The following is a 230,686-nucleotide window of genomic DNA, read 5'->3' as shown; positions in this document are numbered from 1 at the left end:
CAAAATGCCACTCTCCAAGACCACCGCTGAACGTAACGCGCAGGTTTTCTTCCCGCCAGACGCGATTTTCAACGGCGGTGCGCCATGCTTCGAGCAAGGAGAGCGCGGAAGACATCTTCTCCGCCTGGAAGATGACCGCGAACTCTTCTCCACCATAACGGTAAACCGAAACGTGATGTGGCTGCATAATCTGGATCCCTTCCCGAGCCACGTTGCGCAGAACGATATCACCGGTCAGGTGACCCAGCGTGTCGTTAATTGACTTGAAGTTATCGATATCCACCAGCGCCATCGCGAAAGGCTGCTGAGTATTCAGCAGCTCTGCGACATCGCTGTCGAACGCGCGGCGGTTTTTACAGCCCGTCAGCGCATCATGGGTGGCCTGGCGCACATACGCCATTTCGCGCTCTTTATTGGACTGAATCGTGTGGCTCAGCATCGCTTCCAGGCGCGGTGCCTCGCTGACATCGCCGGTTTTGATGGCATTGATAATATGCATCAACACGCTACGCGAGGCGTGGCGGAGGTATAAGCCGAAAAGGATGATGATGATGGCCGCCAGCGCAAACCCCCAGCCAACGATTGTCGTTTCGTGGCGGGTAATATCGGTAAGCGTCGCGCCGGATACCCGGTAGATGACAAACCAGTCCGGGTTGGTAAACGAGTAGTAGTAATACCAGGCGTTGCTTTTCTTGTCGTAAAGATGACCTTCGCCGCTGGTCATTTTGTCCATCAGCGCTTCGCTCACGTACTGCTTGAAGAGCGCGCCGGTATCCGGATGCAGCACCACGGCACCATCGCGTTCGACGACGAAGAATTCCCCCTGAACGGGCGCCACCATCTGACGCAGGGTGAAGCCCATGGAGGTCAAATCGAGATGGAAAGCGAGCGTTCCCTTCAGTCTCCCTTCAGGCGAAATCAAAGGCTTATAAAGGGTCACCGTCGGATGGCCGGTGAAGTAGTCCATGTAGGGTCGGGTATAGTGGCTGAAGATGCTGGCTTCCGCCTGAGCGACAAACCACGGTCGCGTCCGGGGATCGAAGGTTTTACTCGTCTCCGTGGGGAGCACTTCCGGCGCGCGGAGATAATGCCCCTGCGTGTCCGCCAGCGAGATGGAGGAGACGGTCGGCATCAGGTTCTGCAGATGCATCATCATCTGCAGCCCTTGCGTCGGGTTGACGTTGAGCGTCTCGTTTAGCCTGTCGTCGCGCGCAAAGTACATCGCGGAACGGCCCAGGATATAGTCGTTTTCACGCAGGATAGATTCGGTGTAGTTCACCGCAAGGTTGTGCGTGAAGTTGCTATTGATCTTATGATAATCCTCAAGAAAATCCTTCCGTTGCGAAAGCGTCACTGCGATCGCGATCACCGCAAAACTGCAGAGGATCCCCGCGAAGCTGAGCATAATGGGCCGGGTAAAAGAGAGCTTTTTGCTGTGAAGTGCCATGAGCTGTACATCGTTCCTGATGGTGAATACTTTTCGTCTGCCGATATCCTCTCAGCATAGTCGCTGTCCTGCGGTTAGCGGTGAATTATACGGCACACGATTTCTGACGGGATGATTTATCTTAAGAACCATTAAGAAAATACTTATTAAACTGGCAGGGACCGTTTGTGTAATGCACCAGAGGCAGGGCGAAACGAGGAAGAAGCTTTTCGCCCTGGTCAGCATCCGTTGCTGACCGTGTGACAATAAAAAACCGGACGATCGCTGACAATCCTCCGGTTTTGCCTTTTCGTTGCGCCTCGACAATTTTTTAACGTGTTGCAGTGCGTTTCAACGTCACTGCGAGGCTCTTCCCAGCCAGCTGTCCCAGTCTTTCCAGACAGGCTGTAGACCCTGCGCTGTCAAGGCGGCAGCGACCGCTTCCGGACGTCGGCCATCATGCGGTACAAACTGTTCCAGCTCCGGACGATCGTCGGCGTAGCCGCCTGGCTGCGTTTTGGAAAATGCGCTGACGTTGTTAATCGCAAGCGGGATAACGCGATCGCGAAACGCCGGGGACTCGCGCGTTGAGAGCGATAATTCCACTTCCGGGGCAAGCAGGCGAAACGCGCAGATGGTCTGCACCAGCTGGCGTTCATCCATCAGAGAAGCCGGTTCAATTCCTCCCGCGCAGGGACGCAGGCGCGGGAAGGAGATGGAATAACGGCTCTGCCAGTAGCGCTGTTGAAGCCAAAGCAGATGTTCCGCCACCATGTAACAATCCACCCGCCAGCTGTCGGAGAGCCCGATCAGCGCACCCAGACCGATTTTGTCGATGCCGGCGCGACCCAGCCTGTCCGGCGTTTCCAGGCGGAAAAAGAAATCCTGTTTCTTGCCTTTCAGGTGGTGCCGGGCGTACGTCGCCTCATGGTAGGTTTCCTGATAGACCATAACGCCGTCCAGCCCGAGCGTTTTGAGCTCCGCGTACTCCTCCTGCGACAGAGGCTGCACTTCCATCTGTAACGACGCAAACTGACGGCGAATGGCGGGAAGATGTTGACGGAAATAGTCCATTCCCACTTTCCCCTGATGTTCGCCCGTGACCAGCAGAAGATGTTCAAAGCCCATTTCACGGATGGCTGCACACTCACGGGCAATCTCATCCTCATCAAGGGTTTTTCGCCTGATGCGATTGCTCATGGAAAAGCCGCAGTAGGTGCAGTCATTGGCGCACAGGTTGGAGAGATAGAGCGGCACGTAGAAGCTTACCGTGTTGCCAAAACGCTGGCGGGTGAGCCGCTGCGCTCGCTGAGCCATCGGTTCGAGGTAAGCGCTGGCCGCCGGGGAGAGCAGGGCCATCAGATCCTCGCGGGTCAGCTGACGGGCATGCAGCGCGCGCTCCACGTCAGCCGCCGTTTTGCTGTTGATGCGCAGGGCAATGTCGTCCCAGTTAAGCTGTCGCCAGCGCTCGGTAAACGTGCTCATGAGATCGCCTCCAGAAAACCGGTCAGCGGGCTGGTGGCCTGCGCCTGGAAACTGCGCGAGCCGGGACCTGATCCCCTTGCCAGCAGGCCGGCCTCCACGGCCAGGCGGAATGCCCGCGCCATCATGACCGGATCGTCGGCAACCGCGATAGCCGTATTTACCAACACCGCGTCAGCCCCCATTTCCAGCGCCTGCGCGGCATGGCTGGGCACGCCAATGCCCGCATCAACCACCACCGGCACGGTAGCCTGCTCAATAATGATTTCCAGCATCGCGCGGGTTTCCAGCCCCTGGTTGGAGCCAATGGGGGCACCCAGCGGCATGACGGCGGCGCAGCCGACCTCTTCGAGACGTTTGCACAGCACCGGGTCGGCCCCGCAGTAAGGCAGGACGGTAAACCCTTGCTGAACCAGCTTTTCAGCCGCTTTCAGCGTTTCAATCGGGTCGGGCAGCAGCCAGCGGGCATCCGGATGGATTTCCAGCTTCAGCCAGCGGGTGCCGAGCGCTTCACGCGCCAGCTGTGCGGCGAAAATCGCCTCTTCGGCGGTTTTCGCTCCGGAGGTGTTGGGCAGCAGCGTCACGCCTGCTTCCAGCAACGGAGCCAGAATGGCATCGCTGTGATGGCGCAGATCCACGCGCTTGAGCGCCAGCGTCACCAGCTGGCTGCCGCTTTCACGAATGGCATCCACCATCAGTTGCGGCGAGGCGAATTTTCCGGTTCCGGTAAACAGATGCGAATCAAAAACCTTATCGGCAATACGTAACATCTCAGCCCCCTGCGATAACCTGAAACAGCAGGATCTGGTCGCCTTCATTGACCTGCTGATGTTCCCACTGCTCGCGCGGCAGGATCTGTTGATTGAGCGCCAGCGCCGTTCCCGGCTTGAGCTGACGCAGCTTGTCGAGCAGTGCGGCAACGGTAAGCCCGTCGTCGCATCTCATCGGCTCATCGTTAAACAGAATGCGCATCGCGGCCTCCGCATACCGGGCAGCGGCTGGCGCGGCGTAACGCCAGCTGGCGCCAGCCGCTGGAGCGGGCATCAAACAGCCGCAGCGTATTGCGTTCCGTCTCCATGCCGCTGAGCAGCTTGATAGCCTCCAGCGCCTGCATGGTGCCCATCACGCCGACCACCGGACCCAGAATACCCGCCGTACGGCAGTTGCGCGTCGGCTCGGCATCGTCCGGCCACAGGCAGCGATAGCAGCCCTGCGTCCACGGTGGCGTCAGCACCATCATTTGCCCGCCGAACCCCACCGCGCTGGCGGTGATAAGCGGCGTATGATTGGCCACGCAGGCGGCGTTGATCGCCTGGCGCGTCGCCATGTTGTCGGTACAGTCCAGCACCACGTCGGCAAGGGCGACTTCACGGTGCAGGCTTTCACCGCTAAGACGCACCTGTAAGGCAATCAGCTCGATATCCGGGTTAAGCTGGTTCAGCCGCTGCCGGGTGATTTTCGCTTTCGGCTGGTTGATATCGTCGGTAGTAAAGAGGATTTGCCGCTGCAGATTGCTGAGGTGGACCTCATCGTCGTCGGCTAGCACCAGCGTGCCGATACCCGCACCTGCCAGATAGAGCGCGGCGGGTGCACCTAATCCCCCCAGGCCAACAATCAGCACCCGGCTGGCGAGCAGTTTTTGCTGGCCGTCGATGGCGATATCCTCCAGCAGGATCTGACGGCTGTAGCGCATAAAGTCGCGATCATTCATCACCGGCTCCTGCCAGCTGTAAAAGCTGTTCGGTGGCGGACCGCCAGTCTGCCGCCTGGGTGATGGCGCTGACGACGGCGATGCTGCCGACGCCGGTCTCCAGCACCGCCGGGGCACGTTCAAGACTGATTCCGCCGATGGCGACGGTGGGGTAATCGGCAAGGCGTTTAACGTGACTCGCCAGCTGCATCAGACCCTGCGGTGCGGAGGGCATCTGCTTGGTTTGCGTCGGGAAGACGTGACCGAGCGCGATGTAAGAGGGACGGGCCGCCAGGGCCACGTCGATCTCCATGTCATCGTGCGTTGACACGCCAAGACGCAGCCCGGCTTCACGGATTGCGCTCAGATCCGTTGTTTCCAGGTCCTCCTGACCCAGATGCACGCCGTACGCCCGGTGCTTAACGGCCAGCCGCCAGTAGTCGTTGATAAACAGCCGGGCGTTATACCGACGCCCCAGCGCAATGGCGGCAACCACATCGGCTTCCACCTCGTCATCGCGCTTATCCTTGATGCGCAGCTGGAGGGTGCGAACGCCTGCCTCCAGCAGTCGCGCTATCCACGCCACGCTGTCCACCACCGGATAGAGCCCTAAACGGTAGGGGACGGGTGGGAAATCGGGCTGGTACATTACGCCTCCTCTTTTTTGAGGTAGATTTCGCCGCCTTTGGCGCGGAAGGTTTCAGACATGTCCGCCATACCCACTTCAATGGTTTGCGTGGCGGCGTAGTCGCGCACTTCCTGGCTGATTTTCATCGAGCAGAACTTTGGTCCGCACATGGAGCAGAAGTGCGCGACTTTGCCCGATTCCTGCGGCAGGGTTTCGTCGTGGTAGGCGCGGGCGGTGAACGGGTCCAGCGCCAGGTTGAACTGATCTTCCCAGCGGAATTCAAAGCGCGCCTTCGACATGGCGTTATCGCGGATTTGCGCGCCCGGATGGCCCTTGGCCAGATCCGCCGCGTGGGCGGCAATTTTGTAGGTAATCAGCCCTTGCTTCACGTCCTCTTTGTTTGGCAGGCCGAGGTGCTCTTTCGGCGTCACGTAGCAGAGCATGGCGCAGCCGAACCAGCCGATCATCGCCGCGCCAATGCCTGACGTGAAGTGGTCGTAACCCGGCGCAATATCGGTGGTCAACGGCCCCAGGGTATAGAACGGCGCTTCGTGGCAGTGCTCCAGCTCCTCGGTCATGTTGCGGCGGATCATCTGCATCGGCACGTGTCCCGGGCCTTCAATCATCACCTGCACGTCATACTCCCAGGCGATTTTGGTCAGTTCGCCCAGCGTGTGCAGCTCGGCAAACTGCGCTTCGTCGTTGGCGTCACGGATGGAGCCCGGGCGCAGGCCGTCGCCCAGCGAGAGGGAGACGTCATAGGCGGCGCAGATTTCGCAGATCTCGCGGAAGTGTTCGTAGAGGAAGTTCTCCTGGTGATGGGAGAGGCACCACTTCGCCATGATGGAACCGCCGCGCGAGACGATACCGGTCAGACGCTTCGCGGTCATCGGCACGTAGCGCAGCAGCACGCCCGCGTGAATGGTGAAGTAGTCGACGCCCTGCTCGGCCTGCTCCAGCAGCGTGTCGCGGAACGCTTCCCAGGTCAGGTCTTCGGCAATGCCGTTGACCTTCTCCAGCGCCTGATAAATCGGGACGGTGCCAATCGGTACCGGACTGTTACGCAGGATCCACTCGCGGGTTTCGTGAATATAGCGGCCGGTGGAGAGATCCATTACCGTGTCCGCGCCCCAGCGCGTTGACCAGACCAGCTTTTCCACCTCTTCTTCGATGGAGGAGGTGACGGCCGAGTTACCGATGTTAGCGTTAACCTTCACCAGGAAGTTGCGTCCGATAATCATCGGCTCGGATTCCGGGTGGTTGATGTTGGCGGGGATAATCGCGCGCCCGGCGGCCACTTCGTCACGCACAAACTCCGGCGTGATGTTCTCCGGCAGGCGCGCGCCAAAGCCCTCTCCCGGATGCTGGTAGCGCAGCACTTCGCTGCGGATACGCTCGCGGCCCATGTTCTCGCGGATGGCGATGAACTCCATCTCCGGCGTGACGATCCCCTGGCGGGCGTAGTGCAGCTGGGTCACGCATTTGCCCGCTTTGGCACGTTTTGGCGTCAGCAGGCCGGTAAAGCGCAGCGCGTCCAGACCGTCGTCGGCCAGGCGTTCTTTGGTGTACGCAGAACTGCGTACGCTGAGTTCTTCGCAGTCGTTACGCGCCTCAATCCACGGTTGGCGCAGCTTTGCCAGACCCTGCTGAACGTTGATCGTAACAGAGGGATCGCCGTACGGGCCGGAGGTGTCATACACCGGTACGGCTTCGTTGTCTTCATACTGCGGATTCTCTTTGCTGCCGCCGATAAGCGTCGGGCTGAGCTGGATTTCGCGCATCGGGACGCGGATATCGGCCTGCGAGCCGGAAATGTAGATGCGTTTCGAGTTCGGGAAAGCGGTGCCTTCCAGGGTGTCGATGAAGTGTTGGGCCTGTGCGCGCTGTTCGCGGCGGGTCAGTTTTGCAGTAGACATAGCTCATTCCAAAAGTGAAGGACATGGCTTGTCAGACGACGGATGAAGCAAGAGAGGATCGCCCGGGGGGCGATACAACAGCAGTGTGACTCTTGTTCCCTTCGCAGGTATTAACCTGATCAGGTTCCGCGGATCCCGAATTAACGGTCTCAGCCCGGCTTTCGCTCTGGGCACTCCGACAAGAAAAATCCCCCTCGTGAGAGGGGCGAATGGTTGTAAATTACTCGTTAACGATTAAGAACTCAAGCCGGGCGCGCGACGTTATCTTCGGGACTGGCATCAAGGACGAGGCTAATCAGCCTATCTTCCAGCGTGAATCGCTCCTCCAGCGCTTCACCGAGGTCGGATAACGCCCGCTGAAACTCAAGGTAGTTATCGTGATCGATGGCATTCTCGAGCGTGGAATCATAGTAATCCATGATCTGCTGGGTGTTGGCCTCCAGCAGCGGATAGAGTTTGCTGGCCGCTAAATACGGCGTTGTCCCTTCCATTTCGCGGATAATGCGTTCATAAATATTGAAATGGCCGTCGGACAGATAGTCGACCAGGCCCTGACAAAAATCATCCAGCGCTTTTTCGTTCAGCCGCATAAACGATTCTTTGCCAGGCTTAATGCCGACCAGATTGTAATAAGCCACGAGTAGATGCTTGCGCACATGAAGCCAGCGATCCACCAGTTTGTTACTTCCTCTAACGCGCTCAGTCAGGCTTTCTAGCTGGTTTAACATGGTCGACTCCGCAAAGTGTAGGATTGAATCTGCTTATCCAGAATGTAACCACAATGCTAACAACATGTCAGTGAAGCGAAGGTAGTGCAATAGATATGGATCGTATTATTGAAAAATCAGATCTGGGTTGGTGGATCGTCAGCCACGAACAAAAATTGTGGTTGCCCGGTGGTGAACTGCCCTACGGTGCAGCGGAAACGTTCGATCTCGTGGGCCAGCCAGCGCTAAAGATCGGCGAGTGGCAGGGTGAGCCCGTGTGGTTGATCCAGCAAGCGCGTCGTCAGGATATGGGATCCGTTCGCCAGGTGTTGGATCTGGACGTGGGCCTGTTCCAGCTGGCGGGGCGCGGCGTGCAGCTGGCGGAGTTTTACCGCTCGCATAAATACTGCGGCTATTGCGGTCATACCATGCGTCCGAGCAAAACCGAGTGGGCGATGCTCTGCAGCCACTGCCGCGAGCGCTACTATCCGCAGATTGCGCCGTGCATCATCGTCGCTATCCGCCGGGATGATTCTATTTTGCTGGCGCAGCATACCCGCCATCGCAACGGCGTTCACACCGTGCTGGCCGGCTTCGTCGAGGTGGGCGAAACGCTGGAGCAGGCGGTGGCGCGCGAGGTGATGGAGGAGAGCGGGATCAAAGTGAAGAACCTGCGCTACGTTACCTCCCAGCCGTGGCCGTTCCCGCAGTCGCTGATGACGGCCTTTATGGCCGAATACGACAGTGGCGAGATCGTTATCGATCAGAAAGAGCTGCTGGACGCGAACTGGTATCGCTACGACGATTTACCGCTGTTACCACCGCCGGGCACCGTGGCGCGCCGGCTGATAGAAGATACCGTAGCGATGTGTCGGGCCGAGTATGAGTAGTGTTACACTGAGGCCATGACGCTTAAGGAACTGCAAAAATGACCGAACTGAAGAACGATCGTTATCTGCGTGCGCTGCTGCGACAGCCCGTTGATGTCACCCCGGTGTGGATGATGCGCCAGGCGGGACGCTATCTGCCAGAATACAAAGCCACGCGCGCGCAGGCGGGCGATTTTATGTCGCTGTGCAAAAACGCCGAGCTGGCCTGTGAAGTGACGCTCCAGCCGCTGCGCCGCTTCCCGCTGGATGCGGCGATCCTCTTCTCGGATATTCTGACCATTCCGGATGCCATGGGCCTTGGCCTGTACTTTGAAACGGGTGAAGGCCCGCGTTTCACTTCTCCGATTAAAAGCAAAGCCGACGTGGACAAGCTGCCGATCCCCGATCCGGAAGGTGAACTGGGCTACGTGATGAACGCCGTGCGCACCATTCGTCGCGAGCTGAAAGGCGAAGTGCCGCTGATTGGCTTCTCCGGCAGCCCGTGGACGCTGGCGACCTATATGGTGGAAGGGGGCAGCAGCAAAGCCTTCACCCTGATTAAAAAGATGATGTACGCCGAGCCGCTGGCCCTGCATGCGCTGCTCGACAAGCTGGCGAAGAGCGTCACGCTCTATCTGAACGCGCAGATTAAAGCCGGTGCACAGTCGGTGATGATTTTCGACACCTGGGGCGGCGTGCTGACCGGCCGTGATTATCAGCAGTTCTCCCTGTACTACATGCATAAAATCGTCGACGGCCTGCTGCGTGAAAACGAAGGTCGCCGCGTGCCGGTGACGCTGTTCACCAAAGGTGGCGGCCAGTGGCTGGAAGCGATGGCGGCCACCGGCTGCGACGCGCTGGGTCTCGACTGGACCACCGATATTGCCGATGCCCGCCGCCGCGTGGGCGACAAAGTGGCGCTGCAGGGCAATATGGACCCGTCCATGCTCTATGCACCGCCTGCCCGCATTGAAGAAGAAGTGTCGACTATACTGTCTGGTTTCGGCCAGGGGGAAGGCCACGTCTTTAACCTCGGCCACGGTATTCATCAGGATGTACCGCCAGAGCACGCAGACGTATTTGTGGAGGCGGTGCATCGGCTTTCTGCCCAGTATCACAAGTAAGGAGTCGTTATGGATCTCGCGTCGCTACGCGCTCAACAAATCGAACTGGCCTCATCGGTGATCCGCGAGGATCGTCTGGATAAGGATCCTCCGCAGTACATTGGCGGAGCAGACGTCGGGTTCGAGCAGGGTGGGGACGTGACGCGAGCGGCGATGGTGGTACTGAAGTACCCTTCGCTCGAGCTGGTGGAGTACAAGGTCGCGCGTATTGCCACCACCATGCCCTATATTCCCGGCTTTCTCTCCTTTCGCGAATATCCCGCGCTGCTGGCAGCGTGGGAGCAGCTCTCGCAAAAACCTGACCTGCTGTTTGTCGATGGGCACGGGATTTCACACCCGCGCCGCTTAGGCGTTGCCAGCCACTTTGGGCTGCTGGTGGATGTGCCGACCATTGGCGTTGCCAAGAAACGCCTGTGCGGCGCGTTTGAGCCACTCTCCGCCGAGCCGGGTGCGCTGGCGCCGCTCATCCATAAGGGCGAGCAGCTGGCGTGGGTCTGGCGCAGCAAGGCTCGCTGTAATCCACTGTTCATCGCCACCGGCCATCGGGTGAGCATGGACAGCGCTCTGGCGTGGGTACAGCGCTGCATGAAGGGCTACCGTTTACCGGAGCCGACGCGCTGGGCTGACGCGGTGGCCTCTTCGCGTCCGGCTTTTGTTCGTTGGCAGGAAATTCAGCGATGATTCAGGTAAACTGCGCCTAATTTTCGATTCGAGAGATCATCATGCTACAAAACCCGATTCACCTGCGCCTTGAAAAGCTGGAAAGCTGGCAGCACGTCACCTTTATGGCTTGCCTGTGCGAGCGCATGTATCCCAACTATGCCGCGTTCTGCAAGCAGACGGGCTTTGGTGATGGCCATATTTACCGCCGCATTCTGGATCTGATCTGGGAAACGCTGACGGTGAAAGACGCGAAGGTGAATTTCGACTCTCAGCTTGAAAAGCTGGAAGAGGCGATTCCGGTGGCGGATGATTTTGACCTGTACGGCGTCTACCCGGCAATTGATGCCTGTGTGGCGTTAAGCGAATTGCTCCACTCCCGCCTGAGCGGTGAGACGCTGGAGCACGCTATCGAAGTCAGTAAGGCCTCTATCACTACCGTGGCGATGCTGGAAATGACCCAGGAAGGTCGCGAAATGACCGACGAAGAGCTGCGCGCAAACCCGGCCGTTGAGCAAGAATGGGATATCCAGTGGGAAATTTTCCGCCTGCTGGCAGAGTGTGAAGAACGCGATATTGAACTGATAAAAGGGCTGCGTGCGGACTTACGTGAGGCCGGTGAGAGTAATATTGGTATAATTTTTAACCAATGAGATAAGAAAACTTGAGATAACGCCCGTTTTGTCGCTCCTCGACTCTTCCCTTTCGCCCCTTGTCTGGTCTACATTTGGGGGGCGAAAAAAAGTGGCTATCGGTGCGTGTATGCAGGAGAGTGCTTTTTTGGCATTTTCGTCGCACTCGATGCTTAGCAAGCGATAAACACATTGAAAGGATAACTTATGAACAAGACTCAACTGATTGATGTAATTGCGGACAAGGCTGATCTGTCTAAAGTGCAGGCTAAAGCTGCTCTGGAATCTACCCTGGCTGCTATTACTGAGTCTCTGAAAGAAGGCGATGCTGTACAACTGGTTGGTTTCGGTACCTTCAAAGTGAACCACCGCGCTGAGCGTACTGGCCGCAACCCGCAGACCGGTAAAGAAATCAAAATCGCCGCAGCGAACGTGCCGGCATTTGTTTCTGGTAAAGCACTGAAAGACGCAGTTAAGTAAGACGCGTGGCAGTGAACAGTTTTAGCGAAGGGGCGGCAACGCCCCTTTTGTCTTTCTGGCGCGGAACGCTCGCGCTGGCAGGCATGCTGCTGCTGTCAGCCTGTAGCCACGACACCGCTTTGCCGCCGTTTACCGCCAGCGGCTACGCGGACAACCAGGGCGCGGTCAGGATCTGGCGTAAAGATTCCGGCGGCGAAGTGCATCTGCTTTCTGCCTTTAGCCCGTGGCATAGCGGCAATACATCGACGGCGGAGTATCGCTGGCAGGGAGATGACCTGTCGCTGATTGAGCTGAACGTCTACAGCAAGACCCCCGAACACGTGAAAGTGCGTTTTGACGACCATGGCGAGCTGAGCTTTATGCAGCGCGAAGTCAGCGGTCAAAAACAGCAGCTTTCCAGCGATCAAATCGCCCTCTACCGTTACCGGGCCGAACAAATCCGCCAGACCAGCGATGCGCTTCGTCTGGGACGCGTCGTGCTGCGCCAGGGGCGCTGGCATAACGACGGGACGGTGACGACCTGCGAAGGGCAAACGGTCAAGCCTGAGCTTGAATCCTGGGCGACCGAACACATTCAACGCCGTCAGCGTCATTCATCAATGGAAGTGAGTGTGGCGTGGCTTGAGGCACCGGAAGGTTCTCAATTGCTATTGGTGGCGAACGAAGACTTCTGCACCTGGCAGCCGACAGAGAAGAGTTTCTGAGTTCTGTGGATTAAGCCGGATGGCGCTGACGCTTATCCGGCCTACGAACGTTCCCCTCTCCGTGAGGGAGAGGGTTAGGGCGAGGAGGAATTACTCCCCCTGCTCGCGCGCAATCGCGCGATAGCCGATATCCTGACGGCTAAAGCTACCGTTCCAGTGAATATCCGCCATCAGCGCATAGGCGCGCTTCTGCGCTTCTGCCACGGTATGGCCCAGCGCGGTTGCACACAGCACGCGGCCGCCGTTGGTCAGAACGCGATCGTCCTCAGCCAGCTTCGTACCGGCGTGGAACACCTTCGCACCTTCCCTCTCTTCCAGCGGCAGACCGTGGATTTCATCTCCTGTGCTGTAGTTGCCCGGATAACCACCCGCAGCAATCACCACGCCGAGAGACGCACGCTCGTCCCACTCGGAGGTTTTCTCGTCCAGCTTGCCATCGCAGGCTGCCAGGCACAGATCCACCAGATCGGATTTCATGCGCAGCATGATTGGCTGCGTTTCCGGATCGCCAAAGCGGCAGTTGAATTCGATGACCTTAGGGTTACCCTGCTTATCGATCATCAGACCTGCGTAAAGGAAACCGGTGTAGGTATTCCCTTCTGCTGCCATTCCCTTCACGGTAGGCCAGATGATGCGATCCATGGTGCGCTGGTGGACGTCGTCAGTCACGACCGGAGCAGGGGAGTAAGCGCCCATCCCGCCGGTATTAGGACCCGTGTCGCCATTACCCACACGCTTGTGATCCTGGCTGGTGGCCATCGGCAGAACGTGCTCGCCGTCGACCATGACGATAAAGCTCGCCTCTTCACCGTCGAGGAACTCTTCAATCACGATGCGGTGGCCCGCATCGCCAAAGGCGTTACCTGCCAGCATGTCCTGAACCGCGGCTTCGGCTTCGTCGAGCGTCATCGCGACGATCACGCCTTTACCGGCGGCCAGACCGTCGGCCTTGATAACAATCGGCGCGCCCTTCTCACGTAAGTAGGCCAGAGCAGGCTCCACTTCAGTGAAATTCTGATATTCCGCCGTCGGGATGTTATGACGCGCGAGGAAATCTTTGGTGAAAGCTTTGGAGCCTTCCAGCTGCGCGGCGCCTTCCGTTGGGCCGAAGATTTTCAGGCCCGCTGCGCGGAACGCATCCACCACGCCAATCACCAGCGGCGCTTCCGGGCCGACGATGGTCAGGTCGATTTTCTCGCTCTTGGCAAAACTGAGCAGCGCCGGAATGTCGGTCACGCCGATAGCCACGTTCTGCAGCGCGGGTTCCAGTGCGGTACCGGCGTTGCCCGGTGCCACGAAGACCGTTTTCACCAGCGGAGACTGCGCCGCTTTCCACGCCAGCGCGTGCTCGCGTCCGCCGTTACCAATCACTAATACTTTCATTTTCAGCTCCGGGAATTAATGGCGGAAGTGGCGCATGTCGGTGAAGATCATCGCGATGCCGTGTTCGTCGGCAGCGGCAATCACTTCGTCGTCGCGGATTGAACCGCCTGGCTGGATCACGCAGGTGATGCCGACAGCGGCTGCGGCGTCGATACCGTCACGGAACGGGAAGAAGGCGTCAGAGGCCATGGCGGAGCCTTTGACTTCCAGGCCTTCGTCACCTGCTTTAATACCCGCGATTTTCGCAGAGTAAACGCGGCTCATCTGGCCTGCGCCTATCCCGATGGTCATGTTCTCTTTCGCGTAGACGATGGCGTTGGATTTCACGAACTTCGCCACTTTCCAGCAGAACAGCGCGTCACGCAGTTCCTGTTCGGTCGGCTGACGTTTAGTCACCACGCGCAGGTCGGCTTCTGTCACCATACCCAGATCGCGATCCTGAACCAGCAGACCGCCGTTTACGCGTTTGAAGTCCAGGCCCGGCACGCGTTCTGCCCACTGGCCGCAAACCAGTACGCGCACGTTCTGTTTTGCCGCGGTGATTTTCAGCGCTTCATCGGAGGCCGATGGCGCGATGATCACTTCGACAAACTGGCGGGAGATGATGGCCTGTGCGGTTTCCGCATCCAGCTCGCGGTTGAAGGCAATGATGCCACCGAACGCGGAGGTTGGGTCAGTTTTGTACGCGCGATCGTAAGCTTCCAGAATCGACGTGCTTACCGCCACGCCGCATGGGTTGGCGTGCTTGACGATAACGCAGGCTGGCTCGCTGAACTCTTTCACGCATTCCAGCGCGGCGTCGGTGTCGGCAATGTTGTTATAGGAGAGCGCTTTGCCCTGCACCTGCTGAGCGGTTGCAACAGAGGCTTCTTTTACCTCTTCTTCTATATAGAAAGCCGCCTGCTGGTGGCTGTTCTCACCGTAACGCATATCCTGCTTCTTAATGAAGTTCAGGTTCAGGGTGCGCGGGAAGCGGCCGGACGGATCTTTGCTTTCACCGTGGTAAGCCGGTACCAGGCTACCGAAGTAGTTGGCGATCATGCTGTCGTACGCCGCGGTGTGTTCGAAGGCTTTGATGGCGAGGTCGAAACGCGTTTCCAGGGTCAGCGACCCTTCGTTGGCGTCCATCTCATTAATAATGGTGGTGTAATCGCTGCTCTTTACCACGATGGCGACATCTTTATGGTTCTTGGCCGCAGATCGCACCATGGTCGGGCCGCCGATATCAATGTTCTCTACAGCATCTTCCAGAGAGCAGCCTTCGCGGGCAACGGTCTGGGCAAACGGGTAGAGGTTAACGACAACCATGTCGATCGGCGCGATGTCGTGCTGTTCCATAATGGCGTCGTCCTGGCCGCGACGGCCAAGAATACCGCCGTGGACTTTCGGATGCAGGGTTTTGACGCGTCCATCCATCATTTCCGGGAAACCGGTGTAATCGGACACTTCGGTTACCGGCAGACCTTTATCTGCTAACAGGCGAGCGGTACCGCCTGTGGAAAGCAGCTCCACACCGCGTGCAGAAAGTGCCTGAGCGAATTCGACGATACCGGCTTTATCAGAAACACTGAGCAGAGCGCGGCGGACTGGACGACGTTGTTGCATGGTAAATCCCCTGGATTTCACGATTACAGAGAGCGTTAGATGAATTTTCCTGTGAAAAACTCATCTAACACACCTGACGAGGCATCCTTGTTAAGCGCGAGCATTTTAACGAAAACGTTTGCGCAACGCTCGCACATTTTTACTTTTTCGTATCATTGTGGATAAGTCTGTGTGTAAAAAGGTATAAGGCGGGGTTTTGCTGTGGAATGCAGCAGTCAGTCATTTTTCTGTCATTTAGCGGTTGCGGCCTGCGGAGAACTCCCTATAATGCGCCTCCATCGACACGGCGGATGTGAATCACTTCACACAACAAGCGGTTCGGTTGAAGAGAAAAAATCCTGAAATAACGGGTTGACTCTGAAAGAGGAAAGCGTAATATACGCCACCTCGCAACGGTGAGCGAAAGCCGCGTTGCACTGCTCTTTAACAATTTATCAGACAATCTGTGTGGGCACTCAAAGTGACATGGATTCTTAATGTCTTCGGACAATAAATGAATACCAAGTCTCTGAGTGAACATACGTAATTCATTACGAAGTTTAATTCACGAGCATCAAACTTAAATTGAAGAGTTTGATCATGGCTCAGATTGAACGCTGGCGGCAGGCCTAACACATGCAAGTCGAGCGGCAGCGGAAAGTAGCTTGCTACTTTGCCGGCGAGCGGCGGACGGGTGAGTAATGTCTGGGAAACTGCCTGATGGAGGGGGATAACTACTGGAAACGGTAGCTAATACCGCATAACGTCGCAAGACCAAAGAGGGGGACCTTCGGGCCTCTTGCCATCAGATGTGCCCAGATGGGATTAGCTAGTAGGTGGGGTAATGGCTCACCTAGGCGACGATCCCTAGCTGGTCTGAGAGGATGACCAGCCACACTGGAACTGAGACACGGTCCAGACTCCTACGGGAGGCAGCAGTGGGGAATATTGCACAATGGGCGCAAGCCTGATGCAGCCATGCCGCGTGTATGAAGAAGGCCTTCGGGTTGTAAAGTACTTTCAGCGGGGAGGAAGGTGTTGAGGTTAATAACCTCAGCAATTGACGTTACCCGCAGAAGAAGCACCGGCTAACTCCGTGCCAGCAGCCGCGGTAATACGGAGGGTGCAAGCGTTAATCGGAATTACTGGGCGTAAAGCGCACGCAGGCGGTCTGTCAAGTCGGATGTGAAATCCCCGGGCTCAACCTGGGAACTGCATTCGAAACTGGCAGGCTAGAGTCTTGTAGAGGGGGGTAGAATTCCAGGTGTAGCGGTGAAATGCGTAGAGATCTGGAGGAATACCGGTGGCGAAGGCGGCCCCCTGGACAAAGACTGACGCTCAGGTGCGAAAGCGTGGGGAGCAAACAGGATTAGATACCCTGGTAGTCCACGCCGTAAACGATGTCGACTTGGAGGTTGTGCCCTTGAGGCGTGGCTTCCGGAGCTAACGCGTTAAGTCGACCGCCTGGGGAGTACGGCCGCAAGGTTAAAACTCAAATGAATTGACGGGGGCCCGCACAAGCGGTGGAGCATGTGGTTTAATTCGATGCAACGCGAAGAACCTTACCTACTCTTGACATCCAGAGAACTTTCCAGAGATGGATTGGTGCCTTCGGGAACTCTGAGACAGGTGCTGCATGGCTGTCGTCAGCTCGTGTTGTGAAATGTTGGGTTAAGTCCCGCAACGAGCGCAACCCTTATCCTTTGTTGCCAGCGGTTAGGCCGGGAACTCAAAGGAGACTGCCAGTGATAAACTGGAGGAAGGTGGGGATGACGTCAAGTCATCATGGCCCTTACGAGTAGGGCTACACACGTGCTACAATGGCGCATACAAAGAGAAGCGACCTCGCGAGAGCAAGCGGACCTCATAAAGTGCGTCGTAGTCCGGATTGGAGTCTGCAACTCGACTCCATGAAGTCGGAATCGCTAGTAATCGTAGATCAGAATGCTACGGTGAATACGTTCCCGGGCCTTGTACACACCGCCCGTCACACCATGGGAGTGGGTTGCAAAAGAAGTAGGTAGCTTAACCTTCGGGAGGGCGCTTACCACTTTGTGATTCATGACTGGGGTGAAGTCGTAACAAGGTAACCGTAGGGGAACCTGCGGTTGGATCACCTCCTTACCTTAAAGAACCTGCCTTTGTAGTGCTCACACAGATTGTCTGATGAATGATGAACTTCTGAATGTACTTTTGAGTGCATTAAGAAGTTTTGCTCTTTAAAAATCTGGATCAAGCTGAAAATTGAAACGACACATCTTTAAGGTGTGTTCGAGTCTCTCAAATTTTCGCAATCAGAAGTGAAACATCTTCGGGTTGTGAGGTTAAGCGACTAAGCGTACACGGTGGATGCCCTGGCAGTCAGAGGCGATGAAGGACGTGCTAATCTGCGAAAAGCGCCGGCGAGGTGATATGAACCTTTGACCCGGCGATGTCCGAATGGGGAAACCCAGTGCAATTCGTTGCACTATCGTTAACTGAATACATAGGTTAACGAGGCGAACCGGGGAACTGAAACATCTAAGTACCCCGAGGAAAAGAAATCAACCGAGATTCCCCCAGTAGCGGCGAGCGAACGGGGAGCAGCCCAGAGTCTGAATCAGCTTGTGTGTTAGTGGAAGCGTCTGGAAAGTCGCACGGTACAGGGTGACAGTCCCGTACACGAAAATGCACAGGTTGTGAACTCGAAGAGTAGGGCGGGACACGTGGTATCCTGTCTGAATATGGGGGGACCATCCTCCAAGGCTAAATACTCCTGACTGACCGATAGTGAACCAGTACCGTGAGGGAAAGGCGAAAAGAACCCCGGCGAGGGGAGTGAAAAAGAACCTGAAACCGTGTACGTACAAGCAGTGGGAGCACCCTTGTGGTGTGACTGCGTACCTTTTGTATAATGGGTCAGCGACTTATATTCTGTAGCAAGGTTAACCGTATAGGGGAGCCGAAGGGAAACCGAGTCTTAACTGGGCGTTAAGTTGCAGGGTATAGACCCGAAACCCGGTGATCTAGCCATGGGCAGGTTGAAGGTTGGGTAACACTAACTGGAGGACCGAACCGACTAATGTTGAAAAATTAGCGGATGACTTGTGGCTGGGGGTGAAAGGCCAATCAAACCGGGAGATAGCTGGTTCTCCCCGAAAGCTATTTAGGTAGCGCCTCGTGAATTCATCTTCGGGGGTAGAGCACTGTTTCGGCTAGGGGGCCATCCCGGCTTACCAACCCGATGCAAACTACGAATACCGAAGAATGTTATCACGGGAGACACACGGCGGGTGCTAACGTCCGTCGTGAAGAGGGAAACAACCCAGACCGCCAGCTAAGGTCCCAAAGTCATGGTTAAGTGGGAAACGATGTGGGAAGGCACAGACAGCCAGGATGTTGGCTTAGAAGCAGCCATCATTTAAAGAAAGCGTAATAGCTCACTGGTCGAGTCGGCCTGCGCGGAAGATGTAACGGGGCTAAACCATGCACCGAAGCTGCGGCAGCGACGCTTATGCGTTGTTGGGTAGGGGAGCGTTCTGTAAGCCGCTGAAGGTGTGCTGTGAGGCATGCTGGAGGTATCAGAAGTGCGAATGCTGACATAAGTAACGATAAAGCGGGTGAAAAGCCCGCTCGCCGGAAGACCAAGGGTTCCTGTCCAACGTTAATCGGGGCAGGGTGAGTCGACCCCTAAGGCGAGGCCGAAAGGCGTAGTCGATGGGAAACAGGTTAATATTCCTGTACTTGGTGTTACTGCGAAGGGGGGACGGAGAAGGCTATGTTAGCCGGGCGACGGTTGTCCCGGTTTAAGCATGTAGGCGGAGGTTCCAGGTAAATCCGGTACCTTTTAACGCTGAGGTGTGATGACGAGGCACTACGGTGCTGAAGTAACAAATGCCCTGCTTCCAGGAAAAGCCTCTAAGCATCAGGTAACATCAAATCGTACCCCAAACCGACACAGGTGGTCAGGTAGAGAATACCAAGGCGCTTGAGAGAACTCGGGTGAAGGAACTAGGCAAAATGGTGCCGTAACTTCGGGAGAAGGCACGCTGATATGTAGGTGAAGCCCCTGCGGGTGGAGCTGAAATCAGTCGAAGATACCAGCTGGCTGCAACTGTTTATTAAAAACACAGCACTGTGCAAACACGAAAGTGGACGTATACGGTGTGACGCCTGCCCGGTGCCGGAAGGTTAATTGATGGGGTTAGCGGCAACGCGAAGCTCTTGATCGAAGCCCCGGTAAACGGCGGCCGTAACTATAACGGTCCTAAGGTAGCGAAATTCCTTGTCGGGTAAGTTCCGACCTGCACGAATGGCGTAATGATGGCCAGGCTGTCTCCACCCGAGACTCAGTGAAATTGAACTCGCTGTGAAGATGCAGTGTACCCGCGGCAAGACGGAAAGACCCCGTGAACCTTTACTATAGCTTGACACTGAACACTGGTCCTTGATGTGTAGGATAGGTGGGAGGCTTTGAAGCGTGGACGCCAGTCTGCGTGGAGCCGTCCTTGAAATACCACCCTTTAATGGCTGGTGTTCTAACGTAGACCCGTAATCCGGGTTGCGGACAGTGTCTGGTGGGTAGTTTGACTGGGGCGGTCTCCTCCCAAAGAGTAACGGAGGAGCACGAAGGTTAGCTAATCCTGGTCGGACATCAGGAGGTTAGTGCAATGGCATAAGCTAGCTTGACTGCGAGAGTGACGGCTCGAGCAGGTGCGAAAGCAGGTCATAGTGATCCGGTGGTTCTGAATGGAAGGGCCATCGCTCAACGGATAAAAGGTACTCCGGGGATAACAGGCTGATACCGCCCAAGAGTTCATATCGACGGCGGTGTTTGGCACCTCGATGTCGGCTCATCACATCCTGGGGCTGAAGTAGGTCCCAAGGGTATGGCTGTTCGCCATTTAAAGTGGTACGCGAGCTGGGTTTAGAACGTCGTGAGACAGTTCGGTCCCTATCTGCCGTGGGCGCTGGAGAATTGAGGGGGGCTGCTCCTAGTACGAGAGGACCGGAGTGGACGCATCACTGGTGTTCGGGTTGTCATGCCAATGGCACTGCCCGGTAGCTAAATGCGGAAAAGATAAGTGCTGAAAGCATCTAAGCACGAAACTTGCCCCGAGATGAGTTCTCCCTGAGACTTTAAGTCTCCTGAAGGAACGTTAAAGACGATGACGTTGATAGGTCGGGTGTGTAAGCGCAGCGATGCGTTGAGCTAACCGATACTAATGAACCGTGAGGCTTAACCTTACAACGCCGAAGATGTTTTGGCGAAGAGACGAACAATCAAATTTCAGCCTGATACAGATTAACAGAATTTGCCTGGCGGCTTTAGCGCGGTGGTCCCACCTGACCCCATGCCGAACTCAGAAGTGAAACGCCGTAGCGCCGATGGTAGTGTGGGGTCTCCCCATGTGAGAGTAGGGAACTGCCAGGCATCAATTAGAAGAACCCCGTACCGTAAGGTACGGGGTTTTTTGCTTTGCACGCCAGAAAACATGCCGGATGACGGCTTCGCCTTATCCGGCCTACAAAACCTGCAGGCCCGGTAAGCGCAGCGCCACCGGGCATGGCAGACCGCACCATCCTCTCCTTGAAACTTTCTCACCTTCTGCTTGCAGACTCGACATTCAAGCCATTTCTGGGTATCGTTAGCTGTCTGGATGTCTAAACGTTTATACGTATGCTGTGAGGATACAAAGCTATGCCGATTCGGGTGCAGGACGAGCTACCAGCCGTCAATTTCTTGCGTGAAGAAAATGTCTTTGTGATGACGACTTCACGTGCGACAGGTCAGGAAATTCGCCCGCTGAAGGTGCTTATTCTCAATCTGATGCCCAAAAAGATCGAAACAGAAAACCAGTTCCTGCGTCTGCTGTCGAACTCCCCGCTGCAGGTCGATATTCAACTGCTGCGAATCGACGCCCGTGAGTCACGCAATACGCCTTCTGAGCATCTGAACAACTTCTACTGCAACTTTGATGACATTCAGGGTGAAAACTTCGACGGTCTGATTGTGACCGGCGCGCCGCTGGGCCTGGTGGAATTTAACGATGTCGCTTACTGGCCGCAGATCAAGCAGGTTCTGGAGTGGGCAAAAGATCACGTCACGTCCACGCTGTTTGTCTGTTGGGCGGTACAAGCCGCACTGAATATTCTCTATGGCATCCCCAAGCAAACCCGCACTGAAAAGCTCTCCGGCGTATACGAACACCATATTCTCCATCCCCATGCGTTGCTGACACGCGGGTTTGATGATTCTTTCCTGGCTCCGCATTCCCGCTACGCTGACTTCCCGGCCCAGCTGATTCGTGATTACACCGATCTGGAGATTCTGGCCGAAACGGAAGATGGGGACGCTTACCTGTTTGCCAGTAAAGATAAGCGCATTGCCTTTGTGACCGGACATCCTGAGTACGATCCGCACACCCTTGCGTCAGAGTATTTCCGTGATGTCGAAGCGGGTCTGAACCCGGATGTCCCGTACAACTATTTCCCGAAAGACGATCCGCAAAACAAACCGAGAGCGACCTGGCGCAGCCACGGGAATTTGCTTTTTACTAACTGGCTCAACTATTACGTCTACCAGATAACACCATACGATCTGCGTCACATGAATCCAACGCTGGAGTAATCGTCTGCACTAAACGATCCTAAAGCGTTTCAGCTATTCAAATCAGGCACCTTCGGGTGCCTTTTTTATTTCCGAAATGCCACTCATCATTCTTTAAAACTTTAATTTCAATAAAATCAATCAATTAATTGCAATTTATAATTAAAATGGAAATTGTTTTTGATTTTAGAAAAAATAGAGATAGTCTTAATTCTGCTGAGCGAAAACTACCCAACGATCTTTCGTTCGCATCGGGAGCGTGATTTTGGATCTTTGATGAGGAGCAGAGTAATGACTCAACAGGCAACGACGGTCGATGAACTGGCCTTTACCCAGCCGTATGGCGAGCAAGAACAGCAAGTTTTGACGGCAGAAGCGGTAGAATTTCTGACTGAACTGGTGACCCGCTTTACGCCGCAGCGCAATAAGCTGCTGGCGGCACGTATTCATCAGCAGCAGGAAATTGATAACGGCAAGTTGCCTGGTTTTATTTCGGAAACCGCTTCCATTCGCCGTGGCGAGTGGAAAATCCGCGGCATCCCTGAAGATTTACAGGATCGTCGCGTTGAGATCACCGGTCCGGTAGAGCGCAAAATGGTGATCAACGCCATGAACGCCAACGTTAAGGTCTTTATGGCCGATTTTGAAGACTCGCTGGCGCCGGACTGGCGTAAGGTCATCGATGGACAGATCAACCTGCGCGACGCCGTAAACGGCACCATCAGCTATACCAACGAAGCCGGCAAAATATACCAGCTTAAACCGAACCCGGCGGTACTGATCTGTCGCGTGCGTGGGCTGCACCTGCCGGAAAAACATGTCACCTGGCGTGGTGAAGCCATTCCGGGAAGCCTGTTTGATTTTGCGCTCTATTTCTTCCACAACTACAAAGCCCTGCTGGCGAAGGGCAGCGGCCCGTATTTCTATCTGCCTAAAACGCAGGCCTGGCAGGAAGCAGCCTGGTGGAGCGAAGTCTTCAGCTATGCGGAAGATCGTTTCAACCTGCCGCGCGGCACCATCAAAGCCACCCTGCTGATTGAAACGCTGCCTGCCGTGTTCCAGATGAATGAAATTCTGCACGCCCTGCGTGACCACATTGTCGGCCTGAACTGCGGACGCTGGGACTATATTTTCAGCTACATCAAAACGCTGAAAAACTACCCCGATCGCGTACTGCCGGATCGCCAGGTCGTGACCATGGATAAACCGTTCCTGAGCGCCTACTCGCGTCTGCTGATCAAAACCTGCCACAAGCGCGGAGCCTTCGCGATGGGCGGCATGGCGGCCTTTATCCCGAGCAAAGATGCCGAGCGCAACAATCAGGTGCTCAACAAGGTGAAAGCCGACAAAGAGCTTGAAGCACGTAACGGCCATGACGGGACGTGGATCGCGCATCCGGGTCTGGCCGATACGGCGATGGACGTCTTTAACCGCGTGCTTGGCGACAATAAAAACCAGCTGTTTGTCACGCGTGAAGACGATGCCCCAACGGCTGAAGAACAGCTGCTGGCCCCGTGCGCGGGCGAACGGACGGAAGAGGGGATGCGGGCCAATATCCGCGTTGCGGTGCAGTACATCGAAGCGTGGATCTCCGGCAACGGCTGCGTGCCGATCTACGGCCTGATGGAAGATGCTGCGACGGCGGAGATCTCACGTACCTCTATCTGGCAGTGGATCCACCATCAAAAAACGCTCAGCAACGGCAAGCCGGTGACCAAATCCCTGTTCCGCCAGATGCTGGCCGAAGAGATGCGGGTGATCCAGGACGAGCTGGGCGAACACCGCTTCAGCAGCGGACGCTTTGACGACGCTGCGCGCCTGATGGAGCAAATCACCACATCAGATGACTTAATCGACTTCCTGACCCTGCCGGGCTACCGCTTCCTGGCGTAACTCACCACATAACAATATGGAGCATCTGCACATGAAAACCCGTACCCAACAAATCGAAGAATTAAAGAAAGAGTGGACACAACCTCGCTGGGAAGGCATCCGCCGTCCGTACAGCGCGGAGGACGTGGTGAAATTACGCGGCTCGGTCAATCCGGAATGCACGCTGGCGCAAAATGGCGCGGCAAAAATGTGGAAGCTGCTGCACGGTGGTTCCAAAAAAGGCTACATCAACAGCCTCGGTGCGCTGACCGGCGGTCAGGCCCTGCAGCAGGCGAAGGCCGGTATTGAGGCTATCTACCTTTCCGGCTGGCAGGTGGCGGCGGACGCCAACCTGGCCTCCAGCATGTACCCGGATCAGTCGCTCTATCCGGCTAACTCCGTGCCGTCGGTCGTGGATCGGATCAACAACACCTTCCGTCGAGCGGATCAGATCCAGTGGGCGGCGGGCATCGAACCTAACGATCCGCGCTTTATTGACTATTTCCTGCCGATCGTTGCAGATGCGGAAGCGGGCTTCGGCGGCGTGCTGAACGCCTTTGAACTGATGAAATCGATGATTGAAGCCGGTGCAGCGGCCGTTCACTTCGAAGATCAGCTGGCGTCAGTGAAGAAGTGCGGACATATGGGCGGGAAGGTGCTGGTTCCCACACAGGAAGCGGTTCAGAAGCTGGTTGCCGCGCGTCTGGCTGCTGATGTGCTCGGCGTGCCGACGCTGGTCATTGCCCGTACCGATGCCGACGCGGCTGACCTGATCACCTCTGACTGCGATCCGTACGACAGCGAGTTCATCACCGGCGAGCGTACCAGTGAAGGTTTCTATCGTACCCACGCGGGTATCGAGCAAGCGATCAGCCGCGGTCTGGCGTACGCGCCGTACGCGGATCTGGTCTGGTGTGAAACGTCCACGCCGGATCTGGCGCTGGCAAAACGCTTTGCTGATGCCATTCATGCGAAGTACCCGGGCAAACTGCTGGCCTACAACTGCTCGCCGTCCTTCAACTGGCAGAAAAAGCTGGATGACAAAACGATCGCCAGCTTCCAGCAGCAGCTGTCCGACATGGGCTACAAATACCAGTTCATTACTCTGGCAGGCATCCACAGCATGTGGTTCAACATGTTCGACCTGGCGCACGCCTATGCGCAGGGTGAGGGCATGAAGCACTACGTTGAGAAGGTGCAGCAGCCGGAATTTGCGGCGGGCAAAGATGGTTATACCTTCGTCTCTCACCAGCAGGAAGTGGGCACCGGCTACTTTGATAATGTGACCACGATTATTCAGGGCGGCACCTCCTCCGTCACCGCCTTGACGGGTTCAACGGAAGAAGCACAGTTCTAATCTTTTCCCCTCTCCCCCCTGGGGAGAGGGTTGGTGGTGAGGGGGAATATATGTCGCGTGGCCTGGAATTACTGATTGCCCAAACTATTTTGCAGGGCTTCGATGCCCAGTATGGTCGTTTTCTTGAAGTGACCTCCGGCGCGCAGCAGCGCTTCGAACACGCAGACTGGCATGCGGTTCAGCAGGCCATGAAGCAGCGTATCCATCTTTATGACCACCACGTGGGTCTGGTGGTGGAGCAGTTGCGCTGTATTACCGACGGTAAAAGTCCGGACGCGGAATTTTTACTGCGCGTAAAAGAGCATTACACCCATTTGTTACCCGACTACCCGCGCTTCGAGATTGCGGAGAGCTTTTTCAACTCCGTCTATTGCCGGTTATTTGACCACCGCTCATTATCTCCTGAGCGGTTATTTATCTTCAGCTCCCAGCCCGAGCGACGCTTTCGTACCATTCCGCGTCCGCTGGCGAAAGATTTCTTCCCCGATCGCGGATGGGAAAAGCTCCTGCACCGCGTGCTTACAGATCTGCCGCTGCGCCTGCCCTGGGAGAATAAAACCCGGGATATCGGGTATATCCACGCCCATCTCAACGAAACGTTCGGTGCAGAGGTGCTCAGCCACAGCCATTTGCAGGTGGCCAATGAGCTTTTCTACCGCAATAAAGCCGCCTGGCTGGTGGGCAAACTGGTTACGCCGACGGCCATTGTGCCGTTTCTGCTGCCCATTCACCGCACCGACGGTGGGGAACTGTTTGTCGATACCTGCCTGACCACCAGCGCCGAGGCCAGCATCGTGTTTGGCTTCGCCCGCTCCTATTTTATGGTCTATGCACCGTTACCTGCCGCGCTGGTGGAGTGGCTGCGCGAGATCCTGCCGGGCAAAACCACCGCCGAGCTGTATATGGCTATTGGCTGCCAGAAGCACGCTAAAACGGAAAGCTACCGGGAATACCTGCGTTATGTCACTACCGCTGATGAGCAGTTTATCGAAGCGCCCGGCATTCGCGGCATGGTGATGCTGGTGTTTACGCTGCCGGGCTTTGACCGGGTCTTTAAGGTAATTAAGGACAGATTCGCGCCGCAGAAAGAGATGACCGCCGCGCACGTCCGCGCATGCTACCAGCTGGTTAAGGAGCATGACCGCGTCGGGCGCATGGCGGATACTCAGGAATTCGAAAACTTTGTGCTGGATAAACAGCAGATCGATCCGGCACTCATGGCGCTTTTAATGCAGGAAGCACCCGCCAAAATCACCGATCTTGGTGACAAGATCGTCATTAGCCATCTCTACATTGAACGACGCATGGTGCCGCTGAATATCTGGCTGGAGCAGTCCGAGGGTCAGGCTTTAAGAGATGCGATTGAAGAGTACGGCAACGCGATTCGCCAGCTTGCCGCCGCCAACATCTTCCCGGGCGATATGCTGTTTAAAAACTTCGGCGTCACCCGTCACGGGCGAGTGGTGTTCTACGATTACGACGAAATTTGCTATATGACCGAGGTGAACTTCCGCGATATCCCACCGCCCCGTTACCCGGAAGATGAGCTTTCCAGCGAGCCGTGGTACAGCGTTTCACCGGGCGATGTGTTTCCCGAAGAGTTTCGCCACTGGCTGTGCGCCGATCCGCGCATCGGGCCGCTATTCGAAGAGATGCATGCCGATCTGTTTCGCGCCAGCTACTGGCGCGGACTGCAAACGCGGATCAAAAATGGGCATGTCGAAGATGTGTATGCATACCGCCGCAAGCAGCGGTTTTGCATCAGATTTTCAGAGGGCATCATGTAGGCCGGGTAAGGCGAAGCCGCCACCCGGCAATGCATGCTTAACGAATCCCACCGTACGCCAGCGTCACCTCTTTCGCCGCCTTAATCACCAGCGCACCCAGTTCGGTTACGCGATCGTCGGTCATACGCGAAATCGGCCCGGAGATAGAGATGGCGGCAAACGGCTCGCGGTGCTCGTCAAAAATACAGGCTGCGATACAGCGCAGGCCGAGGGCGTGCTCCTCGTCGTCAAACGAATAGCCGCGCTTGCGGGTCAGGGCCAGATCTTCTTTCAGATGGACGGGTGACACCAGCGTGGCGTGGGTATAGGCGTGCAGCCCTTTACGGTGCAGCAGCCCCGTCACCTGCTCCTCGCTCAGCTGAGAGAGAAATGCTTTCCCCGCCCCGGACGCGTGCATCGGCAGCTTACCGCCAATCGGCGCGGACATGCGCATCAGCTGCGTGCACTGTACCTGGTCGATGATAATCGCCTGATGGTCGCTCTGGTCGAGCACGGCCAGATTCACGGTCTCGCCCGACTCTTCCATCAATTTGCGCAGAATCGGATGCACAATCGCCAGCAGGTTGCGACTCTGCAGGAAGCTGCTGCCCACGATAAACGCATGCGCGCCCACCGCCCAGTGTCCCAGCTCGCCCACCTGGCGGACAAAACCCAGCTGCTGCATGGTGGTCAGCAGGCGGTGTGTTGTGGAGTTCGGCAGGCCAGCCTGCTGGGCCAGCTCCGTCAGGGCCACGCTGCTGTGCGACTCGGCTATCCACTCCAGCAGCTTCAGACCGCGCGTGAGCGATTGAACCTGTCCGCCCTGTTGTGCGGCGGCGGTGGTGGCAGCAGGTTTTCTGCCGCGTTTAGCGGGAACGGTCGCGACCATGACGATCTCCTTTTTCTGTATCGTGGAAATCATTTTCGTTTTATTTGGTGAATTTGCAACCGTTATCCTGACTGATCGGAGGAGTGATGGTGAACATGTCTCATGTTACCGCTGAGCGGCTTTTCCACCCTGCGAGATTGTGCCAGTATGGAACGCAGCCTTTTGGCCTTGTTGAGCGTTGTCGGGAGCAAGTGTGAGCAGCAAAGTAGAGCAACTGCGTGCGCAGTTAAATGAACGAATTCTGGTGCTGGACGGCGGCATGGGCACCATGATCCAGGGCTATCGCCTGAGTGAAGATGATTTCCGCGGCGAACGCTTTGCCGACTGGCCCTGCGACCTGAAAGGGAACAACGACCTGCTGGTGCTCAGCAAGCCGTCCGTGATTAAGGATATCCACAACGCCTACTTCGAAGCGGGTGCGGATATCGTTGAAACCAACACCTTTAACTCGACAACCATCGCCATGGCGGATTACCAGATGGAATCCCTGTCGGCGGAAATCAACTTTGAAGCCGCGAAGCTGGCGCGAGCCTGCGCCGACGAGTGGACGGCCCGCACGCCGGATAAGCCGCGCTACGTTGCCGGGGTGCTTGGCCCGACGAACCGCACCGCGTCGATTTCACCGGACGTCAACGACCCGGCGTTTCGTAATATCACCTTTGACCAGCTGGTTGCGGCCTACCGTGAATCGACCAAAGCGCTGGTGGAAGGTGGTTCAGATCTGATCCTGATTGAAACCGTCTTCGATACCCTCAATGCCAAAGCCGCGATTTACGCGGTGAAAGAGGAGTTCGAGGCGCTGGGCGTTGACCTGCCGATCATGATTTCCGGCACCATCACCGACGCCTCTGGCCGTACCCTGTCCGGCCAGACCACCGAAGCGTTTTATAACTCCCTGCGCCACGCCGACGCGCTCTCCTTCGGCCTGAACTGCGCGCTGGGCCCGGATGAACTGCGCCAGTACGTGCAGGAGCTGTCGCGCATCGCGGAATGCTACGTCACCGCGCACCCGAACGCCGGTCTGCCAAATGCCTTCGGTGAATACGATCTGGATGCCGACACCATGGCGGCACAAATCCGCGAGTGGGCCGAGTCTGGCTTTCTGAACATCGTCGGCGGCTGCTGCGGCACCACGCCGGAGCATATCGCCGCCATGAGCAATGCCGTCGCCGGACTGCCGCCACGCAGGCTGCCCGAACTGCCGGTTGCCTGTCGCCTCTCCGGCCTTGAGCCGTTGACCATTGGTGAAGACAGCCTGTTTGTGAACGTGGGTGAGCGTACGAACGTCACCGGTTCCGCGAAGTTTAAACGCCTGATCAAAGAAGAGAAGTACAGCGAAGCGCTGGACGTTGCCCGCCAGCAGGTGGAAAGCGGCGCGCAGATTATCGATATCAACATGGATGAGGGGATGCTCGACGCCGAAGCGGCGATGGTGCGTTTCCTCAACCTGATTGCCGGTGAGCCGGACATCGCCCGCGTGCCGATCATGATCGACTCCTCCAAATGGGACGTGATCGAGAAGGGGCTGAAGTGCATTCAGGGTAAAGGCATCGTCAACTCCATCTCCATGAAAGAGGGCATTGATGTCTTCATCCACCACGCGAAGAGGGTCCGCCGCTACGGTGCCGCCGTGGTGGTCATGGCCTTCGACGAAGTGGGCCAGGCCGATACCCGCGCGCGTAAAATTGAGATTTGCCGCCGCGCGTACAAAATACTGACCGAAGAGGTGGGCTTCCCGCCGGAAGACATCATCTTTGACCCGAACATCTTCGCCGTGGCGACCGGCATCGAAGAGCACAATAACTACGCCCAGGACTTTATCGGCGCGTGCGAGGACATTAAGCGCGAGCTGCCGCATGCCCTCATTTCCGGCGGCGTGTCGAACGTCTCGTTCTCGTTCCGCGGTAACGACCCGGTGCGTGAAGCGATCCACGCCGTGTTCCTCTACTACGCCATCCGCAACGGGATGGACATGGGGATCGTTAACGCCGGCCAGCTGGCGATTTACGACGACCTGCCCGCAGAGCTGCGCGACGCGGTGGAAGACGTGATCCTCAACCGCCGCGACGACGCCACCGAACGGCTGCTGGACCTGGCGGAGAAATACCGCGGCAGCAAGTCGGATGACGCAGCCAACGTTCAGCAGGCAGAGTGGCGTGCCTGGGACGTGAAAAAGCGTCTGGAATATTCGCTGGTAAAAGGCATCACCGAGTTTATCGAGCAGGACACCGAAGAGGCGCGTCAGCAGTCAGCCCGCCCGATTGAAGTGATCGAAGGGCCGCTGATGGACGGCATGAACGTGGTAGGCGATCTGTTCGGTGAAGGCAAAATGTTCCTGCCACAGGTGGTGAAATCCGCCCGCGTGATGAAGCAGGCCGTGGCGTACCTGGAGCCGTTTATCGAGGCCAGCAAAGAGAAAGGCTCCAGCAACGGCAAGATGGTCATCGCCACCGTCAAGGGTGACGTGCACGACATCGGCAAGAATATCGTCGGCGTGGTGCTGCAGTGTAATAACTACGAGATTATCGACCTCGGCGTGATGGTTCCGGCGGATAAAATCCTCAAGACCGCGCGCGAAGTGAACGCCGATCTGATTGGCCTCTCCGGGCTGATCACCCCGTCGCTGGACGAGATGGTTAACGTGGCGAAGGAGATGGAGCGTCAGGGCTTCACCATTCCGCTGCTGATTGGCGGCGCGACCACCTCCAAAGCGCACACGGCGGTGAAAATCGAGCAGAACTACAGCGGGCCGACGGTCTACGTGCAGAACGCCTCGCGCACGGTGGGCGTGGTCTCCGCGCTGCTCTCTGACACCCAGCGCGACGAGTTTGTCGAGCGCACCCGCAAAGAGTACGAAACCGTTCGCATCCAGCACGGGCGCAAGAAACCGCGCACCCCGCCAGTTTCACTCCAGGCGGCGCGCGATAACGATCTGGCGTTTGACTGGTCGAGCTATACGCCACCGGTCGCGCATCGCCTGGGCGTTCAGGAAGTCAGCGCCAGCATCGAAACGCTGCGCAACTACATCGACTGGACGCCGTTCTTTATGACCTGGTCGCTGGCGGGCAAATATCCGCGCATCCTGGAAGATGAGGTGGTTGGCGAGGAGGCGAAACGCCTGTTTAAAGATGCCAACGATATGCTCGACAGGCTGAGTGCGGAGAAAACCCTTAACCCGCGCGGCGTCGTGGGCCTGTTCCCGGCTAACCGTGTGGGTGACGACATCGAAATTTACCGCGATGAAACCCGCACTCACGTACTGGCGGTCAGCCGCCATCTGCGTCAGCAAACCGAGAAAGTGGGCTTTGCCAACTACTGCCTGGCCGATTTTGTCGCGCCGAAGCTGAGCGGTAAAGCCGACTATATTGGCGCCTTTGCCGTGACCGGCGGTCTGGAAGAAGATGCCCTGGCGGACGCGTTCGAAGCGCAGCACGACGATTACAATAAAATCATGGTGAAAGCGATAGCCGACCGCCTGGCGGAAGCCTTCGCCGAGTACCTGCACGAGCGCGTGCGTAAGGTGCACTGGGGCTACGCGGCGAATGAAAACCTCAGCAACGAGGAGCTGATCCGCGAAAACTACCAGGGGATTCGTCCGGCACCGGGCTATCCGGCCTGCCCGGAGCACACCGAAAAGGGCACGATCTGGCAACTGCTGGACGTCGAAGCCCATACCGGGATGAAGCTCACCGAGTCGTTCGCCATGTGGCCGGGTGCGTCAGTTTCAGGCTGGTACTTCAGTCATCCGGACAGCAAGTACTTTGCCGTGGCGCAGCTGCAGCGCGATCAGATTGAAGATTACGCCCTGCGCAAAGGCATGAGCGTGTCAGAAGTCGAGCGCTGGCTGGCCCCGAACTTAGGCTACGACGCAGACTAACGTCACTTTTCCTTACAACAAACAAGGCACCTCAAGGGTGCCTTGTCTCTTTCTTACGCTTAACCCCTTATACTAAACCTATGGAAAACGAATAATGATAAGGAGGAAAACCTTCCGTGCTGACCCTGTTACATCTGCTCTCTGCAGTCGCACTGCTCGTATGGGGCACCCATATCGTCCGTACCGGCGTGATGCGCGTTTTTGGCGCCCGTTTACGTACCGTTCTCAGCAGCAGCGTTGAGAAGAAGCCGCTCGCCTTCTGCGCGGGCATTGGCGTAACGGCACTGGTTCAGAGCAGCAACGCCACAACCCTGCTTGTCACCTCCTTTGTGGCGCAGGATCTGGTGGCGCTGGCCCCGGCGCTGGTCATTGTGCTGGGGGCTGATGTGGGTACCGCGCTGATGGCGCGTATCCTGACGTTTGACCTCTCCTGGCTGTCGCCGCTGCTGATTTTTGTCGGCGTCATCTTTTTCCTCGGCCGCAAACAGACGCGGGCCGGCCAGCTTGGACGCGTGGGCATTGGCCTGGGGCTGATCCTGCTGGCGCTGGAGCTGATTGTGCAGGCGGTCACCCCGATTACCGAGGCCAACGGCGTTCAGGTCATCTTCGCTTCCCTGACCGGGGACATCATGCTCGACGCGCTGATTGGCGCGGTGTTTGCCATCGTCAGCTACTCCAGCCTGGCCGCCGTGCTGCTGACGGCCACGCTCACCGCCGCCGGGGCGATCTCCTTCCCGGTCGCGCTGTGTCTGGTGATCGGTGCCAACCTCGGCTCTGGCCTGCTGGCGATGCTCAATAACAGCGCCGCCAACGCTGCCGCCCGCCGCGTGGCGCTCGGTAGCCTGCTGTTTAAGCTGGTGGGCAGCCTGATTATCCTGCCCTTTATCCATCCGCTGGCGAACCTGATGGACAACCTCCCGCTGCCGAAGGCGGAGCTGGTGATCTATTTCCACGTGTTCTACAACCTGGTGCGCTGCCTGGCGATGGTCCCTTTTGCCGGGTCGATGGCCCGCTTCTGCGAACGACTCATTCAGGACGAACCGGAGCTGGATGCGCGCCTGAAGCCGAAGCATCTGGATACCTCCGCGCTGGACACCCCGGCGCTGGCGCTGGCGAATGCCGCACGCGAGACGCTGCGCATGGGCGACGCGATGGAGACCATGCTCGAAGGCCTGCAAAAGGTAATGCACGGCGAGCCGCGGGAGGAGAAAGAGCTGCGCAGACTGGCGGATGATATCAACGTGCTCTATACCGCCATTAAGCTCTACCTGGCGCGCATGCCGCAGGACGAGCTGGCGGAGGAGGAGTCCCGCCGCTGGGCGGAAATCATTGAGATGTCGCTCAACCTTGAGCAGGCCTCCGATATCGTTGAGCGCATGGGCAGCGAGATCGCCGATAAGTCGCTGGCCGCACGCCGGGCGTTCTCCGTTGAAGGCCTGAAGGAGCTGGAAGCGCTGCACGAGCAGTTGGTCAGTAACCTGAAGCTGGCGATGCTGGTCTTCTTTTCCAGCGACGTCCCGAGCGCGCGCCGCCTGCGCCGTAACAAGCATCGATTCCGCATTCTTAACCGCCGCTACTCGCACGCCCACGTTGAGCGTCTGCATCAGCAAAACGTGCAGAGTATCGAAACCAGCTCACTCCACCTGGGACTGCTGGGCGATATGAAGCGCCTTAACTCGTTGTTCTGTGCGGTGGCCTACAGCGTGATGGAACAGCCGGATGAAGATGACCAGCGGGATGAGTATTAATCCCCGGCGTGTTTGAGTGTTAACCCAAAACCCAATGCTTTCATGACCGCGAGCGTAGTTTTGAGCGTTGGGTTTCCTTTATCACTGAATGACCGATAAAGCTGCTCACGTGATAAACCGGTTTGCTGTGAAATGTTCGACATGCCTTTGGCTCGCGCGACAACACCAAGGGCTTTAGCGATATATGTCGAGTCGCCTGTTTCTAGTGCATCAGCGATAAACACGGCGATTTCCTCGTCATCCACCAACGCGTTGGCGGGATCGTAAGGTGTTAATTTATGCATGCTCATTCACTCCTGCCATTGGGATACATTGCTCAGCATTTTTGCCATCAGTATGTCTCTGGCCTGGCTGCTTTTGTCACCACCACATAACAGCACGATGATGTAATTGCCCTGGTCTTTAAAATAGATTCTGTAGCCCGGACCAAAGTGGATCCTTAGCTCACTTATACCTTCTCCCACGGGTTTAACGTCGCCAGCTAAGCCATTTGCCAACCGAAAGAGGCGGGAAGCGATAATGGTCTTCGCTCGTCGATCTTTTAAGTTTTGCTCCCAGCGTCGGAAGGATTCTGTCTGAACAATCTCCTTCATATTACTCCCTGTGATTTATAAACTACAAATACTTCTCCATGGAGAGTAAAACTAAAAGGCTTGAACACATGGGTAAATGACAGGATGCAAAATCCTGAAAGCGTCTCGCAAACTAAAAAACCCGTCTCAGTTACCGTCGGCTAATCTTTTTTTCCAGTCCATACCTAAGGTATATTTCGCCCTTCACAGGAGAAACTATGCTGCCAACTCAATCAACCCGATTAAACAAATACATTAGCGAGAGCGGGATCTGCTCACGTCGCGAGGCGGACCGTTACATTGAACAAGGTAATGTGTTCCTCAACGGCAAACGCGCCACGATTGGTGACCAGGTGATGCCTGGCGATGTGGTTAAAGTGAATGGTCAGCTCATCGAACCGCGTGATGCCGAAGACCTGGTGTTTATCGCGTTGAACAAACCGGTTGGGATTGTCAGCACCACGGAAGATGGCGAGCGGGACAACATCGTTGATTTCGTGAACCACAGCAGCCGTATCTTCCCGATTGGCCGTCTGGATAAAGACTCTCAGGGGCTGATTTTCCTCACTAACCACGGCGATCTGGTCAACAAGATCCTGCGTGCCGGTAACGATCACGAGAAAGAGTACATTGTGACGGTGAATAAGCCGGTCACGGACCACTTTATTCGCGGTATGGGCGCCGGTGTGCCGATCCTCGGTACCGTTACGAAAAAGTGTAAGGTGAAGAAAGAAGCGCCGTTCGCGTTCCGTATTACCCTTGTGCAGGGCTTAAACCGCCAGATCCGCCGCATGTGCGAGTACTTCGGTTATGAAGTGACGAAGCTGGAGCGCACGCGCATCATGAACGTCAGCCTGTCCGGCATTCCGCTGGGCGAATGGCGCGACTTAACGGACGACGAACTGATCGAGCTGTTCAAGCTTATCGAGAACTCCTCGTCCGAAGCGAAGCCGAAAGCCAAAGCAAAACCGAAAACCCAGGCGATTAAGCGTCCGGTCGTGAAGGCACCGCAGGCGGAAGAGAAAGGACGCGGCAGACCGGGCAACGGGAAGCGATTTACCCAGCCTGGCCGTAAAAAGAAAGGGCGCTAGCTAGCGCCTTCCACGGGTAGAGGTATTGGCCGACCAGGAAAAGGTCGTTTCGGTATCCGGCTTGTAAGCCTGCTGCTTTTTCAGTTTGCGGGCTTTTTTCGCCTCGGCGTCACGCTGCGCCATCAGTTTGTCGATGTACTCTTTTTTCACCTGATTGGTTTCGGCGTTGGTCAGCGTACGGCCATGCGCGATGCGGGCGCGGTCGAGAAGCGTTTTCAGTTCGCGCTGCTCGGCTTCCGTCATGTCTTTCTGGGTCAAACGTGGTGTCGCCATTGCTGAAGCCTCCTGAGAGAGAGGCTTCAGTGTAAAGCAAGCTGAGTCAATTAACCCTGCTTCACCGCATCTTTTTTCGTTTGTTCCTCAATCGGTTTGCCGGACCAGTAGCCCGCCAGCAGCGAGCCGGAGAGGTTATGCCAGACGGAGAACAGCGCACCCGGCAGGGCCGCCAGCGGCGAGAAGTAGATTTTACCGAGCGCCGCCGCCAGGCCGGAGTTCTGCATCCCTACCTCGATTGCCAGCGTGCGGCAGGTCGATTCGTCGAAGCCAAACAGTTTCCCGCCCCAGTAGCCGCCCAGCAGGCCAATGGTGTTATGCAGCACCACCGCGACGATCACCACAAAGCCTACGGAAGCAATGTGCGAGGCGGAGCCCGCCACCACGGCGCTGATGATGGCCAGAATACAGACCATCGAAAATGCGGGCAGGTATGGCTCAACGGCCTTCACCACGCGCGGGAAAAGATGGTGAATGACCAGCCCCAGCGCAATCGGGATCACCACGATTTGCAGAATGCTCAGCAGCATACCCATCACGTCCACCTGAATATGCGCATCCACGTACAGGCGGGTTAACAGCGGCGTGGCAATCACGCCCACCAGTGTAGAGACGGACGAGATAGTGACGGAGAGCGCCACGTCGCCTTTCGCCAGATAGATCATGACGTTGGACGCCGTGCCGCTGGCCACGCTGCCCACCAGCACCATCCCGGCGGAAAGGTCGGGCGGCATCTTAAAGGCCATCGCCAGTAGCCACGCCGCGAGCGGCATCACCAGGTAGTGCAGAAATATTCCTGCCGCGACGGGCGCAGGGCGAGACAGCACGCGTTTGAAGTCGTCGACTTTCAGATGCACGCCCATACCGAACATGATCAGCATCAGCAGCGTGGTGACCCACGGACCAATACCGGTGAACGTGGTGGGCGTGTAATACGCGAGTACGGAGAGCAGCAGCGCCCATAACGGGAACAGCCGCGTAATAGCGGATAACATAATGATTTCCTTGCGATGAATGTTGTATGTGTTTGTTATAAAAAGCCGGGATCGAGCCCGGCTATAGTTATTGTTTATCGCGTAAGGAAGTAATATTCAAATGAATTATGACCGGATGCTTTCCCAGCTCAGACTAAAGCGAGCCAGATATTTGCGCAGTCGGTCGGCGTCGTTAGGATTGGCTTTTTTGAGCCGTGAAACGGCAAACAGCTCACGTCCGGCTTCAGACAACGATGCGCTGCGGCGACATACCTCCAGCACCGTTTCAAGTTGCCGCTGGTCAAAGAGGTCAATCTCCATGTCAGTTGCAGGCTGCGTCACGTCAGTTTGCCAGTCGGTCTGAAGACGTGAGATCTCCTCCAGCACCAGATCCTGAGTAATACGCCCTCGTTCCGCCAGCGTCGCCATGCGTGCGACGCTGGCGCTCAGTTCGCGAAAGTTGCCCCGCCACAGCGCCCTGCTGGAACAGGCAAAGGCCAGATAGCCTTCGCGCGCCTCTTTATCGAAGCGGATTTGCGTCTGGCTTTCGCGAGAGAAACGTTGAAGTTCGTAGTCGACATTCGGCGTGATGTCCTCTTTCCGTTGGGCAAGGCCGGGCAAGGCAAAGCTCCACACATTAATACGGGCATAGAGATCTTCACGAAAACGTCCCTCGGCCACCCACTGGCGCATATTACGGTGGGTTCCGGCGATAAGTTGAAAATCGCTGTGAACTTCTTTATCGGAGCCAAACGGGAAAAAAGTTTTCTCTTCAATGGCTTTGAGCAGCATCGCCTGTTCATCCAGGCCTAGTTCGGCAATCTCGTCGAGGAAAAGGACGCCGCCATCGGCTTCACGCAGCAGGCCGCTGCGCGCCGACAGTGCGCCGGTAAAGGCTCCTTTCACATGGCCGAACAGCGTGGACATGGCGTTATCACCGCGCAGGGTCGCGCAGTTGACGGAAACCAGCTTGCCGGAAACTTGATGGCGTGACTGCTTAAGCTGATAAATGCGGTTCGCGAGGAACGACTTGCCCGCGCCGGTGGGGCCGGTCAGCAGGATCGGGGCTGTTGAACGTAGCGCCACGCGTTCAATCTTGTCGATAAGAGTGTTAAAGGTGGCATTTCGCGTATCAATGCCCGCTTTCAGAAATGAGATTGACTGCTGCTGCTCGCGCTGAAAACGGTTGGTAAGGGTTGTGTAGCGGCTTAAATCCAGGTCGATAATTGAGTAAGTTCCGGCTGCAGTCTCCTCAGCAGAGGCTTCTTTTCTGGCAGGGCCAGTCTGCAAAAGGCTGGCGGGAAGATAGCGGGCTTCCGTCAGCAGGAACCAGCAGATCTGCGCCACATGCGTGCCGGTGGTGATGTGGACGAAATACTCTTCGTGATCGGTATCAAACGTGTACTGGGTGGCGAAATCGAGAAACGCGGCATAAACCTCTTCGAAATCCCACGGGTCTTCAATGATTACCGTGCTGGGACGCACCTCGGTGTGGGGGGAAACCAGCACAATATCTTCCGCCAGTTGCTGAGCCATGCCGAGATCTCGCGGTTGATGTAGCAGCTCCAGCCTGTCGACCGGGAAATCCGGCTGTTGGCACAGCCCGACGGTCGGTCGCCATTTGCGAAAGCGATTAGCCCGCTTTCCCCGTTTATCCATCACGGTGCCAAGCACCCCGATTACCACCTTCCGCTTCTTCATGTTTATCCAGAAAGATAATTGTCGATATAACAGGATAAAAAATGTTGAGCCGAACGGCAATGCATGAAAAGCCTGATAAATAAAAAATCATTAATTATCAATAAAATAAAAAATAAAAACGGCGATTTTTGTTTTTGGCACGCTTCTGGCAATACAGATAACGTCACGACGTTGAGCACACTGGGGGTTAAGGCCCCGTCGGCGCACCAGGAACGGCAAGGCTGTTTTCCGGGGGCGTTCCGTCAACCAATGACAGACAGAAGGGTTCGATTCCCGATTCATTCTCCCAATGAAAACTGGTTGTAAACATCAAAGTAAATACAGGGATTGCGCAGTCAGCAATCCCAATGAAGGTCGCCGGTAATGGCGCCGGATCGCAGGCGAAAAGGCATTCCCCTGTGATTTCGTGCCTGCACCCGCGCCTGACTTTAAGGAATATAAAATGGCTAAAAAAATCACGATAAAAAAAGGTCAGTTAGGACTGGTAGCAAAAGCTGGCGATTATTACCGGGTACTGGAGGCGGGTGAACACCGTCTGGGTTGGTTCAATACTGACGACGTGCTGGTGGTGAGCCAGGACGGCAGCGAGGTGCCGGGTGCGCTGGCGGATTATCTGCGTCGCTTTCAGCCTGACTGGGTGGCACGTTACTGCCTGGCGGTTGATCTTACTGCGGATGAAATCGGGGTGTTATCGAACAATGGCGTATTGCAGGAGATTGTGCCGCCTTGTACACGTCGTCTGTACTGGCAGCAGGATGCGGCGTTGAGCCTGCGAAGAATTGATACCCGTGATGTGCGGGTGCCGGAGGACGTGATGAATGCTGCTCTGCAGCCGCGTCGCAATGGCGCGGTAAAAGGGCGTGACGCGATGCTGGTCGTACAGGTACCTGCCTGGCACGTCGGGGTGGTGAAAATCGACGGAGAAATTCAGGCACTGTTACCGCCGGGACTGACGGCTTACTGGAAAATTAACCATCTGGTTGAGGCAGAGGTAGTGGATACGCGCCTTCAGGTGGTGGAAGTGAGCGGGCAGGAGATCCTGACGAAGGACAAAGTTAACCTGCGCCTGAACCTGGCGGCTAACTGGCGCTACAGCGACGTGCTGCAGGCCTGCGGACAGCTTACGAAACCGCTGGAACATTTGTACCGCGAACTCCAGTTCGCACTGCGTGAAGCGGTCGGCACCCGCACTCTCGATGAGTTACTTGAAGATAAGCAGATCATTGACGAGGTGGTCAGCAAACAGGTGCAAGGCCGCCTGTCATCCTTTGGAATGGAAATTGCGTCGCTTGGGGTAAAAGATATTGTTTTACCTGGTGATATGAAAACGATTTTATCCCGTCTGGTAGAGGCCGAAAAATCGGCCCAGGCGAATGTTATTCGCCGACGTGAAGAAACGGCGGCGACACGATCGCTGTTAAACACCGCAAAGGTGATGGAGAACAACCCGGTGGCGCTGCGTTTAAAAGAGCTGGAAACCCTGGAAAGGGTCGCGGAGCGTATCGACAAAATTTCAGTATTTGGTGGCCTGGACCAGGTATTACACGGCCTTGTTAACCTGAAAGGATAACGCAATGCAACAGAATGATTTTGAATTACTGACAGCGCCATACGGCGCCCCGATCAAAATGTGGACTCACGGTGTGCCCGTGGAACCAGAGGCACAGGCGCAGTTACTGAATACCGCAAAGATGCCGTTTATTTTCAAACACCTTGCGGTGATGCCCGACGTTCATCTCGGTAAAGGCTCAACCATCGGCAGCGTGATCCCGACCAAAGGGGCAATTATTCCTGCGGCGGTTGGCGTGGATATTGGCTGTGGGATGATTGCCGTTCGCACGTCGCTGGTGGCCGGTGATTTGCCGGATAATCTCAGCGGTTTACGTAGCGCCATTGAACAGGCAGTACCGCATGGGAGAACCAATACCCGTTCTCGACGGGATAAAGGCGCGTGGGAAACGCCACCGAAAGAAGTGGACGATCGCTGGTGGGTGCTGGCCCCACGTTTTAAACAACTCACGGATAAATACCCGCAGTTGCGGAAAACCAACAACTATCAGCATCTGGGCACGCTGGGTACCGGAAATCACTTTATTGAAATTTGCCTCGATGAGCAGCAGCGCGTCTGGGTGATGTTGCACAGCGGCTCGCGCGGCGTAGGAAACGCCATCGGTAATGTGTTTATCGCCCTGGCACAGCAGGATATGCAGCATCACCTGGGACATCTGCCGGATAAAAATCTGGCCTATTTTCAGGAGGGGAGTCGTCACTATGAGGACTACATCGAGGCGGTGGAGTGGGCGCAGGATTTTGCCCGCCACAATCGGGAAGTGATGATGTCGCGCGTGCTGGCGGCGCTCTCTCGCGAAGTGACTAAGCCCTTTATTACGCAGCAGGAGGCGGTTAACTGCCATCACAACTATGTGCAGAAAGAGCATCACTTTGGGGAAGAGGTACTGATCACGCGCAAAGGTGCGGTGTCGGCGCAGAAAGGGCAAATGGGGATTATTCCGGGCTCAATGGGCGCAAAGAGCTTCATCGTGCGTGGCCTCGGCAACGAGCAAAGCTTCTGTTCCTGCAGCCACGGCGCTGGGCGAGTGATGAGCCGAACGGCGGCAAAAAAACGCTTTACCCTTAGCGACCATATTCAGGCGACCTCTCACGTAGAGTGTCGCAAAGACAATGAGGTGATCGATGAAACGCCGATGGCCTATAAAGACATTGATGCCGTGATGGCCGCGCAATCGTCGCTGGTGGAAATCGTTCATACCCTGCGTCAGGTAGTGTGTGTAAAAGGATAAAAAAATGAGCAACAACGATGTTGATAGCGCGATGCGCGCACGAGTCTGCGCGCAACTTCGCGATATAGAGCAGCGCTATAACGTGCGCGTGCTCTACGCCTGTGAATCGGGCAGCCGGGGATGGGGATTTGCCTCACCGGATAGCGATTATGATGTGCGGTTTTTGTACGTTCACCGCCCAGAATGGTATCTGCGCGTCGAATCCCAGCGGGATGTGATCGAGCTGCCGATAGATGATGAACTGGACGTTTGTGGCTGGGAATGGCGCAAGACACTGGGTCTGCTGAAGGGGGCAAACCCGACGCTTATCGAGTGGCTGGATTCCCCTGTTGTTTATCAGGAGGATGAGACGGTATTGGCCGAGTTGCGCGCGCTGATACCCGCGTGGTTTTCGCCATTGCGCGCCCGCTGGCATTACTACTCAATGGCTCGAAAAAACTTCCGTGGATATTTACAGGGGGAAACGGTTCGGCTGAAAAAGTACTTTTATGTTCTGCGACCTTTGCTGGCGGCGCGGTGGGTAGAAGCGGGGAAAGGCGTTCCACCGATGCGTTTTGCCGAACTGCTTGCCGGGAGCGAACTGTGTGCGCCGTTACGTGCGGAAATCGATGCATTGCTGGAAATAAAACAGCGCGCAGGTGAAGCGGAATATGGTCCTAAACGGCCATTACTCCACGCTTTTTTGCAAAATGAGCTGGTGAGAGGAGAAGTACCGCCGGTACTACCCGACAGCAGAGAAGGAAATTTAAAAGATCTGGATTCGTTGCTGATGAGAACAGTAATGAAAAGCTAAAGAATGGCCCGGTAGTGAAAATGCCCGGGCCATTCTTGCGCTTATTCAAACAAATTCTGATGAAGCTTCTGCACCACCTGCTCGGCCTGATCGGCTGGCACCAGGAAGCAGAGGTTATAGCTGGACGCACCGTAGCAAATCATGCGGATGTTGAACGGGTCGAGCACGCCAAACACCTCTTTGCCCACGCCGCAGGCGCGCGACAGCTTGTTGCCGATGATGGCAACCAGCGCCAGGTCTTCTTCGACTTCCACGCGGCACAGTTCAGACAGCTCAATCAGCAGCGACTGCGTCAGCAGGGTATCACCGGTTGAGGTAGAACCGGTGGTGTCCAGCGTCAGCGCAATGCTCACTTCAGAGGTGGTGATCAGATCCACGGAGATATTGTGGCGCGCCAGAATGCCAAACACTTCCGCCAGGAAACCGCGGGAGTGCAGCATATTGTGGCTGTGCAGGGTGACCAGCGTCTGGCGACGGCGCAGGGCCAGGGCGCGGAACAGCGGCGGGTTTTCCGTTTTCTTGCAGACCAGCGTCCCGCCCGCTTTCGGATCTTTACTCGAGCCGACGAAGACCGGAATATCGCTGCGTACGGCCGGCAAAAGGGTTGCCGGATGCAGCACTTTCGCGCCGAAGGTGGCCATTTCAGCCGCTTCTTCAAACGCGATCACATCAATACGTTTCGCCGCAGAAACGACGCGCGGGTCGGTGGTGTAAATACCTGGAACGTCAGTCCAGATATCCACGCGCGTGGCATGCAGGGCCTCGCCCAGCAGCGCGGCGGTGTAGTCGCTGCCGCCACGGCCAAGCGTGGTGGTGCGGCCTTTCGCTTCACTGCCGATAAAGCCCTGGGTGATCACGATACCGTCTGCCAGACGCGGGGCCAGCTGCTGATTGGTCAGCTCGGCCAGTGCTTCAACGTCCGGCTCGGCGCGACCAAAGCGGTCGCTGGTGCGCATCACTTTACGCACGTCAAACCACTGCGCCTGAATGTTACGCTCGCGCATGATTTCAACAAACAGCAGGGTGGACATCAGCTCGCCGTGGCTGACCAGTTCGTCGGTCAGGGCGGTGGAGGTGGCCAGCGAGGCGGCTTCTGCCAGGGTGGTGATGTTTTCCAGCAGACGTTCCACTTCCTCGCGGATGACGTTCGGGTTCTGCAGACGCTCAAGAATGTCGAACTGAATTTTGCGCAGTGCATCCAGCTTCACGAAACGTTCTGTCGCTTCCAGTCCTTCAGACAGAGAAACCAGCAGGTTCGTCACGCCGGCAGAGGCAGACAGCACCACCAGGCGGGTATTCGGATCGGCCAGCACCACATCGGCGCTGCGGTTCATGGCATCGTAATCGGCCACACTGGTGCCGCCAAATTTGGCGACCACAAAACTCGTCATAACAACCTCGTGTCAGGGAATGAATAAGCGACCTTGGCACAAGAGTGAAACGAAAACAGGTGCAGGCGCAAAATACGGCCCTATAAATAAAATGCGGGGGAGGTCCTGTCAATGCTGGGATTATGCGGATTTTTTATGGGGGGGTACCCCTGAGAAACAGGACTTATAACAGGGCCAGATTTTATGCTCCGTTTTAGGGCATTTTGACCGACATTTCACCGCTCCTGGAAGGCGCTTCAGCAGCTATACTTTTCGGGTCTTTTCACCTGTGTTTGATGCAGGCCAGGGCAATGGCATAAAAACCATCACAATTTTTATTTGCAGGCGCTACAATCGACCGCAGTCACAATTCTCAAATCAGAAGAGTATTGCTAATGAAAAACATCAACCCAACGCAGACCGCTGCCTGGCAGGCACTCCAGAAACATTTTGATGAAATGAAAGACGTCACCATCGCGGATCTGTTCGCGAAAGATGCCGATCGTTTCAACAAGTTCTCCGCGACTTTCGACGACCTGATGCTGGTGGATTTCTCTAAAAACCGCATTACCGAAGAGACGCTGGCAAAACTGCAGGATCTGGCGAAAGAAACCGAGCTGGCGGACGCCATCAAATCCATGTTCTCCGGTGAGAAGATCAACCGCACCGAAGACCGTGCCGTGCTGCACGTCGCTCTGCGTAACCGTAGCAATACGCCAATCATCGTTGACGGCAAAGACGTCATGCCGGAAGTGAACGCGGTGCTGGAAAAGATGAAAACCTTCTCCGAAGCGATCATCTCCGGTAGCTGGAAAGGCTACACCGGCAAAGCGATCACCGACGTGGTAAACATCGGTATCGGCGGTTCTGACCTCGGCCCGTTCATGGTGACCGAAGCGCTGCGTCCGTACAAAAACCACCTCAATATGCACTTTGTGTCTAACGTCGACGGTACCCACATCGCCGAAGTGCTGAAGAACGTGAACCCGGAAACCACCCTGTTCCTGGTTGCGTCTAAAACCTTTACCACCCAGGAAACCATGACCAACGCCCACAGCGCGCGCGACTGGTTCCTGAAAACCGCGGGCGACAACAAGCACGTGGCGAAACACTTCGCGGCGCTGTCTACCAACGGTAAAGCCGTCAGCGAGTTCGGTATTGATACCGCGAACATGTTCGAGTTCTGGGACTGGGTTGGCGGCCGCTACTCCCTGTGGTCTGCGATTGGCCTGTCCATCATCCTGTCCGTGGGCTTCGACAACTTCGTTGAGCTGCTCTCCGGCGCGCACGCGATGGACAAACACTTCTCCACCACCGCGCCTGAGAAAAACCTGCCGGTGCTGCTGGCGCTGATCGGGATCTGGTACAACAACTTCTTCGGCGCTGAAACCGAAGCGATCCTGCCGTACGACCAGTATATGCACCGCTTTGCTGCGTACTTCCAGCAGGGCAACATGGAATCCAACGGTAAATACGTGGACCGTAATGGCAACGCGGTGGACTACCAGACTGGCCCAATCATCTGGGGCGAGCCGGGTACTAACGGCCAGCATGCTTTCTACCAACTGATTCACCAGGGCACCAAAATGGTACCGTGCGATTTCATCGCGCCGGCTATCACCCATAACCCGCTGTCCGATCACCATCCGAAGCTGCTGTCCAACTTCTTCGCCCAGACCGAAGCGCTGGCGTTCGGTAAATCCCGCGAGGTGGTAGAGCAGGAATACCGCGACCAGGGTAAAGATCCGGCCACGCTGGACCACGTTGTCCCGTTCAAAGTGTTCGAAGGCAACCGTCCAACCAACTCCATCCTGCTGCGCGAAATCACGCCGTTCAGCCTGGGTGCGCTGATTGCTCTGTACGAGCACAAAATCTTCACGCAGGGCGCGATACTGAACATCTTCACCTTTGACCAGTGGGGCGTTGAGCTGGGCAAACAGCTGGCAAACCGTATTCTGCCAGAGCTGGGTGATGATAAAGCGATTACCAGCCATGACAGCTCGACCAATGGTTTGATCAACCGTTATAAAGCATGGCGTGCGTAATTAAAACGTCATGAAAACGTGCCGGCTTAATGCCGGCATTTTTTTATCGGATAATTCCTGATGTCTGTTAGTTAACTCAAATTCTGTTTCTGAGTTTAATCCGAAAAAGACGCTTAACCCGTTAATTGCTGCGGTTTATTTTAAGAAAATACGCAGAAGTCAGTTAATATCTATATATTATAACTTATTGATTTTTATTGATTATATATTTGTCTGTTTTTCCTTTCATTTCGATTTTATCCATTAGTCCGAAAACCCTCTCCCTATTTCCCCTTACGGCAAACCCACGGCAGTAGTTGTGTATACTCGATTCCGCCTGAAATTCTTTTCGGGCAAATCTCCATTCATTCATTGAAGGGAAATTGTTATGAAGAAAGTACTGTATGGCATTTTTGCCATATCTGCGCTTGCGGCGACATCTGTCTATGCAGCTCCGGTTCAGGTCGGGGAAGCGGCAGGGTCGGCTGCGACGTCTGCGTCTGCGGGGAGTTCTACCGCAGCCAGCGCCAGCACCGTAAGTTCAGCCGTGGGTGTCGCGCTGGCGGCAACCGGTGGCGGTGATGGCTCCAACACCGGAACCACGACCACCACGACAACCAGCACCCAGTAATAGCGGGTGTTTTAATCATAACCACACTTCGGTGTGGTTATTTCGCCCCTTCGGAGAAGAGTCGTGAAGCGACCTGCAATCATTCTGATTTGCCTGCTGCTGCAGGCGTGCTCGGCCACCACTAAGGGGCTGGGAAACTCACTGTGGGAAAGCCTGTTCGGCACACCGGGCGTGCATCTGACCGATGACGAACTTCAGAACATGCCCTATGCCAGTCAGTACATGCAGCTTAACGATGGCCCGCAACTGTTTGTGGTGCTCGCTTTCGATGAAAACGGGCAGCAGAAATGGGTGACGCAGGATCAGGCCACCATCGTGACGCAGCATGGCCGTATCGTGAAAACCCTGTTGGGCGGCGATAACCTGCTGGAGGTGAATAATATCGCCGACGACCCGCTGATCAAGCCGAACCAGATCGCCGACGGCGCAGGCTGGACGCGCACGATGGGCTGGACCGAACACAAGCAGGTGCGTTACGCCACGGCACGCTCGACCTTCCGCTGGGACGGCACCGACAGCGTGAAAGTCGGCAGCGACGAAACGCAGGTTCGCGTGCTGGATGAAGAGGTCACCACCGACCAGGCCACCTGGCATAACCGCTTCTGGATCGACGAGGAAGGGCAGATCCGTCAGTCCTTACAGTATCTCGGTGCCGGTTTCTTCCCGGTCAAAACCACCCTGATCAAGGCGGCGAAATCATGAAAACGCTCATTCACGTTGCGCTTATCGCCAGTTTTGCCGCGCCGCTGGCATGGTCCGCCGGGACAGTAAAGGTCTACACGCCGGACAGTGAAAAACCCAAAACCTTAACCCACGCCGAACACCTGCTCGATCTTGTCGGACAGCCAAGGCTCGCCAACAGCTGGTGGCCAGGCGCGGTCATCGCTGAACGGCAGAAGACCGTGGAAGCGGAACAGCAGCACAAGGCGCTTCTTGCCAGGCTAACGGGACTCGCGGAACAGGAAGATGGCGACGACGCGGCGGCCATTAATAGCGTCCGTCAGCAACTGCAGGCGCTGAAGGTGACGGGCCGACAGAACGTCAATCTTGACCCGGATGACGTGCGCGTCACGGAAAACGGCAACCCCACGCTGGAAGGGGACTATACGCTCTGGCTTCCGGCGAAGCCGACGACGGTGACCGTGATGGGGCTTATCAGCAGCCCGGGTAATAAGCCCTTTACCCCCGGTCGTGACGTGGCGAGCTATCTCGACGAGCAGAGTCTGCTGAGCGGCGCGGATAACAGCTATGCCTGGGTGGTTTACCCTGACGGCCAAACGCAAAAAGCCCCCGTCGCTTACTGGAATAAGCGTCATATCGAACCCATGCCGGGCAGTATTATTTTTGTCGGTTTTGCCGACCATTTCTGGACGAAGGCGTATGACGGGCTTAACGCCGATATCCTTCACTCCCTGATTCAGCGGATACCGGAATAATGAAAAGAACCTATCTCTACAGCATGCTGGCGCTCTGCGTGAGTGCCGCCTGCCATGCAGAAACGTATCCGGCACCCATTGGCCCGTCTCAGTCAGACTTCGGCGGCGTCGGTTTACTGCAAACGCCCACCGCGCGTATGGCGCGTGAAGGGGAAATTAGCCTTAACTACCGTGATAACGACCAGTATCGCTACTACTCGGCGTCGGTGCAGCTGTTCCCGTGGCTTGAAACCACGCTGCGCTATACCGACGTGCGGACGAAACAATACAGCAGCGTCGAGGCGTTCTCAGGCGATCAGACCTACAAAGATAAAGCCTTCGACGTCAAGCTGCGCCTGTGGGAAGAGAGCTACTGGATGCCGCAGGTCTCCGTGGGCGCCAAAGATATCGGCGGTACCGGCCTGTTTGACGCGGAATACATCGTGGCCAGCAAGGCCTGGGGACCGTTTGATTTCTCACTCGGTCTGGGATGGGGCTATCTCGGCACCAGCGGCAACGTGAAAAACCCGTTTTGCTCCTACAGCGATAAATACTGCTATCGCGATAACAGCTACCAGAAAGCGGGCTCCATCAACGGTGACCAGATGTTCCACGGTCCGGCGTCACTGTTTGGCGGCGTTGAATATCAGACGCCCTGGCAGCCGTTACGCCTGAAGCTGGAGTACGAGGGGAATGACTACTCGCAGGACTTCGCCGGGAAGATTGAGCAGAAGAGCAAGTTTAACGTCGGCGCCATTTATCGCGTCACCGACTGGGCCGACGTTAACCTCAGCTACGAGCGCGGCAATACGGTGATGTTTGGCTTCACGCTGCGTACCAACTTTAACGACATGCGGCCGCACTACAATGATAACGCGCGGCCTGCATACCAGCCGGAGCCACAGGATGCGATTCTGCAGCACTCCGTGGTGGCAAACCAGCTGACGCTGCTGAAATACAATGCCGGTCTGGCGGATCCGAAAATTCAGGTGAAAGGCGATACGCTTTACGTCACCGGCGAGCAGGTGAAATACCGCGACTCGCGGGAAGGGATCGAGCGCGCCAACCGGATCATCATGAACGATCTCCCGGACGGGATCCGCACGATCCGCGTGACGGAGAATCGTCTCAACCTGCCGCAGGTGACGACGGAAACGGACGTTGCCAGCCTTAAGCGCCACCTGGAGGGCGAACCGCTTGGGCATGAAACCGAGCTGGTGCAAAAACGCGTTGAGCCGATCGTGCCGGAGACCACCGAGCAGGGCTGGTATATCGACAAGTCGCGCTTCGATTTCCATATCGATCCGGTGCTGAACCAGTCCGTCGGCGGGCCGGAAAACTTCTACATGTATCAGCTGGGCGTTATGGCGACGGCGGATCTGTGGCTCACCGACCACCTGCTGACCACCGGCAGCCTGTTCGGCAACATCGCCAACAACTACGACAAGTTCAACTACACCAATCCGCCAAAAGACTCGACGCTGCCGCGCGTGCGTACCCGCGTGCGTGAGTACGTGCAGAACGATGCCTACGTGAATAACCTGCAGGCCAACTACTTCCAGTACTTCGGCAACGGCTTTTACGGCCAGGTGTACGGCGGGTATCTGGAAACCATGTACGGCGGCGCGGGGGCAGAAGTGCTTTATCGTCCTGTCGACAGCAACTGGGCGTTCGGGATTGATGCCAACTACGTCAAACAGCGTGACTGGCGCAGCGCCCAGGACATGATGAAGTTCACCGACTACAGCGTCAAAACCGGCCACCTGACCGCCTACTGGACGCCGTCGTTCGCGCCTGACGTGCTGGTGAAAGCCAGCGTCGGCCAGTACCTGGCGGGCGACAAAGGCGGCACGCTGGACATCTCCAAACACTTCGACAGTGGCGTCGTGGTAGGCGGCTACGCCACCATCACCAACGTCTCGCCGGACGAATATGGGGAAGGGGATTTCACCAAAGGGGTTTACGTGTCGATTCCGCTGGATCTGTTCTCATCCGGTCCAACCCGCAGCCGCGCGGCCATCGGCTGGACGCCGCTGACGCGCGACGGCGGTCAGCAGCTTGGACGTAAGTTCCAGCTGTACGACATGACGAGCGATAAGAACATTAACTTCCGCTGATGCTTCACGCCGGGCGGCACTGCGTTTGCCCGGCCTACGGTTTTTGTAGGCCCGGTAAGCGCAGCGCCACCGGGCGAATGCGCTAAACATAAACAAAAAATATAGATCTCCGTCACATTTTTGCGTTATACAGAAACCTCGCCCTGGAGAATGAGGTGCTGTATGACATCCCTGACTCGCCCGCGCGTTGAGTTTATCTCAACTGTCCTCCAGACCGTGCTGAACCTCGGTCTGTTGAGCCTTGGCCTGATACTGGTCGTCTTTTTGGGTAAGGAGACGGTGCATCTGGCGGATGTGCTGTTTGCCCCTGAACAAACCAGCAAATATGCGCTGGTGGAAGGACTGGTGGTCTACTTTCTCTACTTTGAATTTATCGCCCTGATTGTGAAGTATTTTCAGTCCGGCTTTCACTTCCCGTTGCGTTATTTTGTCTACATCGGGATCACCGCGATTGTGCGGCTGATCATCGTCGATCATAAATCCCCGCTCGACGTGCTGATCTACTCGGCGGCGATCCTGCTGCTGGTGATCACCCTCTGGCTGTGTAACTCGAAGCGGCTGAAGCGAGAATAAAAAAATGGCGCTCCGAAGAGCGCCTAACAACAGTCACAAGTTGGGTCAATACAATACGTCTAAAGTTGAGGGTTGCAGTGGCATAACAAAATGAAACTTAACCTTTCACACCGCCCGCCGTCAGGCCGTTGACCAGCCAGCGCTGCGCCAGCAGGAACACCACGGTAATCGGGATGGCAGAGAGTACGGCCGCCGCGGCAAAGTCGCCCCACAGGTAGTTTTGCGGGTTGAGGTATTGCTGCATACCCACGGCCAGGGTGTAGCTGTTCACATCACGCAGTAACAATGAGGCAACCGGTACTTCGGTGATCGCAGCGATAAACGACAGGATAAACACCACCGCCAGAATCGGCACCGACAGCGGCAGCAGCACCAGGCGGAACGCCTGCCACGGGGTAGCCCCATCCAGCGCGGCCGCTTCTTCCAGCGAACCGTCGATGGTTTCGAAATAGCCTTTAATGGTCCACACATGCAGTGCGATACCGCCAAGGTAGGCGAAGATCACGCCACCGTGGGTGTTCAGACCGATAAACGGAATGTACTGGCCCAGGCGGTCAAACAGGGCGTACAGCGCCACCAGCGACAGCACCGCCGGGAACATCTGGAAAATCAGCATCCCTTTCAGCAGCGTCGCTTTGCCCGGGAAACGCATACGGGCAAAGGCGTAAGCGCAGGTGGTGGACAGCGCCACGATACCGATCGCGGTAATGCCTGCGATTTTCACCGAGTTCCACAGCCACAGCAGCACCGGGAACGGCGGTGGCGTGACGCGGCCATCCGCGTGCTCCACGCTGAAGCCCAGCGCGAGCTTCCAGTGCTCCCAGGAGATTTCGTCCGGGATCAGGCTCCCGGTGGCAAAGTTACCCGAACGCAGGGAGATGGCGATTACCATCAGCAGCGGGAACATGATCGCCGCGATAAAAATCAGCAGGCCTAAATGCGTCGCCAGGAGGCGCAGTTTCTGAGATTTGGGTTGTACCATAGCCATGTTCAGTGCCCTCCTTAGTCAAATTTCATACGCGTGGCTTTCAGGTTCACTATCGCCAGTGCGCCTACCAGCAGGAAGATCAGGGTGGCAATCGCCGCCGCCAGACCGAAGTCCTGACCGCCGCCGCCTTCGAAGGCGATACGGTAGGTGTAGCTCACGAGCAGGTCGGTATAGCCTGCCGGCGTGGTGGTGCCCAGGCGGTCCGGGCCGCCGTTGGTCAACAGCTGAATCAGCACGAAGTTGTTAAAGTTAAAGGCGAAGCTGGCAATCATCAGCGGGGTGAGCGGCTTGATGAGCAGCGGCAGCGTAATCTTAAAGAAGTTCTGGAACGGGCCCGCACCGTCCATCGCCGAAGCTTCGTACAGGTCATCCGGGATGGCCTTCAGCAGCCCCATGCACAGGATCATCATGTACGGATAGCCCAGCCAGGTATTCACGATGATGATCATCGAGCGGGCGGTAGTTGGGTCGCTGAACCAGGCCGGTTTGATGCCGAACAGGGCGCTCAGCATCATGTTGATTTCACCGAAGCTCTGGTTAAACAGCCCTTTGAAAATCAGAATCGAGATAAACGACGGCACGGCATACGGCAGAATCAGCAGCACGCGGTAGATCGCTTTGCCCTTCAGGGATTCCCACTGGACAAGACAGGCCAGCACCATGCCCACGGCCACGGTGAGGATCACGGTCAGTACGGAGAAGACCACCGTCCAGACGAAGATGGCGAAGAACGGTTTCTGAATGCCTTCGTCGGTAAACACGCGGGTAAAGTTGTCCCAGCCGATGGTGACGGTGTAGCCCGGGCTGAGCTTGTCATCACCCCATTTGCCGTCGGCAGTAATGGACTGATAGAAACCAATGTCGTTATTCGGACGATATTTCACGCCGCTCTGGTTGTTGGTCAGCGTGCCGTCATCCGCCAGGGTATAGAGCGGTTGGGTACCTGAGAACTGGCGCAGCGAGCTCATGATCACTTTGCTTTCGTCCGGCAGCACGGCGGTGAGCTGGGTCAGCGCCTGACGGTTCTGGGTGATGACGCGCAGGTTGGCACGTTCACCTTCCGGCAGGGCTTGCGCCTCTTTTAAGGCCAGCTTCTGCTCGCCGCCAAATTTGAAGGCGTCAGAGACATAGTATTTCCCGCTTGCTTCGTCAGTGAGCGCTAACTTCCACTCATTGCCTGCAGGATAGAGGCCGAAGTTAAAGGTCTTGCCTGCCTGGTATGAGCGGTCCAGCAGGACCTGCTGCGCGCGTTCCTGCGCAAGCTGGTTGGTGCTGCTGTAGTTGGTAAACGCAATAGCGACGGTACAAATCAACGGGAACAGGACAAACAGCCCCATCCCGGCCACGCCAGGGTAGACATAGCGCCAGGCGTAGGCTTTACGGTTGGCGAAAATATACAGGCCAGCAGAGCTTAAAATCAGCGTCATGATGGCGAACAGATATTCCCCTTGTACGTACATTAAAACAACAAGGTAACCCACCAGCAGGCACAGCAGACCGATCGCTGACCACTTCAGCGCGTCGCTTTGCCACCAGCGTTTCTTTTTAATGACATCCATGGGGTTCTTCCTCTACAACGGTGGAATCTTATCGTCAGGTGGCGCTGCGCTTACCTGACCTACGGATCGTGCCGTAGTCGTAGGGCGGGTAAGCGCACGCGCTACCCGCCGTTTTTCTGCTTACTTAGTAATACGACCCTGAGCATCTTTCAGCGCGGCATCAACGGTCTGGCGACCGCTTGCAGCGTTGATAACCGCGGTACGGGTGGCGTACCAGAATGCGGCCATCTGTGGGATGTTCGGCATGATTTCGCCTTTCTGGGCGTTATCCATGGTGGCCGCGATACGTGGGTCTTTCGCCAGCTGATCCTGGAAAGATTTCAGCGCGACGGCGCCCAGCGGTTTGTCCTTGTTCACTTCATCCAGACCCTGATCGGTCAGCAGGTAGTTTTCGAGGAACTCTTTCGCCAGCTCTTTGTTCGGGCTGGCAGCGTTGATGCCTGCGCTCAGCACGCCAACGAACGGTTTAGACGGCTTGCCTTTGAAGGTTGGCAGCAGCGTCACGCCGTAGTTGATTTTGCTCTTATCGATGTTGGTCCAGGCCCACGGACCGTTGATGGTCATCGCGGTTTCGCCTTTGTTGAACGCCGCTTCCGCGATGGAGTAATCGGTATCCGCGTTCATGTGTTTGTTCTTGATCAGGTCAACCAGGAAGGTCAGACCCGCTTTCGCACCTGCGCTGTCGACGCCCACGTCTTTCACGTCGTATTTGCCGTTTTCAAACTTGAACGCGTAACCGCCGTCGGCAGCAATCAGCGGCCAGGTGAAGTACGGCTCTTGCAGGTTGAACATCAGGGCGGATTTACCTTTCGCCTTCAGCTCTTTATCCAGTTTCGGGATCTCTTCCCAGGTTTTCGGCGGGTTAGGAACCAGGTCTTTGTTGTAAATCAGAGACAGGGCTTCGACCGCGACAGGGTACGCGATCAGCTTGCCGTTATAGCGAACAGCATCCCAGGTGAACGGGAACAGTTTGTCCTGGAACGCTTTATCCGGGGTGACTTCAGCCAGCAGGCCAGACTGCGCGTAACCGCCGAAACGATCATGCGCCCAGAAGATGATGTCCGGGCCGTCGCCGGTTGCCGCAACCTGCGGGAATTTCTCTTCCAGTTTGTCCGGATGCTCTACGGTCACTTTGATGCCGGTGTCTTTCTCGAATTTTTTGCCCACTTCGGCCAGGCCGTTATAGCCTTTGTCGCCGTTAATCCAGATAACCAGTTTGCCTTCTTCAATTTTGGCGAGCGCCGGTGCGGAAATCATCATTGCTGCGAGGGCGGACAATGCGAAAACGCGTGCGCCAGTCTTGATATTCATATCTGCCATCCTTTTTGGTGATGTCTCGTGGTATGACTTCAGTGGTTCAACGTGACTCAGTCTCCTTATTTGACATCCTCTTTCCATCCTCCCAACCCCTACGCCCCACCCCCCGTTTGTGTGATCTCCGTTGCATAAATTTAAGTTATGAGTGCTGGCGCACATAAAAACGCACTGAATTTTGCAGGCGGCTTCACGAATTTTGCCCTGGCCCGCCCGTGCCGGTCGCAGAGCCTGCTCCCTCATCCTCCCGCCTCCTCCCCCATAAAAAAGCCGGGGGGTGGAGGATTCGGGAAAGTAATGGATACCCCATAGTGAACTTATCTTGAATGTTTCTGTCGGTGACAGGTTGTAACGAAGGGAGAAGGGCATGGCGAGCGTACAGCTGCGTAATGTAACGAAAGCCTGGGGTGACGTTGTGGTGTCGAAAGACATCAATCTGGACATCCACGAAGGTGAATTCGTGGTATTTGTCGGCCCATCAGGCTGCGGTAAATCAACTCTGCTGCGTATGATTGCCGGTCTTGAAACCATCACCAGCGGCGACCTGCTGATCGGTGATACCCGAATGAATGACATCCCGCCTGCCGAACGTGGCGTAGGCATGGTGTTCCAGTCTTATGCTCTCTATCCCCATCTTTCCGTCGCCGAGAACATGTCTTTTGGTCTGAAGCTGGCCGGCGCGAAGAAAGAGGTCATTAACCAGCGCGTGACGCAGGTGGCGGAAGTGTTACAGCTGGCGCACCTGCTGGAGCGTAAGCCGAAAGCGCTTTCAGGCGGTCAGCGTCAGCGTGTGGCGATCGGCCGTACGCTGGTTGCCGAGCCGCGCGTCTTCCTGCTCGATGAACCGCTTTCCAACCTGGATGCCGCCCTGCGCGTCCAGATGCGTATCGAAATCTCCCGTCTGCACAAGCGTCTTGGCCGCACGATGATTTACGTCACCCACGATCAGGTCGAAGCGATGACCCTCGCCGACAAAATCGTGGTGCTGGATGCCGGCCGCGTGGCGCAGGTGGGCAAACCGCTGGAGCTGTATCACTACCCGGCAGACCGCTTTGTTGCGGGCTTCATTGGCTCGCCAAAGATGAACTTCCTGCCCGTCAAAGTGACCGCGACAGCCATTGAACAGGTACAGGTGGAGCTGCCAAACCGCCAGCAGGTGTGGCTGCCGGTCGACAGCGCCAACGTACAGGTGGGGGCAAACATGTCCCTCGGTATTCGTCCTGAGCATTTACTGCCGAGCCACATCGCCGATGTGACGCTGGAAGGTGAGGTTCAGGTCGTCGAACAGCTTGGTCACGAAACACAGATTCATATCCAGATCCCCGCCATCCGTCAGAACCTGGTCTACCGCCAGAACGACGTGGTGTTGGTAGAAGAGGGTGCCACATTCGCTATCGGCTTGCCGCCAGAGCGCTGCCATCTGTTCCGTGAGGATGGCACTGCATGTCGTCGGTTGCACAAAGAGCCAGGCGTTTAAGCAATCCCAAAAGAAGACACGAAACCGACAGGTGAAGTGTTCAAAGAAAAGCAATGATCTCAGGAGATAGAATGATGATTACTCTGCGCAAACTTCCTCTGGCAGTTGCCGTAGCAGCGGGCGTAATGTCTGCTCAGGCAATGGCCGTGGATTTCCATGGTTATGCTCGTTCCGGTATCGGCTGGACGGGGAGTGGCGGCGAACAACAGTGCTTCCAGGCAACCGGTGCTCAAAGTAAATACCGTCTGGGTAACGAATGTGAAACCTATGCGGAACTGAAGCTGGGCCAGGAAGTGTGGAAAGAAGGCGACAAGAGCTTCTACTTCGACACCAACGTAGCGTACTCCGTGGCGCAACAGAACGACTGGGAAGCCACTGATCCGGCGTTCCGTGAAGCCAACGTGCAGGGTAAAAACCTGATTGAGTGGCTGCCAGGTTCCACCATCTGGGCCGGTAAGCGCTTCTATCAGCGTCATGACGTCCACATGATCGACTTCTACTACTGGGATATTTCAGGTCCTGGTGCGGGTATCGAAAACGTCGATCTGGGCTTCGGTAAACTGTCTCTGGCCGCGACCCGTTCTCAGGAAGCGGGCGGTTCATACATCTTCACCAGCAACGATATCTATCATAACTTCAAAGACACCGCTAACGACGTCTTCGATGTGCGTTTAGCGCAGATGGAAATCAACCCGGGCGGTACGCTGGAGCTGGGTGTTGACTATGGCCGAGCTAACAAAACTGACGGTTACAGCTTCGCTGACGGCGCATCTAAAGATGGCTGGATGTTCACCGCTGAACATACCCAGAGCATGCTGAAAGGCTACAACAAGTTTGTTGTCCAGTACGCTACCGATGCAATGACCACTCAGGGCAAAGGTATTCCTCAGGGTTCCTTCACCGGCAACAACTATGACAAAGACGCTGAAATTGGTGTTGTAGACAACAAGATCAACAACAACGGCTCTCTGGTTCGTATTCTCGACCACGGTGCGATCTCTCTGGGTGACAGCTGGGATCTGATGTACGTCGGTATGTATCAGGATATCGATCGTGACGACAACAACGGTACGACCTGGTACACCGTGGGTGTGCGCCCAATGTATAAATGGACGCCAATCATGAGCACCTTGCTTGAAGTGGGCTACGACAACGTTAAGTCGCAGAAAACTGACGATACCAACAACCAGTACAAAATTACCCTTGCACAGCAATGGCAGGCCGGTGACAGCATCTGGTCCCGTCCAGCGATCCGTGTCTTCGCAACTTACGCGAAGTGGGATGAGAAATGGGGTTATGACAACGGCATTGCAAAAAGCGATACCAAAGCCACAACCTACAGCCGCGGTGACAACGACGAGTGGTCCTTCGGCGCCCAGATGGAAATCTGGTGGTAATACCGTCTTAACCTGACGTAATGACCAAACTGAGGGGCGCAAGCCCCTCAATCCTTGGGACGGCGCGCTATTGCCTGGCTACCGCTGACCTGTGCATTTTGAGGTGATAACAATGAAAATGAACAAAACTCTCCTTGCCCTTTGTTTATCCGCAGGGCTGCTGGCGAGCGCGCCTGCTGTAACGCTCGCTAATGTGAATTTCGTTCCGCAAAACACAACATCCGCGCCGGCCATACCGGCCGCAGCGTTGCAACAGCTGGTCTGGACGCCTGTCGATCAATCTAAAGCCCAAACGACCCAGCTCTCGACGGGGGGACAACCGCTTAATGTTCCTGGCATCAGTGGCCCGGTGGTCGCATACAGCGTGCCCGCTAACATTGGCGAACTGACGTTAACGCTCTCCAGTGAAGTCAATAAACAGACCAGCGTCTTTGCACCGAACGTGCTGATTCTTGACCAGAACATGACGCCTTCTGCATTCTTCCCGAGCGAATACTTTACCTATCAGGAACCCGGTGTCATGAGCGCAGACCGCCTGGAAGGGGTAATGCGCCTGACGCCTGCGCTGGGTCAGCAGAAAATTTATGTTCTCGTCTTCACCACGGAAAAAGATTTGCAGCAAACCACTACGCTGCTTGATCCCGCTAAGGCCTATGCCAAAGGCGTAGGTAACGCCGTGCCGGATATTCCGGACCCGATTGCCCGCCATACCACTGACGGCCTTGTGAAGCTGAAAGTGTCGACCAGCAGTGCGTCCAGCGTCCTGGTTGGCCCGCTGTTTGGCTCCTCCGGTACCGGCCCTGTCACTGTAGGTAATACCGCTGCACCTGCCTATACCGCACCTGCTGCCACCGCAGCCGCACCGGTAGCGACCGCAGCGCCAGCCCCGGCGAAGAAAGCTGAGCCGGTACTGAACGACACCGAAGAATACTTCAACAATGCCATCAAGCAGGCGGTGAAGCGCGGCGATGTCGATAAAGCGCTGAAACTGCTTGATGAAGCCGAACGTTTAGGTTCAACCACTGCCCGTTCCACCTTTATCAGCAGTGTAAAAGGCAAGGGGTAACCGTTTCCCCGCAGTGCTGATTTGTTAGTCGTTTGGTGCGCCTGAGTGGGCGCACTTTTTTTCGTCTCCGCCGGGCTGTTGCACTCTTGTTGCGATCGTGATCGTTAAATAACGTTTGGCCCCCCTCAATCCGTGTTTCTGCGATACAATGCCTGTACGTTATGTATCGGAGAGTCTGGCATGTCACACCCTGCGCTAACGCAACTGCGTGCGCTGCGCTATTTCGACCAAATACCTGCGCTTGATCCCCAGCAACTGGACTGGTTACTGCTGGAAGATTCCATGACGAAACGTTTTGAGCAGCAGGGAAAAACGGTCACGGTGACCCTGATTCAGGAAGGGTTTGTCTCTGGCGATGAGATCGCCAACGAGCTGCCGCTGCTGCCGCACGAGCCACGTTACTGGCTGCGTGAAATTTTACTTTGTGCCGATGGCGAGCCGTGGCTTGCCGGGCGGACGGTGGTGCCCGAGTCCACCCTTTCCGGGCCAGAACTGGCGCTGCAACGTCTGGGGAAAACGCCGCTGGGGCGTTACCTTTTCACCTCGTCTGAGCTTACCCGGGATTTTATTGAGATTGGTCGTGATGCAGAACTGTGGGGGCGTCGTTCCCGCCTTCGCCTGAGCGGTAAGCCGTTAATTCTGACGGAGCTTTTTTTACCGGCATCGCCGTTGTACTAAGAGGAAGAAAAAAATGGAGTGGAGCCTGACGCAGAATAAGCTGTTGGCGTATCACCGCTTAATGCGTACCGATAAACCGATTGGCGCGTTGCTGCTGCTGTGGCCGACCCTATGGGCGCTGTGGGTTGCCACGCCGGGCGTGCCGCCGCTGTGGATCCTTGGCGTGTTCGTGGCTGGCGTCTGGCTGATGCGCGCGGCGGGCTGCGTGGTCAATGATTATGCCGATCGTAAATTCGACGGCCATGTAAAGCGTACTGCCGGTCGTCCGTTACCCAGCGGGCAGGTCACCGGGAAAGAAGCCCGCGTGCTGTTCATCATTCTGGTGCTGCTCTCTTTCCTGCTGGTGTTAACCCTCAACACTATGACCATTTTGCTTTCCGTCGCGGCCCTGGCTCTGGCCTGGGTTTATCCGTTTATGAAGCGCTATACCCACCTGCCTCAGGTGGTGCTCGGGGCGGCGTTTGGCTGGTCGATTCCGATGGCGTTTGCGGCAGTTAGTGAGTCCTTACCGCTCAGCTGCTGGCTGATGTTCCTGGCGAACATACTTTGGGCCGTGGCTTACGACACGCAATACGCGATGGTTGACCGCGATGACGACCTGAAAATTGGCATCAAATCCACCGCCATCCTCTTTGGCCGTCAGGACAAGCTGATTATTGGTATCCTGCAGGTCGCGGTACTGGCGCTGATGGTGGCGATCGGTCGCCTGAACGGGCTGAACTGGGAGTTTTACTGGTCCGTGCTGGTGGCGGGGCTGCTGTTTGCCTACCAGCAAAAGCTGATTGCGAAGCGCGAACGCGACGCCTGCTTCAAGGCGTTTATGAACAATAACTACGTCGGTCTGGTGCTGTTTTTAGGGCTGGCGATGAGCTACTTCATATAAAAAAAGCCGGGTGGCGGCTTCGCCTTACCCGGCCTACGATTTAGCAGGATATGTAGGCCCGGTAAGCGTCAGCGCCACCGGGCGTTTTTTTACCGGCGACGCAACAGCCGGAGCGCGTTCGCCGTCACCAGCACCGTCGCGCCGGTATCCGCCAGCACCGCCAGCCACAGCCCGGTCATGCCCAGCAGCGTGGTCACCAGGAAAATCCCCTTCAGCCCCAGCGCGATGCCGATGTTCTGACGGATATTGGCCCGCGTCGCGCGCGCAAGATCGATCATCTGCGCCAGTCCGGTCAGGCGGTTGTGGGTCAGCGCCGCGTCAGCCGTTTCCAGTGCGACGTCGGTACCGCTGCCCATCGCAATACCGATGGTGGAGGCTTTCATCGCCGGGGCATCGTTAATCCCGTCACCGACCATCGCCAGCGGCGCCTGAGCATTCAGCTCCGTTACCGCGCTGACCTTATCCGCCGGCAGCAATCCGGCTTTAAACGCCAGCCCCAGCTCACCGGCAATGGCGGCGGCCGCGCGCGGGTTATCGCCGGTGAGTATCACGCCCTGCAGGCCCAGCTGATGCAGCGCCGCCACGGCCTCTTTTGCGTCATCGCGCAGGGTGTCGCGCAGCGCCAGCCTCCCTTTTGCGGTGCCGTCCTGCATGACGGTCACGACAGTTTGTCCGGTCTGTTCTAGCGCCTCCACCTCTGGCGTAGAAGACTTGCCCGCCGCGACAATCAGTACCTTTTTACCGTCAACGATGGCCTCAATCCCTGTCCCGACCAGCGCCCGCTGGGCGGTTGCCGGAGGGATGTTCAGTCCGCGCGACTGCGCTTCTCGCACAATCGCCTGCGCCAGCGGGTGAGTGGACCCCTGCTCAACGGCGGCGGCCAGGGTCAGCAGTTCATCTTCACTGATGTCCTGCGGATACACGCCGGTCACCTGCGGCTTGCCGACGGTCAGCGTACCGGTTTTATCAAAAGCGATATGCTGGACCTGGCTTAGCTGCTCCAGCGCCGCGCCGCCCTTAATCAGCGCTCCGCGACGTGCCGCAGCCGCCAGCCCGGACGTAATGGCCGCCGGGGTGGAAATCACCAGCGCGCACGGACAGCCGATCAGCAATAGCGTCAGCCCTTTATAAATCCACCCCTCCCACGGCGCGCCAAAGAACAGCGGCGGAACGACGGTAACCAGCAGGGCAACCAGCATAATGGCGGGCGTGTAGATGCGGCTGAAGCGGTCGATAAAGCGTTCGACCGGCGCGCGGCGCTCTTCGGCCTCTTCAATCAGCTTCAGGATGCGGTCGATGGCGCTGTCACCCGGCTCGGAAAGCACAGTGAGCTGCACCAGACGGTCGACGCTGGTGGCGCCTGCAGGCACTTTTTCACCCGCCTCACGTTCAACCGGAATGGATTCTCCGGTCAGGGCGCTTTCATCAAAGCTCGCGGTGGTGGTAAGCAGCGCACCGTCTGCAGGCAAGCGTCCGCCTGCCGCGACTTCAATCACGTCGCCCGGACGAAGGGTCGTGATGGCGACCGTTTCTCGCGTGCCGTTTACCACGCGCGTGGCGGTTTCCGGCTTCAGCGCCATCAGCGCGCTGACCCCTTTACGCGCCCGGCTGGCTGCCCAGCCCTCAAGGCGTTCACCGATTAAGAACAGCAGCAGCACCATCGCCGCTTCTGCCGTCGCGCCAATAAACAGCGCGCCGATGGCCGCCACGCTCATCAGCGTTTCGATGGCAAACCAGCTGCCGCTTTTCATCAGGCGCAGCGCCTGACGGGCAATCGGGAACAGACCGACCAGCGTGGTGGCGATAAACGCCAGGTTGCCGAACGGATGGTTAATCTGTTCCAGCCCCCAGCTCAGGGCCATCATGATGATGAGGGTGATGAGCGGCAGGTTTTCCCGCAGGGATGACGTTTTTTCCGCGGGCGCGGCTTCGCTACGCAGTCTGTAACCCGCCTTGCTTACCGCGGCTTCAACCTGTTTGCTGACGTCGTTTTCGGCGCTAACCAGCAGCTTTTCGGTGGCGAACAGCACCTGAACGTGGCTGACGCCCGGCACCTGTTTCACCGCATTTTCTACTTTACGGGCGCAGGCGGCGCAGTCCATGCCGTTAACGACCCAGCTGTAGCGGTTGCCGCTTTCGGGCAGCATTTCCGTTTGCGTTTCGCACGCGCCTTCGCAGCAGCAGCCATCTTGAGGCGGAACCGGACTGAGCTTAAGCGCCGAGAATTGAGGAACTTTTTTGGGTGTTTCTGGAGTCGACATGGCAGTCTCCGGCAATGATAATTTTCTCATTAACCGCAGCATACACTCTGGAGTCGACTCCAGAGTCAAGCGTTATTTAGATATACAGCGAACGCACAATCAGGAAGTGCCCGGCAAAGTAACAGGCGGCGGCAATCGCGTTATCCGCCCGGAAACGGCGGCGATAGTGGCTGCCCAGCCACACGATATTCCCAATCAGCAGCAGCGCGGCGCCGAAGAATGCGGACATTGCCGGAGCGGTCGGACGGAAGAACCACAGTTCACCTGCCAGCCATACCATCACCAGGGTCATGGCGATAAACGTGCAGACCGGCAAACGCATCTCTTCCAGACGCGACCAGATCACCGCGATCAGCAGGGCGCCAATCACCAGCAGGACCAGCGGCAGCGGCCAGAAGAAAGAGAGCGTCATCTGGCTGGCGAAGTAGATGGTATACAGCAGGTGCGACAGGAAAAATGCCCCTACGGCATACAGCAGGCGCTGGCGCGGCAGCAGGGTCAGGGCGTCGCCAATCAGAGAGGCGCACAGCCCGGCGAGCACCAGATAGCTGACGGCGTTGAACATCGGCGCTTGCCAGGCCAGCAGCAACAGGAGCAACAGCGTGACGGGTTTAAACAGCCAGCGCTGCCAGGTGGGACCACGATACGACGCATCGACATAAAGCCATGCGGAAAAACAGACAGCGATAAATGACCAAAGCATATTAACTCCCTGTATCTGTTAAGTCTGAATAATCAGTTTCTGATCCAGTGTAGTGACGCGGGCGGGCGTTTGGCAATGCCGGGGAAGGCAGGGTATCCTGAATTCCGCATAATCTGATGGGATTGTAGAATGAGCAAGATGCCGCTGTTTTTCATTATCGTGGTGGCGATTATCGTCATTGCCGCCTCGTTCCGCTTCGTGCAGCAGCGCCGCGAGAAGGCGGATAACGATGCCGCACCGCTGATGCAAAAGCGCGTGGTGGTGACGAACAAACGAGAAAAACCGCTCAATGATCGCCGCTCGCGCCAGCAGCAGGTGACGCCTGCGGGCACAACAATGCGCTATGAAGCGAGCTTTAAGCCGGAAACGGGCGGCCTCGAGATGACCTTCCGCCTGGAGGCGCAACAGTACCACCAGCTGACGGTAGGAGAGAAAGGAACGCTGAGCTACAAAGGGTCGCGATTCGAAGGGTTTGCACCGGAGCGGTAACGCCGGGCGGCACTGCGTTTGCCCGGCCTACAGGGTTTCGTAGGCCCGGTAAGCGAAGCGCCACCGGGCGATAGCGCGCACCTTACTTCTTCACCTGCGCCTTAAACTTCTTCATCCACACCAGTAGCTCAAACACGCCGAAAATAAACACGCGCAGCTGCTGCCAGCCCGTCATCTGCGGGCCGTCTTTCGGCAGACCGTTTTTCAGCATCACCATCTGCAGGGCGTGCATGAACGAGGTGAAAATCAGCGCGACGTTAACGAAAATATTCATCGGACGCGGGAACGGGTGCACCAGATTGAGCAGCAAAAACGCCCAGACGCCCAGCATCAGCAAGCGTCCCAGATTAATCAGTACCGGCATCGGATCCTCCTTGTGCCTGACGGTGATACAGACGATAAGCAACCTGACCTGCGACTTTTTCACGGTGCAGATCCCAGTGGGCGGGAACCGGCGGTAAACCGTTTTCCACTTCGCTTTCCACGTAAATCAATGCGTCATCCGCCAGCCAGCCGTTTTGCTCCAGCAGGGATAACGTCTCTTCCAGCAACCCCTTGCGGAACGGCGGGTCGACAAACACCACGGTGTGCGGCGTGCCCTTTTGTGCGAGGAAGCTCAGCGTGTTGGTGTTCACCACTTTCGCGTTGCTCGCCTTCAGCGTCGCCAGATTTTGCTGCAACGTCTGCGCCACGCCGCGCTCCATCTCCAGCAGCGTGGCGCTGGCAGCATAGCGCGACAGCGCTTCCAGCCCGAGCGCACCGCTTCCGGCGAAGCAGTCCAGGCAGCGGGCGTCTACCATTGACGGGGCCAGCCAGTTAAACAGCGTCTCGCGCACGCGATCGGTAGTGGGGCGTAAACCGGGGCTGTCCGGCACCGGTAATTTCCGGCCTCGCCATTGACCGCCGATAATACGAATTTGACCGGCCGGGGCGCGGTTGGGTTTCTTCATCTCAGGAAAGCTCTGTTAACAATTGGCCTGCGATTGCGGGCGGTGATGTCAATTAAGTAAAGTGTTAGACTATTTCATCATTTTTTTAGCTTCCATGTATATAGCGCCGCGAGGAGTGTAGTCGCAGATGGCAAAACAAAAAAAACGTGGCTTCTTTTCCTGGCTGGGCTTCGGTGAAAAAGAGCAAGAAACAGAACAGAAAACCGAAGAGCAACATGCCGTTGAAGAGCCGTCGCAGCCTGAAACGCCTGTAGAAACCGCCGCGGTTGTCGACGCGGAAGAGACGGCGCACAGCAAAGAAGAGGTTGAAACCTTTGCTGAAGAGGTGGTTGAGGTCACTGAACAGGTTCAGGAAAGCGAGAAGCCAGAGCCGGTTGTCGTAGAAGCCGCTATCGAAGCACCACAGGCTGCTATCGAACACGAAGAGCTTCCGCTGCCGGAAGAGGTCAAAGACGAAGCGGTGTCTGCCGAAGAGTGGCAGGCCGAAGCGGAAACCGTTGAAATTGTTGAGGCGGTGGAAGAAGAGGCGGCGCTTGAGCCAGAGCTGACCGACGAAGAGCTGGAAGCTCAGGCGCTGGCGGCCGAGGCCGCTGAAGAAGCGGTCATCGTGGTGCCGGTGGAAGAAGAACCGAAGAAGAGACCGTTCAGGAGCAGGAAAAACCGACCAAAGAAGGTTTCTTCGCGCGCCTGAAGCGCAGCCTGCTTAAAACCAAAGAAAACTTAGGTTCCGGATTTATCAGTCTGTTCCGCGGCAAGAAGATCGACGACGATCTGTTTGAAGAGCTGGAAGAGCAACTGCTGATTGCGGACGTGGGGGTCGAAACCACCCGTAAGATCATCACTAATCTGACCGAAGGGGCGAGCCGCAAACAGCTGCGTGACGCCGAAGCGCTGTACGGCCTGCTGAAAGACGAGATGGGTGAAATTCTCGCAAAAGTTGACGAACCGCTTAATATTGAAGGCAAAACGCCATTTGTTATTCTGATGGTCGGCGTGAACGGCGTGGGTAAAACCACCACCATCGGCAAGCTGGCACGTCAGTTCGAGCAGCAGGGTAAATCGGTGATGCTGGCGGCGGGCGACACCTTCCGTGCGGCGGCGGTTGAGCAGCTGCAGGTCTGGGGCCAGCGCAACAACATCCCGGTCATTGCTCAGCATACCGGCGCGGATTCCGCATCCGTGATCTTCGACGCCATCCAGGCAGCGAAGGCGCGCAACGTGGACGTGCTGATTGCCGATACCGCAGGGCGTTTGCAGAATAAATCGCACCTGATGGAAGAGCTGAAGAAAATCGTTCGCGTCATGAAGAAGCTGGACGAAGACGCACCGCATGAAATTATGCTGACCATTGATGCCAGCACCGGACAGAACGCCATCAGCCAGGCAAAACTGTTCCATGAAGCGGTAGGACTGACGGGGATCACGCTGACCAAACTGGACGGCACCGCGAAAGGCGGGGTGATCTTCTCCGTGGCCGACCAGTTCGGCATTCCTATCCGTTACATCGGTGTGGGCGAGCGTATTGAGGATTTACGTCCGTTTAAGGCGGACGACTTTATTGAGGCATTATTTGCCCGAGAGGACTAACAATGATTCGCTTTGAACACGTCAGCAAGGCCTATCTCGGTGGGAGACAAGCGCTGCAGGGGGTCACATTCCACCTGCAGCCGGGCGAGATGGCATTCCTGACCGGCCATTCCGGCGCGGGGAAAAGTACCCTGCTCAAGCTTATCTGTGGGATCGAGCGGCCAAGCGCCGGGAAAATCTTTTTCGGCGGCCATGAGATCAGCCGCCTGAAAAACCGCGAAGTGCCGTTCCTGCGTCGTCAGATCGGCATGATTTTCCAGGATCACCACCTGCTGATGGATCGCACCGTTTTCGATAACGTGGCCATTCCGCTGATTATTGCCGGCGCCAGCTATGATGATATCCGCCGTCGCGTTTCCGCGGCGCTGGATAAGGTCGGGCTGCTGGACAAAGCGAAGAACTTCCCAATCCAGCTCTCCGGCGGTGAACAGCAGCGCGTGGGTATCGCCCGTGCGGTGGTGAACAAGCCTGCGGTGCTGCTGGCGGATGAACCGACCGGTAACCTGGACGATGCCCTGTCAGAAGGGATTTTGCGTCTGTTTGAGGAGTTTAACCGCGTGGGGGTTACCGTATTGATGGCGACGCACGACATCGGGCTGATTTCCCGTCGTTCGTACCGCATGCTGACCCTGAGCGACGGTCATTTGCACGGAGGCCACGGTGAATAAGCGTGATGCAATAAACCAGATTCGGCAGTTCGGGAACCGGTTTGACCGTTTCCGTAAGCCGCAGGGCGGGGGTGACGGCAATCGTAATGCGCCGAAGCGCCAGAAGGCCACGCCAAAGCCAGCCTCCCGTAAAACCAACGTGTTTAACGAGCAGGTGCGCTACGCGTTCCACGGCGCGCTGCAGGACCTGAAAAGCAAACCGCTGGCGACGTTCCTGACGGTGATGGTGATCGCCATCTCCCTCACGCTGCCAAGCGTCTGCTATATGGTCTATAAAAACGTCAACCAGGCGGCGTCGCAGTATTATCCGTCTCCGCAGATCACGGTCTATCTGGATAAAGCGCTCGACGATAACGCGGCGGCGCAGGTGGTTGGGCAAATTCAGGCCGAGCAGGGCGTGGAGAAGGTCAATTATCTCTCACGTGAAGACGCGCTGGGTGAGTTCAGGAACTGGTCTGGCTTTGGCGGCGCGCTGGATATGCTCGAAGAGAACCCGCTGCCCGCCGTGGCGGTGGTGATCCCGAAGCTGGATTTCCAGGGGACCGATTCGCTTAACACCCTGCGCGATCGCATCACGCGCATTAAGGGGATTGATGAAGTGCGCATGGATGACAGCTGGTTTGCGCGTCTCTCTGCTCTGACCGGGCTCGTAGGCCGCGTCGCGGCGATGATTGGCGTGCTGATGGTGGCGGCGGTCTTCCTCGTCATCGGCAACAGCGTTCGCCTGAGCATCTTCGCCCGTCGCGACACCATCAACGTGCAGAAACTGATTGGTGCGACGGATGGCTTCATCCTCCGACCGTTCCTTTATGGTGGCGCACTGCTCGGTTTTTCCGGCGCATTTCTTTCACTGATATTGTCAGAAATTTTGGTGATGCGGCTTTCCTCTGCCGTGACTGAAGTGGCGCAGGTTTTCGGAACCAAGTTTGATATCAGTGGTTTAGGGTTCGATGAGTGCCTGTTGTTGCTGCTGGTGTGTTCGATGATTGGGTGGGTGGCCGCGTGGCTGGCAACCGTTCAACATTTACGTCACTTTACTCCCGACTAATAAAAGCGTGATATAATCTTTCCCTGCACCGAGATGTTCGCTCTGCAGGGAAAGCGTCCCTGTTGTCTCTTCCCCTGTTATCATCTCCATGTCACATTTTGTGCGTAATTTATTCACCGTTGCACCTGGAACTTGTGGATAAAATCACTGTCTGATAAAAGAGTGAATGCTAATCTCGTTGCTCAAACGCTTTGGCATGGTTGTTGCCTGACGGGGACAACCTGGACCAGAAGAAACACTGAGAGGAATGAATGACCAAAGAAATGCAAACTTTAGCTTTAGCCCCTGTTGGTAACCTGGAATCTTACATCCGGGCTGCGAACACCTGGCCGATGTTAACGGCCGAGGAAGAAAAGGAGCTTGCTGAAAAGCTGCATTACCAGGGCGATCTGGAAGCAGCGAAAAAGCTGATCCTGTCTCACCTGCGCTTTGTTGTTCACATTGCTCGTAATTATGCGGGCTATGGCCTGCCGCAGGCGGACTTGATTCAGGAAGGTAACATCGGCCTGATGAAGGCTGTGCGTCGCTTTAACCCGGAAGTGGGTGTGCGACTTGTCTCCTTCGCCGTACACTGGATCAAAGCAGAAATTCATGAATACGTGCTGCGCAACTGGCGTATCGTGAAAGTCGCCACGACAAAAGCGCAACGCAAACTGTTCTTCAACCTGCGTAAAACCAAGCAGCGTCTGGGCTGGTTCAATCAGGATGAAGTGGAAATGGTGGCGCGCGAGCTGGGCGTATCCAGCAAAGACGTGCGTGAGATGGAATCCCGTATGGCCGCGCAGGACATGACCTTTGATATGTCCTCCGACGACGACGCATCCGACAGCCAGCCAATGGCACCGGTTCTGTATCTGCAGGATAAAACCTCTAACTTTGCTGACGGCATCGAAGAGGATAACTGGGAAGATCAGGCCGCGAACAAGCTGAGCTATGCGATGGAAGGCCTCGACGAACGTAGCCAGGATATTATCCGCGCCCGCTGGCTGGACGAAGACAACAAGTCCACGCTGCAGGAGCTGGCCGACCGCTACGGCGTCTCTGCGGAACGTGTCCGTCAGCTTGAAAAGAACGCCATGAAAAAACTTCGCGCCGCTATCGAAGCGTAATTTCCGCGAAGTACACCGAGAACCCCTGGATGAGAGTCTGGGGGTTTTGTTTTTTTAGCGCCCGCTCTGGCGAATTCCCTCCCCCTGGCAAACACTTACTGATGCGCTAAGCAGGCGACTTTCTCAGGGGGACAGGGTGAAAAACAACGAACTGAACGACCGGCGTTTACAGGCGACGCCGCGTGGCATCGGCGTGATGTGTAACTTCTATGCCGATAAAGCAGAAAACGCCACGGTGTGGGATGTCGAGGGCAATGAGTACATCGACTTCGCCGCCGGTATCGCGGTGCTGAATACCGGCCATCGCCATCCCAAAGTCATTTCCGCCATCGAAAAACAACTCCACGCCTTTACCCACACGGCGTACCAGATCGTGCCGTACGAAGGCTACGTGGCGCTTGCCGAGCGCATCAACGCACGGGTGCCGATTGACGGCCCTGCCAAAACGGCGTTCTTCTCGACGGGCGCAGAAGCGGTGGAAAACGCCGTAAAAATTGCCCGCGCCTTTACCAGACGTCCTGGCCTTATCACCTTCGGCGGCGCGTTCCACGGCCGCACCTTTATGACCATGGCGCTGACCGGCAAGGTTGCGCCGTACAAGCTCGGCTTTGGGCCCTTCCCCGGCTCGGTGTATCACGCGCAGTATCCGAATGAACTGCACGGCGTCAGCACCGCTGAGGCGTTAAAAAGCCTGGAACGTATCTTTAAAGCGGATATTGCTCCTGACCAGGTCGCAGCGATAATTCTCGAACCGGTTCAGGGGGAGGGCGGCTTCAACATCGCTCCTGCTGATTTTATGCAGGCGCTGCGCGCCCTGTGCGATACCCACGGCATTTTGCTGATTGCCGACGAGGTCCAAAGCGGCTTCGCCCGCACCGGCAAGCTGTTCTCGATGGAACACCACTGCGTGAAACCGGATCTGATCACCATGGCGAAAAGCCTGGCGGGCGGGATGCCGCTCTCGGCGGTGTCGGGACGTGCTGAGGTGATGGATGCGCCCGCGCCGGGCGGGCTGGGTGGCACCTACGCAGGTAACCCGCTGGCGATTGCGGCGGCGCATGCCGTACTGGACGTGATTGATGAGGAAGATCTCTGTACGCGATCGGCGCATCTTGGCCATCACCTGGTGGAAGTGCTGAACAAAGCGAAGGAACACTGCCCGTATATCGCGGATATTCGCGCCCAGGGCTCGATGGTAGCGGTTGAGTTTAACGACCCGCAAACGGGCCATCCTTCGCCGGAATTTACCCGCCAGGTGCAGGAGCGGGCGTTGCAGGAAGGGCTGCTTCTTCTGAGCTGCGGCGTCTACGGCAACGTCATTCGTTTCCTGTATCCGCTGACGATTCCCGAAGTGCAGTTCCGTAAAGCGCTGGACATTATCTCCGCCTCGCTGACACGTTAAAGCCATATGCCCGGCGAAAATCCCTGCCGGGCCTATCATATATTCATTTCAAATTAGCTATTCCAAAATCATAAAAATCGGGTATGTTTTAGCAGAGTATGCTGAAAAAGCGCGAACAGCACACCTATAACTGACATAAAGCGCTGCACAACAACATCACAACAATCGTAATAACCATAATAATGGGGAATCTCAGGATGAACATGAAGGGTAAAGCGTTACTGGCAGGATGTATCGCGTTGGCATTCAGCACCATGGCGCAGGCAGACATTAAAGTGGCTGTGGTTGGCGCCATGTCCGGACCGGTAGCGCAGTACGGCGACCAGGAGTTTACTGGCGCAGAACAGGCGGTTGCAGACATTAATGCCAAAGGTGGTATTAAGGGCGAAAAACTGCAGATCGTAAAATATGATGATGCCTGCGACCCGAAACAAGCGGTCGCGGTCGCGAACAAAGTGGTGAACGACGGGATCAAATACGTTATCGGTCACCTGTGCTCTTCTTCTACTCAGCCCGCGTCTGACATCTACGAAGACGAAGGTATCCTGATGATCACCCCGGCTGCGACCGCACCGGAGCTGACCGCGCGCGGCTACAAGCTGACCCTGCGTACCACCGGTCTGGACTCTGACCAGGGCCCAACCGCGGCGAAATACATCGTTGAAAAAGTGAAGCCGAAGCGCATTGCCATCGTTCATGACAAGCAGCAGTACGGTGAAGGTCTGGCGCGTTCAGTGCAGGACAACCTCAAGAAAGCCAATGCCGACGTGGTGTTCTTCGACGGGATCACCGCCGGTGAGAAAGACTTCTCCACCCTGGTGGCGCGTCTGAAGAAAGAGAATATCGACTTCGTATACTACGGCGGCTACCACCCGGAAATGGGTCAGATCCTGCGCCAGGCGCGCGCAGCGGGTCTGAAAACCCAGTTCATGGGTCCGGAAGGGGTGGCGAACGTTTCTCTGTCTAACATCGCAGGTGAATCCGCTGAAGGCCTGCTGGTGACCAAACCGAAGAACTACGACCAGGTTCCTGCGAACAAACCTATCGTAGATGCCATCAAGGCGAAGAAACAGGATCCAAGCGGCGCGTTCGTCTGGACCACCTATGCGGCGCTGCAGTCTCTGCAGGCGGGCCTGAACCAGTCAGCCGATCCGGCTGAGATTGCCACCTGGCTGAAAGCGAACACGGTTGAGACCGTCATGGGGCCTCTTTCCTGGGACGCGAAGGGCGACCTGAAGGGCTTCGAGTTCGGCGTGTTTGACTGGCATGCCAATGGCACGGCGACAGACGCCAAATAATTTTCCCGTCGCCTTTCGCGCCGCAGGTGCGTTGGCTGCGTTATTCAACCCCGGTCACTTACTTATGTAAGCTCCCGGGGATTTCATAACTTGCCGCCTTCCTGCAACACGAAATGCTTGGGAAAATGCGGTAGAAATTGTAGGCCGGGTAAGGCGCAGCCGCCACCCGGCTTTCTTTTAGCGCTTCTCCCACCCGCTCTCCTGCGCCGTAAAGCCTAACGCCTGCATAAACGCCGCCATCACGTCGCGGTCTTCCACGCCCACGTCGGCCATCCACCAGGAGGTCACGCTCGGGTTTTCGCGGATCACTTCTTCAATTAAATACTGTCCCACGCCGCGACGACGGGTGACGTCACGCACGCGCAGCGAGTCCAGCGCCCCTTCTGTACCGCTCAGGGTGACGCGAACCGCTGCCAGCAGGCGCTCGTTAAAACGCGCGGCATAAATGCGGTGGGTTTCATCCACGCGTAGCGACGAAGGGGAATATTCCGGCCAGATCTTGCCCAGGTCGATATGATCCTGGTCGCTAAAGGTCACCAGACGCACGATAGTCAGTTTCATTAGCTACTTGTCCAAATCAAATTGAGTAGAGGCAGTGTACTCAATTTATTCACTCAGGGGCTTCCTCTTTTTATTCTCATTCGCCAGGTGATTAGTTTTTTGGCAACGCGTTGGGCAGTTTGAAAACACATGGATCGAAAAATACGCAGAATTTTAACCTGATGGGTAGTGATTTATTCGGCGCTTTGTACCGTTATTTTATGCTGCAAACTGCACTTTTAGTTGTTTATCTCTGCCTGATTTCAGAATATTATCTTTGCTTAATCGCCTGAAAAATAGAGATTTTAGTCTGGTTTTTGACAAAAACCTGCGCTAAACCATTAAAGGCACTGGTAAAAATAGCGTTGTTCATTAAAAGTACAGAATGCTTTTTAACCATAATAAAACAAAATATAAACACGACATCACGAATGGGGATTCAGAGATGAAAAGGAACGCGAAGACGTTAATCGCGGGGATGGTCGCACTGTCGATCTCGCATGCCGCCATGGCGGAGGACATTAAAGTTGCGGTAGTGGGTGCGATGTCCGGCCCTGTTGCCCAGTGGGGTGACATGGAGTTCAACGGTGCGCGCCAGGCCATCAAAGACATCAACGCTAAGGGCGGCATCAAAGGCGACAAGCTGGTGGGCGTAGAATATGACGACGCCTGCGATCCGAAACAGGCCGTCGCGGTCGCTAACAAAATCGTCAACGATGGCATCCAGTATGTGATCGGCCACCTGTGCTCGTCGTCCACCCAGCCCGCGTCTGATATCTACGAAGACGAAGGCATTCTGATGATCACCCCCGGTGCGACCAACCCGGAACTGACCCAGCGCGGCTATCAGCACATCATGCGTACCGCCGGGCTGGACTCCTCTCAGGGGCCAACCGCCGCCAAATACATCCTTGAAACCGTCAAGCCGCAGCGTATCGCCATTATTCATGACAAGCAGCAGTACGGTGAAGGCCTGGCGCGCTCCGTTCAGGACGGCCTGAAAAAAGGCGGCGCAAACATCGTCTTCTTCGACGGGATTACCGCCGGTGAAAAAGACTTCTCCGCGCTGATCGCTCGTCTGCAAAAAGAGAATATCGACTTTGTTTACTACGGCGGCTACTACCCGGAGATGGGGCAGATGCTGCGTCAGGCGCGCGCCACCGGTCTGAAGACCCAGTTTATGGGGCCAGAGGGTGTGGGCAATGCTTCCCTGTCCAACATCGCCGGGGATTCTGCCGAAGGCATGCTGGTGACGATGCCAAAACGCTATGACCAGGATCCGGCCAACAAGGCTATCGTGGATGCGCTCAAGGCGCAGAAGAAAGATCCGAGTGGTCCGTACGTCTGGATCACCTACGCCGCCGTGCAGTCTCTGGCCACCGCGCTGGATCGTACCGGCAGCAAAGAACCGCTGGATCTGGTGAAAGATTTAAAAGCACACGGGGCGAACACCGTGATTGGGCCGCTGAACTGGGATGAGAAAGGCGATCTGAAGGGATTTGAGTTTGGTGTCTTTAAGTGGCACGCCGACGGGTCATCCTCGGCCGCCAAATAATTATCCCACCGCCCGGACTGACGGGCGGGTATAAAAAGGTTTGCATATGTCCGAGCAGTTTCTCTATTTCCTGCAGCAGATGTTTAACGGCGTCACGCTGGGAAGCACCTACGCGCTGATCGCCATCGGCTATACGATGGTTTACGGCATTATCGGCATGATTAACTTCGCCCACGGCGAGGTTTACATGATCGGTAGCTATGTCTCCTTTATGATTATCGCCGCCCTGATGATGATGGGCATCGACAGTAGCTGGCTGCTGGTCGCCGCCGGGTTTGTCGGCGCGATTGTGATTGCCAGCGCCTACGGCTGGAGCATCGAGCGCGTGGCCTACCGGCCGGTGCGCAGCTCCAAACGCCTGATTGCGCTGATTTCCGCCATCGGGATGTCGATCTTCCTGCAAAACTACGTCAGCCTGACCGAAGGCTCGCGCGACGTGGCGCTGCCAAGCCTGTTTAACGGCCAGTGGATTGTGGGGGCCAGTGAAAACTTCGCGGCCTCTATCACCACCATGCAGCTGGTTATCTGGGTCGTGACCTTTATTGCGATGCTTGCCCTGACGCTGTTCATCCGCTACTCGCGGATGGGACGCGCCTGCCGCGCCTGCGCAGAAGACCTGAAGATGGCGAGCCTGCTCGGGATCAACACCGACCGCGTGATTGCCCTGACCTTCGTGATTGGCGCCGCGATGGCGGCCGTCGCAGGTGTCCTGCTCGGCCAGTTCTACGGCGTAATCAACCCGTACATCGGCTTTATGGCCGGGATGAAAGCCTTTACCGCGGCGGTGCTGGGCGGTATCGGCAGTATTCCGGGCGCGATGATTGGCGGCCTGATCCTGGGCGTGGCGGAAGCGCTCTCCTCGGCGTATCTGAGCACGGAATATAAAGATGTGGTGTCGTTTGCCCTGCTGATTCTGGTTCTGCTGGTCATGCCTACCGGCATTCTGGGCCGTCCGGAGGTAGAGAAAGTATGAAACCGATGCATTTTGCAATGGCGCTGCTCTCTGCCGCCATGTTCTTCGTGCTGGCAGGCGTCTTTATGGGCGTCCAGTTAGGTCTGGATGGGACGAAGCTGGTGGTGGATGCCGCCCCCGACATCCGCTGGCAGTGGGTATTTATCGGCACTGCCGTGGTGTTCCTGTTCCAGCTGCTGCGTCCGCTGTTCCAGAAGTCGCTGAAAAACGTCTCCGGGCCGAAATTCGTTCTGCCGGCCATCGACGGGTCTACCGTTAAGCAGAAGCTGTTCCTCGTGGCGCTGCTGGTGGCTGCCGTGGCGTGGCCGTTTGTGGTCTCTCGTGGCACCGTGGATATCGCTACCCTCACCATGATCTACGTGATCCTCGGTCTTGGTCTGAACGTGGTGGTGGGGCTCTCTGGCCTGCTGGTGCTGGGCTACGGCGGCTTCTACGCCATCGGCGCCTACACCTTCGCGCTGCTGAATCACTATTACGGGCTCGGCTTCTGGACCTGCCTGCCGCTGGCGGGGCTGGTCTCAGCCGCGGCCGGCTTCCTGCTCGGCTTCCCGGTACTGCGCCTGCGCGGTGACTACCTGGCGATTGTGACCTTAGGCTTTGGCGAAATCGTCCGTATCCTGCTGCTGAACAACACCGAAGTGACCGGCGGACCGAACGGCATCAGCCAGATCCCGAAACCAACCTTCTTTGGCCTGGAGTTCAGCCGTACCGCCCGCGAAGGCGGCTGGGACACCTTCAGTAACTTCTTCGGCGTGAAGTATGACCCGTCCGACCGCGTCATCTGGCTCTATCTGGTGGCGCTGCTGCTGGTGGTGATTACCCTGTTCGTGATTAACCGCCTGCTGCGCATGCCGCTGGGCCGCGCGTGGGAAGCGCTGCGCGAAGATGAGATTGCCTGCCGTTCCCTGGGCCTGAACCCGACCCGCATCAAGCTGACCGCGTTCACCATCAGCGCCGCGTTTGCCGGTTTCGCCGGGACGCTGTTTGCCGCGCGTCAGGGCTTCGTCAGCCCGGAATCGTTCACCTTTGCCGAATCCGCTTTTGTGCTGGCGATTGTGGTGCTCGGCGGGATGGGCTCGCAGTTTGCCGTTATCCTCGCGGCCATCCTGCTGGTGGTCTCGCGCGAGCTGATGCGCGACTTTAACGAATACAGCATGTTAATGCTGGGTGGTTTGATGGTGCTGATGATGATCTGGCGTCCGCAGGGCTTGCTGCCGATGACCCGTCCACAGCTGAAGCTGAAGAACGGGCAAGCGAAAGGAGAGCAGGCATGAGTCAGCCATTATTATCCGTTAACGGTCTGATGATGCGTTTTGGCGGCCTGCTGGCGGTCAACAATGTGTCACTGGATCTGCACAAGAAAGAGATTGTCTCCCTGATTGGCCCGAACGGCGCGGGGAAAACCACCGTCTTTAACTGCCTGACCGGTTTTTACAAGCCGACGGGCGGCACCATCATGCTGCGCGACAAGCATCTTGAAGGGCTGCCGGGCCAGCAGATTGCCCGCATGGGCGTGGTGCGTACCTTCCAGCACGTGCGTCTGTTCCGCGAGATGACGGTGATTGAGAACCTGCTGGTCGCGCAGCATCAGCAGCTGAAAACCGGGCTGTTCTCCGGCCTGCTGAAAACCCCGGCCTTCCGCCGCGCCCAGGATGAAGCGCTCGATCGCGCCGCCACCTGGCTCGACCGCATTGGCCTGCTGCAGCACGCCAACCGTCAGGCGAGTAACCTGGCCTACGGCGACCAGCGTCGTCTGGAGATTGTGCGCTGCATGGTGACCCAGCCGGAGATCCTGATGCTCGATGAACCGGCGGCCGGCCTCAACCCGAAAGAGACCAAAGAGCTGGACGAGCTGATTGCCGAACTGCGCGATCACCACGACACCACCATTCTGCTGATTGAGCACGACATGAAGCTGGTAATGGGCATTTCCGACCGTATCTACGTGGTTAACCAGGGTACGCCGCTGGCAAACGGCACGCCGGAAGAGATCCGCAACAACCCGGACGTGATCCGCGCATACCTGGGTGAGGCATAAGATGGAAAAAGCGATGTTAACGTTCGACAAGGTCAACGCGCACTACGGCAAGATCCAGGCGCTGCACGACGTCAGCCTGCATATCAATCAGGGTGAAATCGTGACCCTGATTGGCGCCAACGGCGCGGGCAAAACCACGCTGCTCGGCACCCTGTGCGGCGACCCGCGCGCCACCAGCGGGCGGATTGTGTTCGATGGTAAGGACATTACCGACTGGCAGACGGCCAGAATCATGCGTGAGGCGGTGGCGATTGTCCCGGAAGGGCGTCGCGTCTTCTCGCGTATGACGGTGGAAGAGAACCTGGCGATGGGCGGTTTCTTCGCCCATCGCGATGAATACCAGACCCGCATCAAGTGGGTGTACGAACTCTTCCCGCGCCTGTGGGAGCGTCGCATTCAGCGTGCGGGCACCATGTCCGGCGGTGAACAGCAGATGCTGGCAATTGGCCGCGCGCTGATGAGCCAGCCGCGTCTCCTGCTGCTGGACGAGCCGTCGCTCGGTCTTGCGCCGATCATCATCCAGCAGATTTTCGATACCATTGAGCAGCTGCGTAAAGAGGGGATGACCATCTTCCTCGTCGAGCAGAATGCCAACCAGGCGCTGAAGCTCGCTGACCGTGGCTACGTGCTGGAGAACGGCCGCGTGGTGCTGGAAGACACCGGCGATGCGCTGCTGGCGAACGAAGCGGTGCGGAGCGCTTACCTGGGCGGCTGAGCCGTCTGTATCGCCCGGTGGCGCTGCGCTTACCGGGCCTACGGTATCAAGTAGGCCGGGTAAGGCGAAGCCGCCACCCGGCTTTTTCACATAAACCCCCTTCACACAACCATCATCCCCCTGACCCTTTACTGTCACTTATCTGTAAACAAACAGTTATTTTTCTGTCATTCGAGCATGTCATGTTACCTCGCGAGCATAAAACGCGTGATATCGCGCATCCGGCACAATAAGAGAGATGACAATGACATCGTTACGACACACAGCTTTGGGTCTGGCACTGGGTCTGGCTTTTGCGACGAACGCAATGGCTGTGACGACCATTCCGTTCTGGCATTCCATGGAAGGGGAGTTGGGTAAAGAAGTTGACTCCCTGGCGCAGCGTTTCAACGACACCCATCCGGATTACAAAATTGTGCCGGTGTACAAAGGTAACTACGAGCAGAGCCTGAGCGCGGGCATCGCCGCCTTCCGTACCGGCAACGCGCCTGCACTGTTACAGGTTTATGAAGTGGGCACCGCCACCATGATGGCCTCCAAAGCTATCAAGCCGGTCTATGAAGTGTTCAAAGAAGCGGGTATCAACTTCGATGAATCCCAGTTTGTGCCGACCGTAGCGGGTTACTACACCGATTCCAAAACCGGACATCTGCTGTCTCAGCCGTTTAACAGCTCCACGCCGGTGCTGTACTACAACAAAGACGCCTTCAGGAAAGCCGGTTTAGACCCGGAGCAGCCGCCAAAAACCTGGCAGGACCTGGCCGAATACACCGCGAAGCTGAAAGCGGCGGGGATGAAGTGCGGCTACGCCAGCGGCTGGCAGGGCTGGATCCAGATTGAAAACTTCAGCGCCTGGCACGGCCTGCCGGTGGCGACCAAAAACAACGGCTTCGACGGCACTGATGCGGTACTGGAGTTCAACAAGCCGGAGCAGGTGAAGCACATTGCGTTGCTGGAAGAACTCAACAAGAAGGGCGACTTCAGCTACTTCGGGCGTAAAGACGAATCCACCGAGAAGTTCTACAACGGCGACTGCGCCATTACCACCGCCTCGTCCGGCTCGCTGGCGGATATCCGTCACTACGCCAAATTCAACTACGGCGTGGGCATGATGCCGTACGACGCTGACGTGAAGGGCGCGCCACAGAACGCCATCATCGGCGGGGCGAGCCTGTGGGTGATGCAGGGTAAAGACAAGGGCACCTATAAAGGCGTGGCCGAATTCCTCGACTTCCTGGCGAAGCCGGAAAACGCTGCCGAATGGCACCAGAAGACCGGCTACCTGCCGATCACCAAAGCCGCGTATGACCTGACCCGCGAGCAGGGCTTCTACAGCAAGAACCCGGGCGCGGATATCGCGACGCGTCAGATGCTGAACAAGCCGCCGTTGCCGTTCACCAAAGGCCTGCGCCTGGGCAACATGCCGCAGATCCGCACCATCGTGGATGAAGAGCTGGAAAGCGTGTGGACCGGGAAGAAAACGCCACAGCAGGCGCTGGATTCCGCAGTAGAGCGCGGAAATCAGCTGCTGCGCCGCTTTGAGCAGTCGACGAAATCGTAATTCAAACCTGCCCCTCACCCCGGCCCTCTCCCCACAGGGGCGAGGGAGAAAAGACGGCTCCGTGCAGTCCCCTCTCCCCTCTGGGGAGAGGGTTAGGGTGAGGGGTGAATACCTACAGAGCTAACCTATGTCATCATCCCGTCCGGTGTTCCGTTCCCGCTGGCTGCCGTACCTGTTGGTCGCGCCTCAGCTGGTCATCACCGTTATCTTCTTTATCTGGCCTGCGGGCGAAGCGCTGTGGTACTCGGTACAAAGCGTCGATCCGTTTGGGCTCTCCAGCCAGTTTGTCGGGCTGGACAACTTTACCGCGCTGTTCCATGACAGCTACTACCTGGACGCCTTCTGGACGACGATGAAGTTCAGCGCGCTGGTCACCGTCAGCGGCCTTGTCGCCTCGCTGTTTTTCGCCGCGCTGGTGGACTACGTGGTGCGCGGAAGTCGTATTTATCAGACCCTGATGTTGCTGCCGTACGCCGTGGCACCCGCCGTCGCTGCCGTACTGTGGATTTTCCTGTTTAACCCCGGTCGCGGGCTGATCACCCATTTCCTGGCAGAGTTCGGCTACGACTGGAACCACGCCCAGAACAGCGGTCAGGCCATGTTCCTGGTGGTGTTTGCCTCGGTGTGGAAGCAGATCAGCTATAACTTCCTGTTCTTCTTTGCCGCGCTGCAGTCCATTCCCCGTTCGCTGGTGGAAGCCGCCGCGATTGACGGCGCTGGGCCAATTCGTCGCTTCTTCAGACTGTCGCTGCCGCTGATCGCCCCGGTGAGCTTCTTCCTGCTGGTGGTTAACCTCGTGTATGCCTTCTTCGACACCTTCCCGGTGATCGATGCGGCCACCGCAGGCGGCCCGGTGCAGGCGACAACGACGCTTATCTACAAGATCTACCGCGAAGGTTTCGCCGGGCTGGATCTCTCCGCCTCCGCCGCGCAGTCGGTGGTGCTGATGTTCCTCGTCATCATCCTCACGGTGGTGCAGTTCCGCTATGTCGAAAGTAAGGTGCGCTACCAATGATTGAGAACCGTCGCGGGCTGACGATTTTCAGCCATACCATGCTGATTCTGGGGATTATCGTCATCCTGTTTCCGCTGTACGTGGCCTTTGTCGCCGCCACGCTGGACACCAAAGCGGTGTTCGACACGCCGATGACGCTGATCCCAGGCACACATCTGTTCGAGAACATGAAGACCATCTGGACCCAGGGCGTGGGCGCCAACAGCGCGCCGTTCTGGCTGATGATGCTCAATAGCTTCATCATGGCGTTCGGCATTACGGTCGGCAAAATTACGGTGTCGATGCTCTCGGCCTTCGCCATCGTCTGGTTCCGTTTTCCGCTGCGCAACCTGTTTTTCTGGATGATTTTTATCACCCTGATGTTGCCGGTGGAGGTGCGTATCTTCCCGACGGTGGAAGTGATCGCCAACCTGAAGATGCTCGACAGCTACGCGGGCTTGACCCTGCCGCTGATGGCCTCGGCGACCGCCACCTTCCTGTTCCGCCAGTTCTTTATGACCCTGCCGGACGAGCTGATTGAAGCGGCGCGCATCGACGGCGCCTCGCCGATGCGCTTCTTCCGCGACATCGTGCTGCCGCTGTCGAAAACCAACCTTGCGGCGCTGTTTGTGATCACCTTTATCTACGGCTGGAACCAGTACCTGTGGCCGCTGCTGATTATTCAGGACGTCAATCTCGGCACCGCCGTGGCGGGCATCAAAGGCATGATTGCCACCGGCGAAGGCACCACCCTCTGGAACCAGGTGATGGCGGCGATGCTGCTTACCCTTATCCCACCCGTAGTCATTGTTTTAGCCATGCAGCGCGCGTTTGTCCGCGGCCTGGTCGATAGCGAGAAATAAGATGGCAGGTTTAAAACTTCAGGCAGTAACCAAAAGCTGGGACGGCAAAACCCAGGTGATTCAGCCGCTCACGCTCGACGTGGCGGACGGGGAGTTTATCGTGATGGTCGGCCCATCCGGCTGTGGCAAATCCACCCTGCTGCGCATGGTGGCGGGGCTGGAGCGCGTGACCTCCGGGGATATCTGGATTGACCGCCAGCGCGTCACCGAGATGGAGCCGAAAGACAGAGGCATCGCGATGGTCTTCCAGAACTACGCTCTCTATCCGCACATGAGCGTGGAGGAGAATATGGCCTGGGGGCTGAAAATCCGCGGCATGGGCAAAGGCCATATCGAGGAGCGCGTGAAAGAAGCCGCCCGTATTCTGGAGCTGGACGGCCTGCTCAAGCGCCGCCCGCGCGAGCTTTCCGGCGGCCAGCGCCAGCGCGTAGCGATGGGGCGCGCCATCGTGCGCGACCCGGCGGTATTTCTGTTCGACGAGCCGCTGTCTAACCTCGACGCCAAGCTGCGCGTGCAGATGCGTCTTGAGCTGCAGCAATTGCACCGTCGTCTGAAAACCACATCGCTGTACGTTACCCACGATCAGGTCGAAGCCATGACCCTCGCCCAGCGCGTGATGGTGATGAACAAAGGCGTTGCCGAGCAGATTGGTACCCCGGTGGAGGTTTATGAGAAACCAGCCACCCGCTTTGTGGCGAGCTTTATCGGCAGCCCGGCGATGAATCTGCTGGAAGGGCGCATCAGCAGCGCGGGCTCGCACTTTGAGCTGGAAAGCGGGATGGCATTGCCGATCAACTGGTACTATCGTGGCTACGCCGGGCGTAAGATGACGCTCGGTATCCGCCCGGAACATATCGGTTTAACCACTCAGGCGGAAGGCGGCGTGCCGCTGGTGATGGACACGCTGGAGATGTTGGGTGCAGATAACCTGGCGCACGGGCGCTGGGGCGAACAAAAAATGGTGGTGCGTCTGGCACATCAGGAGCGCCCTAAAGCAGGCAGTACGCTGTGGCTACACCTGCCGGAAAATCATCTGCACCTGTTTGACGGTGAAACAGGACAACGAGTATGAGCAATTGGCCTTATCCCCATGTCGTCGCCCACCGGGGCGGCGGTAAGCTGGCGCCGGAGAATACCCTGGCGGCGATTGACGTTGGCGCGCGCTACGGCCACACGATGATCGAGTTCGACGCCAAGCTGTCGAAAGACGGCGAGATTTTCCTGCTGCATGACGATAACCTCGAACGCACCAGCAACGGCTGGGGCGTCGCGGGCGAGCTGCCGTGGCGCGATCTGCTGAAAGTCGACGCCGGAAGCTGGTACAGCGGCGAATTCAAAGGCGAACCGCTGCCGCTGCTGGCGGAAGTGGCCGATCGCTGTCGCCAGCATGGCATGATGGCCAATATCGAAATTAAACCGACCACCGGCACCGGGCCGCTGACGGGTAAAGTCATTGCCCTTGCCGCGCGCGAGCTTTGGGAGGGGATGACCGCGCCGCTGCTGTCATCATTTGAAATCGATGCGCTGGAGGCCGCGCAGGCCGCAGCGCCGGAACTGCCGCGCGGACTGCTGCTGGACGAGTGGCGCGAGGACTGGCGCGAGCTAACGACGCGCTTAGCGTGTGTCTCTATTCATCTTAATCACAAGCTGCTGGATGAGGCGCGGGTGAAGATGCTAAAAGACGCGGGTCTGCGTATTCTGGTTTACACCGTCAATAAACCCCAGCGTGCGGCCGAACTGCTGCGCTGGGGCGTGGACAGCATCTGTACCGATGCGATTGACCTGATCGGCCCGGACTTTAGTTCTGCGGATTAAGCATACTGCCATTCGACTGCGGCGGCAGCATATGCTGCTGTCCGCTACCTGACGAGGTCATCCCACCTAACATTCCGCCGTTTTTATTCGGCAGCGGCTGCTCGCGCACCTGCCCCTGCTGCACGCGCTGGGTGTTGGCGTTCATCTGATTTTGCAGGCTTTGTTGCTGCATCTGGGTCTGCGTTCTCAGTTGCTGATTCAGCATCCCTTTTTGCTGCTGTTGCTGGCTCATCATCTCGGTCTGCATACGCTGCTGGCTCGGGATGACATACCCCTGCTGGTTCGGGTTATTCATGGTGTTGAGTGGCTGTGCGAGCGCGGCAAAGGGGATCAGCGCCGTAAGAATCAATAAGCGTTTCATTGTCATTTCCTCCTGTTGAGGTCTCTCTTAAGTTTACCCTGATTTCACCATGACGATGATTTTTTAGGAGTTGTGAACCAGGCTTAAGCGGGGAATATGGATCCCTTCACCTGGAGAACAATAATGATGAAACCAACGTTTTTGCGCTGGGTCGCCCTCGCCGCGCTGATGGCAGGCGGTACATTTAGCGTGGCGGCCAACCCGCCCGCGGCGCCTCCGGTCTCTTACGGCGTGGAGGAAGATGTTTTTCATCCCGTGCGGGCAACCCACGGCATGGTGGCATCCGTGGATGCGCTGGCGACCCGCGTGGGCGTCGATATTCTCAGGCAGGGCGGTAACGCGGTGGATGCGGCGGTCGCCGTCGGCTACGCGCTGGCGGTGACGCACCCGCAGGCGGGGAACCTGGGCGGCGGCGGCTTTATGATGCTGCGTACCAAAGACGGGAAAACCACCGCTATCGACTTCCGTGAAATGGCGCCTTCTCAGGCGTCACGGGACATGTTCCTTGATGACCAGGGGAACCCGGACAGTAAAAAATCCCTGACCTCGCATCTCGCGTCCGGCACGCCGGGTACCGTTGCGGGCTTCTCGCTGGCGCTGGAAAAATACGGCACGATGCCGCTGAACAAGGTGGTACAGCCTGCTATCAAGCTGGCGCGGGAGGGCTTTGTGGTGAATGACGCGCTGGCAGACGACCTCAAAACCTACGGCAGCGAAGTGATTCCGAATCACGAAAACAGCAAGGCCATCTTCTGGAAAGACGGCGAGCCGCTGAAGAAGGGCGATAAGCTGGTGCAGAAGAACCTCGCCAAAAGCCTGGAGCTGATTGCGGAGCACGGTCCGGACGCCTTCTACAAAGGGGCGATTGCCGACCAGATTGCGCAAGAGATGCAGAAGAACGGCGGGCTCATCACCAAAGCGGATCTGGCGGACTACAAGGCGGTAGAGCGCGAGCCGATTAGCGGCACCTACCGCAGGTACGAGGTCTTCTCCATGCCGCCACCGTCTTCCGGGGGCATTCACATCGTGCAGATCCTCAACATTCTTGAAAACTTCGATATGCACAAGTTCGGCTTCGGCAGCGCGGATGCCATGCAGGTGATGGCGGAAGCGGAAAAACGCGCCTACGCCGACCGCTCGGAATATCTCGGCGATCCGGACTTCGTGAAGGTGCCGTGGCAGGCGCTGACCAACAAGGCGTATGCCAAATCTATTGCCGATCAGATCGACATCAACAAGGCTAAGCCGTCGAGCGAGATCCGCCCCGGCAAGCTGGCGCCGTATGAAAGCAACCAGACCACCCACTTCTCGGTGGTGGATAAAGACGGTAACGCGGTGGCGGTGACCTATACGCTCAACACGACCTTCGGCACCGGGATTGTGGCGGGTAATAGCGGCATTCTGCTGAATAACGAGATGGATGACTTCTCTGCCAAGCCGGGCGTGCCGAACGTCTACGGGCTGGTCGGCGGCGATGCGAACGCGGTAGGGCCGAAGAAACGTCCGCTGTCGTCCATGTCGCCCACCATCGTGGTGAAAGAGGGCAAAACCTGGCTGGTAACCGGTAGCCCGGGCGGCAGCCGGATTATCACCACCGTATTGCAGATGGTGGTGAACAGCATCGACTTTGGGATGAACGTCGCCGAAGCCACCAACGCCCCGCGTTTCCACCACCAGTGGTTGCCGGACGAGCTGCGCGTCGAGAAGGGCTTTAGCCCGGACACCATTAAACTGCTTGAGCAGCGTGGGCAGAAGGTGGCGGTGAAAGAGGCGATGGGCAGCACCCAGAGCATTATGGTGGGGCCGGACGGAGCGCTGTTTGGCGCATCAGATCCGCGTTCGGTGGATGATTTGACGGCGGGGTATTGATTATTCCCCTCACCCTAACCCTCTCCCCATAGGGGAGAGGGGATTGCACGGTGCGGTCTTTTCTCCCTCGCCCCTATGGGGAGAGGGCCGGGGTGAGGGGAGTGTGTCACTTCATTCTCGCCATATAATACGCGTCCACATATTCGCCGTTGCGCAGGGCAAATTTCTTGCCGGTCCCTTCGATTTCAAAACCAAAATTTTTATAGAGGGCAACTGCCGCGGGGTTATCGGCAAAGACCGTCAGTTCGATACGTTCAATGCGCAACCAGTTGTCACACAGGTTGATCATCTCGCTCATGAGCCTGCGGCCTACGCCGCGTCCCTGCATATCCGCAGCCACGCTGATGCCGAATGTGGCAACATGGCTGCGACGCGGGTTTTCCATTACGTCCAGCGCCATATGTCCAATAACGCGCTGGTCCAGACAGGCAACGAGATGGCGCCGGCCTGGTTTTGTCGCAACGCGTTCGTGCCACATTTCCATAGAAGGATGAGGGAGCTGTAGCGTGTCGTGATACACATCAGGATGCGACATGATGTCACGTAAAGCTTCTGCATCGCTGGGTTCGATGTGGCGTATCACTATCTCACTCATTCCTTGTTCCTCAGTCAGTTAAACGTCCCTTCCAACATCAATGACTTTAAAATTTGAGTCAACCGCTATTTTTTGCAAAAAGTATTGGACAAGTGCGAATGAGAATGATTATTATTGCTCTGCATTCAGGAAGACCCCTACGGGAACCTGAAAGCACGACATTGCTCACATTGCTTCCAGTATTACTTTAGCCAGCTTTTAGCTGGCTTTTTTTTGTTATGGTTAGACTCAGTAACCTTCCAAAAGGACTGAGCTATGACACTACATTGCGCATTTATTGGATTTGGTAAAAGTACGACCCGCTATCACCTGCCGTATGTTCTTAACCGCAAAGACAGCTGGCATGTGGCCCATATCTACCGCCGCCGCGCGAAGCCGGAAGAGCAATCTCCGCAGTATTCCCACATCCACTTCACCAGCGATCTCGATGAGGTGCTTAACGACCCGCAGGTGAAGCTGGTGGTTGTCTGCACCCACGCCGACAGCCATTTTGACTATGCCAAACGCGCGCTCAATGCGGGTAAAAACGTGCTGGTAGAAAAGCCGTTCACCCCGACTATTGCCGAAGCGAAAGAGCTGTTCGCGCTGGCGAAAAGCAAAGGCCTGACCGTCACGCCGTATCAGAACCGTCGCTTTGACAGCTGCTTCCTGACGGCGAAAAAAGCGATTGAAAGCGGCAAGCTCGGCAACATCGTGGAAATCGAAAGTCACTTCGATTACTACCGTCCGGTGGCGGAAACGCAACCCGGACTGCCTCAGGATGGTTCGTTCTATGGTCTGGGTGTGCACACCATGGACCAGATCATCTCCCTGTTTGGCCGCCCGGACCACGTGGCGTATGACATTCGCAGCCTGCGCAACAAAGCCAACCCGGACGATACCTTCGAAGCCCAGCTGTTCTACGGCGATCTGAAGGCCATCGTCAAAACCAGTCACCTGGTGAAAATCGACTACCCGAAATTTATCGTTCACGGCACTAAAGGTTCGTTTATCAAATACGGTATCGACCAGCAGGAGACCAGCCTGAAGGCCAATATCATGCCGGGTGAACCAGGCTTTGCCGCGGACGATTCCGTGGGCGTGCTGGAGTATGTGAACGACGAGGGCGTGACGGTCAAAGAAACGCTGAAGCCGGAAACCGGCGACTATGGCCGCGTCTATGATGCGCTGTTTGAGACCCTCACAAACGGCATGGCGAATTACGTCAAGGAATCTGACGTTCTGACCAACCTCGAAATCCTTGAACGGGCCTTCGAACAGGCTTCTCCTGCCACGATAACCCTCGCAAAATAAGCAAAAACGGCTCCTCTGCACTTGTTCACAATTTTTGAACAGAGGAGTCAATTTTCACCCTCTATGATCCCAGGCCGTTTGCGTCCACACTTACTCCATCGAAACGAACTGAGGGTGAAAACAATGATCTACTTACGCAAAGCAAACGAACGTGGTCACGCGAATCATGGCTGGCTGGACTCATGGCATTCATTCTCGTTTGCCGACTACTACGACCCGAACTTCATGGGCTTCTCCGCACTGCGCGTGATTAACGACGACGTGATTGATGCAGGCCAGGGCTTTGGTACCCACCCGCACAAAGACATGGAAATCCTGACCTATGTGCTGGAAGGCGCGGTTGAGCACCAGGACAGCATGGGCAACAAAGAGCAGGTTCCGGCGGGCGAGTTCCAGATTATGAGCGCGGGTACCGGGGTGCGTCACTCTGAGTACAACCCAAGCAAAACGGAAAAACTGCACCTGTATCAAATCTGGATCATTCCAGAAGAGACCGGCATCACGCCGCGCTACGAGCAGCGCCGCTTCGACGCGAAACAGGGTAAACAACTGGTGCTCTCCCCGGATGCGCGTGAAGGCTCCCTGAAAGTGCATCAGGATATGGAGCTGTACCGCTGGGCGCTGGCGAAAGATGAACAGTCCGTGCATCAGATTGCCGCTAACCGCCGCGTCTGGATCCAGGTGGTGAAAGGCGACGTGTCCATCAACGGGACCAAAGCGACAACCGCCGATGGTCTGGCCATCTGGGACGAGCAGGCGATCTCCGTGCACGCCGACAGCGAAAGCGAAATTCTGCTGTTTGACCTGCCGCCGGTGTAATAAAACATAAATAAATCCCCATCCTTCCCTTTGACAGGGGAAGGATGGGCTTTGTCCGTGGTAAACTGAGCAAATCTCTCACTTCAAGATTTCTCAGGACGATGAAAAAGAAACGCCCCGTACTTCAGGATGTCGCCGATCGCGTCGGTGTGACCAAAATGACGGTCAGCCGTTTTTTACGTAACCCGGAACAGGTTTCCGTGGCGTTACGTGGCAAGATTGCCGCTGCCCTTGATGAACTGGGTTACATCCCCAACCGCGCGCCCGATATTCTCTCCAATGCGACCAGCCGCGCGGTGGGCGTTCTGCTTCCTTCTTTGACCAACCAGGTTTTCGCAGAAGTATTACGTGGAATTGAAAGCGTCACCGATGCGTTTGGCTACCAGACCATGCTCGCCCACTACGGGTACAAGCCTGAACTCGAAGAGGAACGTCTTGAATCGATGCTTTCCTGGAACATTGACGGCCTGATTTTAACCGAACGTACCCACACTGCCCGCACGCTCAAAATGATTGAAGTGGCCGGTATTCCGGTCGTGGAGCTGATGGACAGCCAGTCGCCATGCCTCGACATCGCCGTGGGGTTTGATAACTTCGAAGCGGCGCGTCAGATGACGGCGGCCATCATCGCCCGTGGGCATCGTCATATCGCCTATCTGGGTGCGCGTCTTGATGAACGTACTATCATCAAACAGAAGGGATACGAGCAGGCGATGCTCGACGCGAACTTAACCCCGTACAGCGTGATGGTGGAGCAGTCCTCTTCCTATACGTCGGGTATTGAGCTGATGCGTCAGGCGCGACGCGAGTATCCGCAACTGGACGGTATTTTCTGTACCAACGATGACCTTGCGGTCGGCGCAGCATTTGAGTGTCAGCGTCTGGGGCTGAAGATCCCTGATGATATGGCGATCGCCGGTTTCCACGGCCACGATATTGGCCAGGTGATGGAGCCGCGTCTGGCGAGCGTCCTGACGCCGCGTGAACGTATGGGCCGTATTGGCGCAGAACGCCTGCTGGCGCGCATTCGTGGCGAGACGGTGACCCCGAAAATGTTAGATTTAGGTTTCACCTTGTCACCGGGTGGATCTATTTGAACTGACAAATTTGAAGTAGCTCACACTTATTCACTTCGCGCACGTTTGGATATTGCTTCTCTTTTGCCCCAGCAGGACAATGTTACCGATAACTGTTACCCGTAACAATTGACTGAGGGACACCCTTTGAGCACGACTAATCACGATCACCACGTCTACGTCCTGATGGGCGTTTCCGGTAGCGGGAAATCAGCCGTGGCCAGCGAAGTGGCGCATCAACTCCAGGCTGCGTTTCTTGATGGCGACTTCCTCCATCCGCGCAGCAACATCATGAAAATGGCCTCCGGCGAGCCGCTGAACGATGACGACCGCAAACCGTGGTTGCAGGCGCTGAATGACGCCGCGTTCGCGATGCAGCGCACCAACAAAGTCTCCCTGATCGTCTGCTCCGCGCTGAAAAAAACCTATCGCGACCTGCTGCGCGACGGCAACCCAAACCTCTCTTTCATCTACCTGAAAGGGGATTTCGAGGTGATTGAAAGCCGCCTGAAGGCGCGGAAAGGTCACTTCTTCAAAACCCAGATGCTGGTAACGCAGTTCGAAGCGCTGCAGGAACCGGGTGAAGACGAGAAAGACGTCTTAGTGGTTGATATCGATCAGTCACTGGAGGGTGTTGTTGCCAGCACCATCGAGGTCATTAATAAAAGGCAGTAAGTTTTGAGTACATTAACGCTAGTTTTGACAGCAGTGGGTTCGGTATTGCTGCTGCTGTTTTTAGTGATGAAGGCGCGTATGCACGCCTTTGTTGCTTTGATGGTGGTTTCTATTGGTGCAGGTCTCTTTTCCGGTATGCCGCTCGACAAGATCGCCGCGACAATGGAAAAAGGGATGGGCGGTACGCTGGGCTTCCTGGCGATTGTGGTCGCGCTGGGCGCGATGTTTGGCAAGATTTTGCACGAGACGGGTGCGGTCGACCAGATTGCCGTCAAGATGCTGAAATCCTTCGGCCACAGCCGTGCGCATTACGCGATTGGTCTGGCCGGTCTGATTTGCGCGCTGCCGCTGTTCTTCGAAGTAGCCGTTGTGCTGCTGATAAGCGTCGCATTCTCCATGGCGCGCCATACCGGTACTAACCTCGTGAAACTGGTCATTCCGCTGTTTGCGGGCGTGGCGGCGGCGGCGGCGTTTCTGCTGCCGGGACCCGCCCCGATGCTGCTGGCATCCCAGATGCACGCCGACTTTGGCTGGATGATTCTGATTGGCCTGTGCGCGGCAATCCCGGGGATGATTATCGCCGGCCCGCTGTGGGGCAACTTCATCAGCCGTTACGTTGAGCTGCATATTCCGGATGACATCACCGAGCCGCACCTGGGCGAGGGCAAAATGCCATCCTTCGGCTTCAGCCTGTCGCTGATCCTGCTGCCGCTGGTGCTGGTGGGTCTGAAAACCATCGCTGCGCGCTTTGTGCCGGTGGGGTCCACTGCCTACGAGTGGTTTGAGTTCATCGGTCACCCGTTTACGGCGATTCTGGTGGCGTGCCTGGTGGCGATTTACGGCCTGGCGATGCGTCAGGGGATGCCAAAAGACCGGGTGATGGAGATTTGCGGTGCTGCGCTGCAGCCTGCGGGGATTATCCTGCTGGTGATCGGTGCAGGCGGCGTGTTCAAGCAGGTGCTGGTGGATTCCGGCGTGGGCCCGGCTCTGGGTGAAGCGCTGACCGGGATGGGCCTGCCGATTGCGGTGACCTGCTTTGTGCTGGCCGCGGCGGTACGTATCATCCAGGGTTCTGCTACCGTGGCGTGTTTAACCGCCGTGGGTCTGGTGATGCCGGTGATTGAACAGCTGAACTACTCCGGTGCCCAGATGGCCGCGCTTTCTATTTGTATCGCGGGTGGTTCGATTGTGGTCTCTCACGTTAACGACGCCGGCTTCTGGCTGTTCGGTAAGTTTACCGGCGCCACCGAAGCGCAAACCCTGAAAACCTGGACGCTGATGGAAACCATTCTCGGCACGACGGGTGCAATTGTCGGGATGATTGCCTTTACGCTGCTCAGCTAAATGCGGTGATTTAACAAGGCTAAAAATAAGGCCCGGTAGCGTCAGCGCTTACCGGGCCTTTTTATTATCCATGGCGTCAGGCCGGGCCATAACCCGGCATTGTGTTACTCACCCTGCGTGGCGCTCTCAATCGTCAAGCGCACGTCCGAGGTAATCAGCTCTGCCAGCATCTGGTACACCTTCAGCGTCTCTTCCGGCTCGGCATCACCCGTATCGCTGATGAAGCCTTCATCACGCAGCGTCAGCACCAGGGAACTGAAGACCGCTTTGTCGAAGAATTCAGGGGCGTTAATGCCGTGCAGAACGGACAGGCGCTGGGCCAGCGTCCGGCTCTCCTTCTCCAGCGTACCGCGGTTGATAGACGGATTCGCGCTCAGCAGCCAGAACGTAATGGCGTAGCGCTGCAGCGTTTCGCGCGCACCGGCCGCCAGCAGCTGCAGGGTGCGGGAGCGTGACGGATTGATGTGCAGCTCGTCGTTGTTCAGGGTAATCAGCCCCTGGCGACGCATCTCTTCCGTCATCTTATCCAGTTCTGTCGCCAGCTCATCCTTACTCCAGCGCAGGAACAGCTCCGCTTTCAGCATCGGATAGATGGTCTCAAGATGGCGCAATAGCTCCTGACGGGAGATATGACGATGCTGGGTAATAATGGCGGCCATGAGCGACGGCAGCATCAGCATATGCGTGATGTTGTTGCGGTAGTAGGTCATCAGCACTGCCTGCTCGCGCGGCAGAATGATGATGTCGCCGATCGTGTCCTTCTCCACTTCAAACTTGTTCATCTGCAACGCGTGATCGATAAGTTCACTGGCGGTTGCAGAAGGCACGGTCGAATCAACCGAGTACGGCACGTTACGCATCATATCCAGATAGCAATCCAGCTGCTCCGTGAGCTGTTCACGGGTCAGCGAGCGCTGACGTGAAGCCAGAAGTGCCGTACAGCACAGGTTCATGGCGTTAGCCGCACCGGCGTTGTTAATGCGCACCATCAGCTCGGATGCGATGCCGTTAACCGTTGGCGTCAGCCAGGCCGGACGCACCGCTTCGATAGGATCGATGGACTCGCGCCACTCCGGAACGTGATGGTTCAGGTACGTCATCAGCGGCATCGGCTCACCGAAGTTCACGTAGCCCTGACCGAGATTACGCAGCTTGCTCAAGCCGCGCAGCATCTGCGGCAGGCTCTCTTTCTCTTTGGTCGCACCACGCAGCTCTTTCGCGTACGTGCCCACTTCCATCACGTGCTCGTAGCCGATGTAGATAGGCACCAGCGTGATCGGACGGGTACCTCCGCGCAACATCGCCTGGATGGTCATCGACAGCGTGCCGGTCTTCGGATCGAGCAGACGTCCGGTACGGGAACGACCGCCCTCCACGAAGTACTCCACGGAATAGCCGCGGCTGAACAGCTCGCCCAGATACTCGCGGAACACGGTGGAGTAGAGCTTGTTGCCCTTGAAGGTACGACGAATAAAGAACGCGCCCAGGCGGCGGAAAATCGGACCTGCTGGCCAGAAGTTCAGGTTGATACCGGCTGCGATGTGCGGTGGTACCAGCCCCTGATGATAGAGCACGTAGGAAAGGAGCAGGTAGTCCATGTGGCTGCGGTGGCAGGGGACATAGACAATCTCATGGCCATCATGCGCCAGCTGACGCACGCGCTCGGCGTTATGGACGTTAATGCCCTGATAGAGGCGGTTCCACGTAAAGCCGAGAATACGGTCAGAAAGGCGAATCATCTCGTAAGAGAAGTTCGCTGCAATCTCTTCCATCAGCGCAATGGCGTTCTGCTGGGCTTTCTCATGCGAAATTTTCTTGCTGCGCGCTTCATCTTCAACGGCGCGGGCAATCGCTTTGGAGGCCAACAGCTTGTTGAACAGATCCTGACGAGCCGGGAGGCGTGGTCCTACGGCAGCCAGGCGCTGACGGGCGAAGTGCATACGCGCCACGCGCGCCAGTTTTTGCGCGATGATCTTGTCGGTGCCGTGCTCGTCCGCCATGCGACGCAGCGAAACGGAAGGGGAGAAACGCACAAAGCTGTCGCGTCCCAGCCAGGAGACCGCGAAGAACTTCTGGATGCCGTTAAGCATGCGCAGCGGCGGATTCTCTTCGCCTTTTTCACGGCCCGGACGACGACCAAACATCACCGATACCGGCACCATCTGCACATCCAGATCGGGATTGCTGCGGTGCAGGTCGAGATAGTCATGGAACAGCTTGATGGACTCTTCTTTTGGCGTGTAATAGGTAAACACGCGCGGTCCACCGTGAATGAACACGTAGCGCGGCAGCAGCGTACCGTCAACTTCCAGCGGTTCAAGCGGGTCAGGTAAGTCATGCGCCAGACATTGGGCGCGAAGCGTCAGTAAGTCAGCCTTCGAGTTATAAGGCAAAACGTACATAATGGGGCGTGACGTATCGAGCCCCAATTCCAGCGCGGGTTCTGCTGGGATAGACTTGCTTTTTACCAGGATGCTTAATGGTAAATTAAGTAATTTGTAGTAAATTCGTGGCCAGCCGGACATAAACGATGTAAAGCCTCTGGTTAATAATGCAATTGCGGCGCAAGGATAACAGAAAGCGCGCAAAATTTCTGTTGTTACCCGTCATACTTCAGGCTGTAGCGAAACGCGCTACGGCTCCTGTTACTGACGCTCTTTTTTAAAAAAGGTTCTTTTAATGGCCAATAATACCACTGGGTTAACACGTATCATCAAAGCCGCCGGCTATTCATGGAAAGGTTTCCGTGCCGCATGGGTCAACGAAGCCGCCTTTCGCCAGGAGGGCGTCGCCGCTATCATCGCGGTGATCGTCGCCTGTTTCCTTGATGTTGATGCGATTACCCGCGTACTGCTTATCGGTTCCGTTCTTCTGGTGATGATAGTGGAAATTCTTAATAGCGCTATTGAGGCCGTTGTGGATCGCATTGGTGCCGATTTCCATGAGCTTTCTGGCCGTGCAAAAGACATGGGCTCTGCTGCCGTGTTGCTGGCGATTATCACTGCCGTTATCACTTGGGTCACGCTGCTTTGGTCACATTTCCGATGAGCCTCGAGGAATAATTAAGTCCCTGGTTTTTTGTGCAGTTTTTGGTTCCAAAATCGCCTTTGACTGTATATACTCACAGCATAACTGTATATACACCCAGGGGGCGGAATGAAAGCGTTAACGACCAGGCAGCAAGAGGTGTTTGATCTCATCCGGGATCATATCGGCCAGACGGGTATGCCACCCACGCGTGCGGAAATCGCGCAGCGTCTGGGTTTCCGTTCTCCAAATGCTGCCGAAGAACACCTGAAAGCGCTGGCGCGTAAGGGCGTGATTGAGATTGTCTCGGGCGCGTCACGGGGTATCCGCCTGCTGGTGGAAGAAGAGACGGGCATTCCGCTGATAGGGCGTGTTGCTGCCGGTGAGCCTTTACTGGCTCAGCAGCATATTGAAGGCCATTACCAGGTCGATCCTGGCATGTTCAAACCGAGTGCTGACTTCCTGCTGCGCGTCAGCGGCATGTCGATGAAAGACATCGGTATTCTTGATGGCGATCTGCTTGCGGTGCATAAAACACAGGATGTGCGAAACGGCCAGGTGGTGGTGGCGCGCATTGATGACGAAGTGACCGTTAAGCGTCTGAAAAAACAGGGTAACAGCGTACAGTTGCTGCCTGAAAACAGCGAGTTTTCACCCATTGTGGTCGATCTCCGCGAACAGAACTTCTCTATCGAAGGACTGGCGGTCGGGGTGATTCGCAACGGTGAATGGCTGTAACCTCTTCCTGACAGGCTATGGCACCGCTGTAGCCTGATTCATTCCCCACTCCCGGTATCTTTCATGTCACTGCTGACGGCATCCGATAAGGCATTGTGGCGTCTTGCTCTGCCGATGATTTTCTCCAATATTACCGTACCCTTGCTGGGGCTGGTCGATACTGCCGTTATAGGCCATCTTGACTCACCGGTTTATCTTGGCGGAGTGGCGATTGGCGCGACGGCAACCAGCTTCCTGTTTATGCTGCTGCTCTTTTTGCGCATGAGCACCACCGGTCTTACCGCACAGGCTTATGGCGCGAAAGATCCGCTGCGTCTGGCGCGCGCGCTGGTGCAGCCGCTGATCCTCGCGCTTGGCGCGGGTGCGTTCATCGTTTTATTGCGGGCACCCCTGATCGATCTTGCGCTTCATATTGTTGGCGGCAGCGAGGCGGTATTAGAGCAGGCGCGACGTTTCCTTGAAATCCGCTGGCTCAGCGCGCCCGCGTCGCTGGCTAACCTGGTTCTGCTGGGGTGGCTACTGGGCGTGCAGTACGCCCGTGCGCCCGTGATTTTGCTGGTGGTGGGTAACCTGCTCAACATTGTTCTGGATGTCTGGCTGGTCATGGGTCTGCATATGAACGTGCAGGGCGCGGCGCTGGCAACGGCGATTGCCGAATACGGGACCTTTATCATTGGCTTATGGATGGTCTGGCGTGTACTGGCCATGCGCGGGATCACCCTGGCGCTGCTCAAAACCGCATGGCGCGGCAATATCCGTAAGCTGCTGGCCCTCAACCGTGACATCATGCTGCGCTCGCTTCTTCTCCAGCTCTGCTTCGGGGCGCTGACGGTTTTCGGGGCTCGACTGGGGCCAGACATCGTCGCGGTCAACGCAGTATTGATGACGTTGCTGACGTTTACCGCCTACGCGCTGGACGGTTTTGCCTATGCGGTTGAAGCGCATTCCGGGCAGGCGTACGGTGCGCGCGAAAGCGGTCAGCTTCGGGAGATCTGGCGGGCAGCCTGCCGTCAGTCGGGACTGGTGGCGCTGGCCTTTGGCCTGGTTTACGCCTGCTTTGGTGAGCAGATCGTTGCATTGCTTACCTCTCTCCCTGCGCTACGCGAGCTGGCGAGCCACTATCTCATCTGGCAAGTCGTTTTACCGGTGGTTGGCGTCTGGTGTTATCTGCTGGACGGCATGTTTATTGGTGCGACGCGCGGGGCCGAAATGCGTAACAGCATGGCCGTCGCGGCGGCCGGGTTTGGCCTGACGCTGCTGACGCTCCCCTGGCTGGGGAATCATGGTTTGTGGCTGGCCCTGGCCGTCTTCCTCTCACTGCGCGGGTTGTCGCTGGCGTTTATCTGGCATCGACACTGGCAAAACAATACCTGGTTTCCCCCGCGCTCCGATATATCGTGACGGTTAAAGATTCCGAATATGAAATTAACTACGGAATCCTTAACTACAATAATTATCACGTCCAGCAGAAAAGAACGTAACGGACGTTACGACCCGACGCTTAACGAAGAGGACACGATGATGAATAAAGACGAAATCGGCGGCAACTGGAAGCAGTTCAAAGGTAAAGCGAAAGAACAGTGGGGTAAGCTGACGGATGACGACATGACCGTCATCGAAGGTAAACGCGATCAGCTTGTCGGTAAAATTCAGGAACGTTACGGCTACGCAAAAGACCAGGCGGAAAAAGAAGTGGGCGATTGGGAAAAACGCAACGACTACCGCTGGTAACGCTGAATAACCCACAGGGCGGCTCTAAGCCGCCTTTTCTTTTGCCGTTAACGCGGCTTTTTCTTCACCAGAATAGAGTGGTCGTGCTGACACGCGTCCTGATGACGACAGGATTCCACCTCCACGCACGCAGAACAGAGCCCGTGCGCCTCAATCACGTTATGACGCAGGGCAAAACCCATTTTCGCTGCCAGCGTATGCATAATATCTTCCACGCCTTCCGCAGCCTCTTCTTTCACCACGCCGCAGCGGTCACAGATAAACATCGCCGATGTGTGGGTGGGCTGATCGAACAGATGGCACAGCACATAGCTGTTGGTGGATTCCACCTTGTGCACAAACCCTTGTTCAAGCAGGAAATCCAGTGCGCGATAGACCGTCGGCGGCTTTGCCTGCGGCTCGCTTTCGCGCAGCAGATCCAGCAGATCGTAGGCGCTGATGGCACCCTGCTGCAGGCTCATCAGGCGTAAGACTTCAAGGCGCTGCGGAGTCAGGCGCACATTGCGTTGCGCACACAGCTTTTCGGCCTGCGCTAACAGCTCTTTTGTGGACTTATCCATGTAGCACCCCGGATGTTATAGGACGGAAAACCCCCACTTTATCATGTTCTGCTAAAAACACCGAGATCCGCCAGTCTGTGCTATACCTGACCCATCGCAAACCGGGAGATGCATAATGAAAAGACCTGACTGTATTCGGCACTGGCGCGACGTGGAAGGCGCGGATGACTCGACCTACCCCGACAGCGATGAGCTGTTCTCTATCGGCGCACCGCTGGCTCGCAGGCTTGGGCTCGGGCGTATTGGCATCCATCATGAGCGCCTGCCGCCGGGGCGCAGAACGTCCTATCCGCATGCGGAGAGCGACGAAGAAGAGTTTATTTACGTGCTCGAAGGTTACCCTGAAGCCTGGATTAACGGCTACTTGTGGAAGCTGGAGCCTGGCGACAGTGTAGGTTTTCCCGCCGGAACCGGCATCTGTCATACCTTTATCAACAACACGGACGACGAGGTTCGGTTACTGGTCGTTGGCGAGGCCAACAAGAAGCACAACCGCATCTACTATCCGCTCAACCCTGAGTATGCCGCCACGCGGGAAGATCGCTGGGTAGACCATCCCCCACAGTTTTTTGGGCCGCATGATGGAAAACCTGGGAAAAAATAATTTCCTCTTCTATAAATATTGAGGGCCGTCACAAAATATAACAGGCCGTAAGGGAGTTTTACTTAGGGAAAGAAATAGCGGGTCTTTTACTACTTATTCACAGCAATAGTTCGTTCCTGTTTGGGTGATAACAGACAGGGGTTATTTCATAACAGACTATAACGGGCATACTGTGAAAAAAAATTTTAAATTTTCGGTGGTTAGCATTGCTGTCTCCTTGTTTATGGCAAATCAGGCGGGAGCAGCCAATACCTGGACAGAATCACGCAGCGACGCCATGGGTGGCACCGGCGTGGCGTCGGGAAGCTATGGCAGTGGGGCGTTAATCAACCCGGCGCTGCTGGCAAAGGCAAAACCGGACGATGATGTGACGGTCATCTTGCCAGCCGTTGGGGTGCAGGTGACGGATGAAGACAATCTTCAGGACGAGATTGATAACATCAATGACAAAATCAATCACTACAAGGATGTGGTTGATAATCTCACGCCACGAGAAATTATCACCAATCCGTTAGGTTCCATTAATCAATTCCAGGGCGCGGCCAAAGATCTGGCCGATGAGCTGGACTATCTCAAAGGCAAAACCGCACGCGCAACGGCTGGTGCAGGGCTTGCGGTGAGTATCCCTAACGATGTCCTTTCCGTCGCCTTCATGGCGAAAGGTTATGCACATGGCCGGGTGAGCTCGTCTATCGATCAGCAAGACATTGATTATCTGCGTGGTATTCAACGAAGTAATGTGGTGGCGGCCGGTGTTGCGCTGGATGCTGCGCTGAACGGTACGGATCAGATCACCAAGAACCTCAACTCAACGGCGTCCGGCCGGGCGGCGATTGTCTCCGACTACGGTGTTGCCGTTGCCCGTCAGTTTGATCTCGGCGGCGTCCCGGTTTCCGTGGGCGTAACACCAAAGCTGCAAAAAACCTGGGTCTATAACTACACCACGTCAATCTACGATTACGATAGTAACAAGTGGAACGACAGCCGCTACCGTACTGACGATACGGGCTTCAACGTGGATGCCGGTATTGCGGCCGATTTCGGCGAAAACTGGACCGTTGGCGTGAGCGGACAAAACCTGATGTCGCGTGATATCGACACCAAAGATATCCGTATCCGCAATGGCCGTACGGGAGAAGTGGTGAGCTATAAAGACACCTATCAGATCCGTCCGCTGGTGACCGCCGGTGCTGCCTGGCACAACGACCTGGTGACGCTGACCGCCGATGGCGATCTGACGGAAACCAAAGGCTTCAAGAGCGAAGATACGTCGCAGTACGTGGGTGTCGGTGCCGAGGTGACGCCGCTGAGCTGGCTGGCGGTCCGTGCGGGTTATCGTGCCGACGTGAAGGGTAACGACAGCAATGTCTTTACCGGCGGTGTCGGTTTCGCGCCGTTTAGCACCGTGCATGTTGACCTGATGGGCCTGTACGGTGAAGACGAAACCTGGGGCGCAGGGGCTCAACTGAGCATGACGTTCTAAAGTCAACCGGAGGCGCTGCGCCTCCGGCTTTTCTTTGTGCTATAGTAGCGCCCCTTTTCCACCAGATGCTTAAAACTTCGCCATGTCGTCAGAATTACAGACCGCTTTCCCTGCACACCGTTTTTCCATTGCGCCGATGCTCGACTGGACGGACAGACACTGCCGCTATTTCCTGCGCCAGCTCTCCCGCCATACGCTGCTGTACACCGAAATGGTGACCACAGGCGCAATCATTCACGGCAAGGGCGACTATCTGGCCTATAGCGAAGAAGAGCATCCGGTTGCCCTGCAGCTGGGCGGCAGCGATCCGGCCGCGCTGGCGCAGTGTGCGAAGCTGGCAGAAGCGCGCGGCTACGACGAGATCAACCTGAACGTTGGCTGTCCGTCCGACCGTGTGCAAAACGGTATGTTCGGTGCCTGCCTGATGGGGAATGCCCAGCTGGTGGCGGACTGTATCAAGGCGATGCGTGATGTCGTTTCCATTCCGGTGACGGTCAAAACCCGTATCGGGATTGACGACCAGGACAGCTACGAATTTCTGTGCGATTTCATCAATACGGTCTCCGGAAAGGGTGAATGCGAGATGTTCATCATCCATGCGCGAAAAGCCTGGCTCTCCGGCCTGAGCCCGAAAGAGAACCGTGAAATCCCGCCGCTGGACTATCCGCGCGTGTATCAGCTGAAGCGTGACTTCCCGCACCTGACCATGTCCATTAACGGCGGCATCAAGTCGCTGGAAGAGGCCAAAGCGCACCTTGAACATATGGATGGGGTGATGGTTGGGCGCGAGGCGTATCAGAATCCGGGCATTCTGGCGACGGTCGATCGCGAAATCTTTGGCATCGAAGGTGCAGACACCGATCCGGTTGCCGTCGTGCGGGCGATGTATCCTTACATTGAGCGCGAGCTGAGCAACGGTACGTATCTCGGCCATATCACCCGCCATATGCTTGGGCTGTTCCAGGGCATTCCGGGCGCGCGTCAGTGGCGTCGCTACCTGAGCGAAAACGCACATAAAGCCGGTGCCGATATCGAGGTGCTGGAACATGCGCTGCGACTGGTGGCAGACAAGCGATAACTTTCGCTAAAAATTCGTCAAATTCACCACGCCCTGCGAATTCTCGTGGGGCGTTTTGCTTTAAGAACAACACGTTATGTCTGGCATGATTCTTGTAATGTTTGCAGCATCATTCGGGAACTCGTGGGAGAGCATCATGCTGGAACTACTTTTTGTGATTGGCTTTTTTGTCATGCTGTTAGCAACGGGCATTTCGCTGCTCGGCATTCTGGCGGCTATCGTGGTGGCGACGGTCGTCATGTTTATTGGCGGATTGTTTGCCCTGACGATCAAACTGCTGCCGTGGCTACTGCTGGCCGTGGCGGTGGTGTGGGTGATACGGGCGATTAAATCGCCAAAAGTACCCAGTTATCAGCGCAATAACCGCTTCCGTTACTAAGGTATTGAGGGGTTCGTCACAGAGTTGTAACTTTTCCGGCAGCATGGCTTAGAACAGAATAGGATTTACTTATCGAATCTGTCACTATGACTGCCGTTAAAGAATTCATCGCGCTGTACCCTACATACAGCCGAACTAAAAAAAGAAAGGGCTTCCCACGGGAAGCCCAATTTCTTTTTGGGGCTCAGGGAATCAACAAACTCGACCCCTGCGTTGCCCGGCTCTCCAGCACCTCATGCGCACGCTGCGCATCGGCTAGCGGGTATTTCTGCGCTTCTGCCACATCCACCTTAATGACGCCGCTGGCGATCAGTGAGAACAGCTCATTGCTGGCTTCCTCAAGTTCTTCCCGGTTGGTGATGTAACCCTGCAGGGAAGGGCGCGTGACGTACAGCGAGCCTTTTTGGTTCAGGATGCCGAGATTCACGCCGGTGACAGCACCTGAGGCGTTTCCGAAGCTCACCATCAGCCCACGACGCTGCAGGCAGTCCAGCGATGCCTCCCAGGTGTCTTTCCCAACCGAGTCATACACGACACGCACCTTTTTGCCGCTGGTGATCTCCTTCAGCCGTTCGACGATGCTCTCTTCACGGTAGTTAATCACCTGCCAGGCGCCCGCCTGCAGTGCGCGCTGCGCTTTTTGGGCATTGCCCACGGTGCCGATCAGTTTTGCGCCCAGCGCTTTTGCCCACTGACAGGCGATGAGCCCGACACCACCCGCCGCGGCATGAAACAGGAACTGCTCATCGGGTTTAATTTCATAGGTTTTACGCAGCAGGTAGTAAACGGTTAACCCTTTCAGGAAGGAGGCTGCCGCCTGCTCAAAGGAGATGGCGTTAGGCAGCAGGGCGGCTTTATCCGCCGGGACGTTGTGGACGGAGCTGTAAGCGCCCAGCGCAGATTGCGCATACACCACGCGGTCGCCCTCTTTAAGATGCTTAACCGCGCTGCCCACTTTGATGACGACACCGGCTGCCTCGGTGCCCAGTCCGCTTGGCATCGACGGAGGCGGGTAGAGCCCGCCGCGAATATAGGTGTCAATGTAGTTTATGCCGATGGCTTTGTTTTCAACCTGCACTTCGTTTTCGCCAGGCGCGGCGGGAGTGAACTCCACCGCGTTGAGTACGTCAGGGCCACCATGCTTGTGAAATTCAATACGTGTTGCCATGCTTCCTCCAGAATGTGGTAATCTTTCGACCCACTCTTTATCTCGGTAACTCCATTCACTATGGCAGGAAACAAACCCTTCAACAAACAGACTGAACCTCGCGAGCGTGATTTCCAGGTCGCAGGGTTAAAAGTCCCGCCGCACTCGATTGAAGCGGAACAGTCGGTGTTGGGCGGTTTAATGCTGGATAACGAACGCTGGGACGACGTCGCCGAGCGCGTGGTGTCTGAGGATTTCTACACCCGTCCGCACCGTCATATCTTTACCGAAATGGCGCGCCTGCAGGAGTCGGGTAGCCCGATTGACCTGATCACCCTCGCGGAGTCGCTGGAGCGCCAGGGACAACTGGACAGCGTCGGCGGGTTTGCCTATCTGGCAGAACTGTCAAAAAACACGCCAAGTGCGGCAAACATCAGCGCTTATGCCGACATCGTGCGTGAACGTGCCGTTGTCCGCGAGATGATCTCGGTGGCGAATGAGATCGCCGAAGCCGGTTTTGATCCGCAGGGTCGCACCAGTGAAGACCTGCTCGATCTTGCCGAGTCCCGCGTCTTCAAAATCGCCGAAAGCCGCGCCAACAAAGACGAAGGCCCCAAAAATATCGCCGACGTCCTCGACGCCACCGTCGCCCGTATCGAACAGCTATTCCAGCAGCCGCACGACGGTGTGACCGGGGTAAACACCGGCTATGACGATCTCAACAAGAAAACCGCCGGTCTGCAGCCGTCGGATTTGATTATCGTCGCGGCGCGTCCGTCGATGGGTAAAACAACCTTTGCGATGAACCTCGTCGAAAACGCGGCGATGTTGCAGGATAAGCCGGTACTTATTTTCAGCCTTGAGATGCCCTCTGAGCAGATCATGATGCGTTCTCTGGCATCGCTGTCGCGCGTGGACCAGACCCGCATCCGTACCGGCCAGCTCGACGATGAGGACTGGGCGCGCATCTCCGGCACCATGGGCATTCTGCTGGAAAAACGTAACATCTATATTGATGACTCTTCCGGCCTGACGCCGACGGAAGTCCGTTCCCGCGCGCGTCGTATCGCCCGTGAACACGGCGGTATCGGCCTTATCATGATCGACTACCTTCAGCTGATGCGCGTCCCGTCGCTCTCCGACAACCGTACGCTGGAGATCGCCGAAATTTCCCGCTCGCTCAAGGCATTAGCCAAAGAGCTGCACGTGCCGGTGGTGGCACTGTCGCAGCTTAACCGTTCTCTGGAACAACGTGCTGACAAGCGCCCGGTCAACTCCGACCTGCGTGAATCCGGCTCCATCGAGCAGGATGCCGACTTAATCATGTTTATCTACCGTGATGAGGTTTATCACGAGAACAGCGACCTGAAAGGGATCGCCGAAATTATTATTGGTAAACAACGTAACGGCCCGATCGGGACGGTACGTCTGACCTTTAACGGACAGTGGTCGCGTTTCGACAACTATGCCGGTCCTCAATATGATGATGAGTAATTTCTAAGGAATTCAAATGCAAGCGGCAACTGTTGTGATTTACCGCCGCGCTCTGCGACACAACCTGCAACGTCTGCGTGAACTGGCCCCCGCCAGCAAGCTCGTTGCAGTCGTGAAAGCGAACGCTTACGGACACGGTCTTCTTGAGACCGCGCGAACGCTCCCCGATGCCGACGCCTTTGGCGTCGCCCGTCTTGAAGAAGCCCTCCGCCTGCGCGCGGGGGGGATTACCCAACCGATTCTGCTCCTCGAAGGCTTTTTCGAAGCCACCGATCTGCCAACCATCGCAGATCAGCATCTGCACACGGCGGTACACAACGAAGAACAGCTGGCCGCACTGGAAACCGCTGAGCTGAGCGAGCCGGTGACCGTGTGGATGAAGCTTGATACGGGCATGCATCGTCTGGGCGTGCGTCCGGAAAGCGCCGAAGCGTTTTATCAGCGTTTATGCCGGTGCAAAAACGTGCGTCAGCCGGTGAATATTGTCAGCCACTTCGCCCGTGCCGATGAGCCCGAGTGCGGTGCGACCGAGCGGCAGCTGGATATCTTTAATACCTTCTGCGAAGGCAAGCCGGGGATGCGCTCGATCGCCGCATCCGGCGGGATCCTGCTGTGGCCGCAGTCGCATTTCGACTGGGCGCGACCGGGCATCATTCTTTACGGCGTGTCGCCGCTGGAGAATAAACCCTGGGGGCCGGACATGGGTTTTCAGCCAGTCATGTCTCTGGTGTCTACTCTGATTGCCGTACGCGAACACAAAGCCGGTGAGCCGGTGGGCTACGGCGGCACCTGGATCAGCGAGCGTGATACCCGCCTCGGCGTCGTGGCGATGGGCTATGGCGATGGCTATCCGCGCGCTGCACCCACGGGTACGCCGGTGCTGGTCAACGGTCGCGAAGTGAAGATCGTTGGCCGCGTGGCGATGGACATGATTTGTGTCGATCTGGGGCCTGAAGCCCAGGATAAACCCGGCGACGATGTGGTGATGTGGGGGGAAGGTTTACCCGTTGAACGTATTGCTGAAATCACGAAAGTGAGTGCTTACGAACTTATCACCCGCCTGACGTCTCGGGTGGCGATGAAGTACGTCGACTAACATTTTATTCCAGGGAAGGATAATGTCCCCTTCAGAAATCGCTGCGTGTCTGGCCTATGCTCTCTCCGTCTGGCTGGCCGCCAGAAACAATATCCATACGTGGTGGATAGGCATCATCGGTAGCGGGCTTTATGCCTGGGTCTTCTATTCTGTGCAGCTTTATGCTGACGTTACCCTTCAGTTCTTTTTCATCATAACGAGCATAACCGGCTGGCTGCATTGGCTTAAAGGCAATCATGGAGAGGTCTTGCCTGTCCGTCGTACCAGACCGGGACATTTTTTTATGCTTTTGGCCTGCGCCATAAGCGTAGCAGTGGTATACGGGTGGATACTGCATCTCTATACCAATGCATGGGCCCCCTGGCTGGACTCCATCATTTTGACATTCAGCATTCTTGCTCAGTTTATGTTGATGGGACGGCGTCTGGAAAACTGGTACATCTGGCTTGCCGTTAACACGCTGGCAGTACCGCTGTACGCGACGAGAGAACTGTATCTGACCGCCGGTTTATATCTGGTGTTTTGGTTTAATGCGTGGCACGGACTGTATCAGTGGCGCAAGGAGATCCGTGCGCAATGACGCTATATGCCAACGGTCTGGTGGTAGGCAAATTCGCACCATTACATGCGGGCCATGAAGCGCTCATCAATACGGCACTTGAGCAGTGCGAGACGGTCTGTATCATCAGCTATTCGTCGCCGGAAATACACGGTTACGAACCTGAAAAGCGGCTTAACTGGTTAACAACGCGCTTCCCACAATGTCGCCACCTAGTGCTTTCGCCGCAAGTGTTGGCTTCATATGGCCTTGCGCCACCGCCACCGAATGACGCTGATGACGATCTTCACCGGCATTACGTTGCAACGCTATGTGAGGACATTCTGCATTGTCAGCCAGAGGCGGTATTTACTGCCGAAGACTATGGAGACGGGTTTGCCACTGTCCTGAGCCAGCGTTTCGGACGACCGGTTGCGCACGTGCGTCTCCAGCGTCAACAGGGACCAGAAGCTCCCTCGGGAACGCTCATCCGCTCTGATGTTCATCGTTATCGCAAGATGATGTCCCCTGAGGTGTATCGCAGCTTTGTTTTTCGTATCTGCTTATTAGGTGGAGAATCGACGGGCAAAAGCACGCTTGCAAAGGCACTGGCGCAAACGCTAAACGTTCCGTACGTTGCAGAGTATGGTCGTGAACACTGGGAAAAGAAGAACGGCATCCTTGATCTGGAGGATTTGCTGCATATTGCCCGCGAGCAGGTGCGTCGGGAAGAATTAGCCTGCACGGCGCCTTATCTGGTCTGTGATACGTCCCCTTTAACGACCCTGTTTTACGCGCTCGATCAGTTTGGCAGCGCGCCGCAGGCGTTAATGGCGCTTGCTGAACGAGACTATGCACTGGTCGTACTTTGCGGAGATGATTTTCCGTTTGTGCAGGATGGCACCCGGCAGGGGGAGGCGTTTCGCCACAGACAGCAGGTATGGTATGAAGCAGAGCTATCACAACGAAACATTCCTTTTCTGCGCGTGCAGGGCTCGGTGCCTGAGCGAATCGATTGCATTTGCCGATATATCGAGTGTCTGGCCTGATATCGCACTCGACCTTCACCTGCTTCCGGTTTATTGTTGAAATCCCTGCCTCATCGAATTCCGGAGAACCATCGCGTGTTTCAGAAAGTTGACGCCTATGCCGGCGACCCTATCCTCTCCTTAATGGAGCGTTTTAAAGAAGATCCTCGCAGCGACAAAGTGAACCTCAGCATCGGTCTGTATTACAACGAGGATGGCATTATTCCTCAATTAAAAGCCGTAGCTGAAGCCGAAACGCGTCTGAACGCTGTTCCACACGGCGCTTCTCTGTATCTGCCGATGGAAGGGCTAAACGCTTATCGCAACACCATCGCACCGCTGCTGTTCGGCGCCGATCACGCGGTGCTCGCGCAAAAACGCGTGGCGACCATCCAGACGCTGGGCGGCTCGGGTGCGCTGAAAGTGGGCGCAGACTTCCTGAAAAAATATTTCCCGGATTCAGGCGTGTGGGTCAGCGACCCGACGTGGGAAAACCACGTTGCGATCTTCGAGGGCGCGGGCTTTAAGGTGGCGACCTATCCGTGGTTCGACAGCGAAACGAACGGCGTGCGCGTTGACGCGCTGCTGGAAAAACTGAACACCCTGCCGGAGCGCAGTATTGTGCTGCTGCATCCGTGCTGCCATAATCCGACCGGTGCCGATCTCACCAATGCCCAGTGGGATGCGGTGATCGAGGTGCTGAAGGCCCGTAACCTGATCCCATTCCTCGATATTGCCTATCAGGGCTTTGGCGCGGGTATGGAAGAAGACGCCTATGCCATCCGCGCCGCTGCCAGCGCCGGGCTGCCTGTTCTGGTGAGTAACTCCTTCTCTAAAATCTTCTCCCTGTACGGTGAACGCGTTGGTGGTCTTTCCGTGGTATGTGAAGACGCCGAAGCAGCCAGCCGCGTGCTGGGTCAGCTGAAAGCGACGGTGCGCCGTATCTACTCCAGCCCGCCAAACTTTGGTGCGCAGGTGGTGGCAACGGTTCTCGGTGACGAAACGCTGAAAGCGTCCTGGCTTGGCGAAGTGGAGGCGATGCGTAAGCGCATCCTGTCGATGCGTCAGGAGCTGGTTAATGTCCTGAAAGAGGCTGTGCCTGGGCATAACTTTGATTATCTGCTCAAGCAGCGCGGGATGTTCAGCTATACCGGACTGAGCGCGGCGCAGGTCGATCGCCTGCGCGAAGAGTTCGGCGTCTACCTGATCGCCAGCGGCCGTATGTGCGTGGCGGGCCTCAATGCCGGCAACGTTCATCGCGTGGCGCAGGCGTTTGCCTCCGTAATGTAAGTATTCACTTACTTGCATGCTATATGTAGGCCGGGTAAGGCGCAGCCGCCACCCGGCTTTTTTGTTCGCGCCGGTGCCAGTCATTGCCCGGTGGCACTGCGCTTTGTGATCGTCTTCTTTTTATTCCGCTTCATAAGCAAAAACTCCTTCCCTTCACCTCCCGCTGGGGTTATGGTCGGATAGTTTTTTGACCATTCACTCAAAATAAAACGATAACAAGCTGAATATTCAGGGGAAAATATGCGCAAGATCACACTGGCGCTCAGCGCCGCCTGCTTATTGTTCTCACTTAACAGCGCCGTCGTCGCGCGAGCTTCCGCCCCGACGCCGCTTTACACCGGCACTACCGCCGCCATTCTCGCCGAGCAGGCGCCCATTCACTGGGTTTCCGTGGCCCAAATCGAAAACAGCCTGATGGGGCGCCCACCAATGGCCGTGGGCTTCGATATTGACGATACCGTGTTATTCTCAAGCCCAGGATTCTGGCGCGGCAAAAAAATGTATTCTCCCGACAGCGAAGCGTATCTGAAGAACCCGGAGTTCTGGGAAAAAATGAATAACGGCTGGGACGAGTACAGCATTCCGAAAGAGGTCGCCCGGGCGGTAATTGCTATGCATGTTAAGCGTGGCGACAGTATTTATTTCGTCACCGGTCGTAGCCAGACCAAAACGGAAACCGTCTCCAGAACCCTGCAGGACGATTTCCAGATCCCGGCAGCCAACATGAACCCGGTCATTTTTGCCGGTGACAAAGAGGGGCAAAACACCAAAACCCAGTGGCTGGAAAAGAAAAACATCAAAGTGTTTTATGGCGATTCGGATAACGACATTACCGCCGCGCAGGATGCAGGTGCCAGAGGGATCAGGGTGTTACGCGCGTCTAACTCTACCTATCGACCGCTGCCGATGGCCGGAAAGTTTGGCGAAGAGGTGATCGTCAACTCGGAGTACTGAGTCCCTGGCAGCGAGTTTGACTCTTTTTTAATCAAATCTCGCTGCTGCGGGTTTTACCTTTCGTCTTCTTGCTGCACACTTAGAAAGATTCATCTTTCATCACGGAGCAGCCTATGTGGTACCAACAGACCCTGACCTTAAGCGCGAAGCCACGCGGATTTCACCTGGTGACGGATGAAGTCATCGGGCAACTCCGCGACCTGTCGCGCGTCAGAACGGGTTTGCTGCATCTGCTGCTTCAGCATACGTCTGCCTCTCTGACGCTGAATGAAAATTGCGATCCCACCGTCCGGTCTGACATGGAGCGGCATTTTCTGAAGAGCGTCCCGGACAACGCCCCTTACGAGCATGACTATGAGGGGGCGGACGATATGCCTTCGCATATTAAATCCTCTTTGCTGGGCGTATCGTTGATGCTGCCGGTCCACAACGGGCGGCTGTTGCTGGGCACGTGGCAGGGGATCTGGCTGGGAGAGCATCGCATTCACGGTGGTTCGCGTAAAATTATCGCCACGCTACAAGGGGAATAAAGATGACAATTTCGGAGATACTTCAGTACTGCATGAGCAAGCCCGGCGCGGAGCAGAGCGTCCACAGCGACTGGAAGGCCACGCAGGTTAAGGTGGGGGATGTGCTGTTTGCGATGGTGAAAGAGGTGGAAGGCCGTCCTGCGGCATCGCTGAAAACCAGCCCTGAACTGGCCGATTTACTCCGTCAGCAGCATGATGACGTGAGGCCGAGCCAGCACCTCAATAAGGCGCACTGGAGCACCGTCTATCTGGATGGATCGATTCCAGGCTCACAAATTTACTACCTGGTGGACGCATCCTATCAGCAGGCGGTTGAGCTGCTGCCGGAAACGACCCGACAGCAGCTCTCCGTGTGACAATTACAGCAACGGTTTAAGGAAGCGCGCGGTGTGCGAGGCTTCGCACTCTGCAACGGTCTCTGGCGTACCGGAGACGAGGATTTCACCGCCGCCGCTGCCGCCTTCCGGGCCGAGATCGACAATCCAGTCCGCGGTTTTAATCACGTCCAGGTTATGTTCGATGACCACGATAGTGTTGCCCTGATCGCGCAGTTGATGCAGCACGTCCAGCAGCTGCTGGATGTCGGCAAAGTGCAGACCGGTGGTCGGCTCATCCAGGATATACAGCGTCTGGCCAGTACCGCGTTTTGACAGCTCGCGCGCCAGCTTCACGCGCTGCGCTTCACCGCCGGACAGCGTCGTGGCGGACTGCCCCAGACGAATGTAGGTCAGGCCGACGTCCATCAGCGTCTGCAGCTTACGCGCCAGCGCCGGAACGGCGTCAAAGAACTCGCGCGCCTCTTCGATGGTCATGTCCAGCACTTCGTGGATGGTCTTGCCCTTGTACTTAATCTCCAGCGTTTCGCGGTTATAGCGTTTGCCTTTGCACTGGTCGCACGGCACGTAGATATCCGGCAGGAAGTGCATCTCAACCTTGATCACGCCATCGCCCTGGCACGCTTCGCAGCGGCCGCCGCGTACGTTAAAGCTGAAACGCCCTGGCGTATACCCGCGTGAACGCGCTTCCGGCACACCGGCAAACAGTTCACGTACGGGCGTGAAAACGCCGGTATAGGTTGCCGGGTTAGAGCGCGGCGTACGGCCAATCGGGCTCTGGTCGATATCGATAACTTTATCGAAATGCTCCAGCCCCTGAATGTCGCGGTACGGTGCCGGCTCTGCCAGCGTCGCACCGTTTAGCGCGGTCTGTGCAATCGGGAACAGCGTATCGTTGATCAGCGTCGATTTACCGGAGCCGGACACGCCGGTGACACAGGTAAACAGCCCGACGGGCAGGGTCAGGGTGACGTCTTTCAGGTTATTGCCGCGCGCGCCGGTCAGCTTCAGCACTTTTTCCGGATCCGCTGCCACGCGCTGTTTGGGGACGTCAATCTTGCGCTTGCCGCTCATGTACTGGCCGGTCAGCGACTCGGGCACCGCCATAATGTCTTTCAGCGTCCCTTCCGCCACCACCTGGCCACCGTGGACGCCGGCACCCGGGCCGATGTCGATCACGTGGTCTGCGGCGCGGATCGCGTCTTCGTCGTGCTCGACCACAATCACCGTGTTACCGAGATTACGCAGGTGGATCAGGGTGCCGAGCAGACGTTCGTTATCGCGCTGGTGCAGGCCGATTGACGGCTCGTCCAGCACGTACATCACGCCCACCAGGCCCGCACCAATCTGGCTCGCCAGACGAATACGTTGGGCTTCACCGCCGGAGAGCGTTTCTGCCGAGCGGGAAAGCGTCAGGTAGTTCAGGCCGACGTTCACCAGGAACTTCAGGCGATCGCCAATCTCTTTCAGGACTTTTTCGGCGATTTTCGCGCGCTGGCCAGAGAGCTTCAGGTTATTGAAGAAGTCCATCGCGTGGCCGATGCTCATGTCTGAGATGGTCGGCAGCGCCGTATTTTCCACAAACACGTGGCGCGCTTCGCGACGCAGGCGCGTGCCCTCGCAGGTGGCGCAGGAGCGGTTGCTGATGAACTTCGCCAGCTCTTCGCGCACCGCGCTGGATTCGGTCTCTTTGTAGCGGCGCTCCATATTGTGCAGCACCCCTTCGAACGGGTGGCGACGCACGGAGGTATCACCGCGATCGTTCATGTATTTGAACTCGATGTTCTCTTTGCCAGAGCCGAACAGGATCACTTTGTGTACGTTCGGGCTGAGGCTGGCCCACGGCGCTTCCACGTCGAACTTATAGTGCTCTGCCAGCGACTTCAGCATCTGGAAGTAATAGAAATTACGCTTGTCCCAGCCGCGAATGGCGCCGCCCGCCAGGGACAGCTCCGGATTCTGGATCACGCGGTCCGGATCGAAATACTGCTGCACGCCCAGGCCGTCACACGTCGGGCAGGCGCCCGCCGGGTTGTTGAACGAGAACAGGCGCGGTTCCAGCTCGCGCATGCTGTAGCCGCAAATCGGGCAGGCAAAGTTGGCGGAGAAGAGCAGCTCTTCCGCTTTCGGGTCGTCCATGTCGGAGACCACGGCCGTGCCGCCGGAGAGTTCCAGCGCCGTTTCAAACGATTCTGCGAGACGCGTGGCAAGATCGTCACGCACCTTAAAGCGATCAATCACCACCTCGATGGTGTGCTTCTTCTGCAGTTCCAGCTTGGGCGGATCGGACAGGTCACACACTTCGCCGTCAATACGGGCGCGGATATAGCCCTGGCTTGCCAGGTTTTCCAGGGTTTTGGTGTGCTCACCCTTACGCTCTTTGATGATCGGCGCCAGCAGCATCAGGCGCTTGCCTTCTGGCTGCGACAGGACGTTGTCCACCATCTGGCTGACGGTTTGTGCCGCGAGCGGGACGTCGTGGTCCGGGCAGCGCGGCTCACCCACGCGGGCATACAGCAGACGCAGGTAGTCATGGATTTCGGTAATAGTACCGACCGTTGAACGCGGGTTATGCGAGGTGGATTTCTGCTCAATAGAGATAGCAGGGGACAACCCTTCAATGTGGTCGACATCCGGTTTTTCCATCAGCGACAGGAACTGACGCGCGTACGCAGACAGTGATTCAACGTAACGACGCTGTCCTTCGGCATACAGGGTGTCGAAAGCCAGTGAGGATTTGCCAGACCCCGACAGCCCGGTCACGACAATCAGCTTGTCGCGAGGGATTATCAGGTTGATATTCTTGAGATTGTGGGTGCGGGCGCCCCGAACTTCGATCTTATCCATTCACCTTTCCCGGTTGGAACACGGATTGCCTGGTTTGTTTGAAGGACAAACGGCTGTCAGAAACGGCTAATTATGACACAATTTGACCTGTTTGAATATACAGTATTGGAATGCATTTTCTGATTCGCTGTGTAACAATGTGGAGTTGCGGGAGAACTCTGGAACGTGCTACGCAACTATCAAAGTGCAGCATGGAAATGGTACACTCGCGCGTTTACACTATTAAGAAACGTATTCAGGAGACACGAACATGGCCAGCAGAGGCGTAAACAAGGTGATTCTCGTCGGTAATCTGGGCCAGGACCCGGAAGTACGCTACATGCCGAGTGGTGGCGCAGTTGCCAACATTACGCTGGCTACTTCCGAATCCTGGCGTGATAAAGCGACCGGTGAGATGAAAGAGCAGACCGAATGGCACCGCGTTGTGCTGTTTGGCAAACTGGCCGAAGTGGCCGGTGAGTATCTGCGTAAAGGTTCTCAGGTCTATATCGAAGGCCAGCTGCGCACCCGCAAATGGACCGATCAGTCCGGTGCTGAGAAGTACACGACGGAAGTGGTGGTTAACGTCGGCGGCACCATGCAGATGCTGGGTGGCCGTCAGGGCGGTGGCGCACCAGCAGGTGGCGGCCAGCAGCAGGGCGGTTGGGGTCAGCCTCAGCAGCCGCAGGGTGGCAACCAGTTCAGCGGCGGCGCGCAGTCTCGCCCGCAGCAGCAGTCTGCTCCTGCACCGTCTAACGAACCGCCAATGGATTTCGACGACGATATTCCGTTCTGATTTCCGCGTTCCCCAAACAAAAAACCCAGACATCGTCTGGGTTTTTTTATTTCATAAGGGATCAGGTAATCACCATTGGCCAGTCTGGTGGCGTGTGGCTCATCGCCTCAACCATCACCACTTTGATATTTTCCCAGACAGCGGCCATATCCAGCAGGGTAATGCCAAGCAGACCCGTTGCAAACCAGCAGGCAGCCCCCAGCCCCAACAGCGTGCTGATGACAGCGAGACCCGCGTAGTCAGATTTACGAAACTGAATGTTCAGCGTGCTGGCCAAAAACATCAGTACCGCACTCAACAAAGGCCAGCGCAGGAGTACCATGCTGGTAGTAATGGTTGCCATAAAACCCATCCTCTATAAAACAGACGAACTGAATGAAACAGAGTGTTTTCGTTACATAAGTTGTGTGAAGTATATCACGTTTGCTGTTTTATTCGCCAGTCCCGGGATGATGAAAAACGAGCGATTCATAGTTGCCGAGAATCAGTGGGTGCCTGAGTGAAAATATATCTTTGCTGGCTAAGTTCCCCAGTTCCCGCACTCTTTATAATGAATTCATTAAGATAGCAAAACTGATGCAAAAAGACGCACTCTGTACAATGTTTACAGCAATAACCCTATGGCTTATGCTTGAGTGGACAATTAATTTTACTCGCAGCTAACCTTTCAGGTTTTTGAATTTCATTATTTTTTTATTTTTTTTGTACGTTTTTAATTACACACAACGTTGTTTTTAATTCGCTACGCTGAGATTCAGCCTGCGCGTTGGTTTGTCGATTTTTCGAATCTGAAGAAAGTTGCGTCCGGTTTATCGCCTGATAATCAGCGAAAAAAATGAAAGAAAACCGACGTGAGATTGTTAATGACAGCATGCAGGCGTTGCATGCGCTGGCTAAGTTAATGCCCCAGCTTCATGCTCAATGTTCTCTGGCCGACATGCTGGCGACCATCAGTCGCGCGCTGGGCGCAAGCCTTGCCTGGGTCAGCGTTAACGGTGATGACGGGCTGAAGCGCGTGGTGTCCGCCGGGGAGATGACCTGCCATCCCCTCGACGTGGCCGATTTCCTGGCGAACACGCTGCTCCAGCGGCATCATCGATCGTGGCGGGTGGTTTACTGGAAAGAGAATATTGGCCGCACGTTATTTCCTCCTCAGCACCCGGGCTATACGCAGCTGCAAAGCGGTGTGCTGTGCAAGCTTTCAACTCAAAACTGGCACTGCAGCGGCTATTTCTTTTTAGCGTTCGAAGAAAGGCTTTCTTCTTTGCCGATTCTGAAAAATATCGTCGTGGTGCTGGTCGAAAAATTAAAAGACTATTTTGCGGAAATTATTGCCCGAGAAAAAACGGCGCAGGAAATGCAGCGCGTCGTGACGCAATATAAGACGCTCTTTGAACGCGCCCCGGTTTTAATGAACTCTTTCGACAAATTTAACCGCTGCGTGCTGTGGAATGCCGAATGTGAAAAAGTATTCGGCTGGACGATGGCGGAGATCGCGGAACATGCCGATCCGCTTTCGCTGTTTTATCCCGATCCTGAAGAGCGGCGGCGGGTAAGAGAGTCGGTCAATGTCTCGCCGCTGAAGGATATGTATGAGTGGCATCCGCTACGCAAAGACGGCACCCCGCTGACGGTGCTGTGGTCAAACATTCTGTTGCCGGACAATTCTATCCTCAATATTGGGCTGGATATCACCGAGCGGAAAAAAGCCGAACAGCAGCTCGAAGTTAAAGCCACCACTGACGATCTCACCGGCTGCTTTAACCGGTCGGCGATTTTGCAGCAGCTGGAGCTTGCGCTGGCCGCCAGTGCCAGGCAGGAGGCTAACAGCCATTTTTGCGTCCTGATGTTTGACCTGGATTTTTTCAAACAGATCAACGACGAGTGGGGACACCCGGTGGGCGATGCGGCGCTTCTTCACTTCTGTAATGCTATCCGTGAGTTGGCTCCTTCGGGCTCCGCATTAGGGCGCGTGGGAGGGGAGGAATTTTTGCTCCTGCTGGCGCAAACTGACGGCAATGGCGCTGCGCAACTCTCCGCCAGGTTGCGCACCGTTTTGCAAACTCATCCGCTGATTGTGGGTGAGAGAACGCTGTCGCTGTCGTTTAGCGCAGGGGTCGTGGAAGTCCGCGGGGGACAGCGGGATACTTCAGCCTTGCTAAGGCGTGCTGATAAAGCGTTATATGAGGCTAAGCATTTGGGGCGAGGAAAAACGGTGGTGGCGGCTGATTATTTATAAATCAGTGAACACAATACACCCGATCAAATAGCATAAAACGTCATGATGACGGTGTGCTTTTTTCATGCTGCCAGAAGTTTGGCTTAATCAACAATCGTCTGTTGTGTTATCTTCCCACCGCCCTTACGGGCTGGATAATTATTTTCCTTAATTGAAACGGAACGAATACTTACAGTTTCACTTACGGGAAAATATTATCGTCATAACGAAATTTAAGATTTTTAATACGAAAAGTCAGTTGCTAACTTCGCATGATTCATGCAACGTAATCACCTGTTTAACACAGCATCCGGCCTTCATTACTACAGGCGTACAACATGCAGGGATATAGGGCGGGAAATGAATCGTAGCGCGCAGCGCAAGATGCTCAGGGTGGTAGGGATCATCATGGTAGTTATGCTGCCGGTGATGCTTGCGCTATGGTTTGCCCAGCTAAGAGCCGTGTCTGAAACAAGCGCCCAGCTACGGACATTTGCTGAACTGGCTTTAGACAAAACAGAGCTGGTTATACAGCAGGTTGATCTGGCCCGCGACGAGGCGGAAAAATATCGGGGCGAGCTTTGCACCCCGGGACACCGTCAATATATGTTGAACGTTGTTCGTGGCCGCCTGTTTGTTGCCGATTTAATTTATGCTGAAGGTCAGAATTTTCTTTGTTCGACCGTTTTTACACCGGATCGTCCCTACGCCATTCCCGTCGCTAATTACACGCGTAAACCTGACGTCGCTATCTATTATTATCGCGACACCCCATTTTATACTGGTTATAAAATGACATATATGCAGCGTGGAAATTATGTGGTGGTCGTTAATCCACTTTCATACAGCGAAGTCATGTCTGCGGATCATTCTCTCTCGTGGGGGGTATACGACACGGTAACCAATGCTTTCTTTTCCGTCAGTCAGAAAGCCAATGTTTCTTTATTAAATTCGATGATTCGGGATAAGGAATCGGTATTTCAAAAAGATAACCGCTTTTATACGATCGTCACATCCCCCAAAAGACCGATTGCGGCCATCGTGTCGACATCGAATAAACGCTTTTATGAAACGCTTTACCATCAGGCGACATTAACGCTGCCGCTGGGAATGATTTGCAGCATTATTATTTTGCTGGTCTGGTCCCGTACCCATCGTGAGCTCAATTCGCCGGGGCGTTTACTGCACAGGGCGCTGAACAAACGCCAGCTTTGCGTGCACTATCAGCCGATTATTGATATCAAGAACAATCGGTGTGTCGGCGCGGAGGCGTTATTACGCTGGCCTGGTTTTAACGGGCAGGTGATGAGCCCGGCTGAGTTTATTCCGCTGGCTGAAAATGAGGGGATGAGTGAGCGGATTACGGATTATGTCGTTGAGGAAGTGTTCAGCGATTTGGGCCATTTCCTTGCCGAACATCCGCATCTCTATATTTCGATTAACCTGTCGGCGACGGATTTCCACTCCTCGCGGCTGATCGCCATGATTTCTGAGAAGGCCCGCCACTATGCCGTCCGCGCGCAGCAAATCAAAATTGAAGTGACGGAACGCGGTTTTATCGATGTGCCTAAAACCACGCCGGTGATTCAGGCTTTTCGTCAGGCGGGGTATGAAGTGGCGATCGATGATTTCGGTACCGGCTACTCGAACCTGCACAATCTCTACTCGCTGAACGTCGATATCCTGAAGATCGATAAATCGTTTATCGATACCTTAACGACCAACAGCACCAGCCACCTGATCGCCGAGCATATTATCGAGATGGCGCAAAGCCTGCGGCTGAAAACCATTGCGGAAGGGGTTGAGACGGCAGAGCAGGTGAGCTGGCTGTTGAAGCGCGGCGTCCAGTTTTGTCAGGGATGGCACTTCGCGAAAGCGATGCCGCCCCAGGAATTTATGACCTGGCAGCAGCAACCTTTGCACTGAGCGTGATTAATTCAACTGGTGGCGATAGTCGCTCGGCGTGCGGTCAAACTCGCGGCGAAACACGCGGGAAAAGGTTTGTTGCGACACATAGCCAAGATCCATCGCGATATCAAAAATCGGCCGCTGCGTTGAGCGTAGCGCCTGCGCCGCCAGCAGCAGTCTGCGCTGACGAATGTACTCACCCAGCGTCTGATGCATGACCGTACGGAACATTCTCTGTAAATACCATTTCGAATAGCCCGACTTTTTCGCGACCACATCAATGTTCAACGGTTGGTCGATATGGTCATCAATCCATTCAATAAGCGTCTGAATAATCTGCTGATGCGACATAAGGTTGCCCCTCTGTAGATACAACTATCTCGGTTAATTCGTCGTTTTCTCTGCGGGGGAGTATAATTCCTCAAGTTAACTTGAGGTAAAGAGGTTTTATGGAAAAGAGATTGCCGCGCATTAAAGCGCTGTTAACCCCCGGCGAAGTAGCAAAGCGAAGCGGCGTGGCGGTATCGGCGCTCCACTTCTATGAAAGCAAAGGGTTAATTAAAAGCATCCGTAACGGCGGCAACCAGCGTCGCTATACCCGCGACGTGCTCCGCTACGTGGCGATTATCAAAATTGCGCAACGAATCGGAATTCCCCTGGCCACGATCGGCGAGGCATTTGGCGTGCTGCCGGAAGGGCACACGCTGAGCCCGAAAGAGTGGAAAGAGCTGTCGTCCCAGTGGCGTGAAGAGTTGGACAGGCGTATTCATACGCTGGTCGCGCTGCGTGACGAACTGGATGGCTGCATTGGCTGCGGATGCCTGTCGCGCAGCGACTGCCCGCTGCGTAACCCCGGCGACAAACTGGGCGAGCAGGGGACGGGAGCGCGGTTGCTGGAGGAAGATTGAGAGTGGTTTGCCGGGTGGCGCTTCGCTTACCCGGCCTACCAAACCGTCAAATGTAGGCCGGGTAAGGCGCAGCCGCCACCCGGCAAAACCCCGCACAATAAAGAACTAAAGCGCCACAAAGGGCGCTTTAGTTTTTCCCGGTCTTTGTCTTTCTCTCTATCCCGCTGGTTCACGGGAGGGTTTCCCCCGACATCAGCACCCCTCGTGTCGAGCTGGTTGGGGAGGTTCCGGATTGTGCTGACACTTTAATTCTATGCAAGGCCCGTTTTTTCGCCAGCGACGCTGACCGGTTTTTAGCCGAATTTTTTTCGCGGTGTTGTTCAATTTTCTATAGTTAAAAAGTATGAATAACAGGAGAAAGCCATGCTCACGGTACACCACCTAAACCAGTCGCGCTCGCACCGCGTAATCTGGGCGCTGGAAGAACTCGGTCTGCCTTATGAGATCGTTCACTATCAGCGCGAAAAGAACATGCTGGCACCTGAGGCGCTCAAAAAGGTGCATCCGTTGGGCAAATCACCGGTCATCGAAGATAACGGACTGATCCTCGCAGAGTCAGGCGCCATTCTGGAGTATCTGCAGGAGACGTACGATCCCGAGTCGCGGCTTAAGCCTTTAGATCCCGCGCATAAGGTGCAGTACCGCTTCTGGTTGCACTACGCGGAAGGATCGCTGATGCCGCTGCTGTTAATGAAGCTGGTCTTCAACAGCCTCGGCAAGCCGCCCGTGCCGTTTGGTATCCGAACCCTGGGAAAAGCGCTGGGGCAGGGGGTGCAGAAAGCGTACCTCAACCGCCAGCTGGAAACCCATGCACGCTTTATTGAGTCGCACCTTGCTAAAAACAGCTGGTTTGCCGGGGATTCGCTCAGCATGGCCGACATCCAGATGAGCTTCCCGATCTTTGCCCTGCTGGCGCGCGGCGGTATTAACAACTTGCCGCATAGTCAGGCATGGAAAACGAAGGTTGAAAACAGCCCTGGCTGGCAACGAACCCTGGCACAAGGGGGGCCGTTATTCATCCCGGGGGAGGATTGAAATGTAAACAAATTGCGCATAGACGATAACGTTTGCGCATCCTCTGTTTATTTCTTCAGCGTCATAAGTGAATTTTAGCGAAAAACGATAAAGTTCAGTTGAAAAGGGCGGGGATTAGGCTAGATAATCGTTTGCCTTAATTTGACCACCCGTTTGTAAGCGCGGAGCTAAACGTTTGCTTTTTCTGTGACGCCCTTTCGTCGCAAACGCAACACAAGGATTTGACGTTTAGCTGGCAGTGGCGTCTCCACCTCGCTTACGGACTTCCTAAAAAACTCTCAGGGGATGTTTTCTATGTCTACGCCATCTGCGCGTACTGGCGGTTCACTTGACGCCATGTTTAAAATTTCGGCCCGCGGCAGCACCGTGCGTCAGGAAATCGTTGCCGGTTTGACAACGTTTCTGGCGATGGTGTATTCCGTCATCGTTGTGCCGGGCATGCTGGGCAAAGCGGGCTTCCCGCCAGCAGCTGTCTTTGTAGCGACCTGCCTTGTGGCCGGCGTGGGCTCTATCGTGATGGGCCTGTGGGCGAACCTGCCGCTGGCGATTGGTTGCGCCATCTCCCTGACCGCGTTTACCGCGTTCAGCCTGGTGCTGGGCCAGCACATCAGCGTACCGGTTGCGCTGGGCGCCGTGTTCCTGATGGGTGTGCTGTTTACCGTTATTTCAGCGACCGGCATCCGTAGCTGGATCTTGCGCAACCTGCCGCAGGGCGTGGCGCACGGTACCGGCATCGGCATCGGCCTGTTCCTGCTGCTGATCGCCGCCAACGGCGTCGGTCTGGTCATCAAGAACCCGCTGGACGGTCTGCCGGTGGCGCTCGGCCATTTCGCCAGCTTCCCGGTGATCATGTCGCTGATCGGGCTGGCGGTGATTATCGGTCTGGAAAAACTGAAAGTCCCGGGCGGCATCCTGCTGACCATTATCGGCGTTTCCATTGTCGGCCTGATTTTCGATCCGAACGTCCACTTCTCCGGCATTTTCGCCATGCCGTCGCTGAGTGATGACAAAGGCAACTCTCTGATTGGCAGCCTGGATATCGTTGGCGCGCTGAACCCGGTCATCCTGCCAAGCGTGCTGGCGCTGGTAATGACCGCGGTGTTTGACGCGACCGGGACCATTCGTGCGGTGGCCGGTCAGGCGAACCTGCTGGATAAAGACGGTCAGATTATTGACGGTGGCAAAGCGCTGACGACGGACTCCCTGAGCAGCGTCTTCTCAGGCCTGGTGGGCGCAGCGCCTGCGGCGGTGTACATCGAGTCCGCAGCGGGTACGGCGGCAGGCGGTAAAACCGGCCTGACGGCGATCACCGTGGGCGTGCTGTTCATGCTGATCCTGTTCCTCTCTCCGCTCTCCTACCTGGTTCCGGCGTACGCGACCGCGCCAGCGCTGATGTACGTTGGCCTGCTGATGCTGAGCAACGTGGCGAAAATCGACTTTGCGGATTTCGTGGACGCGATGTCTGGCCTGATTACCGCGGTCTTTATCGTGCTGACCTGTAACATCGTGACCGGCATTATGATCGGTTTCGCATCGCTGGTGATTGGTCGTCTGGTCTCCGGGGAATGGCGCAAGCTGAACGTTGGCACCGTTGTGATTGCCGTTGCGCTGGTGGCGTTTTACGCGGGCGGCTGGGCAATCTAAATTGGCCTTTGATGCGAAAACGGGTGGCTCAGGCCGCCCGTTTTTATTTTCAGGACTCATCCTGTTGCCTTTTGCGTTACTCTGGGGAAGATAGAATAAAAGGCACGACGCCTTCCGGAGTACATAAGCAACACAGCAAACAGGGAACGCATGGAAATCTTCTTCACAATACTCATCATGACCCTTGTGGTCTCGCTATCCGGGGTGGTTACACGCGTACTGCCCTTTCAGGTCCCCCTGCCATTAATGCAAATTGCCATCGGCGCGCTGCTGGCGTGGCCGACGTTTGGCCTGCACGTGGAATTTGACCCAGAACTGTTCCTCGTGCTGTTCATTCCGCCACTGCTGTTTGCCGATGGCTGGAAAACGCCCACGCGCGAATTCCTTGAGCACGGGCGAGAGATCTTCGGCCTGGCACTTGCGCTGGTGGTGGTCACCGTCGTCGGGATTGGTTTTCTGATCTACTGGACGGTACCGGGTATCCCGTTAATTCCTGCCTTTGCGCTGGCCGCCGTGCTGTCGCCAACCGATGCCGTGGCGCTGTCCGGCATTGTGGGTGAAGGTCGTATTCCGAAGAAAATTATGGGGATTTTACAGGGGGAGGCGCTGATGAACGACGCCTCCGGCCTGGTTGCCCTGAAGTTTGCCGTGGCCGTTGCGATGGGCACGATGGTCTTTACCGTCGGCGGCGCGACGCTGGAGTTCTTCAAGGTGGCGATTGGCGGTATTCTCGCGGGCTTCGTGGTGAGCTGGCTGTACGGCCGCTCGCTGCGGTTCCTCAGCCGCTGGGGCGGCGATGAACCCGCTACGCAGATCGTACTGCTGTTCCTGCTGCCGTTCGCCTCTTATCTGATTGCCGAACATATCGGCGTGTCGGGCATTCTGGCGGCAGTGGCGGCAGGGATGACCATTACCCGCTCTGGCGTGATGCGCCGCGCGCCGCTGGCTATGCGTCTGCGTGCCAACAGCACCTGGGCGATGCTGGAGTTTGTCTTTAACGGCATGGTGTTCCTGCTCCTGGGCCTGCAGCTGCCGGGCATTATGGAATCCTCGCTGGTGGCGGCCGAAGCCGACCCGAACGTTGAGGTCTGGATGCTGTTTACCGATATCGTGCTGATCTACCTGGCGCTGATGCTGGTGCGTTTCGGCTGGCTGTGGACGATGAAAAACTTCAGCGTCCGCTTCCTGAAGAAAAAGCCGATGGAGTTTGGCTCGTGGACAACGCGTGAACTGCTGATTGCCTCTTTTGCGGGCGTACGCGGGGCGATCACCCTTGCCGGTGTCCTCTCCATTCCGCTGCTGCTGCCGACGGGCGACGTCTTCCCGGCGCGTTACGAGCTGGTGTTCCTGGCGGCGGGCGTCATTCTGTTCTCACTGTTTGTCGGCGTGATTATGCTGCCGATTTTACTCCAGCATATTGATGTCGGTGATTCGACCCAGCAGCACAAGGAAGAGCGCATTGCGCGTGCGGCCACCGCCGAAGTGGCGATTGTCGCCATCCAGAAAATGGAAGAGCGCCTGGCCGCGGATGCGGAAGAGAACATCGATAATCAGCTGCTGACGGAGGTGAGTTCCCGCGTAATTGGTAACCTTCGCCGCCGTGCGGACGGGCGTAACGATGTGGAAAGCTCGCTGCAGGAGGAGAATCTGGAACGCCGGTTCCGTCTGGCAGCGCTGCGCTCAGAGCGTGCCGAACTGTACCACCTGCGCGCCACGCGCCAGATCAGCAACGAGACGCTGCAAAAGCTGCTGCACGATCTGGACCTGCTGGAAGCGCTGTTGATAGAGAATCAGTAGCGCTGTTTTGCCGGGTGGCGGCTTCGCCTTACCCGGCCTACGGTTCGAACGTAGGCCGGTAAGCGCCACCGGGCACTATTCAGACCGCACCCAAAACCCCTCACAACACTGCAGCCACGCCTGCGCGCTCTGCGACAAATAGACCCCTTCACGCCAGATCATCCCTAACTGCCAGTGCAGATCGCTCTCCAGCGGGATCCAGCGCAGCGTGTTTTTATCCAGACGCTCGCAAATCGGCTGCGGCAGAATGGCAATCCCCACGCCCGCCTGCACCATCGCGGCCAGGAAATCCCATTGTCCGCTGCGTACCGCAATGCGCGGCTTGACGTTATGCTGGTTAAACAGCGTCATCAGCTGGCGGCTGAGGGCGAAGTCTTCGTTGTAGATCAGCAGAGGGTGCTCGCCGAGCAGTTCAGGCTTCACCGACTCCCTCTTTAGCCAGTCGCCGGAGCGGGGCACCAGCACGCACAGCGGGTGGCTAAAGAGCGGAAGCGTCGCCAGGCCGCTCTCTTCCTCAACGGGGAGGGCGGTCATTGCCACGTCGAGCTCGCCGTTAGTGACGGCCTGCTGGACGGTTAACCCACCAAACTCCGAAATCTTCAGCTCTACGCCGGGATAACGCTGGCGAAACAGGCTAATCGGCCCGGCCATCATCATGCCGACCATCGGGGGAATGCCGAGGCGAAGCACCCCTTTGGTCAGATGATTAATATCGTCCAGCTCTGCTTCCAGCTGGCGGAACTCCGCCAGAATCGCCAGCCCGCGTTCGAACACCACGCGTCCGGTGTCGGTCAGCAGCAGCTTGCGCCCGTCGCGGATCAGCAGGGTACAGTTCAGTTCATCTTCGAGGTTTTTCAGCATCTTGCTGATGGTGGGCTGGGTAACAAACAACTTCTCCGCTGCGCGGGTAAAACTTTGCTGACGAACCACTTCGACAAAATAGCGCAGCGTTCTTATGTCCATGATTATTCCTCGAAACTATACCTTTGATGATTTTAATTCATTTCAGTCCACACCGTGCGCTCACTATACTGGCGCCTCGTCTCATTTTTGAGGAAAACCCCCATGGCCGTGGCGTTAAGCCGTGTTACGCCTGCCGTTGTACAACGACTCCAGGTCCCGGTTCAGGTACTGCTCTACGCGGGACTGTTTGTTTTCGCCGAATATCTTGTCGGCTGGCTCCACCTGCCGCTGCCTGCCAACCTGGTGGGGATGCTGCTGATGCTGACGCTCATCCTCTGTCGCGTGATCCCCCTTAACTGGGTGCGCGCCGGGGCGCGCTGGCTGCTGGCGGAGATGCTGCTGTTCTTTGTCCCTGCCGTGGTGGCGGTGGTGAACTATGCGCAACTGCTGATGGTGGACGGCTGGCGAATCTTTGCGGTGATCGCGCTGAGTACGTTGATGGTGCTGGGGGCGACCGCCTGGGTCGTGGATAAAGTCTACCGGTTTGAAATCAGCAGGCACAAACATGACTAACTTTCAGATCAGCGTCTTGTGCCTGATCGCGACGCTCGGGATCTACTTCGCCAACAAGCGGCTGTATCGCCGGTTTCATGCGCTGCCGCTGATGCCGCTGGTCTTCACGCCGATCCTGCTGGTGCTGATGCTGGTCTTCGGCCACATTTCCTGGCAGAACTACATTGGTGAGTCCCACTGGCTGCTGTGGCTGCTCGGCCCGGCGACCATCGCCTTTGCCGTGCCCGTTTATGACAACCTGGCGATTATCAGGCGCCACTGGATGTCGCTCAGCGCAGGCGTGATCACCGCCACGGTGGTCGCGGTCTGTAGCTCCGTCTGGCTGGCGAGACTGTTTACGCTGCCCGATGAAATTCAGCGCAGCCTGGCCGTGCGCTCGGTGACCACGCCGTTTGCGCTGGCGGCGGCTAAACCCCTCGGCGGACAGCCGGACCTGGTGGCGCTGTTTGTGGTGGTGACGGGCGTCTTTGGGATGGCAGTGGGCGATATGCTCTTTCTGCGGCTTTCTATTCGGGAAGGAATGGCCAAAGGCGCGGGATTTGGCGCGGCGTCGCACGGCGCGGGCACGGCACGTTCCTATGAGCTGGGCCAGCAGGAGGGCGTTGTCGCGAGCCTGGTAATGATGCTGTCGGGCGTGGTGATGGTGCTGGTTGCACCGCTGGTGGCGTGGGTGATGTTTTAAGCTCCCCGGCCAGAATGGCCGGGGAGAAAGGTTTAGTGCGCGCGGCCCTGCTCAACGCCAAGACCGGTTTGTGAACGAATAAACTGGGCGCGGAATTTCTCGCGCTCCAGGTTACCCTCCGGCGAATTGTCGGTGGCCGAGAAGACCCAGATACCGATAAACGCCACGGCAATGGAGAACAGCGCCGGGTATTCATACGGGAAGATGGCGCTGGCGTGACCGAGGATCTGCACCCAGATCGTCGGGCCCAGAATCATCAGGATCACCGCCGTCAGCAGCCCCAGCCAGCCGCCAATCATCGCGCCACGGGTGGTCAGTTTCGACCAGTACATGGAGAGCAGGATGATCGGGAAGTTACAGCTTGCCGCGATGGAGAAGGCCAGCCCCACCATAAAGGCGATGTTTTGCTTCTCGAACAGGATGCCCAGCAGGATCGCCACAACGCCCAGCACCAGCACGGTGATTTTGGAGACCTTCAGCTCATCGCGCTCGCTCGCGCCTTTGCGGAAAACGTTGGCGTAGAGGTCATGCGAGACCGCCGACGCCCCGGCCAGCGTTAAACCCGCAACTACCGCAAGAATGGTGGCGAAGGCCACGGCAGAGATAAAGCCGAGGAACAGGTTGCCGCCCACCGCGTCGGCCAGATGCACCGCCGCCATGTTATTGCCGCCAATCAGCGCGCCCGTGGCATCTTTAAACGCCGGGTTTGCCCCCACCAGCATGATCGCGCCAAAGCCGATGATAAAGGTCAGGATATAGAAGTAGCCCATGAAGCCGGTAGCGTAGAAGACGCTCTTGCGCGCTTCACGCGCATCGCTCACGGTGAAGAAGCGCATCAGAATGTGCGGTAGACCTGCTGTACCAAACATCAGGCCCAGACCGAGCGACAGGGCAGAAATCGGGTCTTTCACCAGCCCGCCCGGGCTCATAATGGCTTCCCCTTTCGGGTGGACCGCCATGGCTTCGGTAAACAGGTTATTGAAGCTGAACCCAACGTGCTTCATCACCATAAAGGCCATAAAGCTGGCGCCGAACAGCAGCAATACCGCTTTGATGATTTGCACCCAGGTGGTGGCCAGCATGCCGCCGAACAGGACGTACATCACCATCAGCACACCCACCAGTACCACCGCGATGTGGTAGTTCAGGCCGAACAGCAGCTCGATCAATTTACCCGCGCCTACCATCTGTGCGATCAGATACAGCGCCACTACCACCAGCGAACCGCAGGCGGAGAGGGTGCGAATCGGCCCCTGCTTCAGGCGATACGAGGCCACGTCGGCGAAGGTATAGCGACCCAGGTTGCGCAGGCGCTCGGCAATCAGGAACAGAATGATCGGCCAGCCGACGAGGAAGCCGAGGGAGTAAATCAGGCCGTCATAGCCGGAGGTGTAGACCAGCGCGGAGATCCCGAGGAACGAGGCGGCGGACATAAAGTCACCCGCAATCGCCAGCCCGTTCTGGAAGCCGGTAATATTGCCGCCTGCAGTGTAGTAGTCGTTACGGGAGCGCACGCGTTTCGACGCCCAGTACGTAATGTACAGCGTCAGCACCACGAAAATCAGGAACATGATAATCGCCTGCCAGTTGGTTGGCTGGCGCTGTACCTCGCCGGTAATGGCATCCGCCGCGTGGGCGGCAAAGGGAAGTGTGGCGGCTAGCGCCGTCAGGACTCGCTTCATGATGCTTTTACCTCTTGCAGTACCGCTTTATTAAGACGATCGAATTCACCGTTCGCGCGCCAGACGTAGACGCCGGTCAGCACAAATGAAATCACAATCACGCCAATGCCAATGGGAATACCGCGCGTCACGCTGGTCCCCTCGTGTAACGGGGTGCCCAGCCAGTGCGGCGCAAAGGCGATCAGCAGAATAAAGCCGACATAGATAATCAGCATGATGATGGAAAGGGTGAAGGCAAACCGTTGCCGCTTATCGACGAGCTCCCTGTAGTGCGCACTATTCTCTATCTGCTGACAAATATGGTCATTCATCACAGAGTCTCCAAAGGTAAGGTTGGTTTGTTTTTATCCCCTCTCCCCTATGGGGAGAGGGTGAGGGAGGAAGGTGCGGTCTGATGCCCTCACCCCGGCCCTCTCCCACGGGGAGAGGGAGAAAAGATTACGATGGCATTGCGATGGCCTGCTTCTCTTCGAGCAGTTTTTCCACCACGCCAGGATCCGCGAGCGTTGAGGTATCACCGAGGTTGCTGGTGTCCCCTGCCGCGATTTTGCGCAAGATACGGCGCATGATTTTGCCGGAGCGGGTTTTCGGCAGCGAGTCGGTCCAGTGCAGCACGTCCGGCGTGGCCAGTGGGCCAATCTCTTTACGCACCCAGTTGCGCACTTCGGTGTACAGCTCTGGCGACGGCTCTTCCCCATGGTTCAGAGTGACGTAGGCGTAAATCGCCTGGCCTTTAATGTTGTGCGGAATACCGACAACGGCCGCTTCGGCAATCTTCGGATGCGACACCAGCGCCGATTCAATCTCCGCGGTGCCCAGACGGTGGCCAGAGACGTTCAGCACGTCGTCCACGCGTCCGGTGATCCAGTAATAACCGTCTTCATCACGGCGGGCGCCGTCGCCGCTGAAGTACATGTTTTTAAAGGTCGAGAAGTAGGTCTGCTCGAAGCGATCGTGATCGCCGAACAGGGTACGCGCCTGACCCGGCCACGAGTCCGTGATCACCAGGTTGCCTTCGGTGGCGCCTTCCAGCGGGTTGCCTTCGTTATCCACCAGCGCAGGCTGCACGCCGAAGAATGGACGGGTTGCCGAGCCTGCTTTCAGCTGCGTGGCGCCCGGCATCGGGGTGATCATGAAACCGCCGGTTTCGGTCTGCCACCAGGTATCCATGACCGGGCATTTCTCGTTGCCGATTTTCTTCCAGTACCACTCCCAGGCTTCCGGGTTAATCGGCTCGCCCACGGAACCGAGGATGCGCAATGAAGAGCGGTCGGTACCTTCGATGGCTTTATCGCCTTCCGCCATTAATGCGCGGATTGCCGTTGGCGCGGTGTAGAGAATATTGACCTGATGCTTATCGACCACCTGGCACATACGCGCCGGGGTTGGCCAGTTGGGTACGCCTTCAAACATCAGCGTTGTTGCGCCACAGGCCAGCGGGCCGTACAGCAGGTAGCTGTGCCCGGTGACCCAGCCCACGTCGGCGGTGCACCAGTAGATGTCGCCCGGGTGGTAGTCGAAGACGTATTTGAAAGTGGTGGCCGCGTAGACCAGATAGCCGCCGGTGGTGTGCAGCACGCCTTTCGGTTTGCCGGTTGAGCCAGAGGTGTAAAGAATGAAGAGCGGATCTTCCGCATTCATCTCTTCAGGCTGATGCTGGTCGCTCGCTTTTTCAATCAGGTCGTTCCACCACAGGTCGCGCCCCTCGTGCCAGTCGATTTTGCCGCCGGTACGCTTAAGGACGATGACGTTGCTGACCGTTTTGACGTTCGGGTTTTTCAGCGCTTCGTCGACGTTTTTCTTGAGTGGGATACCGCGTCCTGCACGCACGCCTTCATCGGCGGTGATCACCAGTTTTGAGCTTGAATCGACAATACGACCCGCAACCGCCTCTGGCGAGAACCCACCAAAGATAACCGAGTGAATGGCGCCGATACGCGCGCAGGCCAGCATGGCCACCGCCGCTTCCGGCACCATCGGCATATAGATTGCGACCACGTCGCCTTTTTTAATGCCTTTATCCAGCAGGACGTTGGCAAAGCGGCACACGTCGCGGTGCAGTTCTTTATAAGTAATGTGTTTGCTCTGCGAGGCATCATCGCCTTCCCAGATAATCGCCGTCTCGTTCCCGCGCGCGGCAAGGTGACGGTCAAGGCAGTTCGCCGCCAGGTTCAGCGTGCCATCTTCATACCATTTAATGGAGACGTTACCGGGCGCAAAGGAGGTGTTCTTCACCTTCTGATAAGGTTTGATCCAGTCCAGGATATGACCCTGCTCACCCCAGAAGGTGTCCGGGGCGGTGATAGATTGCTGATATTTCTCGTGGTACTGCTCCGGGTTGATCAGGCAACGGTCCGCAATGTTTGCGGGAATGTCATGTTTGTGTATTTGGCTCATGGCTTTTTTTCTCCTTGTAAGATGTTAATAATATGTCGCAAAAACGTTAATAGTAGGGGCTTTACAAGCTTTGTTTATTATTTGGGCTACAGATCACGCATTGTTTGAACAGGTTGAAAAATGAGCGAATGAAACTTTGAAGGAAAATAATTTATGCTGACGATTATTCACATTTATGTTTAAAAAAGCGTTTTTATAACAAAAGGTTATTTATTAGAAACAGGAGAAACTCCCGTCACGGACGCTTTTACGAGTGAAATGCGTCGTTCTTTAAGGCTTGCGCAACAGGCCGCGCAAATGATACTCATACGCCGCGTTAAAAAATCCCATAAATCGACGCAACACAATTCATACCCTATCAGTATGTCCCCCTATTCATGCAGTTTGAGTGAATAAGGCGCTTCATTGAGGAAGTCAGTTTCTATGAAAAACGTTAAAGTCAGCCTGGCCTGGCAGATCTTAATTGCCCTTGTGCTGGGCATCTTGCTGGGCAGTTACCTCCACTATCACAGCGACAGCCGCGACTGGCTGATTGCGAACCTGCTTTCACCGGCAGGGGATATCTTTATTCATCTGATCAAGATGATTGTGGTACCAATTGTGATCTCGACGCTGGTGGTGGGTATTGCGGGCGTCGGCGATGCGAAGCAGTTAGGTCGTATTGGTGCGAAAACCATTATCTATTTCGAAGTGATCACTACGGTTGCGATCATTCTCGGTATCACCCTGGCGAACGTGTTCCAGCCGGGTTCCGGGATTGATATGTCGCAGCTGGCTACGGTGGATATTTCGAAATACCAAAGTACAACCGCTGACGTGCAGAGCCATGCGCACGGCCTGATGGGCACTATCCTTTCTCTGGTACCGACCAACATCGTGGCCTCGATGGCGAAGGGCGAGATGTTGCCTATTATCTTCTTCTCGGTCCTGTTTGGTCTGGGGCTCTCCTCTCTGCCCGCGACGCACCGCGAACCGCTGGTAACCGTGTTCCGCTCTATCTCCGAGACCATGTTTAAAGTGACCCACATGGTGATGCGTTACGCGCCGGTAGGGGTGTTTGCGCTTATCGCCGTCACCGTGGCGAACTTCGGTTTTGCCTCCCTCTGGCCGCTGGCGAAGCTGGTGATTCTGGTGCACTTCGCGATCCTGTTTTTTGCGCTGGTGGTGCTGGGCATCGTGGCGCGTCTGTGCGGGCTGAGCATCTGGATCCTGATCCGTATCCTGAAAGATGAGCTGATTCTGGCCTACTCCACGGCAAGCTCTGAGAGCGTGCTGCCGCGTATTATTGAGAAGATGGAAGCCTACGGCGCGCCAGCGTCGATCACCAGCTTCGTGGTGCCGACCGGTTACTCCTTTAACCTGGATGGCTCCACGCTGTACCAGAGTATCGCCGCTATCTTTATTGCCCAGCTGTACGGCATTGATCTGTCGCTGTGGCAGGAGATCGTCCTGGTGCTGACGCTGATGGTGACCTCTAAAGGTATCGCAGGCGTACCGGGCGTTTCGTTCGTGGTGCTGCTGGCGACGCTGGGCAGCGTCGGTATTCCGCTGGAAGGTCTGGCATTTATCGCCGGTGTGGACCGTATCCTCGACATGGCGCGTACGGCGCTGAACGTGGTGGGTAATGCACTGGCGGTGCTGGTTATCGCCAAGTGGGAACACAAATTCGATCGTAAAAAGGCGCTGGCGTATGAACGCGAGGTGCTGGGTCGTTTTGATAAGACTGCCGATCGCTAACCTCTTAAGCCCGGTGGCGCTGCGCTTACCGGGCCTGCGGGTCTTGTAGGCCGGGTAAGGCGAAGCCGCCACCCGGCACTTTATTCTCCGCTCAACGCATCAAACTCTTCACATCCCGTATCAAACCCTTCAGTACAGCTCAGGTTCAACCAGTACAGTGCTTTCTGCTTATTTGGCGTGATAAAGCCTTTCTCACCGTGCCTGAACAACATCCCTGCCCAGTACTCGGCGTAGCCGGTACGCGAAAGGGCTGAACTCCGCTTGAACCACGAGGCGGCCTGCACATCATCCTGCGCTACCTCGACGCCGTTGGCATAAATGAGTCCCAGCAGCAGTTGCGCATCGACCGCAGAGTCGCTGTCGATATCTTCGGTTGCCGTTTGCAGCAGCCTGATGGCCTGGGGATAGTCCGTTTTCCCCGCCTGAGTATTTACCAGAATGCGCGCCAGCATGATCGCGCCGCGTTTGCTGCCAGCAATGTTTGCCTGTTGGGCCAGGGCTTTGGCCTGTGCGTAATCTCCCTGCGTAAAGAGGATTTGCGAGAGCAACCCCATGGCGTCGACATCGCCGCCTTTCGCGGCTTTCTCGGCCCACAGCGCGGCCTGCTTGCTGTCGCCGGAGCTGAAGTACGTATCGGCAAGATAATACTGGGCACGCGCATCACCGGCTTCCGCCTGTTTCCGATACTGGCTGCCTATCTCATCCGCGCGGGCGAAGGACGTTAAAAACACTAACAACAGAAAAATGGCTTTCATGGATTCTTATCATCTGGGTACACGCCGCGCAGTATAATCGCGGGCGCAAAAGAAAAAAATGGGTGCATTAAGACCTCAGCATCCTACAAGCCGGGCGAAACCGTTGTTCCGCCCATAGAGGTTAGCCTGGGTTGCAGGCTAATTTAGCCGCCACCTCCTGATGTTCACTCTTTATTGAAAACTCGCAGAGCCTGCCGCGAGTAATAAAGGTAAAGATCACTATCGTCAGGCAAACAATAAAGACGATGCCTAACGCAGTTTTTAATGGCGTCATGCCTTTTACTCCTTGTCAAAAAAAGAATAAGAGGCTACTCTCAACCTGTTGGGAGTTGAGGGAGTAGCCTCGGGTAAATAAAAATTTCCCGGGGCTTTCTACTTTCTGTCCCTCAACAATGCTCAAGACAGAAAGTCTTAAGCACCCGCCGCATATCTTATCTCGCTGAATTAAAATGCAAAGATGTAATTTCTTTTCGCGAAAATTACATTATTTCTGCGAGCCGCTTTCCAGAATAATAATTTCTATTTCTTATGAATTAATCGAAAATAAAATGGGAGTGAATATATCACTCCCTTTATTAAACGATAAATTAACGACTTCAACCCATTGCGCTTTCGCGCAGTCGGGCTTTCAGCTTGTTATATTCGTCGATCACGTACTGTTCCGCCGCGTGCTGATCCGCAATCGGCTCAACGTTGACGGCGCTGTATTTATACTCCGGCGTTTTGGTTATCGGGCTTAAATTCTCCGTTACCAGCTCGTTGCAGGCACCAATCCACCACTGATAGGTCATATAGACCGCCCCTTTGTTTGGACGATCGCTGACCTGCGCACGGGTGATGATCCGCCCTTTGCGCGAATTCACCCACACCAGCGCCTCGTCCTCAATACCGAGGCGTTCCGCATCGGCGGTGTTGATTTGCGCATAGCCCGGTTCGTCCGCCAGTGCCGCCAGCGCGGCGCAGTTGCCGGTCATCGAACGACAGGAGTAGTGGCCCACTTCACGTACGGTGGAGAGCACCATTGGATACTCATCGGTGAGTTTATCAATGGGCGCGACCCAGTCGCAGGTGAAGAATTGCGCCAGCCCGTTCGGGGTGTCGAATTTCTCCTTAAAGAGATAGGACGTGCCTTGATCGGCCTCCGACTCATCCCGGCACGGCCACTGGATGTATCCCAGCTCACCCATTTTTTCATAGGTGGCGCCGTAGAAGTCCGGGCACAGGCTGCGCAACTCGTCCCAGATCTCCTGGGTGTTGTTGTAGTGCATCGGGTAGCCCATACGGGTGGCGATTTCGCTGATAATCTGCCAGTCCGTTTTCAGATCCCACTTCGGCTCGACTGCCTTGAAGAAGCGCTGGAAGCCGCGGTCGGCCGCCGTGTAGACGCCTTCATGCTCGCCCCAGGAGGTCGACGGTAAAATGACATCCGCCGCCGCCGCGGTTTTGGTCATGAAGATATCCTGGACAATCACCAGCTCCAGATCCTCAAACCCTTTACGCACTGCAGAGAGCTCGGCGTCGGTTTGAAGCGGATCTTCACCCATGATGTAGGCCGCACGCACTTCGCCATGCGCCGCGCGGTGCGGCAGTTCGCTGATGCGGTACCCGGTGTGTTCCGGCAGGCTTTCCACGCCCCAGGCCTTCGCGAATTTGGCGCGGTTCTCCGGGAACTTCACGTACTGGTAGCCAGGATAAGTATCCGGCAGCGCGCCCATATCGCAGGCGCCCTGCACATTATTCTGACCACGCACCGGGTTCACGCCAACGTGGGCTTTACCCAGATTACCGGTCAGCATCGCGAGGCTGGTCAGAGAGCGCACGGTCTCCACGCCCTGGTAGAACTGGGTCACGCCCATGCCCCAGAGGATGGCGGCGGTTTTCGCCCCGGCATACATCCTGGCCGCCTGACGGATCGCCTGCGCACTGACGCCGGTTATCGCTTCAACCGACTCTGGCGTGTAGCCTTCGACTATTTTCTTATACTCTTCAAAGCCTTCCGTACGGGTCGCGACAAACGCCTGGTCGTACAGGTTCTCCTCAATGATGACGTGTCCCATTGCATTCAACAGCGCGATGTTCGAGCCGTTTTTCAATGCAATGTGCATATCCGCAATGCGCGCGGTTTCAATTTTGCGCGGATCGCAGACGATGATTTTCGCCCCATTCTGTTTAGCGCGAATAACGTGGTTCGCGACGATAGGGTGAGAATCCGCCGGGTTATAACCAAAGATGAAGACGAGATCGGTATTATCTATCTCGTTGATGGCATTACTCATTGCGCCGTTACCGACCGACTGGTGCAGACCTGCAACCGATGGGCCGTGTCAGACGCGAGCGCAGCAGTCGACGTTATTGGTACCAATAACGGCGCGCGCGAATTTTTGCATCACATAGTTGGTTTCATTTCCCGTCCCGCGGGAAGAGCCGGTGGTCTGGATGGCATCCGGGCCATACTTGGCCTTGATGGCGCTCAGGCGCGTGGCGACGTAATCCAGCGCCTCGTTCCAGGAGACGGCTTCCAGCTTACCGCCGCGCTCGCGGCGGATCATAGGGGTTTTCAGGCGCGGGGTAAGGATTTGGGTATCGTTAATAAAATCCCAGCCGTAGTAACCTTTCAGGCACAGCGTGCCCTGGTTGGTTTTCCCCTGTGCGGCCTCCGCCCGGACGATTTTGCCGTTATCGACCACCAGGTGGATCTTGCAACCTGAGGCACAATAAGGGCAAACCGTGACGACTTTTTTCATCAGTCTGCTCCAGTTAATCGAATCGTTCGCACCCACTATGCAGCTTCTATGCCATGTTTTTTGTATGGGTATCCCCTGACTTTACGGCCCATTCGGGGTAAAAACCCTGACAAAAAGCAGCCAATCGTCAAAATTGACGTGTCGACAGGGCGGCGGATGTGACATGGGTTGAATTTCCGTCACTGAAAAAACCTTTTGACTGGAGCCGACGGCAGAATAGTTCAGACTTAACATAATCCCCTGACGGAAGCATACGATGAAACCGGCGATTCTGGTGGTTGATGACGATACGGCAGTCTGCGAACTGCTTCAGGACGTGCTGAGCGAGCACGTCTTTAGCGTGCTTGTCTGCCATAACGGCCAGGATGCGCTGCGCCGGGTACAACAGGAGCCGGATATCGCGCTTGTGCTGCTGGATATGATGCTGCCGGATATCAACGGCCTGCAGGTTCTGCTGCAGCTGCAAAAGCAGCGTCCGGCGCTACCGGTTGTGATGTTAACCGGGCTGGGCAGCGAGTCAGACGTGGTGGTGGGGCTGGAGATGGGGGCCGACGATTATATTGGCAAACCGTTCAACCCGCGCGTGGTGGTTGCCCGCGTGAAAGCGGTGCTGCGCCGTACGGGCGTGCTGGCGGCGGAAGCTCCCGCAGCGCCCGTCGCGGGCATTGCGTTTAACGGATGGACGCTTGATACCACCCGCTGCGAGCTGAGCGATCCGCAGCGTAATCCTGTGCCCTTAACCCAGGGCGAGTACGGCCTGCTGCTGGCGCTCACGCAAAATGCCCGTCGGGTGCTGAGCCGTGACAGGCTGCTCGAGCTGACCCACAGCGAAAGCGCCGACGTGTTCGATCGCACGATTGACGTGCTGATCATGCGCCTGCGCCGGAAAATAGAGGCTAACCCGCATCAGCCTGCGCTTATCAAAACGATCCGCGGGCTGGGTTACGTGTTTGCCACCGATGTGAGCCGGCCCGAACAGGCGGCATAAGACTTACGTTATCGCCGGAACAATGATGGCGGCAAAGATTGCAGCGATGCACAGATACTTGAGGGCGTAATAGGCCTTACGGTTTCTTTTTTTCAGACGCTGCCCCCGCTCGCGGCCTGCATGAACGTATTTAAAAATACGGTTAATGCCGCCAGTGCTGTCATTCTCGTCATTCGGTGAGCTGGCTGCAGACATTAGCGTGGTTCCCACCCAATGGTTAACCGCCTGCGCCCAGCGCCATTTCATCGGACGCTCAATATCGCAGAAAAGAATAATGCGCGTTTGATCCGTTTTATTCTCTGCCCAGTGGACATAGGTCTCATCAAAAATAACGGCTTCACCATCCCGCCAGCTGTGGCGCTGCCTGTCGACTTCAATAAAGCAGCGATCGTCATTCGGTGTGAATAAGCCCAGATGGTAACGAACCGAGCCCGCGTACGGGTCCCGGTGCTTGCCAAGCTTCGCCCCCGCCGGCAGCTCGGCAAACATGGCCGCCTTCACCGAGGGGATTTCACTTACCAGCCGGGTGGTCACCGGGCATAAAGACTGCGCGGAGGGATGGGCATCGGCATACCACTTCAGATAAAAACGTTTCCAGCCGCGTTTAAAAAAGGTGTTAAAGCCAGCGTCGTTATTATTTTCCGCCGCCTTAATATGATGCTGCAAACGCAGGGCCTCTTCGCGAATAACCAGCCAGTTTTCCGTCAGCTTATTTAATTCCGGGAAGCGTTCTGTTTCAAAGAAAGGCTGCCTGGCGGGCAGGGAAGAAAACGCTGTCATAAACATATTGATGGGCGCCATGAACGTCGAATGGTCGAAGAGCTGACGAGAAAGCGTCTGTTTTTCTTTGCCGCGTGAATGCGCATAAATAACGCTGATAATGAAAATACCGATGATGATGGCTGCGAACATTTTTCCCTTGTCCTCTTTCTATCTCATTTCGGAAAAGCGTGCGGACAGTGTGCTGCCCACGCCGAATATGCCAGATGGAGAAAGTGTAGTTCGGGGATGTAAAATTCATAGAACTGTAATGAAATATCGCAATTATTGTTAAATTACACGCTCTCGCGAATAAACGCCTGCAGCTCGGCCAGCGTTTTTGCACCGTCAATCGCATTGGCCGCCAGCAGGCTTGCCCGCGCGCAGGCGTGCGCCAGATAAATACTCTCTGTCAGCGGCAGCGATTCATGGCAGCCGTATAAAAAGCCCGCGCAAAAGGCATCGCCCGCGCCGACGCTGCCGATAATCTCTTCCTGCTCCAGCATCCATGACGGGATCCAGCGACCCTCTTCACCGCGGGCTTCTCCCCATGCGCCTTCCGGGCAGTGGATCACCACCCGCTGGCGTACGCCTGCCGCCAGCAGCTGCGCCGCGGCATCGGCGATATGGGCAATGTGCGGGGCGTCGTTTTCGTCACGCATTGTCAGGCCGCTAAACTCACCGGCCTCCAGCTCGTTAATCACCAGATAGTCGAGATGGCGCAGGGCAGGGAGCACCAGCGGCTGATAGCGTGGGTCACCCTTGCGGGAAACCAGGTCGAGCGAGGTTTCATACCCCTGGTCGCACATTTGTGCCAGCAGCCGCGCGCTGCGGGTGCCAAATTCGTCATCGGGCATATCCAGGCTGTCGAGCAGCAGGAGATAGCCGAGATGGAAGATCTTCATCGATCCGTCTAAGCGATCGAAAGCGGGAAGATCCAGCAGGCGGTTGGCCCCCGGTGAGTGGAAAAAGGTGCGCTGTCCGCTGGGATCGGTCATCACCTGCGACATGGAGGTTGGCGCAAAGGTGGTGCGCTGTACGCGCTGGCGGTTGACGTGGTACTGGTCGAGCATCGCCAGAATGTAGTCTCCGTCGCTGTCTTCGCCAATCAGCCCCACCGCCTGCAGCGGCAGGCCAACGTGCATTTTCGCCAGCGTCAGCAGGACGTTGAGCGGCGCGCCGCCGGTTGAGCGTTCGCTGTGGGTGATTTCCGCCAGCCAGCCGCGCTCCGGCCACTGCACGATCTGGTGAACGTGGTCCACCAGCATATTGCCTGCGGCGATGATGCCTTTGCGTTCCATTATGCCTGCCCCGCGCTGCCAAAGATGCGCATCTGTTCGGCGACCGTATCCGTAATTGCCTCTTCTATGCCCAGCAGCAGCTCGGCAAACTCGTCGTAGAGCGGCTGGCGTTTTGCCATACGCTGCTCCACGGCGGCGAGCGCGGCCTGCGACATCCCGGTATAGAAATTGATTTTATGAATGCCCAGCTCGATGGCGCGGCGGAAGTCGGCATCGCTAATCCCGGAGCCGCCGTGTAAAACCAGCGGCAGTCCCGTCTGTTGACGAATGGCGTCCAGGCGAGGGAAATCGAGCTTCGGCTCGCCTTTATACTTGCCGTGTGCGTTGCCGATGGCGACGGCCAGCGCGTCGATGCCGGTTGAATCGACAAATTCGCGCGCCAGCTGTGGATCGGTGAAGAAGGCTTCATCCGCATGTCCGTAAAGCGCGCCGCCTTCATCACCCCCGACCGCGCCCAGCTCCGCCTCCACCGAGACGCCCACCGCATGGCACATCTTCACCACTTCCCGCGTCTGGCGGATGTTTTCCTCATAGCTCAGCGTAGAGCCGTCGAACATCACCGAGCTGAATCCCAAGCGCAGGGCGCGCACCACGGCCTCGAAATGCAGGCCGTGGTCGAGGTTAAGCACCACGGGAATAGCGTGACGGGCGGCTTCGAACTTCACCGCTTCGACAAGCGAATCCAGCGACACGTACTTAAAGTGCACTTCGGCGATATTGATGATAAACGGCGAGCGCTCCTGCTTTGCGGCGGCGAACAGCGCGCGCAGGAAGTGGGAGTCGAGCACGTTAAATGCGCCCAGCGCATAGCGGTGTTGTCTGGCGTGGGCAAGACCGTCGGCAAGAGAAATCAATGGCATCATTCACCCCTTATATCCGAAACAGGTTGTACTCGTTGCACAGTACCAGCAGCGCCGGCTCGTCTTCTTCGATGTTGTTATAGCGGGCAACGGGCTGCAAAAAGTGGTTGTCGTGTTCATCGTCATTGACCGAGGATACTTCCCCGACCAGCACGTCGCCGAAGCCGCGTTCGCCCCAGAAACTGTGGTAAAGACCGGGCGTCAGGCAGATGCTTTCCCCTGGCGTGAGGCGCAGCTGGCTGCCGGGGGCGTGGGTTTGACGGCAGCCGTCGACGGTGACCGTCACGTCGGTGTTTTCCGTCTCTTCATGCGCCCCGGCATTCCATAATTCCACGATCAGATTCCCGCCGCCCCGGTTGATGATGTCTTCCCGTTTACGCCAGTGAAAATGCATCGGTGTGACCTGGCCGTCCCGCACGTGCATGATTTTTTCGGCATAGTTTTTTTCATACGGCACGCCGTTAGGCGAGCCGTTGCGCAGGGTAAACAGCGTCAGGCCCTCAGCGGCAAAGTTATTGCCGCCGAATGCCGTCACGTCCCAGCCGAGCCTGAGGTCGAACACTTCCTGCCATGCGGCCTGGTCAAGCTGCTGCCATTTCGTTGGCGGAAAGCTGGCAAAAGGCGGGAGATGAACGTCGTGCATGGAGAAAAACTGCCGCGTGTGGCCGAGGATTTCATTGATGTCGGAGCGTTTCATGGGGACTCCTTGAAAACAGTTCCCTCTCCCTGCGGGAGAGGGAAAAGGATCATTTAACCGTCCACCCCTTATACGTGCCGACGTTCTTTTTATCGATCATCGTCACCGGGATCAGCACGGGCGCTTTCGGTGCAGGTTTGCCCTGGAGAATGTCATAGCCGATCTCCACCGCTTTTGCCGCCATAACCTGCGGATCCTGCGCCGGGGTCGCCACAAACAGCGAGTTTTCGCGCTTCAGCGCTTCCTCACCGTCCGGTGAACCATCCACGCCAACGATAAAGAACTCATTACGTTGAGCCTGTTTCGCGGCCAGATCGGCGCCGATCGCAGTCGGATCGTTAATCGCAAACACGCCGTCGATCTTCGGATTGGCCGCCAGCAGGGAGGTCATGACTTCCAGACCGCCTTCACGACTGCCTTTGGCGTTCTGGTTATCCGAGAGCACCTTGATATCCGGATGTTTTTTGAACTCCGTCTGGCAACCTTCCACGCGGTTTTGCACCGCTGAGACCGGCGGTCCGTTGATGATCACCACGTTGCCTTTCCCTTTCAGGCGGTCGGTAATGTACTTACAGGCCATCTCACCCGCCTGGGTGTTATCGGAGGTGATGGTCGCATCAGCCCCTTCCGCCGCGACGTCAACCGCCACGACCACGATCCCGGCGTCCTTCGCGCGCTTCACCGCCGGGCCGATCCCTTTGGAGTCCGCGGCGTTGAGGATGATCATGTCCACTTTCGCGGCGATGAAGTTGTCGATCTGCGCCACCTGCTGGCCCAGATCGTAGCCGCTGGAGACCAGCGTCACCTTGACGTTATCCCCCGCCAGCTTGCGCGCTTCCAGCTCGGCACCTTTGGTGATCTGCACGAAGAACGGGTTAGCCAGGTCACCCACCGTCACGCCAATGGACTTCAGATCTTTCGCCTGCGCAAACGGCGTTGCGGCAAGCAGCGCGCCAGCACAGAGCGCAGTTACTAACGGTTTCAAACGCATCTTGTCTTCCTCACTCGTAGGGTATTGTTGTTATGCACTTTGATGGTGTCGGGTACGGTATTTGTCGATCAGCACCGCAATGATGATCACCGCCCCTTTGATCACCAGCTGCCAGAAGTAGGAGACGCCCATCAGCGTCATGCCGTTGTTCAGGGTGGCGATGATCAATGCGCCGACCAGCGTGCCGGTGATCGTGCCGATCCCGCCGACAAAGCTGGTGCCGCCGAGGATCACCGCCGCAATCGCATCCAGCTCGTAACCCGTGCCGAGGTTGCCGTTAGCGCTGTAGAGGCGTGAGGCGCTCATGACGCCGCCGAGGCCGGAGAGCAGGCCGCTCATGCCGTAGACAAACAGCAGCACCAGCCAGACCTTAATGCCCGTTAAGCGCGCCGCCTGCATGTTGCCGCCCACGGCGTAGATATGAACGCCGAGCGTGGTACGGCGCAGGATGAACCAGCACACCACGATGACCGCCAGGGCGATCACCACCAGCCAGGGAATTGGGCCGAGATAGTTATTGCCGATCCACTCGAAGTTGATGTTCGAGTTAATGACCGTCGTGCCGTCGGCAAGCAGGTATGCCGCGCCGCGCAGCGCCGTGTAGGTGCCGAGCGTGACGATAAAGGGCGGCAGCCCGGCAAAGGCCACCAGCGCGCCGTTAAACAGGCCCAGCACCATGCCGAGCATCAGCGCGGCCGGAATGGACAGCCCGGCGAATTCAGGAATGAGCGATACCACCATCGCGGCTACCGCCGTGGTGCCGAGAATCGACCCCACGGAGAGGTCAATCCCGCCGGTGAGGATAATGAAGGTCATTCCCGCCGCCAGCACGATGTTGATCGACGCCTGACGGGTAATGTTGAGCAGGTTGCTCTCGGTAAAGAAGTTCGGGGCAATAAAGCCAAATACCGCCACAATCAGGATAAGAATTGGCAAAATACCGACCGTTTGCATCAGATCGCTCATCAGCATTTTTTTGGCGGAGGCGGATTTCGCCACCTGCTGCGGATGGGTTGGAGTTGTCATGATTGCACCGCCTGATGATGAGTGTCGTTCACGCCGGTTGCCAGCGTCATAATGTTTTCCTGAGAGATGTCGCGCCCGTGGAGCTCGCCCGCAATGCTGCCTTCGCGCATCACGTACACCCGGTCGCTCATCCCCACCACTTCCGGCAGCTCGCTGGAGATCATCAAAATCGCCACCCCTTTGCGCGCCATCTGGTTCATGATGCGGTAAATCTCGCTTTTCGCCCCGACGTCCACGCCGCGCGTGGGTTCGTCCAGAATCAGAATGCGCGGGCCGATGGCGACCCAGCGGGAGATGAGCAGCTTCTGCTGGTTGCCGCCCGAAAGCCCGCCCGCGCGCACCTGAGCATGGGGCACGCGGATGTTAAGCAGGGTGATGGCGTCATCGGAGATGGCCTGCGCTTTTTTGCGGTTTAACATGCCGAAGGTGGCGTCGCGCTCCAGCGTCGCCATGGTGATGTTCTCCTGCGCCGCCAGCTCCAGAAACAGTCCCTGCTCCTTGCGGTTCTCGGTGAGAAAACCGATGCCATTTTCGATGGCCGCACGCGGGGAGTGGATCACCACCGGCTCGCCGTCGACCTCAATCATGCCGCCCGTGGCTTTGCGCACGCCGAAGATGAGTTGTGCCAGCTCGGAACGTCCGGCCCCGACCAGCCCCGCCAGCCCGACGATTTCGCCGGAACGCACCTGCAGGCTGCAGGGTTGTACTTTTTTACCGTCGGTGAGGTGATGCACGTTGAGGCGCGGGCTGCCGAGGGGGATATCACGCTCCTTGTTGAACAGGTCGCTTAACGGTCGTCCCACCATCATGCGCACCAGCTCGGAGGCGTTGAGCTTGTCGCGCGTCAGGCTGCCGACGTACTGCCCGTCGCGCAGAACGCTGACGCGGTCAGAGAGTTCATACACTTCCGCCATGCGGTGGCTGATATAGATGATCGCCATCCCTTCATCGCGCAGGCGTAAAATCAGTTCAAACAGGCGATGCGTTTCCCGCGAGGAGAGAGCGGCGGTGGGTTCATCCATCACCAGAATGCGGCTATTGCGGTGCAGCGCGCGGGCAATTTCTACCTGCTGCTGTTCGGCGATGGTGAGCTTCATCACCAGATCGGTGGCGCTGAACTGTGCGCCGAGGCGGTCAATCACCGCCTGCGCCTGGGCAGCCATCTCTTTGCGCTGCACCATCCCGCCGCGCGACAGTTCGCTGCCGAGGAAGATATTTTCGGCTACGGTCAGATTGGGCGCGAGCTGCATCTCCTGATAAATCAGGGTGATGCCCGCGGCCAGCGCATCCTTCGGTCCTTTAATGTGAAACGGCTGACCGTCAATCAGGATCTCGCCGTGGGTGGCGGTATAGGCCCCCGCGAGGATTTTCATCAGCGTGCTTTTTCCCGCGCCGTTTTCACCCATCAGCGCGTGGATCTCACCGGGAAAAACCGTCAAATCCACACCCTTGAGCGCGTGGAAACTGCCAAACGTTTTGGCAATGTTGCGCATCTCTAATACCGGGGTTCTGCTCATGGCGGATCTCCTGTGAATGCCGATTTCTGCACTTCATCACAGGTGCGTAAATGCAAAATGTCAGAAGCTGTTCATATTTGTCATAGTTATGAATATTTTTACCCTCACCCCAGCCCTCTCCCTGAAAGGGAGAGGGAGCAAATCATCCCCTCGCCCCTTTGGGGAGAGGGTTAGGGTGAGGGGACATCAAACCACACAGGAACCCAACTTCATGCCATCACACCGCCCCCCGTTCTTCGCCAGCGCCCGCGGTCGCCTGCTGATTTTCAATCTGCTGGTGGTCGCCGTGACGCTGATGGTGAGCGGTGTGGCGGTGCTCGGCTTCCGTCACGCCAGTCAAATCCAGGAGCAGGTGCAGCAGCAAACGCTGGACGATATGACCGGCAGCATGAACCTGGCCCGCGATACCGCCAACGTGGCGACGGCGGCGGTGCGGCTCTCGCAGGTGGTGGGGGCGCTCGAGTACAAAGGGGAAGCCGAGCGCCTCAAGCAGACGCAAATGGCCCTGCGCCATTCGCTAGAGCAGCTTGCGGAGGCGCCGCTGGCGCAGCAGGAGCCAGCCCTGGTGGCGCGTATTATTCAACGAAGCAATGAGTTACAGCAGAGCGTGACGGAGATGCTGGAGCGCGGACAGCGACGCCATCTTGAGCGTAACACGTTGCTGAGCTCGCTATACCAAAGCCAGAGTTACTTGCGTCATCTGCAGGACATCAACCGCCGTTATGACAGTAACGTACCGGGTGCGCAGCAGCTGATGGAGATGGACCGGCTGATCGCCGCCGCCATCGATACCCCTTCGCCGCGCGCGACCATCCAGCAACTGGACGCGGTGGCCGCAACGTTGCCCCGGCGTGCCGCACAGCCGGTCGTAAAGACGGTTCTGCCTGATTTTAATGCCGAGCTAGGTCAGCTCGCCCCGCTGTCGAAGCAGCTGGAGGAGAGCGATCTGGCGATAAGCTGGTATATGTTCCACATCAAGGCGCTGGTGGCGATCCTCAACAGCGACATCAATCAGTACGTTGAGCAGGTGGCGCAGGCCTCCCGGCTTCGCACCGCCCAGAGCCATCACGAACTGCAATCCATCAGCGTATTTATCACCATTTTCGCCGTGCTGGCACTGATCATCACCGGGTGTGCCTGCTGGTATATCTACCGCAATCTGGCCTCCAACCTGACGGCCATTTCCCGGGCGATGTCGCGTCTTGCTCACGGCGAACAGGATGTGTCCGTCCCCGCGCTGCAGCGGCGCGATGAGCTGGGTGAACTGGCGCGCGCGTTTAACGTTTTTGCCCGCAATACCGCCTCGCTTGAGCACACCACGCGCCTGCTGAAAGAAAAAACCACGCAGATGGAGATCGACCGCATTGAGCGTCAGGGGCTGGAAGAGGCGCTGCTGCACAGCCAGAAAATGAAGGCCGTTGGGCAACTGACGGGCGGGCTGGCGCATGATTTTAATAATCTGCTGGCGGTGATCATCGGCAGTCTTGAGCTCACCGACCCCGAATCAAACGACGCGCCGCGCATCAGCCGGGCGCTGAAGGCGGCCGAGCGTGGCGCCTTACTGACCCAGCGCCTGCTGGCGTTTTCCCGCAAGCAATCCCTGACGCCGCATGCGGTAGAGATGCAGCCGCTGCTGGAGAACCTCCGGGAACTGCTGCGTCACTCCTTGCCCGCCACCCTGACCCTGGAAATTGAAGCGCAATCCCCGGCATGGCCCGCATGGATCGACGTCAGCCAGCTGGAAAACGCCATCATTAATCTGGTGATGAACGCGCGCGATGCGATGGAAGGGCAAAGCGGGGTGATTAAAATTCGCACCTGGAATCAGCGCGTTACCCGCAGCGACGGACGCAGGCAGGATATGGTGGCGCTGGAAGTCATTGACCGCGGCAGCGGCATGTCGCAGGAGGTCAAATCCCGGGTCTTTGAACCGTTCTTCACCACCAAACAGACCGGGAGCGGGAGCGGGTTAGGCCTGTCGATGGTGTACGGCTTTGTGCGCCAGTCCGGTGGTCGCGTGGAGATTGAAAGCGCGCCGGGACAGGGAACGACCGTGCGGCTTCACCTCCCGCGCTCGACGCAGCCCGCCGCTGCAGCTGATGAAGCGCTGTCAGCCACCGCCTCCGTCGAGAGTGAGCGCCTGGTGCTGGTGCTGGAGGATGAAGCGGATGTCCGTCAGACCCTGTGCGAGCAGTTGCACCAGCTTGGCTATCTGACGCTCGAAGCGGACAACGGCGAGCAGGCGCTGAACATGCTGGCGGCGTCGCCGGATATTGGCATGTTTATCAGCGACCTGATGTTACCCGGAAGCCTGAGCGGGGCCGAGGTGATTAGCCATGTGCGCAGTCATTATCCGCAGCTTCCGGTGCTGCTGATCAGCGGCCAGGATTTACGGCCCTCGCATAATCCTCAGCTGCCGGACGTTCCGTTATTGCGTAAGCCGTTTACGCGGGCGCAGCTGGCGCAGGCTCTGCGGAAAATATGCTTTTAAATGCCCCTGTTTAGGATTTCATCAAGAGCATCGTTGACGCCGGTGATGTTAATCTGCGCAAAATTTAGCAGATTGGGATATAAAAGGAATTATGCCGGTACTCACAAAGGGGGACTCACAAATGATCGTGATGCCTACAACATACAGCCCGAGCACAATTGCCAGGTCGTTTAAACTCGTTGATGAGTTTGAGCTTTCCGGGCGAGTGCTACATGTTATTTTTGACAGCCAGACGCCAAGAGCTGCGATTATTGAAGCGGATATCGAAACCTTCGATGGGGTGCCCCGGCATCGGGTTGTTGCTGCCCTGGATTTACAACGTAAAACGCATTTGGGTGAAGATATCATTGCCGTCGAGCGCTGTTGGGAAGATGCCAATGTTATTCAGGTAGAAGGTATCTGTGTTGATCCCGCCGAGCGTGACAAGGGACTGGCAACTCGCCTGTATGAAGCCCTGGTATTACAGTGTGGCGTGACACTTGTCAGCGACTTTGAACAATATGAGGGTGGGAAGATGCTCTGGCAGAAAATTGCCCGCGAGTCTGACCAAATCGCTGTATTTGTTCTCGATACCGAGCAGGGCGCATTTTGGCCGTATGATGGCAGCAAGGTTATCTATGACGGAGGGTGTATCCCCGAAGATCGTATCTGGAGCCATTCGCCGGATCAAAAATGCTACGGCATCGTCCTGGTCGCAGAAAATAAACAGCGTGCGAATCAACTGATGGAAGTCCCAGGACACAACTGAATTTGAGATTCCTCCGCTACCCCCGTTTCCTGCTGTTCATTATCGTAAGGCCAGTTCACCTGCGAGTCTGGCCTTATGAAACGTTACTCAACTGCTCTGTTATTTGGTCTGCTGTCTCTCACCAGCCAACTGGCTCATGCCGACATTGTTGATGATGCTATTGGCAACATTCAGCAGGCGATCAACGATGCCTACAACCCCAGCAGCAGCCGCAGCAATGACGACGACGATCGTTATGACCGCAGCCGTCAAATCGACAGTCGACAGTACGACGATCGTCGTCGGCAGCTCGAAGACAGACGCCGCCGTTTAGACGAGCGCCAGCGCCAGCTGGATGACGACAGGCGTCGGTTAGAAGAGGATGAGCGCAGGTTAGAAGACGATTACGATCGAGGCTAAAGCCTGGTGGCGCTTCGCTGACGCAGGCCTGCAAAAACCTGGACCGTAGGCCGGGTAAGGCGCAGCCGCCACCCGGCAAAACTCAGTCCAGTACCAGCACCATCCCGTCATACCCCGCTTCAATGCCGTCGGGCAGTGGGTTATCCATCATCCATACGTCAAACTGATGGCTGATGTGCGTCAGGATCACCTGCGGACAGCCAATCACCTCGTTTAGCGCCATCACGGTATTTAAGTCGCAATGGTTTCGCGGCGTTTCGTCGCGCGGTGCATGGCTGCAGTCGATAATCATCGCCTGCGGCTGATTGTTGAGCAGGAACTTCACCGTTTTTTCCGGCAGTCCGGCGGTGTCGGACAGCCAGGCCACGCGGCTGTGGGCCGACTCCAGCAAATACCCGAAGGTCAGTTTCGAATGGTTGAGCGGCAGCGGCGTGACCCGCATACCCTGAAGCTCAAACATAACAAAGGGGTCGACCGTGTGGCTGAAATCCAGAATCCCCGGATGTTTAAACAGGTCGTCGCATCCTGCTTCATCCGGCGGACCGTAAACGGGGATCGTCGCGCCCACGCCCCAGCGCAGGGGGAAGAGTCCCTGGACGTGATCCATATGGTAATGGGTCAGCAAAAATTGCTGAAAGCTGCCTGCGGCCCAGTCGTCCATCAGGTGCGGAATACCGGCATCCAGCAGGGTCACCGCATCGTTGAATTTGACCACCGCGCTACAGGGACGACGGCGATAGTTATCCTGCAGGCGCGCCCGGCGACACGCCGCGCAGTCGCAGCCAAAGACCGGCACGAGTTGCGCGCTTCCGGTTCCTGTTAACGTGATCGTCAGACTCATAACGTACCTCTACAGCGGTTTGGTGAATCGGAAATGGCTCTGCGTATATCCTTCACGAACGTAAAAACGATGGGCATCCACGCGCTTCACGCTGGTGGAGAGTTCGGTCAGCTCCGCGCCGGCCTCTCGTGCTACCCCTTCCGCCCAGGCCAGCAGCTGGCTGCCCACCTTTAACCCGCGCGCCTGCGGCATCACCACCAGCTCCTGGATCTCGCCGATCCAGCGCGCGTGATGGAGATGAAACTGCAGGTGCAGGCCGATCATGCCGATGACCTGCCCGTCCAGTTCGGCAAGCTGATAGCGCATATTGCGATCCTGCAGATTGGCAAGATAGCCCGCGTGAAACGTCTGGCGATCGAACTCGGCCTGCTTTAACTCGCAGATTAACGCGTAAACGATTTGCGCATCGTCGGCGGTGGCGGGACGAAGCGTGCAGTCAGGCATGCTGTTTCTCCTTCTGACGGATAAGCGATAAAAAGGTCTCGACTGACTGTAGCAAACTTCCGTCGTTATTGAGGACGTGGCAGTCGGACGGGGTATAGCGGGCCGCACGATCCAGCCGCTGGTCGATCTCACGGGCGGATTCACGCCCCCGGCTCTGCAACCGGCTGCGCAGGACGTCCGGTGAAACCTGCAGGCAGACCGGCAGCAGGGCCGCTCCATAGCGGGCGCGCGCTTGCGAAAGATGCGCCCGTGAACCGTTGACCAGCACGTCGAACCCCGCATGCAGCCACAGATCGGTCTCGATGCCGATCCCGTAGTAATAGCCGTTGGCGTGCCAGCTCAGCGCCAGCAGATTTTGCCCGGCACGGGTGAAAAACTCCTGCTCGCTCAGGGCGATATGGTTTTCACTCCCCGCATTCGCCGCCCGGGTAATGTACCGGTGCGCCACCAGCAGTTGCGGATGCTCCTGCTGCCGTAAGGCGGACAGCAGGCTGTCCTTACCGGAGCCGGACGGCCCCATTAACCAGATAAGTCTTCCCATCAGAACACCCTCTTTCCCTGACGCCAGACGTGGTCGATATGGATGTGCTCGCCCCTGCGGTGGGCCAGCACCAGATCCGCCCGCTTGCCTTCGGCTATCTCGCCGCGATCCTGCAGGTTAAGCGCCGAGGCCGGGTTTTTCGTCACCAGGCGAATCGCTTGTGGTAGCGTAAAGCGGTTGCCCTCGTCGTCGGCCACCCGGAACGCCGCGTCGAGCAGGCTGGCGGGGTAATAGTCGGACGAGAGGATATCCAGCAGGCCGAGGGAAGCGAGCTTGCTTGCCGCGACGTTGCCGGAGTGTGAGCCGCCGCGCACGATGTTCGGTGCGCCCATCAGCACGTTCATCCCGTGCTTGCGGGAGGCTTCAGCCGCCTCGAACGTGGTGGGAAATTCGGCGATCACGCTGCCAAGCTGATGGGATTCGACCACGTGATCGTGTGTGGCGTCGTCATGGCTGGCCAGCGCGATATTACGGTCCCGGCACATCGCCGCGATCCTGAGACGGTTAGGCTGCGACCACTGCGCCGCAAGCGCCAACTGCTCTTCTTCGTAACGGGCCATCTCCGCATCGCTGAGAGAATATTTGCCCTGATAGTATTCGCGATACTTTTCGATGTTGGCGAACTGACGCTGCCCCGGCGAGTGGTCCATCAGGGAGACCAGCGAGACTGGCTCGCGGCCTACCAGCTTTTCAAACAGCGGCAGGGTGGTGTGGTGCGGCAGCTCGCAGCGCAGGTGCAGGCGGTGCTCGGCGCGGTTGAGGCCGCGTTTTTGCGTCTCCTCCACGGCGTTGATCATCTTCTCCAGGTTCTCCAGACGGTCGCCGCCGTCGCGCACGTCACCGATGGCCACCGCGTCCAGTACGGTGGTGATGCCGCTAGCGACCATCAGCGCGTCGTGGCTGCTCATCGCTGAATGCGCGGGCCAGTCCACCTTCGGCCGTGGCGTGAAGAACTTGTCCAGATTATCGGTATGCAGTTCGATCAGCCCCGGCAGCAGCCAGCCGCCGTCGCCGTCCATCGCTTCGGGTGAGCGGCTCTGGGTTTCGGCAAACGCGCGGATTGTTCCGTCCTGGATCTCAATCGAGCCGCCAACCACCTCATTGTCCAGTACCAGCTTGACGTTATTGATAATCATGCGGGAGTCCCCATTGGGTGCAGCCGGTCCGCGACGCGGGTGCGAACGTTCTCGTCGTGGAAGATCCCGACGATCGCCGCCCCGCGCGCTTTGGCCTGTTCGATCAGTTCCACCACGGCGGCGCTGTTTTTGCTGTCGAGCGAGGCGGTAGGTTCATCCAGAAGTAAAATCGGGTAATCGACGATAAAGCCGCGGGCGATGTTGACGCGCTGCTGCTCGCCGCCGGAAAAGGTCGACGGGGCAAGGTGCCACAGGCGCTCGGGCACATTGAGGCGCGTCAGCAGGCTGGCGGCTTTGGCGGCGCAGGTTTCGCGCGGCACGCCGAGATCCAGCAGCGGCTGCATCACCACGTCGAGGGCGGAGATCCGCGGGATCACCCGCAGAAACTGGCTCACCCAGCCGATCGTCGTGCGGCGCACGTCCAGCACCTTACGCGCGGGGGCCTGTACCAGGTCGACCCATTCATCGCCGTGGCGAATATGAATATGGCCTTCGTCGGGTAAATAGTTGGCGTAGAGGGAGCGCAGCAGGGTCGATTTTCCGCTGCCGGAATGGCCGTGCAGCACCACGCATTCGCCGCGATTAACCTCCAGAGAGGCATTTTGCAGAACCGGCAGACGCACGCCGTTTTGCTGGTGGAGCACAAAGGTTTTACTTACGTTTTGTACGTGGATCATGTTGGCCTCGCGATTTGTTTTGCCGGGTGGCGGCTTCGCCTTACCCGGCCTACAAGATGCGGTGTTCGTGTTGCCGGGTGGCGGCTACGCCTTACCCGGCCTACAGGTGCGCTATTCGTAGGCCGGGTAAGCGCAGTGCCACCCGGCAGCAGCAACCTCAGTTCTGCAACACGGACGACACCAGCAGCTGGGTGTAGGGATGGTGGGGATCGTCGAGCACACGGTCGGTTAACCCACTTTCCACCACTCGACCCTGCTTCATCACCAGCAGGCGGTCCGCCAGCAGGCGCGCAACGCCCAGATCGTGGGTGACAATCACCACTGCCAGGTTCAGCTCTACCACCAGGCCGCGCAGCAGGTCGAGCAGGCGAGCCTGCACCGAGACGTCCAGCCCGCCGGTGGGTTCATCCATAAACACCAGCTTCGGGTGCGTGACCAGGTTGCGGGCGATTTGCAGGCGCTGCTGCATACCGCCGGAGAAGGTGGTGGGCAGGTCGTCGATGCGCGAGGCGGGGATTTCCACTTCTTCCAGCCAGTGTTGCGCCGTAGCGCGGATATTGCCGTAGTGGCGCGCGCCGGTGGCCATCAGGCGTTCGCCGATATTTCCCCCCGCCGAGACCTGACGGCGCAGGCCGTCCATCGGGTGCTGGTGCACCACGCCCCACTCGGTGCGCAGCAGGCGGCGGCGCTCGGCCTCGCTCATGCCGTAGAGCGAGGCGCCCTCATACAAAATGTCGCCGTTCTGCGGCGTCAGGCGCGCGGAGATGGACTTCAGCAGGCTGGTTTTGCCTGAGCCGGACTCGCCGACAATCCCCAGCACTTCACCCGGCCACAGCTCGAACGACACGTCGCTAAAGCCTTTGCCCGGCGCATACAGGTGGGTCAGGTTGTTAACCGAAAGCAGCGGTTTCATTGGCCGTTCGCCTCGCTCTGTTGGCGGCAAAAATCGGTGTCGGAGCAGACAAACATCCGTTTGCCCGTGTCATCCAGCACCACTTCATCCAGATAGCTGTGTTTGGAACCGCAGATGGCGCACGGCTCGTCCCACTCCTGCACCGTAAACGGGTGATCGTCGAAATCCAGGCTTTCGACACGCGTGTAGGGCGGGACGGCGTAGATGCGTTTTTCACGTCCGGCACCGAACAGCTGCAGGGCGGGCATCATGTCCATCTTCGGATTATCGAATTTCGGGATCGGCGACGGGTCCATGACGTAGCGCCCGTTGACCTTCACCGGGTAGGCATAGGTGGTGGCGATATGGCCGAAGCGGGCGATATCCTCATACAGCTTCACCTGCATCACGCCGTACTCTTCCAGGGCGTGCATGGTGCGGGTTTCGGTTTCGCGCGGCTCGATAAAGCGCAGCGGCTCCGGGATCGGTACCTGGAAAATCAAAATCTGATCTTCCGTCAGCGGGGTTTCCGGAATGCGGTGGCGGGTCTGGATCAGCGTCGCGTCTTCGGTTTTTTCCGTGGTCGCGACGCCCGTTACCCGCTGAAAGAAGTTGCGGATCGACACGGCGTTGGTGGTGTCGTCCGCGCCCTGGTCGATCACTTTCAGCACGTCTGCTTCACCGATCACGCTGGCGGTGAGCTGGATACCGCCGGTACCCCAGCCGTAGGGCATCGGCATTTCGCGGCCGCCGAACGGCACCTGATAGCCCGGAATTGCCACCGCTTTAAGTATCGCTCGGCGGATCATGCGTTTGGTTTGCTCATCCAGATAGGCAAAGTTGTAGCCGCTTAAGTTAGCCATGTTTGCGCTCCCGTTGCAGGCGTTTCAGCAGTTCCAGTTCGGCCTGGAAATCGACGTAGTGCGGCAGCTTGAGGTGCGAGACGAAGCCCGCGGCCTCGACGTTATCCGCGTGGGCCAGAACGAACTCTTCGTCCTGCGCCGGGCCCGCGATGTGTTCGCCGTAGTCCGGCGCCTGCAGGGCGCGGTCGACCAGCGCCATGGCCATCGCCTTGCGCTCGCCAAGGCCAAACACCAGCCCGTAGCCGCGGGTAAAGTGCGGGTCTTCATTTTCGGGCGCGACAAAACCGTTCACCATTTCGCATTCGGTCATCAGCAGTTCGCCGACGTTCACCGCAAAACCTAACTCTTCCGGCACGATTTCAACGTCGATGTAGCCGCTGCGAATTTCGGCGGCAAACGGATGGTTACGCCCGTAGCCGCGCTGGGTGGAGTAGGCCAGCGCCAGCAGATAGCCTTCGTCGCCGCGCATCAGCTGCTGCAGGCGGGACGAGCGTGAACACGGGTAGACCGGCGGCGTGCGGGTGATGTCATCCGGCTGCGCGCCGGAGTCCTCTTCCGCCTTCGCAAGGCCCTGTTTCGCCAGCAGGCTGAAGACGTGCGGAGACGGTTCCTGTTCGGCGTCAGAGGTACTGAGTCGTGGCGCTTCGCCGTTCGCCAGCAGGGTAAAATCCAGCAGGCGATGGGTGTAGTCACAGGTAGGGCCAAGCAGCTGGCCGCCGGGGATGTCTTTATAAACGGCAGAAATGCGGCGCTCCAGGCGCATCTCCGCCGTATTCACCGGCTCGCTGACCGCCAGTTTCGCCAGCGTGGTGCGGTAGGCGCGCAGCAGGAAGATCGCTTCCACGTTATCACCGCTGGCCTGCTTCAGGGCCAGCGCCGCCAGCTCGCGGTCGGCGATGCCGCCTTCGGTCATTACCCGGTCTACGGCGAGATTAAGCTGCTGCTCGATTTGGGCGACGCTCAGCTCGGGGAGCTGTTCATCGCCCCGTCGTCTGTGCGCCTGCAGCGCATGGGCGGCGGCGATGGCCTTCTCGCCCCCTTTAACGGCAACGTACATCAGCACACCTCCACGTGGGTGGTCCGCGGGATGGCCAGCAGGCGTTCGCCGCAGGTCAGGATCAGGTCAATGCCCAGCGGGAACGGGTGCGGGCGCTCGGTCAGCTCGTGAATGATGCACTCCGGCAGCTGCGGCGCGACCATGCGCTCGTCGGCGATGCCTGCGCCCGTCAGGCGCAGCATGCGGCCGCCGCTCAGGCTGGCAACCTGCAAAATCAGCGTGGCGCTGGTCTCCGGCGCGATTGCGGTGCCTTCGCTCAGGGCATTCAGCTGTTCATGGCTGATTTGTTCGTCGGCCACGGCAAAGATCGCCTGCCGGGGCTGATCGACCAGCGGAGCGCCGGTGTGAAAACGCAGGTTCTGGCTGGCGATGTCGTTCGACAGGGCGCCCGAAAGCCATACCGGGGTATCGTTGTCGGCCAGGGTCAGCAGTACGCTGGTGGTGGCCAGATTTAGCGGCAGCCAGCCCTGGGAGAGCTGGTGCAGCGAGACAATAACTCCCGGCTCGCTCATGGCCTTCAGCAGGCGACGAAAACTGTGTTGGGCATCCTGGACGGCCAGGGTAAAAGCAGGTTGAAGCGTCATGCGTTGTCTCCGCGAACGAGCGTAAAGAAGTCGACCCGGCTGGTATTCACTTCGGCCTGACGCGCGGCAAGACGTGCGGCGCGGTCGGCCTCCAGCGGGGAAATAAGGGTTTCCATCAGCGTCTGGAAATGCGGTGGTTCCTGTAAAAGCGCGTCGATGACCGCGCAGCGCTCGGCGTGGGCTTTATCACGCCCCAGCACGTAGCTGTAGCCCAGCGTGCCGCTGTGCAGGCGGATCGCTGCGCGGGTGAGGGTGGCATCCCCGGCGAAAAAGCGCTCGCCGGTGCCGCCCATGCGCGCCTGGATCTGCACAAGGCCGATCTCCGGCGCGCGGAGGATGTCGTACCCGGGAGCCAGGCTAAGGGCGTTCATGCGGGCAGACAGCGCAGCAGGCTGGCTGTGGGCCAGCACGCGCATCCAGCGCTGTCGGGTGGCGGTGTCGAAGTGCATTCAGTGCTCCATGGTGAATTCGATCATGTCGGCGCGGGTCAGGCTGACGGAGTATTCCGTCGCGTCGATCTCGCCGTCACGGTGGTTGAGGGTGCGCACGCAGAGCAGCGGGGCCATATTGGGGATTTCGAGCACTTTGCTCTCTTTCGCCTGCGCGCGGCGGGCGCTGATGCGCGTCTGGGTGCGTTTCAGCGCAATGCCTGTCGCATTCTGAAGAAAATCATGCAGCGAACCGCTGGAGAAATTCTGCAGCACCGGCCAGAGGGTGAGATCCGCGAAGTAGTGGTCTATCTGGCACACCGCGACGCCGTTGACCCGGCGCAGCGTGCGCAGGTGGATGACGTTGTCGCCCTCCTGAATACCCAGCGCGTCCGCCACGTGGCTGGAGGCCGGGCGTAATACCGAGAGCAGCTTTTCGCTGGTCGGGTGGCTGCCCTGATCCAGCAGGTTCTGGCTAAAGCGCGCCTGGGCGTTAAGCGGGTAGTCGAACGGGCGCATCAGCACCAGCACGCCCACGCCCTGACGGCGCTGGACCCAGCCGCGCTCGACTAGCTGGTCAATGGCGCGGCGCAGAGTGTGTCGGTTCACTTCATAGCGGTCGGCAAGCTGCTGCTCGGCAGGAAGGTAGTCTCCGCAGCGGTAGTGCGTGCGCAGCTCCACTTCGAGCTTCGCCGCAATCTCTTGCCAGCGGGTAGGGTAACTGGTCGGATGTCTGGATAAGTGCATAGAAAACAAAGCCTCGCTTCTCAGATGAAGTGCTTACGCAAACGTTGAGAGAGGAAATCCAGCAGGCTGACGGTGATGATGATAAGCACCATCAGGGCACAGGTTTGCTGGAACTGGAAACCGCGAATCGCTTCCCACAGGGTGACGCCAATCCCGCCTGCGCCCACCATGCCGACGACGGTGGCGGAGCGGACGTTGGACTCAAAGCGGTACAGGGAGTAGGAGATCAGCAGCGGCATCACCTGTGGCAGAACGCCGTAGAGGATCTCTTCGATTTTGTTGGCGCCGGTCGCGCGAATGCCTTCCACCGGACCGGGCTCAATGGCTTCGACCGCCTCGGAGAGCAGCTTGGAGAGCACGCCGGTGGTGTGGATGAACAGCGCCATGACGCCCGCAAACGGACCCAGGCCGACGGCGACCACGAACAGCATCGCAAAGACCATTTCGTTGATTGCTCGACAGGCGTCCATCAGGCGGCGCATGGGCTGGTATACCCACCACGGCACGATGTTTTCGGCGCTCATCAGGCCAAACGGAACAGAGAGAATAACGGCCAGCGCGGTGCCCCAGACGGCGATTTGCAGGGTGACCGCCATTTCGCTGAGGTAGTCCTGCCACTGGCTGAAGTCCGGCGGGAAGAAGTCGGCGGCGAAGGTCGCCATGTTGCCCGCGTCTTTGAAGAGCAGCAGCGGATCCATTTCCGCGCCCTTCCAGGAGATAACCAGCACCGCCAGCAGGATGGCCCAGCTTATGAGCGAGAACCAGCTGCGCTTTGGCGGTGGGAGGGTGATGGTTTGCATGTTTGGCTCCGTGGGGCTTTGTGTGCCGGATGGCGCTACGCTTATCCGGCCTACGATCCAAAATGTAGGCCCGGTAAGCGCAGCGCCACCGGGCGAAAAGCGTTACTGCACCGCTTTATTCACGCTGGTCATCGCGCCGAGCGCGGCGGTCAGGCGGTCGAGGTCTTCAAGCTGGGCCTGAATCGCGGCCACTTTGCTGGTCTTCTCCTCGTCCTTCAGGCCTTTGTTGTCCTTCACGCCCTGCATCTCTTTAAACAGCGCCAGCTGGCGAATCGGGACCAGCTGCAGGTCGCTTGACGGGCGGAACGGTGCCCAGCCCAGACGTTCGAGGACTGCTTTCTCTTCCGGCGTTTTGCCATAGGTCATAAAGAAGTCGTACACCTTGTCCTTGGTGCTTTCGGACAGGTTTTTACGCCACACGATCGGGTCGCCGGGGATCAGCGGGGATTTCCAGATAACCTTGATCTCTTTCAGCTTGTCCGGTGCGGAGGTCTTCAGCTTGTCGAGGTTCTCGGTGTTGTTGGTGGCAACATCCACCTGCTTGTTGGCCACGGCCAGGGCGTTGGTTTCGTGGCTGGCGTTCACCGTGCGTTTGAAGTCGCTGGCGGAGGCGTTGTTTTTGGCGAAGACGTAGTAGCCAGGGACAAGGTAGCCGGAGGTAGAGTTCGGATCGCCGTTGCCGAAGGTCAGCTCTTTGCGTTTGGCGAGCATGTCATTGAGGTTGTTGATTGGGCTGTCTTTGTTGACGATCAGCACGCTCCAGTAGCCCGGGGAGCCATCTGCCGCGACGGTCTGGGCAAAGACCTGGCCGTTCGCGCGGTCCACCGCTTCCATGGCGGAGAGGTTGCCGTACCAGGCGATGTCTACTTTATTAAAGCGCATCCCCTGGATGATGCCTGCATAGTCCGGGGCGAAGAAGGCGTTCACTTTGATCCCCAGTTTGGTTTCCATATCTTTCAGGAACGGTTCCCACTGAGGTTTCAGGTTTTGCTGTGATTCCGTCGAAATAATGCCGAAGTTCAGCGCTTTTTCCTGCTCTTGTGCATACGCCGGGCTTAACAGGGTGCTGAGGCTGAACATGCTGGTAAAGGCCAGCGCGGCAACGGCTTTGTAGCTCATGTACTTTCCTCGGATCGGGTTTAATTAAGCAGCCTGCGCGTTCTCTTCGACGCGGTTAATGCTGCGGTAGAGATGGTCAAAACGTTCGTTATCAAACTGATGGCTCGCGCCATCAAAGAACACGTGTCCCTGACGCAGGGCGACGATGCGTTCGCAATAGCGCAGGGCGTAATCCACCTGATGCAGCGTGACCACCACGGTAATGCCGTCGTTCTGGTTAATGTCGCGCAGGGTTTCCATCACGATGCGGGCGGACTCCGGGTCCAGCGAGGCAATGGGTTCGTCAGCGAGAATGATTTGCGCTTTCTGCATCAGCGCGCGCGCAATCGCCACGCGCTGCTGTTGTCCACCGGACAGGGTGGAGACGCGCTGGTGGGCGAAGTGCGTCATCCCGACGCGGGTCAGCGCCTGTAAGGCTTCCTGCTTCTGGGAAGGGGTGAACCAGCGCAGACAGGTGCGCCAGAACGGGGTGCTGCCGAGCGCGCCAATCAGCACGTTCTCCAGCACAGTCAGGCGGTTTACCAGGTTGAACTGCTGGAAGATGTAGCCCGTCTGGGCACGGCTCTTGCGGATATCGCTCGCCAGACGCCCCGCGCGCTGCACGGTATTACCCAGCAGCTCGACGTGGCTTTCCGGCGTTTTATCGCCGGTGATAAGCCCGCTCAAATGGCGCAGAAGAGTGGATTTACCCGAGCCGGAAGGCCCGAGAAGCGCCACCATGTCGCCCTGCCGGACGGTCAGATCAACGGCATGCAGAGCCTTGTTGTGATTGAAGGTCTTGCTCAGTTTCTCTACGCGGATGACAGTTTGCATGTGCTGGGCCTCACGATAAATGTGGCCTCATGCTGGCGCATCAATGTGACATTTGGGTTAAGTGCAGGTTGCGGGAGTTTGAAGAGTTGAGCGGAGTTTGATGACAATCACCGTAGGCCCGGTCAGCGCAGCGCCACCGGCGCTGTGGGCGGATGCGCTGCGCGTGTCCTGCCTACGACGTTTGTTGCTTGACGACGTTAATCATCCACGGCACGCCGTATTTGTCGGTGACTTTACCGAAACCGTGCGCCCAGAAGGTTTCCTGCCAGGCCATTTCGATATTCCCGCCATCGGCAAGGTTGTCGAACCAGCGCTTGCCTTCATTGACGTCCTGGGTGTCGAGCACCAGCGTAAAGCCCGCGTACTGCGCGTTACTGCCGGGCGGCAACCCGTCGCTCATCATGATATCGCTGCCCGCAATGCGGACGTTGGAGTGGGCGATAGCCGAATCCGGAAATTGCATACCGGACGGACAGCCTTCATCGCTGTTATCGCTTTTTGGCATTTCGCCGAAGGTAATTTTATAGAGAAGCTCTGCGCCGACGGCTTGCTGGTAGAAGGCGGTGGCCTCAGCGCAGTTGCCGGCGAAAGAGATGTAGGGACTTAACGGCATAATCTTTACCTCACGTAAGAAAAGCCCATTAAGTGTAGTTCCCGAAAGCCCGGCAAGCGAAGCGCCACCGGGCGGGTAAATCAGTTCTTTTTCACGAACTCAGATTTCAGTTTCATCGGACCGAAGCCGTCAATTTTGCAGTCGATATTATGATCGCCTTCAACCAGACGGATATTCTTCACTTTGGTGCCGATTTTCAGCATGGAAGAACTGCCTTTCACCTTCAGGTCCTTAACGACGGTAACGCTGTCACCGTCCGCCAGCAGATTGCCGTTCGCATCTTTCACGATGAGCGCATCAGCATCCTGAGCCGGCTCGGCATCATTCCATTCATGAGCGCATTCCGGGCAGATGAACATGCCATTATCTTCATAGGTGTATTCAGAATTGCATTTTGGGCAGTGTGGAAGTGACATATCGGTATCCTCAAAAGTGTAAACGCGCTGGAAAGTGCCAGCAAAATGACGGCAGGGTGCCGAAAAAGGCGGCAAGTATAGCGCAAATCCACACCGTTGTCGGTGATATTGTGAATTAAAAAAGGCAAAAAGCGTATCGGGAGTGACACGTTCTGTCAGTCAGTTAAGCGATGCTTATGCCCATTAACACGGTGGGAAGAAATGACGATAAATATATCGAATATTTTATTGCAGCAAATTGCTACGCTCTGCCATTTCGGATAAGGTGAAGCGACACATTGTTATTTATCGCCGGACTTCACTGCCCTACATATCTTATGGCAGTGGCGCATTACCTCTCTTTTTAGGTGGATAAATAATGATGATATATCCTGAAGTTTCTTAAAAATGGGCTACGCTTTTTTCTTTTGGCTAACGGGCCAGGAGAGAAGCTATACACGCCATGCAAGGATAGTGAATTATTTCTGATTATCTTCAATCAGTTATATTTCGGCGAACATGTTTTCCACACGTGATCATATAAGCCTGAACGACATAATTAAAACAAGTGGCTTAATAAAAGTAATAAATTTGCGTTAAGGAAAGGCTTTTATCATGCACACACAGACCATTTTTGAATTAAGCCAGGAAGCGGAGCGTTTGTTACAGCTTGCCCTGCAAAATCTTGATACGTTGAAATCAATGCCGACTGCAATGCTGGAGAGCACTGCGGCTGCTATTACAGGCGAAACGAACAACGTTTTACCTTTGCATTTTAGCGCGCGCGGCGTCGACGCGCAGCAGGCGATGCTGAATAATGAATTACGGAAAATAACCCGGCTGGAAATGGTCCTGGCCATTGTGGGCACCATGAAAGCGGGAAAATCGACCACCATTAATGCGATTGTGGGTACCGAAGTGCTGCCGAACCGCAATCGTCCGATGACGGCGCTGCCGACGCTGATTCGCCACACGCCGGGCCAGAAGGAGCCGGTGCTGCATTTCTCTCATGCCTCCCCGATTGATGAATTGATCCAACTGCTTCAGAAACAGCTATGCGATTACGATCGCGGGAAGCTGGCCCAGCGTCTGGAAATTGATAAAGACATGAATACGCTGCTGGAGCGCATTGAAAAAGGGGAAGCGTTTGAGAAGCATCATCTGGGCGCGCAGCCGATATTTCATTGTCTGAAAAGCCTCAATGACCTGGTGAGACTTTCCCAGGCGCTGGGCGTGGCGTTTCCGTTCTCGGAATATGCGGCTATCGAACATATCCCGGTCATTGAAGTGGAGTTCGTGCATCTTGCGGGCCTGGATGCCCACCTCGGGCAGTTGACGCTGCTCGACACACCCGGGCCGAACGAGGCCGGACAGCCGCATCTGCAAAAAATGCTCAGCGAGCAACTCTCTCGCGCATCGGCGGTGCTGGCCGTGATGGATTATACCCAGCTTAAATCCATCTCTGATGAAGAAGTCCGCCAGGCCATTTCCGCGGCGGGAAAATCGGTGCCGCTGTATGCGCTGGTGAATAAATTCGATCAGAAAGATCGCAATAGCGACGATGAAGAACAAATCCGGGCGATGATCTCCGGCACCTTAATGAAAGGCAATATTTCGCCTGGGCAGATTTATCCCGTGTCGTCCATGTGGGCGTATCTGGCGAACCGCGCGCGCTACGAGTTGAGTACGCACGGGCAACTGCCGGATCATCAGGAGCAACCCTGGGTGCAGGATTTCGCCGAAGCGGCACTCGGACGTCGCTGGCGTACGGCGGACCTGGACGATATCGACCATATCCGACATTCTGCCGATTTGCTCTGGGAAGATTCGCTCTTCGAGCAACCGATACGTAAGCTGATTTACGCCGCCTATGCCAATGCCTCGCTATACGCGCTGCGTTCGGCCTCGCATAAGCTGCTCAACTACGCGCAAAATGCCCGCGAGTATCTCGATTTCCGCTATCAGGGGCTGACGGTGGCCTTTGAGGCGCTCGAACTGAATATCGCACGTCTGGAAGAGGACATGGCGCTTTTGCAGACGCGTCAGTGCGTGGTGAGCGATGAGGTGAAACACGAGGTTGAGGAAGCGCTGAGCGCTACCGCGGACTTTATCGGGTCCCAAAAAACCGCGCTACATCATGAGATTGACCTGGTGTTCAGCACGCACCCGATTCTTGATTTGCCAGGCACCGAACGGCAGAACCTTCGCGGTGAGGTGCTGAAGCAGCTGGTTCTGGACGATGAAGGGCAGGCGCAGATTGCGCTGAGTAAATTACGCGCCTCCTGCGAGCAGGTGATGCTGGATGCCCAGACGAAGATCGGCCGGGAGCTGGCGTTACGCTTCGATCAGCTGGAGTCCACGCTGGCACGCTCTCTGAACGAAGCCATGCGTCCCATCGAAACGCGTATTAAAGAGCATCTGAGCCATGCGGGTTTTCGGGCACGGATCAGCTTCCCGGCGTTTCAGGCAAGCCAGCTTAACTTCAATACGCGGGCGCTGTTCAACGATGCGATTGCTCAGGACGACAGCCAGGCCGTCCCTCCCTCCGGCGGGAGCAGCATGCGTGAAACGGTCTCTCGTTGGCTCAATAATCCGGGCTGGGGCTGGGACGAGTATGTGGAAACGCGCACGCGGTATGTTATCGACATTGCGCAGCTACATGACAAATTTAAGCAACATATTGATCAGTTTTGTGAACAAATACGTAAAGCTTTGTCCGCGCAGGTCGATGTCTCTGTTACGGCAGGAATGGCGACGTTCTTTGCAGAATTTTCGTTGTGCCTGACCGGGTTACAGGAAAGCTTGCGTGATAGCCTCGCAGTGCGTCAGCAAAATGAGCACTCAACCCGAGCGCTCTGCCAGTTGTTGAAGCAAAGCATCACTACTGCGACGTGGATACAGGAAGATACCCGACTGTTACGCGATGATATTCAAACCCTATTCGCGGCAGAGCAACCATGACAACACCACTACTGGACGGCCCCGGGCGAACGCTGGAGTGTATTAATCCAAAATTTATGGTCGATCTGGTGCAGGGGGGAGACGCAGCGCGTCATCCTCGCCTGGGACCACAGCAGCTGCAGTTTCGTGAGCGTTTGACGCAGGAAATCATGACGCATACCCGGCTACGCCCCTGGGCGATGGCGGGGATGCTCAATGAAAATGCGGGGCTGCGCCTGGGGCTGGCGGAAAAACTGGCCAGCATGCTTGATCCGGGTCATCTCGCGCTGACGCTGATGGCAGAGAAGCTGATTGCGCTGCGTCAGCAGACTCACCCGCGCACCCTGCAGTCCCCTGGACTGACGCAGCAGTACGCCGATCTCGTGTCTCATTTTACCCAACGCGCAGCCTATAAGGAAAAGGCGCTGACCCAGCGCGGCCTGACGGTGCAGGCGGGTGAGCACAGCGAGCAAATTTTTACCCGCTGGCGGGCCGGGCATTATGATGGCTGGTCGCTGGCCGGGCGCTGTTTTATCGTCCTGGAGGAGCTGCGCTGGGGGGCATTTGGCGACGCATGCCGTCTCGCGAACGAAGATGTGGCGGCAATGCTTAAGGATAACCTGCGCAGCATGGCGGCTAACTATCTGGCGCAGGGCATCAATGCCTCCCCCACGACCCGCCATTTTTATCACCAGTGGCTGACAACGCCGGCTTCGCCGGGATTGATCGATCATAAAGATATGCTGGGCTGGCTGGGGGACTGGTGTCAGGCGGATAAGCATCCGGTGAGCTGGTCAGTGACGCAAAACTGGCAGACCGTCGCGCTGGGTATGCCGAGGCTCTGTTCGGCAAAACGGCTGGTGGACGGGATGGTGGAAGAGATTTTTGGGTGAATCCCTTCTTCCCCTCACCTTGATCCTCTCCCCGGGGGGAGAGGGAGTGGTTTGGTGCGGCGCGTTAATGATTCATTTCAATTGGTTTCGGTTCAGGCTGGGTCTCTTGCATATTCCCGTAGCGTTTCGCATACAGCGCCGTGACGATCGGCACCAGAATCGCGGTGACAATCACGCTGGCCGCAACCAGCGCCGTCGCGGAAGCGGCCACCGGTTCGAAGGCCGGGTTAATCTGGGCAATAATCACCGGGTTGGCGACGGCAGCGCCTGCGGCTGAAGAGGCGGCGACGCCCGCTGTGCCATTTCCTCCGCCGATCGCGCGGTCGGCAATGATTAGCGGGATACCGGTGATGATAATTACGGCGACACCCAGCACAATACCCAGCAGGCCGGTATCAAGGATAACCTTCAGATTGATGGTGTTCCCCAGCGCGAAGCCGAAGAACGGGATCAGCACCGGCGTGGCTTTGCTGAAGAAATCACGCAGATCGTGATCGAGATTGCCAAGGGCAAAGCCGATCAGGAAGGGCAGGATCGCACCGACAAAGTGGTGGGGTTCAAAAGAGGCCAGGCCAGCAGACCCCAGGATCAGCATCGTCATCAGCGGGCCAGACTCCAGAGACATCAACACAAATGCGCCGGACTCTTCTTTTGTCCCGTACTGATTCATCAGGCTGGCGTACAATCCGCCGTTAGTCATATCCATCGCTGAGACAATCGCCAGGACCGATAATCCCGCGAAGAACCCGGTCTGAATTCCAGTCTCCGGGATGAACATCGCGCATATCATCGCTACTGCCCAGGCTACCGCTATTTTGGTTATTACCAGCGTACCGGATTTCCGTAATACGGTACCCGTCGCCCGTAAATTAATGGATGCACCGATACAAAAAAACCAGACGGCAAGAATCGGAACCGTGCCCGTTATCATGCCTTTTGTGAAACCGCCAAAATAAGCCCCGGTATCAGGGGCAAGGGTATTCAGGATGGCGCCCAGTACCAGCGGAACCAGCATCATACCGCCGGGTATGCGTTCTATCGTGGCTTTAATCTTCATAGACAATCCTCACATCTGACCCCGCCTGACGGGCGATCGGTGCTAAAATTTAGTCAATAAATTCAATTGATTGGCGTTTGTGCTTGAGGGGCATTTCTCGATAACCCTGCAAGGAAAATAAATGCGTGCTCTCGATTGACCTCATTGGAAAACACATGAAACGTTGTATTCGGATTTATCATGCGATCAATGGAATATTGATTCAATGAAAATAAAACATCGTTTTAGTTATCTTTGTCACATATTCAATGTAAAAACATCGATGGCTTCCTGATGATGAAAATTTATGTAAATTGGATGTGAGAAAACGTGGTTTGTTTTTTTGTTGAGAAAGAACTCATGATGTGTGTGAAGGGGCTCTAAAGGCGGGGATGAGAAAGTGCTTATTTGCACTCATTGACAAATCCGGGAACGAGTTGACCTGACGCTGAAATATGTGTGAAGTTGATCACAAATATAAACGCTGGTAGGGTAAAAAGGTCATTAACTGCCCAGGCAGGCGTCAACAGGTTCGGTTGTATCGACGTAAAACGTCAATGTAAGTAAACCTGCTACGCTTGAATAAGGCGATTCGCATGGAGCGGATCCCATGGTTCACAGAACGTAAACTGGACTGTGAAACAGACAGGGCCGAGTCAACGAGGATAGCTATGCTGAGAAGGAAAAAGATTAAACCCATCACGCTTCGCGACGTCACCATTATTGATGACGCAAAACTGCGTAAAGCGATTACCGCAGCCTCGCTCGGTAATGCGATGGAATGGTTCGATTTTGGTGTCTACGGCTTTGTGGCCTATGCGTTAGGTAAAGTGTTTTTCCCCGGGGCCGATCCCAGCCTGCAGATGATTGCCGCACTGGGTACGTTCTCCGTCCCCTTCCTGATTCGCCCGCTGGGTGGTCTGTTCTTCGGTATGCTCGGTGATAAATATGGTCGTCAGAAGATCCTGGCTATCACCATCGTCATTATGTCGATCAGTACATTCTGTATCGGTCTTATCCCGTCTTACGCTACCATCGGCATTTGGGCACCGATTCTGCTGCTGATCTGTAAGATGGCACAGGGCTTCTCCGTGGGCGGTGAATATACCGGCGCCTCGATCTTTGTTGCCGAGTATTCCCCCGACCGTAAGCGCGGCTTTATGGGAAGCTGGCTGGACTTCGGCTCCATTGCCGGGTTCGTTCTGGGCGCGGGCGTGGTGGTGCTGATTTCAACCGTAGTGGGGGAAGCGAACTTCCTCGACTGGGGCTGGCGTATACCGTTCTTCCTGGCACTGCCGCTGGGGATCATTGGTCTCTACCTGCGTCATGCGCTTGAAGAGACGCCTGCGTTCCAGCAGCACGTCGATAAGCTGGAACAGGGTGACCGTGAAGGGCTGCAGGATGGTCCGAAGGTATCGTTCAAAGAGATTGCCACTAAGCACTGGCGCAGCCTGCTGACCTGTATTGGTCTGGTGATTTCGACCAACGTGACCTACTACATGCTGCTGACCTACATGCCGAGCTATCTGTCGCATAACCTGCACTACTCGGAAGATCACGGTGTGCTGATTATTATCGCCATCATGGTCGGTATGCTGTTTGTGCAGCCGATTATGGGCCTGTTGAGTGACCGTTTTGGCCGTCGACCGTTCATTATTCTGGGAAGCGTTGCGCTGTTTGCGCTGGCAATCCCGGCATTTATTCTGATTAACAGCGATGTGCTGGGGCTGATTTTTGCCGGTCTGCTGATGCTGGCGGTGATCCTTAACTGCTTTATCGGGGTGATGGCCTCAACGCTGCCCGCGATGTTCCCGACCCACATTCGCTACAGCGCGCTGGCCGCGGCCTTTAACATCTCGGTACTGATTGCCGGTCTGACCCCGACGCTTGCCGCCTCGCTGGTGGAGAGCACGCAGAACCTGATGATGCCGGCTTATTACCTGATGGTGATCGCGGTGATTGGTTTGATTACCGGTATTACCATGAAGGAGACGGCGAATCGTCCTCTGAAAGGCGCCACGCCTGCGGCATCGGATATTCAGGAGGCGAAAGAGATCCTGCGTGAGCACTACGATAATGTAGAGCAGAAGATTGAGGATATTGACGCCGAGATTGAAGAGCTGCAGAAAAAACGCTCCCGACTGGTGGATCAGCATCCACGCATCAACGAGTAATAAAGAAACCCGCCAACGGCGGGTTTTCTTTTATTAGCATCCGGCGGCGATGTAGTCGCCATTGGCACTGATGGGGATCACCGTCAGGAACAGCACCGTCGCGAACAGGATCAGGACTATCCCTCCGGCTATTTTGACTGCCGGCACCAGCCAGCTTAATGAGGCGCTTTCTCCGAACCAGGTCACCGTACGTTCGCGGGCGTACCGTACAGCCAGGGAAAGCCCCACAATAGAGAGCGCGGTTCCCAGAGACATGGTCATGACTGCGGCCACTCCCCAGGTAACAATGCCCAGCGCGTTCGAAAACATCAGAATCATAATCGCCCCGCTGCACGGGCGTGCCCCAATTGCCAGAATCACGCCCAGACGGGTTTTCCAGTCGCCCTGCGTCAGGTCTGTGCCTACGCCGTGATGGCCGCAGCCACAGTGTTCGTCGTGCTGATGAAGCGGCTTAATGGCAGAGACAGACATCCTGCGCGGGCGCAGACTCTTCAGCGCCTGGTAAATGACAAATGCGCCGAATGCGCCAATAAGTACTGCGCTGATCTTCTCCACGTACCAGCGGCTGGTACTGATATCCCCTGAGGCGAGGTTGAACCCCACCGCTAGAATAAAGACAAACAGAATGGCGCTGACGCCCTGCATCAGGCTACCCAGGAAGGGGACGACCCGGGCGGCCAGCTCGCTTTCCTTATTGGTGGTCAGATAGGTCGTCACAATGAATTTTCCGTGCCCAGGTCCGATGGCATGAAGAACACCATAAAGGAAAGCCCCCGTTAACAGCCATAACCCACCGCTGTACTGGTGGTTATTCAGCTGCAGCAGGTACATCACCAGATAACGGTGCAGGGTAATTTGCGTGGCAAGACACCACTGGATAAAGGCGTTCCAGTGCGTATGCAGGGTAAAACCGGCAAAGAGAATTGCCAGCAGCATCAACCCAGCGGTAGGGAGACGCCAGTCACGGGTGAGGCGTTGTGTGGTCATGAAGCGGCCTGCACAGAGGAGAGTATTTGCCGCTAGTATAGTTGATCTTCCCGCTCAATTCGTGGGATCGCGTCCGGACCCGTGCATGATTGTGGATAACTATGTGCATAAAAGGGTATAAGGCGGGGTTTTGCTGGGGAATGCAGCAGTCAGTCATTTTTTTGCAACTTTTCGGTTGCGGTCGTTCGGGAACTCCCTATAATGCGCCTCCATCGACACGGCGGATGTGAAACACTTCACAGACAACGCGGTCGGTTGAAGAGAAAAAATCCTGAAATAACGGGTTGACTCTGTAAGAGGAAAGCGTATTATACGCCACCTCGCAACGGTGAGCGAAAGCCGCGTTGCACTGCTCTTTAACAATTTATCAGACAATCTGTGTGGGCACTCAAAGTGACATGGATTCTTAATGTCTTTGGACAATAAATGAATACCAAGTCTCTGAGTGAACATGCGTAATTCATTACGAAGTTTAATTCACGAGCATCAAACTTAAATTGAAGAGTTTGATCATGGCTCAGATTGAACGCTGGCGGCAGGCCTAACACATGCAAGTCGAGCGGCAGCGGAAAGTAGCTTGCTACTTTGCCGGCGAGCGGCGGACGGGTGAGTAATGTCTGGGAAACTGCCTGATGGAGGGGGATAACTACTGGAAACGGTAGCTAATACCGCATAATGTCGCAAGACCAAAGAGGGGGACCTTCGGGCCTCTTGCCATCAGATGTGCCCAGATGGGATTAGCTAGTAGGTGGGGTAACGGCTCACCTAGGCGACGATCCCTAGCTGGTCTGAGAGGATGACCAGCCACACTGGAACTGAGACACGGTCCAGACTCCTACGGGAGGCAGCAGTGGGGAATATTGCACAATGGGCGCAAGCCTGATGCAGCCATGCCGCGTGTATGAAGAAGGCCTTCGGGTTGTAAAGTACTTTCAGCGGGGAGGAAGGTGTTGAGGTTAATAACCTCAGCAATTGACGTTACCCGCAGAAGAAGCACCGGCTAACTCCGTGCCAGCAGCCGCGGTAATACGGAGGGTGCAAGCGTTAATCGGAATTACTGGGCGTAAAGCGCACGCAGGCGGTCTGTCAAGTCGGATGTGAAATCCCCGGGCTCAACCTGGGAACTGCATTCGAAACTGGCAGGCTAGAGTCTTGTAGAGGGGGGTAGAATTCCAGGTGTAGCGGTGAAATGCGTAGAGATCTGGAGGAATACCGGTGGCGAAGGCGGCCCCCTGGACAAAGACTGACGCTCAGGTGCGAAAGCGTGGGGAGCAAACAGGATTAGATACCCTGGTAGTCCACGCCGTAAACGATGTCGACTTGGAGGTTGTGCCCTTGAGGCGTGGCTTCCGGAGCTAACGCGTTAAGTCGACCGCCTGGGGAGTACGGCCGCAAGGTTAAAACTCAAATGAATTGACGGGGGCCCGCACAAGCGGTGGAGCATGTGGTTTAATTCGATGCAACGCGAAGAACCTTACCTACTCTTGACATCCAGAGAACTTTCCAGAGATGGATTGGTGCCTTCGGGAACTCTGAGACAGGTGCTGCATGGCTGTCGTCAGCTCGTGTTGTGAAATGTTGGGTTAAGTCCCGCAACGAGCGCAACCCTTATCCTTTGTTGCCAGCGGTTAGGCCGGGAACTCAAAGGAGACTGCCAGTGATAAACTGGAGGAAGGTGGGGATGACGTCAAGTCATCATGGCCCTTACGAGTAGGGCTACACACGTGCTACAATGGCGCATACAAAGAGAAGCGACCTCGCGAGAGCAAGCGGACCTCATAAAGTGCGTCGTAGTCCGGATTGGAGTCTGCAACTCGACTCCATGAAGTCGGAATCGCTAGTAATCGTAGATCAGAATGCTACGGTGAATACGTTCCCGGGCCTTGTACACACCGCCCGTCACACCATGGGAGTGGGTTGCAAAAGAAGTAGGTAGCTTAACCTTCGGGAGGGCGCTTACCACTTTGTGATTCATGACTGGGGTGAAGTCGTAACAAGGTAACCGTAGGGGAACCTGCGGTTGGATCACCTCCTTACCTTAAAGAACCTGCCTTTGCAGTGCTCACACAGATTGTCTGATGAAAAGTAAATAGCAAGGCGTCTTGCGATTGAGACTTCAGTGTCCCCTTCGTCTAGAGGCCCAGGACACCGCCCTTTCACGGCGGTAACAGGGGTTCGAATCCCCTAGGGGACGCCACTTGCTGGTTCGTGAGTGAAAGTCACCTGCCGTCATATCTCAAAACTGACTTGCGAGTCACGTTTGAGATATTTGCTCTTTAAAAATCTGGATCAAGCTGAAAATTGAAACGACACATCTTTAAGGTGTGTTCGAGTCTCTCAAATTTTCGCAATCAGAAGTGAAACATCTTCGGGTTGTGAGGTTAAGCGACTAAGCGTACACGGTGGATGCCCTGGCAGTCAGAGGCGATGAAGGACGTGCTAATCTGCGAAAAGCGCCGGCGAGGTGATATGAACCTTTGACCCGGCGATGTCCGAATGGGGAAACCCAGTGCAATTCGTTGCACTATCGTTAACTGAATACATAGGTTAACGAGGCGAACCGGGGGAACTGAAACATCTAAGTACCCCGAGGAAAAGAAATCAACCGAGATTCCCCCAGTAGCGGCGAGCGAACGGGGAGCAGCCCAGAGTCTGAATCAGCTTGTGTGTTAGTGGAAGCGTCTGGAAAGTCGCACGGTACAGGGTGACAGTCCCGTACACGAAAGCACACAGGTTGTGAACTCGAAGAGTAGGGCGGGACACGTGGTATCCTGTCTGAATATGGGGGGACCATCCTCCAAGGCTAAATACTCCTGACTGACCGATAGTGAACCAGTACCGTGAGGGAAAGGCGAAAAGAACCCCGGCGAGGGGAGTGAAAAAGAACCTGAAACCGTGTACGTACAAGCAGTGGGAGCACCTTCGTGGTGTGACTGCGTACCTTTTGTATAATGGGTCAGCGACTTATATTCTGTAGCAAGGTTAACCGTATAGGGGAGCCGAAGGGAAACCGAGTCTTAACTGGGCGTTAAGTTGCAGGGTATAGACCCGAAACCCGGTGATCTAGCCATGGGCAGGTTGAAGGTTGGGTAACACTAACTGGAGGACCGAACCGACTAATGTTGAAAAATTAGCGGATGACTTGTGGCTGGGGGTGAAAGGCCAATCAAACCGGGAGATAGCTGGTTCTCCCCGAAAGCTATTTAGGTAGCGCCTCGTGAACTCATCTTCGGGGGTAGAGCACTGTTTCGGCTAGGGGGCCATCCCGGCTTACCAACCCGATGCAAACTACGAATACCGAAGAATGTTATCACGGGAGACACACGGCGGGTGCTAACGTCCGTCGTGAAGAGGGAAACAACCCAGACCGCCAGCTAAGGTCCCAAAGTCATGGTTAAGTGGGAAACGATGTGGGAAGGCACAGACAGCCAGGATGTTGGCTTAGAAGCAGCCATCATTTAAAGAAAGCGTAATAGCTCACTGGTCGAGTCGGCCTGCGCGGAAGATGTAACGGGGCTAAACCATGCACCGAAGCTGCGGCAGCGACGCTTATGCGTTGTTGGGTAGGGGAGCGTTCTGTAAGCCGCTGAAGGTGTGCTGTGAGGCATGCTGGAGGTATCAGAAGTGCGAATGCTGACATAAGTAACGATAAAGCGGGTGAAAAGCCCGCTCGCCGGAAGACCAAGGGTTCCTGTCCAACGTTAATCGGGGCAGGGTGAGTCGACCCCTAAGGCGAGGCCGAAAGGCGTAGTCGATGGGAAACAGGTTAATATTCCTGTACTTGGTGTTACTGCGAAGGGGGGACGGAGAAGGCTATGTTAGCCGGGCGACGGTTGTCCCGGTTTAAGCATGTAGGCGGAGGTTCCAGGTAAATCCGGTACCTTATTAACGCTGAGGTGTGATGACGAGGCACTACGGTGCTGAAGTAACAAATGCCCTGCTTCCAGGAAAAGCCTCTAAGCATCAGGTAACACGAAATCGTACCCCAAACCGACACAGGTGGTCAGGTAGAGAATACCAAGGCGCTTGAGAGAACTCGGGTGAAGGAACTAGGCAAAATGGTGCCGTAACTTCGGGAGAAGGCACGCTGATATGTAGGTGAAGCCCCTGCGGGTGGAGCTGAAATCAGTCGAAGATACCAGCTGGCTGCAACTGTTTATTAAAAACACAGCACTGTGCAAACACGAAAGTGGACGTATACGGTGTGACGCCTGCCCGGTGCCGGAAGGTTAATTGATGGGGTTAGCGGCAACGCGAAGCTCTTGATCGAAGCCCCGGTAAACGGCGGCCGTAACTATAACGGTCCTAAGGTAGCGAAATTCCTTGTCGGGTAAGTTCCGACCTGCACGAATGGCGTAATGATGGCCAGGCTGTCTCCACCCGAGACTCAGTGAAATTGAACTCGCTGTGAAGATGCAGTGTACCCGCGGCAAGACGGAAAGACCCCGTGAACCTTTACTATAGCTTGACACTGAACACTGGTCCTTGATGTGTAGGATAGGTGGGAGGCTTTGAAGTGTGGACGCCAGTCTGCATGGAGCCGTCCTTGAAATACCACCCTTTAATGGCTGGTGTTCTAACGTAGACCCGTGATCCGGGTTGCGGACAGTGTCTGGTGGGTAGTTTGACTGGGGCGGTCTCCTCCCAAAGAGTAACGGAGGAGCACGAAGGTTAGCTAATCCTGGTCGGACATCAGGAGGTTAGTGCAATGGCATAAGCTAGCTTGACTGCGAGAGTGACGGCTCGAGCAGGTGCGAAAGCAGGTCATAGTGATCCGGTGGTTCTGAATGGAAGGGCCATCGCTCAACGGATAAAAGGTACTCCGGGGATAACAGGCTGATACCGCCCAAGAGTTCATATCGACGGCGGTGTTTGGCACCTCGATGTCGGCTCATCACATCCTGGGGCTGAAGTAGGTCCCAAGGGTATGGCTGTTCGCCATTTAAAGTGGTACGCGAGCTGGGTTTAGAACGTCGTGAGACAGTTCGGTCCCTATCTGCCGTGGGCGCTGGAGAATTGAGGGGGGCTGCTCCTAGTACGAGAGGACCGGAGTGGACGCATCACTGGTGTTCGGGTTGTCATGCCAATGGCACTGCCCGGTAGCTAAATGCGGAAAAGATAAGTGCTGAAAGCATCTAAGCACGAAACTTGCCCCGAGATGAGTTCTCCCTGAGACTTTAAGTCTCCTGAAGGAACGTTGAAGACGACGACGTTGATAGGTCGGGTGTGTAAGCGCAGCGATGCGTTGAGCTAACCGATACTAATGAACCGTGAGGCTTAACCTTACAACGCCGAAGATGTTTTGGCGAAGAGACGAACAATCAAAATTCAGCCTTGATACAGATTAACAGAATTTGCCTGGCGGCTTTAGCGCGGTGGTCCCACCTGACCCCATGCCGAACTCAGAAGTGAAACGCCGTAGCGCCGATGGTAGTGTGGGGTCTCCCCATGTGAGAGTAGGGAACTGCCAGGCATCAAATAAGAAGAACCCCGTACCGTAAGGTGCGGGGTTTTTTGCTTTGTGCGTCAGAAATCATGCCGGATGGTTTTGTAGGCCCGGTAAGCGCAGCGCCACCGGGCATGGCAGACCGCACGATCCCACGGTAAAAAGAAGCAAGAATACTAAAGAAGGGATTTATAAACGCAGAAAAGCAAAAACCCAGCCATAGGCTGGGTTCTTTAAATAGTGGTGCCCGGACTCGGAATCGAACCAAGGACACGGGGATTTTCAATCCCCTGCTCTACCGACTGAGCTATCCGGGCAACGGAGCGCATTAAACCGCAATCGCGCCTTATCGTCAACATTATTTCGGGAAAAGCTGTTCAATTGCTTAACTTTGCGGCAATCTGATGGTTTACGCGTCGAATAGGGCAAATTTAACAGGCTCGCTTACGTCAATGCCCCACCCATACGGCACTGAGCAAAGCGCAGAATATCTTCCGCCAGTCGGTGCGCCGTATCCACGTCGGCCTGGCTACGGTTCACCAGCATGCGGCTCAGGCAGCCCTCCAGCACCAGCTCCATCTGTTTCGCCACCATTGCCGGGTCATCCACTTCAAGACGGGTCAGCAGCTCGTGAGTGAAGTCATGCGCTGCCCGTTTTTGCTGATCCGCCAACTGGTGGACAGGATGGTCGGGATCGGGATAGAACGTACAGGCCGCAATAAACAGGCAGCCCGGATAGCGGTTGTTGCTGACACATTCCGTCAGGGCGGTATAGCGCGCCAGCAGCTTTTGTTCCGCAGTCAGTTCTTCATTCAGCATCAGTTGCCTGCGCCAGATATCAACCTGCTGGCTGAGATAGCGTAGAGCATCATAAACGAGCGCCTCTTTATCCGGCCAGAAGCGCTTAAGATCATCCAGGGGGTAATCGATACGGTCGGCTACCATCTCAAGCGTGGTGCTGGCGATCCCATAAATCTCAAGTAATTGCAGGGCTTGTCCCAGTACGTCTTCGCGTTGCACGGTTGTCTCCTCCGCTATTCCCAACGGTGTGTTACGTTTACAGTGTTGTTTACGGTTGGCGATTGCGCAAATGCGCGCTGAATGCCGCGGCATCCATAAAGCCGGTTACACGCTGTTCTGGCTGCTCCTGTCCCTGTTGATTGAAGAACAGGATGGTTGGCAGCCCAAGCACGTTAAGCTGCTTCAGCAGAGCCTTATCCTGCGCATTATTGGCGGTTACGTTCGCCTGGAGCAGAACAGTCTCTTTCAGGGTGTTTTGTACCTGAGGATCGCTAAAGGTGTATTTTTCAAACTCTTTGCAGGCGACGCACCAGTCGGCATAGAGATCGAGCATCACCGGCTTGCCTTTTGCCTGTGCGAGCGCGCTGTTGAGCTCATCAACGTTCTTAATCTGGATGAAGTTCAGATGCGCCTGCGTCTGGCCGACCGGCGAGCCGAACGCCCAGTCCTGAAGAGGACGCACGCTCACCAGTGCGGCGGCGAGCAGGAGGATTTGCACCAGGCGCATCCACGCTTTTTTCGCCCCCAGACTGACGATAAACGCCCAGGAGAAGAACGCTACACCGAGCATCGCCCACAGGCGAGAGCCCCATACGTCACCCGTAATGCGTTCCAGCAGGAACACCGGCAGCGCCAGAATCACAAAACCAAATGCGGTTTTCACCGTCTCCATCCACGGGCCGCTCTTCGGCAGAAGTCGATTGCCGAAAACCGTAACCAGAATCAGCGGCAGGCCCATGCCCAGCGCGTAAAGGTACAGCGTACCGCCGCCAAGCCACAGATTGCCGCTCTGGGCAATATAGAGCAGGATGGCGCTCAGCGGTGCGGTGGTGCAAGGGGAGCAAATCAGCCCGGCGATGGCCCCCATCATAAACACGCCGCCTGCCGAACCACCCTGCTGGCGATTACTCATCAGCGTTAAGCGGGTTTGCAGAGCTGACGGTAACTGCAGCGTGAACAGGCCAAACATCGACAGTGCCAGCAGGATAAATATCGCCGACAGGCCAATCAGCACATAAGGGTGCTGAAGTGCGGCCTGGAACTGCAACCCGGCAGCGGCGACCACAAGGCCGAGTGCCGTGTAGGTCAGCGCCATACCCTGCACGTAAATAAAGGCCAGCAGCAGCGCGCGGGCGGTGGAAAGGCGCTGTTTGCCGCCCAGCACAATGCCAGAGATGAGCGGATACATCGGCAGCACGCACGGCGTGAAGGCAATGCCAATGCCAATCAGTAAGGCCCACAGCGCGGAGAACGGAAGGTCAGCGGGAGCTTCACGCTTCTCGCCCGAAGGAAGAGGGGGAACCGTGGCAGAGGCTTTCACCTCACTAAGCGGAACCACCTTTGTTTCAGGCGGATAGCAGAATCCGGCATCCGCGCACCCCTGATAGGTCACCGTCAGGGTCGCACCTTTATCCGCCTGATTCACCGTAACAGGCACGCTCAGGTGCTGGCGATAGATTTCGCTTTTGCCGTAAAACTCATCTTCATGCCACTCGCCAGAGGGCATCTGTAAAGCGCCCACGCTGGCCTGAGCAGGCGTAATGCTTACCTGCTTGCGATAGAGGTAATAGCCCTCTTTCACCTGCCAGTTAAGCGTAAGGTCATGCTGGTTTTGCTGAAAATCGAAAACAAATGCCCGATCGGCAGGAATGAAGTTCGAACGGCCGGGCGCGTCAAACAACCCGGCAAATACTGATGTGCTGCACAGCAGCAGGATCAGCGTAAGGAAGCGTTGAGCCATGAGAGATAATCGTTATCGCCATGAACCACTGGCAGGACCAGCAGCTCCGGGGTTTGGTAAGGATGATGAGATTTGAGGCAGTCCAGGAGTGCCTGCTGATTCGCCAGATTGGTTTTGAGCAACATCTGGACTTCGTACTCTTGCTCCAGCTTACCTTCCCAGTAGTAAAGAGAGGTCGCGCCGGGGAGGAGCGTGACGCAGGCTGCCAGTTTTTCGGCCAGCACTTTGGCGGCGAGATCCTGGGCAGAGGCTTCATCAGGGGCGGTACACAGTACGACAACGGCATCAGGCGTGTTCACAAGTCGACCTCCTCATCACGAAAGGTTTCACTATATCACGCAAGGCGGTTGGTCATTAATGAAACGGGCCGCAGAGCGGCCCGATTTTAACTATTTTTACAACCGGGAACGGTTTACAGCACCACGCCACCGATGATAAAGCCGAGGATCACGCAGAGTGAAATGGCGACCACGCCCGGGATCAGGAACGCATGGTTAAACACATACTTACCGATACGGGTTGAGCCGGTGTCGTCCATCTCAACGGCCGCCAGCAAGGTTGGGTAGGTAGGCAGCACGAACAGGGCAGAAACAGCAGCAAACGAGGCGATAGCGGTTAACGGGGTGACGCCCAGCATCAGAGCCGCAGGCATCAGCGCTTTGGTGGTCGCTGCCTGAGAGTAAAGCAGGGTAGCCGCAAAGAACAGCACGACCGCCAGCAGCCATGGGTAGTTATGCAGCAGGTCGCCTGCTACGGTCTGAATGTCGCTAATGTGCGCTTTCACGAAGGTATCACCGAGCCACGCCACACCCAGCACGCACACGCAGGCGCTCATACCGGATTTGAAGGTGCTGGCGTTCAGCACTTCGCTGGTGTCAATTTTACAGGTGATGCTAATCAGCGTTGCGATGGTGAGCATGAACACTACAATCGCTTCGTTACGCGGCAGGACCGGGTTCTGGATCAGACCCACGGTATCGCTGATGGCGGTTGCATAGAACATGACGGCGACAATCCCAATCAGGAACAGCAGCACGGAGCGTTTCGCATGTGGCTTCAGTTCGAAGACCTGGCTGCCGCGCAGGCTCACTTCACCTTTTGCCAGACGCTCCTGATAAACCGGGTCGTCTTTCAGTTCAGCGCCGAGGAAGTTGCACAGCACAGCGGTAATCATCACCGCAATCAGCGTCACCGGGATACAGATCGCCAGCAGCGTCAGGTAGCTCACGCCCATCGGCTCCAGGATACCGGCGAAGAAGACCACCGCCGCGGAAATCGGCGAGGCGGTAATGGCGATCTGGGACGCGACGACCGCAATAGAGAGCGGACGCGATGGACGGATACCCTGTTCTTTCGCCACTTCGGTAATCACCGGTAACGTGGAGAAAGCGGTGTGGCCAGTACCGGCGAGAATGGTCATAAACCAGGTCACCAGCGGAGCAAGGAAGGTAATGTATTTAGGGTGGCGGCGTAGCATGCGTTCCGCCAGGCTTACCAGGTAGTCCATACCGCCTGCCACCTGCATGGCGGCAATAGCGGCAATAACAGCCATGATGATTTCGATAACGTCGAACGGGATAGCGCCGGGTTTAATCTGAAAGATAAGGGTAAGAACGAGCACTCCAAGACCGCCGGCAAAACCGATGCCGATACCCCCGAGTCGTGCTCCCAAATAAATCGCCAACAAGACGATGACGAGTTCTGCTCCAAACATAAGGACCTGCCTTGCTTATTAACAAGTTGATATTGAATTGTTGTATTTTGGTAACGCCTAAAAAGAAAAAAGGCACGTCACAAGTGACGTGCCTTAAGAAGCCTAGCCTGAACGGTTACTGTTCGCTTTCATCGGTATATCGTTTCGCTTTATATGCCGGGTGCATCAGGTTTTGGGCCGAGAAGATATCGTCCAGCTCGGCTTCGGTCAACAGCCCGCGCTCCAGCACCACTTCACGCACGCTCTTACCGGTTTCGGCACAAATCTTACCGACGATGTCGCCGTTGTGGTGGCCGATGAACGGGTTGAGGTAGGTGACGATCCCGATGGAGTTATAGACATAACCTTCACAGACTTCTTTATTCGCCGTGATGCCGTTAATGCATTTTTCCAGCAGGTTGTAGCAGGCGTTGGTCAGAATGTGGATAGATTCAAACATCGCCTGGCCAATTACCGGCTCCATCACGTTCAGCTGCAGCTGACCCGCTTCAGAGGCCATGGTTACGGTCGTATCGTTACCGATGACTTTAAAGCAAACCTGATTCACCACTTCTGGCACGACCGGGTTCACTTTGGCCGGCATGATGGATGAACCCGCCTGCAGTTCTGGCAGGTTGATTTCATTCAGGCCAGCGCGCGGACCGGAAGAGAGCAGGCGCAGGTCGTTACAGATTTTGGACAGTTTCACCGCCAGACGTTTCAGCGCGCTGTGTACCATGACGTAGGCGCCACAGTCGGAGGTCGCTTCAATCAGGTCTTCTGCAGGCACAACCGGCAGGTTGGACACTTCAGCCAGCTTCTGTACCGCCAGTTGCTGATAGCCATCCGGGGTGTTCAGACGCGTACCGATGGCGGTGGCGCCCAGGTTCACTTCCAGCAGCAGCTCGGAGGTACGCAGCAGGTTTTTGGTCTCTTCGTTCAGCAGTACGTTAAACGCGTGGAATTCCTGACCGAGGGTCATCGGCACCGCATCCTGCAGCTGGGTACGACCCATTTTCAGAATGTCCTGGAACTCAACCGCTTTACGCTGGAAGCCATCGCCCAGCTGGTTGATCGCATCCACCAGTTTCACCACGGAGGCATACACCGCAATTCGGAAGCCGGTTGGGTAGGCGTCGTTGGTGGACTGGCATTTGTTGACGTGGTCGTTCGGGTTCAGGTACTGGTATTCACCTTTCTGGTGACCCATCAGCTCCAGGCCAATGTTTGCCAGTACTTCGTTAGTATTCATGTTGACGGAAGTGCCCGCGCCGCCCTGATAGACGTCAACCGGGAACTGATCCATGCATTTGCCGTTGTTCAGCACTTCATCGCAGGCCGCGATAATCGCATTTGCCGCGCTTTTAGGAATGGTTTGCAGCTCTTTGTTGGCCAGGGCTGCGGCTTTCTTCACCATCACCATGCCACGAACAAACTCAGGGATGTCACTGATTTTGCTGTTGCTGATGTAGAAGTTTTCAATCGCTCTCAGAGTGTGGACACCGTAGTAGGCATCCGCTGGAACTTCCCTGGTACCCAACAAGTCTTCTTCGATACGAATGTTGTTTAACATGTGAACCTTCTTTTCAAGCTGCCGATGGATTGTACTAAACACACAGTATTTATGTGGTTTTGAATATTTTCTGGCCGACGATTATTCCCTCAATCAGCCAGATGCTCGAGATCATATGCTGATGATAGCGAATTGCCGTAAGCTGGATCACTTATTATCGAGCCGATTCCATGATAATTATTAATCTGTGAAATGGGTCACCGCTTTAATATTTCCAAAAAAAATATCCGTGCAAACTGATTGAATTTTCGCTAACCGTCACCATCTCATACAAACGCGCGTCGCGAACACATTCAGACAGGGGCCCGATGGCCTCTGCCACACAGGAGATGCCAGTGCGCTGGATACCGTTTATTGCTTTCTTTCTCTATGTTTACATTGAGATTTCCATTTTCATCCAGGTTGCCCATGTGCTGGGCGTCCTGCTGACGTTGATTCTGGTGATTTTCACCTCCGTCATCGGCATGTCGCTGGTGCGTAATCAGGGTTTCAAAAATTTCCTGATAATGCAGCAGAAGATGGCCGCAGGCGAAAGCCCGGCGGAAGAGATGATCAAAAGCGTGTCGTTGATTATTGCGGGGCTGCTGCTGATTCTGCCAGGGTTCTTCACCGATTTCCTCGGCCTTCTGCTGCTTCTTCCGCCGGTGCAAAAGCACCTGACCATGAAGCTGCTGCCGCATCTGCGCTTTAGCCGTATGCCCGGCGGTGGGTTCAGCACTGGGCCTGGCGACACGTTTGAAGGGGAATATCAGCGTAAGGATGAACAGCACGACCGTCTGGATCACAAAGACGATCGGTGATTTTGTTGCCCGGTGGCGCTTCGCTTACCGGGCCTACTAAAGCGCCAGCCACAACACCGCCAGCATGACGATGGCATACACGCTCTTCCATCCCACCATCGCCAGCAGCAGCAGGCACAGCAGCCCCCCAACAACCGCCAGTGCTTTATAACGGCCTTTCAGCAAACGGCAGCCCGCCAGCATACACAGCAGGTAGATCATAATAAAAATGCCGTTGGCATAGACGAGCAGCGTATCCAGATTGATCTTCAGGGCGTAAATGCACAGCGTACTCAGCACGCAGCAGCCCAGTACGGCATTCAGGGCATTCAGCGGCAGCTGGCGTTTAGACAGGCGCGCGAGGCGGTTATCAGGTTTATCCAGCGCCTGCGACCACACCAGACGGGCAAAGCTCTGGATATAAATGTTGAGGCTGGCAAAACAGGCCAGATAGCCGATAACGCAGGCGATCCACAGCGCCTTCACACCAAACAGTTCAACCACGATACCCGGCAGCGATGCCGCGGCGGCGAGATCCGCGCCGAACGCGTGGAAGTGCAACACCAGCACGGTACACGCCCAGTAGACCGTACCCGCCAGCAGCAGGCCGATCATCAGCGCGCGGGGGAAATCACGTTCAGGTTGCTTAAATTCCGACGCCAGATGGGCAAAGGCTTCCAGACCGACAAAACACCAGAACATGACGGAGAGCGCGGCAAAAAGCTGCGCGTGGTCGACGTCTGTTACCGCCGGGAAGGGAATCTCCTTTACGGTGATATCGCCCGCCCACCAGATAGCGGCCACAAGCGCGACAATCAGCACTGCAACCAGCGTCTGCAGGTTGGCGCTGGAGCTGGCGCCGCGTGAGCCCACCCACCAGACGATAGCCAGCGTCCCCAGCTCGGCCAGCAACAGCTGCTCATGATGCCAGCCAAACAGCGCCTGCCCAAAACCTGTCGCAATATGCAGCGCCGCCGGGAGGCCAACCGGAATGACGGAGAGAAACAGCCAGCCGGTCACTCGCTCCAGCCGTGCGCCAAAGGCCAGGCCGACAAAGTGCGCCACGCCGCCCGCGCTGGGGAAATGCCGCCCCAGGATGGCAAACACAATGGCTATCGGGAAAACCAGTACAATCAACACCGGCCACGCCCACAGGCTGTTATTTCCTGCCACCAGCGCCGCCAGTGCGGGTACGGCAAACACGCCCGTACCTAACAAGGAGGTTGAGAGCAGGCCAACGCCCTGCGCCAGCCCCAACTCCTGCTTGAGTCCACTCATTGACATCGCCCTGCCAATACCAAAAGAGAGGCGATGGTAACACTTTCGCAAATTTTTTTTTCAACTCCCCCTTGAAGGGGTAAAAAGCTATCCCCATCTCTCAGGGCACTAGTCGGAAAACCGCATGCGGGCCGGCGTCATCCATAACTGATAATGACTTTCTCAAAGGAGAGCTATCAATGAGTATTCGTCCGTTACATGATCGTGTGATCGTCAAACGTAAAGAAGTTGAAACCAAGTCTGCTGGCGGCATCGTTCTGACCGGTTCTGCAGCAGCCAAATCAACGCGTGGCGAAATCATCGCTGTCGGTAAGGGCCGCATCCTGGAAAACGGAACTGTGCAGCCGCTGGACGTTAAAGTTGGTGACATCGTAATTTTCAACGATGGCTACGGCGTGAAATCCGAGAAGATCGACAATGAAGAAGTGTTGATCATGTCCGAGAGCGACATTCTGGCAATTGTTGAAGCGTAATTTACGCACGAGAATTTGAGGAAATAAGAACATGGCAGCTAAAGACGTAAAATTCGGTAACGACGCTCGTGTAAAAATGCTCCGCGGCGTAAACGTACTGGCAGATGCAGTTAAAGTGACCCTGGGCCCGAAAGGCCGTAACGTAGTGCTGGATAAATCCTTCGGCGCGCCAACCATCACCAAAGATGGTGTTTCTGTGGCACGTGAAATCGAGCTGGAAGACAAGTTCGAAAACATGGGCGCGCAGATGGTGAAAGAAGTTGCCTCTAAAGCGAACGACGCTGCAGGCGACGGTACCACCACCGCGACCGTTCTGGCGCAGGCTATCATCACCGAAGGTCTGAAAGCCGTTGCGGCGGGCATGAACCCAATGGATCTGAAACGTGGTATCGACAAAGCTGTCGCCTCCGCTGTTGAAGAACTGAAAGCGCTGTCCGTACCGTGCTCTGACTCTAAAGCCATTGCTCAGGTAGGTACCATCTCCGCTAACTCCGACGAAACCGTGGGTAAACTGATCGCGGAAGCGATGGATAAAGTCGGTAAAGAAGGCGTGATCACCGTTGAAGACGGTACCGGTCTGGAAGACGAACTGGACGTGGTTGAAGGTATGCAGTTCGACCGCGGTTACCTGTCCCCATACTTCATCAACAAGCCAGAGACTGGCGCTGTTGAGCTGGAAAGCCCGTTCATCCTGCTGGCTGACAAGAAAATCTCCAACATCCGCGAAATGCTGCCAGTGCTGGAAGCCGTTGCGAAAGCAGGCAAACCGCTGGTTATCATCGCTGAAGACGTTGAAGGCGAAGCGCTGGCGACCCTGGTGGTTAATACCATGCGCGGCATCGTGAAAGTGGCTGCGGTTAAAGCACCTGGCTTCGGCGATCGCCGTAAAGCGATGCTGCAGGATATCGCTACCCTGACCGGCGGTACCGTGATCTCTGAAGAGATCGGTATGGAGCTGGAAAAAGCGACCCTGGAAGACCTGGGCCAGGCGAAACGCGTTGTGATCAACAAAGACACCACCACCATCATCGATGGCGTGGGTGAAGAAGCCGCTATTCAGGGCCGCGTAGGTCAGATCCGTAAGCAGATCGAAGAAGCGACTTCCGATTACGACCGTGAAAAACTGCAGGAGCGCGTAGCGAAACTGGCAGGCGGCGTTGCGGTAATCAAAGTCGGTGCTGCGACCGAAGTTGAAATGAAAGAGAAAAAAGCACGCGTTGACGATGCCCTGCACGCGACCCGTGCTGCGGTAGAAGAAGGCGTGGTTGCGGGTGGTGGCGTTGCGCTGGTGCGCGTTGCCGCTAAACTGGCTGGCCTGACTGCTCAGAACGAAGACCAGAACGTGGGTATCAAAGTTGCGCTGCGCGCAATGGAAGCCCCTCTGCGTCAGATCGTGTCTAACGCCGGTGAAGAGCCATCTGTAGTGGCGAACAAGGTTAAAGCGGGCGAAGGTAACTACGGTTACAACGCTGCAACCGAAGAATACGGCAACATGATCGACTTCGGTATCCTGGACCCAACTAAAGTGACCCGTTCTGCTCTGCAGTACGCGGCCTCTGTTGCTGGTCTGATGATCACCACCGAGTGCATGGTGACCGACCTGCCAAAAGGCGATGCGCCTGACTTAGGTGCTGCTGGTATGGGCGGCATGGGTGGAATGGGCGGCATGATGTAATCATGTTGTTCTGAACCTCTCAGAACGAACCCCGGGCAGAAATGCCCGGGGTTTTTTATTGCGTGCTATTCGAAAGTCCCTTTGACGCACACGGCACCTTCACGCACCATCTGGCGCCCTTTGGCCCAGACGTCGCGGATCTGCAGGTCATCCGTCAGCACCAGGAAATCGGCATCGCATCCGGGCGCGATCCGGCCCTTATGTTCCAGACCGAGAAACGCCGCCACGTTTTGCGTAAACGGAAGAAGCGCCTCTTCCAGCGGCAACTGATGTCGGTTGACCAGCTGTTGCAGGGTTTCGAGCAGGGATTCGAACCCCGCCACGCCTATACCCACCAGATTGCCGCTCTCATCAAATTTCGGCTGGCTGCCGTTACCGTCAGAACTGAGCGTAAGCCGGTTAAACGGCACCTGCGCCTCGCGGGCCATCACGATGGCGCTGGCGGCATCAATCGGTTCGCTGATGCTGGTCGTGATGTCGATAAAGCCGCCTTCGCGGGCATAGTTCAGCGCGGCATGGAACAGCGCCTGGGCGCGGTTAACGTGGGTTGGCAGCAGTTTTACACGGGGAACGTCGGCATTATTCAGGATGCTTAATAGCGGCTCCAGCAGCTTTGGGCTGTTGCCGAGGTGAAACACGGATATGCCCGCTTTGGCACCCAACAGCCCACCTACGCGAGACTGGGCAGCCATACTGGCGAGCTGGTGGTCTGCTGGCGCGGAAGAACGATGATCAGAGATTGCGCATTTCACGCCGATAATTTTGTCTATCAGCGCCACGTCTTTTTCTACGCTGCCGGTGATTGTCGGTGAAGGCAGCCCGTACGCGCCCGTCAGCATCCATGCGCTGATCCCTTCATGTTCGAGCGCCCGCGTTTTTGCCAGCAGCGATTCAGGATGGCGGGTTACGCCGTCGGTGCCGAGCAGGCCAACAACGGAGGTGATGCCTGCGGCCACGAGTGCAGACAGGCGAACCTCTGGCGTGCGGGTGTGAGGGCCTGCCTCACCGCCGCCCCCGATCAAATGCACATGCTGGTCGATAAACCCCGGGCAGACCACCGCCCCGGCGAGATCGCTTTCCGGGCAGTCTGGCCTCGTTGTTCCCTGGCTCGCTTTTTCGATCGCCACGATTTTCCCCGCAGCGATCAGCAGATCGCAAAGTCCTTTATCCTCCGGAGCGAAGAGATGCGCGTTGCGGAAAAGGTGGGGGGTCAGCACTGAAAAATCCATTTTTATCTCCTCAGAAGAGTAGCTGCATCACCCACATCGAGATCAGGGCATTAATGACGCAAAGAGTAATAATATGCGGATAATATTTTGGGTTCACCCCGGCGGTCCCCAGGCAGCGGCCGGTGTTTTGCACCGGATTGCCCATCAGATAGATGGCGGGCAGCAGGATGGTAGCATCGTGGCCGTTGAGCGTGCCGGCGGCGACCAGGCTGGCGCAGACGCCCACGCCGCCCCCCATACTCATCACCGAGGCCAGAAGAACCGTTGCCGCCGCGCCCGGAAGGCCCCACAGCGCCATAATCGGCTCACATAGTTTGCCGACAATATCCAGCAGGCCGGTGACCTTGAGCGCCTGAATGATGACAAACGCCATGACGACGTTCGGCAACAGGCTGGTGGTGGCGATGGTAAAGCCGCGGCGGGCGCCATCAATAAACATATCCATGATATTTTTACGCGGCTGGGCGATCATGTTCTTCCTCCTGAAGACGATTTTCCATGTGGGCGATCCACAGGCGCAGGACGTTCGCGCCAACAAACTTAAACACCAGAATGACGGCCAGCGGCGTAATCACCGGGACGGTAATGAAGGTGAAGAGCGCGGCACCGGAAGAAAAATAGTTAGTAATGATGGCGCTACCGCTGGTCTGGAAGGTGGCGAAAATAGCGCGCTCCTGGTCCGTAATCGCGCCTTCATCGGTTAACTCTTTGGTCATCCCTGCCGCCGCATCGGTGTTTTGCAGGTTGGCAATCAGCGCCAGGGAGCAAACGCCCGGCACACCAAGCAGCGGACGTAAAACAGGCGTCATAAGCTGCTGCGCGGCACGCAGCCCGCCCAGACCTTCGGTGACGGCAATAATACCGAGCGATAAGATGACCGAGGGAGCCAGCTCAAGGGCAAACAGAAAACCGTCTTTCGCCCCCGTTCCGCCCGTTCCGCGAAACGTCAGGGCGCCGTTAACCGGGCCAAAGCTGCCGTTTAAGACGGTAAAGTCCAGCACGCGCCACCAGTCAGTGCTTTTTGCGAAAAAACCGGAGAAAAAAACGATGGTCAGCACAAACGCCAGATAGCCCACCCACGTCACTCTTTCCACTCCTGAGGATGATGCACTCATGTAACCTCCTTTTCGTTGCGTACAAAAGTTGTACGTCGCATCACTAAAAACGATCGGAGAAGAAAACACGATATCCCAAAGGCCAATATCAGAATTCATTTAGGATATCAGGGACGGGATGACTGGAATCAGGCCCGCAGAATTGCTCAACGTTTTTCTTTTGGTCATCTTTTAGGTATAAGATTTACATACGGACAACTACTGTCCAGCTTATTGAAAACGAGGAATAACATGCGCGTAAAAGTCTGTGCAGGGATTGTAGGGGCAGCACTGCTGCTGGCGGGGTGTAGCTCCAGCAATGAGCTGTCGGCAGCGGGCCAGGGCGTTCGCTTTGTGGAAGATAAGCCTGGCACTGAATGCCAGCTGTTAGGCACGGCAACCGGTGAGCAAAGTAACTGGATGTCAGGGCAGCATGGCGAAGAAGGTGGCTCAATGCGCGGTGCGGCGAATGCCCTGCGCAATCAGGCTGCGGCAATGGGTGGCAACGTGATTTACGGCGTAAGCAGCCCAACGCAGAGTATGCTGTCCAGCTTCGTGCCGACCGCCAGCCAGATGACGGGCCAGGTCTATAAGTGCCCGAACTGATGTAATGTGCTGATGGCGCTGCGCCCGGCCCTGTAGGGCAGGTAAGCGTAGCGCCACCTGCCTTTTTAGTGCTGCCGCAGTTGCAAATCCAGCGGCGTCTTGCTCGGCTCTCCGCCAATCTCACGTGCCAGCTTCGGCACCATATAGCCTGAAACCAGCGTTAACAGTTCGCGCATAATCTGCCGGGCTTCTTCATCCGTCACCATGAAATGCGCCGCGCCCTGTACGCGATCCAGCACGTGCAGGTAATACGGCATCACGCCCGCATCAAACAGAGCATTGCTCAGATCGGCCAGCACGCGGGCGCTGTCATTCACGCCGCGCAGCAGCACGCTCTGATTCAGCAGCGTCACGCCCGCTTTACGCAGTCGCGCCATCGCCGCGCAAAACGCATCGTCAATTTCGTTCGCGTGGTTAATATGATTCACCAGCAGCACCTGCAGGCGGGACTGCTCCAGTCGTAACACCAGGCCGTCGGTGATACGTGCCGGAATGACAATCGGTAAGCGGCTGTGAATGCGCAGGCGCTTAATGTGCGGGATAGCTTCAAGCTGAGTCAGCAGCCAGTCCAGCTCATGATCTTTCGCCATCAGTGGATCGCCGCCGGAAAAAATAATCTCATCCAGCTCCTGATGGGCGGCAATATAGTCCAGCGCGACCTGCCAGTTGCGTTTATTGCCCTGATTTTCGGCGTACGGGAAGTGCCGGCGGAAGCAATAACGACAATTTACCGCACATCCGCCTTTGACCAGCAGCAGGGCGCGGTTGAGATACTTATGCAGTAAACCCGGCACCACGCTGTTCTGCTCTTCCAGCGGATCGGTGCTGTATCCCGGCGCAGTAATGAATTCATCCTGCGAAGTAAGCGTTTGTTTTAATAACGGATCGTCGGGGTTGCCTTTCTCCATCCGCGCCACAAACGCACGGGGAACGCGCAGGGCGAAAAGGCGCTTTGCCTCGCGGCCTGCAAGCAACTCTGGGTGCTGATCGAGGTCTAAAAGACGCAGCAATTCATCAGGACTGGTGATTACATCGGCAAGTTGCGATAACCAATCTTCTCTGGACGGGGTGTTTAGGGTTACAATATGCGCCATTTTGTGGCTTAGCTACCAGTTAACAAATTTAGAGGGCCTTATGGCAACGTACTATAGCAACGATTTTCGTGCTGGTCTTAAAATCATGATGGACGGCGAACCGTACGCGGTTGAAGCCAGCGAATTCGTTAAACCAGGTAAAGGCCAGGCATTCGCACGCGTTAAGCTGCGCCGTCTGCTGACCGGTACCCGTGTTGAGAAAACCTTCAAGTCTACTGACTCTGCTGAAGGCGCTGATGTTGTTGATATGAACCTGACCTATCTGTACAACGATGGCGAGTTCTGGCATTTCATGAACAACTCCACTTTCGAACAGCTCTCTGCTGATGAGAAAGCGGTAGGTGACAGCGCTAAATGGCTGCTGGATCAGGCTGAGTGCATCGTGACCCTGTGGAACGGCCAGCCTATCGCGGTAACCCCACCAAACTTCGTAGAACTGGAAATCGTTGAAACCGATCTAGGTCTGAAGGGTGATACCGCAGGTACCGGCGGTAAGCCAGCCAAACTGTCTACCGGCGCAGTGGTGAAAGTGCCACTGTTCGTACAGACTGGCGAAGTGATCAAAGTGGATACTCGCTCCGGCGAATACGTGTCCCGCGTGAAGTAATTTACGTATGACTGAAGGCGCAGCGCCCGCTGCGCCTGATTTTTGCAGGCAGGGATGATGAAACGTACCGTTAAAATTCTGCTTCTGTTAGCGCTCTCCAGTGCATTACTTTCCGGCTGTAACACCACGCGTGGAATGGGACAAGATATCCAGGATCTGGGTCATATCATTTCTCACGCCGCCAGCTAAGTTCGTCTAATTTTCCTAAAAATGTGTCCTTTTCCGTCAACCGGCGGGATTTTGTCTATCCTTAAGTTGCTATACACAAAACAACTTTGGCTATAAAAGGAAGATATTATGGTTAAGAAGACAATTGCAGCGATCTTTTCAGTCCTGGTACTTTCTTCAGTGTTAACGGCCTGTAATACCACGCGTGGCGTCGGTCAGGATATTTCTGAAGGTGGTAGCGCAATCTCTGGTGCGGCAACAAAAGCTCAGCAGTAACGAATAAACGGTACGGGACCACCCGGGTTTCGTACCGTCAGCTTTCTGATTCCTGCAGGGATAAGAACGGAGAAAAACGCGTATCCATATGTAATTTCATGCGGATATTGCGTTTATAGGTATAAACCGTTTTTCCATTGATACTCAGGTGAGCGGCAATTTTTTGATTGCTCGCGCCGTCCATCCACAATGTCAGCACCTTCTCTTCCTGGCGGGTCAGCAAGGGGGCCGCCGCCGTTGGTCTGTCAGCGCCTGCGCGCGAGCGTAATGCGTCATTGATAACCGTCGCCACTTCTTTGAGACTGGCGTTTTTCAACAGTGACGACCACACCGGGAACTTCCCAAGCCAGTCGGTCATGCCGCTGTCCTCTCCCGACTGCAGTAAAATAAACGGTAAGCGTTCACTGGCGTTAAGCAGAGAAGAGAGCTGCTGAAAATGGTGAATATCCTGCCTGAAGCCGTACAGGTCAGCGATGACCAGCGCAGGTTTCCATTGCAGAATGTGTTCTCTGGCAAGAAACAGATTATTCAGCCCGGTCACAACGTAGTGTCCCGGGAACAAACCGGAATGATTGAGCCATGCTTCAAACCCCGCGCGGGTGAAGTGACAACGGTCAATCAAAAGAATTTTGAACATATTTTATTCGCAGTCGGCTAGTGGTTTGGCTTCCTGCCATCAGAAAGCACATCATCATAGAGAAGTCGGATGAGTGCTAAAAGCCGGAACTCCGCGCCATACTGCGGCTATTTCTTGCCTTAACGTGTTCAGCAAAAAATGATTGAAAAAAAATAGCACGCTAACCACAATAGGGGGCGTAATCTCTGCCTTACGGGACGACCCGTAAGCGTTTCTTTCACCGGGGACGGCCCCAACTTGCATTAAGTTAAGGAGCCTGACATGTCCTGGATCATTCTTTTTATTGCTGGCCTGCTCGAAGTGGTATGGGCGATTGGACTCAAGTATACCCACGGATTTACCCGCCTGACGCCCAGCGTCATTACCGTTACCGCCATGATCGTCAGTATCGTTCTGTTATCCTGGGCGATGCGCTCTCTGCCTGTGGGAACGGCTTATGCCGTCTGGACGGGTATTGGCGCGGTGGGAGCTGCCATCACCGGCATTCTGCTGCTTGGCGAGTCAGCGAGTCTGGCGCGTATCGCCAGCCTCGCGTTGATTGTGGCCGGGATCGTTGGGCTTAAGCTCAGCACCCACTAATGGGGCTGTTTTACCCAGATAAGTTTTGACACATCAAACCCTTGCCGGGTCGCGACGTCCAGCATCTGCTGCTTCATTTCTGGTGAAAGAGTTGGCGTGCGGGAGAGTATCCACAGGTAGTCGCGATCCGGCCCGCAGACCAGCGCGTGACGGTACTCTCTGTCGAGCGCGATCACGTTATAGCCGCCATAAAACGGGCCAAAGAAAGAGACCTTGAGCGCGGCCCGCCGCGGGTCGCCAGTGAAGTACGCTTTCCCAACCGACTGCTGCCACATCTCACGATCGGGATTATAGCCCCGGTTGATCACCTGAATACCGCCATCATCCATCGGACTGTAATTCGCAGTGACCTTCTCTAAGCCCTGCTCAAACCGATGGTCGAGGCGCGCGATTTCATACCATGTTCCAAGGAAGCGTTGTGCATCAAAAGGCGTGACGACGGTAACGCCAGGCGGTGGGGTAGGAGAACTGCAGGCAACCACTAAAAACGCGGCTGTCACCGCGGCGATAACAGGCAGAATGCGCATAGGAGTTTCCTTACTGTTTTTTGTTAAGTGTAGATGACAGCAGGAAAAATGCGGAAGAGTGTGCGGGGTATTTCGCCGCACACCGTGGATTTTGTAGGCCGGGTAAAGCGAAGCCGCCACCCGGCAATGTTTTACTGCAGCGCGTCGAGGATACGGTATGCCGCCTCAACGCGTGCCGGGTTCGGATAGCTTTTATTCGCCAGCATCACAATGCCGAGCTGCTTTTCAGGAATAAATGCCACGTAGCTGCCAAATCCGCCGGTAGAGCCCGTTTTATGGACCCAGGAGGCCTTAACCAGTGGTGCCGGTGGATTCACTTCTCTTGCAGGCAACGGCGCCAGCGCCTCCTTATTGTCGCTGCCCCCGACCACCGTTTGGGCGTCGACCGGCCAGTTCAGCATTTCCCAGCCCAATCCTTGATACATGGCTCCCACGCGCCAGTAGCGAGACTGTGCCAGGGCAATACCGTGCTTAAGTGGGGAATCCTGAAGGGAGTCCGGCATCATGTTGACCATCACCCAGCTTGCCATATCCTGCACGTTGGTTTTTACGCCATAGGCTTCCGCGTCCAGCATCCCTGGCGAAACGTGGACCGCTTTACCGTCACGGTATCCCCAGGCGTAATGCGCCTCTTCCGCTTTCGGGACGTTAATCCAGGTATGGTCCAGCTTGAGCGGCTTAAAGACCCGCGTCGTCATGGCCTGCTCATAGCTCATGCCGGAGGGTTTGACCGCCAGCGCGCCAAAAAGACCGATGCTGGTGTTAGCGTAAAGCCGCGTGGTGCCCGGCTTCCACTTTGGCTGCCAGTTTTGATAAAAGCGCAGCAGGGAGGCGGTATTCGTGACCTCATCCGGCACCTGCAACGGCAGACCGCCTGCGGTATAGGTTGCCAGATCCAGCATGCGAATGCCCTGCCACTGCTTGCCCGTGAGCTCAGGCCAGTATTTGGTCACCGGATCGCCCAGCGCTATTTCACCGCGCGCAATCGCATCGCCACCCAATACGCCGGTGAAGGTTTTACTTATCGAACCCAGCTCGAACAAGGTTTGCGGGGTGACAGGTTTGTTCGCTGCAACATCAGCTTTACCGAAGGTAAAGTAGTGCGGCTGACCCTGATAAATCACCGCCACCGCCATACCCGGAATGGCCTGCGCGTTCATCAGCGGCGTAACGGTGCGTTCCACCACCTCAGCCAGCTGTTTTTCGGACATCGGTGCGGCGAATGCAGCGCTGGCAACGCTGAGCAGCAGGGCACAGCTTAGGGTTTTCTTCATCATTAGTTATCTTCCGTAATAGCAGTTCAAGGGAGTGTCCGGGCCCGTCAGACCGCTGTAGTCTGTGAGATTTGACTGTGGCTGACAAACGGTTAAATTTAGCATTAGCTGTTAATTTTTCTAACGGACGAGACCATGACGCGCAGCTATCTTCCTCTTAATTCCCTGCGGGCGTTTGAAGCCGCCGCCAGGCACCTCAGTTTTACGCATGCCGCTATTGAGCTGAATGTCACCCATTCCGCGATTAGCCAGCACGTAAAGGCGCTGGAGCAGCACCTGAACTGCCAGCTGTTCGTCCGCGTTTCCCGTGGGCTGATGTTGACCACGGAAGGCGAGAATTTGCTGCCGGTACTGAATGACTCGTTCGACCGAATTGCCGGAATGCTGGATCGCTTTGCCAGCCAGCGCGCTCAGGAGAAGCTGAAAATTGGCGTGGTGGGTACCTTTGCTACGGGGATATTATTCTCGCAGCTCGCTGACTTTCGTCGCTGCTATCCGCATATCGATCTTCAGCTGTCGACGCACAACAATCGCGTCGATCCGGCAGCCGAGGGGCTTGATTACGCCATTCGCTATGGCGGAGGGGCGTGGCACGGCACGGAAGCGATATTTCTCTGTTCTGCGCCGCTGGCACCGCTTTGCACGCCTGATATCGCTGCCGCGTTGCATACTCCTGCCGATATCCTGAAGTTTACCCTGCTGCGTTCTTACCGGCGCGACGAGTGGACCGCCTGGATGCAGGCCGCGGGAGAACATCCGCCTTCACCGACGCACCGGGTGATGGTGTTTGATTCGTCCGTGACCATGCTGGAAGCCGCGCAGGCAGGCGCGGGCATAGCGATTGCCCCTGTCGATATGTTTACCCACCTGCTGAACAGTGAGCGCATTGTGCAACCCTTTGCGACGCAGATTGACCTTGGCAGCTACTGGCTCACGAGGCTGCAGTCACGCGCAGAAACGCCCGCAATGAGTGAGTTTGCCCAGTGGCTGGTGGGGAAGATGCAGAAATAAAAGGCCCGCCGGATGGCGGGCCAGAGGCGTCAGAGGGTGACCACCGCAATCAGCGTCACCACGGTCAGGATGGTCGCCAGACCGTAGAATACCCATTTCCCGCTCGGTACATGGATTTTCAGGTCATGCATCGCATGGTGAATACGGTGCAGGCCACACCACAGCGGCAGGACGATCATCAGGAAGATGAACACGCGGCCGATAAAGCTGCTCGCGAACGCCAGTACGCGCTCGTAGCTCAGCGCATCGCCCGGGAACAGCCCCAGCGGCAGCATAATGCCGACCAGCAGAATGATGACGGGGGCAATGATGGCACTCCACATGCCGCCTGCGCCAAAGAGGCCCCAGAAGACCGGCTCGTCAGAACGTTTTGGATTTGGATTGATCACAGGTGTCTCCTTACCAGAACAGTGCGACAAACAGAATGACCACGGTGACCAGAACCGTCACCGCCCAGAGCCCCTTAATCACCGGCTCTGGCTCCATTTTCTCGCCTTTTACAATGATGTTCGCCGCTTTTGGCGCCAGTTCAAACCAGGTTTTGGTATGCAGCAGCGCGGCCGCGAGCACGATCAGGTTCAGAATGACTATGATCGGGTTTTGCAGGAAACCGACGAAGCTGGCCCAGGTTTCCGGGCCATGCTTGAGGGCAAAAACGCCGTACATCAGCTCAAGGCTGAACCAGACTGCCGGTACCGCCGTGCCTTCACGCAGCATGTAGAAGCGATAAAACGGCAGGTTTTTCCACCAGGTGGACGGCACAGGCCGCACATAGGCTTTGCGTTTAGTCGTCATCATGCACTCCTTAGCGTGGTTTCAGGGTAGCGATAAGAAAGTCTTTCGAGCTTTCCACTTTACCCTGCTGAATAGCGGCGGCCGGGTCGACGTGCTTCGGACAGACTTCGGAGCAATAACCCACAAAGGTACAGGTCCAGACGCCGTTCTGGCTGTTAAGCTGCGCCATACGTTCTTTTTTACCGTGGTCGCGGCTGTCTTCGTTATAGCGGTGCGCCAGGGTAATGGCGGCCGGGCCGATGAACTCGGGGTTCAGGCCAAACTGTGGACAGGCAGCGTAGCAAAGACCGCAGTTGATGCAGCCGGAGAACTGATGGTATTTCGCCATCTGAGCCGGGGTCTGGGTGTTTGGCCCCTGATCCGGCGTGCGCGGGTTGCCGATGATGTAGGGCTTAATGGCTTCCAGGCTTTCGATAAAGTGGGTCATATCGACCACCAGATCGCGTTCAATCGGGAAGTTGCCCAGGGCTTCGACCTTGATGCCTTTGGTATAGTCACGCAGGAAGGTCTTACAGGCCAGCTTCGGCACCTTGTTGACCATCATGCCGCAGGAGCCGCAGATCGCCATGCGGCAGGACCAGCGGTAGCTCAGGTCTGGCGCCAGGTTGTCTTTGATATAGCCGAGCGCGTCCAGCAGGGAGGTTTGCTCGTCGTAAGGGACTTCATAGAAAGCACTGTGCGGTGCGGCATCCACTTCCGGGTTGTAGCGCACCACTTCAACTTTGAGTGTTTGCATCTCAGCCATTCGCCTTCTCCTTCTTCTCGGCGGCTTCTGCTTCTGCACCGTACACGCGTTTAGCCGGTGGCAGCGTGGTGATTTTCACGTCGCTGTAGTCCAGACGTGTGGTGCCATCCGCATCGCGCCAGGCGAGCGTGTGTTTCAGGAAGTTGACGTCGTCACGCTCGGTACAGCCTTCATCAAGACGCTGATGCGCCCCACGCGACTCTTTACGCGCCAGCGCAGAGTGCGCCATACATTCCGCCACGTTCAGGCCGTGGCCCAGTTCGATGGTATAGAGCAGGTCGGTGTTGAAGACGCTGGAGGTATCGGTGATGCGCACGCGCTTGAAGCGCTCCTGCAGTTCCGCCAGCTTGTCGACGGTTTTTTGCATCAGCTCAGGGGTACGGTAGATACCGCAGCCTTCTTCCATCGACAGGCCCATCTCGTCGCGGATCTTAGACCAGTTCTCGTTACCTTCCTGGTTCACCAGATCTTTCAGACGTTTTTCAACGTCGGCGACCTGTGCATCCAGCGCGGCACCGTTGGCTTCGCCTGCGGTTGCCGCCCGCTCCATCGCGCGCTCGCCCGCCATGCGGCCAAAGACGACCAGCTCGGCCAGCGAGTTTGAGCCGAGACGGTTGGCGCCGTGCAGGCCCACGGAGGAACATTCACCCACGGCGAACAGACCCTTAATACGGGTTTCACACTGCTGATCGGTTTCGATCCCGCCCATGGTGTAGTGCGCCGTTGGGCGTACCGGAATCGGCTCTTTCACCGGATCGACGCCGACGTAGGCTTTCGCCAGCTCGCAGATGAACGGCAGACGTTCCAGCAGTTTTTTCTCGCCCAGATGGCGCAGATCGAGATAGACCACATCGCCGCGCGGCGTGGAAATAGTGTTGCCTTTGCGCCACTCGTGCCAGAAAGCCTGAGAGACTTTGTCGCGCGGGCCGAGCTCCATGTACTTGTTCTTCGGCTCGCCGAGCGGGGTTTCCGGACCCATGCCGTAATCCTGCAGGTAGCGGTAGCCGTTTTTGTTGACCAGAATACCGCCTTCACCGCGGCAGCCTTCCGTCATCAGAATGCCGGATCCTGGCAGACCGGTTGGGTGATACTGCACGAATTCCATATCGCGCAGCGGCACGCCGTGGCTGAGCGCCATACCCATACCGTCGCCGGTAACGATGCCGCCGTTGGTGTTATAACGATAAACACGGCCCGCACCGCCCGTCGCCATCACCACCGCATTGGCGCGGATCTGGACGAGCGTGCCTTCCATCATATTCATCGCCACCAGGCCGCGCGCGTGTCCATCATCCACCAGAATGTCGAGGACGAAATGCTCATCGAAGCGCTGAATTTGTGGGAACTGAAGGGAGGTCTGGAACAGGGTGTGCAGCATGTGGAAGCCGGTCTTATCGGCAGCGAACCAGGTGCGTTCGATCTTCATGCCGCCGAAGCGGCGAACGTTGACGCTGCCGTCCGGACGGCGGCTCCACGGACAACCCCACTGCTCAAGCTGGGTCATCTCCGTTGGACAATGGTGCACAAAGTAGTCAACGACATCCTGTTCACAAAGCCAGTCGCCCCCTGCAACCGTGTCGTGGAAATGGTATTCAAAGCTGTCATGATCCTGCGCAACGGCGGCGGACCCTCCTTCTGCGGCCACCGTGTGGCTGCGCATTGGATAGACTTTTGAAATCAATGCGATTTTAGCGTTGGGATTAGCTTGCGCTGCAGCAATCGCAGCACGTAATCCAGCCCCGCCAGCGCCTATTACGGCAAGATCGGCCTGAAAAGTTTGCACGACATTCCTCCAGATTTTTGTTATTTCGCAACGCGACAAACTAAAGGTAGTTCACCCGTCCAAAAGGACGATTGCGAAAGCGTTTCCACTGCTCCTTTATGGGTAAAACAGTATAACCGTGTAGATGTCAGGGAAATTTGACGTGTTCGATTTTTTTGCTGTTCTGTCCGGCGATTTATCATTGAGATTGATGAATTGCATCACGCAATTGTTCACCTAAATGAAATGCGCTTTTTTACTGCGCAAAATTTGTCTCTGTCCCTGCTAACGAGTAGACTTCGTGCCCTTGTCTGAAATCGGAGAACAACTCATGAGCGAAACGGCCACCTGGGAGCCGAGCGCATCCATCCCTAATCTGTTAAAACGCGCTGCAATTATGACGGAGATCCGCCGTTTCTTTGCCGACCGCGGCGTCCTGGAGGTGGAAACCCCGTGCATGAGTCAGGCAACGGTAACGGATATTCATCTGGTCCCGTTTGAAACCCGTTTTGTTGGCCCCGGCCACTCTCAGGGCATGAATTTGTATCTGATGACCAGCCCGGAATACCACATGAAACGCCTGCTGGCGGCGGGGTGTGGTCCGGTCTATCAGCTGTGCCGCAGTTTCCGCAATGAAGAGATGGGGCGTCACCACAACCCGGAATTCACCATGCTGGAGTGGTACCGACCGCATTATGATATGTACCGCCTGATGAATGAGGTGGACGATCTGCTGCAGCAGGTTCTGGACTGCTCTGAAGCTGAAACGCTCTCTTATCAGCAGGCCTTCCAGCGCTATCTGGAAATCGATCCGCTGTCGGCGGACAAAACCCAGCTGCGCGAAGTGGCGGCAAAACTGGATCTGAGCAACGTGGCGGATACCGAAGAGGATCGCGACACGCTGCTGCAGCTGCTGTTCACCTTCGGCGTGGAACCGCAGATTGGCAAAGACCGTCCGACGTTTGTCTATCACTTCCCGGCAAGCCAGGCGTCACTGGCGCAGATCAGTACCGAAGACCATCGTGTCGCTGAGCGTTTTGAGGTCTATTACAAAGGTATTGAGCTGGCGAACGGCTTCCACGAACTGACCGACGCCCGCGAGCAGGCGCAGCGTTTCGAGCAGGATAACCGCAAGCGCGCCGCGCGCGGCCTGCCACAGCAGCCGATCGATACCAACCTGCTGGAAGCGTTAAAAGCGGGTCTGCCGGATTGCTCCGGCGTGGCGCTGGGCGTAGACCGTCTGGTGATGCTGGCGCTGGGCGCCGAGCAGCTGGGCGATGTGATTGCCTTTACGGTCGATCGCGCTTAAAGAATTGCCGGGTGGCGCTGTCGCTTACCCGGCCTACTCGGTCATTTGGCCCTGCCACATTAAAAACTGCCATATTATCAATATACGGGTCTTTTTCTTAATTTGGCCCTTATAGCCACAATATTAGTCTGGTCTTCTGCTACCATCCGCGCAGTTTAATTCCGCTTTGGATGGTTCTATGTCCCACTCACTCAAAAAGATGACCCTCACCGGGCTCATCCTGATGATATTTACCTCAGTGTTTGGCTTTGCCAACAGCCCCTCCGCGTTCTATCTGATGGGCTATAGCGCGACGCCGTTTTATATCGTTTCTGCTCTGTTCTTCTTTATCCCGTTTGCGCTGATGATGGCGGAGATGGGCTCGGCTTACCGGAAAGAAGAGGGCGGGATTTACTCATGGATGAACAACAGCGTCGGCCCGCGTTATGCCTTTATCGGTACGTTTATGTGGTTTTCATCCTACGTCGTCTGGATGGTCAGTACGGCCGCTAAAGTCTGGGTGCCGTTCTCGACGTTTGTTTTCGGCACCGATAAAACCCAGGTCTGGTCGTTAGCCGGGCTGAGCTCCACGCAGGTCGTCGGGATTCTGGCGGTATGCTGGATGGTTGTCGTGACGCTGGTGGCGTCTAAAGGTATCAATAAAATTGCCCGGATTACCGCCGTGGGCGGGATTTCCGTGATGTGCCTGAACCTGGTGCTGCTGCTGGTGAGTATCGCTATCCTGTGCCTGAACGGTGGTCATTTTGCGCAGGAAGTGAACTTCGTTTCATCGCCTAATCCAGGTTACCAGTCCGGGCTGGCTATGCTCTCCTTCGTGGTGTTTGCCATCTTCGCTTACGGCGGCATTGAAGCCGTTGGCGGTCTGGTCGACAAGACCGAGAACCCGGAGAAAAACTTTGCCAAAGGCATTATTTTTGCCGCCATCGTGATTTCCATCGGCTATTCGCTGGCGATTTTCCTCTGGGGGGTCAGCACCAACTGGCAACAGGTGTTGAGCAACAGCACCACCAACCTCGGGAACATCACCTATGTGCTGATGAAAAGCCTGGGGATGACGCTGGGGCAGGCGATGAACCTGACGCCGGATGCGGCGGCAACGCTGGGTATTTGGTTTGCGCGTATTACCGGTCTGTCGATGTTCCTCGCCTATACCGGCGCATTCTTCACGCTGATCTATTCGCCACTGAAAGCGATTATTCAGGGTACGCCGAAGGCGCTGTGGCCTGCGCGCATGACCCAGCTCAACACGACGGGGATGCCTGCTAACGCGATGTGGATGCAGTGCCTGCTGGTATGTGCGTTCATTCTGCTGGTGTCATTTGGCGGCGATACGGCGTCTGCGTTTTACAACAAGCTGACCCTGATGGCAAACGTGTCGATGACCCTGCCGTACCTGTTCCTGACCCTGGCGTTCCCGTTCTTTAAGGCGAAGCAGGACCTTGAACGTCCGTTTGTGATCTTCAAAACCCGCGCGGCAACGCTGCTGGCCACCACGGTGGTGGTGCTGGTGGTGGCGTTTGCCAACATCTTCACCATTATTCAGCCGGTGATTGAGGCGAACGACTTGAACAGCGCGCTGTGGATGGTGGGCGGCCCAATTTTCTTCTCGCTGTTAGCGATGGGGATTTATGAGAATTACCGTCGACGCGCGACGGCGTTCATCGCAGAAGTGGCGTAGCGGGAATATTCCCCTCCCGAAAGGGAGGGGAAACGCGTTACAGGCTGCCCGCCGGGCGCGTACGCGCCGCTGACGTCAGCGTTCTTCCCGTTTTACGCCCGTCCAGGCTTTCCAGACGCATCTGGAACGGTGGGAACGGCATATCAATACCGTGCTCACGGAAGCCCGCCAGAATCAGCTGGTGGATCTCATGGCGCAGCGGCATACGGTGTCCCATCTCGGCGGCGTAGATACGCAGCTCGAAAATCTGGATCCCCTGCTGTAAATCCACAAGGAAGACTTCCGGCGCCGGGTTGTCGATCACCAGCGAGCAGCGCTCAGCGGCGGTGTAGAGGATCTGGGTGACCTCTTCGCTGTTAGCGTCCGACGGTGCCGGTACCGTCAGCACCACACGGGTAACGGAGTCTGACAGCGACCAGTTGATGAACTGCTCGGTAATAAACGCCTTGTTTGGCACGATGATCTCTTTCCGATCCCAGTCGCTGATCGTCGTCGCACGGGTGTTGATCTTCGTGATGCTGCCGGTCAGATCGCGGATCGTGACGGTATCGCCAATACGGATCGGTTTTTCGAACAGAATGATCAGACCAGAGATGAAGTTGGCGAAGATCTCCTGTAAACCAAAACCTAACCCGACGCCGAGCGCTGCGACGAGCCACTGGAGCTTCGACCACTCAATGCCGATCATCGAGAACCCAACCAGTCCACCAAACAGCATGATCAGATACTTGGTAATGGTCGTGATCGCATAGCCCGTACCCGGCGTTAAATCCAGATGCTGCAGCAGCGCCAGCTCCAGCAGCGCCGGGAAGTTGCGCACCAGTTGGGTGGTGATGATCAGCACCAGAATGGCAATCAGCACTGCCCCTAGAGTGATCGGCTCCAGGCTTTCAACGCCCTGCACCGTGGAGGTCACATCCCACAGCGAGATGTTCTCCAGGAAGCCAAATGCGGAGTGGATCTCCGACCACAGGAAGATGACCGACAGGAGGGCAATCAGCATCAGGATAGAGCGAACCAGACGCAGTGACTGGGTACTGATGGCATCCAGATCCAGCTCGACCTCATCCGCCTCCGTCGTGCCTTCCGTACTGTTGACGTGGTTTGGCTCTTCCTCACCCCGCGCGCGCTGGGCGAGGATCTCCGCCCGGCGATGCTTGGCACGATCAAACGCCAGACGGCGGCGCTGAATCAGCATCCAGCGGCGGATCACGTGATACACCACCAGCAGCAGGAACCAGATGGCCACCGAGGTTTCCAGACGTGCCAACAGCGCCTGCGACGTCGCCAGGTAACCCACCGCGGCTGCCAGCATCGCAATCAACGGTGCGCTGAGCAGCAGGTTCCAGAGCAGCCGGTTGAACATGTTGTCGCCGCTGCCGGTTTTATCCAGATAGAGCGGGATACCCGCGCGTTTCAGGCTGAGCGTGACGATGGCCAGCGCTCCACATATCAGCATAAAGCAGAGGCGGCCCAGCGAGCCTGAGAATTCGCGGTCGTTGAGATTATCGAACATGATCAGCGCCATAATCAGCGGCACAATCAGCCCGATGCTCATCAGATAGTAACGCATGGCGCGCGCCACGCGATTACGCGGCCAGCCAAAGTGGGCGATAAACAGGCCATTGGGTCGCGCAAAGGTGGCGCAAATCATCACCACCCACAGCAGCGGTACCGTGGCGGTGACGCCATCGCCAATCGCTACCGCAAGCGGATAGGGCCAGGCTTCCCGCAGGCCATAGCCCAGCGTCATCCACAGCACCGGCAGCGGGGAGGCGACAAGAATCGACCAGAATACGGTGCGCAACGTCAGCCAGAAGTGATCCTGGGTAACCTTCCCCACCCGGGAGCTGGAACGCTCGAGGAAGCGGGTGAAATGTCTGCGCGAGTAAATGCTGAAGCCCACCAGAATCAACGCCCCCAGCAGCGGGAAAATGGTCTCTTTGCTGGTGAGCATCATCACGCTGGCCTGTCCCAACTGGCTGAAGGTATCCAGCGAAATCAGACGGCGCAGATCCTGAACAATCTCAATTGGCCACGAGAAGGTCATTGGACGCACGTCTGACGTCCAGAAGAGATAACGGTGCGTCGCCTCGTTCACCTCTTTCAGCGCATCTTCCAGCTGGCTGTTGGACACTTTTAGCTTGGTCAGCTCCAGAATCAGCGTATCCCCGCCCTGGAGCAGAGAGTTCAGCAGTTCACGCTGGGTACGCATCTGGGCTTCAAGAATACGGTTTTGCTCGCTGGTCAGAGGCTGTCCGTCAGCCTGACGGATCTGGCGGATTTGCGGCTGTTTGTTGAGAAGATCTTCAAAATGCAGCCGCTGAACGCGCAGCTGGGCCATTTCGGTATCCAGCTGCTGCGGCTTGGGCATTTCCGGCAGCCGCGCGACCTGGGCGCGCAGCGCTTCGCCCAGCAGGTTTGACGATCCGAGCCACTGGGACTGCTCGCGCAGGGTGTTAAGCGCCTGGCGAACCTGAAGGGTTTGATTAGTGGCCTGACGCTGCTGCGAGGCCACCAGATCCATACGCTGCGCCTGTTGGTTCAGCGCGGCCGAAAGCTCACGGTTGACCTTAAACTGCTGGACGATGCCGGCAGGCAGGTTATCGCTGTTTTCTGCCAGCAGCTCGGTACTTTCCAGCGCGCGCTCCGCTTCACGCTGGCGCTGGCTGTTGAGCTGGTTGCGCAGGGCCTGAAGATACGCGTCCAGCTGCTCGCTCTGCTTCTGAGCGAGTTCTGAGCGCATCCGCGACAGCTCCTGGCGGTTATTGGCGGAAAGCTGCGCTAGCTCAAGCTCATCGACAAGGGCCTTCAGGCGAGCCGATTCTGCCTGCAGGCCCAGATTTTGGGCCTGTGCCTGGGGCGTGTTGCCGTTTTGCGTACCCACGCGGCGCTCAACTTCATTAAGCTGGCGACGGGCGTCGGTTTGCTGCTGCGGAAGCTGGCTGAGAGAGTCGGCAATTTCGCGCGCTCGCTCCTGCTCCTGCTGAGCAAGGCGGCTCTTTTCCAGAAGCTGGCTGCTGACCTGCAGGATCTCCTGGTTCAGCGCGTCGGAGGTCATCCCTGCGGGCACATCGCGCGGTTCGTCACGCAAATTATTGAGCTGCGCGCGCAGCGTCTGCGAGAGTTTGGGGAAGTTGTCGATAACCTGCTGATATTGCTGAGCGCGCTCAAGCGAGCCTTTTCGCTCCTCAAGCGCGTTCAGTGCGGACTGGAGCGACTCGACGGTCTCTGGCTGAGCGGGTTTGGCCGCTTTTGCCTGCTCCAGTTCCTGGGTTATCTGTTTGGCGTCGGGGGCTGTCGCTGCGTACGCCCCCATGCTGAGGCACCAGGCCATCAGTAGAACGATAATCGGGCGCACGTCAGCGATCCTTCTGTTGTTAGCCTTCGTCTTTTTTGTCGTCAACCAGCGGGCTGGCGTCGTGCTCGGCCTGGATCTCTTCTTGTGACAGCGGAGCAGGCTCTGCCTCTGGCGTCACGAAGGTTTCAGTAGAGACCGCCAGCGGCTGGCCCAGCTTTGTCACCGACAGGCTTTCAAGCTGTTCAGCCAACTTCACTTTGCCCGGCGCAAACAGGTTGATCACGGTGGAGCCCAGCTTAAAGCGCCCCATCTCCTGGCCTTTCAGCAGGGCCACAGAGCCTTCCGCTTCACCGGCAGGCCAGGTCCAGCGTTTGATCACGCCTTCGCGCGGTGGGGTAATGGTGCCAGCCCAGACGGTTTCGATGCTGCCGACGATGGTCGCACCGACCAGAATCTGTGCCATAGGGCCAAATTCAGTATCGAACAGGCAGATGACGCGCTCGTTACGGGCAAACAGGTTTGGCACGTTCTGCGCGGTGAGGTGGTTCACGGAGAACAGATCGCCCGGGACGTAAATCATTTCACGCAGGATGCCGTTACACGGCATGTGCACGCGGTGGTAGTCGCGCGGTGACAGATAGGTGGTGGCAAAGGTACCGTTGCGGAACAGATCCGCCATCAGGTAGTTACCCGCCAGCAACGCTTCCAGGCTGTAGTTATGGCCCTTCGCCTGCAGAATTTTGTCGTCTTCGATGTTACCCAACTGGCTGATCACGCCGTCTGCAGGCATCACCAGGACGTTAGGGTCGGTGTTCACCGGTCGCACGTCGTCACGCAACGGGCGCACGAAGAATTCGTTGAAGGTGCGGTAGCTGGCGGTATCCGGCTTCTGCGCCTCTTTCATATCGACCTTGTAATATTTTACGAAAAGGTCGATGACCAGTTTGGTCAGCCAGCCTGCGCGTTTGCTCGCGCCCCAGCCCGCCAGGCGAGTGAGCCACAGTTTTGGCAGAATGTATTGAAGCGAAAGTTTAAATGCGTTTAACAAGGTAGCCTCCAGGCCATTGTTTTGTCGTTCCTGATCCGGCGTTAAGCCGCCGGAACCTGAAAAAAGGGGACGATTTTAGCGATGCTTAGCTTAGTTGTCAGTTATCAGAATCAGAAAAGTTTTTACGCGTTTTTACCTGATCCATGCTCTCAAGAATACGGTGGTAATTCTCGAAGCGGGTCTCCGCAATTTCGCCTTTCTCAACCGCTTCACGGATAGCGCAGCCTGGGTCGTTATCGTGTTTACAGTCGCGGTACTTGCAAGCGCCTAAATAATCATGGAATTCGACAAATCCGTTAAAGATTTGTTCCGGCTCCAGGTGCCATAAACCGAACTCTCGCACGCCCGGGGAGTCGATGACATCGCCCCCGTGCGGGAAGTGATACAGGCGTGACGCGGTGGTGGTGTGCTGGCCCAGGCCCGAGACATCAGAGACATCGTTGGTGAGGATCTCTTGTTGCAGGCCAAGGAGGTTGTTCAGCAGGCTCGATTTGCCCACGCCGGACTGGCCTGCAAAGATGCTGATGCGATCGGTAAGCGCCTCTTCCAGCGGTTTCAGGCCATCTTTGGTGTAGCTGGAGACCATCAGGACGCGGTAGCCAATCTTGCGATAGATATCCATCTGCTCATTGACGAAGGCCATTCCGTCGTCGTCCAGCAGATCGATTTTGTTCAGCACGATAATCGGCTCAACCTGCAGCGTTTCGCAGGCGACGAGGTATCGGTCGATAATATTGAGCGACAATTCGGGCAAAATCGCCGATACGATAACAATCTGGTTAATGTTGGCGGCGATCGGTTTGACCCCGTCGTAGAAATCGGGACGGGTTAACACGGACGTGCGCTCATGGACCGCTTCAACGATACCTTTTACCGTCACGCCTTCCGCCGCCTCTTTCCCCGGCCGCCAGACGACGCGGTCGCCGGTCACCAGAGAACGAATGGTCCGGCGGATGTTGCAGCGGTGAATCGCACCATCGGCGGATTCCACGTCAGCGTGCATACCGAAACGGCTGATGACTACGCCTTCCGTTGGGTCGCCAAACAGGTTGTCGTCGTAATCGACCTTCTCCGCAGTGGTTTTAAGACGGCGCTGGTGATTGGCATTCACGCGGCGCAGCTGCCCTTTGGAGAGTTTATTTTTACTCAATCGCACTGGCTCCTGGTCGCCCGTAGGGGGCAAAACCTCTATGATACACTCTAATTAATACTAGTTAACCTGCTACTGCCGGTTATGCGAGAAGGGTGGAAAATAACATGAGCGCGGATGAAAACAACCTGATTTGGATCGATCTCGAAATGACCGGGCTGGATCCCGAGCGCGATCGCATCATTGAAATTGCAACCCTGGTGACGGACGCCAACCTGAATATCCTGGCAGAAGGGCCAACGATAGCGGTGCATCAGTCCGATGACCAGCTGGCGTTGATGGATGAGTGGAACGTGCGTACCCACACCGGCAGTGGTCTGGTGGAGCGCGTGAAGGCGAGCACCATGGGTGACCGTGAGGCGGAGCTGGCGACGCTTGAGTTCCTGAAACAGTGGGTTCCGGCGGGCAAATCGCCTATTTGTGGGAATAGCATCGGTCAGGATCGTCGTTTCCTGTTTAAGTACATGCCGGAGCTGGAGTCTTACTTCCACTACCGTTATCTGGATGTCAGCACGCTGAAAGAGCTGGCGCGTCGCTGGAAGCCTGAAATCCTCGACGGCTTTAAAAAGCAGGGGACGCATCAGGCGATGGACGATATCCGAGAGTCCGTGGCGGAGCTTTCCTACTACCGCGAAAACTTTATTAAGCTGTGATTTTGAGATCCGGCGCCTTGCGTGGCCGGGTTTTTGTCGTTAAATTGTTCAGCTTGCCGATTAAATAAGCATTTGAACTGAATTTCGAAAAAATCGCTTTAAGGGGGGTTGCAGCTAAAAGGATTTCTCGTATAATGCGCCTCCCGTAACGACAGAGAATTACACGTTACGACAGCAACAAAAGCAGTGCAGATTTGCGGGAATAGCTCAGTTGGTAGAGCACGACCTTGCCAAGGTCGGGGTCGCGAGTTCGAGTCTCGTTTCCCGCTCCAAAATTTGAAAGTGCTTTCACAGCACAGACTGCCCAAGCGGGAATAGCTCAGTTGGTAGAGCACGACCTTGCCAAGGTCGGGGTCGCGAGTTCGAGTCTCGTTTCCCGCTCCAAAATTTGAAAGTGCTTCCACAGCACGGACCACCCAAGCGGGAATAGCTCAGTTGGTAGAGCACGACCTTGCCAAGGTCGGGGTCGCGAGTTCGAGTCTCGTTTCCCGCTCCAAATTCTTCTTCATCTCTAAAATATCCACAGCGAAAAGCGTCGCTGGGGACGTTTTCTATTGTCTCTGAAATACTCTTGTGAACAGAGTTATCCACAGAAACTGCGCTTAACCGAAACAGGGTTAAAACTTAGCAGGGTGAATAATATCTACATAACGCACTGTATTTACAGTATAAAATTTGATTTCAAAATGTTATTGAGATCACTTGACCTCATCTCCAGCCCAGATGGCGCTTGAGTTTGTAATTTTATTCACAGGCTGTGAATAGTTCAGGCATCCCGCGGAAGCCCTTTCTCAATCACCCTCACCAGACGCTGTTTCTTCGGTAGCTGCACCTCGACCACGCAGGCATTACGCTTCTCTATCTGCTGCGCAATCGCCCATTCTATGTGTTCATCAAGAAGTGGGTGCTCACCTCGACGGCTTTCAAGCGCCCGAATATTGGCTTCATCCCACGGGGCATTCCCCAGCGCGACGGCGACATTTCGCAGCCAGCGCAGATGGCCGATACGGCGAATAGCCGAACCCTCCGTCACTTTCAGGAACCAGGCCTCGGACCAGGCGAACAGCTCAATGAGCGGCGGGGCATGGAGCGCCTTACGCGGGCTGAAATCCTCTTCGTCAGTAAGCTGCGAATAGCGGTTCCATGGGCAGATGAGCTGGCAATCATCGCAGCCGTAGATGCGGTTGCCGATAAGCGGTCGGAATTCCTCTGGAATGGCTCCTTCCAGTTCGATAGTCAGGTAGGAGATACAGCGGCGCGCATCAACGGTGTAGGGCTCAACGATGGCGCCGGTAGGGCAGATGGTCATACAGGCCACGCAGCGGCCACAGCCTTCCTCTACCGGGCCGTCTACCGGCAGCGGTAAATCGATCAGCAGTTCACCGAGGAAGAAGAACGATCCGGCGTCGCGGCTAAGGATAAGTGAGTGCTTACCTGTCCAGCCAAGCCCGGCTTTTTCGGCGATCGGACGCTCAAGAATAGGCGCGGAATCGACAAAGGGTCTAAAATTCAGCGAAACACAGTGCTGCTGAATAGTTTCCCCGAGTTTTTTTAAACGGTTACGCAGAAGCTTATGGTAATCACGTCCCAGGGCGTACCGGCTAACGTAACCCAGCGAGGGATCTTTTAGCGTGCGCGCAAAGGCCGCGTTGGCGGGCAGATAATTCATGCGCACGCTGATGACGCGTAATGTGCCCGGCAAAAGCTCGTGTGGACGGGCGCGCATCATGCCATGACGCGCCATCCACTCCATTTCGCCGTGGTATTGTTTATCCAGCCAGGCCTGCAGTTTCGGCTCGCTGGCGGAAAGGTCGGTATCGGTAATGCCCACCTTCTGGAAGCCAAGTTCAGCACCCCACTGTTTTATTTTTTGCGCTAATTCATTGAGATCGAGGGGCTGTGACATGACGGACCATACGGTGAAGAAAAACCCCGCAAGTATACCACATTCCATCTGGCATGCGGATGACCTCCGGCGCGCCGAAAAAGAGGCCGCAGATAGCCTCGGGATTACCCTGTATGAACTGATGCTCCGCGCGGGTGAGGCAGCGTTTGACGTTGCCCGTAGCGCCTGGCCGCAGGCCGCCCACTGGCTGATTCTGTGCGGGCACGGCAACAACGGCGGTGATGGCTACGTCGTTGCCCGTCTCGCGGTGGCTGCGGGTCTCCGCGTGACCTTGCTGGCTCTTGAAAGTGATAAACCGCTGCCGGAAGAGGCCAGCGCGGCGCGGGAGGCATGGCTGAACGCAGGCGGTGTGATTCATGCGCCTGATATCGTCTGGCCAGAGGATGTTGATCTGATTGTTGACGGGCTGCTGGGCACCGGGCTGCGCAGCGCGCCGCGCGAAAACGTTGCCGCGCTTATTGAATACGCTAACAGACATTCCGCGCCGGTAGTCGCCCTGGATATTCCCTCTGGACTGATGGCACAAACCGGCGCGACGCCGGGGGCGGTGATTCAAGCGGCACATACGGTGACCTTCATCGCCCTCAAGCCGGGGTTACTGACCGGCAAAGCGCGGGATGTCGTCGGCGTGCTGCACCACAGTGCGCTGGGACTGGAGAACTGGCTCGCCGGGCAGGACATGCGCATCGCGCGTTTTGATGCATCGCAGCTTGCAGCGTGGCTCCCGCCGCGCCGGCCGACGTCCCATAAGGGCGATCACGGCAGGCTGGTCATTGTAGGCGGCGACCACGGTACGGCAGGTGCGATTCGCATGACCGGTGAAGCGGCTTTGCGCAGCGGCGCCGGATTAGTGCGAGTGCTCACTCGCATTGAGAATATTGCGCCAATCATCACCGCCCGACCGGAGCTGATGGTCCATGAGCTTACGCTCCAGACGCTGGAGGAAAGCCTGGAATGGGCGGACGTGGTGGTGATCGGTCCCGGGCTTGGACAGCAGGCGTGGGGTAAACAGGCTCTGCAAAAGGTCGAGAATTTTCGTAAACCGATGCTCTGGGATGCCGACGCGCTTAACCTTCTGGCAATAAACCCGGATAAGCGTCACAATCGCATTCTGACGCCACACCCCGGCGAAGCCGCGCGGCTGCTTAACTGCAGCGTGGCAGAAATTGAAAGCGATCGCTTACTTTCTGCTCAGCGTCTGGTAAAACGTTACGGAGGTGTTGCTGTTTTAAAAGGGGCAGGAACCGTTGTCGCCTGTGACGAGACGCAGGGCATTATTGATGCCGGAAATGCGGGCATGGCGAGCGGCGGCATGGGCGATGTGCTTTCCGGCATCATCGGCGCATTGCTTGGACAGAAACTTCCCCTTTATGATGCAGCCTGCGCGGGCTGCGTGGCTCACGGCGTTGCGGCGGATAAACTGGCTGCGCGTTCCGGTACACGCGGTATGCTGGCCACCGATCTCTTTTGCACGCTGCGGCGTGTTGTTAACCCGGATGTGATTGACGTAGAAAATGACTAATCGAGCGATTCCTTTACCTGATGAACAAGCCACTTTAGAACTCGGCAAGCGCGTGGCGCAGGCCTGTCAGGGGGCAACCGTCATTTATCTGTATGGTGATTTAGGTGCGGGTAAAACCACCTTCAGCCGGGGTTTTCTACAGGCGTTAGGGCATAACGGGAATGTGAAAAGCCCAACCTACACGCTGGTAGAACCGTACACCCTTGAAAATCTCATGGTGTACCACTTCGATTTATACCGCCTTGCGGATCCTGAGGAGCTGGAATTTATGGGGATCCGTGATTATTTTGCCAATGATGCCATCTGCCTGGTGGAGTGGCCGCAACAAGGTGCGGGTGTGCTGCCTGACCCGGATGTCGAAATTCACTTAGATTACCAGGCACAAGGGCGTGAGGCACGCATCAGTGCTGTTTCCTCATCAGGCAGTTCCTTACTGGCGCGACTGGCCGGTTAAGCGTAGGGATGACGGGATGATAAATCGCGTTAAAGGTTGGTTGTTGGCTGCCACCGTGCTGCTGTGCGCGCAGGCCGGGGCGGCAAACCTCTCAGATATTCAGGTCTCGAACGGCGAAAGCCAGGCCCGGATCACGTTCAGCTTTATGGGCGATCCTGAGTATGCGTTTTCACAGCCAGACAGCCACAGCGTGGCGCTGGATATCAAACAGACAGGCGTGATCCAGGGACTCCCGCTGCAGTTCAGCGGCAACAACCTGGTGAAGAGTATCCGTTCGGGTACGCCGCAGGATAGTCAGTCGTTACGCCTGGTGGTCGATCTGACCGAAAAGGGCAAAACGAAGGCGGTGAAGCAGCAAAACGGGGCGAACTATACGGTGGTCTTTACCATCAATGCCGATGTCCCGCCACCGCCTCCACCGCCGCCGGTCGTTGCGAAACGCGTCGAAGAACCGGTGTATACGCCGCGTCCTGCTGAACCTGCGCGTAATCCGTTTAAATCGCAGAACGATCGCATCACTGCGGCAACCAGCAGCAATACGGTAACGCGTCCGGCAGCGAGTGCGCGCCGTGCAGCGGCCAGCGGTGACAAAGTGATTATCGCCATTGATGCGGGTCACGGTGGACAGGATCCGGGTGCGATTGGCCCGGGGGGGACGCAAGAGAAAAATGTCACCATCGCCATTGCCCGTAAGCTGCGTGCGCTGCTCAACGACGACCCTATGTTCAAAGGCGTGTTGACCCGCGACGGGGATTACTTCATTTCGGTGATGGGGCGTTCGGACGTTGCACGTAAGCAGAATGCGAACTTCCTGGTCTCCATCCACGCGGATGCTGCGCCAAACCGTAACGCGACCGGCGCCTCGGTATGGGTACTCTCGAACCGTCGCGCCAACAGCGAAATGGCCAACTGGCTGGAAGAGCATGAGAAGCAGTCCGAACTGTTGGGCGGCGCGGGCGATGTGCTGGCAAACAGCCAGTCAGACCCGTATCTCAGCCAGGCGGTGCTGGATTTACAATTCGGTCATTCTCAGCGCGTCGGGTATGATGTCGCCACTAACGTATTGAACCAACTGCAAAGTATTGGCGTGCTGCATAAGCGTCGTCCTGAACATGCCAGCCTCGGCGTTCTGCGCTCGCCAGATATCCCGTCCATCCTTGTAGAGACGGGCTTTATCAGTAACAACGGTGAAGAGCGTCTGCTGGGAAGCGACAGCTATCAGCAGCAAATTGCCGAAGCGATTTATAACGGTCTGCGTAAATACTTTGATGCCCATCCGCTGCAGTCTGCGCCACAGAGTGGCGCAGGCCAGACGGCCAGCGCAGCGCTGCCGGGTGAGATGACCGCGACCAACTAAGGAGAATTCATGCCGATTCAGGTTCTGCCGCCGCAGCTTGCGAACCAAATCGCCGCCGGTGAGGTGGTGGAACGCCCTGCGTCGGTCGTGAAGGAGCTGGTGGAAAACAGCCTTGATGCAGGCGCGACCCGTATTGATATTGATATCGAGCGCGGTGGCGCAAAGCTCATCCGCATTCGTGATAACGGCTGTGGCATAAAAAAGAGGAGCTGGCGCTGGCGCTGGCCCGTCACGCCACCAGTAAAATTGCTTCTCTGGATGACCTGGAAGCGATTATTAGCCTCGGCTTTCGCGGTGAAGCGCTGGCCAGTATCAGCTCGGTTTCGCGCTTAACGCTGACCTCCCGTACCGCCGAACAGCAGGAAGCCTGGCAGGCTTACGCGGAAGGGCGCGATATGGATGTGACGGTCAAACCCGCGGCGCACCCTGTCGGCACGACGCTTGAAGTATTAGATCTCTTCTACAACACCCCCGCCCGACGCAAGTTCATGCGTACCGAGAAGACCGAATTCGGACATATCGACGAGATCATCCGCCGTATCGCGCTGGCGCGTTTCGATGTCACCATCAACCTCAGCCACAACGGCAAGGTGATGCGTCAGTATCGCGCGGTGGCGGAAGGTGGACAGAAAGAGCGTCGCCTGGGCGCCATTTGCGGGACCCCGTTTCTGGAACAGGCGCTGGCCATTGAGTGGCAGCACGGCGATCTGGCGCTGCGCGGCTGGGTAGCCGATCCGAACGCGAGCAGCGCTGCGTTTGCGGAGATCCAGTATTGCTACGTCAACGGCCGCATGATGCGCGACCGTCTCATCAATCACGCCATTCGCCAGGCCTGTGAAGACAAGCTCGGGGCCGATCAGCAGCCTGCTTTCGTGCTTTATCTGGACATCGACCCGCATCAGGTGGATGTGAACGTCCATCCTGCCAAGCACGAAGTGCGGTTCCACCAGTCGCGACTGGTGCATGATTTTATCTATCAGGGCGTGCTGAGCGTGCTGCAGCAGCAGGTGGAAACGTCGTTGCCGCTGGAACACGCAGAACCGGCGCCACGCCCAATCCCGGAAAACCGCGTCGCGGCGGGCCGCAACCATTTTGCGGAGCCCGCCGTCGCGCGTGAACCGGAAGCGCCGCGCTTTTCCTCCGCCGGGGGCGCACCGCGTCCAACGGGTGCCAATTACCCGAATGTCCAGCCCGGCTATCAAAAGCAGCAGGGCGCGTTGTACCGCAAACTGCTGGAAACGCCAGCCGTGGAGCGTAAAACATCCATTCCGGCGCCTCAGCCTTCTCTGGACGGCCACAGCCAGAGTTTTGGTCGTGTGCTGACGATCATCGCGCCGGATATGGCGCTGCTGGAGCGTGACGGTAAATTGATGCTTCTGGCACTGCCGGTGGCCGAACGCTGGCTCAAACAGGTGCAGCTCACGCCGGGCGAAAATGCCGCCTGTGCGCAGCCGCTGTTAATTCCGGTTCGCCTGAAAATATCCCCTGATGAAACAAGGGTATTGCAGCGCGCCGAGGCGCAGCTGGCGCAGATGGGGATTGAAACTGTGCTCGAACCGCAACATGTGACAATTCGTGCAGTGCCTTTACCCTTACGCCAACAAAATTTACAAAACTTGATTCCTGAACTGATAGGCTACCTGGCGCAGCAAACAGCGTTTGATGCCGCTAACACCGCGCAGTGGATCGCCCGTCATCTGGCAAGCGAACACACGCCGTGGAGCATGGCACAAGCCATTAGCGTGCTGGCGGAGGTGGAACGCCTCTGTCCGCATCTGGTGAAAACGCCGCCGGGTGGATTATTACAACCTGTTGATTTACAAACGGCGATGAACGCCCTGAAACATGATTGATGTAAGTAAGGCGAGCCTGCCTAAGGCAATTTTTTTAATGGGCCCAACGGCCTCCGGCAAAACGGCGCTCGCCATTGAGTTGCGTAAAGTTTTGCCTGTAGAGTTGATTAGCGTCGACTCCGCCCTCATTTATCGGGGGATGGACATCGGCACGGCGAAGCCTGGCGCAGAAGAGCTGCGTGCGGCACCGCACCGTTTGCTGGATATACTCGACCCGGCTCAGGCTTACTCCGCAGCGGATTTTCGCCGGGATGCCTTAGCCGAGATGGCCGAGATAACGGCGGCGGGGCGTATACCGCTGTTGGTTGGCGGAACCATGCTCTACTTCAAGGCGCTGCTGGAGGGGTTATCACCTCTGCCATCCGCGGACCCGGAAGTAAGAGCGAAAATTGAGCAGCAGGCGGCAGAGCAGGGTTGGGACGTTTTGCATCAGCAACTGTCGGAGATTGATCCGGTTGCCGCAGCACGGATCCATCCAAATGATCCGCAAAGGCTTTCCCGGGCACTGGAAGTTTTTTTCATTTCGGGTAAAACTTTAACGGAACTGACGCAAACGTCAGGAGACGCTCTGCCGTATCAGGTGCATCAGTTCGCCATCGCCCCGGCGAGCCGTGAACTGCTCCATCAGCGAATTGAGCAGCGTTTTCATCAGATGTTAGCTTCAGATTTTGAAGCAGAAGTGCGGGCGTTATTTGCCCGTGGAGATTTGCATACGGACATGCCTTCCATTCGTTGTGTGGGATACCGCCAGATGTGGTCGTATCTTGAAGGTGAGATTTCATACGATGAAATGGTTTATCGAGGTGTTTGCGCCACGAGACAGTTAGCGAAGCGCCAGATCACCTGGTTGCGCGGTTGGGAAGGGGTTCACTGGTTAGACAGTGAAAAACCACAACAGGCGTTAAACGACGTGATTGAGGTTGTTGGTGATATCGCTCACTGAATGTGTACAATTGAGACGTATCGTGCGCAATTTTTCAGAATCGCAAGGTTCTAAGTACAAAACAAGCATATAAGGAAAAGATAGAATGGCTAAGGGGCAATCTTTACAAGATCCGTTCCTGAACGCATTGCGTCGGGAACGTGTTCCAGTTTCTATTTATTTGGTGAATGGTATTAAGCTGCAAGGTCAGATTGAGTCTTTCGATCAGTTCGTGATTCTGTTGAAAAACACGGTCAGTCAGATGGTCTACAAGCACGCTATTTCTACTGTTGTTCCGTCCCGTCCGGTATCTCATCACAGCAATAACGCTGGCGGCGGCACAGGTAGTAACTACCATCATGGCAGCAACGCGCAGGGTTCTTCAACGCCAGCGCAGGACAGCGACGAGACCGAATAAGGTTTCGCACTGTTATCCACACGGGGAGCCAGGGATCCTGCGTTCCCCGCTGATCTTTTTAGAGAGGTTTACGCTTGTTTGACCGTTATGATGCCGGTGAGCAGGCGGTGCTGGTACACATCTATTTTTCGCAAGACAAAGATATGGAAGACCTCCAGGAGTTTGAATCTCTGGTCTCTTCCGCCGGTGTCGAAGCAATGCAGGTGATTACCGGTAGCCGTAAAGCGCCGCACCCAAAGTATTTTGTTGGTGAAGGTAAAGCAGTCGAAATTGCGGATGCCGTAAAAGCAACCGGCGCGTCAGTCGTGTTGTTTGATCATGCGCTGTCTCCAGCCCAGGAGCGCAACCTGGAAGCTCTCTGCGAATGCCGTGTTATCGATCGCACGGGATTGATTTTAGACATTTTTGCTCAGCGTGCACGTACCCACGAAGGGAAACTGCAGGTTGAACTGGCGCAGCTGCGCCATCTGGCAACGCGTCTGGTGCGTGGCTGGACCCACCTTGAAAGACAAAAAGGCGGGATTGGTTTGCGCGGCCCGGGTGAAACCCAGCTCGAAACCGACCGTCGTTTGCTGCGTGGCCGAATTACCCAGATCCTCTCACGTCTGGAAAGGGTTGAGAAACAGCGTGAGCAGGGGCGTCGGGCACGAACCAAAGCCGACATCCCGACGGTGTCGCTGGTGGGGTATACCAACGCCGGTAAATCCACCCTGTTTAACCAGATAACCGAGGCCCAGGTTTATGCCGCAGACCAGCTGTTTGCGACCCTGGACCCTACGCTGCGCCGTATTGACGTCGCAGACGTCGGTGAAACGGTGCTGGCGGATACCGTAGGGTTTATCCGTCACCTGCCGCATGACCTGGTGGCGGCATTCAAGGCCACCCTGCAGGAGACGCGACAGGCGACGCTGCTGCTGCATGTGATTGATGCGGCAGACGTGCGCGTGCAGGAGAACATCGACGCGGTAAACGTGGTGCTCGAAGAGATCGACGCCCACGAAATTCCCACGCTGTTGGTCATGAACAAGATCGATATGCTGGACGATTTCGAACCGCGTATCGACAGAGATGAAGAGAACAAACCGATTCGGGTCTGGCTTTCTGCCCAGACCGGTATTGGTGTGCCACTGCTTTTCCAGGCTTTGACAGAACGTCTTTCCGGTGAGGTAGCTCAGCACACGCTGCGACTGCCGCCACAGGAAGGCAGGCTGCGCAGCCGGTTTTATCAGCTTCAGGCGATAGAAAAAGAGTGGATGGAGGATGACGGCAGCGTGGGGATGCAGGTGCGTATGCCGATCGTTGACTGGCGTCGCCTCTGTAAACAAGAACCTGCGCTGGTCGACTATATCGTCTGATCAGAAAGGGGATGCCTGAATAATTCGCCCTTGCATAACAAATATGGAGCATATACATGGCGTGGAATCAGCCCGGTAATAACGGACAGGACCGCGACCCGTGGGGAAGCAGCAATAATCAAGGCGGCAACTCTGGGGGAAATGGCAACAAAGGTGGTCGCGAGCAGGGGCCGCCGGATCTGGATGATATCTTCCGCAAGCTGAGCAAAAAGCTTGGTGGTCTTGGCAGAGGTAAAGGTTCTGGCTCAGGTGGAAATTCCACCCAGGGGCCGCGCCCGCAAATGGGTGGCCGCGTAGTGGGTATTGTTGCCGCTGCAGTGGTAATCATCTGGGCTGCTACCGGGTTCTACACCATTAAAGAAGCGGAACGCGGTGTGGTGACCCGCTTCGGTAAGTTCAGCCATCTGGTTGAGCCGGGCCTGAACTGGAAACCGACCTTCATTGACGACGTGACTGCGGTCAACGTGGAATCCGTCCGTGAACTGGCCGCCTCTGGCGTGATGCTGACCTCTGACGAAAACGTCGTGCGCGTTGAGATGAACGTGCAGTACCGCGTGACCGATCCTGAGCGTTATCTGTTTAGCGTGACCAGCGCCGATGACAGCCTGCGTCAGGCGACCGATAGCGCCCTGCGTGGTGTGATCGGTAAATACACCATGGACCGCATTCTGACCGAAGGTCGTACCGTTATTCGTAGCGATACCCAGCGTGAGCTGGAAGAGACCATTCGTCCGTACAACATGGGTATTACCCTGCTGGACGTCAACTTCCAGGCTGCCCGTCCGCCGGAAGAGGTAAAAGCGGCCTTTGACGATGCGATTGCTGCACGTGAAAACGAACAGCAGTACATCCGTGAAGCAGAAGCTTACACCAACGAAGTTCAGCCGCGTGCTAACGGTCAGGCGCAGCGTATTCTGGAAGAAGCGCGTGCGTATAAGACCCAGACCATCCTGGAAGCACAGGGTGAAGTAGCTCGCTTTGCGAAGATCCTGCCTGAATATAAAGCGGCGCCGGAAATTACCCGTGAGCGTCTCTATATCGAGACCATGGAAAAAGTGCTGAGCCACACCCGCAAAGTGTTGGTTAACGACAGTAAAGGCGGAAACCTGATGGTGCTGCCGCTGGATCAGATGCTGAAAGGCGGTTCTGCTCCGGCAGCAAAAGATAACAGCGGTGCGAACAACCTGCTGCGTCTGCCGCCATCCTCAACGGGCAGCGCCAGCACGAACACAACGCCTTCTTCGAACGATGGTGACATTATGGACCAACGCCGTGCTAACGCGCAGCGTAACGACTACCAGCGTCAGGGGGAATAAGGATGCGTAAGTCAGTTATTGCGATCATCGTCATCGTACTGGTCGTGCTTTATACCTCGATCTTTGTGGTGAAAGAGGGCGAGCGTGGGATCAAGTTCCAGTTCAGCAGCGTCGTGCGTGATGGCGACAAACGTCCGGTCATTTACGAACCGGGCCTGCACTTCAAGGTGCCGTTCATTCAGTCTGTGAAAACGCTGGATGCGCGTATCCAGACCATGGATAACCAGGCCGACCGTTTCGTGACCAAAGAGAAGAAAGACCTGATCGTTGATTCCTATATCAAATGGCGCATCAGTGATTTCAGCCGTTACTTCCTGGCAACGGGCGGCGGTGACGTTTCTCAGGCGGAAGTGCTGCTGAAACGTAAGTTCTCTGACCGTCTGCGTTCCGAGATTGGTCGTCTGGATGTGAAAGACATCGTGACCGACTCCCGTGGCCGTCTGACCCTGGAAGTTCGCGATGCGCTGAACTCCGGCACCGCGGGCACTGAAGATGAAGTTTCAACGCCAGCAGCTGACGATGCAATTGCTAAAGCGGCTGAACGCGTTCAGGCAGAAACCAACGGTAAAGTGCCGGTGATCAACCCGAACAGTATGGCTGCGCTGGGTATCGAAGTGGTGGACGTGCGTATCAAGCAGATCAACCTGCCGGTGGAAGTGTCCGAGGCGATTTACAACCGTATGCGCGCCGAGCGTGAAGCGGTCGCCCGTCGTCACCGTTCACAGGGCCAGGAAGAGGCGGAGAAGCTGCGTGCTGCTGCGGACTACGAAGTGGCCAAGACGCTGGCGGAATCTGAGCGCCAGGGCCGTATCCTGCGCGGTGAAGGTGATGCGGAAGCCGCGAAACTGTTTGCTGATGCCTTCAGCCAGGATCCTGACTTCTATGCCTTTATCCGTAGCCTGCGTGCTTACGAGAATAGCTTCCAGAGCAACCAGGATGTGATGGTGCTCAGCCCGGACAGCGATTTCTTCCGTTATATGAAGACGCCGACTAACGCAACGCGATAAACTCAGGCTCGTTTGAGTATTCAAACCACCGCTCCCCACGGAGCGGTGGTTTTCTTTTATAAGGAACAAAAATGAATTCAACGATCTGGCTCGCGCTGGCCCTTGTCCTGGTGCTGGAAGGTCTGGGACCGATGCTCTATCCACGCGCCTGGCGTCGAATGATCGCCACCATGAGCCAACTGCCGGATAATATTTTACGTCGTTTTGGCGGCGGTCTTGTGGTTGCGGGCATCGTGATCTACTACATGTTGAGGAAAACGATTGGCTGATCAAAAAGTAGGCGCAATCGGCGTATTTTGAGGTCAAAAAGTGCTGTATATCTGAAAAAGCGATGGTAGAATCCATTTTTAAGCAAACGGTGATTTTGAAAAAAATGGGTAACAACGTCGTCGTACTGGGCACCCAATGGGGTGACGAAGGTAAAGGGAAGATTGTTGATCTTCTGACTGAACGGGCTAAATATGTTGTGCGCTACCAGGGCGGTCACAACGCAGGCCATACTCTCGTAATCAACGGTGAAAAAACCGTCCTCCATCTTATTCCATCAGGCATTCTTCGCGAAAACGTCACCAGCATCATCGGTAACGGCGTTGTGCTGTCTCCAGCGGCGCTGATGAAAGAGATGAAAGGTCTGGAAGACCGTGGTATCCCTGTTCGTGAGCGTCTGCTGCTCTCCGAAGCCTGCCCGCTGATCCTGGATTATCACGTGGCGCTGGACGTAGCGCGTGAAAAAGCGCGTGGCGCGAAAGCGATCGGCACCACCGGTCGTGGTATCGGCCCGGCTTACGAAGATAAAGTTGCACGTCGCGGTCTGCGCGTGGGCGACCTCTTCGACAAAGCGACCTTCGCTGAAAAGCTGAAAGAAGTGATGGAATATCACAACTTCCAGCTGGTGAACTTCTACAAAGCTGACGCTGTTGACTACCAGAAAGTGCTGGATGACGTCATGGCGATTGCAGACATTCTGACCGGTATGGTTGTTGATGTGTCCGATCTGCTGGACCAGGCGCGCAAGCGTGGCGATTTCGTCATGTTCGAAGGTGCGCAGGGTACGCTGCTGGACATCGACCACGGTACCTATCCGTACGTCACCTCCTCTAATACCACCGCGGGTGGCGTGGCGACCGGCTCTGGCCTGGGTCCACGTTATGTGGATTACGTTCTGGGTATCATCAAAGCGTACTCCACTCGCGTGGGTGCCGGTCCATTCCCGACCGAACTGTTTGATGAAACCGGCGAGTTCCTGTGCAAGCAGGGTAACGAGTTTGGCGCGACCACCGGTCGTCGTCGTCGTACCGGCTGGCTGGATGCGGTTGCCGTGCGTCGTGCAGTGCAGATCAACTCCCTGTCTGGCTTCTGCCTGACCAAGCTGGACGTACTGGACGGCCTGAAAGAAGTGAAAATCTGCGTAGGCTACCGTATGCCAGATGGCCGCGAAGTGACCACCACTCCGCTGGCTGCTGACGACTGGGAAGGCATTGAGCCAATCTACGAAACCATGCCGGGCTGGTCTGAGACCACTTTCGGTGTGAAAGAGCGTAGCGCCCTGCCGCAGGCGGCGCTGGATTACATCAAGCGTATTGAAGAACTGACCGAAGTGCCGATCGATATTATTTCTACCGGCCCGGATCGTACTGAAACGATGATCCTGCGCGACCCGTTCGACGCATAATCTTCGTGACTGCTGGCCTGCGGGGAGACCCGTAGGCCGGATAAGCGTAGCGCCATCCGGCGACCGCTCCTGGATCTCCGCTTTTTCGCCCCGTCTGTCAAATAAATTAGCCGCTAACTATCTGGCTGGTTTATCATCATTAATGAATATCTCTGCGGTTTGTCCGCGATTTCCCTTTTTCCTGAGGTTGATGTGCAGTTAACAAGTTTCACCGATTACGGCTTACGCGCGCTGATCTACATGGCGTCGTTACCCGATGGGAAAATGACCAGTATCTCTGAAGTCACAGAGGTCTACGGCGTATCCCGTAATCATATGGTCAAAATAATCAATCAACTTAGTCGTGCCGGATACGTTGCTGCCGTCCGCGGGAAGAATGGTGGGATCCGTCTTGGTAAACCGGCACAGAGTATTCGTGTTGGCGATGTGGTACGTGAACTGGAGCCGCTCTCTCTGGTGAACTGCAGCAGCGAGTTCTGCCACATCACGCCCGCTTGCCGCCTGAAACAGGCGCTTTCTAAGGCCGTGCAAAGTTTTCTCATGGAACTGGATAACTACACGCTGGCCGATTTGGTTGAAGAGAATCAACCGCTTTATAAATTATTGCTGGTGGAATGAAGAAAATTTCCACCGGAGCTGACAACGGAGGAACCGACATGTCACACGATCCTTTCCAGGAACGCGAAGCCGAAAAATACGCGAATCCTATCCCCAGCCGCGAGTTCATCATTGAACACTTAACAAAACGCGAAAAACCCGCCAATCGTGAAGAACTTGCTGTTGAATTAAACATTGAAGGTGAAGAGCAAATTGAAGCCCTTCGCCGCCGCCTGCGCGCGATGGAGCGTGACGGGCAACTGGTCTTTACCCGCCGCCAGTGCTACGCGCTGCCAGAACGCCTCGATCTGCTGAAAGGGACCGTCATTGGTCACCGCGATGGCTTCGGCTTCCTGCGCGTGGAAGGCCGTAAAGACGATCTGTATCTCTCATCTGAACAGATGAAAATGTGCATCCACGGCGACCAAATTCTGGCGCAGCCGCTGGGCGCCGACCGTAAAGGTCGCCGCGAAGCGCGCGTCGTGCGCGTGCTGGTGCCAAAAACCAGCCAGATTGTCGGCCGCTACTTTACCGACGCGGGCGTGGGGTTCGTGGTGCCGGACGACAGCCGTCTGAGCTTCGACATCCTGATCCCACCTGAAGAGGTGATGGGCGCCCGCATGGGCTTTGTGGTGGTGGTGGAACTCACCCAGCGCCCAACCCGTCGCACCAAAGCGGTAGGTAAAATCGTCGAAGTGCTGGGCGATAATATGGGCACCGGCATGGCCGTTGATATGGCGCTGCGCACCCACGAAATTCCATACATCTGGCCGAAAGCGGTTGAAGAGCAGATCGAAAGCCTGCGTGAAGAAGTGCCGGAAGAATCCAAAGTGGGCCGCGTGGATCTCCGCTCCCTGCCGCTGGTCACGATCGACGGTGAAGACGCCCGTGACTTCGATGACGCTGTCTACTGCGAGAAAAAACGCGGCGGCGGCTGGCGTCTGTGGGTAGCGATTGCAGACGTAAGCTACTATGTTCGTCCGCATACCCCGCTGGATAACGAAGCGCGCAGCCGCGGTACCTCGGTCTACTTCCCGTCGCAGGTTGTACCGATGCTGCCGGAAGTGCTCTCTAACGGTCTGTGCTCCCTGAACCCGCAGGTTGACCGCCTCTGTATGGTGTGTGAGATGACCATCTCCACCAAAGGGCGCTTAACCGGCTACAAGTTCTACGAAGCGGTGATGAGCTCGCATGCGCGTCTGACCTATACCAAGGTCTGGCATATGCTGCAGGGCGACCAGGATCTGCGCGAACAGTATGCGCCGCTGGTCAAACACATCGAAGAGCTGCATAACCTCTACAAAACGCTGGATCAGGCGCGCGAAGAGCGCGGTGGGATCTCTTTTGAGAGCGAAGAAGCGAAGTTTATCTTCAACGCCGAGCGCCGCATTGAGCGTATCGAACAGACCCAGCGTAACGATGCGCACAAGCTGATCGAAGAGTGTATGATTCTGGCGAACATCTCGGCGGCACGCTTCGTTGAGAAAGCCAAAGAACCGGCGCTGTTCCGTATTCACGATAAACCGTCGACGGAAGCCATCACCGCGTTCCGCTCCGTGCTGGCCGAACTGGGCCTGGAGCTGCCGGGCGGCAACAAGCCAGAGCCGCGCGATTACGCCGAGCTGCTGGAATCCATTAGCGATCGTCCTGATGCAGAAATGCTGCAGACGATGCTGCTGCGCTCAATGAAGCAGGCGATTTACGATCCGGAAAACCGCGGTCACTTCGGCCTGGCGCTGCAGTCTTACGCCCACTTTACGTCGCCGATCCGTCGTTATCCTGACCTCTCTTTGCACCGTGCGATCAAGTATCTGCTGGCGCAGGAGCAGGGACATAAAGGGAATACCACCGAAACCGGTGGCTACCACTATTCGATGGAAGAGATGCTGCAGCTGGGTCAGCACTGCTCCATGACCGAACGCCGTGCCGATGAGGCCACCCGCGACGTGGCGGACTGGCTGAAGTGTGACTTTATGCTGGACCAGGTCGGCAATGTCTTCAAAGGCGTGATTGCCAGCGTGACCGGCTTTGGTTTCTTCGTTCGTCTGGATGAGCTGTTTATCGACGGTCTGGTGCATGTCTCCAGCCTGGATAACGACTACTACCGCTTCGACCAGGTCGGCCAGCGTCTGATCGGCGAATCTGGCGGCCAGACCTATCGTCTGGGCGACCGCGTGGAAGTGAAGGTTGAGGCCGTGAATATGGACGACCGTAAAATCGACTTCAGCCTGATCTCCAGCGAGCGCGCCCCGCGTAACGTCGGTAAAACCGAGCGCGAAAGAGCGAAAAAAGGCGGAAATGGCAAAACGAGCGGCAAGCGCCGTCAGGCCGGTAAGAAGGTGAACTTCGAGCCGGATAGCGCGTTCCGCGGCGAGAAGAAGCAGAAGCCGAAGGCGGCGAAGAAAGAAGCCCGTTCCGCGAAGAAACCTTCCGCGAAGACACAGAAAATAGCGGCCGCCACCAAAGCGAAGCGCGCGGCTAAGAAAAAGCAGGCGGAGTAAATTCTCCCCTCACCCTAACCCTCTCCCCAACCGGGAGAGGGGAAATACTTATTACGAGAACCATCAATGAGTGAAATGATTTACGGCATCCACGCGGTGCAGGCCCTTCTCGAGCGCGCACCGGAGCGTTTTCAGGAAGTGTTTATTCTGAAAGGGCGTGAAGACAAACGTCTGATGCCGCTGATCCACGCTCTGGAAGCACAGGGCGTGGTGATCCAGCTGGCGAACCGCCAGTTCCTGGATGAAAAAAGTGACGGGGCGGTGCACCAGGGCATTATTGCTCGCGTGAAGCCGGGCCGTCAGTATCAGGAAAACGATCTGCCGGATCTTATCGCTGAGCTGGAGAATCCATTCTTCCTGATCCTCGATGGCGTTACCGATCCGCACAACCTCGGCGCGTGTCTGCGCAGCGCGGATGCGGCGGGCGTGCATGCGGTGATCGTGCCGAAAGATCGCTCCGCGCAGCTGAACGCGACGGCGAAGAAAGTGGCCTGCGGCGCGGCGGAAAACGTTCCGCTGATCCGCGTGACCAACCTGGCGCGCACCATGCGTCTGCTGCAGGAAGAGAACATCTGGATCGTCGGGACTGCCGGTGAAGCGGATCATACTCTGTACCAGAGCAAAATGACCGGCCGTCTGGCGCTGGTGATGGGGGCGGAAGGTGAAGGCATGCGTCGTCTGACCCGCGAGCACTGCGACGAGCTAATCAGCATCCCGATGGCGGGCAGCGTGTCCTCCCTGAACGTGTCTGTTGCGACGGGCATCTGCCTGTTTGAAGCGGTGCGTCAGCGCAGCTGATTTTCGCCCGGTGGCGCTTCGCTTACCGGGCCTACGGTTTTGTAGGCCGGGTCAGGCGAAGCCGCCACCCGGCAAAACAACCTCACTCCTCTAACGACCGCAGATGGTCATCCTTCCTCAGCGTCATTAATGCGAAAATACTCACCACCGCCGTTGCCATCACGTAGTACGCCGGAATATCCAGGTTACCCGTCTGCTTAATCAGCCCGGTAATGATTAATCCCGCACAGCCCGAGAAAATCGCATTCGATAACGAGTAGGCCAGCCCCAGCCCGGTATAGCGTACGCGCGTCGGGAACATCTCAGAGAGCATCGCCGGGCCCGGCCCTGCCAGCATGCCCACCAGGCCGCCCGCAATCAATACCACTATCGCTTTCACCGCCAGCGTGCTGGACTCCGCCTGCAGAAGTTTCAGCAGCGGCAGGGCGAGGATCAGCAGCAGCGCGGTGGCGATAATCATCACTGTGCGACGCCCGATCCTATCGCTCAGGATCCCCGACGGAATGATGGTCAGCGCAAACCCAACGTTCGAAATCACCGCGATCAGCAGCGCCTGGTTAAACCCGGTGTGCAGCGCCGACTGCAGATAGGTCGGCATAATCACCAGGTAAGTGTACCCCGCCGCAGACCAGACCATTACGCGGCCAATCCCCATCACGATGGCCCGGAGCGTGGCGGCAGTATCCGCCTGAGCGACAACCGGTTTATCCTGCTGCTGCACAAAGCTGGGTGTCTCTTCCATGCTGACACGAAGCCACAGCGCAACGACGCCCATGGGCAGCGCCAGGAAGAAAGGAATGCGCCAGCCCCAGTCGTGCAGGGCCTCAGGCGTGAGGAGGGCGGAGAGCAGCGCCACGATGCCTGCACCCGCTAACAGCCCCAGCGCCACGGTAAAGGACTGCCAGGCACCATAGAGCCCGCGCTTGCCGCGCGGAGCAAACTCCGTCATCAGCGAGACCGCACCGCCGTACTCGCCGCCCGCGAACAGCCCCTGCAGGATGCGAAGCAGCGTAACGATCAGCGGTGCGGCAATCCCGATGCTGGCGTAGACCGGCACAATGCCGATGGCGGCGGTAGCGAGCGTCATGAGCACCAGCACAATAATGAGCGTCGGCTTACGGCCAATTCGGTCGCCGATGCGTCCAAACACCACCGCACCCAGCGGACGGAAGAAGAAGGCGATGGCGAATGAGGCGTAGGTGAGGATCAGGCTGGTAAGCCCTGCTTCCCCTTCAAGCTGGAAGAAGTTCTTCGCAATGACGGTCGCCAGAAAACCGTAGACCGCAAACTCATACCACTCGATAAAGTTACCAATGGAGCCGGCAATTAATGCTCGCTTGTGCGCATCCGGTTGCATAACGATCCTCACTGAAAAGGGTAAGAATAAATTATTCAACAAAAGCGAAGTCATGAAATAGTTTATTCTTATGTTCTGTGAGCTATTTCACGAATGATATCAGCGGGATCGTGAACGTGTGACTCCCCTCCCATGCAGCGTATGCGCGGTCTGTCCATACTTATCGTCATTGCCACTGAAGGAGGGAGACAGTATGCACTGGCAGACCCATACCGTTTTCAATCAACCCGCACCACTTTCTAACAGCAACCTTTTCCTCTCGGACTGCGCGCTGCGCGATGCGGTCGCGCGTGAAGGGGCCGAGTGGGATATCGAGCTGCTCGCCAGCATCGGGCAGCAGTTAGGCACCGCAGAGTCGCTGGAGCTGGGCAGGTTGGCGAACGTGAATCCGCCGGAGTTGCTTCGCTATGACGCCACCGGAGAGCGACTGGATGACGTCCGCTTTCATCCGGCATGGCACCTGCTGATGCAGGGGCTGTGTGCCAATCGGGTACATAACCTGGCATGGGAAGAGGAGGCGCGTAAAGGGGCGTTTGTCGCGCGGGCCGCACGCTTTGTGCTTCATGCTCAGGTGGAAGCGGGCACGCTTTGTCCGGTCACCATGACGTTTGCCGCCACGCCGCTTCTGCAGCAGGCGCTTCCCAAAATATTTCACGACTGGCTGACGCCGCTACTCAGCGATCGCTACGATCCGCATCTGGCGCCTGGCGCGCAAAAGCGCGGCCTGCTGATCGGTATGGGGATGACGGAAAAGCAGGGCGGCTCGGACGTGCTGAGCAACACCACCAAAGCGGAAAAATGCGGCGACGGCAGCTACCGGCTGGTGGGGCATAAATGGTTTTTCTCCGTCCCGCAAAGCGATGCGCATCTCGTGCTGGCGCAGGCGAAGGGCGGGTTGTCCTGCTTTTTTGTGCCGCGCTTTTTGCCTGATGGACAGCGCAACGCCGTCCGGCTGGAGCGCCTTAAGGACAAGCTCGGGAACCGCTCCAACGCCAGCAGCGAGGTGGAGTTTCTCGATGCCTCCGGCTGGCTGCTGGGGGAAGAGGGCGAAGGGGTACGGCAGATCCTCAAAATGGGCGGTCTGACGCGCTTTGACTGTGCGCTGGGCAGCCACGGACTCATGCGTCGGGCGCTGTCCGTGGCGCTGTACCATGCGCATCAGCGCCAGACCTTCGGCAAAAATCTTATCGATCAGCCGCTCATGCGCGAAGTGCTAAGCCGGATGGCGCTGGTGCTGGAGGGGCAAACGGCGCTGCTGTTCCGCCTGGCGCGGGCGTGGGATAAACGCGCGGATCCGCAGGAGGCGGCATGGGCGCGGCTGTTTACCCCGGCCGCGAAATTTAGCGTGTGCAAAGCGGGCATCCCGTTTGTGGCTGAAGCGATGGAGGTGCTGGGCGGCGTCGGGTACTGCGAGGAGAGCGAACTTCCCCGCCTGTATCGCGAGATGCCGGTGAACAGCATCTGGGAAGGGTCCGGCAACATCATGTGCCTGGACGTGCTGCGTGTGCTGGCGAAGCAGCCGGGTATTCACGATCTGCTTGCCGAGGAGTTTGCACAGGTCAAAGGGCAGGACAGACACTTCGACCGCAGCTGGCGACAGCTTCAGCAAAAACTGCGTAAACCGCAGGAGGCGCAGGGGCGGGAAATTGCGCAGCAGCTTTTCCTGCTGGGTGCCGGGAGCGAAATGCTGCGGCACGCATCGCCCCCGGTGGCGCAGGCGTGGTGCCGCATGATGCTGGATACCCGTGGCGGCACGCTGATGAGCGAGCAGGTGCAAAGTGACCTGCTGCTGCGTGCGACGGGCAGAGTCGGTTAACCTTTTAGCTGGAACAGGCTCACCAGCTGGGCCAGATGTGATCCCTTCTCACGCAGCGTTTGAGCCGTTTGTTCGCTGCGTGAGATACGATCGGCATTAATATGCGACGCTTCGCCAATGTGGGTCATGGCGAGATTCACCTGGCCAATCCCGGCGGACTGCTCGCGTGAAGCATGGTTAATCTCGGTGACCAGCTGGCTGATGTTATCGATATGAATGATGATGTCATCCATCGCCAGGCGCGTCTTTTCAGACAGCGCATGGCCCTCACTCACTTTCCTGAGCGTATCGCCAATCAGCTGTTCAATCTCCTTCACCGCGTTAGCGCTGCGTCCTGCCAGGGCGCGAACTTCCTGCGCGACCACCGCAAACCCTTTCCCGTGCTCGCCCGCGCGGGCCGCTTCCACTGCCGCATTCAGCGCCAGGATATTGGTCTGGAAAGCGATAGACTCAATCACGCGCGTGATGTCTTCGATGCGTTTTGACGCCTCGCGAATGTCGTCCATCGTCGACACCGCGTGGGTGACCGTCTCACCGCCCTGATGCACCGCGAGCGAGGTTTCACCCACCAGTTGCTGCGTTTGCTCCATGTTGGCGGCATTTTGCTGCACGGTGGCGGCCAGCTGCTCCATGCTGGCGGAGGTCTCTTCCACGCTGCTGGCCTGCTTGTTGATCTGCTCAGAAATCTCGCCGGTATCGGCGGCCAGCGCGTTGGTGCCCAAATGGATCTCGCCTGCGGCCTCGCGGACCTGCAGGACAATTTTTTGCAGGCCGCCACCGATGCCGTTGATAGCGTCGATCAGCTGGCCGACTTCGTCCTGGCGCGTCACGGGCAGGCTGGAACGGAGATCCCCTGCGGCATATTGCCGGGCAAGATGGATCACATTGCGCAGCGGTCGGGTCAGCACGCGGCGAATAATGACCACGAACAGACCAGCAAACAGGATAGATAAGACCACGCCGGCCAGCAGGAAACGATCGCGCATGGCGTTGACGCTTGCGAGCAGCACCGATTTATCCACTTCGCCGACAATAGTCCAGTTCCAGCCTGGCAGCGGGGTATACGCCATTTTCAGCGTGCGGCCGTCGTCGCTTACGCGTTCCAGCGTGCCGGGCTTGTCACCCAGAAGCTGCTGCTGCGTCGCGTCGTCCCACTTCGGCAACTGTCCCTCTTCACCGGCATGGAACAGGTATTGCCCGCGCGTTTTGCCGTTGCTGCGATCCAGCACGAAGAAGTGACCGCTCTCACCCAGGCGGCGGTTGAGAATTTTCTCGCGCATGACGTTCCAGGAGTGAGTGATGTCCACTCCGACAAAGACGATCGCAATGACCTGTCCTTCGGCGTTTTTTACGGGCTGATACTGGGTGATGTAGCGTTTGCCAAACAGCAGCGCCAGGCCGCGGTAGACTTCACCTTTGTTGACGGCGGCAAAGGCCGGACTGGAAGTATCCAGCACGGTGCCCATCGCCCGCTCGCCATTCTCTTTGCGCAGGGAGGTCGCTACGCGAACAAAGTCGTTTCCGCTGCGTACAAACAGCGTCGAGATGGCTCCCGTACGGTTCAGGAAGTCGTCCGACAGGGTGTTATTTTCATGCAGCCCGGTGTCGCCGCCTTTCAGAAGCGGGACGCTGAGCCCGTTGATCGTCTGGGGTTGGGAAGGGTCACTATTCAGGGGCTGCGGTAAAAAGGTGGTAAACAGCCGGGTATAACTCTCAACCTCTTCACTCAGGCTGGTGTTAAACATCTGCACCATGTCGACCATGCCGGTGGACTGATTATGCAGGTCTTCTACCGCAAGGGCTTCAAGCTGCTGGCTGGCTTTTTGACTGAGCAGAAAAGTGAAAAGCAGAAACAGCGTGGCGACACTGACGCCCGTAAGCAGCGACAGCTTCGCCCCCAGGCCTGTACGGCGAAAAACATTGATCATAAATTGCTCATCATTGAAAAGGTATGGTTCTTCAACGGCAGAGCGGGGATTACGTTTACTGAATTAATGTAACAAAATGTTATTTTGTTGTTATTGTTTGGTTTTTGATTAGATAAAAAATTTGCAAAAGCGAAAAGCCACTAAAAATAAGTGGCTTTTATCAGGAGGGATATTACACGTAGAGAATGGCCTGTACCCGCCAGTGGTCGATATGGTTATCTTCCTGCATCTGGATGATGCGATACCATGAAGCACCCTGCTCATCAGCCTTTAATGCCACAACGCGTTCAACGTCTTGCGGGCTCCCCGAGATATTATTCACGGAGATCTGGCCAATTTCATTCAGGCCAGTTACACAGTCAGCACTGGCGAATTCTGCTGACTGCGCAGTGGTGCTCACCAGGCCTGCTGAGAGCAACAGAGAGGTCAAAGCAAGAGTTCGTTTCATCGTCAGCTCCATTTCACATATCTCCGGTATCCGCCGGGCAATCCTTCGCGAATAAACTCCCTTCCATTGACGCGGGCATGGAGTTTATTGTGGACAGGAAAATGTCTATGGACGCAAAGCAGTGTAAATCTCGTTCAAAGGAAAACCATTATTTACGGTACAAAATGGCCTGTGAATACCACTGTCCCGTTATGATGGTTTCGTCGATCATAATGATGACGTAATAATCTGCTTTGGCGGCGACGGCTTGTGCTTTGATTGCCGCTTCTGCGTCATCCGGGGAGCCGCGAACCAGCGCGGAGACGGTGCCCATTCGTTGTAATCCTTCCGTCTGATTACGACGAATCTCCTGTGGATGATCGGCGACCGGTGGAGCGGGTTGCGGCGTTCCCTGCAGCGCGCTACAGCCACTGAGCAGAAACACCAGCACTAAAGCAGCAAACCTGCGCATAACCATATCTCGTTTCCTGATAGCCATAGTGTAGTTGTCTGTGAATTTAGTTTTGGGGGAATGTTCCCGAAGTGTTATCTGGGACGTATATTTCGAATGAAAATGATGTGAAAGCGTAACCCAGTTCTCAACATTATGAATCATACATTCGTACAGGGTCGACAATGATTGAAATTGAAATACGCCACTTCGGCGACCATGAAATTTTACACGCTATGCCAGCGGGTAAACGTGATAAACCACTGCCTGTTGTGGTTTTTTATCACGGGTTTACCTCATCGAAGCTGGTTTACAGTTATTTTGCGGTTGCGCTGGCGCAGGCGGGTTTTCGCGTGGTGATGCCGGATGCGCCTGACCACGGCGCCCGCTTTATGGGTAACGAACAGGCGCGACTTGGGCAGTTCTGGCACATTCTGCACGGGAGTCTGACCGAGTTTGCCGGGTTGCGCGATGCGCTTTATGAGGCAGGGCTGGTGACAGAGAATCGTCTGGCCGTGGCCGGAGCGTCGATGGGCGGTATGACGGCGCTGGGGATTATGACGCATCATCCGGAAGTGAAATCGGTCGCCTGCCTGATGGGCTCGGGCTATTTTACATCGCTGGCGAAGACGCTCTTTCCCCCTCAGGATTTAGCGGAAATTACCGCGACGCTCGAAGAGTGGGACGTGACCCGGGCATTGCCGCGCCTGGCGGATCGCCCGCTGCTGCTGTGGCACGGCGACGCGGATGATGTGGTCCCGCCTGAGGGAACCTTCCGACTACAGCAGGCGTTAATGAATGCAGGACTGGACGGTAATCTCACCTGTCTGTGGGAAGCGGGCGTCCGCCACCGCATCACGCCCACGGCGCTGGACGCTACGGTGGCGTTTTTCCGCCAGCACCTTTAAACGCGCAGCACTTTTACGCCCTGATCTTCCAGCTTCTGGAGGATCTCAGGGTTGGCGCCTTTGCCGGTGATCACCATGTCGATCTGTTCGGCACGGCTGAACAGCATGCCAGCGCGCTCGCCCACTTTGCTGCTGTCGACCAGCACAACGAGCTTGCCCACAACGTTGAGCATGTTTTGTTCCGCCATCGCGGTCAGCATATCGGTTTTATACAGGCCATCTGCCGTCAGGCCTTTGCCGCTGGTAAACATCCAGTGCCCGGCATAGAGACTGTTTTCGCTGTCCTGAGGGCTAAGGGTGATGGACTGGCTTTTGTTGTACTGCCCGCCCATGATCACCACGCTCTCATGCTCCTGGTCGATCAGATAGTTAGCGAGCGGTAAGTAGTTGGTGATGATTTGCACCGGCTTGCCGCACATTTCACGGCCCAGCAGAAATGCCGTGGAACCGCAGTTGATCACGACGCTCTCACCGGGATTCACCAGCTGCGACGCGGCTCTGGCAATCCGCACTTTTTCATCATGATTTTGCGCCTGATGAATATTCATTGGCGTCCAGCGAGGGCGCTGCTGGCTGATCGCTTCCGCGCCGTTGCGGACCTTTTTCAGCTTGCCGCTTTCATCCAACTTGTTGATATCCCGCCGCGCCGTTGCCGGGGAGATCCCTAAACGTTCGATCACTTTCTCGACGGTGATAAACCCGGTTTGCGCCAGGAGTTCCAGGAGAATTTGATGCCGTTGCGCTTCCGTCATGAGCTATTCCGATAAGAATTGATTTGAAAAGATGATATTTGAAATAGCGTGAAATTACTAAAAGAAATATGACATCGCCAGACATGAAGTCTGGCGATGTGGCTGCACAATCAGAGGAAGGACTTGAACGGCAGGTCTGGCTCAATGGTGAAGCAATCATCGAAACCACGTGGGTAGTGATATTCAAGATTATCTTTGTCCAGCGGCCAGGTGAACTTGCCGCCGACCTGCCAGATGAACGGCTTGAAGCCATACTTCAGGCGGTCTTTTTTCATCTCCCACAGCACGCGGATTTCCTGCGGATCGGCCTGGAAGTTTGACCAGATATCGTGGTGGAACGGAATCACCACTTTGGTATTCAGCGCTTCCGCCATGCGCAGCATGTCGGCGCTGGTCATTTTGTCGGTAATGCCGCGCGGGTTCTCACCGTAGGAGCCCAGCGCCACGTCGATCTGGTGCTCGTTACCGTGCTTCGCGTAGTAGTTGGAGTAGTGAGAGTCGCCGCTGTGGTACAGGGAGCCGCCAGGGGTTTTAAACAGATAGTTAACCGCGCGCTCATCCATACCGTCCGGCAGTACACCTGCGGCTTTCTGATCGGCAGGCAGGGTAATCAGTGCTGTACGGTCAAAGGCATCCAGCGCATGGATTTCAATATCTTTAATTTTCACCACGTCGCCAGGCTTCATCACGATGCAGCGCTCTTTCGGCACGCCCCAGCCAATCCACAGATCCACGCAGGTCTGCGGCCCGATAAACGGCACATCGTCAGCACAGTTTTGCATCACCGCTGCCGCCACGTTCACATCGATATGATCGTTGTGATCGTGAGTGGAGAGCACGGCGTCGATCTGGCGAATGGCAAACGGATCGAGCACAAACGGCGTGGTACGCAGGTTCGGCTGCAGTTTTTCCACGCCCGCCATGCGCTGCATCTGGTGACCCTTTTTCATCAACGGGTTGCCGTGGCTCTGCTTGCCGGTGCCGCACCAGAAATCGACGCAGATATTGGCGCCGCCTTCTGATTTCAGCCAGATACCGGTGCAGCCCAGCCACCACATCGCAAAGGTACCAGGAGCAACCTGTTCCTGCTCGATCTCTTCATTCAGCCAGCTGCCCCATTCCGGGAAGGTGCTCAGAATCCATGACTCACGGGTGATGGTGTTCACTTTACTCATCGTTTTGACTCCTGGTTTAATCAAAAGTAATCACTTGGTGATTTGTTGTGATTAATGCTGGCACCATTTGACGCGCTTTGCAATGGTAAAAATGCGGATTTTTATCCGTTCAACTTCACAGATTCTCCGCTTCTTGCTTGTTATAGTAGTACGCGCAACTCATTAATTTGATGAATTATAAAGATTAATTTGTTTTTGCAATGCAGTAGTGAAAATCATTATTAACTGCATGGAAATAAATTGCGTGATACGTCACAAATAATCAAATGCAATCTTGTGGTGATTATTTGTGATTAATAGAGTGATGACACCAACCGCACAGGGATTACCCCTCGTGTTCTCATTTCTGGAGAGAGTTATGGAGATCCTCTACAACGTCTTTACCGTGTTCTTTAATCAGGTAATGACCAACGCCCCGCTGCTGCTGGGTATCGTTACGTGTCTGGGCTATATCCTGCTGCGCAAAAGCGTCAGCGTGATTATTAAAGGCACCATCAAAACCATTATCGGTTTCATGCTGTTACAGGCGGGGTCTGGCATTCTGACCAGCACCTTTAAGCCGGTCGTCGCCAAAATGTCCGAAGTGTATGGCATCAACGGTGCGATTTCTGACACTTACGCGTCAATGATGGCCACCATCGAGCGCATGGGTGATGCCTATAGCTGGGTGGGGTATGCGGTGCTGCTCGCTCTGGCGCTAAACATTATCTACGTTCTCCTGCGCCGCATTACCGGCATTCGCACCATCATGCTCACCGGGCACATCATGTTCCAGCAGGCGGGGTTGATCGCGGTTTCTCTCTATATCTTCGGTTACCCAATGTGGACCACGATTATCTGCACCGCGGTGCTGGTCTCGCTCTACTGGGGTATCACCTCCAACATGATGTACAAGCCGACTCAGGAAGTGACGGACGGCTGCGGTTTCTCCATCGGCCATCAGCAGCAGTTTGCTTCCTGGATTGCCTATAAAGTTGCGCCATACCTGGGCAAAAAAGAAGAGAGCGTTGAAGACCTCAAGCTGCCTGGCTGGCTGAATATCTTCCACGACAACATCGTTTCGACCGCAATTGTCATGACCATCTTCTTCGGTGCCATTCTGCTCTCCTTTGGTATTGACGTGGTGCAGGCGATGGCAGGCAAAACCCACTGGACGGTTTACATCCTGCAGACCGGTTTCTCCTTCGCGGTGGCGATCTTCATCATCACTCAGGGCGTACGTATGTTCGTTGCCGAACTGTCGGAAGCGTTCAACGGTATCTCCCAGCGCCTGATCCCTGGCGCGGTACTGGCCATCGACTGTGCCGCTATCTATAGCTTCGCGCCAAACGCGGTGGTCTGGGGCTTTATGTGGGGCACTATCGGCCAGCTGATTGCGGTGGGCATTCTGGTCGGCTGCGGCTCCTCAATCCTGATTATTCCGGGCTTTATCCCGATGTTCTTCTCCAACGCCACCATCGGCGTATTCGCTAACCACTTCGGCGGCTGGCGTGCGGCGCTCAAAATCTGCCTGGTGATGGGCATGGTGGAAATCTTCGGCTGCGTGTGGGCGGTCAAGCTCACCGGTATGAGCGCCTGGATGGGCATGGCGGACTGGTCAATTCTGGCACCGCCGATGATGCAGGGCTTTGCCTCCATCGGGCTGGTCTTTATGGCCATCATCATCCTGATTGCTCTGGCTTATATGTTCTTCGCTGGCCGTTCGCTGCGAGCAGAAGAAGACGCGGAAAAACAAACAGCAGAAGTCTCTGCTCATTAAGGAGTTTCGATTATGACCGTACGTATCCTGGCTGTGTGTGGTAATGGGCAAGGCAGCTCCATGATCATGAAGATGAAAGTGGACCAGTTTTTAACCCAGTCCAACATCGACCACACGGTGAACAGCTGCGCAGTGGGTGAATACAAAAGTGAGCTGAACGGCGCGGACATCATCATCGCCTCTACTCATATCGCCGGCGAAATCAGTGTGTCGGGTAATAAATACGTGGTGGGCGTGCGCAACATGCTGTCGCCTGCGGATTTCGGACCAAAACTGCTGGAAGTGATTAAAGAGCACTTTCCACAAGACGTGAAGTAAGGACGCCATATGAAACTACGTGATTCGCTGGCAGAGAATAACTCCATCCTTTTACAGGCTGAGGCCAGCACCTGGCAGGAAGCGGTAAAGCTGAGCGTGGATCTGCTGGTTAAGGCTGACGTTGTCGAGCCGCGTTACTACCAGGCCATTCTGGATGGCGTGGCGCAACATGGCCCTTATTTTGTGATTGCGCCGGGCCTGGCGATGCCGCATGGCCGCCCGGAAGAGGGCGTCAAGAAAACCGGCTTCGCGCTGGTGACGCTGAAAACGCCGCTGGTGTTTAACCACGAAGATAATGACCCGGTCGACATCCTGATCACCATGGCCGCTGTTGACGCTAACACCCACCAGGAGGTGGGCATCATGCAGATCGTCAATCTGTTTGATGACGAAGCCAATTTCGACCGTTTACGCGCCTGCCGTACCGAGCAGGACGTGCTGGATTTAATTGATAACGCCACAGCGGCGGCTGTTTAAGAGGAATTGAAAATGTCATTACCCATGTTGCAGGTTGCGCTTGATAACCAGACCTTGTCCCACGCTTATGAAACGACCCGTCTGATTGCGGAAGAAGTCGATATCATCGAAGTGGGTACCATTCTCTGCGTGGGCGAGGGCGTTCGCGCCGTTCGCGACCTGAAGGCGCTTTATCCGCACAAAATCGTGCTGGCAGATGCCAAAATAGCCGACGCAGGAAAAATCCTCTCCCGCATGTGCTTCGAAGCCAACGCCGACTGGGTCACCGTCATTTGCTGTGCGGATATCAACACCGCCAAAGGCGCGCTGGACGTGGCAAAAGAGTTTAACGGCGACGTGCAGATTGAGCTGACCGGTTTCTGGA

The 230,686-nt window shown here is 56.5% G+C and carries 205 protein-coding genes, 5 tRNA genes, 6 rRNA genes, 2 pseudogenes and 1 riboswitch (2 of these 219 only partly in view); of the genes and pseudogenes, 125 read left to right on the top strand and 93 right to left on the bottom strand.

Going from position 1 to position 230,686, the window contains the following annotated elements; genetic code table 11:
- The 8 genes from ACMGGE_RS15690 to ACMGGE_RS15655 form a co-directional block, all read right to left on the bottom strand.
- On the bottom strand, positions 1–1,447 hold the 5' portion of the coding sequence (locus ACMGGE_RS15690; protein ID WP_196365539.1) for a sensor domain-containing diguanylate cyclase. It extends 95 nt beyond the left edge of the window; the window shows 1,447 of its 1,542 coding nt (coding positions 1–1,447); the start codon lies at positions 1,445–1,447; its stop codon lies off the left edge, out of view.
- A 336-nt stretch (positions 1,448–1,783) separates the two neighbouring features.
- Complete coding sequence (gene thiH / locus ACMGGE_RS15685) at positions 1,784–2,911, bottom strand: 2-iminoacetate synthase ThiH (RefSeq protein WP_420293936.1); 1,128 nt, start codon at positions 2,909–2,911, stop codon at positions 1,784–1,786.
- Positions 2,908–3,678: a thiazole synthase gene (gene thiG / locus ACMGGE_RS15680; protein WP_048226928.1), complete on the bottom strand. Its 771-nt coding sequence runs from the start codon at positions 3,676–3,678 to the stop codon at positions 2,908–2,910. Before thiG ends, thiH begins: the two co-directional genes overlap by 4 nt.
- 1 nt (position 3,679) lies before the next feature.
- The gene (thiS, locus tag ACMGGE_RS15675) at positions 3,680–3,880 is read right to left on the bottom strand and encodes a sulfur carrier protein ThiS (protein ID WP_032644502.1); all 201 of its coding nucleotides are present in this window, start codon (positions 3,878–3,880) and stop codon (positions 3,680–3,682) included.
- Positions 3,864–4,619, bottom strand: coding sequence for a HesA/MoeB/ThiF family protein (locus tag ACMGGE_RS15670; RefSeq protein WP_420293935.1), 756 nt, complete (start codon positions 4,617–4,619; stop codon positions 3,864–3,866). The genes thiS and ACMGGE_RS15670 overlap by 17 nt, the downstream gene beginning before the upstream one ends.
- Complete coding sequence (gene thiE, locus ACMGGE_RS15665) at positions 4,612–5,247, bottom strand: thiamine phosphate synthase (protein ID WP_126535173.1); 636 nt, start codon at positions 5,245–5,247, stop codon at positions 4,612–4,614. Before thiE ends, ACMGGE_RS15670 begins: the two co-directional genes overlap by 8 nt.
- Positions 5,247–7,142 (bottom strand): phosphomethylpyrimidine synthase ThiC, encoded by a 1,896-nt coding sequence (gene thiC / locus ACMGGE_RS15660; protein ID WP_045909517.1) that lies wholly within the window; start codon positions 7,140–7,142, stop codon positions 5,247–5,249. Before thiC ends, thiE begins: the two co-directional genes overlap by 1 nt.
- A 79-nt stretch (positions 7,143–7,221) precedes the next feature.
- A riboswitch (TPP riboswitch) is annotated at positions 7,222–7,330 on the bottom strand.
- A gap of 54 nt (positions 7,331–7,384) precedes the next feature.
- On the bottom strand, positions 7,385–7,870 hold the full coding sequence (locus ACMGGE_RS15655; RefSeq protein ID WP_045909516.1) for an Rsd/AlgQ family anti-sigma factor: 486 nt from the start codon (positions 7,868–7,870) through the stop codon (positions 7,385–7,387).
- A 95-nt stretch (positions 7,871–7,965) separates the two neighbouring features.
- On the opposite strand from ACMGGE_RS15655, the gene nudC reads away from it, so the two are divergent.
- The 6 genes from nudC (at position 7,966) to ACMGGE_RS15625 (ending at position 12,318) form a co-directional block, all read left to right on the top strand.
- Positions 7,966–8,739, top strand: coding sequence for an NAD(+) diphosphatase (gene nudC, locus ACMGGE_RS15650; protein ID WP_045909515.1), 774 nt, complete (start codon positions 7,966–7,968; stop codon positions 8,737–8,739).
- A 38-nt stretch (positions 8,740–8,777) separates the two neighbouring features.
- Positions 8,778–9,842, top strand: a complete 1,065-nt coding sequence (gene hemE, locus ACMGGE_RS15645; protein WP_420293934.1) for a uroporphyrinogen decarboxylase — start codon at positions 8,778–8,780, stop codon at positions 9,840–9,842.
- Positions 9,843–9,851: 9 nt separating this feature from the next.
- Positions 9,852–10,523: a deoxyribonuclease V gene (gene nfi, locus ACMGGE_RS15640; RefSeq protein WP_021242964.1), complete on the top strand. Its 672-nt coding sequence runs from the start codon at positions 9,852–9,854 to the stop codon at positions 10,521–10,523.
- A 41-nt stretch (positions 10,524–10,564) separates the two neighbouring features.
- Positions 10,565–11,155: a YjaG family protein gene (locus ACMGGE_RS15635; protein WP_008503468.1), complete on the top strand. Its 591-nt coding sequence runs from the start codon at positions 10,565–10,567 to the stop codon at positions 11,153–11,155.
- Positions 11,156–11,341: 186 nt separating this feature from the next.
- On the top strand, positions 11,342–11,614 hold the full coding sequence (gene hupA, locus ACMGGE_RS15630; RefSeq protein WP_002445246.1) for a nucleoid-associated protein HU-alpha: 273 nt from the start codon (positions 11,342–11,344) through the stop codon (positions 11,612–11,614).
- 11 nt (positions 11,615–11,625) lie between these two features.
- On the top strand, positions 11,626–12,318 hold the full coding sequence (locus tag ACMGGE_RS15625; protein WP_045909513.1) for a DUF1481 domain-containing protein: 693 nt from the start codon (positions 11,626–11,628) through the stop codon (positions 12,316–12,318).
- A 90-nt stretch (positions 12,319–12,408) separates the two neighbouring features.
- On the opposite strand, the gene purD is transcribed toward ACMGGE_RS15625, so the two are convergent.
- Both purD and purH read right to left on the bottom strand, forming a co-directional pair.
- The gene (purD, locus tag ACMGGE_RS15620; protein ID WP_252074220.1) at positions 12,409–13,701 is read right to left on the bottom strand and encodes a phosphoribosylamine--glycine ligase; all 1,293 of its coding nucleotides are present in this window, start codon (positions 13,699–13,701) and stop codon (positions 12,409–12,411) included.
- 15 nt (positions 13,702–13,716) lie between these two features.
- Positions 13,717–15,306, bottom strand: coding sequence for a bifunctional phosphoribosylaminoimidazolecarboxamide formyltransferase/IMP cyclohydrolase (purH, locus tag ACMGGE_RS15615; protein ID WP_048030768.1), 1,590 nt, complete (start codon positions 15,304–15,306; stop codon positions 13,717–13,719).
- Between the two features lie 561 nt (positions 15,307–15,867).
- On the opposite strand from purH, the gene ACMGGE_RS15610 reads away from it, so the two are divergent.
- The 7 genes from ACMGGE_RS15610 (at position 15,868) to aceK (ending at position 26,890) form a co-directional block, all read left to right on the top strand.
- Positions 15,868–17,409, top strand: a 16S ribosomal RNA gene (locus ACMGGE_RS15610).
- 198 nt (positions 17,410–17,607) lie between these two features.
- A 23S ribosomal RNA gene (locus ACMGGE_RS15605) occupies positions 17,608–20,511 on the top strand.
- Between the two features lie 71 nt (positions 20,512–20,582).
- A 5S ribosomal RNA gene (gene rrf / locus ACMGGE_RS15600) occupies positions 20,583–20,698 on the top strand.
- The 16S, 23S and 5S rRNA genes sit together here, the layout of an rRNA operon.
- A gap of 267 nt (positions 20,699–20,965) precedes the next feature.
- Positions 20,966–21,895, top strand: a complete 930-nt coding sequence (gene metA / locus ACMGGE_RS15595; protein WP_008503405.1) for a homoserine O-acetyltransferase MetA — start codon at positions 20,966–20,968, stop codon at positions 21,893–21,895.
- 270 nt (positions 21,896–22,165) lie between these two features.
- Positions 22,166–23,767 (top strand): malate synthase A, encoded by a 1,602-nt coding sequence (gene aceB, locus ACMGGE_RS15590; protein WP_045909135.1) that lies wholly within the window; start codon positions 22,166–22,168, stop codon positions 23,765–23,767.
- Between the two features lie 31 nt (positions 23,768–23,798).
- Complete coding sequence (aceA, locus tag ACMGGE_RS15585) at positions 23,799–25,103, top strand: isocitrate lyase (RefSeq protein WP_008503407.1); 1,305 nt, start codon at positions 23,799–23,801, stop codon at positions 25,101–25,103.
- A 50-nt stretch (positions 25,104–25,153) separates the two neighbouring features.
- The gene (aceK, locus tag ACMGGE_RS15580; RefSeq protein WP_274241677.1) at positions 25,154–26,890 is read left to right on the top strand and encodes a bifunctional isocitrate dehydrogenase kinase/phosphatase; all 1,737 of its coding nucleotides are present in this window, start codon (positions 25,154–25,156) and stop codon (positions 26,888–26,890) included.
- Between the two features lie 37 nt (positions 26,891–26,927).
- Here the strand turns inward: aceK and iclR are convergent, their stop codons facing one another.
- Positions 26,928–27,758 carry a glyoxylate bypass operon transcriptional repressor IclR gene (gene iclR / locus ACMGGE_RS15575; RefSeq protein ID WP_126534939.1) on the bottom strand — a complete coding sequence of 277 codons (831 nt, stop codon included), beginning with the start codon at positions 27,756–27,758 and terminating at the stop codon, positions 26,928–26,930.
- A gap of 193 nt (positions 27,759–27,951) precedes the next feature.
- Between iclR and metH the strand changes: the two genes are divergently transcribed.
- The gene (metH, locus tag ACMGGE_RS15570; RefSeq protein WP_420293933.1) at positions 27,952–31,635 is read left to right on the top strand and encodes a methionine synthase; all 3,684 of its coding nucleotides are present in this window, start codon (positions 27,952–27,954) and stop codon (positions 31,633–31,635) included.
- Between the two features lie 116 nt (positions 31,636–31,751).
- Positions 31,752–33,383 (top strand): Na/Pi cotransporter family protein, encoded by a 1,632-nt coding sequence (locus tag ACMGGE_RS15565; RefSeq protein WP_008503411.1) that lies wholly within the window; start codon positions 31,752–31,754, stop codon positions 33,381–33,383.
- Here ACMGGE_RS15565 and ACMGGE_RS15560 read toward each other — a convergent pair.
- Both ACMGGE_RS15560 and ACMGGE_RS15555 read right to left on the bottom strand, forming a co-directional pair.
- Positions 33,380–33,667 (bottom strand): addiction module antidote protein, encoded by a 288-nt coding sequence (locus tag ACMGGE_RS15560; RefSeq protein ID WP_021242718.1) that lies wholly within the window; start codon positions 33,665–33,667, stop codon positions 33,380–33,382. The genes ACMGGE_RS15565 and ACMGGE_RS15560 overlap by 4 nt on opposite strands.
- A 6-nt stretch (positions 33,668–33,673) precedes the next feature.
- Complete coding sequence (locus ACMGGE_RS15555) at positions 33,674–33,976, bottom strand: type II toxin-antitoxin system RelE/ParE family toxin (RefSeq protein WP_023293553.1); 303 nt, start codon at positions 33,974–33,976, stop codon at positions 33,674–33,676.
- Between the two features lie 197 nt (positions 33,977–34,173).
- Between ACMGGE_RS15555 and rluF the strand changes: the two genes are divergently transcribed.
- Positions 34,174–35,046, top strand: a complete 873-nt coding sequence (rluF, locus tag ACMGGE_RS15550) for a 23S rRNA pseudouridine(2604) synthase RluF (RefSeq protein ID WP_420293932.1) — start codon at positions 34,174–34,176, stop codon at positions 35,044–35,046.
- On the opposite strand, the gene ACMGGE_RS15545 is transcribed toward rluF, so the two are convergent.
- The 3 genes from ACMGGE_RS15545 to rtcR form a co-directional block, all read right to left on the bottom strand.
- Positions 35,047–35,319, bottom strand: a complete 273-nt coding sequence (locus ACMGGE_RS15545; RefSeq protein WP_014830263.1) for a DUF3811 domain-containing protein — start codon at positions 35,317–35,319, stop codon at positions 35,047–35,049.
- Positions 35,320–35,369: 50 nt separating this feature from the next.
- On the bottom strand, positions 35,370–36,314 hold the full coding sequence (panS, locus tag ACMGGE_RS15540) for a ketopantoate/pantoate/pantothenate transporter PanS (protein WP_045909140.1): 945 nt from the start codon (positions 36,312–36,314) through the stop codon (positions 35,370–35,372).
- A 105-nt stretch (positions 36,315–36,419) separates the two neighbouring features.
- A complete protein-coding gene (gene rtcR / locus ACMGGE_RS15535) occupies positions 36,420–37,994 on the bottom strand; it encodes an RNA repair transcriptional activator RtcR (protein WP_045909141.1) in 1,575 nt (524 codons plus the stop codon).
- Between the two features lie 442 nt (positions 37,995–38,436).
- Between rtcR and ACMGGE_RS15530 the strand changes: the two genes are divergently transcribed.
- From ACMGGE_RS15530 to ACMGGE_RS15520, 3 genes are read left to right on the top strand one after another with little or no spacing between them, the layout of a single operon-like run.
- Complete coding sequence (locus ACMGGE_RS15530; protein WP_048226415.1) at positions 38,437–39,564, top strand: slipin family protein; 1,128 nt, start codon at positions 38,437–38,439, stop codon at positions 39,562–39,564.
- A gap of 4 nt (positions 39,565–39,568) precedes the next feature.
- On the top strand, positions 39,569–40,795 hold the full coding sequence (locus ACMGGE_RS15525) for an RtcB family protein (RefSeq protein WP_420293931.1): 1,227 nt from the start codon (positions 39,569–39,571) through the stop codon (positions 40,793–40,795).
- 4 nt (positions 40,796–40,799) lie between these two features.
- On the top strand, positions 40,800–41,588 hold the full coding sequence (locus ACMGGE_RS15520) for a DNA polymerase beta superfamily protein (protein WP_420293930.1): 789 nt from the start codon (positions 40,800–40,802) through the stop codon (positions 41,586–41,588).
- A 41-nt stretch (positions 41,589–41,629) separates the two neighbouring features.
- Here the strand turns inward: ACMGGE_RS15520 and lysC are convergent, their stop codons facing one another.
- Complete coding sequence (lysC, locus tag ACMGGE_RS15515; protein WP_045909145.1) at positions 41,630–42,979, bottom strand: lysine-sensitive aspartokinase 3; 1,350 nt, start codon at positions 42,977–42,979, stop codon at positions 41,630–41,632.
- Between the two features lie 374 nt (positions 42,980–43,353).
- On the opposite strand from lysC, the gene pgi reads away from it, so the two are divergent.
- The 6 genes from pgi to psiE all read left to right on the top strand — a co-directional run bounded on the left by pgi (position 43,354) and on the right by psiE (position 49,718).
- Positions 43,354–45,003 (top strand): glucose-6-phosphate isomerase, encoded by a 1,650-nt coding sequence (gene pgi, locus ACMGGE_RS15510; RefSeq protein ID WP_045909146.1) that lies wholly within the window; start codon positions 43,354–43,356, stop codon positions 45,001–45,003.
- Between the two features lie 367 nt (positions 45,004–45,370).
- Positions 45,371–45,613, top strand: coding sequence for an exopolysaccharide production protein YjbE (yjbE, locus tag ACMGGE_RS15505; protein WP_008503423.1), 243 nt, complete (start codon positions 45,371–45,373; stop codon positions 45,611–45,613).
- 63 nt (positions 45,614–45,676) lie between these two features.
- A complete protein-coding gene (locus ACMGGE_RS15500) occupies positions 45,677–46,315 on the top strand; it encodes a YjbF family lipoprotein (RefSeq protein WP_024906676.1) in 639 nt (212 codons plus the stop codon).
- Positions 46,312–47,049 (top strand): capsule biosynthesis GfcC D2 domain-containing protein, encoded by a 738-nt coding sequence (locus ACMGGE_RS15495; RefSeq protein WP_420293929.1) that lies wholly within the window; start codon positions 46,312–46,314, stop codon positions 47,047–47,049. The genes ACMGGE_RS15500 and ACMGGE_RS15495 overlap by 4 nt, the downstream gene beginning before the upstream one ends.
- Complete coding sequence (locus ACMGGE_RS15490; protein WP_023345255.1) at positions 47,049–49,145, top strand: YjbH domain-containing protein; 2,097 nt, start codon at positions 47,049–47,051, stop codon at positions 49,143–49,145. Before ACMGGE_RS15495 ends, ACMGGE_RS15490 begins: the two co-directional genes overlap by 1 nt.
- 162 nt (positions 49,146–49,307) lie before the next feature.
- Positions 49,308–49,718: a phosphate-starvation-inducible protein PsiE gene (gene psiE / locus ACMGGE_RS15485; protein ID WP_021242727.1), complete on the top strand. Its 411-nt coding sequence runs from the start codon at positions 49,308–49,310 to the stop codon at positions 49,716–49,718.
- A 97-nt stretch (positions 49,719–49,815) separates the two neighbouring features.
- On the opposite strand, the gene malG is transcribed toward psiE, so the two are convergent.
- The 3 genes from malG to malE all read right to left on the bottom strand — a co-directional run bounded on the left by malG (position 49,816) and on the right by malE (position 53,576).
- Positions 49,816–50,706: a maltose ABC transporter permease MalG gene (gene malG / locus ACMGGE_RS15480; protein ID WP_008500077.1), complete on the bottom strand. Its 891-nt coding sequence runs from the start codon at positions 50,704–50,706 to the stop codon at positions 49,816–49,818.
- A 14-nt stretch (positions 50,707–50,720) separates the two neighbouring features.
- On the bottom strand, positions 50,721–52,265 hold the full coding sequence (gene malF / locus ACMGGE_RS15475; protein ID WP_048030187.1) for a maltose ABC transporter permease MalF: 1,545 nt from the start codon (positions 52,263–52,265) through the stop codon (positions 50,721–50,723).
- A 120-nt stretch (positions 52,266–52,385) separates the two neighbouring features.
- Complete coding sequence (gene malE / locus ACMGGE_RS15470; RefSeq protein WP_045909150.1) at positions 52,386–53,576, bottom strand: maltose/maltodextrin ABC transporter substrate-binding protein MalE; 1,191 nt, start codon at positions 53,574–53,576, stop codon at positions 52,386–52,388.
- A 370-nt stretch (positions 53,577–53,946) separates the two neighbouring features.
- Between malE and malK the strand changes: the two genes are divergently transcribed.
- The 5 genes from malK to ubiA all read left to right on the top strand — a co-directional run bounded on the left by malK (position 53,947) and on the right by ubiA (position 59,080).
- Positions 53,947–55,056, top strand: a complete 1,110-nt coding sequence (gene malK / locus ACMGGE_RS15465) for a maltose/maltodextrin ABC transporter ATP-binding protein MalK (protein WP_008500080.1) — start codon at positions 53,947–53,949, stop codon at positions 55,054–55,056.
- Between the two features lie 71 nt (positions 55,057–55,127).
- Positions 55,128–56,453, top strand: coding sequence for a maltoporin (locus ACMGGE_RS15460; RefSeq protein WP_074168353.1), 1,326 nt, complete (start codon positions 55,128–55,130; stop codon positions 56,451–56,453).
- A 112-nt stretch (positions 56,454–56,565) separates the two neighbouring features.
- Positions 56,566–57,519 carry a maltose operon protein MalM gene (malM, locus tag ACMGGE_RS15455; RefSeq protein ID WP_048226423.1) on the top strand — a complete coding sequence of 318 codons (954 nt, stop codon included), beginning with the start codon at positions 56,566–56,568 and terminating at the stop codon, positions 57,517–57,519.
- Between the two features lie 180 nt (positions 57,520–57,699).
- Positions 57,700–58,197 carry a chorismate lyase gene (ubiC, locus tag ACMGGE_RS15450; protein WP_021242729.1) on the top strand — a complete coding sequence of 166 codons (498 nt, stop codon included), beginning with the start codon at positions 57,700–57,702 and terminating at the stop codon, positions 58,195–58,197.
- A 13-nt stretch (positions 58,198–58,210) separates the two neighbouring features.
- Positions 58,211–59,080, top strand: a complete 870-nt coding sequence (gene ubiA, locus ACMGGE_RS15445; RefSeq protein ID WP_063622879.1) for a 4-hydroxybenzoate octaprenyltransferase — start codon at positions 58,211–58,213, stop codon at positions 59,078–59,080.
- An 89-nt stretch (positions 59,081–59,169) separates the two neighbouring features.
- Here ubiA and zntA read toward each other — a convergent pair whose 3' ends face one another.
- Together zntA and ACMGGE_RS15435 are read right to left on the bottom strand one after the other, a co-directional pair.
- Positions 59,170–61,341 carry a Zn(II)/Cd(II)/Pb(II) translocating P-type ATPase ZntA gene (zntA, locus tag ACMGGE_RS15440; RefSeq protein WP_420293928.1) on the bottom strand — a complete coding sequence of 724 codons (2,172 nt, stop codon included), beginning with the start codon at positions 61,339–61,341 and terminating at the stop codon, positions 59,170–59,172.
- 76 nt (positions 61,342–61,417) lie between these two features.
- Positions 61,418–62,044, bottom strand: a complete 627-nt coding sequence (locus ACMGGE_RS15435; RefSeq protein ID WP_045909154.1) for a lysoplasmalogenase — start codon at positions 62,042–62,044, stop codon at positions 61,418–61,420.
- 129 nt (positions 62,045–62,173) lie between these two features.
- Between ACMGGE_RS15435 and ACMGGE_RS15430 the strand changes: the two genes are divergently transcribed.
- A complete protein-coding gene (locus ACMGGE_RS15430) occupies positions 62,174–62,533 on the top strand; it encodes a DUF2500 domain-containing protein (RefSeq protein WP_048030196.1) in 360 nt (119 codons plus the stop codon).
- Positions 62,534–62,615: 82 nt separating this feature from the next.
- Here ACMGGE_RS15430 and ACMGGE_RS15425 read toward each other — a convergent pair whose 3' ends face one another.
- Together ACMGGE_RS15425 and rsmD are read right to left on the bottom strand one after the other, a co-directional pair.
- On the bottom strand, positions 62,616–62,897 hold the full coding sequence (locus tag ACMGGE_RS15425) for a DUF1145 family protein (protein ID WP_008500088.1): 282 nt from the start codon (positions 62,895–62,897) through the stop codon (positions 62,616–62,618).
- On the bottom strand, positions 62,881–63,483 hold the full coding sequence (gene rsmD, locus ACMGGE_RS15420; RefSeq protein WP_008500089.1) for a 16S rRNA (guanine(966)-N(2))-methyltransferase: 603 nt from the start codon (positions 63,481–63,483) through the stop codon (positions 62,881–62,883). The genes ACMGGE_RS15425 and rsmD overlap by 17 nt, the downstream gene beginning before the upstream one ends.
- A gap of 127 nt (positions 63,484–63,610) precedes the next feature.
- On the opposite strand from rsmD, the pseudogene ftsY reads away from it, so the two are divergent.
- The 6 genes and pseudogenes from ftsY (at position 63,611) to livJ (ending at position 70,595) form a co-directional block, all read left to right on the top strand.
- Positions 63,611–65,070: pseudogene (gene ftsY / locus ACMGGE_RS15415) on the top strand (signal recognition particle-docking protein FtsY).
- A 2-nt stretch (positions 65,071–65,072) separates the two neighbouring features.
- A complete protein-coding gene (gene ftsE / locus ACMGGE_RS15410) occupies positions 65,073–65,738 on the top strand; it encodes a cell division ATP-binding protein FtsE (RefSeq protein WP_025758973.1) in 666 nt (221 codons plus the stop codon).
- Positions 65,731–66,786: a permease-like cell division protein FtsX gene (gene ftsX / locus ACMGGE_RS15405; RefSeq protein ID WP_223539874.1), complete on the top strand. Its 1,056-nt coding sequence runs from the start codon at positions 65,731–65,733 to the stop codon at positions 66,784–66,786. The genes ftsE and ftsX overlap by 8 nt, the downstream gene beginning before the upstream one ends.
- Positions 66,787–67,037: 251 nt before the next feature.
- A complete protein-coding gene (rpoH, locus tag ACMGGE_RS15400) occupies positions 67,038–67,895 on the top strand; it encodes an RNA polymerase sigma factor RpoH (protein ID WP_008500093.1) in 858 nt (285 codons plus the stop codon).
- 136 nt (positions 67,896–68,031) lie between these two features.
- The gene (locus ACMGGE_RS15395) at positions 68,032–69,297 is read left to right on the top strand and encodes a 4-aminobutyrate--2-oxoglutarate transaminase (RefSeq protein ID WP_325819488.1); all 1,266 of its coding nucleotides are present in this window, start codon (positions 68,032–68,034) and stop codon (positions 69,295–69,297) included.
- Positions 69,298–69,494: 197 nt separating this feature from the next.
- Positions 69,495–70,595, top strand: coding sequence for a branched chain amino acid ABC transporter substrate-binding protein LivJ (gene livJ / locus ACMGGE_RS15390; protein ID WP_072163886.1), 1,101 nt, complete (start codon positions 69,495–69,497; stop codon positions 70,593–70,595).
- Between the two features lie 177 nt (positions 70,596–70,772).
- Here livJ and panM read toward each other — a convergent pair whose 3' ends face one another.
- On the bottom strand, positions 70,773–71,156 hold the full coding sequence (gene panM / locus ACMGGE_RS15385) for an aspartate 1-decarboxylase autocleavage activator PanM (RefSeq protein WP_045909159.1): 384 nt from the start codon (positions 71,154–71,156) through the stop codon (positions 70,773–70,775).
- 424 nt (positions 71,157–71,580) lie between these two features.
- On the opposite strand from panM, the gene livK reads away from it, so the two are divergent.
- The 10 genes from livK to ugpQ all read left to right on the top strand — a co-directional run bounded on the left by livK (position 71,581) and on the right by ugpQ (position 81,649).
- Positions 71,581–72,690, top strand: a complete 1,110-nt coding sequence (livK, locus tag ACMGGE_RS15380) for a high-affinity branched-chain amino acid ABC transporter substrate-binding protein LivK (protein WP_008500098.1) — start codon at positions 71,581–71,583, stop codon at positions 72,688–72,690.
- A 46-nt stretch (positions 72,691–72,736) separates the two neighbouring features.
- Entirely contained in the window at positions 72,737–73,663 is a 927-nt protein-coding gene (livH, locus tag ACMGGE_RS15375) for a high-affinity branched-chain amino acid ABC transporter permease LivH (RefSeq protein WP_008500099.1), read from the top strand.
- Positions 73,660–74,937 carry a branched chain amino acid ABC transporter permease LivM gene (gene livM, locus ACMGGE_RS15370; protein ID WP_048226437.1) on the top strand — a complete coding sequence of 426 codons (1,278 nt, stop codon included), beginning with the start codon at positions 73,660–73,662 and terminating at the stop codon, positions 74,935–74,937. Before livH ends, livM begins: the two co-directional genes overlap by 4 nt.
- Positions 74,934–75,701 (top strand): high-affinity branched-chain amino acid ABC transporter ATP-binding protein LivG, encoded by a 768-nt coding sequence (gene livG, locus ACMGGE_RS15365; protein WP_024906698.1) that lies wholly within the window; start codon positions 74,934–74,936, stop codon positions 75,699–75,701. Before livM ends, livG begins: the two co-directional genes overlap by 4 nt.
- A gap of 1 nt (position 75,702) precedes the next feature.
- Positions 75,703–76,416 (top strand): high-affinity branched-chain amino acid ABC transporter ATP-binding protein LivF, encoded by a 714-nt coding sequence (gene livF, locus ACMGGE_RS15360; RefSeq protein WP_008500102.1) that lies wholly within the window; start codon positions 75,703–75,705, stop codon positions 76,414–76,416.
- A gap of 244 nt (positions 76,417–76,660) precedes the next feature.
- Positions 76,661–77,977, top strand: a complete 1,317-nt coding sequence (ugpB, locus tag ACMGGE_RS15355) for a sn-glycerol-3-phosphate ABC transporter substrate-binding protein UgpB (RefSeq protein WP_008500103.1) — start codon at positions 76,661–76,663, stop codon at positions 77,975–77,977.
- Positions 77,978–78,104: 127 nt separating this feature from the next.
- Positions 78,105–78,992: a sn-glycerol-3-phosphate ABC transporter permease UgpA gene (gene ugpA / locus ACMGGE_RS15350; RefSeq protein WP_032650577.1), complete on the top strand. Its 888-nt coding sequence runs from the start codon at positions 78,105–78,107 to the stop codon at positions 78,990–78,992.
- The gene (gene ugpE, locus ACMGGE_RS15345) at positions 78,989–79,834 is read left to right on the top strand and encodes a sn-glycerol-3-phosphate ABC transporter permease UgpE (RefSeq protein ID WP_013099125.1); all 846 of its coding nucleotides are present in this window, start codon (positions 78,989–78,991) and stop codon (positions 79,832–79,834) included. Before ugpA ends, ugpE begins: the two co-directional genes overlap by 4 nt.
- Before the next feature lies 1 nt (position 79,835).
- Positions 79,836–80,906, top strand: coding sequence for a sn-glycerol-3-phosphate import ATP-binding protein UgpC (locus ACMGGE_RS15340; RefSeq protein WP_045909162.1), 1,071 nt, complete (start codon positions 79,836–79,838; stop codon positions 80,904–80,906).
- On the top strand, positions 80,903–81,649 hold the full coding sequence (gene ugpQ, locus ACMGGE_RS15335) for a glycerophosphodiester phosphodiesterase (RefSeq protein WP_045909163.1): 747 nt from the start codon (positions 80,903–80,905) through the stop codon (positions 81,647–81,649). Before ACMGGE_RS15340 ends, ugpQ begins: the two co-directional genes overlap by 4 nt.
- Here ugpQ and ACMGGE_RS15330 read toward each other — a convergent pair.
- Positions 81,633–82,010: a DUF2756 family protein gene (locus ACMGGE_RS15330; protein ID WP_045328887.1), complete on the bottom strand. Its 378-nt coding sequence runs from the start codon at positions 82,008–82,010 to the stop codon at positions 81,633–81,635. The genes ugpQ and ACMGGE_RS15330 overlap by 17 nt on opposite strands.
- Before the next feature lie 123 nt (positions 82,011–82,133).
- Between ACMGGE_RS15330 and ggt the strand changes: the two genes are divergently transcribed.
- On the top strand, positions 82,134–83,879 hold the full coding sequence (gene ggt / locus ACMGGE_RS15325; RefSeq protein ID WP_420293927.1) for a gamma-glutamyltransferase: 1,746 nt from the start codon (positions 82,134–82,136) through the stop codon (positions 83,877–83,879).
- Positions 83,880–83,985: 106 nt separating this feature from the next.
- Here ggt and yhhY read toward each other — a convergent pair whose 3' ends face one another.
- Positions 83,986–84,474, bottom strand: coding sequence for an N-acetyltransferase (gene yhhY / locus ACMGGE_RS15320; protein WP_021242744.1), 489 nt, complete (start codon positions 84,472–84,474; stop codon positions 83,986–83,988).
- A 255-nt stretch (positions 84,475–84,729) separates the two neighbouring features.
- Here yhhY and ACMGGE_RS15315 point away from each other — a divergent pair, with 255 nt between their 5' ends.
- The 5 genes from ACMGGE_RS15315 (at position 84,730) to gntU (ending at position 89,681) form a co-directional block, all read left to right on the top strand.
- Positions 84,730–85,767: an oxidoreductase gene (locus ACMGGE_RS15315; RefSeq protein ID WP_069719701.1), complete on the top strand. Its 1,038-nt coding sequence runs from the start codon at positions 84,730–84,732 to the stop codon at positions 85,765–85,767.
- A 123-nt stretch (positions 85,768–85,890) separates the two neighbouring features.
- Entirely contained in the window at positions 85,891–86,586 is a 696-nt protein-coding gene (locus ACMGGE_RS15310; RefSeq protein WP_021242746.1) for a pirin family protein, read from the top strand.
- A 101-nt stretch (positions 86,587–86,687) separates the two neighbouring features.
- A complete protein-coding gene (gene gntR, locus ACMGGE_RS15305) occupies positions 86,688–87,683 on the top strand; it encodes a gluconate operon transcriptional repressor GntR (RefSeq protein ID WP_021242747.1) in 996 nt (331 codons plus the stop codon).
- A gap of 126 nt (positions 87,684–87,809) precedes the next feature.
- The gene (gntK, locus tag ACMGGE_RS15300; RefSeq protein ID WP_008503362.1) at positions 87,810–88,337 is read left to right on the top strand and encodes a gluconokinase; all 528 of its coding nucleotides are present in this window, start codon (positions 87,810–87,812) and stop codon (positions 88,335–88,337) included.
- Positions 88,338–88,340: 3 nt separating this feature from the next.
- Positions 88,341–89,681, top strand: coding sequence for a gluconate transporter (gene gntU, locus ACMGGE_RS15295; RefSeq protein ID WP_014833577.1), 1,341 nt, complete (start codon positions 88,341–88,343; stop codon positions 89,679–89,681).
- 104 nt (positions 89,682–89,785) lie between these two features.
- On the opposite strand, the gene plsB is transcribed toward gntU, so the two are convergent.
- The gene (gene plsB / locus ACMGGE_RS15290) at positions 89,786–92,206 is read right to left on the bottom strand and encodes a glycerol-3-phosphate 1-O-acyltransferase PlsB (RefSeq protein WP_021242749.1); all 2,421 of its coding nucleotides are present in this window, start codon (positions 92,204–92,206) and stop codon (positions 89,786–89,788) included.
- A 154-nt stretch (positions 92,207–92,360) separates the two neighbouring features.
- Here plsB and ACMGGE_RS15285 point away from each other — a divergent pair, with 154 nt between their 5' ends.
- The 4 genes from ACMGGE_RS15285 to ACMGGE_RS15270 all read left to right on the top strand — a co-directional run bounded on the left by ACMGGE_RS15285 (position 92,361) and on the right by ACMGGE_RS15270 (position 95,177).
- On the top strand, positions 92,361–92,729 hold the full coding sequence (locus tag ACMGGE_RS15285) for a diacylglycerol kinase (protein ID WP_063622866.1): 369 nt from the start codon (positions 92,361–92,363) through the stop codon (positions 92,727–92,729).
- A gap of 108 nt (positions 92,730–92,837) precedes the next feature.
- A complete protein-coding gene (gene lexA / locus ACMGGE_RS15280) occupies positions 92,838–93,446 on the top strand; it encodes a transcriptional repressor LexA (RefSeq protein ID WP_045909165.1) in 609 nt (202 codons plus the stop codon).
- Between the two features lie 63 nt (positions 93,447–93,509).
- A complete protein-coding gene (dinF, locus tag ACMGGE_RS15275) occupies positions 93,510–94,847 on the top strand; it encodes an MATE family efflux transporter DinF (RefSeq protein WP_420293926.1) in 1,338 nt (445 codons plus the stop codon).
- A gap of 120 nt (positions 94,848–94,967) precedes the next feature.
- Entirely contained in the window at positions 94,968–95,177 is a 210-nt protein-coding gene (locus ACMGGE_RS15270; RefSeq protein WP_014830284.1) for a CsbD family protein, read from the top strand.
- A gap of 47 nt (positions 95,178–95,224) precedes the next feature.
- Here the strand turns inward: ACMGGE_RS15270 and zur are convergent, their stop codons facing one another.
- Positions 95,225–95,737 carry a zinc uptake transcriptional repressor Zur gene (gene zur / locus ACMGGE_RS15265; RefSeq protein ID WP_048226444.1) on the bottom strand — a complete coding sequence of 171 codons (513 nt, stop codon included), beginning with the start codon at positions 95,735–95,737 and terminating at the stop codon, positions 95,225–95,227.
- 115 nt (positions 95,738–95,852) lie between these two features.
- On the opposite strand from zur, the gene ACMGGE_RS15260 reads away from it, so the two are divergent.
- The 4 genes from ACMGGE_RS15260 (at position 95,853) to pspG (ending at position 99,281) form a co-directional block, all read left to right on the top strand.
- Positions 95,853–96,341, top strand: a complete 489-nt coding sequence (locus ACMGGE_RS15260) for a cupin domain-containing protein (protein ID WP_048030220.1) — start codon at positions 95,853–95,855, stop codon at positions 96,339–96,341.
- A gap of 172 nt (positions 96,342–96,513) precedes the next feature.
- Positions 96,514–97,824: a conjugal transfer protein TraF gene (locus tag ACMGGE_RS15255; protein ID WP_048030222.1), complete on the top strand. Its 1,311-nt coding sequence runs from the start codon at positions 96,514–96,516 to the stop codon at positions 97,822–97,824.
- 82 nt (positions 97,825–97,906) lie between these two features.
- Positions 97,907–98,902 (top strand): tRNA dihydrouridine(20/20a) synthase DusA, encoded by a 996-nt coding sequence (dusA, locus tag ACMGGE_RS15250; RefSeq protein WP_032623124.1) that lies wholly within the window; start codon positions 97,907–97,909, stop codon positions 98,900–98,902.
- Between the two features lie 136 nt (positions 98,903–99,038).
- Positions 99,039–99,281 (top strand): envelope stress response protein PspG, encoded by a 243-nt coding sequence (gene pspG / locus ACMGGE_RS15245; RefSeq protein ID WP_008503373.1) that lies wholly within the window; start codon positions 99,039–99,041, stop codon positions 99,279–99,281.
- 184 nt (positions 99,282–99,465) lie between these two features.
- Here the strand turns inward: pspG and ACMGGE_RS15240 are convergent, their stop codons facing one another.
- Positions 99,466–100,449, bottom strand: a complete 984-nt coding sequence (locus ACMGGE_RS15240; protein ID WP_129345916.1) for a quinone oxidoreductase — start codon at positions 100,447–100,449, stop codon at positions 99,466–99,468.
- A 60-nt stretch (positions 100,450–100,509) separates the two neighbouring features.
- Here ACMGGE_RS15240 and dnaB point away from each other — a divergent pair, with 60 nt between their 5' ends.
- The 8 genes from dnaB (at position 100,510) to ACMGGE_RS15200 (ending at position 107,714) form a co-directional block, all read left to right on the top strand.
- Positions 100,510–101,922, top strand: coding sequence for a replicative DNA helicase (gene dnaB, locus ACMGGE_RS15235; protein ID WP_008503375.1), 1,413 nt, complete (start codon positions 100,510–100,512; stop codon positions 101,920–101,922).
- 16 nt (positions 101,923–101,938) lie between these two features.
- Entirely contained in the window at positions 101,939–103,018 is a 1,080-nt protein-coding gene (alr, locus tag ACMGGE_RS15230; protein ID WP_420293925.1) for an alanine racemase, read from the top strand.
- 22 nt (positions 103,019–103,040) lie between these two features.
- Entirely contained in the window at positions 103,041–103,598 is a 558-nt protein-coding gene (gene pnuC / locus ACMGGE_RS15225; protein ID WP_126534928.1) for a nicotinamide riboside transporter PnuC, read from the top strand.
- On the top strand, positions 103,595–104,605 hold the full coding sequence (locus ACMGGE_RS15220; RefSeq protein WP_420293924.1) for an AAA family ATPase: 1,011 nt from the start codon (positions 103,595–103,597) through the stop codon (positions 104,603–104,605). The genes pnuC and ACMGGE_RS15220 overlap by 4 nt, the downstream gene beginning before the upstream one ends.
- 75 nt (positions 104,606–104,680) lie before the next feature.
- The gene (gene tyrB / locus ACMGGE_RS15215; protein ID WP_196365645.1) at positions 104,681–105,874 is read left to right on the top strand and encodes an aromatic amino acid transaminase; all 1,194 of its coding nucleotides are present in this window, start codon (positions 104,681–104,683) and stop codon (positions 105,872–105,874) included.
- A 240-nt stretch (positions 105,875–106,114) separates the two neighbouring features.
- Positions 106,115–106,828, top strand: a complete 714-nt coding sequence (aphA, locus tag ACMGGE_RS15210; RefSeq protein ID WP_111967844.1) for an acid phosphatase AphA — start codon at positions 106,115–106,117, stop codon at positions 106,826–106,828.
- A 113-nt stretch (positions 106,829–106,941) separates the two neighbouring features.
- On the top strand, positions 106,942–107,358 hold the full coding sequence (locus tag ACMGGE_RS15205) for a secondary thiamine-phosphate synthase enzyme YjbQ (protein ID WP_045909174.1): 417 nt from the start codon (positions 106,942–106,944) through the stop codon (positions 107,356–107,358).
- Between the two features lie 2 nt (positions 107,359–107,360).
- Positions 107,361–107,714 (top strand): MmcQ/YjbR family DNA-binding protein, encoded by a 354-nt coding sequence (locus tag ACMGGE_RS15200; protein ID WP_008503382.1) that lies wholly within the window; start codon positions 107,361–107,363, stop codon positions 107,712–107,714.
- A 3-nt stretch (positions 107,715–107,717) separates the two neighbouring features.
- Here ACMGGE_RS15200 and uvrA read toward each other — a convergent pair whose 3' ends face one another.
- Positions 107,718–110,540 (bottom strand): excinuclease ABC subunit UvrA, encoded by a 2,823-nt coding sequence (gene uvrA, locus ACMGGE_RS15195; RefSeq protein WP_045909175.1) that lies wholly within the window; start codon positions 110,538–110,540, stop codon positions 107,718–107,720.
- A 250-nt stretch (positions 110,541–110,790) separates the two neighbouring features.
- On the opposite strand from uvrA, the gene ssb1 reads away from it, so the two are divergent.
- The gene (gene ssb1, locus ACMGGE_RS15190; RefSeq protein ID WP_008503384.1) at positions 110,791–111,315 is read left to right on the top strand and encodes a single-stranded DNA-binding protein SSB1; all 525 of its coding nucleotides are present in this window, start codon (positions 110,791–110,793) and stop codon (positions 111,313–111,315) included.
- 61 nt (positions 111,316–111,376) lie between these two features.
- Here the strand turns inward: ssb1 and ACMGGE_RS15185 are convergent, their stop codons facing one another.
- Positions 111,377–111,658: a YjcB family protein gene (locus ACMGGE_RS15185; RefSeq protein ID WP_045261050.1), complete on the bottom strand. Its 282-nt coding sequence runs from the start codon at positions 111,656–111,658 to the stop codon at positions 111,377–111,379.
- 492 nt (positions 111,659–112,150) lie between these two features.
- Between ACMGGE_RS15185 and ACMGGE_RS15180 the strand changes: the two genes are divergently transcribed.
- Together ACMGGE_RS15180 and ACMGGE_RS15175 are read left to right on the top strand one after the other, a co-directional pair.
- On the top strand, positions 112,151–113,554 hold the full coding sequence (locus ACMGGE_RS15180) for a sensor domain-containing diguanylate cyclase (RefSeq protein ID WP_262821629.1): 1,404 nt from the start codon (positions 112,151–112,153) through the stop codon (positions 113,552–113,554).
- A gap of 339 nt (positions 113,555–113,893) precedes the next feature.
- Positions 113,894–115,459, top strand: a complete 1,566-nt coding sequence (locus ACMGGE_RS15175; protein ID WP_048030238.1) for an EAL domain-containing protein — start codon at positions 113,894–113,896, stop codon at positions 115,457–115,459.
- Between the two features lie 6 nt (positions 115,460–115,465).
- On the opposite strand, the gene soxS is transcribed toward ACMGGE_RS15175, so the two are convergent.
- On the bottom strand, positions 115,466–115,792 hold the full coding sequence (soxS, locus tag ACMGGE_RS15170) for a superoxide response transcriptional regulator SoxS (protein ID WP_008503387.1): 327 nt from the start codon (positions 115,790–115,792) through the stop codon (positions 115,466–115,468).
- A gap of 98 nt (positions 115,793–115,890) precedes the next feature.
- Between soxS and soxR the strand changes: the two genes are divergently transcribed.
- From soxR to ACMGGE_RS15150, 4 genes are all read left to right on the top strand, one after another.
- Entirely contained in the window at positions 115,891–116,349 is a 459-nt protein-coding gene (gene soxR / locus ACMGGE_RS15165; RefSeq protein WP_008503388.1) for a redox-sensitive transcriptional activator SoxR, read from the top strand.
- 363 nt (positions 116,350–116,712) lie between these two features.
- A complete protein-coding gene (locus tag ACMGGE_RS15160; protein ID WP_196365647.1) occupies positions 116,713–117,384 on the top strand; it encodes a glutathione S-transferase family protein in 672 nt (223 codons plus the stop codon).
- 294 nt (positions 117,385–117,678) lie between these two features.
- The gene (gene ghxP, locus ACMGGE_RS15155) at positions 117,679–119,028 is read left to right on the top strand and encodes a guanine/hypoxanthine transporter GhxP (RefSeq protein WP_008503390.1); all 1,350 of its coding nucleotides are present in this window, start codon (positions 117,679–117,681) and stop codon (positions 119,026–119,028) included.
- A 150-nt stretch (positions 119,029–119,178) separates the two neighbouring features.
- On the top strand, positions 119,179–120,825 hold the full coding sequence (locus ACMGGE_RS15150; RefSeq protein ID WP_008503391.1) for a Na+/H+ antiporter: 1,647 nt from the start codon (positions 119,179–119,181) through the stop codon (positions 120,823–120,825).
- Between the two features lie 75 nt (positions 120,826–120,900).
- On the opposite strand, the gene ACMGGE_RS15145 is transcribed toward ACMGGE_RS15150, so the two are convergent.
- On the bottom strand, positions 120,901–121,788 hold the full coding sequence (locus ACMGGE_RS15145) for a LysR family transcriptional regulator (protein WP_024906729.1): 888 nt from the start codon (positions 121,786–121,788) through the stop codon (positions 120,901–120,903).
- Positions 121,789–121,890: 102 nt separating this feature from the next.
- Here ACMGGE_RS15145 and ACMGGE_RS15140 point away from each other — a divergent pair, with 102 nt between their 5' ends.
- Positions 121,891–122,301 (top strand): CidA/LrgA family protein, encoded by a 411-nt coding sequence (locus ACMGGE_RS15140; RefSeq protein WP_021242769.1) that lies wholly within the window; start codon positions 121,891–121,893, stop codon positions 122,299–122,301.
- A complete protein-coding gene (locus ACMGGE_RS15135; protein ID WP_045909180.1) occupies positions 122,294–122,983 on the top strand; it encodes an LrgB family protein in 690 nt (229 codons plus the stop codon). Before ACMGGE_RS15140 ends, ACMGGE_RS15135 begins: the two co-directional genes overlap by 8 nt.
- Positions 122,984–123,015: 32 nt before the next feature.
- On the opposite strand, the gene actP is transcribed toward ACMGGE_RS15135, so the two are convergent.
- The 3 genes from actP to acs form a co-directional block, all read right to left on the bottom strand.
- Complete coding sequence (gene actP, locus ACMGGE_RS15130) at positions 123,016–124,665, bottom strand: cation/acetate symporter ActP (protein WP_223539886.1); 1,650 nt, start codon at positions 124,663–124,665, stop codon at positions 123,016–123,018.
- The gene (locus tag ACMGGE_RS15125; protein WP_008503396.1) at positions 124,662–124,976 is read right to left on the bottom strand and encodes a DUF485 domain-containing protein; all 315 of its coding nucleotides are present in this window, start codon (positions 124,974–124,976) and stop codon (positions 124,662–124,664) included. Before ACMGGE_RS15125 ends, actP begins: the two co-directional genes overlap by 4 nt.
- A 127-nt stretch (positions 124,977–125,103) precedes the next feature.
- Entirely contained in the window at positions 125,104–127,062 is a 1,959-nt protein-coding gene (gene acs / locus ACMGGE_RS15120; protein WP_420293923.1) for an acetate--CoA ligase, read from the bottom strand.
- A gap of 423 nt (positions 127,063–127,485) precedes the next feature.
- Between acs and gltP the strand changes: the two genes are divergently transcribed.
- Positions 127,486–128,799, top strand: a complete 1,314-nt coding sequence (gene gltP / locus ACMGGE_RS15115) for a glutamate/aspartate:proton symporter GltP (protein WP_045909183.1) — start codon at positions 127,486–127,488, stop codon at positions 128,797–128,799.
- 80 nt (positions 128,800–128,879) lie between these two features.
- On the opposite strand, the gene ACMGGE_RS15110 is transcribed toward gltP, so the two are convergent.
- The 3 genes from ACMGGE_RS15110 to fdhF all read right to left on the bottom strand — a co-directional run bounded on the left by ACMGGE_RS15110 (position 128,880) and on the right by fdhF (position 132,298).
- Positions 128,880–129,554, bottom strand: a complete 675-nt coding sequence (locus ACMGGE_RS15110; RefSeq protein ID WP_420293922.1) for a tetratricopeptide repeat protein — start codon at positions 129,552–129,554, stop codon at positions 128,880–128,882.
- 121 nt (positions 129,555–129,675) lie between these two features.
- Positions 129,676–129,828: a Hok/Gef family protein gene (locus ACMGGE_RS15105; RefSeq protein WP_008500037.1), complete on the bottom strand. Its 153-nt coding sequence runs from the start codon at positions 129,826–129,828 to the stop codon at positions 129,676–129,678.
- Between the two features lie 322 nt (positions 129,829–130,150).
- Entirely contained in the window at positions 130,151–132,298 is a 2,148-nt protein-coding gene (fdhF, locus tag ACMGGE_RS15100) for a formate dehydrogenase subunit alpha (RefSeq protein WP_420293921.1), read from the bottom strand.
- 256 nt (positions 132,299–132,554) lie between these two features.
- Here fdhF and ACMGGE_RS15095 point away from each other — a divergent pair, with 256 nt between their 5' ends.
- Entirely contained in the window at positions 132,555–133,286 is a 732-nt protein-coding gene (locus ACMGGE_RS15095) for a response regulator (protein ID WP_262752520.1), read from the top strand.
- Between the two features lie 3 nt (positions 133,287–133,289).
- On the opposite strand, the gene lpxO is transcribed toward ACMGGE_RS15095, so the two are convergent.
- The 7 genes from lpxO to ACMGGE_RS15060 form a co-directional block, all read right to left on the bottom strand.
- Positions 133,290–134,198: a lipid A hydroxylase LpxO gene (lpxO, locus tag ACMGGE_RS15090; RefSeq protein ID WP_008500041.1), complete on the bottom strand. Its 909-nt coding sequence runs from the start codon at positions 134,196–134,198 to the stop codon at positions 133,290–133,292.
- Positions 134,199–134,341: 143 nt separating this feature from the next.
- Positions 134,342–135,346, bottom strand: coding sequence for a carbohydrate kinase family protein (locus ACMGGE_RS15085; protein ID WP_196365651.1), 1,005 nt, complete (start codon positions 135,344–135,346; stop codon positions 134,342–134,344).
- Positions 135,346–136,206, bottom strand: coding sequence for a ketose 1,6-bisphosphate aldolase (locus ACMGGE_RS15080; protein WP_420293920.1), 861 nt, complete (start codon positions 136,204–136,206; stop codon positions 135,346–135,348). Before ACMGGE_RS15080 ends, ACMGGE_RS15085 begins: the two co-directional genes overlap by 1 nt.
- A gap of 10 nt (positions 136,207–136,216) precedes the next feature.
- Complete coding sequence (locus tag ACMGGE_RS15075; protein ID WP_045909188.1) at positions 136,217–136,903, bottom strand: D-lyxose/D-mannose family sugar isomerase; 687 nt, start codon at positions 136,901–136,903, stop codon at positions 136,217–136,219.
- A 49-nt stretch (positions 136,904–136,952) separates the two neighbouring features.
- A complete protein-coding gene (locus ACMGGE_RS15070) occupies positions 136,953–137,894 on the bottom strand; it encodes an ABC transporter substrate-binding protein (RefSeq protein ID WP_021242935.1) in 942 nt (313 codons plus the stop codon).
- Between the two features lie 30 nt (positions 137,895–137,924).
- The gene (locus ACMGGE_RS15065; protein WP_048030254.1) at positions 137,925–138,920 is read right to left on the bottom strand and encodes an ABC transporter permease subunit; all 996 of its coding nucleotides are present in this window, start codon (positions 138,918–138,920) and stop codon (positions 137,925–137,927) included.
- On the bottom strand, positions 138,917–140,437 hold the full coding sequence (locus ACMGGE_RS15060) for a sugar ABC transporter ATP-binding protein (RefSeq protein WP_196347366.1): 1,521 nt from the start codon (positions 140,435–140,437) through the stop codon (positions 138,917–138,919). Before ACMGGE_RS15060 ends, ACMGGE_RS15065 begins: the two co-directional genes overlap by 4 nt.
- A gap of 211 nt (positions 140,438–140,648) precedes the next feature.
- Here ACMGGE_RS15060 and ACMGGE_RS15055 point away from each other — a divergent pair, with 211 nt between their 5' ends.
- The 3 genes from ACMGGE_RS15055 (at position 140,649) to yjdP (ending at position 144,075) form a co-directional block, all read left to right on the top strand.
- Complete coding sequence (locus ACMGGE_RS15055) at positions 140,649–142,928, top strand: ATP-binding protein (RefSeq protein ID WP_420293919.1); 2,280 nt, start codon at positions 140,649–140,651, stop codon at positions 142,926–142,928.
- 121 nt (positions 142,929–143,049) lie between these two features.
- Complete coding sequence (locus tag ACMGGE_RS15050) at positions 143,050–143,676, top strand: GNAT family N-acetyltransferase (RefSeq protein ID WP_008500049.1); 627 nt, start codon at positions 143,050–143,052, stop codon at positions 143,674–143,676.
- 75 nt (positions 143,677–143,751) lie between these two features.
- Complete coding sequence (gene yjdP / locus ACMGGE_RS15045; RefSeq protein ID WP_033144428.1) at positions 143,752–144,075, top strand: DDRRRQL repeat protein YjdP; 324 nt, start codon at positions 143,752–143,754, stop codon at positions 144,073–144,075.
- A gap of 82 nt (positions 144,076–144,157) precedes the next feature.
- Here yjdP and phnP read toward each other — a convergent pair whose 3' ends face one another.
- From phnP to ACMGGE_RS14965, 16 genes are all read right to left on the bottom strand, one after another.
- Positions 144,158–144,916: a phosphonate metabolism protein PhnP gene (gene phnP / locus ACMGGE_RS15040; RefSeq protein ID WP_048030261.1), complete on the bottom strand. Its 759-nt coding sequence runs from the start codon at positions 144,914–144,916 to the stop codon at positions 144,158–144,160.
- A gap of 9 nt (positions 144,917–144,925) precedes the next feature.
- Complete coding sequence (gene phnO, locus ACMGGE_RS15035; RefSeq protein ID WP_262808946.1) at positions 144,926–145,360, bottom strand: aminoalkylphosphonate N-acetyltransferase; 435 nt, start codon at positions 145,358–145,360, stop codon at positions 144,926–144,928.
- The gene (phnN, locus tag ACMGGE_RS15030) at positions 145,353–145,904 is read right to left on the bottom strand and encodes a ribose 1,5-bisphosphokinase (RefSeq protein WP_262808973.1); all 552 of its coding nucleotides are present in this window, start codon (positions 145,902–145,904) and stop codon (positions 145,353–145,355) included. Before phnN ends, phnO begins: the two co-directional genes overlap by 8 nt.
- The gene (gene phnM / locus ACMGGE_RS15025) at positions 145,901–147,037 is read right to left on the bottom strand and encodes an alpha-D-ribose 1-methylphosphonate 5-triphosphate diphosphatase (RefSeq protein WP_045909195.1); all 1,137 of its coding nucleotides are present in this window, start codon (positions 147,035–147,037) and stop codon (positions 145,901–145,903) included. Before phnM ends, phnN begins: the two co-directional genes overlap by 4 nt.
- Complete coding sequence (gene phnL / locus ACMGGE_RS15020; RefSeq protein WP_045909196.1) at positions 147,034–147,714, bottom strand: phosphonate C-P lyase system protein PhnL; 681 nt, start codon at positions 147,712–147,714, stop codon at positions 147,034–147,036. The genes phnM and phnL overlap by 4 nt, the downstream gene beginning before the upstream one ends.
- 157 nt (positions 147,715–147,871) lie before the next feature.
- Positions 147,872–148,627, bottom strand: a complete 756-nt coding sequence (phnK, locus tag ACMGGE_RS15015; protein ID WP_262805841.1) for a phosphonate C-P lyase system protein PhnK — start codon at positions 148,625–148,627, stop codon at positions 147,872–147,874.
- Complete coding sequence (gene phnJ / locus ACMGGE_RS15010) at positions 148,624–149,469, bottom strand: alpha-D-ribose 1-methylphosphonate 5-phosphate C-P-lyase PhnJ (RefSeq protein WP_229226663.1); 846 nt, start codon at positions 149,467–149,469, stop codon at positions 148,624–148,626. The genes phnK and phnJ overlap by 4 nt, the downstream gene beginning before the upstream one ends.
- Positions 149,462–150,526 (bottom strand): carbon-phosphorus lyase complex subunit PhnI, encoded by a 1,065-nt coding sequence (locus tag ACMGGE_RS15005; protein WP_063622847.1) that lies wholly within the window; start codon positions 150,524–150,526, stop codon positions 149,462–149,464. The genes phnJ and ACMGGE_RS15005 overlap by 8 nt, the downstream gene beginning before the upstream one ends.
- Positions 150,526–151,110: a phosphonate C-P lyase system protein PhnH gene (phnH, locus tag ACMGGE_RS15000; protein ID WP_196353094.1), complete on the bottom strand. Its 585-nt coding sequence runs from the start codon at positions 151,108–151,110 to the stop codon at positions 150,526–150,528. Before phnH ends, ACMGGE_RS15005 begins: the two co-directional genes overlap by 1 nt.
- On the bottom strand, positions 151,107–151,559 hold the full coding sequence (gene phnG / locus ACMGGE_RS14995) for a phosphonate C-P lyase system protein PhnG (protein WP_045909201.1): 453 nt from the start codon (positions 151,557–151,559) through the stop codon (positions 151,107–151,109). The genes phnH and phnG overlap by 4 nt, the downstream gene beginning before the upstream one ends.
- Positions 151,560–152,285 carry a phosphonate metabolism transcriptional regulator PhnF gene (phnF, locus tag ACMGGE_RS14990; protein WP_023326523.1) on the bottom strand — a complete coding sequence of 242 codons (726 nt, stop codon included), beginning with the start codon at positions 152,283–152,285 and terminating at the stop codon, positions 151,560–151,562. It abuts the gene before it with no gap.
- 20 nt (positions 152,286–152,305) lie between these two features.
- Positions 152,306–153,085: a phosphonate ABC transporter, permease protein PhnE gene (gene phnE, locus ACMGGE_RS14985; protein WP_045909202.1), complete on the bottom strand. Its 780-nt coding sequence runs from the start codon at positions 153,083–153,085 to the stop codon at positions 152,306–152,308.
- 102 nt (positions 153,086–153,187) lie between these two features.
- Positions 153,188–154,204: a phosphonate ABC transporter substrate-binding protein gene (phnD, locus tag ACMGGE_RS14980; RefSeq protein ID WP_024906756.1), complete on the bottom strand. Its 1,017-nt coding sequence runs from the start codon at positions 154,202–154,204 to the stop codon at positions 153,188–153,190.
- A 24-nt stretch (positions 154,205–154,228) separates the two neighbouring features.
- Entirely contained in the window at positions 154,229–155,017 is a 789-nt protein-coding gene (gene phnC, locus ACMGGE_RS14975; RefSeq protein WP_126534913.1) for a phosphonate ABC transporter ATP-binding protein, read from the bottom strand.
- Between the two features lie 172 nt (positions 155,018–155,189).
- Positions 155,190–155,630 carry a VOC family metalloprotein YjdN gene (gene yjdN / locus ACMGGE_RS14970; protein WP_069719680.1) on the bottom strand — a complete coding sequence of 147 codons (441 nt, stop codon included), beginning with the start codon at positions 155,628–155,630 and terminating at the stop codon, positions 155,190–155,192.
- Between the two features lie 80 nt (positions 155,631–155,710).
- Positions 155,711–156,046 (bottom strand): zinc ribbon domain-containing protein YjdM, encoded by a 336-nt coding sequence (locus tag ACMGGE_RS14965; protein WP_008500067.1) that lies wholly within the window; start codon positions 156,044–156,046, stop codon positions 155,711–155,713.
- A 594-nt stretch (positions 156,047–156,640) separates the two neighbouring features.
- Between ACMGGE_RS14965 and crfC the strand changes: the two genes are divergently transcribed.
- Both crfC and ACMGGE_RS14955 read left to right on the top strand, forming a co-directional pair.
- Positions 156,641–158,986, top strand: coding sequence for a clamp-binding protein CrfC (gene crfC, locus ACMGGE_RS14960; protein WP_235404017.1), 2,346 nt, complete (start codon positions 156,641–156,643; stop codon positions 158,984–158,986).
- Positions 158,983–159,858 carry a diguanylate cyclase regulator RdcB family protein gene (locus tag ACMGGE_RS14955; protein WP_045909207.1) on the top strand — a complete coding sequence of 292 codons (876 nt, stop codon included), beginning with the start codon at positions 158,983–158,985 and terminating at the stop codon, positions 159,856–159,858. Before crfC ends, ACMGGE_RS14955 begins: the two co-directional genes overlap by 4 nt.
- 64 nt (positions 159,859–159,922) lie before the next feature.
- On the opposite strand, the gene kdgT is transcribed toward ACMGGE_RS14955, so the two are convergent.
- The gene (gene kdgT, locus ACMGGE_RS14950; RefSeq protein ID WP_045909208.1) at positions 159,923–160,915 is read right to left on the bottom strand and encodes a 2-keto-3-deoxygluconate transporter; all 993 of its coding nucleotides are present in this window, start codon (positions 160,913–160,915) and stop codon (positions 159,923–159,925) included.
- 650 nt (positions 160,916–161,565) lie between these two features.
- Between kdgT and proP the strand changes: the two genes are divergently transcribed.
- Entirely contained in the window at positions 161,566–163,068 is a 1,503-nt protein-coding gene (proP, locus tag ACMGGE_RS14945; RefSeq protein ID WP_024906762.1) for a glycine betaine/L-proline transporter ProP, read from the top strand.
- A gap of 33 nt (positions 163,069–163,101) precedes the next feature.
- On the opposite strand, the gene ACMGGE_RS14940 is transcribed toward proP, so the two are convergent.
- Positions 163,102–164,055: a nickel/cobalt transporter gene (locus tag ACMGGE_RS14940; protein WP_048030293.1), complete on the bottom strand. Its 954-nt coding sequence runs from the start codon at positions 164,053–164,055 to the stop codon at positions 163,102–163,104.
- Positions 164,056–164,549: 494 nt separating this feature from the next.
- On the opposite strand from ACMGGE_RS14940, the gene ACMGGE_RS14935 reads away from it, so the two are divergent.
- From ACMGGE_RS14935 to rrf (ACMGGE_RS14920), 4 genes are all read left to right on the top strand, one after another.
- Positions 164,550–166,091 (top strand): 16S ribosomal RNA (locus ACMGGE_RS14935).
- Between the two features lie 85 nt (positions 166,092–166,176).
- Positions 166,177–166,252: transfer RNA gene (locus tag ACMGGE_RS14930), tRNA-Glu, on the top strand.
- Between the two features lie 182 nt (positions 166,253–166,434).
- Positions 166,435–169,340, top strand: a 23S ribosomal RNA gene (locus ACMGGE_RS14925).
- A gap of 72 nt (positions 169,341–169,412) precedes the next feature.
- A 5S ribosomal RNA gene (gene rrf, locus ACMGGE_RS14920) occupies positions 169,413–169,528 on the top strand.
- A gap of 214 nt (positions 169,529–169,742) precedes the next feature.
- On the opposite strand, the gene ACMGGE_RS14915 is transcribed toward rrf (ACMGGE_RS14920), so the two are convergent.
- From ACMGGE_RS14915 to aspA, 6 genes are all read right to left on the bottom strand, one after another.
- Positions 169,743–169,818, bottom strand: a tRNA-Phe gene (locus ACMGGE_RS14915).
- Positions 169,819–169,945: 127 nt separating this feature from the next.
- Positions 169,946–170,521, bottom strand: a complete 576-nt coding sequence (locus ACMGGE_RS14910) for a transcriptional regulator (RefSeq protein WP_021240733.1) — start codon at positions 170,519–170,521, stop codon at positions 169,946–169,948.
- A 49-nt stretch (positions 170,522–170,570) separates the two neighbouring features.
- Positions 170,571–172,262 (bottom strand): protein-disulfide reductase DsbD, encoded by a 1,692-nt coding sequence (locus ACMGGE_RS14905; protein WP_420293918.1) that lies wholly within the window; start codon positions 172,260–172,262, stop codon positions 170,571–170,573.
- Entirely contained in the window at positions 172,238–172,561 is a 324-nt protein-coding gene (gene cutA / locus ACMGGE_RS14900; RefSeq protein WP_014168278.1) for a divalent cation tolerance protein CutA, read from the bottom strand. The genes ACMGGE_RS14905 and cutA overlap by 25 nt, the downstream gene beginning before the upstream one ends.
- 113 nt (positions 172,562–172,674) lie before the next feature.
- Positions 172,675–173,976, bottom strand: a complete 1,302-nt coding sequence (locus ACMGGE_RS14895; protein ID WP_024907357.1) for an anaerobic C4-dicarboxylate transporter — start codon at positions 173,974–173,976, stop codon at positions 172,675–172,677.
- Between the two features lie 115 nt (positions 173,977–174,091).
- Positions 174,092–175,528, bottom strand: coding sequence for an aspartate ammonia-lyase (aspA, locus tag ACMGGE_RS14890; protein WP_003855923.1), 1,437 nt, complete (start codon positions 175,526–175,528; stop codon positions 174,092–174,094).
- A 335-nt stretch (positions 175,529–175,863) separates the two neighbouring features.
- Between aspA and ACMGGE_RS14885 the strand changes: the two genes are divergently transcribed.
- Positions 175,864–176,328: an FxsA family protein gene (locus tag ACMGGE_RS14885; RefSeq protein ID WP_023616652.1), complete on the top strand. Its 465-nt coding sequence runs from the start codon at positions 175,864–175,866 to the stop codon at positions 176,326–176,328.
- Between the two features lie 36 nt (positions 176,329–176,364).
- Here ACMGGE_RS14885 and yjeH read toward each other — a convergent pair whose 3' ends face one another.
- Positions 176,365–177,585 carry an L-methionine/branched-chain amino acid transporter gene (gene yjeH / locus ACMGGE_RS14880; protein WP_049122274.1) on the bottom strand — a complete coding sequence of 407 codons (1,221 nt, stop codon included), beginning with the start codon at positions 177,583–177,585 and terminating at the stop codon, positions 176,365–176,367.
- 179 nt (positions 177,586–177,764) lie between these two features.
- Here yjeH and ACMGGE_RS14875 point away from each other — a divergent pair, with 179 nt between their 5' ends.
- Both ACMGGE_RS14875 and groL read left to right on the top strand, forming a co-directional pair.
- Complete coding sequence (locus ACMGGE_RS14875) at positions 177,765–178,058, top strand: co-chaperone GroES (RefSeq protein ID WP_003855929.1); 294 nt, start codon at positions 177,765–177,767, stop codon at positions 178,056–178,058.
- 31 nt (positions 178,059–178,089) lie between these two features.
- Positions 178,090–179,733 carry a chaperonin GroEL gene (groL, locus tag ACMGGE_RS14870; protein WP_008502946.1) on the top strand — a complete coding sequence of 548 codons (1,644 nt, stop codon included), beginning with the start codon at positions 178,090–178,092 and terminating at the stop codon, positions 179,731–179,733.
- Between the two features lie 65 nt (positions 179,734–179,798).
- Here groL and iadA read toward each other — a convergent pair whose 3' ends face one another.
- Genes iadA through ACMGGE_RS14855 form a run of 3 tightly spaced genes read right to left on the bottom strand, consistent with a single transcriptional unit; the run spans position 179,799 to position 182,077 of the window.
- Positions 179,799–180,962, bottom strand: a complete 1,164-nt coding sequence (gene iadA, locus ACMGGE_RS14865; protein ID WP_262797414.1) for a beta-aspartyl-peptidase — start codon at positions 180,960–180,962, stop codon at positions 179,799–179,801.
- A gap of 10 nt (positions 180,963–180,972) precedes the next feature.
- Positions 180,973–181,434 (bottom strand): YjiG family protein, encoded by a 462-nt coding sequence (locus tag ACMGGE_RS14860; RefSeq protein ID WP_045909556.1) that lies wholly within the window; start codon positions 181,432–181,434, stop codon positions 180,973–180,975.
- Positions 181,415–182,077 (bottom strand): nucleoside recognition domain-containing protein, encoded by a 663-nt coding sequence (locus ACMGGE_RS14855; RefSeq protein ID WP_420293917.1) that lies wholly within the window; start codon positions 182,075–182,077, stop codon positions 181,415–181,417. Before ACMGGE_RS14855 ends, ACMGGE_RS14860 begins: the two co-directional genes overlap by 20 nt.
- A gap of 231 nt (positions 182,078–182,308) precedes the next feature.
- Here ACMGGE_RS14855 and ACMGGE_RS14850 point away from each other — a divergent pair, with 231 nt between their 5' ends.
- Positions 182,309–182,662 carry a DUF4156 domain-containing protein gene (locus ACMGGE_RS14850; protein WP_045909554.1) on the top strand — a complete coding sequence of 118 codons (354 nt, stop codon included), beginning with the start codon at positions 182,309–182,311 and terminating at the stop codon, positions 182,660–182,662.
- A gap of 65 nt (positions 182,663–182,727) precedes the next feature.
- Here the strand turns inward: ACMGGE_RS14850 and epmB are convergent, their stop codons facing one another.
- Entirely contained in the window at positions 182,728–183,756 is a 1,029-nt protein-coding gene (epmB, locus tag ACMGGE_RS14845) for an EF-P beta-lysylation protein EpmB (protein WP_406915946.1), read from the bottom strand.
- 40 nt (positions 183,757–183,796) lie between these two features.
- Here epmB and efp point away from each other — a divergent pair, with 40 nt between their 5' ends.
- The 3 genes from efp (at position 183,797) to ecnB (ending at position 184,807) form a co-directional block, all read left to right on the top strand.
- Positions 183,797–184,363 carry an elongation factor P gene (gene efp, locus ACMGGE_RS14840; RefSeq protein ID WP_420293916.1) on the top strand — a complete coding sequence of 189 codons (567 nt, stop codon included), beginning with the start codon at positions 183,797–183,799 and terminating at the stop codon, positions 184,361–184,363.
- A gap of 57 nt (positions 184,364–184,420) precedes the next feature.
- Positions 184,421–184,552, top strand: a complete 132-nt coding sequence (locus tag ACMGGE_RS14835) for an entericidin A/B family lipoprotein (protein ID WP_024907352.1) — start codon at positions 184,421–184,423, stop codon at positions 184,550–184,552.
- Between the two features lie 108 nt (positions 184,553–184,660).
- Positions 184,661–184,807, top strand: a complete 147-nt coding sequence (gene ecnB, locus ACMGGE_RS14830) for a lipoprotein toxin entericidin B (RefSeq protein WP_003025482.1) — start codon at positions 184,661–184,663, stop codon at positions 184,805–184,807.
- Positions 184,808–184,844: 37 nt separating this feature from the next.
- Here ecnB and ACMGGE_RS14825 read toward each other — a convergent pair whose 3' ends face one another.
- On the bottom strand, positions 184,845–185,444 hold the full coding sequence (locus ACMGGE_RS14825; protein WP_048027839.1) for a response regulator transcription factor: 600 nt from the start codon (positions 185,442–185,444) through the stop codon (positions 184,845–184,847).
- 261 nt (positions 185,445–185,705) lie between these two features.
- Between ACMGGE_RS14825 and sugE the strand changes: the two genes are divergently transcribed.
- Entirely contained in the window at positions 185,706–186,023 is a 318-nt protein-coding gene (gene sugE / locus ACMGGE_RS14820; protein ID WP_008502938.1) for a quaternary ammonium compound efflux SMR transporter SugE, read from the top strand.
- On the opposite strand, the gene ACMGGE_RS14815 is transcribed toward sugE, so the two are convergent.
- Together ACMGGE_RS14815 and ACMGGE_RS14810 are read right to left on the bottom strand one after the other, a co-directional pair.
- A complete protein-coding gene (locus ACMGGE_RS14815; RefSeq protein ID WP_045909551.1) occupies positions 186,020–186,550 on the bottom strand; it encodes a lipocalin family protein in 531 nt (176 codons plus the stop codon). The genes sugE and ACMGGE_RS14815 overlap by 4 nt on opposite strands.
- Before the next feature lie 131 nt (positions 186,551–186,681).
- Positions 186,682–187,827: a cephalosporin-hydrolyzing class C beta-lactamase ACT-187 gene (locus tag ACMGGE_RS14810; protein WP_367187931.1), complete on the bottom strand. Its 1,146-nt coding sequence runs from the start codon at positions 187,825–187,827 to the stop codon at positions 186,682–186,684.
- A gap of 132 nt (positions 187,828–187,959) precedes the next feature.
- Between ACMGGE_RS14810 and ampR the strand changes: the two genes are divergently transcribed.
- Positions 187,960–188,835 (top strand): LysR family transcriptional regulator AmpR, encoded by an 876-nt coding sequence (ampR, locus tag ACMGGE_RS14805; RefSeq protein WP_252074211.1) that lies wholly within the window; start codon positions 187,960–187,962, stop codon positions 188,833–188,835.
- A 29-nt stretch (positions 188,836–188,864) separates the two neighbouring features.
- Here ampR and frdD read toward each other — a convergent pair whose 3' ends face one another.
- The 4 genes from frdD to frdA are packed head-to-tail and all read right to left on the bottom strand — an operon-like array spanning position 188,865 to position 192,158.
- Complete coding sequence (gene frdD / locus ACMGGE_RS14800) at positions 188,865–189,224, bottom strand: fumarate reductase subunit FrdD (RefSeq protein WP_032662398.1); 360 nt, start codon at positions 189,222–189,224, stop codon at positions 188,865–188,867.
- Positions 189,225–189,234: 10 nt separating this feature from the next.
- Positions 189,235–189,630: a fumarate reductase subunit FrdC gene (gene frdC, locus ACMGGE_RS14795; RefSeq protein WP_420293915.1), complete on the bottom strand. Its 396-nt coding sequence runs from the start codon at positions 189,628–189,630 to the stop codon at positions 189,235–189,237.
- Between the two features lie 10 nt (positions 189,631–189,640).
- On the bottom strand, positions 189,641–190,375 hold the full coding sequence (locus ACMGGE_RS14790; protein ID WP_045909547.1) for a succinate dehydrogenase/fumarate reductase iron-sulfur subunit: 735 nt from the start codon (positions 190,373–190,375) through the stop codon (positions 189,641–189,643).
- On the bottom strand, positions 190,368–192,158 hold the full coding sequence (frdA, locus tag ACMGGE_RS14785; RefSeq protein WP_045909546.1) for a fumarate reductase (quinol) flavoprotein subunit: 1,791 nt from the start codon (positions 192,156–192,158) through the stop codon (positions 190,368–190,370). Before frdA ends, ACMGGE_RS14790 begins: the two co-directional genes overlap by 8 nt.
- Positions 192,159–192,468: 310 nt before the next feature.
- On the opposite strand from frdA, the gene epmA reads away from it, so the two are divergent.
- Together epmA and yjeM are read left to right on the top strand one after the other, a co-directional pair.
- A complete protein-coding gene (epmA, locus tag ACMGGE_RS14780; protein ID WP_045909545.1) occupies positions 192,469–193,446 on the top strand; it encodes an elongation factor P--(R)-beta-lysine ligase in 978 nt (325 codons plus the stop codon).
- 178 nt (positions 193,447–193,624) lie between these two features.
- Complete coding sequence (yjeM, locus tag ACMGGE_RS14775; protein WP_420293914.1) at positions 193,625–195,124, top strand: glutamate/gamma-aminobutyrate family transporter YjeM; 1,500 nt, start codon at positions 193,625–193,627, stop codon at positions 195,122–195,124.
- Between the two features lie 37 nt (positions 195,125–195,161).
- On the opposite strand, the gene mscM is transcribed toward yjeM, so the two are convergent.
- The 3 genes from mscM to rsgA all read right to left on the bottom strand — a co-directional run bounded on the left by mscM (position 195,162) and on the right by rsgA (position 200,623).
- A complete protein-coding gene (gene mscM / locus ACMGGE_RS14770; RefSeq protein WP_045909543.1) occupies positions 195,162–198,485 on the bottom strand; it encodes a miniconductance mechanosensitive channel MscM in 3,324 nt (1,107 codons plus the stop codon).
- A 19-nt stretch (positions 198,486–198,504) separates the two neighbouring features.
- On the bottom strand, positions 198,505–199,473 hold the full coding sequence (asd, locus tag ACMGGE_RS14765) for an archaetidylserine decarboxylase (protein ID WP_023293460.1): 969 nt from the start codon (positions 199,471–199,473) through the stop codon (positions 198,505–198,507).
- Positions 199,474–199,570: 97 nt separating this feature from the next.
- Positions 199,571–200,623, bottom strand: coding sequence for a small ribosomal subunit biogenesis GTPase RsgA (rsgA, locus tag ACMGGE_RS14760; RefSeq protein ID WP_420293913.1), 1,053 nt, complete (start codon positions 200,621–200,623; stop codon positions 199,571–199,573).
- A 107-nt stretch (positions 200,624–200,730) separates the two neighbouring features.
- Here rsgA and orn point away from each other — a divergent pair, with 107 nt between their 5' ends.
- The 4 genes from orn (at position 200,731) to ACMGGE_RS14740 (ending at position 201,772) form a co-directional block, all read left to right on the top strand.
- Positions 200,731–201,276, top strand: a complete 546-nt coding sequence (gene orn / locus ACMGGE_RS14755) for an oligoribonuclease (protein ID WP_008502926.1) — start codon at positions 200,731–200,733, stop codon at positions 201,274–201,276.
- Between the two features lie 196 nt (positions 201,277–201,472).
- Positions 201,473–201,548, top strand: a tRNA-Gly gene (locus ACMGGE_RS14750).
- Between the two features lie 36 nt (positions 201,549–201,584).
- A tRNA-Gly gene (locus tag ACMGGE_RS14745) sits at positions 201,585–201,660 on the top strand.
- A gap of 36 nt (positions 201,661–201,696) precedes the next feature.
- Positions 201,697–201,772, top strand: a tRNA-Gly gene (locus tag ACMGGE_RS14740).
- A gap of 270 nt (positions 201,773–202,042) precedes the next feature.
- Here ACMGGE_RS14740 and queG read toward each other — a convergent pair.
- Complete coding sequence (gene queG, locus ACMGGE_RS14735; protein WP_048027851.1) at positions 202,043–203,182, bottom strand: tRNA epoxyqueuosine(34) reductase QueG; 1,140 nt, start codon at positions 203,180–203,182, stop codon at positions 202,043–202,045.
- On the opposite strand from queG, the gene nnr reads away from it, so the two are divergent.
- The 14 genes and pseudogenes from nnr to rlmB all read left to right on the top strand — a co-directional run bounded on the left by nnr (position 203,181) and on the right by rlmB (position 218,954).
- The gene (nnr, locus tag ACMGGE_RS14730; protein WP_420293912.1) at positions 203,181–204,704 is read left to right on the top strand and encodes a bifunctional ADP-dependent NAD(P)H-hydrate dehydratase/NAD(P)H-hydrate epimerase; all 1,524 of its coding nucleotides are present in this window, start codon (positions 203,181–203,183) and stop codon (positions 204,702–204,704) included. The two genes, queG and nnr, sit on opposite strands and share 2 nt — an antisense overlap.
- Positions 204,697–205,158 carry a tRNA (adenosine(37)-N6)-threonylcarbamoyltransferase complex ATPase subunit type 1 TsaE gene (gene tsaE / locus ACMGGE_RS14725; RefSeq protein ID WP_013095283.1) on the top strand — a complete coding sequence of 154 codons (462 nt, stop codon included), beginning with the start codon at positions 204,697–204,699 and terminating at the stop codon, positions 205,156–205,158. Before nnr ends, tsaE begins: the two co-directional genes overlap by 8 nt.
- A gap of 16 nt (positions 205,159–205,174) precedes the next feature.
- Positions 205,175–206,515: an N-acetylmuramoyl-L-alanine amidase AmiB gene (gene amiB / locus ACMGGE_RS14720; RefSeq protein ID WP_045907962.1), complete on the top strand. Its 1,341-nt coding sequence runs from the start codon at positions 205,175–205,177 to the stop codon at positions 206,513–206,515.
- A 9-nt stretch (positions 206,516–206,524) separates the two neighbouring features.
- Positions 206,525–208,368 (top strand): annotated as a pseudogene (gene mutL, locus ACMGGE_RS14715) (DNA mismatch repair endonuclease MutL).
- Positions 208,361–209,311 (top strand): tRNA (adenosine(37)-N6)-dimethylallyltransferase MiaA, encoded by a 951-nt coding sequence (miaA, locus tag ACMGGE_RS14710; protein ID WP_420293911.1) that lies wholly within the window; start codon positions 208,361–208,363, stop codon positions 209,309–209,311. Before mutL ends, miaA begins: the two are co-directional and overlap by 8 nt.
- Before the next feature lie 85 nt (positions 209,312–209,396).
- Positions 209,397–209,708, top strand: coding sequence for an RNA chaperone Hfq (hfq, locus tag ACMGGE_RS14705; RefSeq protein ID WP_008502919.1), 312 nt, complete (start codon positions 209,397–209,399; stop codon positions 209,706–209,708).
- A gap of 74 nt (positions 209,709–209,782) precedes the next feature.
- Positions 209,783–211,063: a ribosome rescue GTPase HflX gene (gene hflX / locus ACMGGE_RS14700; protein WP_023310136.1), complete on the top strand. Its 1,281-nt coding sequence runs from the start codon at positions 209,783–209,785 to the stop codon at positions 211,061–211,063.
- Positions 211,064–211,119: 56 nt separating this feature from the next.
- A complete protein-coding gene (gene hflK / locus ACMGGE_RS14695) occupies positions 211,120–212,379 on the top strand; it encodes an FtsH protease activity modulator HflK (protein ID WP_420293910.1) in 1,260 nt (419 codons plus the stop codon).
- Between the two features lie 2 nt (positions 212,380–212,381).
- A complete protein-coding gene (gene hflC / locus ACMGGE_RS14690; protein WP_008502916.1) occupies positions 212,382–213,386 on the top strand; it encodes a protease modulator HflC in 1,005 nt (334 codons plus the stop codon).
- A 71-nt stretch (positions 213,387–213,457) separates the two neighbouring features.
- Positions 213,458–213,655, top strand: a complete 198-nt coding sequence (locus tag ACMGGE_RS14685; RefSeq protein ID WP_003855996.1) for a DUF2065 domain-containing protein — start codon at positions 213,458–213,460, stop codon at positions 213,653–213,655.
- 104 nt (positions 213,656–213,759) lie between these two features.
- Positions 213,760–215,058 carry an adenylosuccinate synthase gene (locus ACMGGE_RS14680; protein ID WP_414456040.1) on the top strand — a complete coding sequence of 433 codons (1,299 nt, stop codon included), beginning with the start codon at positions 213,760–213,762 and terminating at the stop codon, positions 215,056–215,058.
- A gap of 192 nt (positions 215,059–215,250) precedes the next feature.
- Positions 215,251–215,676 (top strand): nitric oxide-sensing transcriptional repressor NsrR, encoded by a 426-nt coding sequence (gene nsrR / locus ACMGGE_RS14675; protein WP_010427492.1) that lies wholly within the window; start codon positions 215,251–215,253, stop codon positions 215,674–215,676.
- Between the two features lie 38 nt (positions 215,677–215,714).
- Positions 215,715–218,156: a ribonuclease R gene (gene rnr, locus ACMGGE_RS14670; protein WP_115876625.1), complete on the top strand. Its 2,442-nt coding sequence runs from the start codon at positions 215,715–215,717 to the stop codon at positions 218,154–218,156.
- A 66-nt stretch (positions 218,157–218,222) separates the two neighbouring features.
- On the top strand, positions 218,223–218,954 hold the full coding sequence (rlmB, locus tag ACMGGE_RS14665; RefSeq protein ID WP_111967108.1) for a 23S rRNA (guanosine(2251)-2'-O)-methyltransferase RlmB: 732 nt from the start codon (positions 218,223–218,225) through the stop codon (positions 218,952–218,954).
- Positions 218,955–219,036: 82 nt separating this feature from the next.
- On the opposite strand, the gene ACMGGE_RS14660 is transcribed toward rlmB, so the two are convergent.
- Complete coding sequence (locus tag ACMGGE_RS14660; RefSeq protein WP_126534160.1) at positions 219,037–220,311, bottom strand: MFS transporter; 1,275 nt, start codon at positions 220,309–220,311, stop codon at positions 219,037–219,039.
- 193 nt (positions 220,312–220,504) lie between these two features.
- On the opposite strand from ACMGGE_RS14660, the gene ACMGGE_RS14655 reads away from it, so the two are divergent.
- A complete protein-coding gene (locus ACMGGE_RS14655; RefSeq protein WP_063622708.1) occupies positions 220,505–222,127 on the top strand; it encodes an isovaleryl-CoA dehydrogenase in 1,623 nt (540 codons plus the stop codon).
- Here the strand turns inward: ACMGGE_RS14655 and ACMGGE_RS14650 are convergent.
- From ACMGGE_RS14650 to bsmA, 3 genes are all read right to left on the bottom strand, one after another.
- The gene (locus ACMGGE_RS14650; RefSeq protein ID WP_262805805.1) at positions 222,124–224,055 is read right to left on the bottom strand and encodes a methyl-accepting chemotaxis protein; all 1,932 of its coding nucleotides are present in this window, start codon (positions 224,053–224,055) and stop codon (positions 222,124–222,126) included. The genes ACMGGE_RS14655 and ACMGGE_RS14650 overlap by 4 nt on opposite strands.
- A gap of 172 nt (positions 224,056–224,227) precedes the next feature.
- Positions 224,228–224,515, bottom strand: coding sequence for a DUF1471 family protease activator YjfN (gene yjfN, locus ACMGGE_RS14645; RefSeq protein WP_021240708.1), 288 nt, complete (start codon positions 224,513–224,515; stop codon positions 224,228–224,230).
- Positions 224,516–224,651: 136 nt separating this feature from the next.
- The gene (gene bsmA, locus ACMGGE_RS14640; protein ID WP_072052249.1) at positions 224,652–224,981 is read right to left on the bottom strand and encodes a biofilm peroxide resistance protein BsmA; all 330 of its coding nucleotides are present in this window, start codon (positions 224,979–224,981) and stop codon (positions 224,652–224,654) included.
- Positions 224,982–225,118: 137 nt separating this feature from the next.
- On the opposite strand from bsmA, the gene yjfP reads away from it, so the two are divergent.
- Positions 225,119–225,841: an esterase gene (gene yjfP / locus ACMGGE_RS14635; RefSeq protein WP_262805806.1), complete on the top strand. Its 723-nt coding sequence runs from the start codon at positions 225,119–225,121 to the stop codon at positions 225,839–225,841.
- Here the strand turns inward: yjfP and ulaR are convergent.
- Together ulaR and ulaG are read right to left on the bottom strand one after the other, a co-directional pair.
- A complete protein-coding gene (ulaR, locus tag ACMGGE_RS14630; protein WP_045907973.1) occupies positions 225,838–226,593 on the bottom strand; it encodes an HTH-type transcriptional regulator UlaR in 756 nt (251 codons plus the stop codon). The two genes, yjfP and ulaR, sit on opposite strands and share 4 nt — an antisense overlap.
- Positions 226,594–226,703: 110 nt before the next feature.
- On the bottom strand, positions 226,704–227,768 hold the full coding sequence (gene ulaG / locus ACMGGE_RS14625; protein WP_010427455.1) for an L-ascorbate 6-phosphate lactonase: 1,065 nt from the start codon (positions 227,766–227,768) through the stop codon (positions 226,704–226,706).
- A gap of 358 nt (positions 227,769–228,126) precedes the next feature.
- Here ulaG and ulaA point away from each other — a divergent pair, with 358 nt between their 5' ends.
- The 4 genes in view from ulaA to ulaD are tightly spaced (at most 12 nt apart) and all read left to right on the top strand, a layout consistent with a single transcriptional unit that may run on beyond the window.
- Positions 228,127–229,527 (top strand): PTS ascorbate transporter subunit IIC, encoded by a 1,401-nt coding sequence (ulaA, locus tag ACMGGE_RS14620; protein WP_032675818.1) that lies wholly within the window; start codon positions 228,127–228,129, stop codon positions 229,525–229,527.
- A gap of 12 nt (positions 229,528–229,539) precedes the next feature.
- Positions 229,540–229,845, top strand: coding sequence for a PTS ascorbate transporter subunit IIB (gene ulaB, locus ACMGGE_RS14615; RefSeq protein WP_003856022.1), 306 nt, complete (start codon positions 229,540–229,542; stop codon positions 229,843–229,845).
- A gap of 9 nt (positions 229,846–229,854) precedes the next feature.
- Complete coding sequence (ulaC, locus tag ACMGGE_RS14610; protein WP_024907321.1) at positions 229,855–230,322, top strand: PTS ascorbate transporter subunit IIA; 468 nt, start codon at positions 229,855–229,857, stop codon at positions 230,320–230,322.
- Between the two features lie 12 nt (positions 230,323–230,334).
- Positions 230,335–230,686, top strand: partial view of a 3-keto-L-gulonate-6-phosphate decarboxylase UlaD gene (gene ulaD, locus ACMGGE_RS14605; RefSeq protein WP_008502901.1) — the 5' portion only. It continues 299 nt past the right edge of the window; the window shows 352 of its 651 coding nt (coding positions 1–352); its start codon is at positions 230,335–230,337; its stop codon lies off the right edge, out of view.

Source organism: Enterobacter sp. BNK-22 (assembly GCF_048684805.1).
GTDB lineage: Bacteria > Pseudomonadota > Gammaproteobacteria > Enterobacterales > Enterobacteriaceae > Enterobacter > Enterobacter quasiroggenkampii.
Note: the sequence above shows the minus strand (reverse complement) of the source record. Positions and strands in the feature narration are given on the sequence as shown.

Bases quoted from the DNA above. Each gene is read 5' to 3' on its own strand.
- thiH (WP_420293936.1), bottom strand. From the start codon at position 2,911: ATGAGCACGTTTACCGAGCGCTGGCGACAGCTTAACTGGGACGACATT.
- thiG (WP_048226928.1), bottom strand. From the start codon at position 3,678: ATGTTACGTATTGCCGATAAGGTTTTTGATTCGCATCTGTTTACCGGA.
- thiS (WP_032644502.1), bottom strand. From the start codon at position 3,880: ATGCGCATTCTGTTTAACGATGAGCCGATGAGATGCGACGACGGGCTT.
- ACMGGE_RS15670 (WP_420293935.1), bottom strand. From the start codon at position 4,619: ATGAATGATCGCGACTTTATGCGCTACAGCCGTCAGATCCTGCTGGAG.
- thiE (WP_126535173.1), bottom strand. From the start codon at position 5,247: ATGTACCAGCCCGATTTCCCACCCGTCCCCTACCGTTTAGGGCTCTAT.
- thiC (WP_045909517.1), bottom strand. From the start codon at position 7,142: ATGTCTACTGCAAAACTGACCCGCCGCGAACAGCGCGCACAGGCCCAA.
- ACMGGE_RS15655 (WP_045909516.1), bottom strand. From the start codon at position 7,870: ATGTTAAACCAGCTAGAAAGCCTGACTGAGCGCGTTAGAGGAAGTAAC.
- nudC (WP_045909515.1), top strand. From the start codon at position 7,966: ATGGATCGTATTATTGAAAAATCAGATCTGGGTTGGTGGATCGTCAGC.
- hemE (WP_420293934.1), top strand. From the start codon at position 8,778: ATGACCGAACTGAAGAACGATCGTTATCTGCGTGCGCTGCTGCGACAG.
- nfi (WP_021242964.1), top strand. From the start codon at position 9,852: ATGGATCTCGCGTCGCTACGCGCTCAACAAATCGAACTGGCCTCATCG.
- ACMGGE_RS15635 (WP_008503468.1), top strand. From the start codon at position 10,565: ATGCTACAAAACCCGATTCACCTGCGCCTTGAAAAGCTGGAAAGCTGG.
- hupA (WP_002445246.1), top strand. From the start codon at position 11,342: ATGAACAAGACTCAACTGATTGATGTAATTGCGGACAAGGCTGATCTG.
- purD (WP_252074220.1), bottom strand. From the start codon at position 13,701: ATGAAAGTATTAGTGATTGGTAACGGCGGACGCGAGCACGCGCTGGCG.
- purH (WP_048030768.1), bottom strand. From the start codon at position 15,306: ATGCAACAACGTCGTCCAGTCCGCCGCGCTCTGCTCAGTGTTTCTGAT.
- metA (WP_008503405.1), top strand. From the start codon at position 20,966: ATGCCGATTCGGGTGCAGGACGAGCTACCAGCCGTCAATTTCTTGCGT.
- aceB (WP_045909135.1), top strand. From the start codon at position 22,166: ATGACTCAACAGGCAACGACGGTCGATGAACTGGCCTTTACCCAGCCG.
- aceA (WP_008503407.1), top strand. From the start codon at position 23,799: ATGAAAACCCGTACCCAACAAATCGAAGAATTAAAGAAAGAGTGGACA.
- aceK (WP_274241677.1), top strand. From the start codon at position 25,154: ATGTCGCGTGGCCTGGAATTACTGATTGCCCAAACTATTTTGCAGGGC.
- iclR (WP_126534939.1), bottom strand. From the start codon at position 27,758: ATGGTCGCGACCGTTCCCGCTAAACGCGGCAGAAAACCTGCTGCCACC.
- ACMGGE_RS15560 (WP_021242718.1), bottom strand. From the start codon at position 33,667: ATGCATAAATTAACACCTTACGATCCCGCCAACGCGTTGGTGGATGAC.
- ACMGGE_RS15555 (WP_023293553.1), bottom strand. From the start codon at position 33,976: ATGAAGGAGATTGTTCAGACAGAATCCTTCCGACGCTGGGAGCAAAAC.
- rluF (WP_420293932.1), top strand. From the start codon at position 34,174: ATGCTGCCAACTCAATCAACCCGATTAAACAAATACATTAGCGAGAGC.
- ACMGGE_RS15545 (WP_014830263.1), bottom strand. From the start codon at position 35,319: ATGGCGACACCACGTTTGACCCAGAAAGACATGACGGAAGCCGAGCAG.
- panS (WP_045909140.1), bottom strand. From the start codon at position 36,314: ATGTTATCCGCTATTACGCGGCTGTTCCCGTTATGGGCGCTGCTGCTC.
- rtcR (WP_045909141.1), bottom strand. From the start codon at position 37,994: ATGAAGAAGCGGAAGGTGGTAATCGGGGTGCTTGGCACCGTGATGGAT.
- ACMGGE_RS15530 (WP_048226415.1), top strand. From the start codon at position 38,437: ATGGCTAAAAAAATCACGATAAAAAAAGGTCAGTTAGGACTGGTAGCA.
- ACMGGE_RS15525 (WP_420293931.1), top strand. From the start codon at position 39,569: ATGCAACAGAATGATTTTGAATTACTGACAGCGCCATACGGCGCCCCG.
- ACMGGE_RS15520 (WP_420293930.1), top strand. From the start codon at position 40,800: ATGAGCAACAACGATGTTGATAGCGCGATGCGCGCACGAGTCTGCGCG.
- lysC (WP_045909145.1), bottom strand. From the start codon at position 42,979: ATGACGAGTTTTGTGGTCGCCAAATTTGGCGGCACCAGTGTGGCCGAT.
- pgi (WP_045909146.1), top strand. From the start codon at position 43,354: ATGAAAAACATCAACCCAACGCAGACCGCTGCCTGGCAGGCACTCCAG.
- yjbE (WP_008503423.1), top strand. From the start codon at position 45,371: ATGAAGAAAGTACTGTATGGCATTTTTGCCATATCTGCGCTTGCGGCG.
- ACMGGE_RS15495 (WP_420293929.1), top strand. From the start codon at position 46,312: ATGAAAACGCTCATTCACGTTGCGCTTATCGCCAGTTTTGCCGCGCCG.
- ACMGGE_RS15490 (WP_023345255.1), top strand. From the start codon at position 47,049: ATGAAAAGAACCTATCTCTACAGCATGCTGGCGCTCTGCGTGAGTGCC.
- psiE (WP_021242727.1), top strand. From the start codon at position 49,308: ATGACATCCCTGACTCGCCCGCGCGTTGAGTTTATCTCAACTGTCCTC.
- malG (WP_008500077.1), bottom strand. From the start codon at position 50,706: ATGGCTATGGTACAACCCAAATCTCAGAAACTGCGCCTCCTGGCGACG.
- malF (WP_048030187.1), bottom strand. From the start codon at position 52,265: ATGGATGTCATTAAAAAGAAACGCTGGTGGCAAAGCGACGCGCTGAAG.
- malE (WP_045909150.1), bottom strand. From the start codon at position 53,576: ATGAATATCAAGACTGGCGCACGCGTTTTCGCATTGTCCGCCCTCGCA.
- malK (WP_008500080.1), top strand. From the start codon at position 53,947: ATGGCGAGCGTACAGCTGCGTAATGTAACGAAAGCCTGGGGTGACGTT.
- ACMGGE_RS15460 (WP_074168353.1), top strand. From the start codon at position 55,128: ATGATGATTACTCTGCGCAAACTTCCTCTGGCAGTTGCCGTAGCAGCG.
- malM (WP_048226423.1), top strand. From the start codon at position 56,566: ATGAAAATGAACAAAACTCTCCTTGCCCTTTGTTTATCCGCAGGGCTG.
- ubiC (WP_021242729.1), top strand. From the start codon at position 57,700: ATGTCACACCCTGCGCTAACGCAACTGCGTGCGCTGCGCTATTTCGAC.
- ubiA (WP_063622879.1), top strand. From the start codon at position 58,211: ATGGAGTGGAGCCTGACGCAGAATAAGCTGTTGGCGTATCACCGCTTA.
- zntA (WP_420293928.1), bottom strand. From the start codon at position 61,341: ATGTCGACTCCAGAAACACCCAAAAAAGTTCCTCAATTCTCGGCGCTT.
- ACMGGE_RS15435 (WP_045909154.1), bottom strand. From the start codon at position 62,044: ATGCTTTGGTCATTTATCGCTGTCTGTTTTTCCGCATGGCTTTATGTC.
- ACMGGE_RS15430 (WP_048030196.1), top strand. From the start codon at position 62,174: ATGAGCAAGATGCCGCTGTTTTTCATTATCGTGGTGGCGATTATCGTC.
- ACMGGE_RS15425 (WP_008500088.1), bottom strand. From the start codon at position 62,897: ATGCCGGTACTGATTAATCTGGGACGCTTGCTGATGCTGGGCGTCTGG.
- rsmD (WP_008500089.1), bottom strand. From the start codon at position 63,483: ATGAAGAAACCCAACCGCGCCCCGGCCGGTCAAATTCGTATTATCGGC.
- ftsE (WP_025758973.1), top strand. From the start codon at position 65,073: ATGATTCGCTTTGAACACGTCAGCAAGGCCTATCTCGGTGGGAGACAA.
- rpoH (WP_008500093.1), top strand. From the start codon at position 67,038: ATGACCAAAGAAATGCAAACTTTAGCTTTAGCCCCTGTTGGTAACCTG.
- livJ (WP_072163886.1), top strand. From the start codon at position 69,495: ATGAACATGAAGGGTAAAGCGTTACTGGCAGGATGTATCGCGTTGGCA.
- panM (WP_045909159.1), bottom strand. From the start codon at position 71,156: ATGAAACTGACTATCGTGCGTCTGGTGACCTTTAGCGACCAGGATCAT.
- livK (WP_008500098.1), top strand. From the start codon at position 71,581: ATGAAAAGGAACGCGAAGACGTTAATCGCGGGGATGGTCGCACTGTCG.
- livH (WP_008500099.1), top strand. From the start codon at position 72,737: ATGTCCGAGCAGTTTCTCTATTTCCTGCAGCAGATGTTTAACGGCGTC.
- livM (WP_048226437.1), top strand. From the start codon at position 73,660: ATGAAACCGATGCATTTTGCAATGGCGCTGCTCTCTGCCGCCATGTTC.
- livG (WP_024906698.1), top strand. From the start codon at position 74,934: ATGAGTCAGCCATTATTATCCGTTAACGGTCTGATGATGCGTTTTGGC.
- livF (WP_008500102.1), top strand. From the start codon at position 75,703: ATGGAAAAAGCGATGTTAACGTTCGACAAGGTCAACGCGCACTACGGC.
- ugpB (WP_008500103.1), top strand. From the start codon at position 76,661: ATGACATCGTTACGACACACAGCTTTGGGTCTGGCACTGGGTCTGGCT.
- ugpA (WP_032650577.1), top strand. From the start codon at position 78,105: ATGTCATCATCCCGTCCGGTGTTCCGTTCCCGCTGGCTGCCGTACCTG.
- ugpE (WP_013099125.1), top strand. From the start codon at position 78,989: ATGATTGAGAACCGTCGCGGGCTGACGATTTTCAGCCATACCATGCTG.
- ACMGGE_RS15340 (WP_045909162.1), top strand. From the start codon at position 79,836: ATGGCAGGTTTAAAACTTCAGGCAGTAACCAAAAGCTGGGACGGCAAA.
- ugpQ (WP_045909163.1), top strand. From the start codon at position 80,903: ATGAGCAATTGGCCTTATCCCCATGTCGTCGCCCACCGGGGCGGCGGT.
- ACMGGE_RS15330 (WP_045328887.1), bottom strand. From the start codon at position 82,010: ATGAAACGCTTATTGATTCTTACGGCGCTGATCCCCTTTGCCGCGCTC.
- ggt (WP_420293927.1), top strand. From the start codon at position 82,134: ATGATGAAACCAACGTTTTTGCGCTGGGTCGCCCTCGCCGCGCTGATG.
- yhhY (WP_021242744.1), bottom strand. From the start codon at position 84,474: ATGAGTGAGATAGTGATACGCCACATCGAACCCAGCGATGCAGAAGCT.
- ACMGGE_RS15315 (WP_069719701.1), top strand. From the start codon at position 84,730: ATGACACTACATTGCGCATTTATTGGATTTGGTAAAAGTACGACCCGC.
- ACMGGE_RS15310 (WP_021242746.1), top strand. From the start codon at position 85,891: ATGATCTACTTACGCAAAGCAAACGAACGTGGTCACGCGAATCATGGC.
- gntR (WP_021242747.1), top strand. From the start codon at position 86,688: ATGAAAAAGAAACGCCCCGTACTTCAGGATGTCGCCGATCGCGTCGGT.
- plsB (WP_021242749.1), bottom strand. From the start codon at position 92,206: ATGTCCGGCTGGCCACGAATTTACTACAAATTACTTAATTTACCATTA.
- ACMGGE_RS15285 (WP_063622866.1), top strand. From the start codon at position 92,361: ATGGCCAATAATACCACTGGGTTAACACGTATCATCAAAGCCGCCGGC.
- lexA (WP_045909165.1), top strand. From the start codon at position 92,838: ATGAAAGCGTTAACGACCAGGCAGCAAGAGGTGTTTGATCTCATCCGG.
- dinF (WP_420293926.1), top strand. From the start codon at position 93,510: ATGTCACTGCTGACGGCATCCGATAAGGCATTGTGGCGTCTTGCTCTG.
- ACMGGE_RS15270 (WP_014830284.1), top strand. From the start codon at position 94,968: ATGAATAAAGACGAAATCGGCGGCAACTGGAAGCAGTTCAAAGGTAAA.
- zur (WP_048226444.1), bottom strand. From the start codon at position 95,737: ATGGATAAGTCCACAAAAGAGCTGTTAGCGCAGGCCGAAAAGCTGTGT.
- ACMGGE_RS15260 (WP_048030220.1), top strand. From the start codon at position 95,853: ATGAAAAGACCTGACTGTATTCGGCACTGGCGCGACGTGGAAGGCGCG.
- dusA (WP_032623124.1), top strand. From the start codon at position 97,907: ATGTCGTCAGAATTACAGACCGCTTTCCCTGCACACCGTTTTTCCATT.
- pspG (WP_008503373.1), top strand. From the start codon at position 99,039: ATGCTGGAACTACTTTTTGTGATTGGCTTTTTTGTCATGCTGTTAGCA.
- ACMGGE_RS15240 (WP_129345916.1), bottom strand. From the start codon at position 100,449: ATGGCAACACGTATTGAATTTCACAAGCATGGTGGCCCTGACGTACTC.
- dnaB (WP_008503375.1), top strand. From the start codon at position 100,510: ATGGCAGGAAACAAACCCTTCAACAAACAGACTGAACCTCGCGAGCGT.
- alr (WP_420293925.1), top strand. From the start codon at position 101,939: ATGCAAGCGGCAACTGTTGTGATTTACCGCCGCGCTCTGCGACACAAC.
- pnuC (WP_126534928.1), top strand. From the start codon at position 103,041: ATGTCCCCTTCAGAAATCGCTGCGTGTCTGGCCTATGCTCTCTCCGTC.
- ACMGGE_RS15220 (WP_420293924.1), top strand. From the start codon at position 103,595: ATGACGCTATATGCCAACGGTCTGGTGGTAGGCAAATTCGCACCATTA.
- aphA (WP_111967844.1), top strand. From the start codon at position 106,115: ATGCGCAAGATCACACTGGCGCTCAGCGCCGCCTGCTTATTGTTCTCA.
- ACMGGE_RS15205 (WP_045909174.1), top strand. From the start codon at position 106,942: ATGTGGTACCAACAGACCCTGACCTTAAGCGCGAAGCCACGCGGATTT.
- ACMGGE_RS15200 (WP_008503382.1), top strand. From the start codon at position 107,361: ATGACAATTTCGGAGATACTTCAGTACTGCATGAGCAAGCCCGGCGCG.
- uvrA (WP_045909175.1), bottom strand. From the start codon at position 110,540: ATGGATAAGATCGAAGTTCGGGGCGCCCGCACCCACAATCTCAAGAAT.
- ssb1 (WP_008503384.1), top strand. From the start codon at position 110,791: ATGGCCAGCAGAGGCGTAAACAAGGTGATTCTCGTCGGTAATCTGGGC.
- ACMGGE_RS15185 (WP_045261050.1), bottom strand. From the start codon at position 111,658: ATGGCAACCATTACTACCAGCATGGTACTCCTGCGCTGGCCTTTGTTG.
- ACMGGE_RS15180 (WP_262821629.1), top strand. From the start codon at position 112,151: ATGAAAGAAAACCGACGTGAGATTGTTAATGACAGCATGCAGGCGTTG.
- ACMGGE_RS15175 (WP_048030238.1), top strand. From the start codon at position 113,894: ATGAATCGTAGCGCGCAGCGCAAGATGCTCAGGGTGGTAGGGATCATC.
- soxS (WP_008503387.1), bottom strand. From the start codon at position 115,792: ATGTCGCATCAGCAGATTATTCAGACGCTTATTGAATGGATTGATGAC.
- soxR (WP_008503388.1), top strand. From the start codon at position 115,891: ATGGAAAAGAGATTGCCGCGCATTAAAGCGCTGTTAACCCCCGGCGAA.
- ACMGGE_RS15160 (WP_196365647.1), top strand. From the start codon at position 116,713: ATGCTCACGGTACACCACCTAAACCAGTCGCGCTCGCACCGCGTAATC.
- ghxP (WP_008503390.1), top strand. From the start codon at position 117,679: ATGTCTACGCCATCTGCGCGTACTGGCGGTTCACTTGACGCCATGTTT.
- ACMGGE_RS15150 (WP_008503391.1), top strand. From the start codon at position 119,179: ATGGAAATCTTCTTCACAATACTCATCATGACCCTTGTGGTCTCGCTA.
- ACMGGE_RS15145 (WP_024906729.1), bottom strand. From the start codon at position 121,788: ATGGACATAAGAACGCTGCGCTATTTTGTCGAAGTGGTTCGTCAGCAA.
- ACMGGE_RS15140 (WP_021242769.1), top strand. From the start codon at position 121,891: ATGGCCGTGGCGTTAAGCCGTGTTACGCCTGCCGTTGTACAACGACTC.
- ACMGGE_RS15135 (WP_045909180.1), top strand. From the start codon at position 122,294: ATGACTAACTTTCAGATCAGCGTCTTGTGCCTGATCGCGACGCTCGGG.
- actP (WP_223539886.1), bottom strand. From the start codon at position 124,665: ATGAAGCGAGTCCTGACGGCGCTAGCCGCCACACTTCCCTTTGCCGCC.
- ACMGGE_RS15125 (WP_008503396.1), bottom strand. From the start codon at position 124,976: ATGAATGACCATATTTGTCAGCAGATAGAGAATAGTGCGCACTACAGG.
- acs (WP_420293923.1), bottom strand. From the start codon at position 127,062: ATGAGCCAAATACACAAACATGACATTCCCGCAAACATTGCGGACCGT.
- gltP (WP_045909183.1), top strand. From the start codon at position 127,486: ATGAAAAACGTTAAAGTCAGCCTGGCCTGGCAGATCTTAATTGCCCTT.
- ACMGGE_RS15110 (WP_420293922.1), bottom strand. From the start codon at position 129,554: ATGAAAGCCATTTTTCTGTTGTTAGTGTTTTTAACGTCCTTCGCCCGC.
- ACMGGE_RS15105 (WP_008500037.1), bottom strand. From the start codon at position 129,828: ATGACGCCATTAAAAACTGCGTTAGGCATCGTCTTTATTGTTTGCCTG.
- ACMGGE_RS15095 (WP_262752520.1), top strand. From the start codon at position 132,555: ATGAAACCGGCGATTCTGGTGGTTGATGACGATACGGCAGTCTGCGAA.
- lpxO (WP_008500041.1), bottom strand. From the start codon at position 134,198: ATGTTCGCAGCCATCATCATCGGTATTTTCATTATCAGCGTTATTTAT.
- ACMGGE_RS15085 (WP_196365651.1), bottom strand. From the start codon at position 135,346: ATGGAACGCAAAGGCATCATCGCCGCAGGCAATATGCTGGTGGACCAC.
- ACMGGE_RS15080 (WP_420293920.1), bottom strand. From the start codon at position 136,206: ATGCCATTGATTTCTCTTGCCGACGGTCTTGCCCACGCCAGACAACAC.
- ACMGGE_RS15075 (WP_045909188.1), bottom strand. From the start codon at position 136,903: ATGAAACGCTCCGACATCAATGAAATCCTCGGCCACACGCGGCAGTTT.
- ACMGGE_RS15070 (WP_021242935.1), bottom strand. From the start codon at position 137,894: ATGCGTTTGAAACCGTTAGTAACTGCGCTCTGTGCTGGCGCGCTGCTT.
- ACMGGE_RS15065 (WP_048030254.1), bottom strand. From the start codon at position 138,920: ATGACAACTCCAACCCATCCGCAGCAGGTGGCGAAATCCGCCTCCGCC.
- ACMGGE_RS15060 (WP_196347366.1), bottom strand. From the start codon at position 140,437: ATGAGCAGAACCCCGGTATTAGAGATGCGCAACATTGCCAAAACGTTT.
- ACMGGE_RS15055 (WP_420293919.1), top strand. From the start codon at position 140,649: ATGCCATCACACCGCCCCCCGTTCTTCGCCAGCGCCCGCGGTCGCCTG.
- ACMGGE_RS15050 (WP_008500049.1), top strand. From the start codon at position 143,050: ATGATCGTGATGCCTACAACATACAGCCCGAGCACAATTGCCAGGTCG.
- yjdP (WP_033144428.1), top strand. From the start codon at position 143,752: ATGAAACGTTACTCAACTGCTCTGTTATTTGGTCTGCTGTCTCTCACC.
- phnP (WP_048030261.1), bottom strand. From the start codon at position 144,916: ATGAGTCTGACGATCACGTTAACAGGAACCGGAAGCGCGCAACTCGTG.
- phnO (WP_262808946.1), bottom strand. From the start codon at position 145,360: ATGCCTGACTGCACGCTTCGTCCCGCCACCGCCGACGATGCGCAAATC.
- phnM (WP_045909195.1), bottom strand. From the start codon at position 147,037: ATGATTATCAATAACGTCAAGCTGGTACTGGACAATGAGGTGGTTGGC.
- phnL (WP_045909196.1), bottom strand. From the start codon at position 147,714: ATGATCCACGTACAAAACGTAAGTAAAACCTTTGTGCTCCACCAGCAA.
- phnK (WP_262805841.1), bottom strand. From the start codon at position 148,627: ATGAAACCGCTGCTTTCGGTTAACAACCTGACCCACCTGTATGCGCCG.
- phnJ (WP_229226663.1), bottom strand. From the start codon at position 149,469: ATGGCTAACTTAAGCGGCTACAACTTTGCCTATCTGGATGAGCAAACC.
- ACMGGE_RS15005 (WP_063622847.1), bottom strand. From the start codon at position 150,526: ATGTACGTTGCCGTTAAAGGGGGCGAGAAGGCCATCGCCGCCGCCCAT.
- phnH (WP_196353094.1), bottom strand. From the start codon at position 151,110: ATGACGCTTCAACCTGCTTTTACCCTGGCCGTCCAGGATGCCCAACAC.
- phnG (WP_045909201.1), bottom strand. From the start codon at position 151,559: ATGCACTTCGACACCGCCACCCGACAGCGCTGGATGCGCGTGCTGGCC.
- phnF (WP_023326523.1), bottom strand. From the start codon at position 152,285: ATGCACTTATCCAGACATCCGACCAGTTACCCTACCCGCTGGCAAGAG.
- phnE (WP_045909202.1), bottom strand. From the start codon at position 153,085: ATGCAAACCATCACCCTCCCACCGCCAAAGCGCAGCTGGTTCTCGCTC.
- phnD (WP_024906756.1), bottom strand. From the start codon at position 154,204: ATGAGCTACAAAGCCGTTGCCGCGCTGGCCTTTACCAGCATGTTCAGC.
- phnC (WP_126534913.1), bottom strand. From the start codon at position 155,017: ATGCAAACTGTCATCCGCGTAGAGAAACTGAGCAAGACCTTCAATCAC.
- yjdN (WP_069719680.1), bottom strand. From the start codon at position 155,630: ATGCCGTTAAGTCCCTACATCTCTTTCGCCGGCAACTGCGCTGAGGCC.
- ACMGGE_RS14965 (WP_008500067.1), bottom strand. From the start codon at position 156,046: ATGTCACTTCCACACTGCCCAAAATGCAATTCTGAATACACCTATGAA.
- crfC (WP_235404017.1), top strand. From the start codon at position 156,641: ATGCACACACAGACCATTTTTGAATTAAGCCAGGAAGCGGAGCGTTTG.
- ACMGGE_RS14955 (WP_045909207.1), top strand. From the start codon at position 158,983: ATGACAACACCACTACTGGACGGCCCCGGGCGAACGCTGGAGTGTATT.
- kdgT (WP_045909208.1), bottom strand. From the start codon at position 160,915: ATGAAGATTAAAGCCACGATAGAACGCATACCCGGCGGTATGATGCTG.
- proP (WP_024906762.1), top strand. From the start codon at position 161,566: ATGCTGAGAAGGAAAAAGATTAAACCCATCACGCTTCGCGACGTCACC.
- ACMGGE_RS14940 (WP_048030293.1), bottom strand. From the start codon at position 164,055: ATGACCACACAACGCCTCACCCGTGACTGGCGTCTCCCTACCGCTGGG.
- ACMGGE_RS14905 (WP_420293918.1), bottom strand. From the start codon at position 172,262: ATGGCTCAACGCTTCCTTACGCTGATCCTGCTGCTGTGCAGCACATCA.
- ACMGGE_RS14895 (WP_024907357.1), bottom strand. From the start codon at position 173,976: ATGTTTGGAGCAGAACTCGTCATCGTCTTGTTGGCGATTTATTTGGGA.
- aspA (WP_003855923.1), bottom strand. From the start codon at position 175,528: ATGTTAAACAACATTCGTATCGAAGAAGACTTGTTGGGTACCAGGGAA.
- yjeH (WP_049122274.1), bottom strand. From the start codon at position 177,585: ATGAGTGGACTCAAGCAGGAGTTGGGGCTGGCGCAGGGCGTTGGCCTG.
- ACMGGE_RS14875 (WP_003855929.1), top strand. From the start codon at position 177,765: ATGAGTATTCGTCCGTTACATGATCGTGTGATCGTCAAACGTAAAGAA.
- groL (WP_008502946.1), top strand. From the start codon at position 178,090: ATGGCAGCTAAAGACGTAAAATTCGGTAACGACGCTCGTGTAAAAATG.
- iadA (WP_262797414.1), bottom strand. From the start codon at position 180,962: ATGGATTTTTCAGTGCTGACCCCCCACCTTTTCCGCAACGCGCATCTC.
- ACMGGE_RS14860 (WP_045909556.1), bottom strand. From the start codon at position 181,434: ATGATCGCCCAGCCGCGTAAAAATATCATGGATATGTTTATTGATGGC.
- ACMGGE_RS14855 (WP_420293917.1), bottom strand. From the start codon at position 182,077: ATGAGTGCATCATCCTCAGGAGTGGAAAGAGTGACGTGGGTGGGCTAT.
- ACMGGE_RS14850 (WP_045909554.1), top strand. From the start codon at position 182,309: ATGCGCGTAAAAGTCTGTGCAGGGATTGTAGGGGCAGCACTGCTGCTG.
- epmB (WP_406915946.1), bottom strand. From the start codon at position 183,756: ATGGCGCATATTGTAACCCTAAACACCCCGTCCAGAGAAGATTGGTTA.
- efp (WP_420293916.1), top strand. From the start codon at position 183,797: ATGGCAACGTACTATAGCAACGATTTTCGTGCTGGTCTTAAAATCATG.
- ACMGGE_RS14835 (WP_024907352.1), top strand. From the start codon at position 184,421: ATGAAACGTACCGTTAAAATTCTGCTTCTGTTAGCGCTCTCCAGTGCA.
- ecnB (WP_003025482.1), top strand. From the start codon at position 184,661: ATGGTTAAGAAGACAATTGCAGCGATCTTTTCAGTCCTGGTACTTTCT.
- ACMGGE_RS14825 (WP_048027839.1), bottom strand. From the start codon at position 185,444: ATGTTCAAAATTCTTTTGATTGACCGTTGTCACTTCACCCGCGCGGGG.
- sugE (WP_008502938.1), top strand. From the start codon at position 185,706: ATGTCCTGGATCATTCTTTTTATTGCTGGCCTGCTCGAAGTGGTATGG.
- ACMGGE_RS14815 (WP_045909551.1), bottom strand. From the start codon at position 186,550: ATGCGCATTCTGCCTGTTATCGCCGCGGTGACAGCCGCGTTTTTAGTG.
- ACMGGE_RS14810 (WP_367187931.1), bottom strand. From the start codon at position 187,827: ATGATGAAGAAAACCCTAAGCTGTGCCCTGCTGCTCAGCGTTGCCAGC.
- ampR (WP_252074211.1), top strand. From the start codon at position 187,960: ATGACGCGCAGCTATCTTCCTCTTAATTCCCTGCGGGCGTTTGAAGCC.
- frdC (WP_420293915.1), bottom strand. From the start codon at position 189,630: ATGACGACTAAACGCAAAGCCTATGTGCGGCCTGTGCCGTCCACCTGG.
- ACMGGE_RS14790 (WP_045909547.1), bottom strand. From the start codon at position 190,375: ATGGCTGAGATGCAAACACTCAAAGTTGAAGTGGTGCGCTACAACCCG.
- epmA (WP_045909545.1), top strand. From the start codon at position 192,469: ATGAGCGAAACGGCCACCTGGGAGCCGAGCGCATCCATCCCTAATCTG.
- yjeM (WP_420293914.1), top strand. From the start codon at position 193,625: ATGTCCCACTCACTCAAAAAGATGACCCTCACCGGGCTCATCCTGATG.
- orn (WP_008502926.1), top strand. From the start codon at position 200,731: ATGAGCGCGGATGAAAACAACCTGATTTGGATCGATCTCGAAATGACC.
- nnr (WP_420293912.1), top strand. From the start codon at position 203,181: ATGACGGACCATACGGTGAAGAAAAACCCCGCAAGTATACCACATTCC.
- queG (WP_048027851.1), bottom strand. From the start codon at position 203,182: ATGTCACAGCCCCTCGATCTCAATGAATTAGCGCAAAAAATAAAACAG.
- tsaE (WP_013095283.1), top strand. From the start codon at position 204,697: ATGACTAATCGAGCGATTCCTTTACCTGATGAACAAGCCACTTTAGAA.
- amiB (WP_045907962.1), top strand. From the start codon at position 205,175: ATGATAAATCGCGTTAAAGGTTGGTTGTTGGCTGCCACCGTGCTGCTG.
- miaA (WP_420293911.1), top strand. From the start codon at position 208,361: ATGATTGATGTAAGTAAGGCGAGCCTGCCTAAGGCAATTTTTTTAATG.
- hfq (WP_008502919.1), top strand. From the start codon at position 209,397: ATGGCTAAGGGGCAATCTTTACAAGATCCGTTCCTGAACGCATTGCGT.
- hflK (WP_420293910.1), top strand. From the start codon at position 211,120: ATGGCGTGGAATCAGCCCGGTAATAACGGACAGGACCGCGACCCGTGG.
- hflC (WP_008502916.1), top strand. From the start codon at position 212,382: ATGCGTAAGTCAGTTATTGCGATCATCGTCATCGTACTGGTCGTGCTT.
- ACMGGE_RS14685 (WP_003855996.1), top strand. From the start codon at position 213,458: ATGAATTCAACGATCTGGCTCGCGCTGGCCCTTGTCCTGGTGCTGGAA.
- ACMGGE_RS14680 (WP_414456040.1), top strand. From the start codon at position 213,760: ATGGGTAACAACGTCGTCGTACTGGGCACCCAATGGGGTGACGAAGGT.
- rnr (WP_115876625.1), top strand. From the start codon at position 215,715: ATGTCACACGATCCTTTCCAGGAACGCGAAGCCGAAAAATACGCGAAT.
- rlmB (WP_111967108.1), top strand. From the start codon at position 218,223: ATGAGTGAAATGATTTACGGCATCCACGCGGTGCAGGCCCTTCTCGAG.
- ACMGGE_RS14660 (WP_126534160.1), bottom strand. From the start codon at position 220,311: ATGCAACCGGATGCGCACAAGCGAGCATTAATTGCCGGCTCCATTGGT.
- ACMGGE_RS14655 (WP_063622708.1), top strand. From the start codon at position 220,505: ATGCACTGGCAGACCCATACCGTTTTCAATCAACCCGCACCACTTTCT.
- ACMGGE_RS14650 (WP_262805805.1), bottom strand. From the start codon at position 224,055: ATGATCAATGTTTTTCGCCGTACAGGCCTGGGGGCGAAGCTGTCGCTG.
- yjfN (WP_021240708.1), bottom strand. From the start codon at position 224,515: ATGGAGCTGACGATGAAACGAACTCTTGCTTTGACCTCTCTGTTGCTC.
- bsmA (WP_072052249.1), bottom strand. From the start codon at position 224,981: ATGGCTATCAGGAAACGAGATATGGTTATGCGCAGGTTTGCTGCTTTA.
- yjfP (WP_262805806.1), top strand. From the start codon at position 225,119: ATGATTGAAATTGAAATACGCCACTTCGGCGACCATGAAATTTTACAC.
- ulaR (WP_045907973.1), bottom strand. From the start codon at position 226,593: ATGACGGAAGCGCAACGGCATCAAATTCTCCTGGAACTCCTGGCGCAA.
- ulaG (WP_010427455.1), bottom strand. From the start codon at position 227,768: ATGAGTAAAGTGAACACCATCACCCGTGAGTCATGGATTCTGAGCACC.
- ulaA (WP_032675818.1), top strand. From the start codon at position 228,127: ATGGAGATCCTCTACAACGTCTTTACCGTGTTCTTTAATCAGGTAATG.
- ulaB (WP_003856022.1), top strand. From the start codon at position 229,540: ATGACCGTACGTATCCTGGCTGTGTGTGGTAATGGGCAAGGCAGCTCC.
- ulaC (WP_024907321.1), top strand. From the start codon at position 229,855: ATGAAACTACGTGATTCGCTGGCAGAGAATAACTCCATCCTTTTACAG.